At 71.4% G+C, this 230,686-nt stretch carries 181 protein-coding genes and 2 pseudogenes (2 of these 183 only partly in view); 87 read left to right on the top strand and 96 right to left on the bottom strand.

What is annotated here, in order from left to right; genetic code table 11:
• The 9 genes from ACQEU1_RS03150 to ACQEU1_RS03110 form a co-directional block, all read right to left on the bottom strand.
• Positions 1 to 1,103 carry the 5' end (the start) of a hypothetical protein gene (locus ACQEU1_RS03150; RefSeq protein WP_433195996.1) on the bottom strand. The gene continues 1,906 nt to the left of window position 1, outside the view, so the window shows 1,103 of its 3,009 coding nt (coding positions 1-1,103); the start codon lies at positions 1,101 to 1,103; its stop codon lies off the left edge, out of view.
• A gap of 41 nt (positions 1,104 to 1,144) precedes the next feature.
• Entirely contained in the window at positions 1,145 to 1,726 is a 582-nt protein-coding gene (locus tag ACQEU1_RS03145; RefSeq protein ID WP_433195994.1) for a hypothetical protein, read from the bottom strand.
• Positions 1,727 to 1,803: 77 nt separating this feature from the next.
• Positions 1,804 to 2,106: a WXG100 family type VII secretion target gene (locus ACQEU1_RS03140; protein WP_433195992.1), complete on the bottom strand. Its 303-nt coding sequence runs from the start codon at positions 2,104 to 2,106 to the stop codon at positions 1,804 to 1,806.
• A gap of 29 nt (positions 2,107 to 2,135) precedes the next feature.
• Positions 2,136 to 2,456: a WXG100 family type VII secretion target gene (locus ACQEU1_RS03135; RefSeq protein ID WP_433195990.1), complete on the bottom strand. Its 321-nt coding sequence runs from the start codon at positions 2,454 to 2,456 to the stop codon at positions 2,136 to 2,138.
• Between the two features lie 106 nt (positions 2,457 to 2,562).
• A complete protein-coding gene (locus ACQEU1_RS03130) occupies positions 2,563 to 3,165 on the bottom strand; it encodes a type VII secretion system-associated protein (RefSeq protein WP_433195988.1) in 603 nt (200 codons plus the stop codon).
• Positions 3,166 to 3,231: 66 nt separating this feature from the next.
• On the bottom strand, positions 3,232 to 10,953 hold the full coding sequence (locus tag ACQEU1_RS03125; protein ID WP_433195986.1) for a toxin glutamine deamidase domain-containing protein: 7,722 nt from the start codon (positions 10,951 to 10,953) through the stop codon (positions 3,232 to 3,234).
• A gap of 48 nt (positions 10,954 to 11,001) precedes the next feature.
• A complete protein-coding gene (locus tag ACQEU1_RS03120; protein ID WP_433195984.1) occupies positions 11,002 to 23,841 on the bottom strand; it encodes a hypothetical protein in 12,840 nt (4,279 codons plus the stop codon).
• Between the two features lie 69 nt (positions 23,842 to 23,910).
• Positions 23,911 to 24,852: a hypothetical protein gene (locus ACQEU1_RS03115; RefSeq protein ID WP_433195982.1), complete on the bottom strand. Its 942-nt coding sequence runs from the start codon at positions 24,850 to 24,852 to the stop codon at positions 23,911 to 23,913.
• A 4-nt stretch (positions 24,853 to 24,856) separates the two neighbouring features.
• The gene (locus ACQEU1_RS03110; protein ID WP_433195980.1) at positions 24,857 to 25,207 is read right to left on the bottom strand and encodes a YbaB/EbfC family nucleoid-associated protein; all 351 of its coding nucleotides are present in this window, start codon (positions 25,205 to 25,207) and stop codon (positions 24,857 to 24,859) included.
• Positions 25,208 to 25,317: 110 nt separating this feature from the next.
• On the opposite strand from ACQEU1_RS03110, the gene ACQEU1_RS03105 reads away from it, so the two are divergent.
• Positions 25,318 to 25,773: a CAP domain-containing protein gene (locus ACQEU1_RS03105; protein ID WP_433195978.1), complete on the top strand. Its 456-nt coding sequence runs from the start codon at positions 25,318 to 25,320 to the stop codon at positions 25,771 to 25,773.
• Between the two features lie 28 nt (positions 25,774 to 25,801).
• Here ACQEU1_RS03105 and ACQEU1_RS03100 read toward each other — a convergent pair whose 3' ends face one another.
• Positions 25,802 to 26,884 carry a hypothetical protein gene (locus ACQEU1_RS03100; protein WP_433195976.1) on the bottom strand — a complete coding sequence of 361 codons (1,083 nt, stop codon included), beginning with the start codon at positions 26,882 to 26,884 and terminating at the stop codon, positions 25,802 to 25,804.
• A gap of 396 nt (positions 26,885 to 27,280) precedes the next feature.
• Here ACQEU1_RS03100 and ACQEU1_RS03095 point away from each other — a divergent pair, with 396 nt between their 5' ends.
• Both ACQEU1_RS03095 and ACQEU1_RS03090 read left to right on the top strand, forming a co-directional pair.
• Positions 27,281 to 27,943: a response regulator transcription factor gene (locus ACQEU1_RS03095; RefSeq protein WP_433195974.1), complete on the top strand. Its 663-nt coding sequence runs from the start codon at positions 27,281 to 27,283 to the stop codon at positions 27,941 to 27,943.
• 142 nt (positions 27,944 to 28,085) lie between these two features.
• On the top strand, positions 28,086 to 30,317 hold the full coding sequence (locus ACQEU1_RS03090; RefSeq protein WP_433195972.1) for an NB-ARC domain-containing protein: 2,232 nt from the start codon (positions 28,086 to 28,088) through the stop codon (positions 30,315 to 30,317).
• 32 nt (positions 30,318 to 30,349) lie between these two features.
• Here ACQEU1_RS03090 and ACQEU1_RS03085 read toward each other — a convergent pair whose 3' ends face one another.
• Positions 30,350 to 30,850, bottom strand: coding sequence for a hypothetical protein (locus ACQEU1_RS03085; protein ID WP_433195970.1), 501 nt, complete (start codon positions 30,848 to 30,850; stop codon positions 30,350 to 30,352).
• A gap of 194 nt (positions 30,851 to 31,044) precedes the next feature.
• On the opposite strand from ACQEU1_RS03085, the gene ACQEU1_RS03080 reads away from it, so the two are divergent.
• The 3 genes from ACQEU1_RS03080 (at position 31,045) to ACQEU1_RS03070 (ending at position 34,480) form a co-directional block, all read left to right on the top strand.
• Positions 31,045 to 31,410 (top strand): hypothetical protein, encoded by a 366-nt coding sequence (locus ACQEU1_RS03080; RefSeq protein ID WP_433195968.1) that lies wholly within the window; start codon positions 31,045 to 31,047, stop codon positions 31,408 to 31,410.
• A 134-nt stretch (positions 31,411 to 31,544) separates the two neighbouring features.
• Positions 31,545 to 32,777, top strand: coding sequence for an acyltransferase family protein (locus tag ACQEU1_RS03075; RefSeq protein WP_433195966.1), 1,233 nt, complete (start codon positions 31,545 to 31,547; stop codon positions 32,775 to 32,777).
• Positions 32,778 to 32,839: 62 nt separating this feature from the next.
• Complete coding sequence (locus ACQEU1_RS03070; protein WP_433195964.1) at positions 32,840 to 34,480, top strand: CocE/NonD family hydrolase; 1,641 nt, start codon at positions 32,840 to 32,842, stop codon at positions 34,478 to 34,480.
• An 18-nt stretch (positions 34,481 to 34,498) separates the two neighbouring features.
• Here the strand turns inward: ACQEU1_RS03070 and ACQEU1_RS03065 are convergent, their stop codons facing one another.
• Positions 34,499 to 35,545, bottom strand: a complete 1,047-nt coding sequence (locus ACQEU1_RS03065) for a putative adhesin (protein WP_433195962.1) — start codon at positions 35,543 to 35,545, stop codon at positions 34,499 to 34,501.
• Between the two features lie 102 nt (positions 35,546 to 35,647).
• Positions 35,648 to 36,064, bottom strand: a complete 417-nt coding sequence (locus tag ACQEU1_RS03060; protein WP_433195960.1) for a winged helix-turn-helix transcriptional regulator — start codon at positions 36,062 to 36,064, stop codon at positions 35,648 to 35,650.
• Here ACQEU1_RS03060 and ACQEU1_RS03055 point away from each other — a divergent pair.
• Together ACQEU1_RS03055 and ACQEU1_RS03050 are read left to right on the top strand one after the other, a co-directional pair.
• Positions 36,057 to 36,938: a family 43 glycosylhydrolase gene (locus ACQEU1_RS03055; RefSeq protein WP_433195958.1), complete on the top strand. Its 882-nt coding sequence runs from the start codon at positions 36,057 to 36,059 to the stop codon at positions 36,936 to 36,938. The genes ACQEU1_RS03060 and ACQEU1_RS03055 overlap by 8 nt on opposite strands.
• 280 nt (positions 36,939 to 37,218) lie before the next feature.
• The gene (locus tag ACQEU1_RS03050; RefSeq protein ID WP_433195956.1) at positions 37,219 to 40,848 is read left to right on the top strand and encodes a family 78 glycoside hydrolase catalytic domain; all 3,630 of its coding nucleotides are present in this window, start codon (positions 37,219 to 37,221) and stop codon (positions 40,846 to 40,848) included.
• A 78-nt stretch (positions 40,849 to 40,926) separates the two neighbouring features.
• Here the strand turns inward: ACQEU1_RS03050 and ACQEU1_RS03045 are convergent, their stop codons facing one another.
• The 3 genes from ACQEU1_RS03045 to ACQEU1_RS03035 form a co-directional block, all read right to left on the bottom strand.
• Positions 40,927 to 41,103: a CsbD family protein gene (locus ACQEU1_RS03045; RefSeq protein WP_433195954.1), complete on the bottom strand. Its 177-nt coding sequence runs from the start codon at positions 41,101 to 41,103 to the stop codon at positions 40,927 to 40,929.
• 75 nt (positions 41,104 to 41,178) lie between these two features.
• Entirely contained in the window at positions 41,179 to 42,696 is a 1,518-nt protein-coding gene (locus tag ACQEU1_RS03040) for a catalase (RefSeq protein ID WP_433195952.1), read from the bottom strand.
• 172 nt (positions 42,697 to 42,868) lie between these two features.
• Positions 42,869 to 43,081 carry a hypothetical protein gene (locus tag ACQEU1_RS03035; RefSeq protein WP_433195950.1) on the bottom strand — a complete coding sequence of 71 codons (213 nt, stop codon included), beginning with the start codon at positions 43,079 to 43,081 and terminating at the stop codon, positions 42,869 to 42,871.
• A gap of 372 nt (positions 43,082 to 43,453) precedes the next feature.
• Between ACQEU1_RS03035 and ACQEU1_RS03030 the strand changes: the two genes are divergently transcribed.
• The 3 genes from ACQEU1_RS03030 (at position 43,454) to ACQEU1_RS03020 (ending at position 46,361) form a co-directional block, all read left to right on the top strand.
• Positions 43,454 to 44,614 (top strand): ANTAR domain-containing protein, encoded by a 1,161-nt coding sequence (locus ACQEU1_RS03030; RefSeq protein ID WP_433195948.1) that lies wholly within the window; start codon positions 43,454 to 43,456, stop codon positions 44,612 to 44,614.
• 54 nt (positions 44,615 to 44,668) lie between these two features.
• Positions 44,669 to 45,046 carry an STAS domain-containing protein gene (locus ACQEU1_RS03025; RefSeq protein WP_433195946.1) on the top strand — a complete coding sequence of 126 codons (378 nt, stop codon included), beginning with the start codon at positions 44,669 to 44,671 and terminating at the stop codon, positions 45,044 to 45,046.
• A gap of 157 nt (positions 45,047 to 45,203) precedes the next feature.
• On the top strand, positions 45,204 to 46,361 hold the full coding sequence (locus ACQEU1_RS03020) for a glycosyltransferase (protein ID WP_433195944.1): 1,158 nt from the start codon (positions 45,204 to 45,206) through the stop codon (positions 46,359 to 46,361).
• 12 nt (positions 46,362 to 46,373) lie between these two features.
• Here the strand turns inward: ACQEU1_RS03020 and ACQEU1_RS03015 are convergent, their stop codons facing one another.
• Together ACQEU1_RS03015 and ACQEU1_RS03010 are read right to left on the bottom strand one after the other, a co-directional pair.
• Complete coding sequence (locus ACQEU1_RS03015) at positions 46,374 to 47,573, bottom strand: PP2C family protein-serine/threonine phosphatase (RefSeq protein WP_433195942.1); 1,200 nt, start codon at positions 47,571 to 47,573, stop codon at positions 46,374 to 46,376.
• A 113-nt stretch (positions 47,574 to 47,686) separates the two neighbouring features.
• Entirely contained in the window at positions 47,687 to 48,079 is a 393-nt protein-coding gene (locus ACQEU1_RS03010; protein WP_433195940.1) for an ATP-binding protein, read from the bottom strand.
• Positions 48,080 to 48,301: 222 nt separating this feature from the next.
• Between ACQEU1_RS03010 and ACQEU1_RS03005 the strand changes: the two genes are divergently transcribed.
• The 3 genes from ACQEU1_RS03005 (at position 48,302) to ACQEU1_RS02995 (ending at position 52,407) form a co-directional block, all read left to right on the top strand.
• The gene (locus ACQEU1_RS03005) at positions 48,302 to 50,359 is read left to right on the top strand and encodes an ANTAR domain-containing protein (protein ID WP_433195938.1); all 2,058 of its coding nucleotides are present in this window, start codon (positions 48,302 to 48,304) and stop codon (positions 50,357 to 50,359) included.
• Positions 50,360 to 50,420: 61 nt separating this feature from the next.
• The gene (locus ACQEU1_RS03000; protein WP_433195936.1) at positions 50,421 to 51,410 is read left to right on the top strand and encodes a carboxylate-amine ligase; all 990 of its coding nucleotides are present in this window, start codon (positions 50,421 to 50,423) and stop codon (positions 51,408 to 51,410) included.
• A complete protein-coding gene (locus tag ACQEU1_RS02995; protein ID WP_433195934.1) occupies positions 51,385 to 52,407 on the top strand; it encodes an iron-containing redox enzyme family protein in 1,023 nt (340 codons plus the stop codon). Before ACQEU1_RS03000 ends, ACQEU1_RS02995 begins: the two co-directional genes overlap by 26 nt.
• Here the strand turns inward: ACQEU1_RS02995 and ACQEU1_RS02990 are convergent.
• Positions 52,329 to 52,556: a CDGSH iron-sulfur domain-containing protein gene (locus ACQEU1_RS02990; RefSeq protein ID WP_433195932.1), complete on the bottom strand. Its 228-nt coding sequence runs from the start codon at positions 52,554 to 52,556 to the stop codon at positions 52,329 to 52,331. The genes ACQEU1_RS02995 and ACQEU1_RS02990 overlap by 79 nt on opposite strands.
• Entirely contained in the window at positions 52,498 to 53,187 is a 690-nt protein-coding gene (locus ACQEU1_RS02985; RefSeq protein WP_433195930.1) for a HemK2/MTQ2 family protein methyltransferase, read from the bottom strand. Before ACQEU1_RS02985 ends, ACQEU1_RS02990 begins: the two co-directional genes overlap by 59 nt.
• Positions 53,188 to 53,301: 114 nt before the next feature.
• Between ACQEU1_RS02985 and ACQEU1_RS02980 the strand changes: the two genes are divergently transcribed.
• The gene (locus ACQEU1_RS02980; protein ID WP_433195928.1) at positions 53,302 to 54,492 is read left to right on the top strand and encodes a zinc-dependent alcohol dehydrogenase; all 1,191 of its coding nucleotides are present in this window, start codon (positions 53,302 to 53,304) and stop codon (positions 54,490 to 54,492) included.
• A 13-nt stretch (positions 54,493 to 54,505) separates the two neighbouring features.
• A complete protein-coding gene (locus tag ACQEU1_RS02975; RefSeq protein WP_433195926.1) occupies positions 54,506 to 54,964 on the top strand; it encodes an SRPBCC family protein in 459 nt (152 codons plus the stop codon).
• 56 nt (positions 54,965 to 55,020) lie between these two features.
• Here the strand turns inward: ACQEU1_RS02975 and ACQEU1_RS02970 are convergent, their stop codons facing one another.
• Positions 55,021 to 55,413, bottom strand: a complete 393-nt coding sequence (locus ACQEU1_RS02970; RefSeq protein ID WP_433195924.1) for an STAS domain-containing protein — start codon at positions 55,411 to 55,413, stop codon at positions 55,021 to 55,023.
• Between the two features lie 202 nt (positions 55,414 to 55,615).
• On the opposite strand from ACQEU1_RS02970, the pseudogene ACQEU1_RS02965 reads away from it, so the two are divergent.
• A pseudogene (locus ACQEU1_RS02965) lies at positions 55,616 to 55,801 on the top strand (deoxyribodipyrimidine photo-lyase); the annotation flags it as partial.
• 85 nt (positions 55,802 to 55,886) lie between these two features.
• Positions 55,887 to 56,981 (top strand): cryptochrome/photolyase family protein, encoded by a 1,095-nt coding sequence (locus ACQEU1_RS02960; RefSeq protein ID WP_433195922.1) that lies wholly within the window; start codon positions 55,887 to 55,889, stop codon positions 56,979 to 56,981.
• 51 nt (positions 56,982 to 57,032) lie between these two features.
• On the opposite strand, the pseudogene ACQEU1_RS02955 reads toward ACQEU1_RS02960, so the two are convergent.
• The 4 genes and pseudogenes from ACQEU1_RS02955 to ACQEU1_RS02940 all read right to left on the bottom strand — a co-directional run.
• Positions 57,033 to 57,161: pseudogene (locus ACQEU1_RS02955) on the bottom strand (DUF1295 domain-containing protein); the annotation flags it as partial.
• 90 nt (positions 57,162 to 57,251) lie between these two features.
• Positions 57,252 to 57,689 (bottom strand): SRPBCC family protein, encoded by a 438-nt coding sequence (locus ACQEU1_RS02950; protein WP_433195920.1) that lies wholly within the window; start codon positions 57,687 to 57,689, stop codon positions 57,252 to 57,254.
• A gap of 48 nt (positions 57,690 to 57,737) precedes the next feature.
• On the bottom strand, positions 57,738 to 58,112 hold the full coding sequence (locus ACQEU1_RS02945; RefSeq protein WP_433195918.1) for a hypothetical protein: 375 nt from the start codon (positions 58,110 to 58,112) through the stop codon (positions 57,738 to 57,740).
• Between the two features lie 31 nt (positions 58,113 to 58,143).
• Positions 58,144 to 59,277, bottom strand: a complete 1,134-nt coding sequence (locus tag ACQEU1_RS02940) for an NAD-dependent epimerase/dehydratase family protein (protein ID WP_433195916.1) — start codon at positions 59,275 to 59,277, stop codon at positions 58,144 to 58,146.
• Positions 59,278 to 59,417: 140 nt separating this feature from the next.
• Here ACQEU1_RS02940 and ACQEU1_RS02935 point away from each other — a divergent pair, with 140 nt between their 5' ends.
• The gene (locus ACQEU1_RS02935; RefSeq protein WP_433195914.1) at positions 59,418 to 59,624 is read left to right on the top strand and encodes a DUF2795 domain-containing protein; all 207 of its coding nucleotides are present in this window, start codon (positions 59,418 to 59,420) and stop codon (positions 59,622 to 59,624) included.
• A gap of 27 nt (positions 59,625 to 59,651) precedes the next feature.
• Here ACQEU1_RS02935 and ACQEU1_RS02930 read toward each other — a convergent pair whose 3' ends face one another.
• Together ACQEU1_RS02930 and ACQEU1_RS02925 are read right to left on the bottom strand one after the other, a co-directional pair.
• On the bottom strand, positions 59,652 to 60,335 hold the full coding sequence (locus ACQEU1_RS02930; protein WP_433195912.1) for a response regulator: 684 nt from the start codon (positions 60,333 to 60,335) through the stop codon (positions 59,652 to 59,654).
• Complete coding sequence (locus ACQEU1_RS02925) at positions 60,332 to 61,561, bottom strand: sensor histidine kinase (protein WP_433195910.1); 1,230 nt, start codon at positions 61,559 to 61,561, stop codon at positions 60,332 to 60,334. Before ACQEU1_RS02925 ends, ACQEU1_RS02930 begins: the two co-directional genes overlap by 4 nt.
• Positions 61,562 to 61,697: 136 nt before the next feature.
• On the opposite strand from ACQEU1_RS02925, the gene ACQEU1_RS02920 reads away from it, so the two are divergent.
• Positions 61,698 to 62,831: a serine hydrolase domain-containing protein gene (locus ACQEU1_RS02920; protein ID WP_433195908.1), complete on the top strand. Its 1,134-nt coding sequence runs from the start codon at positions 61,698 to 61,700 to the stop codon at positions 62,829 to 62,831.
• A gap of 15 nt (positions 62,832 to 62,846) precedes the next feature.
• On the opposite strand, the gene ACQEU1_RS02915 is transcribed toward ACQEU1_RS02920, so the two are convergent.
• On the bottom strand, positions 62,847 to 63,425 hold the full coding sequence (locus ACQEU1_RS02915; RefSeq protein ID WP_433195906.1) for a helix-turn-helix domain-containing protein: 579 nt from the start codon (positions 63,423 to 63,425) through the stop codon (positions 62,847 to 62,849).
• A gap of 47 nt (positions 63,426 to 63,472) precedes the next feature.
• On the opposite strand from ACQEU1_RS02915, the gene ACQEU1_RS02910 reads away from it, so the two are divergent.
• Both ACQEU1_RS02910 and ACQEU1_RS02905 read left to right on the top strand, forming a co-directional pair.
• Positions 63,473 to 64,258 carry a class I SAM-dependent methyltransferase gene (locus tag ACQEU1_RS02910; protein WP_433195904.1) on the top strand — a complete coding sequence of 262 codons (786 nt, stop codon included), beginning with the start codon at positions 63,473 to 63,475 and terminating at the stop codon, positions 64,256 to 64,258.
• Between the two features lie 119 nt (positions 64,259 to 64,377).
• A complete protein-coding gene (locus ACQEU1_RS02905; RefSeq protein ID WP_433195902.1) occupies positions 64,378 to 65,553 on the top strand; it encodes a serine hydrolase domain-containing protein in 1,176 nt (391 codons plus the stop codon).
• On the opposite strand, the gene ACQEU1_RS02900 is transcribed toward ACQEU1_RS02905, so the two are convergent.
• Entirely contained in the window at positions 65,534 to 66,415 is an 882-nt protein-coding gene (locus tag ACQEU1_RS02900; RefSeq protein WP_433195900.1) for an alpha/beta fold hydrolase, read from the bottom strand. The two genes, ACQEU1_RS02905 and ACQEU1_RS02900, sit on opposite strands and share 20 nt — an antisense overlap.
• 242 nt (positions 66,416 to 66,657) lie before the next feature.
• On the opposite strand from ACQEU1_RS02900, the gene car reads away from it, so the two are divergent.
• Complete coding sequence (car, locus tag ACQEU1_RS02895) at positions 66,658 to 70,122, top strand: carboxylic acid reductase (protein ID WP_433195898.1); 3,465 nt, start codon at positions 66,658 to 66,660, stop codon at positions 70,120 to 70,122.
• A gap of 49 nt (positions 70,123 to 70,171) precedes the next feature.
• Here car and ACQEU1_RS02890 read toward each other — a convergent pair whose 3' ends face one another.
• The 3 genes from ACQEU1_RS02890 to ACQEU1_RS02880 form a co-directional block, all read right to left on the bottom strand.
• On the bottom strand, positions 70,172 to 71,809 hold the full coding sequence (locus tag ACQEU1_RS02890; RefSeq protein ID WP_433195896.1) for a hydrogenase maturation protein: 1,638 nt from the start codon (positions 71,807 to 71,809) through the stop codon (positions 70,172 to 70,174).
• Positions 71,810 to 72,267: 458 nt separating this feature from the next.
• Positions 72,268 to 77,898 carry an RHS repeat-associated core domain-containing protein gene (locus tag ACQEU1_RS02885; RefSeq protein WP_433195894.1) on the bottom strand — a complete coding sequence of 1,877 codons (5,631 nt, stop codon included), beginning with the start codon at positions 77,896 to 77,898 and terminating at the stop codon, positions 72,268 to 72,270.
• Positions 77,898 to 82,436: a LamG-like jellyroll fold domain-containing protein gene (locus tag ACQEU1_RS02880; RefSeq protein ID WP_433195892.1), complete on the bottom strand. Its 4,539-nt coding sequence runs from the start codon at positions 82,434 to 82,436 to the stop codon at positions 77,898 to 77,900. The genes ACQEU1_RS02885 and ACQEU1_RS02880 overlap by 1 nt, the downstream gene beginning before the upstream one ends.
• A 129-nt stretch (positions 82,437 to 82,565) precedes the next feature.
• Between ACQEU1_RS02880 and ACQEU1_RS02875 the strand changes: the two genes are divergently transcribed.
• Positions 82,566 to 84,731 (top strand): ATP-binding protein, encoded by a 2,166-nt coding sequence (locus tag ACQEU1_RS02875; RefSeq protein WP_433195890.1) that lies wholly within the window; start codon positions 82,566 to 82,568, stop codon positions 84,729 to 84,731.
• A gap of 123 nt (positions 84,732 to 84,854) precedes the next feature.
• On the opposite strand, the gene ACQEU1_RS02870 is transcribed toward ACQEU1_RS02875, so the two are convergent.
• Both ACQEU1_RS02870 and ACQEU1_RS02865 read right to left on the bottom strand, forming a co-directional pair.
• Entirely contained in the window at positions 84,855 to 85,700 is an 846-nt protein-coding gene (locus ACQEU1_RS02870; RefSeq protein ID WP_433195888.1) for an endo alpha-1,4 polygalactosaminidase, read from the bottom strand.
• A 38-nt stretch (positions 85,701 to 85,738) separates the two neighbouring features.
• Positions 85,739 to 86,350 carry a TetR/AcrR family transcriptional regulator gene (locus ACQEU1_RS02865; protein WP_433195886.1) on the bottom strand — a complete coding sequence of 204 codons (612 nt, stop codon included), beginning with the start codon at positions 86,348 to 86,350 and terminating at the stop codon, positions 85,739 to 85,741.
• A gap of 86 nt (positions 86,351 to 86,436) precedes the next feature.
• Between ACQEU1_RS02865 and ACQEU1_RS02860 the strand changes: the two genes are divergently transcribed.
• A complete protein-coding gene (locus tag ACQEU1_RS02860) occupies positions 86,437 to 87,330 on the top strand; it encodes an alpha/beta hydrolase family protein (protein ID WP_433195884.1) in 894 nt (297 codons plus the stop codon).
• Here the strand turns inward: ACQEU1_RS02860 and ACQEU1_RS02855 are convergent.
• Complete coding sequence (locus ACQEU1_RS02855) at positions 87,323 to 88,555, bottom strand: MFS transporter (RefSeq protein WP_433195881.1); 1,233 nt, start codon at positions 88,553 to 88,555, stop codon at positions 87,323 to 87,325. The genes ACQEU1_RS02860 and ACQEU1_RS02855 overlap by 8 nt on opposite strands.
• 53 nt (positions 88,556 to 88,608) lie before the next feature.
• On the opposite strand from ACQEU1_RS02855, the gene ACQEU1_RS02850 reads away from it, so the two are divergent.
• Positions 88,609 to 89,334 (top strand): AraC family transcriptional regulator, encoded by a 726-nt coding sequence (locus ACQEU1_RS02850; protein WP_433195879.1) that lies wholly within the window; start codon positions 88,609 to 88,611, stop codon positions 89,332 to 89,334.
• Between the two features lie 4 nt (positions 89,335 to 89,338).
• On the opposite strand, the gene ACQEU1_RS02845 is transcribed toward ACQEU1_RS02850, so the two are convergent.
• The 3 genes from ACQEU1_RS02845 to ACQEU1_RS02835 form a co-directional block, all read right to left on the bottom strand.
• Positions 89,339 to 90,964 carry a hypothetical protein gene (locus tag ACQEU1_RS02845; RefSeq protein WP_433195877.1) on the bottom strand — a complete coding sequence of 542 codons (1,626 nt, stop codon included), beginning with the start codon at positions 90,962 to 90,964 and terminating at the stop codon, positions 89,339 to 89,341.
• Positions 90,964 to 92,745, bottom strand: coding sequence for a toll/interleukin-1 receptor domain-containing protein (locus tag ACQEU1_RS02840; RefSeq protein ID WP_433195875.1), 1,782 nt, complete (start codon positions 92,743 to 92,745; stop codon positions 90,964 to 90,966). The genes ACQEU1_RS02845 and ACQEU1_RS02840 overlap by 1 nt, the downstream gene beginning before the upstream one ends.
• A 141-nt stretch (positions 92,746 to 92,886) precedes the next feature.
• Positions 92,887 to 93,336, bottom strand: a complete 450-nt coding sequence (locus ACQEU1_RS02835; protein ID WP_433195873.1) for a DUF6326 family protein — start codon at positions 93,334 to 93,336, stop codon at positions 92,887 to 92,889.
• Between the two features lie 163 nt (positions 93,337 to 93,499).
• Here ACQEU1_RS02835 and ACQEU1_RS02830 point away from each other — a divergent pair, with 163 nt between their 5' ends.
• The 4 genes from ACQEU1_RS02830 to ACQEU1_RS02815 all read left to right on the top strand — a co-directional run bounded on the left by ACQEU1_RS02830 (position 93,500) and on the right by ACQEU1_RS02815 (position 99,780).
• A complete protein-coding gene (locus tag ACQEU1_RS02830) occupies positions 93,500 to 94,639 on the top strand; it encodes a sensor histidine kinase (RefSeq protein WP_433195871.1) in 1,140 nt (379 codons plus the stop codon).
• On the top strand, positions 94,636 to 95,292 hold the full coding sequence (locus ACQEU1_RS02825; protein WP_433195869.1) for a response regulator: 657 nt from the start codon (positions 94,636 to 94,638) through the stop codon (positions 95,290 to 95,292). Before ACQEU1_RS02830 ends, ACQEU1_RS02825 begins: the two co-directional genes overlap by 4 nt.
• A gap of 193 nt (positions 95,293 to 95,485) precedes the next feature.
• A complete protein-coding gene (locus ACQEU1_RS02820; RefSeq protein WP_433195867.1) occupies positions 95,486 to 97,795 on the top strand; it encodes a dynamin family protein in 2,310 nt (769 codons plus the stop codon).
• A 173-nt stretch (positions 97,796 to 97,968) separates the two neighbouring features.
• Positions 97,969 to 99,780, top strand: a complete 1,812-nt coding sequence (locus tag ACQEU1_RS02815) for a LamG-like jellyroll fold domain-containing protein (RefSeq protein ID WP_433195865.1) — start codon at positions 97,969 to 97,971, stop codon at positions 99,778 to 99,780.
• 10 nt (positions 99,781 to 99,790) lie between these two features.
• Here ACQEU1_RS02815 and ACQEU1_RS02810 read toward each other — a convergent pair whose 3' ends face one another.
• Genes ACQEU1_RS02810 through ACQEU1_RS02790 form a run of 5 tightly spaced genes read right to left on the bottom strand, consistent with a single transcriptional unit; the run spans position 99,791 to position 105,120 of the window.
• Positions 99,791 to 101,695, bottom strand: a complete 1,905-nt coding sequence (locus ACQEU1_RS02810; protein WP_433195863.1) for a GH32 C-terminal domain-containing protein — start codon at positions 101,693 to 101,695, stop codon at positions 99,791 to 99,793.
• 51 nt (positions 101,696 to 101,746) lie between these two features.
• A complete protein-coding gene (locus tag ACQEU1_RS02805) occupies positions 101,747 to 102,361 on the bottom strand; it encodes a nucleoside/nucleotide kinase family protein (RefSeq protein ID WP_433195861.1) in 615 nt (204 codons plus the stop codon).
• The gene (locus ACQEU1_RS02800; protein WP_433195859.1) at positions 102,358 to 103,161 is read right to left on the bottom strand and encodes an ATP-binding cassette domain-containing protein; all 804 of its coding nucleotides are present in this window, start codon (positions 103,159 to 103,161) and stop codon (positions 102,358 to 102,360) included. Before ACQEU1_RS02800 ends, ACQEU1_RS02805 begins: the two co-directional genes overlap by 4 nt.
• Positions 103,158 to 104,126, bottom strand: a complete 969-nt coding sequence (locus ACQEU1_RS02795) for an ABC transporter permease (RefSeq protein WP_433195857.1) — start codon at positions 104,124 to 104,126, stop codon at positions 103,158 to 103,160. Before ACQEU1_RS02795 ends, ACQEU1_RS02800 begins: the two co-directional genes overlap by 4 nt.
• Before the next feature lie 4 nt (positions 104,127 to 104,130).
• Entirely contained in the window at positions 104,131 to 105,120 is a 990-nt protein-coding gene (locus ACQEU1_RS02790) for a substrate-binding domain-containing protein (RefSeq protein WP_433195855.1), read from the bottom strand.
• Positions 105,121 to 105,232: 112 nt separating this feature from the next.
• Here ACQEU1_RS02790 and ACQEU1_RS02785 point away from each other — a divergent pair, with 112 nt between their 5' ends.
• Positions 105,233 to 106,228, top strand: a complete 996-nt coding sequence (locus ACQEU1_RS02785) for a LacI family DNA-binding transcriptional regulator (protein WP_433211286.1) — start codon at positions 105,233 to 105,235, stop codon at positions 106,226 to 106,228.
• On the opposite strand, the gene ACQEU1_RS02780 is transcribed toward ACQEU1_RS02785, so the two are convergent.
• The 5 genes from ACQEU1_RS02780 to ACQEU1_RS02760 all read right to left on the bottom strand — a co-directional run bounded on the left by ACQEU1_RS02780 (position 106,193) and on the right by ACQEU1_RS02760 (position 110,710).
• Positions 106,193 to 107,113 carry a CPBP family intramembrane glutamic endopeptidase gene (locus ACQEU1_RS02780; RefSeq protein ID WP_433195853.1) on the bottom strand — a complete coding sequence of 307 codons (921 nt, stop codon included), beginning with the start codon at positions 107,111 to 107,113 and terminating at the stop codon, positions 106,193 to 106,195. The two genes, ACQEU1_RS02785 and ACQEU1_RS02780, sit on opposite strands and share 36 nt — an antisense overlap.
• An 87-nt stretch (positions 107,114 to 107,200) precedes the next feature.
• The gene (locus ACQEU1_RS02775; RefSeq protein ID WP_433195851.1) at positions 107,201 to 107,881 is read right to left on the bottom strand and encodes a response regulator; all 681 of its coding nucleotides are present in this window, start codon (positions 107,879 to 107,881) and stop codon (positions 107,201 to 107,203) included.
• Positions 107,856 to 109,151: a sensor histidine kinase gene (locus ACQEU1_RS02770; RefSeq protein WP_433195849.1), complete on the bottom strand. Its 1,296-nt coding sequence runs from the start codon at positions 109,149 to 109,151 to the stop codon at positions 107,856 to 107,858. Before ACQEU1_RS02770 ends, ACQEU1_RS02775 begins: the two co-directional genes overlap by 26 nt.
• Before the next feature lie 156 nt (positions 109,152 to 109,307).
• A complete protein-coding gene (locus ACQEU1_RS02765) occupies positions 109,308 to 109,754 on the bottom strand; it encodes a YybH family protein (protein WP_433195847.1) in 447 nt (148 codons plus the stop codon).
• A 77-nt stretch (positions 109,755 to 109,831) separates the two neighbouring features.
• Entirely contained in the window at positions 109,832 to 110,710 is an 879-nt protein-coding gene (locus tag ACQEU1_RS02760; protein WP_433195845.1) for an alpha/beta fold hydrolase, read from the bottom strand.
• Between the two features lie 153 nt (positions 110,711 to 110,863).
• Here ACQEU1_RS02760 and ACQEU1_RS02755 point away from each other — a divergent pair, with 153 nt between their 5' ends.
• Entirely contained in the window at positions 110,864 to 112,162 is a 1,299-nt protein-coding gene (locus tag ACQEU1_RS02755) for a sensor histidine kinase (RefSeq protein ID WP_433195843.1), read from the top strand.
• Entirely contained in the window at positions 112,147 to 112,791 is a 645-nt protein-coding gene (locus ACQEU1_RS02750; RefSeq protein WP_433195841.1) for a LuxR C-terminal-related transcriptional regulator, read from the top strand. Before ACQEU1_RS02755 ends, ACQEU1_RS02750 begins: the two co-directional genes overlap by 16 nt.
• 18 nt (positions 112,792 to 112,809) lie before the next feature.
• On the opposite strand, the gene ACQEU1_RS02745 is transcribed toward ACQEU1_RS02750, so the two are convergent.
• On the bottom strand, positions 112,810 to 113,226 hold the full coding sequence (locus ACQEU1_RS02745) for a DUF6892 domain-containing protein (RefSeq protein ID WP_433195839.1): 417 nt from the start codon (positions 113,224 to 113,226) through the stop codon (positions 112,810 to 112,812).
• Positions 113,227 to 113,384: 158 nt separating this feature from the next.
• On the opposite strand from ACQEU1_RS02745, the gene ACQEU1_RS02740 reads away from it, so the two are divergent.
• From ACQEU1_RS02740 to ACQEU1_RS02695, 10 genes are all read left to right on the top strand, one after another.
• Positions 113,385 to 114,047 (top strand): O-methyltransferase, encoded by a 663-nt coding sequence (locus ACQEU1_RS02740; protein WP_433195837.1) that lies wholly within the window; start codon positions 113,385 to 113,387, stop codon positions 114,045 to 114,047.
• 153 nt (positions 114,048 to 114,200) lie between these two features.
• Positions 114,201 to 115,064, top strand: coding sequence for a 3-hydroxyacyl-CoA dehydrogenase family protein (locus ACQEU1_RS02735; protein ID WP_433195835.1), 864 nt, complete (start codon positions 114,201 to 114,203; stop codon positions 115,062 to 115,064).
• Positions 115,061 to 115,333: an acyl carrier protein gene (locus ACQEU1_RS02730; protein WP_433195832.1), complete on the top strand. Its 273-nt coding sequence runs from the start codon at positions 115,061 to 115,063 to the stop codon at positions 115,331 to 115,333. Before ACQEU1_RS02735 ends, ACQEU1_RS02730 begins: the two co-directional genes overlap by 4 nt.
• Positions 115,326 to 116,444 carry an acyl-CoA dehydrogenase family protein gene (locus tag ACQEU1_RS02725; protein WP_433195830.1) on the top strand — a complete coding sequence of 373 codons (1,119 nt, stop codon included), beginning with the start codon at positions 115,326 to 115,328 and terminating at the stop codon, positions 116,442 to 116,444. The genes ACQEU1_RS02730 and ACQEU1_RS02725 overlap by 8 nt, the downstream gene beginning before the upstream one ends.
• Complete coding sequence (locus ACQEU1_RS02720; protein ID WP_433195828.1) at positions 116,437 to 117,522, top strand: HAD-IIIC family phosphatase; 1,086 nt, start codon at positions 116,437 to 116,439, stop codon at positions 117,520 to 117,522. Before ACQEU1_RS02725 ends, ACQEU1_RS02720 begins: the two co-directional genes overlap by 8 nt.
• A gap of 88 nt (positions 117,523 to 117,610) precedes the next feature.
• The gene (locus tag ACQEU1_RS02715) at positions 117,611 to 129,553 is read left to right on the top strand and encodes an SDR family NAD(P)-dependent oxidoreductase (RefSeq protein ID WP_433195825.1); all 11,943 of its coding nucleotides are present in this window, start codon (positions 117,611 to 117,613) and stop codon (positions 129,551 to 129,553) included.
• Positions 129,550 to 131,058, top strand: a complete 1,509-nt coding sequence (locus ACQEU1_RS02710) for a carboxymuconolactone decarboxylase family protein (RefSeq protein WP_433195823.1) — start codon at positions 129,550 to 129,552, stop codon at positions 131,056 to 131,058. Before ACQEU1_RS02715 ends, ACQEU1_RS02710 begins: the two co-directional genes overlap by 4 nt.
• Positions 131,059 to 131,109: 51 nt before the next feature.
• The gene (locus tag ACQEU1_RS02705; protein ID WP_433195821.1) at positions 131,110 to 131,550 is read left to right on the top strand and encodes an SRPBCC family protein; all 441 of its coding nucleotides are present in this window, start codon (positions 131,110 to 131,112) and stop codon (positions 131,548 to 131,550) included.
• Positions 131,551 to 131,657: 107 nt separating this feature from the next.
• Positions 131,658 to 132,254: a lipocalin family protein gene (locus ACQEU1_RS02700; RefSeq protein ID WP_433195819.1), complete on the top strand. Its 597-nt coding sequence runs from the start codon at positions 131,658 to 131,660 to the stop codon at positions 132,252 to 132,254.
• Complete coding sequence (locus tag ACQEU1_RS02695; protein ID WP_433195817.1) at positions 132,251 to 132,547, top strand: hypothetical protein; 297 nt, start codon at positions 132,251 to 132,253, stop codon at positions 132,545 to 132,547. The genes ACQEU1_RS02700 and ACQEU1_RS02695 overlap by 4 nt, the downstream gene beginning before the upstream one ends.
• A gap of 63 nt (positions 132,548 to 132,610) precedes the next feature.
• Here ACQEU1_RS02695 and ACQEU1_RS02690 read toward each other — a convergent pair whose 3' ends face one another.
• The 3 genes from ACQEU1_RS02690 to ACQEU1_RS02680 are packed head-to-tail and all read right to left on the bottom strand — an operon-like array spanning position 132,611 to position 134,899.
• Complete coding sequence (locus tag ACQEU1_RS02690; RefSeq protein WP_433195815.1) at positions 132,611 to 133,477, bottom strand: peptidase inhibitor family I36 protein; 867 nt, start codon at positions 133,475 to 133,477, stop codon at positions 132,611 to 132,613.
• A gap of 43 nt (positions 133,478 to 133,520) precedes the next feature.
• Positions 133,521 to 134,402 (bottom strand): hypothetical protein, encoded by an 882-nt coding sequence (locus ACQEU1_RS02685; protein ID WP_433195813.1) that lies wholly within the window; start codon positions 134,400 to 134,402, stop codon positions 133,521 to 133,523.
• Between the two features lie 56 nt (positions 134,403 to 134,458).
• Positions 134,459 to 134,899, bottom strand: coding sequence for a peptidase inhibitor family I36 protein (locus ACQEU1_RS02680; protein WP_433195811.1), 441 nt, complete (start codon positions 134,897 to 134,899; stop codon positions 134,459 to 134,461).
• Positions 134,900 to 135,040: 141 nt separating this feature from the next.
• Here ACQEU1_RS02680 and ACQEU1_RS02675 point away from each other — a divergent pair, with 141 nt between their 5' ends.
• Together ACQEU1_RS02675 and ACQEU1_RS02670 are read left to right on the top strand one after the other, a co-directional pair.
• Positions 135,041 to 136,561 (top strand): hypothetical protein, encoded by a 1,521-nt coding sequence (locus ACQEU1_RS02675; RefSeq protein WP_433195809.1) that lies wholly within the window; start codon positions 135,041 to 135,043, stop codon positions 136,559 to 136,561.
• Positions 136,447 to 137,511 (top strand): tetratricopeptide repeat protein, encoded by a 1,065-nt coding sequence (locus ACQEU1_RS02670; RefSeq protein ID WP_433195807.1) that lies wholly within the window; start codon positions 136,447 to 136,449, stop codon positions 137,509 to 137,511. Before ACQEU1_RS02675 ends, ACQEU1_RS02670 begins: the two co-directional genes overlap by 115 nt.
• A 2-nt stretch (positions 137,512 to 137,513) precedes the next feature.
• On the opposite strand, the gene ACQEU1_RS02665 is transcribed toward ACQEU1_RS02670, so the two are convergent.
• Together ACQEU1_RS02665 and ACQEU1_RS02660 are read right to left on the bottom strand one after the other, a co-directional pair.
• Complete coding sequence (locus ACQEU1_RS02665) at positions 137,514 to 138,386, bottom strand: alpha/beta hydrolase (RefSeq protein ID WP_433195805.1); 873 nt, start codon at positions 138,384 to 138,386, stop codon at positions 137,514 to 137,516.
• Positions 138,387 to 138,399: 13 nt separating this feature from the next.
• Positions 138,400 to 138,576 (bottom strand): hypothetical protein, encoded by a 177-nt coding sequence (locus ACQEU1_RS02660; RefSeq protein WP_433195803.1) that lies wholly within the window; start codon positions 138,574 to 138,576, stop codon positions 138,400 to 138,402.
• Positions 138,577 to 138,805: 229 nt separating this feature from the next.
• Here ACQEU1_RS02660 and ACQEU1_RS02655 point away from each other — a divergent pair, with 229 nt between their 5' ends.
• Positions 138,806 to 140,386 carry a GTP-binding protein gene (locus ACQEU1_RS02655; RefSeq protein WP_433195801.1) on the top strand — a complete coding sequence of 527 codons (1,581 nt, stop codon included), beginning with the start codon at positions 138,806 to 138,808 and terminating at the stop codon, positions 140,384 to 140,386.
• On the opposite strand, the gene ACQEU1_RS02650 is transcribed toward ACQEU1_RS02655, so the two are convergent.
• Entirely contained in the window at positions 140,377 to 140,946 is a 570-nt protein-coding gene (locus ACQEU1_RS02650) for a TetR/AcrR family transcriptional regulator (protein WP_433195799.1), read from the bottom strand. The two genes, ACQEU1_RS02655 and ACQEU1_RS02650, sit on opposite strands and share 10 nt — an antisense overlap.
• 86 nt (positions 140,947 to 141,032) lie before the next feature.
• Between ACQEU1_RS02650 and ACQEU1_RS02645 the strand changes: the two genes are divergently transcribed.
• The 3 genes from ACQEU1_RS02645 to ACQEU1_RS02635 all read left to right on the top strand — a co-directional run bounded on the left by ACQEU1_RS02645 (position 141,033) and on the right by ACQEU1_RS02635 (position 143,648).
• Positions 141,033 to 141,986: a ketopantoate reductase family protein gene (locus tag ACQEU1_RS02645; protein ID WP_433195797.1), complete on the top strand. Its 954-nt coding sequence runs from the start codon at positions 141,033 to 141,035 to the stop codon at positions 141,984 to 141,986.
• Between the two features lie 67 nt (positions 141,987 to 142,053).
• Entirely contained in the window at positions 142,054 to 142,410 is a 357-nt protein-coding gene (locus tag ACQEU1_RS02640) for a YciI family protein (protein ID WP_433195795.1), read from the top strand.
• Positions 142,407 to 143,648, top strand: coding sequence for an RNA polymerase sigma factor (locus ACQEU1_RS02635; RefSeq protein ID WP_433195793.1), 1,242 nt, complete (start codon positions 142,407 to 142,409; stop codon positions 143,646 to 143,648). Before ACQEU1_RS02640 ends, ACQEU1_RS02635 begins: the two co-directional genes overlap by 4 nt.
• Here ACQEU1_RS02635 and ACQEU1_RS02630 read toward each other — a convergent pair whose 3' ends face one another.
• Complete coding sequence (locus tag ACQEU1_RS02630) at positions 143,649 to 144,167, bottom strand: YbhB/YbcL family Raf kinase inhibitor-like protein (protein ID WP_433195791.1); 519 nt, start codon at positions 144,165 to 144,167, stop codon at positions 143,649 to 143,651. It abuts the gene before it with no gap.
• Positions 144,168 to 144,278: 111 nt separating this feature from the next.
• On the opposite strand from ACQEU1_RS02630, the gene ACQEU1_RS02625 reads away from it, so the two are divergent.
• Both ACQEU1_RS02625 and ACQEU1_RS02620 read left to right on the top strand, forming a co-directional pair.
• Positions 144,279 to 144,917, top strand: a complete 639-nt coding sequence (locus tag ACQEU1_RS02625; protein ID WP_433211283.1) for a GntR family transcriptional regulator — start codon at positions 144,279 to 144,281, stop codon at positions 144,915 to 144,917.
• 165 nt (positions 144,918 to 145,082) lie between these two features.
• The gene (locus ACQEU1_RS02620) at positions 145,083 to 145,220 is read left to right on the top strand and encodes a catalase-related domain-containing protein (RefSeq protein WP_433195789.1); all 138 of its coding nucleotides are present in this window, start codon (positions 145,083 to 145,085) and stop codon (positions 145,218 to 145,220) included.
• Positions 145,221 to 145,241: 21 nt separating this feature from the next.
• On the opposite strand, the gene ACQEU1_RS02615 is transcribed toward ACQEU1_RS02620, so the two are convergent.
• Complete coding sequence (locus tag ACQEU1_RS02615; RefSeq protein WP_433195787.1) at positions 145,242 to 146,108, bottom strand: hypothetical protein; 867 nt, start codon at positions 146,106 to 146,108, stop codon at positions 145,242 to 145,244.
• Positions 146,109 to 146,157: 49 nt separating this feature from the next.
• On the bottom strand, positions 146,158 to 147,810 hold the full coding sequence (locus ACQEU1_RS02610) for a choice-of-anchor B family protein (protein ID WP_433195785.1): 1,653 nt from the start codon (positions 147,808 to 147,810) through the stop codon (positions 146,158 to 146,160).
• 378 nt (positions 147,811 to 148,188) lie between these two features.
• Between ACQEU1_RS02610 and ACQEU1_RS02605 the strand changes: the two genes are divergently transcribed.
• Positions 148,189 to 149,115: an NADP-dependent oxidoreductase gene (locus ACQEU1_RS02605; RefSeq protein WP_433195783.1), complete on the top strand. Its 927-nt coding sequence runs from the start codon at positions 148,189 to 148,191 to the stop codon at positions 149,113 to 149,115.
• Between the two features lie 7 nt (positions 149,116 to 149,122).
• On the opposite strand, the gene ACQEU1_RS02600 is transcribed toward ACQEU1_RS02605, so the two are convergent.
• Positions 149,123 to 149,518, bottom strand: coding sequence for a MerR family transcriptional regulator (locus ACQEU1_RS02600; RefSeq protein ID WP_433195781.1), 396 nt, complete (start codon positions 149,516 to 149,518; stop codon positions 149,123 to 149,125).
• A gap of 16 nt (positions 149,519 to 149,534) precedes the next feature.
• Entirely contained in the window at positions 149,535 to 150,347 is an 813-nt protein-coding gene (locus ACQEU1_RS02595) for a patatin-like phospholipase family protein (protein ID WP_433195779.1), read from the bottom strand.
• Positions 150,348 to 150,452: 105 nt separating this feature from the next.
• On the opposite strand from ACQEU1_RS02595, the gene ACQEU1_RS02590 reads away from it, so the two are divergent.
• Both ACQEU1_RS02590 and ACQEU1_RS02585 read left to right on the top strand, forming a co-directional pair.
• Positions 150,453 to 150,713, top strand: a complete 261-nt coding sequence (locus ACQEU1_RS02590; RefSeq protein WP_433195777.1) for a hypothetical protein — start codon at positions 150,453 to 150,455, stop codon at positions 150,711 to 150,713.
• A complete protein-coding gene (locus ACQEU1_RS02585) occupies positions 150,710 to 151,015 on the top strand; it encodes a hypothetical protein (RefSeq protein ID WP_433195775.1) in 306 nt (101 codons plus the stop codon). The genes ACQEU1_RS02590 and ACQEU1_RS02585 overlap by 4 nt, the downstream gene beginning before the upstream one ends.
• Here the strand turns inward: ACQEU1_RS02585 and ACQEU1_RS02580 are convergent.
• Positions 150,970 to 151,893 (bottom strand): CPBP family intramembrane glutamic endopeptidase, encoded by a 924-nt coding sequence (locus ACQEU1_RS02580; protein WP_433195773.1) that lies wholly within the window; start codon positions 151,891 to 151,893, stop codon positions 150,970 to 150,972. The two genes, ACQEU1_RS02585 and ACQEU1_RS02580, sit on opposite strands and share 46 nt — an antisense overlap.
• Before the next feature lie 111 nt (positions 151,894 to 152,004).
• Here ACQEU1_RS02580 and pdxY point away from each other — a divergent pair, with 111 nt between their 5' ends.
• The gene (pdxY, locus tag ACQEU1_RS02575) at positions 152,005 to 152,856 is read left to right on the top strand and encodes a pyridoxal kinase PdxY (RefSeq protein WP_433195771.1); all 852 of its coding nucleotides are present in this window, start codon (positions 152,005 to 152,007) and stop codon (positions 152,854 to 152,856) included.
• 46 nt (positions 152,857 to 152,902) lie between these two features.
• Here pdxY and ACQEU1_RS02570 read toward each other — a convergent pair whose 3' ends face one another.
• A complete protein-coding gene (locus ACQEU1_RS02570) occupies positions 152,903 to 154,063 on the bottom strand; it encodes a DUF6357 family protein (RefSeq protein ID WP_433195769.1) in 1,161 nt (386 codons plus the stop codon).
• A 105-nt stretch (positions 154,064 to 154,168) separates the two neighbouring features.
• Here ACQEU1_RS02570 and ACQEU1_RS02565 point away from each other — a divergent pair, with 105 nt between their 5' ends.
• Positions 154,169 to 155,380 carry an MFS transporter gene (locus ACQEU1_RS02565; RefSeq protein WP_433195767.1) on the top strand — a complete coding sequence of 404 codons (1,212 nt, stop codon included), beginning with the start codon at positions 154,169 to 154,171 and terminating at the stop codon, positions 155,378 to 155,380.
• Here the strand turns inward: ACQEU1_RS02565 and ACQEU1_RS02560 are convergent.
• Positions 155,361 to 156,113, bottom strand: a complete 753-nt coding sequence (locus ACQEU1_RS02560; protein ID WP_433211280.1) for an aldo/keto reductase — start codon at positions 156,111 to 156,113, stop codon at positions 155,361 to 155,363. The genes ACQEU1_RS02565 and ACQEU1_RS02560 overlap by 20 nt on opposite strands.
• Positions 156,114 to 156,269: 156 nt before the next feature.
• Here ACQEU1_RS02560 and ACQEU1_RS02555 point away from each other — a divergent pair, with 156 nt between their 5' ends.
• Positions 156,270 to 157,163, top strand: coding sequence for a LysR family transcriptional regulator (locus ACQEU1_RS02555; protein WP_433195765.1), 894 nt, complete (start codon positions 156,270 to 156,272; stop codon positions 157,161 to 157,163).
• Between the two features lie 4 nt (positions 157,164 to 157,167).
• Here ACQEU1_RS02555 and ACQEU1_RS02550 read toward each other — a convergent pair whose 3' ends face one another.
• The 8 genes from ACQEU1_RS02550 to ACQEU1_RS02515 all read right to left on the bottom strand — a co-directional run bounded on the left by ACQEU1_RS02550 (position 157,168) and on the right by ACQEU1_RS02515 (position 165,898).
• Positions 157,168 to 157,632: a ribose-5-phosphate isomerase gene (locus ACQEU1_RS02550; RefSeq protein ID WP_433195763.1), complete on the bottom strand. Its 465-nt coding sequence runs from the start codon at positions 157,630 to 157,632 to the stop codon at positions 157,168 to 157,170.
• Complete coding sequence (locus tag ACQEU1_RS02545; RefSeq protein ID WP_433195761.1) at positions 157,629 to 159,350, bottom strand: dihydroxyacetone kinase family protein; 1,722 nt, start codon at positions 159,348 to 159,350, stop codon at positions 157,629 to 157,631. The genes ACQEU1_RS02550 and ACQEU1_RS02545 overlap by 4 nt, the downstream gene beginning before the upstream one ends.
• The gene (locus ACQEU1_RS02540) at positions 159,347 to 160,411 is read right to left on the bottom strand and encodes an alcohol dehydrogenase catalytic domain-containing protein (protein WP_433211277.1); all 1,065 of its coding nucleotides are present in this window, start codon (positions 160,409 to 160,411) and stop codon (positions 159,347 to 159,349) included. Before ACQEU1_RS02540 ends, ACQEU1_RS02545 begins: the two co-directional genes overlap by 4 nt.
• A 176-nt stretch (positions 160,412 to 160,587) precedes the next feature.
• Entirely contained in the window at positions 160,588 to 161,568 is a 981-nt protein-coding gene (locus ACQEU1_RS02535) for a sugar-binding transcriptional regulator (RefSeq protein ID WP_433195759.1), read from the bottom strand.
• A 52-nt stretch (positions 161,569 to 161,620) separates the two neighbouring features.
• A complete protein-coding gene (locus tag ACQEU1_RS02530) occupies positions 161,621 to 162,598 on the bottom strand; it encodes a D-ribose ABC transporter substrate-binding protein (protein WP_433195757.1) in 978 nt (325 codons plus the stop codon).
• Positions 162,599 to 162,615: 17 nt separating this feature from the next.
• Positions 162,616 to 163,731, bottom strand: coding sequence for an ABC transporter permease (locus ACQEU1_RS02525; RefSeq protein ID WP_433195755.1), 1,116 nt, complete (start codon positions 163,729 to 163,731; stop codon positions 162,616 to 162,618).
• Entirely contained in the window at positions 163,728 to 165,269 is a 1,542-nt protein-coding gene (locus tag ACQEU1_RS02520) for a sugar ABC transporter ATP-binding protein (RefSeq protein WP_433195753.1), read from the bottom strand. Before ACQEU1_RS02520 ends, ACQEU1_RS02525 begins: the two co-directional genes overlap by 4 nt.
• Positions 165,266 to 165,898: a DUF2291 family protein gene (locus ACQEU1_RS02515; protein WP_433195751.1), complete on the bottom strand. Its 633-nt coding sequence runs from the start codon at positions 165,896 to 165,898 to the stop codon at positions 165,266 to 165,268. The genes ACQEU1_RS02520 and ACQEU1_RS02515 overlap by 4 nt, the downstream gene beginning before the upstream one ends.
• 197 nt (positions 165,899 to 166,095) lie before the next feature.
• Between ACQEU1_RS02515 and ACQEU1_RS02510 the strand changes: the two genes are divergently transcribed.
• Positions 166,096 to 167,511 carry an FGGY family carbohydrate kinase gene (locus tag ACQEU1_RS02510; protein WP_433195749.1) on the top strand — a complete coding sequence of 472 codons (1,416 nt, stop codon included), beginning with the start codon at positions 166,096 to 166,098 and terminating at the stop codon, positions 167,509 to 167,511.
• Positions 167,512 to 167,513: 2 nt separating this feature from the next.
• On the opposite strand, the gene ACQEU1_RS02505 is transcribed toward ACQEU1_RS02510, so the two are convergent.
• The gene (locus tag ACQEU1_RS02505; RefSeq protein WP_433195747.1) at positions 167,514 to 169,721 is read right to left on the bottom strand and encodes a CBM35 domain-containing protein; all 2,208 of its coding nucleotides are present in this window, start codon (positions 169,719 to 169,721) and stop codon (positions 167,514 to 167,516) included.
• 265 nt (positions 169,722 to 169,986) lie between these two features.
• On the opposite strand from ACQEU1_RS02505, the gene ACQEU1_RS02500 reads away from it, so the two are divergent.
• Positions 169,987 to 170,304 (top strand): hypothetical protein, encoded by a 318-nt coding sequence (locus tag ACQEU1_RS02500; RefSeq protein ID WP_433195745.1) that lies wholly within the window; start codon positions 169,987 to 169,989, stop codon positions 170,302 to 170,304.
• A gap of 1 nt (position 170,305) precedes the next feature.
• Here the strand turns inward: ACQEU1_RS02500 and ACQEU1_RS02495 are convergent, their stop codons facing one another.
• Both ACQEU1_RS02495 and ACQEU1_RS02490 read right to left on the bottom strand, forming a co-directional pair.
• On the bottom strand, positions 170,306 to 170,992 hold the full coding sequence (locus tag ACQEU1_RS02495; protein ID WP_433195743.1) for an SDR family NAD(P)-dependent oxidoreductase: 687 nt from the start codon (positions 170,990 to 170,992) through the stop codon (positions 170,306 to 170,308).
• Complete coding sequence (locus tag ACQEU1_RS02490) at positions 170,989 to 171,396, bottom strand: ester cyclase (protein ID WP_433195741.1); 408 nt, start codon at positions 171,394 to 171,396, stop codon at positions 170,989 to 170,991. Before ACQEU1_RS02490 ends, ACQEU1_RS02495 begins: the two co-directional genes overlap by 4 nt.
• Positions 171,397 to 171,495: 99 nt before the next feature.
• Between ACQEU1_RS02490 and ACQEU1_RS02485 the strand changes: the two genes are divergently transcribed.
• From ACQEU1_RS02485 to ACQEU1_RS02460, 6 genes are all read left to right on the top strand, one after another.
• Positions 171,496 to 172,101: a TetR/AcrR family transcriptional regulator gene (locus ACQEU1_RS02485; RefSeq protein WP_433195739.1), complete on the top strand. Its 606-nt coding sequence runs from the start codon at positions 171,496 to 171,498 to the stop codon at positions 172,099 to 172,101.
• Positions 172,102 to 172,758: 657 nt separating this feature from the next.
• Positions 172,759 to 173,217, top strand: a complete 459-nt coding sequence (locus tag ACQEU1_RS02480; RefSeq protein ID WP_433195737.1) for a hypothetical protein — start codon at positions 172,759 to 172,761, stop codon at positions 173,215 to 173,217.
• A 519-nt stretch (positions 173,218 to 173,736) separates the two neighbouring features.
• Positions 173,737 to 174,978 carry a hypothetical protein gene (locus tag ACQEU1_RS02475; RefSeq protein ID WP_433195735.1) on the top strand — a complete coding sequence of 414 codons (1,242 nt, stop codon included), beginning with the start codon at positions 173,737 to 173,739 and terminating at the stop codon, positions 174,976 to 174,978.
• 11 nt (positions 174,979 to 174,989) lie between these two features.
• A complete protein-coding gene (locus tag ACQEU1_RS02470; RefSeq protein WP_433195733.1) occupies positions 174,990 to 177,140 on the top strand; it encodes a CHAT domain-containing protein in 2,151 nt (716 codons plus the stop codon).
• On the top strand, positions 177,137 to 181,690 hold the full coding sequence (locus ACQEU1_RS02465) for an AAA family ATPase (protein WP_433195731.1): 4,554 nt from the start codon (positions 177,137 to 177,139) through the stop codon (positions 181,688 to 181,690). Before ACQEU1_RS02470 ends, ACQEU1_RS02465 begins: the two co-directional genes overlap by 4 nt.
• A 48-nt stretch (positions 181,691 to 181,738) precedes the next feature.
• Positions 181,739 to 182,740 carry a hypothetical protein gene (locus ACQEU1_RS02460; protein WP_433195729.1) on the top strand — a complete coding sequence of 334 codons (1,002 nt, stop codon included), beginning with the start codon at positions 181,739 to 181,741 and terminating at the stop codon, positions 182,738 to 182,740.
• 199 nt (positions 182,741 to 182,939) lie between these two features.
• On the opposite strand, the gene ACQEU1_RS02455 is transcribed toward ACQEU1_RS02460, so the two are convergent.
• The 4 genes from ACQEU1_RS02455 to ACQEU1_RS02440 are packed head-to-tail and all read right to left on the bottom strand — an operon-like array spanning position 182,940 to position 186,096.
• Positions 182,940 to 183,998, bottom strand: coding sequence for an amidohydrolase family protein (locus ACQEU1_RS02455; protein ID WP_433195727.1), 1,059 nt, complete (start codon positions 183,996 to 183,998; stop codon positions 182,940 to 182,942).
• Positions 183,999 to 184,013: 15 nt separating this feature from the next.
• A complete protein-coding gene (locus ACQEU1_RS02450; protein ID WP_433195725.1) occupies positions 184,014 to 184,586 on the bottom strand; it encodes a nuclear transport factor 2 family protein in 573 nt (190 codons plus the stop codon).
• A complete protein-coding gene (locus ACQEU1_RS02445; RefSeq protein ID WP_433195723.1) occupies positions 184,573 to 185,541 on the bottom strand; it encodes an amidohydrolase family protein in 969 nt (322 codons plus the stop codon). The genes ACQEU1_RS02450 and ACQEU1_RS02445 overlap by 14 nt, the downstream gene beginning before the upstream one ends.
• Before the next feature lie 24 nt (positions 185,542 to 185,565).
• The gene (locus ACQEU1_RS02440; RefSeq protein WP_433195721.1) at positions 185,566 to 186,096 is read right to left on the bottom strand and encodes a flavin reductase family protein; all 531 of its coding nucleotides are present in this window, start codon (positions 186,094 to 186,096) and stop codon (positions 185,566 to 185,568) included.
• Positions 186,097 to 186,311: 215 nt separating this feature from the next.
• On the opposite strand from ACQEU1_RS02440, the gene ACQEU1_RS02435 reads away from it, so the two are divergent.
• Entirely contained in the window at positions 186,312 to 187,502 is a 1,191-nt protein-coding gene (locus tag ACQEU1_RS02435) for an acyl-CoA dehydrogenase family protein (RefSeq protein ID WP_433195719.1), read from the top strand.
• Here ACQEU1_RS02435 and ACQEU1_RS02430 read toward each other — a convergent pair.
• Positions 187,499 to 188,989 (bottom strand): helix-turn-helix domain-containing protein, encoded by a 1,491-nt coding sequence (locus ACQEU1_RS02430; protein ID WP_433195717.1) that lies wholly within the window; start codon positions 188,987 to 188,989, stop codon positions 187,499 to 187,501. The two genes, ACQEU1_RS02435 and ACQEU1_RS02430, sit on opposite strands and share 4 nt — an antisense overlap.
• A 47-nt stretch (positions 188,990 to 189,036) precedes the next feature.
• On the opposite strand from ACQEU1_RS02430, the gene ACQEU1_RS02425 reads away from it, so the two are divergent.
• From ACQEU1_RS02425 to ACQEU1_RS02415, 3 genes are read left to right on the top strand one after another with little or no spacing between them, the layout of a single operon-like run.
• Positions 189,037 to 189,903 carry a fumarylacetoacetate hydrolase family protein gene (locus tag ACQEU1_RS02425; RefSeq protein ID WP_433195715.1) on the top strand — a complete coding sequence of 289 codons (867 nt, stop codon included), beginning with the start codon at positions 189,037 to 189,039 and terminating at the stop codon, positions 189,901 to 189,903.
• A 15-nt stretch (positions 189,904 to 189,918) separates the two neighbouring features.
• Positions 189,919 to 190,845 (top strand): VOC family protein, encoded by a 927-nt coding sequence (locus tag ACQEU1_RS02420; protein ID WP_433195713.1) that lies wholly within the window; start codon positions 189,919 to 189,921, stop codon positions 190,843 to 190,845.
• Complete coding sequence (locus ACQEU1_RS02415; RefSeq protein WP_433195711.1) at positions 190,842 to 192,755, top strand: acetoacetate--CoA ligase; 1,914 nt, start codon at positions 190,842 to 190,844, stop codon at positions 192,753 to 192,755. The genes ACQEU1_RS02420 and ACQEU1_RS02415 overlap by 4 nt, the downstream gene beginning before the upstream one ends.
• An 18-nt stretch (positions 192,756 to 192,773) precedes the next feature.
• Here ACQEU1_RS02415 and ACQEU1_RS02410 read toward each other — a convergent pair whose 3' ends face one another.
• Positions 192,774 to 193,445, bottom strand: coding sequence for a DUF4386 domain-containing protein (locus ACQEU1_RS02410; protein WP_433195709.1), 672 nt, complete (start codon positions 193,443 to 193,445; stop codon positions 192,774 to 192,776).
• A gap of 171 nt (positions 193,446 to 193,616) precedes the next feature.
• On the opposite strand from ACQEU1_RS02410, the gene ACQEU1_RS02405 reads away from it, so the two are divergent.
• Together ACQEU1_RS02405 and ACQEU1_RS02400 are read left to right on the top strand one after the other, a co-directional pair.
• Positions 193,617 to 194,801, top strand: coding sequence for a sensor histidine kinase (locus ACQEU1_RS02405; protein ID WP_433195707.1), 1,185 nt, complete (start codon positions 193,617 to 193,619; stop codon positions 194,799 to 194,801).
• Positions 194,789 to 195,448 carry a response regulator gene (locus ACQEU1_RS02400; protein WP_433195705.1) on the top strand — a complete coding sequence of 220 codons (660 nt, stop codon included), beginning with the start codon at positions 194,789 to 194,791 and terminating at the stop codon, positions 195,446 to 195,448. Before ACQEU1_RS02405 ends, ACQEU1_RS02400 begins: the two co-directional genes overlap by 13 nt.
• A 7-nt stretch (positions 195,449 to 195,455) precedes the next feature.
• Here the strand turns inward: ACQEU1_RS02400 and ACQEU1_RS02395 are convergent, their stop codons facing one another.
• The 6 genes from ACQEU1_RS02395 to ACQEU1_RS02370 form a co-directional block, all read right to left on the bottom strand.
• Positions 195,456 to 196,316: a hypothetical protein gene (locus ACQEU1_RS02395; protein WP_433195703.1), complete on the bottom strand. Its 861-nt coding sequence runs from the start codon at positions 196,314 to 196,316 to the stop codon at positions 195,456 to 195,458.
• A 118-nt stretch (positions 196,317 to 196,434) separates the two neighbouring features.
• Complete coding sequence (locus ACQEU1_RS02390; RefSeq protein WP_433195701.1) at positions 196,435 to 197,748, bottom strand: alpha-lytic protease prodomain-containing protein; 1,314 nt, start codon at positions 197,746 to 197,748, stop codon at positions 196,435 to 196,437.
• A 119-nt stretch (positions 197,749 to 197,867) separates the two neighbouring features.
• Entirely contained in the window at positions 197,868 to 198,290 is a 423-nt protein-coding gene (locus ACQEU1_RS02385) for a hypothetical protein (RefSeq protein WP_433195699.1), read from the bottom strand.
• Between the two features lie 53 nt (positions 198,291 to 198,343).
• A complete protein-coding gene (locus ACQEU1_RS02380) occupies positions 198,344 to 199,012 on the bottom strand; it encodes a DUF4166 domain-containing protein (protein ID WP_433195697.1) in 669 nt (222 codons plus the stop codon).
• A complete protein-coding gene (locus ACQEU1_RS02375; protein ID WP_433195695.1) occupies positions 199,009 to 199,716 on the bottom strand; it encodes a hypothetical protein in 708 nt (235 codons plus the stop codon). The genes ACQEU1_RS02380 and ACQEU1_RS02375 overlap by 4 nt, the downstream gene beginning before the upstream one ends.
• Before the next feature lie 63 nt (positions 199,717 to 199,779).
• Entirely contained in the window at positions 199,780 to 200,412 is a 633-nt protein-coding gene (locus ACQEU1_RS02370) for a TetR/AcrR family transcriptional regulator (protein WP_433195693.1), read from the bottom strand.
• 59 nt (positions 200,413 to 200,471) lie between these two features.
• Between ACQEU1_RS02370 and ACQEU1_RS02365 the strand changes: the two genes are divergently transcribed.
• On the top strand, positions 200,472 to 201,851 hold the full coding sequence (locus ACQEU1_RS02365; RefSeq protein WP_433195691.1) for a ferritin-like domain-containing protein: 1,380 nt from the start codon (positions 200,472 to 200,474) through the stop codon (positions 201,849 to 201,851).
• A gap of 72 nt (positions 201,852 to 201,923) precedes the next feature.
• A complete protein-coding gene (locus ACQEU1_RS02360; protein ID WP_433195689.1) occupies positions 201,924 to 203,114 on the top strand; it encodes a hypothetical protein in 1,191 nt (396 codons plus the stop codon).
• 70 nt (positions 203,115 to 203,184) lie between these two features.
• On the opposite strand, the gene ACQEU1_RS02355 is transcribed toward ACQEU1_RS02360, so the two are convergent.
• Together ACQEU1_RS02355 and ACQEU1_RS02350 are read right to left on the bottom strand one after the other, a co-directional pair.
• Positions 203,185 to 203,745, bottom strand: a complete 561-nt coding sequence (locus ACQEU1_RS02355) for a snapalysin family zinc-dependent metalloprotease (protein WP_433195687.1) — start codon at positions 203,743 to 203,745, stop codon at positions 203,185 to 203,187.
• Positions 203,746 to 203,999: 254 nt separating this feature from the next.
• Positions 204,000 to 204,626: a TetR/AcrR family transcriptional regulator gene (locus ACQEU1_RS02350; protein WP_433195685.1), complete on the bottom strand. Its 627-nt coding sequence runs from the start codon at positions 204,624 to 204,626 to the stop codon at positions 204,000 to 204,002.
• A gap of 90 nt (positions 204,627 to 204,716) precedes the next feature.
• Here ACQEU1_RS02350 and ACQEU1_RS02345 point away from each other — a divergent pair, with 90 nt between their 5' ends.
• Positions 204,717 to 205,481 carry an SDR family NAD(P)-dependent oxidoreductase gene (locus ACQEU1_RS02345; RefSeq protein WP_433195683.1) on the top strand — a complete coding sequence of 255 codons (765 nt, stop codon included), beginning with the start codon at positions 204,717 to 204,719 and terminating at the stop codon, positions 205,479 to 205,481.
• A 26-nt stretch (positions 205,482 to 205,507) separates the two neighbouring features.
• Positions 205,508 to 207,304 (top strand): flavin-containing monooxygenase, encoded by a 1,797-nt coding sequence (locus ACQEU1_RS02340; protein WP_433195681.1) that lies wholly within the window; start codon positions 205,508 to 205,510, stop codon positions 207,302 to 207,304.
• A 28-nt stretch (positions 207,305 to 207,332) separates the two neighbouring features.
• On the opposite strand, the gene ACQEU1_RS02335 is transcribed toward ACQEU1_RS02340, so the two are convergent.
• The 3 genes from ACQEU1_RS02335 to ACQEU1_RS02325 form a co-directional block, all read right to left on the bottom strand.
• On the bottom strand, positions 207,333 to 207,848 hold the full coding sequence (locus ACQEU1_RS02335; protein ID WP_433195679.1) for a hypothetical protein: 516 nt from the start codon (positions 207,846 to 207,848) through the stop codon (positions 207,333 to 207,335).
• Positions 207,838 to 208,728 carry a hypothetical protein gene (locus tag ACQEU1_RS02330; RefSeq protein ID WP_433195677.1) on the bottom strand — a complete coding sequence of 297 codons (891 nt, stop codon included), beginning with the start codon at positions 208,726 to 208,728 and terminating at the stop codon, positions 207,838 to 207,840. Before ACQEU1_RS02330 ends, ACQEU1_RS02335 begins: the two co-directional genes overlap by 11 nt.
• 148 nt (positions 208,729 to 208,876) lie before the next feature.
• On the bottom strand, positions 208,877 to 209,062 hold the full coding sequence (locus ACQEU1_RS02325; RefSeq protein WP_433195675.1) for a hypothetical protein: 186 nt from the start codon (positions 209,060 to 209,062) through the stop codon (positions 208,877 to 208,879).
• Positions 209,063 to 209,263: 201 nt separating this feature from the next.
• Here ACQEU1_RS02325 and ACQEU1_RS02320 point away from each other — a divergent pair, with 201 nt between their 5' ends.
• Together ACQEU1_RS02320 and ACQEU1_RS02315 are read left to right on the top strand one after the other, a co-directional pair.
• Positions 209,264 to 209,602: an ArsR/SmtB family transcription factor gene (locus ACQEU1_RS02320; RefSeq protein ID WP_433195673.1), complete on the top strand. Its 339-nt coding sequence runs from the start codon at positions 209,264 to 209,266 to the stop codon at positions 209,600 to 209,602.
• Between the two features lie 333 nt (positions 209,603 to 209,935).
• Positions 209,936 to 210,931: a zinc-dependent alcohol dehydrogenase family protein gene (locus tag ACQEU1_RS02315; RefSeq protein WP_433195671.1), complete on the top strand. Its 996-nt coding sequence runs from the start codon at positions 209,936 to 209,938 to the stop codon at positions 210,929 to 210,931.
• On the opposite strand, the gene ACQEU1_RS02310 is transcribed toward ACQEU1_RS02315, so the two are convergent.
• The gene (locus tag ACQEU1_RS02310) at positions 210,928 to 211,491 is read right to left on the bottom strand and encodes a TetR/AcrR family transcriptional regulator (protein ID WP_433195669.1); all 564 of its coding nucleotides are present in this window, start codon (positions 211,489 to 211,491) and stop codon (positions 210,928 to 210,930) included. The two genes, ACQEU1_RS02315 and ACQEU1_RS02310, sit on opposite strands and share 4 nt — an antisense overlap.
• Positions 211,492 to 211,591: 100 nt before the next feature.
• On the opposite strand from ACQEU1_RS02310, the gene ACQEU1_RS02305 reads away from it, so the two are divergent.
• Positions 211,592 to 212,491 (top strand): NmrA family NAD(P)-binding protein, encoded by a 900-nt coding sequence (locus tag ACQEU1_RS02305; RefSeq protein ID WP_433195667.1) that lies wholly within the window; start codon positions 211,592 to 211,594, stop codon positions 212,489 to 212,491.
• A 74-nt stretch (positions 212,492 to 212,565) separates the two neighbouring features.
• Here the strand turns inward: ACQEU1_RS02305 and ACQEU1_RS02300 are convergent, their stop codons facing one another.
• Positions 212,566 to 213,177, bottom strand: coding sequence for a transglycosylase family protein (locus ACQEU1_RS02300; protein WP_433195665.1), 612 nt, complete (start codon positions 213,175 to 213,177; stop codon positions 212,566 to 212,568).
• 392 nt (positions 213,178 to 213,569) lie between these two features.
• Between ACQEU1_RS02300 and ACQEU1_RS02295 the strand changes: the two genes are divergently transcribed.
• Both ACQEU1_RS02295 and ACQEU1_RS02290 read left to right on the top strand, forming a co-directional pair.
• Entirely contained in the window at positions 213,570 to 215,495 is a 1,926-nt protein-coding gene (locus tag ACQEU1_RS02295; RefSeq protein WP_433195663.1) for a tachylectin-related carbohydrate-binding protein, read from the top strand.
• Positions 215,496 to 215,867: 372 nt separating this feature from the next.
• Complete coding sequence (locus ACQEU1_RS02290; RefSeq protein WP_433195661.1) at positions 215,868 to 216,005, top strand: hypothetical protein; 138 nt, start codon at positions 215,868 to 215,870, stop codon at positions 216,003 to 216,005.
• A gap of 301 nt (positions 216,006 to 216,306) precedes the next feature.
• Here ACQEU1_RS02290 and ACQEU1_RS02285 read toward each other — a convergent pair whose 3' ends face one another.
• Both ACQEU1_RS02285 and ACQEU1_RS02280 read right to left on the bottom strand, forming a co-directional pair.
• The gene (locus tag ACQEU1_RS02285) at positions 216,307 to 216,894 is read right to left on the bottom strand and encodes a papain-like cysteine protease family protein (RefSeq protein WP_433195659.1); all 588 of its coding nucleotides are present in this window, start codon (positions 216,892 to 216,894) and stop codon (positions 216,307 to 216,309) included.
• Positions 216,895 to 217,053: 159 nt separating this feature from the next.
• Positions 217,054 to 217,959: a hypothetical protein gene (locus ACQEU1_RS02280; protein WP_433195657.1), complete on the bottom strand. Its 906-nt coding sequence runs from the start codon at positions 217,957 to 217,959 to the stop codon at positions 217,054 to 217,056.
• A 328-nt stretch (positions 217,960 to 218,287) separates the two neighbouring features.
• Here ACQEU1_RS02280 and ACQEU1_RS02275 point away from each other — a divergent pair, with 328 nt between their 5' ends.
• The 5 genes from ACQEU1_RS02275 (at position 218,288) to ACQEU1_RS02255 (ending at position 225,209) form a co-directional block, all read left to right on the top strand.
• Positions 218,288 to 219,502, top strand: coding sequence for a hypothetical protein (locus ACQEU1_RS02275; protein WP_433195655.1), 1,215 nt, complete (start codon positions 218,288 to 218,290; stop codon positions 219,500 to 219,502).
• Positions 219,499 to 220,686: a hypothetical protein gene (locus ACQEU1_RS02270; RefSeq protein ID WP_433195653.1), complete on the top strand. Its 1,188-nt coding sequence runs from the start codon at positions 219,499 to 219,501 to the stop codon at positions 220,684 to 220,686. The genes ACQEU1_RS02275 and ACQEU1_RS02270 overlap by 4 nt, the downstream gene beginning before the upstream one ends.
• A 107-nt stretch (positions 220,687 to 220,793) precedes the next feature.
• Positions 220,794 to 222,479, top strand: a complete 1,686-nt coding sequence (locus tag ACQEU1_RS02265; protein ID WP_433195651.1) for a DUF262 domain-containing protein — start codon at positions 220,794 to 220,796, stop codon at positions 222,477 to 222,479.
• A 380-nt stretch (positions 222,480 to 222,859) separates the two neighbouring features.
• Positions 222,860 to 223,627 carry a hypothetical protein gene (locus ACQEU1_RS02260; protein ID WP_433195649.1) on the top strand — a complete coding sequence of 256 codons (768 nt, stop codon included), beginning with the start codon at positions 222,860 to 222,862 and terminating at the stop codon, positions 223,625 to 223,627.
• Positions 223,620 to 225,209, top strand: coding sequence for a hypothetical protein (locus tag ACQEU1_RS02255; RefSeq protein ID WP_433195647.1), 1,590 nt, complete (start codon positions 223,620 to 223,622; stop codon positions 225,207 to 225,209). Before ACQEU1_RS02260 ends, ACQEU1_RS02255 begins: the two co-directional genes overlap by 8 nt.
• Here ACQEU1_RS02255 and ACQEU1_RS02250 read toward each other — a convergent pair whose 3' ends face one another.
• A complete protein-coding gene (locus ACQEU1_RS02250) occupies positions 225,210 to 227,159 on the bottom strand; it encodes a hypothetical protein (protein WP_433195645.1) in 1,950 nt (649 codons plus the stop codon).
• A 101-nt stretch (positions 227,160 to 227,260) separates the two neighbouring features.
• Between ACQEU1_RS02250 and ACQEU1_RS02245 the strand changes: the two genes are divergently transcribed.
• Together ACQEU1_RS02245 and ACQEU1_RS02240 are read left to right on the top strand one after the other, a co-directional pair.
• Positions 227,261 to 228,259, top strand: a complete 999-nt coding sequence (locus ACQEU1_RS02245; protein WP_433195643.1) for a hypothetical protein — start codon at positions 227,261 to 227,263, stop codon at positions 228,257 to 228,259.
• A gap of 38 nt (positions 228,260 to 228,297) precedes the next feature.
• Positions 228,298 to 230,686 carry the 5' portion of a CHAT domain-containing protein gene (locus ACQEU1_RS02240; protein WP_433195641.1) on the top strand. The gene runs 1,475 nt beyond the window's last position, so the window shows 2,389 of its 3,864 coding nt (coding positions 1-2,389); it begins with the start codon at positions 228,298 to 228,300; its stop codon lies beyond the right edge, outside the window.

The raw sequence follows: 230,686 nt of genomic DNA, 5'->3' as shown, positions 1-230,686 counted from the left end.
CCGTCGGTTTCGGGGCCACCGGGTGGTTTGACGCTGCCCGGGCCTTCGAGGTCGGGCCGGAACGCCTCCGCGTCCGGTGGCTTCGGCGGTGGCGTGAACGTGGTCGGGGTGTCGGTGCGCGGGCCCTCGAACTCCGGCTTGGGCGGCGGCTTGTACCGGGAGGTCTCGTCGTCGCCGGGCGGGCCGTCCACCTCTGGCCTCGGCGGCGGCTTGTAGGTCTCCGGCTTGTACTTCTCCGGGTCGTCCTCCGGCCGGTCCTCCTTGTCGGGCGGGGGCTTGTGCTCGTACTTGGTCGGGTCGTACTTGTCGTTCTTGTCCTCCGGGCCGTCCTCGTCGGTGTCGGTTCTTCCCGGCGGAGGCAGCGGGGTGACCGTGGCGAGCGACGCGTCGAACCGGGTCGCGTCGTACTGGGTCGCGAGTTCCTTCAACACCTTGCGCATGTCGTCGGTCATCGCCTCGACGACCTTCGGGAACTTGCTGACCTCCACCATCCCGTTCGGCATCACCGCCTCGATGTACGGCACGATCATGGAGTTCGGGCCCGTGTAGACCCTGTTGTACTGCTCGGCCCGCTCGTTGTACTCGTTGGCGATCCGGATGACCTCGTTCGCGTAGTGGTAGTCGATCCTGCTGACCTCGTTGATCGCCCACTGCAGGTAGTTCCCCGCCGTGTACAGCCCTTCCGGCGTCGGGTTCAGCCGCGCCGGTCCGCCGTCGATCTGGGTCGCGTGGTTGTGGAAGGTCTTCGCGAACTGCTTCATCGTGCCGAGGACCGTGGTGGCCGCGAGCCCCTGCCACGGCCCGTCCTCACCGGCGACCGCCTCCGCCTGCTCGGTGATGCTGTCACCGACCACGATCAGGACTTCCTTGATCTTGCGGAACGTCTCGGCCGCGTCCCACAACGACTCCGGGTTCGACACCCGCTCGCCCTCGGCGACCTCGGAACCCGCCGTCGCCGCGGCGATGTTGGCGATCGCGGACTTGATCGCCTTCCAGTCCCAGGTGTCGTAGTCGGCCTTCGTGCCGTAGTTCCCGTCTTCCAGCGCGATGAGCGCGCCTTCGTCGCCGTGGCGGTATCCGGCCGGAGGCTTGTCGTCAGCCATGTGGGGAGCTTTCGTGTGAGGCGAGGACAGGAGGAGTGGATCTAGGCGGCGGGCGGGTTCTCCGAGCCGCCACCCGTGCCGCTGGTGTCCCGCGGCAGGCCGGTGGGCCCGACCAGCACGTTGAGGTAGGACTGAGCGTTCGCGACGAACTCACCGAGCTCGGCCGCCGTCACGCCGTTCAGCTCCTCCGCGGTCGAGTAGTCCACGACGAGCCTGAGCAACCCGTCGGAGTACGCCACCAGCAGCTGGATCACGTCCTGCAGGTACTTGTGGGTGACCTCGCTGATCGACTTCGGCCCCACGACGACCTTCTTGATCAGCTCACCCGCGTCGAAGAAGCGGCCCGGCCTCAGCTTCACGCCCTCGATCTCGGCGAGCAGCGGGGTGAGGATGTCCTTGAGCAGCAGCAGGTTCTCGGCGAACAGCTTGAGCGCCGCGGTGTTCACCCTGATGTCCCCGCTGCCGCCCTCCCCGTTGCGGGGCACGGCGGGCGGGTGGGTGTTGTTCGCGTAGAACTGCCCGGAGTTGCCGTTCCAGTCCTTCGTGTTGCCGGGAGGATCCTGGAACGTGCTGGGGGGACTGTGTTCCAGCGTCTTCGCGTAGTCGTCGTAGAGGCCGCCCACGGCCGCTCCTTTCCGTTGGTCGGGCGGGGATCGCGGGTGCCGCCGGCCGCGTCGCGCACCGGCGGCGCCCCGCGAGATCACTTCACGCTGTAGCCGCCCCAGGCGTTCATGCCGGTGTGCTCGACCTTGAGGTAGCCCGCGGTGATGTGGTTGAGCGCGATCTCCGCGGAGTTCAGGCTGAACGGCATGCGCTGCGCGGCCGCGTCCCACTGCTGCTTGGCGACGAGGTACTGGTCCTTGGCGCCGTCCTGCCAGTCCTGCAACGTGTTCATGACCTGCGTGTGCATGTTCTCGAGCTCGTTCTGCAGCTGCTTGGTGACGGCGGCCATCTGGTCGCGGACCGAGTCCGCCATGCCGCGGTCGAAGGTGTAGGTGGCCAAGGAACTGTCCTTTCAGGAGGGTGGGGCGGTCACATGCCGTCGAGGCCGGGACCGGTCGGGATGGCCGCGGCGACCTCGGTGTTGGCGTTCTCGCCGGCGGTGATCACCTGCCGGTTGCCGTTCATGACCTCGATCATCTCGCCGAGCTTGGTGACGATCACCTGGCAGTCGTCCATCCAGGCCTTCATCGACGAGTCGAACGCGATCGAGGCGTCACCCGTCCACGTCGACTTGAGCGCGGCGAGGGCGTCGCCGACGTTCTGCACGCCCTGCCTCGCCGTCGACTGGGTGTTGGCGAGATGACCCGCCGCCTGCTGCATTCCCGGTGTCGTGGTCGACACTGCGGCCATGGGGAGTCTCCCTTGTCACAGAAGGTGTGTCGCGCAGAGCCCACCACGAAACCGTTGCGGCATCAGCACTTCGGTCCGGTGACTGCCCGACCGGTCCAGCAGTGCGTCACGTTCGCACCTGACCGCTCACAGCGACGCCCTCCCCCGACACCGACTCCCGGTACCGCGCGCAGAGGTCGCGCACCTGCCGTTCGTCGAGCATCAGCGTGTCCCGCACGAAGTCGCCACCCAACCGCACGGCGGCCGGGCCACCGGGGTTGACCAGCACGTCGACCCCGTCCGCGAGCGACACGACCAGGTCGTCCAGATCGATCCGCGTCCACCCCGGCGCCTCGGCGTGAACCCGGTGCGGCTCACCGGTCACGACGACGACGCACGGCACGTCGTCCGGCGATCTGGTGACGAACGGCCGACCGTCGTCGTTCACCGCGAGGTCGAACGTGGAGTTGCGCACCACCAGCTGGACGAGCCCGGCCTCGGCCAGGCCGCGCAACGCCAGCCGCAGCACCGCGTCCAGCGGGTCGGACGGAGAGTCCACAGAGGACGGCCGGTAGCGCGGGTTGGCGCGGAACCGGCCGAGCCCGCCGTCGTCTTCAGCGGGCCACGTCCCGACGACCGCCTCCACCGGCGGTACCGCGTGCGGGTCCGGCGGCCGCCACGCCGGGTCCAGCAGCAGGAAACACCGCTGTGCCGGGACAGTGCTGACCACCGGGTGCCTCCTGGAGCGTCGGGTGCGACGCCTGAAGTCTGCTACCGGGTGCCCGCCGCGGTGTCGTCATCGTGCGCGGTCATCGGCGGCATCTGCCCTTTCGCCCCGGCCGCCCGCCCTGGCCAGGACGTCGGCGGCGAGCAGCAACGCCGTCCGGTCCTCCTCGGTGACCGCGAACTCCGGGCCGATCCGCCTCAGCGGGGCGCTGCCACCCGGCCGCGGGTCCGCCGGCCCCTCAGCGGAGGAGACGAACCCCGCGCCGAACACGGTGCCGGCGGTGTCGACGAGCGGAATCAGGTGCGGCCGGTCGGTGCCGGCGGGCTCGAGGCCGAACCGGTCCCGCAACTCGGCGCCACGCTCCGTCGCCAGCTCCAGACCGAACTGGACGTAGGTGTGCGCCACCACCACGCGCACCTCGTCGGCCAGCTGGGCGGACTGCGCCGCCTCCCCCGCGGTCTCCCCGGCGACGGGAGCCGGCACGCGCGACGCCACGAGCCGCCGTGCGACCGCATCGGCCTCCGCCCGCACGTCGTCCGGCAGGCGGGCGAGCAGGTCGGCCGCCGACTCGGCCTCGGCCCGCCACTCGTCGGCGAACTGGCCGAGGTCGCCGTCCACACCGGGGAACGGCCGCTGGTAGACGTGCACCCCGCCCGCGGTCGTCGTCACGCCGTCGGGAACCGGTTCGAACCGCTGGTCGCGGGTCTCCGGCTCGTCGACGCTGCCGGAGGAGATCGACGGGTTCCCGGGGTCGACGCCGAGGTCCTCGACTCGGGCTCCCCTGCCGTCGAGCACGAGGGCGTACACGCCGAACATCGCCGGGTGCACGTGTCCATCGGCGGGCACGACCGTGCCGAACTGCGGATCGACGACGTGGACGGTGCCGCGGTGGTTGACGACGTTCCACGCGTGCCCGTTGTGGCGCAACCCGTTGCCGAGCACCACCGCGCCCGCGCCGTGCCCGCCTTCGCGCACGGCCTCGATCACCCGTGTGAGCGCGGCGGGTCCACGCCCGACCCACTCCGGGTGGTGTCCCTGGCTCCGGCGCACCATCTCGTACTGGACCTTGACGTTCAGCTCCTGCACGCCCTCCCCCGCCCCCGCCGTGCGCGGCCTGCCCTGCCAGGTCTCCAGGAACGCGAGCGCGCAGTCGACGCAGTTCTCCAGCCGCCCCTGCTGCCCGAGCACGGAGCCGTTGATCAGCCGGACGAACGAGCCGGGCTCGGCGAACGCCGTGCCGGGAGGGACCGCCCGGTGCAGGAGTTCGGTCAGCCGCGGCGGCGCCGCGTCGAGCTCGGGAGCCCAGTCGCCGGTCATCTCCCCGGCCGTGAAGACGTGGTAGTACGAGGAGTCGACGTCGTCCGGCCGGCGGAACAGCGGGAAGTCGCTGCCCGGCCCCGCGATCTCCGTTCCGTCCGAAGTGGACTCCGCGTCGTCGTCCGCGACCTCGGCTCCCCGGTCCGCGGCGGCGAGGCCGACCACGCGCCGCATCTCGTTGCGCGGCAGCACATCGGCCCAGTAGGTGGCGAGGTCGTACAACTCCCGGTAGGTCTCGTCGTCCAGATCCGACCCCACGGCGGCCACGCTCTCGCCGGCGTAGTAGGCCAGGTCCTGTCGGCGTTCCTCGTCGAGCGCGGCGAGATGAGCGCGGGCGGCCTCGACCACGGTGTCCCACGACGGGAACAACTCCGGCTCACCCGTGGCGGGGAACGCGTCGTGGAAGAACCGCAACCGCAACGCGCTCATCGCACCCGCCTGCTCCGCGAACCGCGCCCTCGCCTCCCCTGACAGCGACCCGTACCAGTCGGCGAAAGGTCGGCGCACCGCCGGATCAGGCCGCGTGTCGGCCCACGGCGGCGCGAACGGAGCGGCGTCCGCGATCAGCAGCTCCGGCCGTTCCAGCTCCGGCGCCGCCTCGTACCGCGGTCGTACCGGGGTCTCGCCGAGTTCCCACTCCACCACCTGGTTCGGATCACCGTCCGCCACCTCGACCCCCAGCGCGGCGGCCCACTGCGCGACGGTCAACGGCGTGTGCGCGTCCACGGCGGGATCGAGCACGAGATAGCCGTCCCCCTCACCCCGCACCGCGACCGCGCTGTACGTGGTCTCGCCGACGAGGAACACCCGCTTGACGCCACCGAAGCCTGCCTCGGCCAGCGCACCGGTCCACAGGTGCACGTCGGCGTCGCGGCGGACACCGGTCACCGGCGTCTCCGCGAGCAGCCGGAGCTGGTCACGAGCACGGTCCGGCGCGCGCCGGGTAGCCGGCGGCACGGCGCCGCCGTCGCGCACCGGCGCCACCCGAGGCACGGCCGGCTCGTCCAACCTGGTGTCGGGCACCATCACCTGGCTGTTCGCCGTGCGCTCGACCAGCCAGAGGTGCCGCGGCCGCAACCCCGGATCCACGCCGTGCACGTCGGTCCCCATCAGACCGCCGTCGTTCTCGTGCACGCCGGAGTTCCCACCGCGTCGCAGGAACACCCGCGACGGGTCCTGGTACTCGTCCGGGACACCCAGGTAGTGCAACACCTCGTGCGCCAACGCCTTCGGGCTCGAGTCAGGCCCCCAGCGCGTCTGGTCGACGGCGGCGGCCGGATCGACCCTGACGGTGGCGTGCGCGTCCGCGGGGTCGTCGGTGAACTCCAGGTTCAGGTGGAAGAGGTCCCCGCTGGGCACCCGGTATCCCTTGTTGAGCACCGAGTTCACGCCGTCGAGCGCCGTCGCCTTGACCCGACGCACCGTGTCCGGGCTGACCCCGTGCGCGGGGTCGAGGTGGAGCCTGACGGTGTACTCCTGCACGAACCTGCCCGGCCGGGTCTCGATCCGCCGCAGGTCGTAGCGGACCAGGCCGTGGAAGGACCGGGGCTTCTTCGGCGTGCTGTCGGTGCGCAGGTCGTGCACCACCAGGTCCACGGTCCGCACGTGCGCACCCTCACGACGATCCGCCCACTCGTCCGGATCCCCCGGCACGTCCGGGGCGAACCAGCCCGCCGTCCGCGCCGGGTCGTGCCGCCACGACTCGTCGCCGAGCACGTCCTCGCCGTGCCGCACACCGGGCGCCGGCGGCGAGGCCGTCGTGCGCAGGCCGGGGTTCGGGGGCGCGGGGCGCACGTCCTGCCGGTGGCGGTCGTCCAGCAGCCGCCGGGTGAAGTCCAGGAACAGCGTGAGGTGCCCGGTCGGATGCCCACCCGGCGCGGCGTCGCGGACCTGCTGCTCGACGTGGGCGCGCACGGCCGCGAGGTCGTCGTCGCCCAGTCCGCCCCACCTGTCGTCGGCGGGATCGTCGGGCAACGCCAGCGCGTACACGGCGAGCGCCGCGGCGCGGTTGTCCGCGAACCGGTCGACCAGCTCCCGATGGCTCCGGACGTTCCGGTCGACGTCGTCCTGCCGGTCGGCCGCGGCCGCGCGCATCCACCGGGTCTTGAAGCGGTCGGGCAGGAGGTCGGCGGCGGACCACCGCACCTGCTCGGTCTCGGCCTTGGCGAGCAGGTCCGCCGCCATCCGCGCGCGCCGGTCGTAGACGGCGGGCGACTGCGCGAGCGCGGCGAGCCCGATCATCCGCTCGATCGCCGCGAGCCGTTCCGCGTCCCGGCCGTACGCCTGCCGCATGTCCTCCAGCGTCCCGGTGTCCACGCCGTACAGCGACGCCTCGAACGAGCCCAGCGGCGTGCCCTCCAGCACCGGCTCGAAACCGCCGGGCAGCACCAGGTCCACGTCCGGCGACTCCGGCCGCGCCCCCGCCGCCACCATGAACGGCCGCGCGTCCGACCGCGGCGCGGCAGGTGGCGTCTCCTGCGGCGTGAACGCGACCGCGTCGTTCATCCGCATCACCCGGACGATGTCGTGCAGGCGATCCAGCGCCGGGGTCGGGACGCCCGCGATCCGGGCGTCGAGGATCAGGCCTTCGACGTGGTCCTCGACGAGCTCGACGTCCAGGGGTGTCAGCAGTTCCCAGTCCGGCGCGGCCGGGTCGGGGGGCAACGCCAGCGCGAGGATCGTGAGCGCGTCGGCCCGCGCACCGCTCGGGCCGGCGGCCGGCTCGCCTGCCTGCCGCCTGAGCTCGTGCGGCGTGCCGGCGATCGCGCGGTACCGCCGCACGTGCTCGATGTCGGCCAGCCGTCCCGCGTCGCCCCGGTGCCGGGCGGTCAGCAGGCTCAGTTCTCCGGGGGACTTCCCGAACAACGACGCCCGGAACCCCGCACGCACCCGCTGATCGGACAGCGCGGGAGGATCCTGCGCGGTGGCGGCCGCCGTCTCGGCCCGCAGCCGCCTCCGCCGAGCCGCGATGTCGGCTTCCACCAGGTTGTCCGCGGCCCTCACCGCCTTCCGCACGGCGTGCTGGGACCGCCAGCGGTGGGAGTAGAGGTCCGCGGCCTTGAGGAAGCGGTTCCGGTAGGCCGGGTCGCCCACGAACGCCAGCTGCCGCTCGGTCCGCGCGATCACCTCCTCGGCGTCGCTGATCTGCTGGGCCAGTTCGGGATCGGCGCCCCAGCCGGTGACGCGGCCCAGCAGGCCGGCCTTGTCCGCCGCACCCGACCTGAGGCGGCTCAACGATTCCCTGGTGTCGTCCAGGCGGGTGGTCAGCCTGTCCAGGCCGTGCTGCGCGGCCTCGGCGAGCACCCGGCGCACGTCCGGCTCGGCGCGCACCCGCTCGTGCAACGCGCGCAGGCCGGTGACGTCGAGACCGGCGGTCTCCGCCGCCTCGATCCGGCGCGCCAGGTGTTCGTCGAGCTCGGCGAGCAGGTCGTCCTCGACGTGGTCGAGCTCGCTCGCGTCCTGACCGGCGACGAAGGCGTCGAGGGCGTGGACCAGGCCCACGTGATCGCGGTGGGTCCGCAGCGTCTCGATCTGACCGTCCGCGTCGGCGAGCAGGCCGGCGAGTTCCTCCACCTCGGCCGAGCGCGCGGCCTCTCGCGCGCGGGACTCCTCCGACCGCAGTGCCGCCGGCGTCCAGGTGGCCGCCGCTTTCGTGTCCGCGATCCGGCGCCGGAGCTCCGCCGAGCGTGCCAGCAGGTCGTTCAGGTACCCCTGCGGGCCGTCCAGGTGCGCCCCAGCGCGTTTGAAGAGCAGGATCCGTTGCGCCACCTCGTGCAGACCCTGGTGGCCCGCGCGCAGGAAGTCGCCGGCGATCTTGCCGACCTCGTCAGGGGACTTGCTCTCGAGCCACGCCTCCACGCCCGCGCGTGCCTGCGGCGACTCGGGGCCGCCGAGCGCGCGGAAGGCCCCGGCGCGGGCGTACTGCGCCGGTCGCGTCGTCCTTCCCCTGGAGGGCACGGGAACCCGCTCCCGGCGGAGCTTGCGGGTGAAGTCCAGGAACCTCCTGAGGTGGTCGGCCGGGTGACCGCCCTCCTCCGCGTCGTGCAACCGCCGCTCGGCGTGGGCCCGCACGGCGTCGAGGTCGGCGTCGTCGAACCGGCGCCACCCGGCGTCCCCGGGGTCGGCGGGCAGTCCCAGCGCGTGGACGGTGAGCGCCGCGTCGCGGTCGTCCGCGAGCTGGTCGACCCGGTCCTGGAACCACTCGAGCCTGCGGTCCCTCCCGGGCTCCTCGCCTTCCAGCTCGGCATCGGCCCGGCGCCGGGAGCGGGCGGCTTCAGCTTCGGTGAGCCGTTCCTGCGCGGACCGCACGCGCAGCTCGTAGAGATCCGGCCGCACCGCGTCGTGCGAGAGCCGGATCATCCTGCGGATCACGTCCGCGCGCCGCGGGTCACCCTCGTAGCGCTGCCGCAGTTCGCGCAGCTTCCCGGCGTCGATGCCGTACAACGAGGCCTCGAACGACTTCAGTGGCGTGCCCTGCTGGACGGGACCGAGACCGCCGGGCAGCACCCGGTCCACGTCGGGGTGCTCGGACAGGGTCGCCGGGTCCCGCTGGAACGGCCGCGTTCCCGCGGGCGCCTCGGTCACGGGTACCGCCGGTTCCGGTTCCTGGGCGTCCGGTCCGGCGTGCTCGTCCGGTGGGAGCGCGACCGGATCGCCGATCCTCCTGTTCCACAACAGGTCGAACAGGTCGTCCAGCTGCGGGGTGACCAGGCCCGCGACCCTGGCGTGGCGGATCAGCTCGGCGACGTTGTCCTCGACCAGCTCGACGTCCCGCGGCGTCAGCAGCTTCCAGCCGGCCTCCGAATCGGCTGGCAGGCTCAGCGCGAGCACCGTGAGGGCGTTGCGCCGGTCGAACTTCAGCCTGTCCAGCTGGTTCATGAGGGCACCCTGGTGCTCCACGAGCCGGCGCCGGTCCTCCCGGCGCTTCTCCCTGCCGGCCTGCATCGGCTTGGTGGTCAACACGTCCGGCAGCACGTCCAGGACGTGCGTCAGGGCCGTGATCTCGCGTTTGGTGTCGTCGATCCGCGCCAGGAGATCCCGCTGGTGCTGGTCGATGCCGCCGGGGTTGCGCGCCATCTCCTGGTACTGCGTCACCTGCTCGATCTCGAGCCGCCGGTCCGGGTTGCCCCGGTGCAGCTCGTTCTGGTGGGCGAGCTCGGCGAGGGACTTGCCGAACAACGTCGACCGGAAGGCGTCGTGCAGCTGTCGTTCGGACAGCTCGCGCGAGGACGAGTCCTCCGCGGCCGCGCGGCGCAGCTCGGCGCGCCGCAGCCGCGTTTCCTCCGCCTGCCTGCGCTCCGCCGCCTCCTGCACCCTTTCCGTGGTCTGGTTCAGGTTGTGCAGCTTCGCGTGCAGGCCCAGGGCGTTGGCGAAACGGTCGCGGTAGGCCGGGTGGTCGACGAGCGCCAGCCGCCGCCGGCGCTCGTCGATCAGCGCCTCGTTGTCCCTGATCCGCTGGTCCAGGGAGCTGTCACCACCGAGCACGTGGGTGAGCATTCCTCCGATGCCAGGGCCCGCCGCCTTGCGCGCGAGGAAGCCCTCCAGAGACTCGATGTCGTCGCGCAACCGGGCCTGCAACCTCTCCAGGCCGTGCATCGTCACCTCGGTCAGCACCTCGCGCACGCGCTGCTCGTCTGTCAGGCGCTCCCGCAACGCCTCCAGACCGGCCGTGTCGAACCCCGCGTGCTCCGCCGCCTCGATCTGCCGCGCGAGGTGTTCGGTCAGGTCGTCGAGCACGCGCGGCGCGAGCCGGACGATCTCCTGCTCGTCCGGGTCGGCGACCAGCTTGTCGAGCGAGTCGACCAGGGTCGCCGTGACCCGGTCTCGCGTCAGCGCGTCGATCCGGCTGTTCGCGCTGGAGAGCTGGTCGGTGAGGTCCGCGATCTCACGCCTGCGCGCGGCCTCTTTGACGCGTTCCGCGCGCGTCTGGAGCACCTGCGGCTTCCACAACGCTTTGAGCTCCGCGTCGTCGATCCGCTCGCGCAGGTCCGCCGACCGCTCCCGCAGCCCGTTCAGGTAGCCCTGGGGGCCGCCGGGGTGCGCGGCCGCCAGTTTGAACGCCTGCACGCGCCGGGCCGCGTCGTGCAGTTCCTCGGAGGGACGGGTGCGGTGCAGTTCGGTGACGATCTCGCCGACCTCGGCGAGGGACTTGCCCTGCAGCCACGCCTCCAGACCCGCGATCGCCTCCGGTGACGCCGGGCCGCCCAGCGCCTTGAAGGCGGCCTTCCGCGTGTACCAGGCGGGCACCTTCGTCGCCTGCCCGGAGGTGCTCTGGACGGCGCGCTGCCACTGGAGCCGTTCGGTGAAGTCCAGGAAGTGCTGGAGCCGGCCGGTCGGCTGACCCACCGCCTTCGCGGCGCCGATCTGCCGTTCGACGTGCGTCCGCACGACCGCCAGGTCCTCGTCGCCGAGCCCACGCCAGCCCCGGTGGGCCGGATCGTCGGGCAGCTTCAACGCGAACACGGTCAACGCCACGTCGCGGTTGCCCGTGAGCCGGTCGACCCGCTTGCGGTACCACTGGACCTACTGGTCCGCGTCCGGATCCCTGCCGGCGCGGGCCTTCAGGGCCTTGAGCCTCTCCTCGGCGATCCCCGTGCGCTTGTCGTAGATCTCGACGGTGCGCGCGTCCGCGGCGATGTCGATCATCTCCTGGATCGCGGCCGTGCGCTCCTCGTCACCGCTGTGGGCCTTGAGCAGTTCCTGCAGGGCGGTGACCTCCAGACCGTACAACGAGGCGTGGAACGACCGCGGCGAGATGCCGGCGGCGATCGGGTCCGCGGACCGCCGCATGAACGGCCGTGACCGGCGCCGGGATGCCTGCGCCTGTTCGTTCGAATCCTGGTCGGCGGGGTTCGGGTCGGCGGGGTTCTGCTGTGCCGTGTCCTGGCCGGGCGAGTGGCGGAGGCGCTCCTGCCTGACCCGGTCGTAGAGCAGGTCGAGCTGCGGGGTCGGGACCTCTCCCAACCGCGCGGCGCGGAACAGGTCGGTGACGTGGTCCTCGATGAGCTCGAGATCGTGCGGTGTCAGCAGGTCCCAGCCGTTCTCGTCCGGCTGGGTGTGCACGGCCAGCGCGAACACCGTCAGCACGACCGCGCGGTCGTCCTGCAGGTTCTTCAGGTCGTCGGCGAGCTTGCGCTCGTGGTGGCGCAGCTCGTCGAGCCGCGCCCGCCGGTCGGCCTCGCCCCGGCTCATCAGCAGGTTCGTCAGCGTGCCCGGCAGCGCACCGGCCACGCGCTTCACCTCGCCCGCCTGCCGCCTCGTCTCGTCGATCTGCCGCAGGAGGTCCTGCGCGTGCTGCCCGAGACCGCCCTCCTTGGCGGCGATGTCCATGTACCGCACCATCCGGGCGATCTCGGCAACCCGGTTCGGGTCGGCCAGGTTCTCCAGGTTGATGTCGGCGAGCTCCTCCGCGTTCTTGCCGTACAGGGAGGAGCGGAACGCTTCGAGCCGCTGCTGTCCGGAGAGCCGGCTGGACGTGCCGCCCGGGTTCTCCGGCGCCGCGTCGCGCTGCTGCCGACGCAGCCGGCTGACCTCGGTGTCGACCAGGGCGTTCACGGCTCGCAGCGCCTTGTCCGTGGCGACCCGGGAGTCCCGCATGCGCGCGTGCACGGCCGCGGACCTGGCGAACCGGTCGCGGTAGTCCGGGTCGTCCGCGAGCGACGCCATGCGCTCGAAGCTCCGCACCAGCTCCTCGGCCTGGCGGATCTTCTCGTCGAAGTCGACGGAGGTGTCGGCACCGGCTCCGAACATCCGTTTGGCCAGACCCTTGACGCCGGCGTTCGCGTCCTTGCCCGCGCGGTAGCCCTGCAACCCCTCCCTCGCGTTGTCCAGCCGGGTCTGCGTCTCGTCCAGACCTGTCAGCGAGAGCTCCGCCAGCCAGTCGCGCACGGCCGGTTCGTCCTTGACCCGGTGCAGCAGGGAGGTCAGCACCGCCGGATCGAAGCCCACCCGCCGTGCCGCCTCGACCTGCCGAGTCAGGTGGTCCTCGATCTCGTGGAGCCTCTGCCGCGGGACCTTGTCGAACCGGTCCACGCCTTTGCCCGCGACCGAGGAGTCGAGGGTGTGGACCAGCCACAGTCGCTCGGCCTCGGCCTCCAGGGCCGCGACCTTCCCGTCCACCTCGGAGACCTCGGCGGTGAGCGCCTCGACCTGCTTCAGGCGAGCCGCCTCCTGCTCCAGCTCCTCCTTCGACCGCAGCGCCGCGGGCCGCCAGGTGGGTTCGGGCATCGCCTCCTCGATCCGGCGGTGCAGGTCCGCCGACTGCGCCAACAGGTCGCTCCTGAACCCCTCCGGACCCTCGCGGTGCGCGGAAGCCTGCTTGAACAGCAGGATCAGCTCGGCCTCGTGGTACAGCGCCTCGTCGCGCCCGCCGAAGCGCAGGTCCTCGACGACCTGCTCGACCTCGGCGACGGACGCGCCCTCCAGCCAGGCCCCGAAGCCCGCGCGCAGCTCCTGCGGCGTCGGTCCGCCGAGCGCGCTGAACGTGCCGTCGTGCAGCCGCAGCCGAACGTCCGGCGAGCCGGCCACACCGTGGTAGGTCGTCCCGCCGTCGTGGTCGACGGCGAGACGCAGGTCCAGGGCCTGCGCGACCGCACCGGGCAGCCGTTCTCCCACCACGGAGTCGTGCCACGACGGCGTCCGCAGTCCCTGCGCCACGAGGTCGGCCGGGGACGGCACCACGCCGTGCTCGGCCGTGAACCGGGCGATGTAGTCGATGACGTCGAGATCGCCCTCGGTCATGCCCTCGCCGGTGAGCCCGGCGTCGGCGATCTGCCAGCGCTTGGCCGAGCCGGTCACGAGGTCGCTCGCGAGCGCCGCCCGCCACAGCCGTTCCTCGTCCTCGGCGCTGAGTCCGTGCTGCCTCGGCGCGAGGTCGGGGTGGTACTTCGCCAGCGCCGCGGAGCCGACCAGGCTCGCGACCCAGTCCGCGAGGCGCTGCGCGGTCAGCTCGGGGTAGGCGTGCCGGCCGGGGTGGTTCCGGACGTCGGCGGCGATGTGGTCCACAGTGGACTCCACGGCGCTCCTGCCGACCAGCGGGCTCGCCTGGGCGAGGTGCACCTGCTGGAACGACGCGGCGCGCAGCACCGACTCCACCAGCCCGGCCTTGTCCACGGCGGGCGGGTGCGGGTGCAGGGGCCCGCTCTGGGAGAACTCGCCGGGGAACCCGCCGGGCGCGGGCCTGGCGGGCGCCTCGGGGTCGCCGTCCTGCGGGGTGGCTTGGGGATTCGGCTGGTTGGCTGGGGTGGCCTGCTCCGCGGTGGCAGGGAGCGGCTCGTGGGCTGGGGTGGGGTGCTCGGCGGCAGGAAGCGACTCGCGGGCTGGGGTGGCGTGCTCGGCGGCAGGAAGCGACTCGCGGGCTGGGGTGGCGTGCTCGGCGGCAGGAAGCGACTCGCGGGCTGGGGTGGCGTGCTCGGCGGCAGGAAGCGACTCGCGGGCTGGGGTGGCGTGCTCGGCGGCAGGAAGCGACTCGCGGGCTGGGGTGGCGTGCTCGGCGGCGGAAAGCGGGTCGTGGGCGGGGGTGGCGTGCTCGGCGGCAGCGGGAATCGGCTGGTGGAAACGGGTGGGGTGCTCGGCGGCGGGATTCGGCTGGTGGGCGGGGCTGCTCTGCTCCGCACTGGCGGGAAGCGACTCGCGGGCGGGGCTGCTCTGCTCCGCAGTGGCAGGAAGCGGCTGGTGGGCACGGCTGGTCTGGTCTGCGGTGGCGGGATCCGGCCGGTGGGCGGGGGCGGTCCTGGCCGTCGTGCCGGGATCGTCGAGCCTCGTGTCGGGGACCATCACCTGGCTGGTGGCGGTGCGTTCGACCAGCCACAGGTGGCGCGGCCGCAACCCCGGCTCCGTGCCGTGGACGCCCGTGCCCATGAGGCCGCCGTCGTTCTCGTGCACGCCCGAGTTCCGGCCGTGCTGCTGGAACACGCGCGTGGTGTCGCGGTACTCGTCCGGAACGCCGAGGTAGTGCAGGACCTCGTGCGCCAGCACCTCCTGGCTGGTGTCCGGGTGCCAGTGCGTCTGGTCGGCGTTCCGGTTGCCGGGGTCCACCGCGATGCTGGTGTGCGCCTGCTCGGGGTCGCTGGTGAACTCGAGGTTCAGGTGGAAGCGGTCACCGCTGGGCAGGCGGTATCCCTTGTTCAGCAAGGAGTTGACGCCGTTGAGGGCTTTCTCCCTGAGCCGTGCGACCGATTCCGGGGTGGCGTTCGGCGACGGGTCCAGGTGCACCTTGACCGTGTACTCCTGCACGAAGTCACCGGGGCTGGTCTCGATGCGGCGCAGGTCGTAGTTGACGAGTCCCAGGTAGGACTGGGGATTCGCCGGGGTGCTGTCGGTGCGGAGGTCGTGCACGACCACGTCGACGGTGCGGACGTGCGCGTCCTCGCGGCGGTCCGCCCACGTGGCGGGGTCCGGTCGCCCGGCCGGGGCGAACCAGTCGGCGGTGGTCGAGGGGTCGTGACGCCACGACTCGTCGCCGAGGACGTCCTCGGCGTGCCGGGTGTTCGGCGTCCTGGGGTGTGCGGGGTGCGAGCCGGAGTCCTGGGGTGCCGGACGCGACGAGCTCGTCGACGCCGGCGGATCCGGCGGCCGCCTCGTGGGCTCGGGAATGGCCGGCGCCGACTGGGATCCCGGCACCGGCGGCGGCTGCCTCGTCGGGGCGGGGATGCCCGGCCCCGCCTGCGGCACAGGCACTGGCGCTGGCACCGGAGGCGGCACCGCGAGCGACGGCGCCGAGATGCCCAGCGCCACCTCCTCCTGGTGCTGCAGCGCCGCGACTTCCCTGTCGTGGCGTGCTTTGGCCGTCCACCAGTCGTTCTCGGCCGCGGTGAGCTGCGCGGCGGTCGCCTGCTCGTGGTCCACCGCCTCGTTGTAGGCCTTGACCAGCGTGGTGATTCCGCGCGCCGCGAACAACGACCGCAGTGTCTCCACCTGGGTGGCGGCGGCCTTCTTGTCCTTGCGCGCCTTGAGGATCTCGTTCACCAGGGGGCCGGCGGCCGGTGAGTTCGCGCGCCGGTAGTTCGTGAAGGCGCTGCGTTCGCGCTGCTTGCGGTCGGCCAGGCGCCCGTCGCGCGTCTTCAGTTCGCGGGCCAGGTCCCGGTCCGCCTGCACGAGCGGGCGTTTCGCCCTGTCCAGGCGGGCGTCGGCGCCCCGCTTGGCCTTCTCGGCGTCCTCCCACGCCTTCCCCTTCGCCGCCAGGTCCGTCGTGGCGGTGAGGAGGCTCGGCGGCAGGGTCGAGCCCGTCATCGTGACGGCCTCGACGTCCGACATGCGCAGCACGTACGCGTCGGTGACGGTCACGTCCTGGTAGGTGATCTCCTCCTGGCGCGACATCGACTTCGTGCGCCGCACGACGAAGCGGAACTCGGCGTCGAGCAGCAGCGCGCGGGTCACCTCGTCCTTCGTGGTGTGCGCGGACCCGAGCACCGGGTCGGGCACCGACGTCTCCTCAGACGCCTCGACCTCGACCTGTTCGGTGTCCGGCCCGGTGAAGTTCGTGTACTGACGCTGCGCGGAGCCGGACTTGTCGGCGAAGGCGTTGCGCGGCGGCGGGGTCTCGCCGGGCGCGGCCTGCGGGGCCGGGGCGGACTCGCCGCCGGTGCCGAACGGCGCGGTCTCGATGACCTCGAACTCACCGCCGGTCTTGAGGGTCTCCTTCTCCCCGTGCGTCTCCGACCGCTTCGAGGTCACCTCGACGTTCGCACTGGTGCTCGCGAACCGCGGCTTCTGCGGCAACCGGATGTGGATCTCCAGGTCGCGGTCGAGGCCCTTGGGCAACGGCAGCTTGAACGTGCCGGACGCGCCCGCGGGCAACGCCGCGCGCACGCTCGCCGGGGTGATGGACGCCTTCAGCGACCGCTCCACCTCAGGCGTGATCTTGACGCCCGAGTGCTCCAGCACGGTCTTCGCGTGGTGCCGCAGGACGTCGACGTCGCCGAGGTAGTGCTCGGTCCAGTAGGTGCCGAGGCCGGGCAGCTTCGTCGTCGGTGTGCCGTCGGACCGGGTGGTGCGCCAGCCGGTGAGGTCCCGGTCGCCGGGCGCGAGGATCTTCGGCCGGTGCTGCGCGCCGCCCTCGCCGAGCCTGCTCCCCTTGGGCCGCGGCAACGACTCCTCGGCGATCCGGGTGAGGTCGACGTCCTCGGTCTGCGTGACGTCGGCCAGTACGGTGCCGTGCCGCCGGATCTTCACCGTCACGTCGAGCTGCCCGTGGTGGACGGCGGCCGGGCCTCGGGACTTCGCGGAGTGCGCGTACTCCCCCTTGTCCTGCACCGCTTTCGCGTCCGTGCGCAGACCCGAGATGTGCTCCACGCCCAAGCCGCCGCCGACCTGGCCCTGCGCCCGGCCGTCCTCGGTGGCGGCCCCGGCCTGCTCGCGGATCGACATCGCCGGGCGGGCCGACGCGATGAGCGTGAGCAGCGACCTCACCCGCGTGCGGGTCTTCTCCGTGCCGAGCTTCGCGGTCACGGACGCCTTGAAGTCCTTGACGATCCGCACCACGCCGGGACCGGGTGCCGCCCGGAAGGTCGCGTCCACGGTCAGCTCGTAGGTGCGGCCGCTCAGCCGGTCCTCGAGCCGCAACGTCGTGGTGGTGCCGCCGTTGACGAGGCTGTTGAGCATCCGGTTCGGTTCGGAGAGCAGCTCCTTGACCTTGGCGATGTTGGGGTTGCGCGGATCCAGCGTGCTGTCCGGCAGCAACCGGTCCGCGAGTGCCTGCCGCTCCGCCGGGGTGCCGCCGAGCGCGGTGTTGCCGGCGATCTTCACGCGCAGCGCGTCGATCGTGCCGGTGAGGTCGATCGGGTCGACGATGCCACCGAGCCCGACCGACGGCCTGGCCGACGCGTTCGGCGTCAGCGTGACGGGCGGGGCGATCGTCCGCGCGGCGGGCGGTGCGGGGTGTGCGGGCGCCGTGCCGGTGCTGAGTTCGGCGTACTGGTCCTCGGTGAGCCAGACCAGCATCGACTCCGGCAGGTCCCGCACCTCGCCGCTCGTCGTGCTGGGATCGGGTGAGGCGAGGCCGAAGCTGAGGTTGCCCTTGTGCTGGGCCTCGGCGACGACGATGGCCTCCACGTCGAGCCGCGCGAGGATCATCCGCTGGGGTGGCGTGCCGACCGAGAACGCCTCACCGCTCTCCAGGTGGTCCTCCGTCGTCCTGGTCCGCGAGGCGGCGTACGGCGACGCGACGACGACGAAGATGCCGCGCGCGCCGACCTCGTTCACCCCGCCCGCCGCCGGGGTGTAGTGGCGCTGGGTCAGCACCGGCACGGCCACGACGTAGGCCCGAATTTGGTCGGTGGTGCCGCCGCTGCCGACGGACTTCGTCGAGCCCTCCAGCGCGTGGACCTGTTCCTGGAACTCCTCGGCGGTCACCTGGCGTGCCGACAGCTTCGGCTTGAACGACACGCCCAGCGACGCGACCAGGTCCTCGGCGCGGCGCTCGTACTGCAGCTCGCCCGAGTCGATGACGGTGGCGCGGTTGAACAGGCGGGGATCGCTCTTCAGCGCGTCAGGGGACAACCGCGCGTTGATCGCCTGCCCGATGGCCTCGTTGCGCGACCGGACGATCGGGTCCTGGCCGGACGCGGTGCTCAGCACGTCCTCCGCGGACTGCTGCACCGTCTTGGCTCCGGTGAACGACACGACCTCGATGTCGTCGAACCGGCGCGAGGTGGCGGGCGGCAGCGCGTGCGGTTTCGGGACGGGCCCGGCGACCGGCCGTGCCGGGGGCGGGGCGGGAGGCGCGGCGGGGGTGGCGGTGGGATCGACGTCGGCGAGGAACACCTCCGGCACGAGCATGCGCGCGTCCAGCGTGATCGGTGCCGGGGCGGTGATCGTCTCGGTGGCCGGCGCGTGCCGGCCGGGCCGGCCGAAGCTGACCTTGCGCGCCTTGCGGTTGTGTCGTTCGCGGTAGGTGACGTCGCCGGAGATGGTGAGCTGCGCGGTGAACTGGCGCATCCTGCGCTCGCCCAGTTCGCCGGCGTCGTCGATGGTGTCGCCGCGGCGGCGGGTGACGGCGCGCTTGCCCTCGATGGTCTGGCCGCTCTCCGACGCCCACGCCCGCGCGCCGCGCACCCCGACCAGCAGCACGCCGAACGGGGTGGTGCTCGGCGTTCCCTGGCCGAGCGGGGCGAGCACGCGTCCCTGCGGCCCTCCCCCGGCCTCCGTCTCCCGCTTGCGCTTGTCCTCGACGCGCATGACGTCGTTGCTCTTGTACAGCCCGGCGGCCTCGTCGGCGGTGAGGAGCGGTCCTTCTGCGAGGTTGCCCATGGTCGCCTTGAGCACGATGGTCACGTCGCGGTCGTGCAGCCAGCCCGTCTGCTTGAGCGGGACGGCGAGGCCGGGCCCGGTGAGCTGGTCGACCAGCAGCGCGAGCTCCTGCTCCGACAACGAGTCCGAGAGCTTCGCGCCCGTGGCGAGCGCCTCGGCGACCTTGCCGGTCAGCTTGCCCTTGTCGATGTCGGGGCTGGTGAAGCGCTGGACGAACCTCTTCTTGTTGTCCTGGCGGTCTTTCAGGTGCTGCGCGAACTTCTTGCGGTCGAGGTAGCGGCCCTCGCGCAGCGGTTGCCTGGACAGCATCCTGGTGAAGGTGAGGTCGACGATCTCGCGGTTGTCCAGGTCCTCCAGCGACCCCAGCAACGCCTGGCCGCTCTCGAACTCGGGCGGTCCCTGCTTCGTCCGCGCCGGGCCGGTGGGCGGTGCGGTGGCGGGCACGAGTCCCGCCTTCACGGCCTCGCGTTCGGACGTCCAGAGGGTGGCGCCGACGTGGCCCTGCAGCCGGGTGCGGCCGGTCGGTCCCGCCGGGTCCGCCGCTCCGAGCCGGCGCACCTCGATGTCGTGGACCAGTTCGTAGCGCACGACCTTGCCCTTGACCTCCAGGCCTTCCTTGACGGCCGTGGACTTCGTGAGCCCGGAGGTCGCCGTCGCGTCGGACGAGACGTTCGCGGTGAGGCCGCCCGCGACCAGCACGCCGGGGGCGACGTCCGCGCCACCGCCGACGAACCCGGCGAGCCCCGCGCCGTGCGACACCGACGACTCGCCCGAGTGCTCGTGGTGGCGGTGCTGCTTCGCGGTGAACTTCCTGGTCTGGGTGGTGTCGATGACCTGCACCCAGCGGGCGACCGCACGCATCTGGATCTTGGTGGACTTGGGGAACAGGTCGACGCCGCCGCGCCCGCGTCCCCGGAAGATCGGGTCGGAGGTGATCCAGCCGGCCTCGGGGTCCGCGCCGGGCAGCACCGTCATCCGCGGGAGGTTCTTCTGGATGTTGCTCTCGCCGACGAACTCGTTGATCACGCTCCTGCCGTTGGTGCCGACCGCGATCTCCTTGCCGTACTTGGACTCCAGCAGGCTGACGACCTGGTCGGCGAACGGTGGCGGCGGGTTCCAGGCGGGCGTCGTGGCCGTGGCGGGCGTCGACGTGCCGCGGTTCACCGTGATCGCCTCGACCGCGGCCTTCCTCGGCGGGGGCGCCTGCAGCGGCGTGACGGAGCGGGCGGTCAGCGCGGTGTCGCGGGTGGTGGTGATCCTGTTCTCGCGGATGTCCTTTTCGACGTCGTTCACCTCGTCGAGGGCGCTGGGCGCGGTGTGCGGCGTGGCGGAGTACTTCACCAGTGAGAGCCCGACGGCGGCGTCGTCGGAGTGCGTGGTCGTGGTGCCGTCCCGCGTCAGGAGCGTGAAGTCCACCGTGACCGGCACGTCGACCTCGATCGGGTGGTCGAACTCCACCCCGAACGACCCGGCGAGCTCGCGTTTGCGGCCACCGCCCAGCTGCGCGGCGGCGGTCAGCGGGACGCGCGGGATCACCTGCACCACCAGGCCGGGCAGCGCGGTGGCCTGGACGGCGGGCGCGATGTCACCGGTGCGCGACAGGCCGTTCGTCTCCTCGGTGGTGCGCTTGTCCTTCGCTTTGAGGCTCAGCTCGTAGTCGCCGTCGTGCTCGACGGTGACGTTGGCCCAGTCGAACGTGGACTTCACCTGCAGCTCGTAGAACTTACCGTCGCCCTTGAGCGTGATGCGCGCGCCGCCGTCCTTCAGCGTGTCGCCGACGGACACCTTCAGGACGTTCTCCGCCTCGGTGACCCCCTCCCACTTCTTGACGTTCGGCGCGAGCTGCGCCAGCTGCCGCTGGAGGTCGACCCCGTTGCCCCGCAGCGCCGTCCTCTGCTTGGCGCCGCCCAGCGACCGGCTCTGGCGCAGGTACCCGGGCAGCGCGTCGTGCACGACCTGCGTCGTCGTACCGCCGGTGTAGACCTTCGGCGAGGGCGTCCCCGCGGGCAGCTCTGGCGTGACGGCCGCACTCTCGTGCAGGGGCACGTCGCGACTGGCCGGATCCGTGTCGTCGATGCCGATGGTGCGGGCGAGGACGTCCACGTACCGTTGCGGCACCTCGATCTTGTCGTCGTGGCGCCCCATGAGGGTGCCGTCGACGACGATCCCTTGTGGACGGTTGCCGTACTCGTCGACCAGCCCGATCATGTGCCCGAACTCGTGGGCGGTGACGGCGTCGGGTTGCCCCGGCCGCCAGTGGTGCTGGTCGATCTCCTGGTCCTGGTCGCCGAGCTCGACGGTGTGGTGCACCGGATCGCCGTCGCCTCGCTGCACGATCCGGAACCGCAACAGCTCACCGTTGCGCAGCCGCAGGTCCGGCGCGTTGTAGAAGGTGTCGATGGCACGTTGCGCGTCCTGCACCACCTGGTCGCGCACCTCGGGGCTGTGGTGGCCGCCGGGGTCGACGTCGACGACGACGGTGAGTTCGACGACGTCGTCCTGGTCCTGGCGGGCACGGCGGACCTCGAAGGCGGACCGCACGGGGGCGGGCCAGCCGGGGGCGGTCTGGACGCGGCCGCGTTGGTGGGCGGGGGCGCCGGCGAGTTCGTCGCGGGGGTAGGGCTGGGGGGCGGGCCGGGTGTTCTGGGCAGTTGCCGTGGCGGGCTGAGGGGTGGGTTGGGGTGTGGGTTGGGCGGTTTCGGTGGTGGGTGCCGCGTTCGGGTCACCGCTGGGGGTGGCGCCAGGGCTGGTGCTGGAGTTGGTGCCGGGGTCGCCGAGGGCCGGGCCTGGGGAGGTCTCGTGGGTGATCGGCAGGCGACCGACGGGTTCGGCCTTGTGCTCGGGTGAGGATTCGGTGCTGGGGTTGGCGAACGGGTCCGTGCTCGCGAACGGAGTGCTGACCGGAGTGTTGGTCGGGGTGGTGGTCGGGGTGGTGGTCGGCAGCTCGAAGGAGGGAGCTTCGACCGGGTGCGGTGCCACCGTGCCGACCGGGACGTCCGCGTTGAGCCGGGGCGGCGGCGCGGAGCCCACCGCCGGCGAAGGATTGGCTGGGCCGTTGGTGGAGCCGTTGGCCGAGGGGGTGGCGGAGCCGTTGGGCGGCAGCTCGTTCCCCACCACCGACGAGGTCGGCCGGTCGTCCACCGGACCACTCACCGCCGGACCACTCACCACAGGCTCGCTGACCGCCGGCCCGTTCGCCACCGGTGCATGCGACACGGGTGCGTTCGACACCGGCGGGTCTCCCACCGGCCGCACCTGGTCGGACGGTCCGGCGAGCGGAGGGGCCGTCTCGGGTGAAGGTTGTGTCGGCAGCTGCCCGCCGGAGGTGTCCGCTGTGGGTGGGGTGATCTGGTGCTGGTCCACGGCCGGGTGGCTCACGGGCACGTCGCCGACCGGAGTGTTGGAAACCGGGACGTTCAGCTCCGCCGTAGGAGGGTTCAGCTGGGCAGGCGGGGGATTCAGCTCCGCGGCCGGAGGGTTCAGCTGTGCTGGCGGCGGACTCAGCTCCGCGACCGGAGGGTTCAGCTCCGCCAGTGGTGAATTCAGCTCCGCCGGCGGCGAGTTCACTTCCGCGACCGGCGGGCTCAGCTGCTCCGGCGGCGAGTTCAGCTCTGCCAGCGGTGGGTTCAGCTCCGCCAGTGGCGGGTTCACCAACGGTGGGCTGACCACCGGCGCGGGCGGGGTGACCACCGGCACCGTGCCGCCGGCCTCGCCTCCGCCGGGCGGGCGGTCGCCGAGCACGCCTCCGCCAGGTCCGTGCGGTCCGGGCCCGACCACCGGCCCGCTCTGCACCGGCAACTTGACCGGCACCGCGACCCCGCCGGGTCCGTGGAGTCCGCCAGGACCGTGGAGTCCGCCGGGCCCGTCCACAGTGGACCCGACCGTCGGCGGCACGTCGCCGACGGGCGGCACCCCGTCGCCCTCGACCGCCGGCGGCTGCTCGACGCCCGGTGGCTGGTCGCCGTCCAGCCCTGGCGGCTGATCTCCTCCGTCGGTCTCACCGTCCACACCGCCGAAGTCACCGCCGACGTCACCGCCGCCGCTGACACCACCTACGTCCCCGCCGTCACCACTGCCGCCGACGCCGCCGACATCGTCACCGCCGCCGAACCCGCCGACATCGTCGCCGCCGTCCAGCCCACCCTCGTCGCCGCCGTCGAACCCTCCCCCGGAACCCTCGCCTCCCGATCCTCCGTCCCCGCCTCTCGGCGGGCCCGGCACCACCGGCGGGTCGAAGGCGTCCAGGTTCGGCAGGTCCACATCGGACCCGTTGACGATCTGGTCGATCTTGTCGCTGACGTCGCCGAACCCCTTCTCCACGCCGCCGGTGAACGTGCCGCCGGCCGCGCCCAGGCCGGCGTCGCCCAGGTCGCCGCCGGTGGCGCCTGCCACGCCCAGGCCCACGATGCCTTCCGCCAGGCCCTCGGTGATGCCGTGGAAGAAGACGGTGTCGGAGAACTTCGGCGCGTACCTGGCGCCGGCCAGGTGGGCTCCCGCGATGAGGCCGCCCGCGGCCATGCCCGCGATGCCGCTGATCACGGTGCTCATCTCGTCCCACGACTTGCGGTTGCCCTCGATGAACTGCGTGATCTGCACCATCGCGTCCTGGGCGATCTCGCTCGCGCCCTCCTCCAGGATCTGGCGCAGCACCATCACCCACGCGCCCAGCTTGTCGAGGATCTCCTTCACCGCCACGCGGGCGCCGGTGACGAACGACGGGACCAGGGGTGCGGTGAACGGGCTGGCCAGCGCCCAGATGATCGACGCGGCGAAGAACGCGATCTCCAGCATCATCGAGTAGTTCGCGGACTCGACGTTGAGCGCGAGGTTCTCCAGCGAGCCCGCCTGGTTCTCGGCCAGCGCGGCCAGTGCCGGGCCGTGGACGGTGAGCTGGTCGACGTTCCCGCGGAACGCCCTGCCCACCTCGCCGCCGATCGCGGACTCGATCATCGCGGCGGCGGTGTCCAGGGAGTAGATCAGCTCCTGGATCGTGCCGCCGTTCGCGCGCCACGTGTCGGCGAGGTCGCGGGCGGCGGCCACGTCGACGCGCGGCGCTTTCTGGCCCACCACGAGGATCCAGAGCCAGTCGAGCGTCGGATCGAACTGGATGTCCATGCCATCCGAGGATCCCGCGACCGCATCGTCCGACATACCGGTCCCCGACGCCCTTCCGTGGTGGGTGAGTTACGACCGGCGCGGTTCTTCGACCACGACGACCTCGCCGGGAACCGACGGCAGTTCCTGGCCGGAGACGAACGTCGCCGGGAGGCCCTGGTCCCGGCTGGCGGGGGTGCCGGTCTGCACCTGACCCAGTTCCAGGGGCTCGGTGCCCAGTTCCGCGGGCACGAACCCGCGGGGCTCCGCGTCGGGCAACGTCGTCGCGAGGACCGGAGCCGCGAGCCGCGTCCCCAGCTTCGCCGGCACCACCTCACCCGGCTCCGAGCCCAGCCGGGCGGGCAGCACCTCACCGGGCTCCCGATCAGGCAACGTCACCACGGACATCAGCGACGCAGGCCGCGCGTTCAGCTCCGCCCGCACCAGCTCACCCGGCTCGGAGCCCAGCTCCGCGGGCACCGCGTCGCGCGTCGTCCGCACCAGCATCGCCCTCGACATGCGCGGCTGTTCCTCGTCCCGCACGGGCTGGGGACCGGGATCCGGCCCACCGAGGTACGGCTTCGGCCGGGGCAACGGCTTCTCGTCGTCCCCCGCGTCGCCCTTGTTGTTGAACAGCAGGGCGCCGAAGCCGATCTGCTGCGCCGCGTCCTCGGTGCCGGCGCAGACCTGCGCGTACAGCAGCACGCTCTCGGTGAGCGTCTTGCCGGCGGTGGCGAGGGTGTTGATGAAGTCCTGGAAGGCGGTCGCGCCCTCGACGTAGCCGGGCTCGAACTTCTCCCACGTGTCGTCGGCGTCGCCGATGAGCGGCTTGTAGGTGACGATGCCGTTGTTGGAGGAGGCGAAGCCGACGATCGTGCCGGCGATCTCCTCGAGGAAGGCGGCGCCGCGGAACTGCGCGTCGGTGTCCACCTCGAGGTGGCCGGTGAGGCCGGGATAGGACTCCACGGCCGGGAGGCCGCCGCCCTGCGGGTCGCCGGTGCCGTCGCCGCCGTTGGTCGATTTCGTTGCCACGCCGTCACTTCCTCGGCTCGCGCTGGGTGGCGCGCAGGACCCGCTGCAGGTCGAGGTCGCCGGTGAACATCTGCTCCGCGTCGACTCCCTCGGGCAGGGTCGGCGCGACCACGGCCGCGGCCTCGCGGGCCGCCTGCTGCTGGGCGTCGGTGATCGTCTTGACGACGGCGGCGGAGAGTTCCGCCGGGGTCAGGCGTTTGTAGGCGCTGCTCGGGAACTTGACGTCCCGCACCACACCGCCGTGGCCCACCGTCACCGAGACGACCTGGCGGGACGACGTCGCGGTGCAGGAGATCTCCCGCAACCGCCGCTGCGTCTCCCGCAGTTCGGCGAACTGCTCGCGATAGCGCGACATCAGGTGATCGAGCTGTTCTGAACGCGGACCCGGCATGAGGAGGAGTACAGCCACGAGCCGGGCACCGATCAACAGAGTCCGCCGGGAGACAGGGTGGACGTGTACGAAGGGTGCCTCTTCACCCCGCTGCCGGCGCACCGGCGGAGGTCCTCGTGGTGCACTGGCACGCGGACATGAGAGAGCCGGAACGCAGAACGTTCGAGGACAGGGTCACCGCGCTGGTCAACGCCACCCGCGCGCGCCGCGGCCTGCCCGCGCTCGGCACGGACGACCGGCTGCGGTGCTCGTCGCGCCGGCACTGCGCCGACATGGCGGCCCATCGCTTGCTCGCACACCAGTTGCCGCGCTGCCCCACTCCGTTCGAACGCATGGCCGCGGAAGGTTTTCCCCACCCGGCCGGGGAGAACGTCGCGTTCGGACAGGAGACGCCGGTGCGGGTCGTGGAGGCGTGGATGCGCAGCCGGCCCCACCGCGCGAACATCCTCGACCCGCGGTTCCGGGTCGTCGGTGTCGGCGTGGTGCGCACCGCCGACGGCCATTGGTGGACGCAGAACTTCGGCTACTGAGTCCCGTCAAGCCCGGCCGAGCCGAGCGCTACCGAGCCCCGAGCGCCGCGTCCGCCCTGCCCAGTTCGACGGTCGTCGTGCCCACCGCGATCGTCACGGCGCCATCGGCCGGCACGGTGACGGAGTGGTCGGCGCGCGCCACGGTGGTGCACACCATGCGCCCCTCGGCGTCCAGCGCCACGCGCAGGCCGCCGCCCTCGACGCGCACCCCGTCCGCCCACACCAGCGCGGTGCCCTCGTCGTCGAGCGAGGTGACGGTCACCTCCAGCGTGCCGTCGAGCGACCTCGCCGCGGACACGGAACTCCCGCCGGTCAGCACGCGGCCGTCGGCCGTCACGAACCAGTCCTCGTCCACCGCGCCCGCCCGCGCGAGGTCGTCCTTCAGCACGAGGTCCTTGCCGTCCCAGCGCACGCGCACATGCTCCTCGCCGGTCACCTCGAACGCCGCCGAGCCGGCCGTCAGCACTCCGTCCTCCCACCGCACGAGCGTTCCCGCGAGGTCGATCTCCAGCACGGCACCGTCCCACCGGGCGTCGACGCCGGCACCGCAGGCGGCACACGGGCCCGGCACCGAACTGTCCCTTGTGGACAGCGTCACGTGCGGGCACACCGCGGCTTCGAGGTGACCGGTGCGCCGGTCCCAGACGAGACAGGCGCCGCCCACCGGTTCGAGCACGACCAGCGACGCCGACGCGGTGATCCGCCACCCGGACTCGGCGCACCACACGGCGAACCCGGTCGCGGCCACCTCGGCCCGGCCGGCGACCCCGCTGATCACGGTGCGCCCGGCGTCGGGCGCGAGCGCGAACGTGGTGGCGCCACCGCGGACCTCGGCGTGCCCGGCCGAGGTGACCAGCACGTCCACGTCGCCGGTGATCGCCGCGCGGGCCGTGCCGCCGCCGATCCGCGCGACGGTCTCCCGCCCGCCCGTCCTGGTGCGCATCTCCCGGGTGGCCGCGAGCAGCACCGCCTCACCACCGCCGCCGAGCGCCGCGACGTGGACCTCCGAGACGTCCTGCCACACGTCGAGCAGCGCGGTGAGGACCCGGATCCCGTTGCCGGCGAACCGCACGACGGCGTCACTCCCGAGATGCGGGGACGTCGATGTCATCTGGGCAACTCCCCACAGCGGGCCGAGGCTGGCCCGGTCCACGCTAACGGCCCGCGCGCCGGTCGCGAAGGAACGCGGCGATCCTCCACCCCGACGGTCACGATTCGGTGTTCCAACGGGCCGAGAACAAGGCGTCCCCACAATCACGGCGAGCTCTTGAGACAAAGTCCTTAAGGAACTATTAAGCAATCTCTCTTCCTGTTGCACGGCTCCTAAGATGCCGCGCCCAGCCAGCCCACACGATCCGACAGGCACCCATCTTGCCAGTTCAGCAGCCATAAGTGAGCGGAACTCGGTAAAGATGATTGCCAGGAAAGGACCGGCAGCTTTGCATTCTCCCAAAGCTGCCGCCCTCTTCTCCTGGCACCGCGGAGCACCACCCGCTTTTCTATTCGCATGACTTCGCACATTGCCTGGCCGAGCGATCCGCACCGCTCGGCCACCGTCGCCGGGTCCCGCCGCACGAGCATCCGCGTGTCGGTCCAGGCGACCGACCCGCTGATCTCCGCGGGCCTGCTGGCGATGCTCCGCTCCGCCCCCGGCCTCGAGATCGTCGAGGACGTCAGCGGCGCCGAGGTGGTCGTCGCCGTCCCCGAGACCGACCTGCACGCCGTGTTCGCCGGTACGACCGCGCGGCTCGTGCTGATCGCGGACGACCTGCGCCCGTCCGACATGTGGGCCGCGATCGAGCACGGCCTGATAGTGCTCGTGCCCAGAGCCGAGGCCACGAACCGGTTGCGGCTGCTGCGCGCGGTCGCCGACGCGCACGAGGGCCGCGGCGACCTGCCGGCCCCGCAGCTCGGCAAGGTCCTGCAGGGGCTCAAGCACCTGCACGAGAACACACTCGCCCCGAGAGAGCTGACGCTCGGAGGCCTGTCGGTGCGCGAGACCGAGATCATCCGGCTGATAGCGGACGGCATGGACACCGGCGAGATCGCCGAGCGGATGATCTACTCCGAGCGGACCGTGAAGAACGTGCTGCACAGCATGTTGAGCAGGCTCAACCTCCGCAACCGCGCGCACGCCGTGGCCTACGCGTTGCGACACGACCTGATCTGAGCACCGAAGTCCGAAGTGGACGATCTGCCCGCGCGGTGGTGCGCGTCGACCGGAACCCCACCGGCAGAACCACCGGAGGAAGTGCCCGGGACTGGGCCGTGCCGACTTTGACTTGCGGCCCGCCCCCGGTTGAATGCCGCGTGTGACCGCCGCCGATCCGCCCCCGCTGCCCTCCTTCGGCCAGAGCCTGCTCCGGTACCGCACCGCCGCGAAGCTCTCGCAGGCCGAACTGGCCCGCGTGTCCGGCATGAGCGTGCGCGCGCTGCGGGACCTGGAACGCGGCAGGGCCTCCGCACCGCAGGAGCGCTCGGCCGAGCTGCTGGCGGCCGGGCTGGGTCTCGCCGGTGACGAACGCGAGTCGTTCCTGTTGCTGGCCAAGGAGGGCAGGCGCCGGTCGACCAGCAGGACGGTGCTCTACGCCCTGCCCGCCGTGCCGAGGCTCGTCGGGCGGGAGGACGAGCTCGCCCGGCTGGAGCAGGAGGCGGAGACCGGCGGCGTGGTCGTGGTCGTCGGCCCTCCCGGCGTCGGCAAGACCTCGCTCGCGGCGGAGTCGTCCACCCGGCTCGCCGCCCGCTTCCCGGACGGCTGCCTGGCGCTCGACCTGCGCGGGGTCGACCAGCAACCGGTGGCGGCCACCGTCGCCCTGGAACGGATGCTGACCGCGCTGGGCGTGTCCGGCGGCCGGCTGCCCTCCTCGCTCGCCGAGCGCGCGTCGCTGTTCCGGACCCTGTTGCGGGACAGGCGGATGCTGGTGGTGCTCGACAACGCCGCCGACGAGAACCAGGTCCGCCCGCTGCTCGCCAAGGCGGAGCACGGCCTGACGATCGTGACGTGCCGCGGCGCGCTGGCCGGGCTCGACCACGCGCGGCGGCTCACCCTGGACGTCCTGCCGCGGGCGCGGGCGGTCGAGCTGCTGGAGTCCATCGCCGGCGCGGGCGTCGTGCGCGCCGACGAGGCGGCGGCCGCGGAGATCGTGTCGTTGTGCGGGAACCTGCCGCTCGCCGTCCGGATCATCGGCAACCGGCTCGCCACCAGGAGGTCGTCGCTGACGTACCTCGTCCGGCAGCTGCGCGACGAACGCGTGCGGCTGAACTCGTTGTCCGCGGGCGACCTGCACCTGCGCTCGGCGTTCGAGGTCTCGCTGCGGAAGCTGACCCCGTTGGCGCAGCAGGTGTTCCGGCGGCTCGCCCTGATCCCCGGCGCGGACTTCGACGACACCCTCGCGTCCGTGGCCGCGGACGTGCCCGCGATGGAGATCGGCCCGCCGCTGCACGAACTGGTGCAGGCCTCACTGCTGACCGTGACCTCCGGGCCGCGGCGGCTGCAGTTCCACGACCTGATCCGGCTCTTCGCCGACGAGTGCCTCGCCGACGACCCGGACCGCGAGCGCCTGCGCGCGAACCTGCACGCCCACCTGCTGGCCCGCGCCACGCAGGCCGCGGAGGCGCTCGATCCCGAGGTGTGCGACGCGGCGCCCGGTCAGCCGTTCGTGTCGTCGGCGGAGGCGACCGAGTGGCTCGACCGCGAGACGGGCAACTGGCAGGCCGCCCAGCGCGAGGCCGCCGCACTGGGCCGGCACGAGCAGGTCCGCGACTTCGCCTGGGCGATGCACTGGTACGCGCTCGGCCGCGAGGCGAGGTACGACTGGGACGAGGTGTTCGGGCTGGGCCTGGAAGCCGCGCGGGCACTGGGCGACCGGGCCGCCGAGGCCGATCTGCTGAACCGGCTCGGGTCCGCGCAGCTGTGGGGCCGCTCGGACGTTCCCGGCGCCCTCGCGAGGCTGCAGGAGGCACTCGCCCTCGCCGACGAGATCGGTCACCACCGGGGCGCGACGATCGTCAGTTCCAGCGTCGCGCTCGGGCTCGCGGTGGCGGGCGCGCCGCAGGACGGGCTCCCGCACGCCCGGTGTGCCGTCGAGATGGCCGAGCGGTACGACTTCCACGGCGTCCGGTTCTGGATGTCGCTCGCGCTCGGCACGGTGCTCGAGATCCTGGGCGACTTCGACGAGGCGCTCGCCATTCACCAGGAGCTGCTCGCGCAGGCCGAGGCCGCGGCGGGCCGGACGAACGAGGCGACCGCGCGGCAGGTGCGAATGCTGGCGCTCGTCCACGTCGGCACGTGCCTGTCCGGCGTGGGACGCTGGCAGGAGGCAGCGTCGCTGCTGCACGAGGCGCGGATGCTCACGATCGCCAAGCAGGCCGGGTACGGCGGTGAGGCGGAACTGGCACTGCACGAAGGCATCGCGCGCCGGCACGCGGGCGAGGTCGAGCACGCGCGCACGTGCCTGCTGTTCGCACGCGACCTGCTGCGAGGCCCGCAGTGGCGGCACGAACGGGACCGCGCGGAGGCGGAGCTCGCGCTGCTGCCGGACTGACGGGCCGCCCCGCCGGACGGCACGGCCACAGTTCATCCGCGTGCCGCAGGCCTCGCCTCCGTCGCGAGCAGAGCGGTGAGCCCTCCCACGATCCCGGCGAGCCACTCGACCGTCGGCTCCGCGTCCCTGCCCGCGACCCGCCCCGCCTCGTCCGCCACCGCGGTGAGCACCACGAGGTAGATCTCCGTGGCGCGCAACCAGGACTCGGCTCCGGCACGCGAGTCGACCCGCACGTGGCCGCCGCGTTCGGGCAGGGTCTCCAGCACGGCCCTGAGCGTCTCGGCCACGAACCCGAGGCAGCTCGTCTCGTGCCACGCGAGCGTCCACTCCGGCTCGCCGGGCCCGAGCCGGTCGCGCAGGATCGCGAGCAGCCGCGGGTCGGTGAGCGCGGTGTCCGGCCCGGCGGGCGAGTAGGCACGCGCGCGGTGCTCCAGCAGCCGCAGCAAGGATTCCGCGTAGCTGCGCAGCACGACGATCTCGTACTCGTCGAACACTCCGACGACGACGTCACCGCAGCGGTCCCAGCAGATCATGGGCCCATCAGACCTGCTGCGGCACCGGAACTCCGCGTCACGGCCCGAGGACCGCCCGGTCGTCGCGCAGGACTGCCCGGCAGGTCATCCGGCGTGGAGGCGGACACGGGCGCTCCGCTGGTTTCGCCCACCCCGCGACAGCCGTTCTGGCAGCATCGGAACGGAGATCGGCTGAACTGTGGGGAGATTCGCTGATGAAGATCGTGTCCGGCGCCGGCGTGTTCGGCGCGTCCATCGCACTCGTGCTCGCCACCTCCGGCGTGGCCGCGGCCGAGTGCCCGCCCGGCGACCGCGCGGTGTGGTCCGCGCCGAGCCTGCCGGTGCCCGTGACCATCCACGACCTCAAACCGCGTCAGTGCTACAACGTGCACGGCCTGCTCGGCGAGAAGGCCACCTACCTCGCCAACAGGACCGGGAACTCGGTGCTGAACATGTTCTCCGAACCCGACTGCGGCGGCGGGCTGTTCATCGACGCGATCTTCCCGCCGGAGCCGGGCAACCGGTCGGAGTCGACGAAGGCGTACTACTCCTTCAACGTCTCCCCGCTGAACGGCGGCTGAGCGCGCGTCAAGGCCCCGGGCCGAGTCCGGGGCCTTGACACAACAGTCGGTTCAAACGAAAGGCCCAGCCCGCGCTGAACCGTTCGCCTGTCGCGATAGTCTGCAAGGTCTATGGCACCGGTCGGGCAAGTTCCGTGCGCAGGGTGTTGAGGCGGGCCACCGGCTCGCTCGGCGAGGGGAAGCGCTATGCGAAGATCGAGACGGGTTTTGCCTGGCTGCGTCTGATCGGGGCGGCCATGGTGGTCGTCGAGCACAGCTTCCCGCTGGTCCGCCCGGCCGAGATCGGCATGTTCCCCGAGCGGTGGAACCTCTCGCCCGGCTACTTCGCGCTCATGGCCTTCTTCGCCATGAGCGGGTACCAGATCGCGGACAGCTGGCACCGCGACGCCTCGTGGTGGCGCTACCTGCTCAAGCGGGCGCTGCGGATCTGGCCTCCCCTGCTCGTGGTCGTGATGATCACCACGTTCGTGATCGGGCCGCTGGTGACGGTGCTGAGCCCGGCCGAGTACTGGGGCAACCACGGGACATGGGGCTACATCGTCAACAACGCGGGCCTGTACACGTTGCAGCACAACCTTCCCGGTGTGTTCGTGGACAACCCGTACCCCTGGTCGGTCAACGGTTCCATCTGGACGTTGCCCATGGAGACCACCGGCTACCTGATCGTGCTGGCCGCCGGGCTCGCCGGCGTGCTGGGCAGAGGCCGGATCGCGCTCTTCGCGGTGCTGGCGGTGTTCGTCGTGCTGGACGGGTTCGGGCAGGCGCGCGTCGGGTACAACGGGGTCTTCGGCGGCGTGCTCAGCCTGCCGCTGGCGCCGCTGGTCGCGTACATGGTGCCGTTCGTGCTCGGCATGATCTTCTTCTCCTACCGGGACCGGATCCGGTTCCGGCCGCTGGTCGCGTACGGCCTGTGCGCGCTGTACCTGATCGCCAACTTCACCCCGCCGCTGGAACCCGCCGCGCGGTTCGTGCTGCCGCTGGCCGCCGGCTACGGCGCGGTGACCTGGGCCCACCACTGGCCGCGCAGGCTCGCCGGGTACGACGAGTGGGTCTACGGCAGCTACGGCATGTACATCTGGGGCATGCCGGTGCAGCAGCTGTACGTGCTGGCCGGGGTGCGTGACCCGTGGCTGCTGATGGCCCTGGCGGTGCCGACGGCGTACCTCGCGGGGCTGCTGTCGTGGCGACTGGTCGAGAAGCCGACCCAGCAGCTGCGTTCGTACCTGAGACCACCGGTGGCCCAGGAGCTGCTGCCGCACCCGCGCCGTCACGTGAGCCAGCGCCTGCGCTACAGCGGCGACCTGCGCGACGAGGTGCCCGGCCGGGCCGCCCCGGTCCGGGCCGAGGTGCCGAGACGCGCCGACTGATCGGACCGGATGACGCGCGTCCTCCCGGACGTCCGGTCCCGGTCCTGATAGGAAAGATCACCGTGGGCACACGACCTCGGTTCGACCTCGCGGGCAGGACGGCCGGCCTGCTGGCGCAGCGGCTGCTGAAGCTCCCGCCGGCCATCTCGCGCAACGTCACCGTGGAACGGGATCTGCGGATCCCCACCCACGACGGCCAGACCCTCATGGCGAATCACTGGGCACCGGACGAGAGCACGTCGCGCGACGCGCCGACGGCAGTGGTGCGCACGCCGTACGGGCGCAGCGGGCCGTTGGACTGGTTGTACGGGCGCGCGCTCGCGGAACGCGGGCTGCACGTGCTGACCGTCAGCTGCCGCGGCACGTTCGGCTCGGACGGCGACTTCCGCGCGATGCGGCACGAACGCGAGGACGGCCTGTCCGTGCTGCGGTGGCTCGCTGACCAGCCGTGGGGCAACGACGTGCTGCTGACCGGCAGCAGCTACCTCGGCTACACCCAGTGGGCCATCGCGGCGCAGGCACCGCCGCAGGTCAAGGCGATGGTGCCGCACGTGACGTCGGCCCGGCTGGCGCTGGCGTTCCTGCGGCCAGGGCGCCCCGAACTGGAGACGCTGCTCGGCTGGTCGGTGAGCACGGCGACCCAGGAACGTCCGGGCGGCATCTGGCGGGCGCTGCTGGGCATCGGCCGCAAGCGCGTCGAGAACGCCATGAACACGCTCCCACTGGTCGACGCCGACACCGCCGCGCTGGGCCACCAGTGGCCGTTCTACCAGGAATGCCTGCACCACGACCAGAACGACCCGTACTGGCAGCACGAGGACCACTCCCCCGCGGTCGGCGACGTCACGATCCCCGTCAGCTCGATCGCGGGCTGGTACGACATCTTCCTCGCCGACCAGCTCCGCGACTTCCAGGTGCTCAGGGCCGCCGGCCGCGACGCGCACCTGACGGTCGGACCGTGGTGGCACGCGCACACCGGTGGCATGGCCGCGGTGCTCGGCGACACGGTCGGCTGGGCCGCCGCCCACGCCAGAGGGGTCGAACCCCCGCGCAAGCCGCCGGTGCGTCTTTTCGTGATGGGCGTGGACGAATGGCGTGACTTCGACCAGTGGCCGCCCGCCGGCTACACCCCGCAGCGCTGGCACCTCGCACCCGGCGAACTCCGGTCCGCCCCGGTCGCCGGCGCGGCACCGACGTCGTTCACCTACGACCCCGCCCGCCCGACACCGTCACTGGGCGGGCCGAAGCTGGAGAGCCGGGGCGCCGGGCCGGTGGACAACCGCAAGCTGGAGGCACGCGCTGACGTGCTCGTCTTCACCTCGGAGGTGCTGGACGCCGACGTCGAGGTGATCGGCGAGGTCACCGCCGAGGTGTGGCTCCGCGCGGACCGCCCGTCCTGCGACCTGTTCGTGCGTCTGTGCGATGTGGACGGACGCGGCAGGTCCGTCAACATCTGCGACGACCTGGTGAAGGTGCGGCCGGACGGGATCACGAAGGTCACGGTCGACCTGTCACCGACCGCGCACGTGTTCCGGCGCGGGCACCGGATCCGGGTGCAGGTGTCGGCCGGGGCGCACCCGCGGTTCGCCCGCAACCTCGGCGACGGCGGCCCGGTGCAGACCGCGACGCGGCCGCTCGCCACGAAGATCGAGATCTTCCACGACGCCGAACGGCCGTCCGCGATCCTGTTGCCGCGCAGGTAGGTCCAGAGCCGGCAGCCGCTAGACCCGGAGGGAGTTGTCGGCGAGGTGGTGGCTCAGCCTCGCCTCGGACAGCGCGACCGCGAGTGCCTGCGGTTCGAGCCCGCGCAGCAGCCCCAGCAGCGGGTCACCCCGCAGGCCGTAGCGGAACAGGTCGCAGGCGTTGAACCCGGCGGCCCAGTACGTGACGCCGGGGTCGGCCATCCACCGCGCCTTCTCCCGCACCGTCAGGTCCTCCCACACGTCGACCTTGTCGTCGAACGACCTGGGCAGGAACTCCGCGATCCTCTTCGCGTCGGACGGGTCGGGGCGCAGCGTCGCCCTGACCGCGGCCCGGTGCTCCGGGTAGTCCCGCATCAGCCGCAGCTTGGTCAGGTCCGAGGCGACGGCGGCGGCCTTCACCGGGTCCGCGGCCGCCTTGATCGTCTCCCGCACGGCGCGGCAGTCGTCCCACTCGCGCAGCTCCTCGTCCGAAGCGACGAGCCGGAGCCGTTCGTTCGCGGGCAACGCCTTCCACGTCTCGTCCTGCTTCGCCGCGCCCTGCCCGACGAACGCCTGCGCCCAGTCGACCAGCGCCTGGTGCACCGACCGGTCCCGCTTGTCGTGCCTCGCCATCAGGTCGAGCGTCGGCGGCAGGTTCCTGGTCGTGTCGACGCGGCAGGAGAAGACCAGCAGGTACTTCCACCGCGCCTTCTCGGCCCGGCCGAACACGCCGTCGCAGGTGTGCGGCCCGTCCTTCGGGCAGCCGGGGACGTTCGAGCACAACCTCAGGACGTCCGGCGTCTCCCGGGACCCGACGACGATCGCCGGCGCGGCATACCCGTACAGCGCGGTGATCGCGCGCCGTTCGTGCTCCTTGAGGGGCTCGTACTGGTAGTTGGGCACCGACATCCCCGCGATCACGACCTGCATCGGGATCCTGTCGTGCTTCTCCTTGATCAGTTCCAGCACGTTCACCATCGCCAGCGACGTGCCCTCGTCGGCGTAGAAGTGCAGTGTCAGCCCTTTCGGCACCACCACGCTCTCCGCACCGACGAACGAGCCGTGCCCGATCAGAACGCCCACCATCGCGGTCCTCCACCCGAAGTCGCTGCCTCTGCGGATGAGTCGCCGGCGCCACCCGATTCGTGACCGGCAGAACACGGGTGGAGCAACGGAGAACCCGATGGGTCATCCGTCCACCGTGGATGGAGTCGTGGTGGCGCAGCCCATCGCGTCCGTCAGCGGAGTCCCTCCGCTCGTGCGCACGAGGTGGGTCTCACCCCACACGCGCACGCCTTCGACGACGGGCAGAACCGTTGTCCCGTAAGGCGTGAGCCGGTAGATGACCGGCGCGGGCACCGGCCCGGTCTCCACGCGGTCGACGAGTCCGTCGGCTTCGAGCTCGCGCAGCTGCTCGGCCAGCACCTTGGGCGTGATCGGCGTGCACCGGCGGCGCAGACCGGCGAAGTGCGACTCGCCGTGGGCGAGCCAGTACAGGACGGTCAGCTTCCACTTGCCGCCGATCGCGGCGAACGCCGCGGCCATCGGGCAGCCCGGCAACGGGTTGGGGCGGGAGGGGTTACCCGCAGGTGCCTTCTTGTCCACGGCCGCGCTCCGCTCGGATAGTCAGGCCATCTTCACCGAGGGCTCGCAGATGTTCAAGCGCGGCGGCAAGTACTACTTCATGTGGTCCGAGGACGGCTGGACCGGCCCGAACTACGCCGTGGCGTACGCGATCTCCGACTCGCCCACCGGCCCGTTCACCGAACTCGGCCGCGTGCTCACCCAGGATTCCGCCGTGGCAAGGGGTTCCGGCCACAACTCCGTGATCAACGTGCCCGGCACCGACATCTGGTACATCGCCTACCACCGCCGTCCGCTGAGCCGCTCCGGCGCCAACGACCGGCAGCTCGCCTACGACCGCATGACCTTCAACGCCGACGGCACGATCCAGCCCGTCACCATGCGGGTCGAGGACAACTTCGACGACAACAACGCCATCGGCTGGACCACGCACGGCGGCACCTGGACGGCGAGCGGCGGACGGTACGAGACCGGCGCGTCGTACGGCGGGAAGTCGTTGCTGGACACGAACTTCACCGACTTCGTGCAGGACGCCGACATCACGCCCAGGTCGGCGAACGGCGACAGCGGGGTCGTGTTCCGCGCCACGCAGGCCACCACCGGCACGGACGCATACCGCGGCTACTACGCCGGCATCACCGGCAACGGACGCGTCGTGCTCGGCAAGGCCGACAACAACTGGACGCAGCTCGCGTCGGCACCGGTGACCGTGCGGCCGAACGTCAGGCACCACCTGCGGGTCGAGGCCGTCGGCTCGTCGATCAAGGTGTACGTCGGCGACCTGACCACGCCGAAGATCTCCGTCATCGACACGAGCTTCACCAGCGGTGCCAACGGGGTCCGCGTCTTCAACACCGGTGCCGCGTTCGACGACTTCGCCGTCGCGCACCGCTGACCGGCAGGAGCGGGGAGGGCCCCTTCGGCTGCGAGGGGCCCTCCCCGCTCCCGGCACGGCTCCGCGAGTGTGAAAGTTGCGCGGGGATGACGAGCGTGCGTTGACGAGGTTGCCGACCCGGTCCTACTGTCAGTGGAGCACTGAATTGAAACGTTTCAATCGACCGCCGGCGCTGACAGACCTCCACTGACCAGGAGCACACGCGATGCGAAGTCGATCCCTGCAGCACGCTCGCACGAGAATACTCAGCGTAGTAACAACGACACTCTTAGTCACGTCGGTGGTGGTCGCGGTCCCTGCCGCCGCGGCACCCGCCGACCTCTCCGGCGCGCACTGGATCTGGTACCCGGAAGGAAGTCCCGCGGCCTCCGCCCCTGCCGAGACCCGCTACTTCCGCCGCTCCTTCACCCAGCCCGCCGGGCAGGTCGGCGACGCGAAGCTGGTCGTCGCCGGTGACGACACCGTGGACGTGTGGCTCAACGGCGAACCGCTCGCCGCATCCGCTCGCACCACCGACTCGTGGCAGCGCGCGGTCACCGTCGACCTGCGCTCCGCCCTCGTCACCGGCGCCAACACCCTGGCGATCGCGGTGCGCAACGGCAGCACCGGTCCGGCCGGGCTCGTCGCCCGCGCGCGGATCGTCACGGCCGGCGCGGCCGCGGACCTGATCACCGACGGGTCCTGGAAGGCGGGCAGGAACGCGGCCGAGGGCTGGGAACGGCCCGGCGCGGCCGACAGCGCCTGGCCCCAGGCCGCGGACCTCGGTTCGTACGGCATGGCGCCGTGGGGTGACCGCGTCACGGCGGCCGATCCGGGCGAGGCGTCGCCGTTGACCGTCGCCTCGACGACGACGGAACGACGCGTGGCCCCGCTCGGCGTGGACGCGAAGCGGCCGAGGTTCGGCTGGACGCTGGCGTCCTCCTCCCCCGCCCAGCGCCAGGGCTCCTACCAGGTGATCGTCGCGAGCACGCGGGCGCTGGCCGACGCGGGGACTGGGGACATCTGGGACTCGGGGCGGGTGCACGACGAGCAGTCCGTCGACGTCGTCCACGGCGGGCGGGCGCTGACCTCGCTGACCGCCTACCACTGGCGGGTGCGCGTGTGGGACACGCTGGGACGGGGTGGCGCGTGGAGCGCGGTCTCGTCGTTCGAGACGGGGCTCTACAACGTCTCCTCGGAGTGGCGCGGGGCGTTCATCGGGGGTCCCGCGGGCCAGGGCCTGGAGGGCGCGACCTGGATCTGGTACCCGGAAGGCTCCCCTGCCGGCGGCGTTCCGGCGGCGACCAGGTACTTCCGCAAGTCCTTCACGCTGCCCTCCGTCCCGGCCGCCGCGACGCTCGCGGTCACCGCCGACGACACGGCCACCGTGTGGGTCAACGGCGTGCAGGTCTACGCCAGCCCGCAGGTCGCGGACTCCTGGAAGCGGGCGGGCACGATCGACCTCTCCGGCAGGCTGCGGGCCGGCACCAACACCATCGCCGTGGCGAGCGCCAACACCTCGGACTCCCCCGCCGGTCTCGTGGCGAGGCTGACGGCCGGGGACGTCGTGACGCGGACCGACGGGACCTGGAAGGCGTCCACCCAGTCCCCGGCCGGGTGGGAGCAGCCGGGCTTCGACGACAGCGCGTGGCCTCAGGCGATGGCGCTGGCCGGCATCGGAGGGGCGCCGTGGGGTGACCAAGTCACCGTGCCGCAACCGGCTCCGTTGCTGCGCAAGGGTTTCACGGTCAGCAAGGCAGTGCGCAGCGCCCGGCTGGTCACCACCGCGCTCGGCCTGCACGAGACCCAGCTGAACGGCGCCAAGGTCGGCGACGACGTGCTGGCGCCGGCGTGGACGGACTACACCAAACGCGTGCAGTACAAGGTGCACGACGTCACCAGCCGGATCCGGCAGGGCACCAACGCACTGGGCGCGTGGCTCGGCAACGGCTGGTACTCCGGCAGCCTCGGCATCGGCGGCAACAGGTTCTACGGCACCCAGCCGTGGTACTCGGCGCAGCTGATCCTGTCCTATGTGGACGGCACGACGGAAACCGTTGCCACGGACGGCACCTGGAAGTACAAGCCGAGCCCGGTCACCGCGGACGACCTCTACCACGGCGAGCACCACGACGCCCGGCTCGCGACACCGGGCTGGGACGCCGCCGGGTTCGACGACAGCGGCTGGAGCACCGCCCAGGTGCGGCAGGGCGCGATGCCGAACCTCGTGGCACAGGTCGACGCCGGCACGAAGGTGCAGAAGGACCTGCGGCCGGTCGCGCTGACGCAGCCCAAGCCTGGCGTGTGGGTCTTCGACCTCGGCCAGAACTTCTCCGGCTGGAACCGGCTCCGCGTGCAGGGTCCCGCGGGCACCACGATCACGATGCGCCACGCGGAGGTCCTCAACCCCGACGGCACGCTCTACACCACGAACCTGCGGGCTGCACAGGTCACCGACCAGGTCGTGCTCGCGGGCACGGGCCAGCCCGAGACGTTCGAACCGAGGTTCACCGTCCACGGCTACCGCTACGTCGAACTGACCGGGCTGCCGAGCACGCCGACGCTCGACACGATCACCGGCAGGGCCGCCTGGACGGCCGGCGCGGAGATCGGCGGGTTCGACACCTCCGACGCGATGCTCGACAAGCTGCAGAACGCCATCGTGTGGGGACAACGCTCGAACATGCTCTACGTCCCCACCGACTGCCCCCAGCGCGACGAACGGCTGGGCTGGACCGGCGACATCGCGTCGTTCGCCCCGACCGCGACGCACAACCTGGACGTGTCGGCGTTCCTCGACAAGTACACCGACGACCTCGTCGACGCCCAACGGCCCGACGGCGCGTTCACGGACGTCGCGCCCGACGTCAGCAACATGGGCGCGGGCACGGCGGCGTGGGGTGACGCGGGCGTGATCGTCCCCTACACCCTCTGGCAGCGCTACGGAGACCTGCGGGTGGTCGAGGAGCACTTCACCGCGATGACGAGGTGGGTCGACTACCTGCGTTCGACGGCGGACGCCTCGCTGATCCGCGACCGCGGCGGGTTCGGCGACTGGCTCAACGTGCAGGACGACACCCCGCGCAACGTCATCTCGACGGCGCACTTCGCGTGGTCCGCGCGCCTGGTGTCGCGGATGGCGCAGGCCATCGGCAGCACGGCGGAGGCGACGAGCTACGGCACGCTCGCCGACCAGGTCTCGGCCGCGTTCACGAACCGGCTCGTCGCCGCGGACGGCACCGTCTCCGGCAACACGCAGACGGGCTACTCGCTCGCGCTGGCGTTCGGGCTGCTGCCGCATAACCGCGTTCAGTCCGTTGTGGACAAACTGGTGGCCAGGGTGCGCGCCGCGAACAACCACCTGACGGTCGGCTTCGTCGGGGTGTCGCACCTGCTGCCGGCGCTGGCCGAGCACGGCCGCGCGGACGTCGCGTACCAGATCCTGATGCAGCCGGACTACCCCGGCTGGGGCTACACCCTCGGCAAGGGCGCGACGACGATCTGGGAGCGCTGGGACAGCATCCGCCCGGACGGCTCGTTCCAGGACCCCGGGATGAACTCGTTCAACCACTACGCCATGGGGTCCGTCGGCGAGTTCCTCTACCGCACCGTCGGAGGGCTGACCTCCGCCTCCCCCGGCTACCGGTCGTTGCTCGTCGCACCGAAACCGGGCGGCGGGCTGACGTCGGCGCGGTCGTCGCACCGCACCCCGTACGGCGAGGCGCTCAGCGAGTGGAGCACCGCGGGCGGGCGGTTCAGCCTGCACGTCGTGGTGCCCACCGGAACGTCCGCCGTGGTGCGGGTTCCTGCGGGGAGCGCGGCGGCGGTGTCGGCTCCGGCCGCCGCCGTTCCGCTCGGGTACGGATCGGGTGCGGCGTCGTTCCACGTGCCCGCCGGTGATCACGTGTTCACCGCACCCGCCGGCGGGTGATCCGCCGCCCGGCGGGCTGAACGCGAAGCGGCCTCCGCACCCGGTGCGGAGGCCGCTTCTGGTGGCGCGTCAGGCCGTTCAGTCCTTCTTGAACGCGTCCTTGACCTTCTCCACCGCTTCCTTCACGTGGCCCTTGGCCTGGTCCGTCTTGCCCTCGGCCTGCAGACCCTCGTCGTCGGTCAGCTCACCGGCGGTCTCCTTGACCTCGCCCTTGAGCTGATCGCCCTTGGCCTCGAGCTTGTCATCGGCGCCCATGGCGTCCTCCCTGCATCCGAACCTGGCTTCGACGTCTCTCTTGTGGGTGCCCGAAACAGCCGCGTCGAAACGGGGTCAGGCCTTGCGCTGCATGCTTTCCCTGGCCGGGTTCGCCTGCTTCTCCGCCTTCGGGTCCTTCTCGTCCTGTTTGGCCCGGACGCCTTCCTCGACCTGCTTGCCGATCTCCTCGTCGACGTTGCGCCAGTACTCGAAAGCACGCCCCAGCACCGGTTCGGAGACGCCGTTGAGCAGGTGTCCCACCACGTTGTCGACCAGGCGGGTCCGTGCGGCGTCGTCCAGCACCTCGCGGACCATGGTGCGGGCCTGACCCCAGTCGTCGTCCTCGGCGTGGGCGACGTAGGCCGCGCGCACCATCTCGCCGTCGGCGGCCCACCCCGCCGCCGGGCCGTACTGCTCGGCGTCCGCGCGCGGCCCGCCCTTCGAGTTCGGCGCGTACACGGGGTCGGTGACGTTCGTGTACCGCATCGCCCCGTCCTTGCTGTAGCTGTGCACGGGCGACTTGGACGCGTTGACGGGAAGCTGCTTGTAGTTCGCGCCGATGCGGTAGCGGTGCGCGTCGGCGTACGCGAACAGCCTGCCCAGCAGCATGCGGTCCGGGCTGGCGCCGATGCCGGGCACGAGGTTGTTCGGCTCGAACGCGGCCTGCTCGATCTCCGCGTGGTGGTCGGTCGGGTTGCGGTCCAGCGTCAGCTTGCCGACCTCGGTGAGCGGGTAGTCCGCGTGCGGCCAGACCTTGGTCAGGTCGAACGGGTTGAACCGGTACCCGGCGGCGTCGTCGAAGGGCATCAGCTGGACGAAGAGCGTCCAACTGGGATGGTCGCCGCCCGCGATCGACTCGAACAGGTCGCGCGTGTGGTAGTCCGTGTCGGCGGAGGCCATCTGGTCGGCCTCGTCCTGGGTGAAGAACTCGATTCCCTGGTCGGTCTTGAAGTGGTACTTCACCCAGAACTTCTCACCGGCCGCGTTGACCCACATGTACGTGTGCGAACTGTAGCCGTTCATGTGCCGCCACGTGCGCGGGATGCCCCGGTCCCCCATCAGCCAGGTCACCTGGTGCGCGGACTCGGGCGAGAGCGTCCAGAAGTCCCACTGCATGTCGTGGTCGCGCAGGTTGTTGTCCGCGCGGCGCTTCTGCGAGCGGATGAAGTGCTGGAACTTCATCGGGTCCTTGATGAAGAACACCGGCGTGTTGTTGCCGACCATGTCGTACACCCCTTGGGAGGTGTAGAACTTCACCGCGAACCCGCGCGGGTCGCGCCAGGTGTCGGGGCTCCCCCGCTCACCGGCCACCGTCGAGAAGCGCGCCAGCACGTCCGTCGTCGTGCCCGGCTGGAACACCGCCGCCCTCGTGAAGCGCGAGACGTCCGCCGTCACCTCGAACCGGCCGAACGCGCCGCTGCCCTTGGCGTGCGGCTGGCGTTCCGGGACGCGCTCCCGGTTGAACTGCGCCATCTGCTCGATGAGGTAGTGGTCCTGCAGCAGGATCGGGCCCGCCGGGCCGATGGTGAGCGAGTGCTCGTCGCTTTCGACCGGGATGCCGGCGTCGGTGGTCGTGGTGGGTTGGTCAGCCATCGGGTCCTCTCAGCGTCGCGGGGCGGGCGCGGCCGTGACACGAGCCGCACCTCCGGACGGATCGACCTCCCGACCGCCGGGCAAACCCGCGACGCCGCCGGGAACCTGCTCGATCGAGTGATCTTGCCGACGGCTCGGGGTGCGACGCGCGCTGACCGCGACGACTTCGAGGTCAGGTGCGCAGGGTGTGTCCGGGCAGGGTTCCGCACTGCCGCCGGTAGTGGTGGGCGAACCTCGCCTTCGGGGTGAACCCCCAGGCCGCCGCGATCGCCGCCACGGTGACACCGGCCGGCGTGGGCGTCGACGTAGGCGATGGCACCGCGCGTGACCTGTAGGTCGTGCCGCGGATGACGCCCGCGTACGGGCGGTCGTGCGGCGCGTACATGAAGACGTCGCGCTCCGAACGTGCCCTCGGTCCCGTCGGGGAAGAACTGCCGACGATGCCGCCGCTGTGCGGTCTCGCCGAGGTCCGAGCTGTCGAAGCGCAACGTCGTCATCCGGGTCGTCTCCTCTCGTCGAGCACGTCCGGCACGTCGAGTGGTCGTCCGTCGAGCGTGGTCCCGCAGCCCCGGAAGCGAATCTCGGCGCAAACCCGCCGGGCCGCGTCCAGGCGGATGTTTCGCCACTTCAGGGCCGGTGTAGCCGGGTGGATGACGCATCTCGGGCGGCGCGGCGGTGTTCGCATTCGGAGTACCGTCTTCGCTTTTGGGTTTCGCTCCTCGTCCAGTGGTGGTGTGGTGGGGGGAAGGACCAGAGCGTGAGCGAAGGGACCGCCGATGAAGCGCACGGCCCCGCCGGAGACGAGTCCGCGGTGACCGAACTGACCATCTCCGTGCACCAGCTCGAACCGGCCCTGGTCGTGCGCCTGTCCGGCGCGCTGGACGGCCCGCTGACCGACGACGCCGCCCTGAGTGCCGCGGTGGCCGCGCCGGCCTCCCCCGCGTCGGTCGTGTTCGACCTGCGGGAGGTGGAGCTGCTCAGCGCCGCCGGCAGGCGTGGGCTGCTCGCGGTCGTCGAGGCGCTGCGGGAGCGGGGTGTGCGCTGCGAGGTGGTGGTCGACCCGGCCACAGCCGCGGCCGCGACCCTCCGCATCGCCGCGCTGCCCGAGGGCGTGGAGGTCTACGACGCGGTGGAGAGGGCACCCGCAGGCGTGCAGAACGCGTTGCTGCTCGCCTCGGCGCGCAGTGCCGACGACACGCTCGGGGGCCAGTTCGCCGCGTTGACGCAGATGCTGTTGAGCGTGAAGACCGTCGGCGCGGCGCTCGAACGGATCGTGAGCGCCGGGCAGACGATGATCGCGGGCGCGGACATGGTGAGCGTGACCCTGCGCGGCACCGACGGCAGGTTCTTCACGCCGGTCGGAACGGACGCGGTGGCCGAGAGCCTCGACCAGGCCCAGTACCGCAGCGGCCACGGCCCCTGCGTGGACGCCGCGCTGCCCGACGGTCCCGGGTTCGCCGCGAGCGACGACCTCGCGTCCGAGCCCCGCTGGACGCACTTCGCCGAGGAGGCGACCCGGCACGGGTTCGCCTCGGTGCTGTCGACCGACCTGCACCCGCAACGGCCGACCGCCGTGGGCGGCGCGCTGAACGTCTACTCGAAGCGCGTCAGCGGCCTCGACGGCCGCGACCGGCACACCGCGCTGATGCTGGCCGCGCACGCCTCCCTGGCGCTCGCCTACACGACCGCGGTCGAGCTCGCGGACCTGCACACCGAGCAGATGCGGCGGGCGATCGACAGCAGGGACGTGATCGGTCAGGCCAAGGGCATCCTCATGGCCCGCAGGGGGATGACCGCGGACGAGGCGTTCGACGTGCTGCGCCGCACCTCGCAGGACCTCAACGTCAAGCTCGTCGACCTCGCCAGGACGCTCGCCGAACAACCGGACGGCATCGGCAAACCCGGCAAGCCCGCCTAGCCCCGCGTCGAGTTGAGCAAACAGCTCGGTGAACACCTCCAGAGGAGTTCCGAGATGAAACGCGCTCTACCGCACAGCGAGGACGACTGGTCGGCACGCACGACGCTGCAGGACGGCATCCCCGTCGTCACGATCAGCGGTGACGTGGACGCGCACACCGCGCCCGCGCTGAACGCGGTGCTCGCGGCCCAGCTGCGCCGCCGTCCCGCCGCGCTCGTCGTCCACCTCGGCGCGGTGTCGTACTTCGACTCGTCCGGCCTGGCCGTGCTGCTCGACACCCGTGAACTGGCGGCGAGCCAGCACGTGCCCGTGCACCTCGCCGCGATCTCGCCGCGCGTCCTGGCCTCGCTGGAGGTCACCGGCCTGACCGGCCTCTTCCCGCGCCACGCGACGGTGCGGGAGGCGGTGCGCGCTCACGCCCGCAGCGTCTGACCCGGCGAACGGCACGAACTCGGTGCCTCGCCGTGCGGACGGCCGAGGACCGCCCGACTTGTAGGCCCACAAGATCAGGATTACGGTGGGAGACACCTCCAGTGAGTCGGGTTGAGATGGAAGCCCGGTGAACGACCTCGACGAGGGAGTCGCCGGTATGCCTGAACTGTCCCCTGCCCGCGTGCTGAAGATCGCGCTGGTGGACCTGCCCACCCGCTCGCCCGAACAACGGGCCCACGTCGCGGAACTCGCCGTCGCGCTGAGCCGCCAGGGCCACGAACCGACGGTGTTCCGATATCGCACGGATCCCACCGCTCCCGGACGCGTCACCGCCCGCGACGGCTACGAGGTCGTGTTCGTGCCGGCCGACCCGCCGGAGCCGCTCGACGACGGCACCGGACCGCACCTCGGCGAGATCGCCGAGTTCCTGGCAGAACAGTGGCGAACCGGGCTGCCGGACGTCGTGCACTCCCACGGCCGGCTGGCCGGGCTGGCCGCCGTCACGGCCGCGGACCGCACGCGGACACCGGTCGTGCACTCCGGGCACGGCGGCGAGTCGGCAGAGCCGCTCCGGCTGAGGAGCGACGGGAGGCTGCTCGCCCGGCAGGTGACGCGGTTCGTCACCACGAGCGCGGCGGAGGTCCCCGAGCTGACGAGGACCGGGGTGCACCGGGCGCGGATCAGCATCGTCCCCGGCAGCGTCGACCTCGACCTGTTCCACCCGGACGGTGCCGTCGCGCGCCGGCGGCAGGCCCGCCGGATCGTCACCGTCGCGAACGCCGAGTCCAGCCGTGGCGTCGCCGAACTGGTCTCCGTGCTGCCACTGCTCGACGACACCGAGGTGGTGATCGTCGGCGCCGGTGCGGAAGCGCACGAGCTGAGGTCGTTCGCCCGGCACGCGGGTGTCGCGCAGCGCGTCGTCCTCGCCGGGCAGGTTCCGCGCGCGGCACGGCCCGCGCTGCTGCGGTCCGCCGACGTCGTCGTCTGCCTGCCCGAGACGGCGCCGTTCGGCAGGATCGCGCTGGAGGCGATGGCGTGCGGCACCCCGGTGGTCGCCACCGAGGTCGGCGTGCTGGCCGACGCGGTCGTGCGCGACGTCAGCGGGCTCCACGTGCCCGCGGGCAGTCCGCGCGCGCTGGTCAGGACGCTGACGCGGCTGCTCGACGAGGTCTCGTCGCGCGAACAGCTCGGCATCGCCGCCAGGGACCGGGCTTCGGCCAGGTACTCGCGGGATCGTCTCGCGCGGGAGCTCACGTCGGTCTACGCGCGCGTCGTGGACGCGCCGGTCGCGGCGGTGCCCCAGGTCGTGTCGTAGCGCCGGACCAGATCAGCTGTGGCGGATCGCCACGAGTGCGATGTCGTCGGCGGCCTGCTGGTCGCCGACCATCGTCGCCATCACCCGCGCGCACACCGCTTCCGGCTCCGTCGCCGTGACGGTGTGCCGCAACCGTTCCAAGCCCGCGTCGAGGTCCTCGCCGCGCCGTTCCACCAGGCCGTCGGTGTAGAGCACGACCACCGATCCCGGCGGCAGGTCGACGTCGGCGGCGCGGCGCCCGGAGGTGGCGAGCTCGAACCCGACGGGCGGGTCGACGGGCACGCGCGCGAACGCGGCGTCCTGACCCGCCACCGCGACCACGGGCCGCAGGTGCCCGGCGACGGACAGGCGCATGCAGTGCGCCGCCCTGTCGATGACGGCGTAGGCGACGGTGGCCATCGTGTCGTGCTCGAAGTGGCTCGCCTTGCGGTCCAGTTTGGACAGCACCACGGCGGGATCGGCGTAGTCCAGCGCGTAGGCCCGCAACGCGCTGCGCAACCGGCCCATGACGATCGCGGCCCGCAGCCCGTTGCCGACGACGTCACCGATCACGACACCCGTGCGCCCGCCGGGCAGTTCGAACACGTCGTACCAGTCGCCACCGACGCCGTTGCCCGCGCCGGGGACGTACCGGGCCGCGAGCTCCCAGCCCTCGGTGCTCGGCAGGCGGGACGGGAGCAGGCTCTCCTGCAGCAGGGTCGCGGCGGTGCGTTCGACCCGCATCCGGTTGACGTACACCGCCATCGCGAGGCGGTCCGCGACCAGCCGCAGCGCGTCGACCTCCTCGTCGGTGAACCGCCGCGACGTCGTGCTGCCGACGTGGATGACGCCGACCAGCTCCCCCTCCGCGACCATCGGCACGCCGAGCAGCACCCGGAGTCCGTGCTCCCACAGCAGCGGGTTGACCACTGTGGACTCGTCGACGCGCTCGATCTGCAACGGCCGCAGCGTCTGCGCGACCCTGCCCGCGAACCCCTTGCCGACCGGGACGCGCACGCCCTGGAAGACCTCTTCCTCGAGACCGGAGGTCGCCCGCGCGACGAGCTGGACGCCGTCCGGGTCCAGCAGCAGGACGGTGACGGTGTCGACGGCGAGCAGCACGCGGAAGCGGTCGAGGAGCACCCGCAGGAGCTCGTCGACGCCCAGGTCCCTGAGCGACCTGTCCGTGACGGCGTCCAGCACCCGCCACCGGATCGCACCCGCCCCGGTCATCCCGCCTCCGTCCCGCTCGTCGGATGAGCTCGATTCCACGCCTCGCGGCCTCCCAACCGGCTTCCGCCCGAACGGTGTGGAACTCGGCTCGCCGGGGTATACCACCTGGCCGGTCACGGACAGGGCACCACGGCGAACACGGTTTTGCCGTCGTCGGGCAGCAGGGTGATGCCCCAGGCGCTGGAGGTGCCCTCGACCATCACCACGCCCCTGCCCCGGTGCTCGCCCAGCCGGGAGTGCCCGTAGACCGGGTGCTCGGACGAGGTGTCGTCGACCTCGACCGTGACCTCGCACGGCGACTCGCGGCGCAGCACCCGCAGCCGGCCCTGCCCCGGCGTGTGGTCGAGCACGTTGCTCACCAGCTCTGTCACGACCAGCAGCACGTCGTAGAGGTGGTCCTCGCCGAGCCCGGTCAACGCCTTGCCGACGTCGTGCCGCAGGTCGGTCAGCAGGACGTCGCGGTCGAACCGCAGGTCCAGGACCACGAACGGAACCTGGTGAGTCATGGCGCGGCTCTTCCCTGCCGAGGACGCAAACGAGCGGGGTTACCCGGTGTCAGGCGGTTCAAACCCCGGGCGCGACGAGACGTCGGCGAGGCCTCGCCGACGTGCCGACCTCCGGCGGAAAGGTCCACGAGTCGACAACGACTGCCGGTTCCGGAATGCTGATCTTCTCGTTGAGCAAGCAGCGGCCGTGAAGAGAACCCCAGCACGCAAGGGAACGGGCCGATGCAGCACGTGGAGATCAGCGCACGACGGATCGGGTCCGTGCTGGTGCTCGCGCTCTCCAACGTGCAGCCCGACTCGGTCTCCCTCACCGAGGCTCTGAACGCCGCGGCCCCGGCCGACGCGCACGTCGTCGTCGACCTGCGGCAGGTCACGCTGCTGTCGGTGGCGGTGGCACGGGCCGTCGTCGACTTCGGCGGATCGGTCCTGCGGCGCGGCGGCGGGTGCTCGCTGGTCATGGCCTCGTCGGGCCACGCGGCGGACGCGGTGCTGGACCACTTCGACCCGCGCCACGTCCTCTCCCGGCACAAGACGTTCGGCAAGGCGCTGGCGGACGCGGCGAGCAGGAGGTCACCGGAGACCGGCGGTTTCGGCGCCGCGGTGAACACGCTGGCGTTCGACAGCACCGACCTGGAGGTGACCGAGGAGTTCCTCAGCTCGTCCTACGCCCCGATGCGGATCGGCAGCGACACCGGGACGTCCGGCGCGCACATCACGAGGGTCGCCACGAGCGGGGTGAGCGTCGACCGCCTCGACCTGACCTTCGAGATGAGCTACGACGTGCAGCCGCTCGGGCAGATCTGCCTGTGCGACATCGAAGAGGGCACGATCGACGGACATCGGGTCGACGGCTGGCGGGAGGCGCAGGCGTTCGGAGCGGGCGAGCTGTTCTCGTTCTCGCCGCCCGACCGCGCCTACGTCGGCCGGATCGTCCGCGCCCGCTACGGCATCACGATGTTCGACCCCGCGCTGCTGGAGCAGATCGCCGGCGAGCCCGTCAGGTTGCTGGACCACCGTCCGGTCGACGCGTCCAGCGCGCGGCACGTGCGCCGGGCCATCGCGCACCTGCGGGACGACGTGCTCGCCGTTCCGGGGATCGGCGACAACGAGCTCGTGGTGGCGACCGCGACCCAGTACCTCGCCTCCGCCGTGCTGAACGCCTTCCCCACCTCCGCGTCCGGCCACGAACCCGACCTGGCGGGCAACGACGCGCACGCGGGCGTGGTCCGGCGCGCGATCGCGTTCATCGAGGCGAACGCCGACCGCCCGATCGGGCTCGCCGACGTCGCCGCCGCGGCACGGGTCTCCCCGAGGTCGGTCGAGCAGGCGTTCCAGCGCCACCTCGGCACCACTCCGATGGCGCACCTGCGGCGGGTGCGGCTCGACGGCGCCCGTGCCGACCTGCGCGCCTCGGGCACCGAGGACACCGCCCTCGGCCGGATCGCGACGCGGTGGGGCTACCACCGGCCGGCCGCGTTCGCCGCGCACTACCGCGCCACCTACGGCGTCACTCCCCAGCAGACCCTGCACGACGACGAACCCGCGCGCCGGACGGTGCGGCCCAGGGCGGACCACGACCGGCTCACCGACGCGGTCCTCGACCAGTTCGAGTCGCTCACCGGTTCGCTGCTCGACGCCGCGACCACCGAGGACGCGCTGGCGTTCCTCGTCCGCACGGCCCGCGCGGTGATCCCCGGCGCGGACCTGGTCGGCGTGACCCTGCGGTCCGGTGACGCGCTCACCACCCCGGCGTCCACCGGAGCCGGGGCCGAGCAGCTCGACCAGGTCCAGGAGGCCGCCCGGCGGGGCCCCTGCCTCGACGTCACCGCACCCGGCGCACTCGCGCAGGTCCACTGCGACGACCTCGCCGCCGACCCGCGGTGGCCCGAGTTCGCGGCGGCCGCCGTCGCCAGGGGCCACCACGCCCTGCTCACCACCGCGCTGCACGACCGCACCGGCGCGCTCACCGTCTGCTCGGCCCGCCCGGACGGCCTGACCAGCGCCGACGCCAGGATGGCGGTGCTGCTCGCCACGCTCGGCTCGCTGGCGCTCGCCCACGCGCGGCTCACCGAGCAGTCCGCGCTGCGCCAGGCGGAGCTGCGGCGCGCGATCGAGAGCCGCGACGTCATCGGCCAGGCGAAGGGCATCCTCATGCAGCGCGAGGGCATCAGCGCCGACGAGGCGTTCCACCTGCTGCGCAAGACGTCCCAGCACCTCAACACCAAGCTCGTCGAGATCGCCCGCACGGTCGCGGCACGCCCGCGGGAGCTCGACGGGTAGCCGGTCCGCCGGGCGGGGTACCCGGCCTGCACGACGTCCCACGAAGAGCGGAGATGACCGGGTGCCGGAACGCTGTGCCGACACCGTCGGCGTGGAAGAGGAGTTCCTGCTCGTCGACGCGGGCTCCGGGCGGACGGTGAAGCGGGCGGACGCGGTGCTGGCGCGCGTGCGGGACACCGACTTGACCCGGTTCCACGCCGAGTTCGCCGCGACGCAGGTGGAGGCGGCCACCGGGCCGTGCACCGGCGTGGCGAAACTCGGAGAGGAACTCGCACGCTCTCGCGCGCTGCTGGCCGACGCCGCGCGGGAGGAAGGCCTCGAGCTGCTTTCCCGTGGCACACCGCGAAAAGTCTCCACCCACCCGGTGGTCGCGCCCGGCGCGCGGTTCCACCGGATCCTCGACGCGTACGCGGGCGTCATCGAGCACTACGAGGCGTGCGGCTGTCACGTGCACGTCGGGGTACCGGACCGGGAGACGGCGGTGGCGGTGCTGGGGCACGTACGGCCGTGGCTGCCGACGTTGCTCGCGCTGTCCGCCAACTCTCCCGACCGCGGCTACGCGAGCTGGAGAACGGTGCAGCAGTCCCGTTTTCCCGGCTCCGGTGTGCCGCCGCGGTTCGCCGGCGCCGCGGACTACGACGCTCACATCGCCAGGATGGTGGCGTGCGGGACGCTCGCGGACGCCACGCAGTCGTTCTGGCTCGTCCGGCTCGGCACGAAGGTCCCGACCGTGGAGTTCCGGGTGGCGGACGCGGCGGCCGAGGTGGACGACGCGGTGCTGCAGGCAGCCCTGTGCCGTGCGCTCGTGCACATCGCGTGCCAGGACATCGGCAACGGCGCGGAACCACCGGCGGTGCGCGACGACGTGCTCGCGGCCGCGGTGTGGACGGCGTCGAGGTACGGCCTCGACGGTGCCGCGGTGCACCCCTGGCTCGAGTGCAGGGTGCCCGCCACCGCGGTGCTGGACGAGCTGGTCGCACGCGTGACGCCGGCGTTGGAGGAACGCGGCGAACTCGCTCTGGTGCTTGGGCTCCTGGATCGCCGGGTATGACTCCGGGGTGGAGCTTCCCTCACCTCGCGGTCCTCTGTCCGAACGGGTCGTCGCCGCGCTGAGCGGCACGCCGGACGGCCGCGTCATCGAGTTCGTGCCTGCCGACCCGCACGGCGAAGACCTCGCCATCGCGCTGTACACGTTGTACGAACTGCACTACGGCGGGTTCACCGGGGTGGACCCGGCCTGGGAGTGGGACCCGGAACTGCTGCGGCTGCGGTCGCACGCCGAGGGCGTCTTCCTGGCGCGGCTCCGGTCCGATGTGGAGGGTGGTGACGACCTCGACGCCGCCCTGGAGGCGTTGCTGGTCGAGCACGTGCCCGGCAACGGGGTGTCGCACCACCTGCGCGACCACGGGACCTGGGACCAGATGTGCGAGTACTTCGCCCACCGCTCGGTCTACCACCACAAGGAGGCCGACCCGCACGCGTGGGTCATCCCCCGGTTGCGCGGCAGGGCCAAGGCGGCGCTGGTGGCGGTGGAGTTCGACGAGTTCGGCGGCGGGCGGGCCGACCGGATGCACTCGCGGCTCTACGCCGACCTGCTCGAAGGAGCGGGCATGTCGGCGGACTACCTGCACTACCTGGACGACGTGCCCGCGCCGGCCATCGCGATCGTCAACATGATGTCGCTGTTCGGCCTGCACCGGTCGTTGCGCGGGGCGCTGGTCGGGCACTTCGCCGCCGCCGAGATCACGACGGCGCCGAGCGCCCACCGCATGGCGCAGGCGTTGACCCGGCTGGGCGCCGACCCGCGGTGCGCCGAGTTCTTCACCGAGCACATCGAGGCCGACGCCGTGCACGAGCAGATCATGCGCAACGACGTCATCGGTTCGTTGCTGGAGCAGGAACCCTCACTGCGCGCCGACGTGGTGTTCGGCATCCAGGCCACCGAGCTCCTGGAGGCACGGCTGGCCGATCACCTGCTGTCTTCGTGGGACGCGGGTGAATCGTCGCTGCGGACGCGCCTGCGGTGGCTGGTGTCGCAGAACGGGTAGCGCTTGCTGCGGCGGCAGGCGCACACCGCGACCACGAACCGGTCGCTGGTGTGCGTCACGCCGTCGTCGGTGACGAGTTCGACCGGACCCTCAACGAGCACCGGGCCGTTCGGCACGATCGTCACCCGGCGCGGGTTCTGCTCGGTCACCTCGGATCACCACCAGTTCCTCTTCTCGCTGACCGGGCGCGATCAGGCCCTGCTCCTCCAGGAACGCCGTCCTTCCCCGCAACACCGGCCCGAACGGCACCGAGCGGCGCTGCACCACCGCCGCCTTCAGGCCGCCGTCCCGCAGCCGCCGCACCGTCTCGTCCACTCCGGACAGTGCGGAGTGGACCATCAGCAACACGCCGCCCGGAGTGAGCAGGTCGAACGCCCTGGCGCACAACGGGTCGAGCAGTCCCCGGCCGTCGAGTCCCGCGTCCCAGGCCCGCGCAGGGCCGCGCGCGACGCGGTCGGCGGGCACGTAGGGCGGGTTGGCGAGGACGAGGTCGAAGCTCTCGTCCCCCACGACGTCGAGCACGTCGCCGAGGCGGACCCTGACCGGCAGCCGGTGGATCGCCGCGTTGACCCGTGCCGTCCACACCGCACGCCGTGAGACGTCCACGGCGGTCACCTCGGAGGCTCCGGAACGCATCGCCGCCAAAGCGAGAGCGCCCGTGCCGGTACCGATGTCCAGGACGCGGGCGCCCGCGGGAACCGCCGCCTGGCGCAGCGCCTCCAGGAGAAAAGCCGTGTCTTCCTGTGGCGCGTAGACACCTCGCGCTCTGAGCAACATCACGAACGACGAGTCGGCCTGTTCCGCGACCTCGAAACAACGTCGTGCGAAGGTGTTTGCCCGGCGATTTCGCGGGCAACCGGCCGACAACCCCGTTCTCTGCCAAGAGGAGGGTTGATGAAGGCCGTCACCTGGCACGGCAAGCGCGACGTCCGGGTCGACACCGTGCCCGACCCGCGCATCGAGTCCCCCACCGACGCCGTCGTCCGGGTCACGTCGACCGGTGTGTGCGGCTCGGACCTGCACCTGTACGAGGTGCTCGGCCCGTTCATGACCGAGGGCGACGTCCTCGGGCACGAGCCGATGGGCGTCGTCGAGGAGGTCGGGGCCGAGGTCACCTCGCTCAAGCCCGGCGACCGCGTGGTCGTGCCGTTCAACATCTCCTGCGGGCACTGCTTCATGTGCGACCGCGGCCTCCAGTCCCAGTGCGAGACGACCCAGGTCACCGACCAGGGCAAGGGTGCCGCGCTGTTCGGTTACACCAAGCTCTACGGCCGGGTGCCCGGCGGGCAGGCCGAGTTCCTGCGGGTGCCGCAGGCCCAGTACGGGCCGATCAAGGTGCCGGACGGGCCACCCGACGACCGGTTCGTCTACCTGTCCGACGTGCTGCCCACCGCGTGGCAGGCCGTGCAGTACGCCGAGGTCCCGCGGGGCGGTTCCGTCGTCGTCTTCGGCCTCGGGCCGATCGGCCAGATGTGCGCCCGCGTCGCGCGCCACCAGGGCGCCGAACTGGTCATCGGCGTCGACCTCGTGCAAGAACGCCTGGCGCGGGCCGAGGCGCACGGCGCGACCGTGCTCGACACCCGCGACCACGACCACATCGGCGACGCGGTGCGGGCGCTCACCTCCGGCCGGGGCGCGGACTCCGTCATCGACGCGGTGGGCATGGAGGCGCACGGCGCGCCCGCGGTCAAGCTTGCCCACAACCTGGTGGCCATGCTGCCGCAGGCCGCGGGGGCGTTGCTCACCGAGAAGGCGGGCATCGACCGGCTGACCGTGCTCTACGCGGCCATCGACGCCGTCCGGCGGGGCGGCACGATCTCGTTGTCGGGCGTGTACGGCGGCATGATCGACCCGATGCCCATGATGGAGCTGTTCGACAAGCAGATCAGGCTCCACATGGGACAGGCCAACGTCCGCCGCTGGATCGACGACATCCTGCCCCTGCTCTCCGGCGACGACGATCCCCTCGGCGTGGACGACTTCGCCACCCACCGGCTGCCGCTGCAGGACGCGCCGCGCGCCTACGAGATGTTCCAGAAGAAGCTCCACGGGGCTCAGAAAGTCCTGCTCCAACCGACAAGTTGAGGAGTGACAACCCTTGAGCACGATCACCGAGACCGTCGACGTCGATGTGGACGTGACGACCGCCTACAACCAGTGGACCCAGTTCGAGAGCTTCCCGCGGTTCATGGAGGGTGTCGACGAGATCAAGCAGATCGACGCCACCCGCACGCACTGGCGGCTCGACGTGGGCGGGGTGAAGCGCGAGTTCGACGCCACCATCGTCGACCAGACGCCCGACCAGCGCATCGCCTGGCGTTCGGACTCCGGGCCCGACCACGCCGGCGTGGTGACGTTCCAGCGCCTCGACGCGAACCAGACCAGGGTCACCGCGCGGATGGACATCGACCCCGAGGGGTTCGTCGAGAACGTCGCCGACAAGCTCGGCATCCTCGACCGCCGGGTGAAGGGCGACATGAAGCGGTTCAAGGAGTTCATCGAGAACCGCGGTGGAGCCGAGACCGGTGCCTGGCGCGGAGACGTCGACAGGCCCTGAGCGGACCGAGGACGGAGGGCGGCATCGTGCGCGGTGCCGCCCTCTTCGTGGTCCTGTCAGCCCCGCCTGGGCCGCGGCACGGACCGGAGAGCGAGGAAGGCGTCGACCCTGCTCGGGTGCAACGACAGCAGCGCGTCCACGCCCGTCATCTCCAGCGGCTTGAGCACCCTCTGCCCGCCCGCGACGACCGCGAACGGGACGTTCATCGACGTGGCCAGGCGCTCGACGGTGATCAGCAGGTTGATCCCGGTGGACCCGAAGAAGCTGACCGCCTCCAGGTCGATGACGACTCCCGAGGGACCGCGCCGCACGGCGTCCAGCGCCTCGCGCAGGGGTGACTCGTCGGTCATCCGGTCGATCTCACCGGTCACGACCACGACCGCGATCCCGTCCTGGTGCTCCGTTCGAGCCGTCAGCACCGCGGTGCATCCGCTGGGCTGCTCGTACATGGCGCGCTCCTCCCGGCAAACCGCGCGAAGCGCCGACGCGAGCCGCTGCCCAACCCGGAAAACCTGTCGATGACCTCACAAAGAGCAGATCGATGGTGTGGTTCCTGCACCTCACGCTAGGCCCTCTGCCATCCCGGCACAACCGCCCCCTGATCGGGGGACAGCACGATTGCGGGGTGTCACCTGCGGGTATCGCTCGCCGATGAGGACATCGATCGCCCTGTTCACCCGTGACCTGCGCGTCCACGACAACCCGGTGCTGCACGCCGCGGCCGCCGCGGACCGGTGCGTCCCGCTGTTCGTGCTCGACGACGCGATCACCTCGTCCTCGTTCTTCACCGCCAACCGCGCGGCGTTCCTGCTCGACTGCCTGAAGGACCTCGACGCCGCCCTGCGCGAACGCGGCGGCAAGCTGGTCGTGCGCAAGGGAAAGCTCGTCGACGAGGTCGCCGGGGATCGTCCGGGACCACGGCGTGGACGAGATCCACCTGGCCGCCGACGTCAGCAACCACGCACACCGCCGGGAGGAGGCGCTGCGGGAGCTGGGCGTCGCCGTGCACGTCCACGACGCGTCGATCAACGCCGTCCCGCCCCTCTCGCTCACCCCGTCCGGCGGTGGCGACCACTTCGCCGTGTTCACGCCGTACTTCCGCAAGTGGGAGACCGCGCACCGCCGCGGTGTCCTGAGGGCGCCCCGGCGGCTCGCGGTGCCGCGGCTGAGCGGCGACCTGCCGGGCGAGCTCCACCGCGGCGCCACCTCACCGGACCTGGCGGCGGGCGGCGAGACCGCCGGCCGGAACCTGATGGCGAACTGGGCGCGCACGGGCGTCGACGGCTACGCGGACCTGCACGACGCCCTCGCCGACGACGCCACCTCCCGGCTGTCCCCGCACCTGCACTTCGGCACGGTGTCGGTGACCGAGCTGCTCGACCGCGTCGGCACCGCGTCCGAGGGCGCCAGGGCCTACACCCGCCAGCTCGCCTGGCGCGACTTCCACCACCAGGTGCTGGCCGCCCGCCCCAGGTCCGCCACGCAGGACTACCGCACCCGCCACGACCGCTGGCGCCGTTCCGACCGCGACTTCGAGGCGTGGCGGGACGGCCGCACCGGCTACCCGATCGTGGACGCGGGGATGCGCCAGCTCGCCCAGGAGGGCTGGATGCACAACCGGGCCCGCCTGATCACGGCGAGCTTCCTCTGCAAGACCCTGTACCTCGACTGGCGGCGCGGCGCCCGGCACTTCGTCGACCTGCTGGTGGACTGCGACCTCGCGAACAACCAGATGAACTGGCAGTGGGTCGCCGGCACCGGCACGGACACCCGCCCGAACCGAGTGCACAACCCGTTGGCACAGGCCAAGCGCTACGACTCCGAAGGCACCTACGTCAAGCGCTACCTGCCCGAGCTGTCCGATGTGGACGTCCGGCACGTCCACGAACCGTGGACGCTGCCGGACGACGAACGCGCGGCGCTCGACTACCCCTCGCCCGTCGTGGACCTGCGCGAGGCCGCCGACAGGTTCGCCGCCGCCCGAGGTATCGGGAAGAAGAACGGCACCCGTCGCTGATAGTCGCGTCCACAGCGCGGGCGCCACGAGCCAGGCGCCGTCCCAGACCAGCAAGTCGCCCAGGTAGTGGGGATGCCGCGACCACGCCCACAGGCCGGTGTCGAGGACGTCCGGGTTCCGCCGGGAGTGCTCGGACTTCTGGTGGTCGGCGAGCGCCTCGATCGCCGCGCCGCCGAGCACCACGCCGAGTCCGACCGGCACGAGCCGCGACGGGACGGCCGGCCGCCGACCACGCCGCGACCCTGCGGAGGTTCGCGACGTCCACGGGCATCAGCGCGCCAGCCCGTTGAGGACCTCGGTCATCTGCTCCTCGGTGTCGTTGCCGAGCTTCTCGAACACCAGCTTCGCCGCCGGTGCGGCGAGCTTGGCCGCACCGTGGAACTCCAGGTCGTTGGTGTACGTGACGCTCGACCCGGTGCCGTCCGGGACGACGTCGATGGTCTCGGTGGAGGTCGCGGTGTCGTTGCGCCCCACCAGGACGACGCGGTCGTCGGAGAGCTGTTCGAGCGTGTAGGTCAGCTCGGTGGTGATGCCCGCGATCTTCGAGGTGTTGCGCCAGTTCGCGCCGACCTGGACGGGGCCGCTGTCGTTGCGCGTGCAGGTCTCCGTGCCGGGGTCCCACTGCACGGCGTTGCCGAAGTCGGCCAGGTACGGCACGACGACGGCCGGTGCGGCGGTGACGGTGAACGTGCGGGAGACGGTGGTCATCGAGCAGTCCTTTCCACGACTACCGCCCGAGTACCCGGTGCCGGGCGATCAACACGCCTCGTCGCTGAGCCGCTGGCGTTCCTGCTTCAACCGCTTCTCCAGGCCGTGCCGTTCGCCGTCGGCCAGGTCGTCCCGCACGGAGCGTTCGACGTCGCGGAACACGTCGTAGTAGGAATCGTCGTACTCCTCCACGATCTGGAAGGTCCACCGTCCGGAGAGGACGTTCCGGCCGAGCAGCTCCCGTTGCACGCGGTCGGCGTGCTCCGCGTGCCCGGCGGTGCGCAGCAGCTCGATCGCGTCACCGAGCTCGAAGTCCGCGGTGCCGGTCAGCTGGTGGAACGAGTACAGGTGGCCGCGGGCGCGTTCGGTGGTCTCCAGCGCCTTGCGCAGCTTGCCGAGGGCTTCGATCGTCTTGTCGTCCATACCGGACCGGGTACCCCCGTCGCGCGGACGATCACAGCGACGGGCTGGCCGGAACCGTCTTCCCCTCGGCGATTCCGCGGACCAACGCCCGGAGCGCCTCCCGTGCGTCGTGGCGCGGCTCCCAGCCGAGCTCCGACCGGGCACGTGACGCGTCCAGCAAGGGACACTTCAGGGCCAGGTCGACCCATCCCGGCGAGGTGGGCTGCAACCGAAGGTGCCACGTCACCGTCGCGAGCGCGCGCAACAACCGGGCCGGCAGCGGCACATGCCTGCCTCCGAGCACGTCCGCCAGCACGTCAGGGGTGACGACGGGATCGGCCACGAGGTTCACCGCGCCTCGCGGCCGTCGTTCCAGCACGCGCGCCAGCCCGTCGGCGACGTCGTCGGCGTGCACGAACTGCATCACCATCTCGCGGGGCAGCGGCAACACCGGAACGCGGTGCCGGAAGAGGAACCTCGGCACCAGCGACCCCAGGAAGTACTCGCGGATCTCGGCACCGGCGTCGGACTGCAGGATCAGGCCCGGCCGCACCCGCGAGACCAGCAGCTCGGACTCGAACTTGGTGAGCATGTTCTCCACAGCCGCCTTGTGCCTGCTGTAGAACGACGTCGGCACGCCGCCGACGCGCCAGGACTCGTCGACCCGGCGTTCCTTGCTGCCCGGCGAGTACGCGCCGACCGACGACATGTGGACCAGGTGCGGCACCCCCGCGGCCACCGCCGCCTCGAACACCTGCGCCGATCCCGCCACGTTCGTCCGGTACATCAGCCGTTCGTCCCGGGAGGGCTGGATGAGCCACGCGAGGTGCACCACCGCGTCCGCGTTCGCGAAGGTGGTCTTCAGCACCTCCTCGGCCCCTGGCCTGCCCAGTTCGACCGGCGTCCACGGCACCCCGCGGTAGGGCGGCGCGTTCTCCGGCGGGCGGCGGGAGATGCCGTGCACCTCGATCTCCGGCACCTCGGCGAGGCGGCGCAGCAAGGCCGTGCCCACGTTCCCGGTCGCACCGGTGACGACGACCTTCACCTTCGGCCCCTTCCGTTCGGTCGCCCTCTGGACGGCGTCGGCGAGCTCGTCCTTGCTCATGTGCGAACGGCCCTCGATCCCCAGCCGCTTCGCGATCCCGTAGAGCTCCTGTTTGCTGGGCAGGTCCCGCCGTCCGGCCATGCATCCTCCGCGATCTCAGCCTGGCGACCGGGTACCCGCGCACGGGGCGATCATGCGAACGGCCCGTGTTCCCCTGACGCACCAGTCCAAACGCGACCGGCGCAGGTGTCACCTGTCACCCGAACGGGTAGTCGGGTGCCATGAAAGCGCTGGCAGAAGACACAGGTGCGGAACTCGGCGAAGTCCTCGACAGGCTGACCTACCCGGCCGACAAGGTGCGGATCGTCAGCTGTGCCGACGTGCACGGCTTCGCGCCCGAGGTGCGGCGGCGCCTGCACGCCCTGCCCGCACGGGACTACGCCTCGCCAGGAGAGGTGCTGGCCGAGTTGGGCGACGGGCCCGCCTGAGGGCGAGTTCGCCCAGCTGCCCCGGCTTCACAACCCCGAGGTGTTGTCGGGCTCGATGAGCCCGTAGTGGTGGGCGAAGCGCACGGCGTGCACGCGGTCTCTGAGGTCCATTTTGGACAGTACTCGCGACACGTGCGACTTGATCGTCTCGCTGCCGACGTACAGCTGGTCGCAGATCTCGGCGTTGGTGAAGCCGGCCGCCATCAGCAGGAACACCTCGTGCTCCCGTGCGGTGAGCCGGGCCAGGCCGGGTGCCGCGGTGCGTGCCGGTGGGGTCGCGGCCAGCGTTTCGGCCAGGCGCGGCGCGAGCCGGCGGGTGATCGCCGGGTCGATGTAGGTGTCACCCCGGGCGGCCACGCGGATGGCGGTGACCAGTTCTTCCGGCGGAAGGCTCTTCAGCAGGAAGGCGCTCACACCGGAGGCGAGTGCCGTGCGGACGTACTCGTCGGTGTCGAAAGTGGTCAGCAGCAACACCTTCAAGGGCTGGGGACCCGTGGAACGGAGCTCGCGGGCCGCCGCGAGGCCGTCCAGCTTGGGCATCCGCACGTCGAGGACGGCCACGTCCGGCCGCAGGGACCGCGTCGTCTCGACCGCGCTGTAGCCGTCCCCCACGTCCGCGACGCACTCCATGTCCGGCTGCGCGTCGAGCACCGCGCGCAGGCCGGACCGGAACACCGCGTGGTCGTCGGCGATCAGGATGCGCAGGGTCATGATCCGCTTCCCGCCGGCATCGTCACGGTGCACTCCCAGAACTGGCCGTCCCCGGTGGGACCGGCCGACATCGAGCCGCCGAGCGCCTCCGCCCGCTTGCGCATGCCGCCGAGGCCCATGCCCAGCCCCTGATGCCCCGCGGGCACGGCGTTGCGGGCGGGTTCCGCGCCGGACCGGATCCGGTTGCGGGTGGTCACCGAGATGTTCTCGCCGCCGTACTCGAGCTCCACCCTGGCCACCTTCCCGTCGCCGTACCTCATCGCGTTCGTCATCATTTCCTGCGCCACCCGGTACAGCACGGTGTCGACGTCGCGGGGAACCGGACGGGGGTCGTCGTAGACGACGAAGCTCACCTGGAGCCCGGAGGCCCGCACCCCGTCGAACAGCTCGGGGAGCTTCGCGAGGCCCGGCTGGTCCGGTGACGCCTCGCCCTCGTGCAGCAACGAGAGCAGCATCCGCAGGTCGACCATCGCCGCCCGGCTCGACCCTTCCACGGCCGCCAGCGACGTCCGCACCGCACCGGCGCCCGCCCGGTCGTGGTCCGCCAGGTTCAGCCGCGCGGCCGTGGCGTGCACACCGATCGCGCTCACGTGGTGCGCGATGACGTCGTGCAGGTCGATCGCGATCGTCTCGCGCTCCCGTGCGAGCGCCTGCTTCAGCTCGGCCTCGGCGTCCCTCACCGCGGCCTCGCGCTGGTGCCGCAGCTCGTCCACGTACTCCTTGCGCCCGGTGGTGTAACGGCCGACCAGCCACGGCAGCAGCGCGTTGGCGATCACCAGCGACAGCAGGGTGACCGGCTCGGTCAGCCCGCTGACCAACAGCGACGACAGCACACCGACCGCCAGGACCACCAGCGATCCGGTGGCCGAGGAACCCCGCAACCAGGCACCGGCGCGGTAGGCGGCGACCAGCTGCCCGGCGATGCTGGCGCTGCGGCCGGGCAGTACGACGGCCAGCACGGGCATGAGGACCGCGTGCACGAGCGCGACCCACCCGGACAGTCGCGGAGCGGTCGCCAGTGCCGCGTCGGCGACCACGATCCCGGCCAGGAACAGGAGGTTCGCCGACCACGGGTCGGGCCCTCTGGTCGCGAAGCTCACCACGTCGGTCACCGCGCACGCGGCCGCCACCACGATCGACTGCCGGACCAGGGACCGCGCCACCGGCCGATCGCCGTCAGGCCGGAACACCGCCCTCTTCCCGAAGGCCGCCACGCTGCTGAACATCCCGCCATTCTCTCGACACACCTGGCGCCAGTACTCCCCCCGCAGGGGGAGACGCGCTCACGGCGCAGGGCGACGATCACCGCGGGCCGGCTCCCTAGCGTTCCTGCCACCAGCTCATCAGGGGAAAGGACGTCTCGTGACGATCGGTCTGACCGGCAAGCTCGCCGCACTCGCCTGCGGTCTCGTGTTGGTGGTGTCGGCCTGCGGTTCGGGTGCGGCACCGGCACAGCCCCAGACAGGTGGTGTCCAGTCCGAACTGGACGGACTCACCTCGGCCGGCGGCGTTCCCGGCGCCGAGGCCCTCCTGCGGGACCAGGGCCAGGTGCGCACGTCGACCAGCGGCGTCGCGAACCTCGCCGACAGGACGCCGATGATCTCCGACGGCCGGATCAGGGCCGGCAGCATCACGAAGTCCTTCGTGGCCACCGTCGTCCTGCAGCTGGTCGGAGAGGGCAAGGTCGAGCTGGACGTGCCGATCGACAGGTACCTGCCGGGACTGGTGGCGGGCAACGGCAACGACGGCACGAGGATCACCGTCCGCCAGTTGCTCCAGCACACCAGCGGCCTGCCGAACTACCTGGGCAAGCTGGCGAGCGTCGACCCGGAGACGCTGCGGAACCGGGGAGCCGATCCCGCCGACCTGGTCGCGACGGCGGTGAGCCAGCCCGCGCTCTTCCCGTCCGGCACGGGGTGGACCTACTCCAACACCAACTACATCGTGCTCGGCATGCTGGTCGAGAAGGTCTCCGGCACCACCCTCGCCCAGCAGATCGACCTGCGCGTCGCCCGCCCCCTGAACCTGGCGAACACCTACCTCCCGGGCCGCGGCGACACGGTGCTCCCCCGGCCGCACGCCACCGGGTACGTGCCGGGCAAGAACGGCGTGATCGACTTCAGCGACTACGACGCCACCCTCGCGTGGGCGGCTGGCGGACTGATCTCCACGGCGAGGGACGTCGCGACGTTCTACGACGCGCTGCTGGGCGGCCGGATCCTGCCGCCGGCCCAGCTCGCGGAGATGAAGAACGCCGTGCCCGCGCCGAACCTCGGGGTGGCGAACGCGTCCTACGGCCTCGGCCTGTTCACCGTGCCGCTCCCCTGCGGCGGCGAGTACTGGGGGCACGAAGGGTCCACGTTCGGCTACATGTCGATGGCCGGTGCCGGCCCGAGCGGCCGCGTCGCCGTCATCGCGGTGAACGCCTACCCCGTGAAGCCGGAGACGTCGGCCGCGCTCATGTCGACGTTCGCCGCCGCGCTGTGCGCCCAGTGACCGCCGCGCCCGGCTTCACGTCGAAGGGTGCAGGTGGGTGCGCTGCCCGTCGTTGTCGAGGATGACGAGGATCTCCGCCGGGCCGCCGTGCGCCCTGATGGCGTGAGGGGTCATGGTGGAGAACTCGGCGGCCTGGCCGGTCTCGACCCGGATGGCGCGCTCGCCAAGGATCAGCGCGACGGTGCCCGACAGGACGGTGAACCACTCCTTGCCGGGGTGCACGCCCAGCTCGTCGTTGCCCGGCCCCTGCGGCTCCTCGGTGATGCGCATCTTGGCGACGGTGACGCCCGCGGGCGCGGAGCCGCGGCTCAGCAGCCAGGTGGTCAGCCCGCGGCGCTCGTCGCGTTCGGGCCTGATCACGACGTCCTCGTCGTTGACCTTCTCCACCAGCTGGTCGATCGACGTCCCCAGGGCGTCCGCCAGCGAGGCCAGCTGGTCGAGGCTGAGGCGCTGGCGACCGGTCTCGATGCGGCTCAACCCCGACGGGCTCAGGTGCGCGCGCTCGGCGAGGTTGTCCAGCGACCAGCCCCGGGCCTGCCGCAGGCTCCGGATGCGCATGCGCACAACGGCGTCCAGATCGCCTTCTTGCGTCATATGCAAGAGTGTATGCACTCCATGCAAACCCTCGCTACGGTCGAAGCATGAACAGCACCGAGATGGCCGAGCTCCTGGACCTGGACGCCGAGGTCCTCGCGGCCCACCTGGCGGAGCTGACCGGCTGGCTGGCCGAGCTCTCCGACCGGACGCCCGACCGCATCGTCGACCTGGGCAGCGGATCCGGGACCGGCACCTTCGCCCTCGCCCGGCGTTTCCCGGAAGCCGGCCTCACGGCCGTGGACCTCTCCCCCGAGATGCTCCACCTGCTGGCAGGGAAGGCGTCCGCGCTCGGCCTCGCCGACCGGGTCCGCGGCGTGCGGGCCGACCTGGACGAGGGCTGGCCGCCGTTGCCCGCGAGCGACCTGGTGTGGGCGGCCGCGTCCCTGCACCACCTGGCCGACCCGGACCGCGTGCTGGCCGGCGCGTTCGGCAACCTGCGGTCCGGCGGCCTGCTGGCGGTCACCGAGATGGACTTCTTCCCGCGGTTCCTGCCCGACGACGTCGGGTCGGGGCTGGAGGCCCGCGTCCACGCCGCGCTCAACCCGGACCCGCCCGCCGACTGGTCGGCGCACCTCGTCCGGGCGGGCTTCGTCCTGGAGGCGAGGCGGCCGTTCGTCATCGACCTGGCCGACCCGCTGCCGCCCGCCACGGCCCGCTACGCGCAGGTGTGCCTGCGGAAGCTGCGCTCGCACCTCGGAGACCGGCTGCCCGCGGACGATCTGGCCGCGCTCGACGCGGTCCTCGACGGCGACGGGCCCGGCAACGTCCTGCGACGCACCGACCTCACCGTGCGCACCGTCCGCACCACGTGGGTCGGCCGCCGCCCCTGACTCGGGACCGGGCACGATCGTCGCCGCCTCGACGTCCCCGGCGGCCAACGGCGTCCGCCGTCGTCCCGCTCCGCTGCACCGGCGTCCGACCGCGACGCCGTCCCCGACGTGAGGCACACATGACCGAGATCCACGGATTCGCCGACGAAGGCTTCGGCCCCGTCGCCGACGCCTTCAAGGACAACTTCGACCGGGGCACCGAGACCGGCGCCGCCCTGACGATCTACCACCGCGGCCGGCCGGTGGTCGACCTGCACGGCGGCGTCGCCGACGACACCACCGGCAGGCCCTGGCGTCCGGACACCGTCGCCGTCGCGTTCTCCGTCACCAAGGGACTCATGGCCCTGTGCGGCTACATCGCCCACCAGCGCGGCCTGCTCGACTTCGACGCTCCCGTCACGTCCGCGTGGCCCGAGTACGGCGTCCACGGCAAGGAACGCACCACGATCCGGGACGTGTTCGCGCACCGCGCCGGTGTGGTCGCGCTCGACACCGACCTGACGTTCGACGACCTCACCCGCTGGACACCCGTCGTCACCGCGCTGGAAACCCAGCGGCCGCAATGGGATCCCGGCACCGGCTTCGGCTACCACGCGCTGACCTTCGGCTGGCTCACCGGCGAGATCCTCCGGCGCGCGACCGGCAGCCGGCCGCACGACCTGCTGGCCGAGTACCTCACCACACCGCTCGCGGCCGACGCCTGGATCGGACTGCCCGCCGGCGTCGAATCCCGAGTCGCCCGCATCCACCCCGCACCGGACGTCACCGACCGGGAGGTGCTCGCCTTCATCGAGACGGTGATGAGCATGGCGACGTTCGTCAGGTCGACCACGCTGGGAGGCGCGCTCCCCGTCCAGTTCCTCGACGGCGGCCCCACCGACTTCAACTCCCCCGCCTTCCACGCGGCGGAGATCCCCGCCGCCAACGGCATCATGTCCGCGGCCGCCCTCGCCAGGATCTACGCCGGCGCGGTGTCCACAGTAGACGGAACCCCTCCACTGCTCACCGGAGAGAGCATCACCGACGCGCTCACTCCCCGCTCCAGCGGCAAGGGCTGGAGCGGCGTGCTCACCCCACCCGGCATCCGCTACTCCACCGGCTTCCTGATCAACGGACACCCCGGCCGTCCGCTGCTCTCCGACAGCTCCTTCGGCCACGACGGCGCCAACGGCGGGCTGGGTTTCGCCGACGCCGACGCCGAGATCGGGTTCGGCTACCTCAACAACCAGCTCGCCAACCCCGTGGACGAACGGGCGAACAAGCTCACCGCGGCGCTCAGGTCGTCCCTCTCATGAACTCGCCGATGGCCGTCGCCACCTCGTCGGGAGCCTGCTCGGCCTGATGGTGTCCTGAACGGATGTCCACTCGGCGCAGCTCCCCCGCCACCCAAGGCCGCCAGATGGCGAGCGGATCGCCGTGCACGTCGATGTCGTCCTCGGTCGCGGTGAGCAGCAGCGTCGGGCACTGCACCTGACGGCCGGCGGCGCGGTCCTCCTCCTCGTGCCTGCGATCGACCCGCAACCCGGCCCGGTAGTCCTCGCACATCCCGTGCACGACCGCGGGATCGCGCAGGGCGGCCCACACGTCGGCGTGGTTGGCCTCGCCGATCTCGCGGGGCCCCGGCGTGCGCGTGCGGTACCAGGCCTCGGGGTCGGCGTTGATGACGCGCTCGGCGGGGAAGTCGGTCTGGCCGAGGAACCACCAGTGCCACCAGGTGCGGACGAAGTCCTCGTTGAGCCGTTCGAGATGTTCGACGACGGGCAGCCCGTCCATCACCACCAGCCGTTCGACGACATCGGGGTGGTCCATCGCGGTGCGGAACGCGACGAGGGCACCGCGGTCGTGGCCCACGACCGAGAACCGGTCGTGGCCGAGATGACGCAGGAGTGCCACGACGTCGCCGGCCATCGCCCGCTTGGACGACTGCGCGTGCTCGGGTTCGTCCGGCGGCAACGTGGACTTCCCGTAGCCACGCAGATCGGGGCAGACGACGACGTGGTCGCGCGCCAGCAGAGGCGCGACCCGGTGCCAGGTGGTGTGCGTCCTGGGATGCCCGTGCACCAGCACGACCGGCGTGCCCGACCCGCCGTGCCGGACCCGCAACCGCACGGCGCCGACGTCGACGGTCTCCTCGGCGAAGCCCTCGAACACGCTCACCCCTTCTCCCGGCTACAGCACCGAATACCCGGCGGGGGCAGACCAACACCGCTTTGATGCGAGGTCGACCATGCGGACGTGGACGCCCTTCGAGTGCCCGGTGTTCCGGGACGCGACGTGAAACCACCACTTGCTCTGCATCGATCTTGACACCGGCGGCCGTCCGGTGATCGTCTACACCACCGTTGCGGTGCAGCAGAACGCCCAGGTTTCGTGACTACCGAACGGACGTGGTGACAGCAGTGAATGTGGTGTTGGCGAACGAACCGCACCTGCGCGACCTCATGCCCGACCCGGCGATCACGGAGAGGATCCAGGAACCGGGGCTCTCGCTGGGCACCACGGTGGAGCGGCTGATGACCGCCTACGCGGACCGTCCCGCGGTCGCCGTGCGCGAGGCCGAGACGGTGGCGGATCCGGCGACCGGACGCCGCACCCGGCGGCTGCTGCCCGGCTTCGCCGCCCGCAGCTACGGTGAGCTGTGGGCCGACGCGGGCGCGCTCGCGGCGGAGTGGGCGGCTCGGGGCATCGGCGCCGGTGACTTCGTGGCGACGATCGGGTTCACCAGCGGCGAGTACCTGACGGTGGACCTGGCGGCGATCAGGCTCGGCGCGGTGACGGTGCCGCTGCAGCCGACCGCGGCGGTCGCGCAGCTGCACGAGATCATGGCGGAGACCCGTCCGCTGATCCTCGCCACGAGCGTCGAAAGCCTTCCCACGGCGGCCGCGCTGCTGCGGGAGGCCGAGGGGGCGCGGTTCGCCCTGGTCTTCGACCTGCATCCCGACGTCGACGAGGAGACCGAGTCCCTCCAAGGGTTCTCGGAGGCACTGGCCGGGACGGGCGTCGAGGTGACCACCTTCGCGCAGGTGCTCGGGCAGGGACGGGCGCGGCCCGCTCTGCCGGTGCACGTGCCGGAGCCGGGTGAGGACCCCCTGGCGTCGCTGATCTACACCTCGGGCAGCACGGGCAGCCCCAAGGGCGCGATCTACACCCAGCAGTCGGTGCGCAAGCTGTGGACCGGCGGCAAACGACCCGCGGCCACCTTCCCGGTGGTCACGGTCAGCTACATGCCGATGAGCCACGCCTTCGGCCGCACGATGATCAGCGGCACGTTCGGCAACGGCGGAACGGTCTGCTTCTCAGCCCGCAGCGACCTCTCCACGCTCTTCGAGGACTTCGCCCTGGCCAGGCCGACACAGCTGATGGCCGTGCCGCGCATCTTCGACATGCTCTTCCACGAGTACCAGGGGCTGCTGGAGCTGCGCGCCGACGAGTTCGCCGGCGAACGCGAGCTGGACGCCGCGGTCAAGGAGGACCTGCGCACCCGAGTCCTCGGCGGCCGGATCGTCGAGGCGCTGGTCGGCAGCGCGCCGATCTCCGCGGAGATGAAGCGGTTCGCGCAGGAGTGCCTCGGCGGCCCGCTGACCCTGGGCTACGGCGCCACGGAGTTCGGGACGGTCCTGCGCAACGGCAAGCTGCTCCGCCCGCCGGTCATCGACTTCCGCCTGGTCGACGTGCCCGAGCTCGGCTACTTCCACACGGACCAGCCCCACCCGCGCGGCGAGCTGCTGCTCAAGGCCGAGTCGATGTTCCCCGGCTACTTCAAGCGGCCGGAGGTGACCGCGTCCGTCTTCGACGAGGAGGGCTTCTACCGCACCGGCGACATCATGGCGCTGACCGGCCCGGACGAGCTGGTCTACGTCGACCGCCGCAACAACGTGCAGAAGCTGTCGCAGGGCGAGTTCGTCACCCTGTCCAAGCTCGAGGCGGAGTACACGGCCGATCCGCTGATCCGGCAGATCTACGTCTACGGCAGCAGCGCCAGGGCGTACCTGCTGGCGGTGATCGTGCCGTCCGACGCGGCGGTGCGGGAGGCGGCAGACGCGGAGTCGTTGCGGCGGAACCTCGCCGAGGCGCTGCGGCGGACCGCGCTGAGGGCCGGGCTCGAGCCGTACGAGGTCCCACGCGACTTCCTCGTCGAGACCGAGCCGTTCAGCGCGCAGAACGGCCTGCTGTCCGACGTGCGCAAACTGCTGTTACCGCGGCTGCGGGAGCGCTACGGCCCGAGGCTGGAGTCCCTCTACGCCGACCTGGCCCGCGGCGAGACGGACGAGCTGCGCGCGTTGCGGCGGGGCGGGCCCGGCCAGCCGGTCGCCGAGACGGTGGCGAGGGCGGCGCGGGCCATGCTCGGCCGCAGCCGCGCGGAGCTGGACGGCGAGGCGCGCTTCGCGGAGCTCGGCGGCGACTCGCTGTCCGCGGTCTCGTTCGCGTCGTTGCTCAGCGAGATCTACCGGATCGACGTCCCGGTGGGGCTGCTGCTCGGTCCGTCGGGCACCCTGCGGGAGATCGCCGCGTACGTGGCCGCGCACCGCGCGTCCGGCGGCGCGAGGCCCACGTTCGCCTCGGTCCACGGCGCGGAGGCGACCGAGGTCCGTGCCGCCGACCTGACCCTCGACCGGTTCCTCGACCAGGACCTGCTCGCCGCGGCCCGTGCCCTGCCGCGCCCGAGCGGCCCCCCGCAGGTGGTGCTGCTCACCGGGGCGACGGGGTACCTGGGCCGGTTCCTCTGCCTCGACTGGCTCGAACGCCTGTCCCGCACCGGCGGGAAGCTCGTGTGCGTCGTGCGCGGTGCCGACGACAAGGCCGCCCGCGAACGGCTCGACGCCACGTTCGACACCGGCGACGCCGAGCTGCTCGAGCACTACCGCGAACTGGCCGAAGGGCACCTCGAGGTGCTGGCGGGCGACCTGGCGGAGCCGTTGCTCGGGCTCGACGCGCAGACCTGGCAACGACTCGCCGCCGACGTCGACGCCATCGTGCACCCCGGTGCCCTCGTCAACCACGTGCTGCCCTACGAGCACCTGTTCGGTCCGAACGTGGTCGGCACCGCGGAGCTGATCCGGCTCGCGCTCACGGACCGGATCAAGCCGTTCACCAACATCTCGACCGTGGGCGTGGGCAACCAGGTGCCCGAGGGAGAGTTCACGGAGACCGCCGACGTCCGCACGATGGGCGCCGTGCGCCACCGCAACGACGACTACGCCAACGGCTACTCGCTGAGCAAGTGGGCCGGCGAGGTGCTGCTGCGAGAGGCGCACGACCAGTGCGGGTTGCCGGTGACGGTGTTCCGGTCGGACATGATCCTCACGCACAGCCGCTTCACCGGTCAGCTGAACGTGCCCGACATGTTCACCAGGCTGATCCTCAGCCTCGTGGCCACCGGTCTCGCCCCGGCGACCTTCTACCGCAGCGCGGACGGCACGCCGCCCAGGGCGCACTACGACGGCCTGCCCGTGGACTTCATCGCCGAGGCCGTCAGCGTCCTGGGCACCCGTGACGCCGAGGGCTACCGCACGTACCACGTGTTCAACCCGCACGACGACGGCATCTCCCTGGACACCTTCGTCGACTGGCTGGTCGAGGCCGGCCATCCCGTCACGCGGGTCGGCGACTACGACGAGTGGCTCCGGCGCTTCGAGTTCGCGCTGCGCGATCTGCCGGACGCGCTCCGCCAGCACTCGCTGCTGCCGCTCCTGCACTCCTACCGCACACCGGCCGAGCCCGCGCCCGACGAGGCGTCAGCGCCCCGCCGGTTCCGGGAGGCCGTGCGGGAGGAGAAGGTCGGCGAGTCCGGCGACATCCCGCACATCACCCGCGAGCTGGTGCTCAAGTACGTCAGCGATCTGCGGCAGCTGCAGCTGCTGTAGCCGAGAACCACGGGCCTGGTTCGGGAAGAGCCAGGCCCGTGTCACCGGTTCACACGACCTGGACGGCTCGTTGTGGCGCGAGATGGGCCGGCGTCGAGAGCGGTTTCTGCTTGGTGACGAACGCATGGCGCTTGCCGGCGAACCCCCGGCGGTCGTCGAAGATGTCCCGGCACATCTCGGCGAGCTCCATCGTCCGGTACGTCTCCAGCGGCCGGTGGCGTTCGTCTTCCGCGCGCCGCCTTTGCTTGCCGTTCACCAGTTCCTCGTACCTGGTGTCCGCGGCGAGGTCCTCGGCGTAGCGGAGGACCGCCGACTCGAACGCCGGCGGTTCGCCGCCGAGCACCTCGTCGGCGAGACCCGTCTCGAACGCGGTCCGCGCGCTCATCGGCAGGCAGCTCTCGGTCATCGACCAGGCTTGGAGCTCACCCACGCGACGGGGCAGGACGTACGTCCAGTACTCCGAGCCGAACAGCCCCATGGTGCGGTAGTGCGGGTTCAGCACGACGCCGTCGCGGACGACCACCCGGTCGGCGCCGAGCGCCAGCATCACGCCGCCCGCTCCCGCGTTGCCGGCGACCGATGCCACCACCAGCTGGCTGGTGCAGGTGATGATGTTCCTGCACACGTCGTCGATGGCGTTGATGTTCCGCCACGCCTCGCCCGCCGGATCCTCCGCGGTCTCGATGACGTTGAGGTTCAGGCCGTTCGAGAAGGTCTCTCCGCCGCGCAGCAGCAGGACCTTGGTGTCCAGGTCGCTCGCGTGCCGAAGGGCGGCGGCGAGCCGCTCGCACTGCGTGGTCGACATCGCGCCGTTGTAGAAGGCGAAGCTCACGACGCCCACGTCGCCGACGCGCCGGTAGTGGACGTCCTCGTCCGGCGAGGTCTCGGACCAGCCCGGCTCTGTCGGCGACGGGAGGTGCACGCCCTGTCGTGCCAACGCCGGCGCGGCGGGCAGCTTCACGCTTCCCCGGACACGTGCGTGGCCGATCCACAGCGCGCCGTCGCCGGTGCGGACGAGCACGGCGTCGTGTCTTCGCTCCACGATCGTGCCGGGCTCGCCGGTCGACGCGTCTCCTGGCCGGGCGTCGAAGACGGCCACGTCGACGCCCGCGAGCTCGGTGCGCACGCCGGGTGAACCGTCCGCGGCCCGCACGCGGCGCAGGATCTCCTCGGTGGACTCCGTCCAGGCGAACTCGCGGTCCGCCTGCCGCATGGTGGGCCGCAGCCTGCCCCACGCGTCGGTCCGGTGGTCGAGCGGCACCGGGCTGAACGCCGGGTCCGCGGCCTTGCGCACCACCTCGAGTGCCAGGTCGACCGCGGCGTCCGCGACCGGGCCGTTGTACAGGGCGCTCTTGCGGGGCGGGCTCTCCGGGATCGCGAACACGCGGGTGCCCCAGACCGGCCCGGCGTCCATCTCCTCCTCTGCCTGCAGGGCCGTCATCCCCCAGATCGGCTCCGCCTCGGTGATGGCCCAGTCCAGCGACGACGGGCCCCGGTCACCCACCGGGCCGGGATGCAGGACGACCGTGCGGTGCCGGCTCCAGATGTCGGCGGGGACGCGTTCACGCAGGAACGGGCAGAGGATCAGGTCGGGGGCGACCAGGTCGACCGCGGCGCGCATCAGCTCCTCGCTGATCGCGAACTCGACGCTCACCTCGTGCCCGGCCTCCCGGAGCTCGAGCCACACCCGCTGGCACAGACTGTTGAAAGCCGAACAGAGAAGCAGGATTCGCAACGGTTCCTCCGCGACGCTCGGTCGAGCCGAGGCCTCGCGCCAAAACACGTCGTGGCGCCACTTCGAGGATTCTCAGGCTCACCGCAGTGAGTGTTCGAAAAGGACTCGTACCCCCATTGCGGACGATCGGCGTCGCGGAGCTTACGTGCGGATCAGCAGGCGCACAACAGGTCCAGAAAGGACGCATAAGAAAATCGGATCCCTGGCAGCGAAAAGCAGACAACCACGAAGTGTAAAAGACTGGTCGCACTCAGTTCAGAACCACTCTGAGTAGACTGAATTCGCTTCGAGCAGTTCACAAAGGACATGTCGTCGCCATGGCGCTGTGCGTGAAATGCCGCGCTGACGCCTTTTCCGGGAAACGGCCGAGCGCCCCACCCGTCGAGGGTGAGGCGCTCGGCCGCGGGGCGTCAGAACCAGGCTCGGCCCCTTCCGTCCGACCGGTGCCACATCTGGTCGTCGGTCATGTAGGCGTCACCGCTGGGCGTGCTCGGCTGGTTGCACCGGCACTTCGGGTTGTACGGAGCCCGTTGGCCGCCGCTGCTGCCCTTGTGCCCGGTGCCGCGCGGACCTCCTCGCTGCGTGTTCTTGAAGTCGTCGCTGCGGGAACCGAGGCCGGGCGGCTTGTGGGTCTTCTGCCACCGGCAGACCTCGGGGTTGGTCTGGCAGAACGCGAACTTGACCGAGCTGAACACCGAGGACTGCACGCAGTAGTCCGCCGCCAGGTCCCTGCCGGGACCGTTCCAGCACGGCAACCCGGCTGCGGCGCGAGGATCGAGCTTCACCACGGGAGGCGGTTCCGGCGCCAGCGCCTTGACGACCGCCGCGAGCCTCTCCTCCTGGTTGAGGGCGACCGACACGCCGCTGCTGTAGACACCCGTCAGGTCGTTGCCCAGCTTGACCTGCTCCACGGTCACCCTGCGGACGCCGTCCGCGGTCGCCTCGGCCACCTTGCCCAGCTCGTTGCCCACACCGGCCGTGGCCAGGCCCACGACGCCCAGGAAGACCTGGGTGGTGTCGTGCTTGCGCATCGAGTCGACCATGTCGAGGTAGCCCAGCACACCGCCGGCGAGCGCGAGGCCCGTCGCGACCCAGCCGACCGGGGTGAAGAGCGACGCGATACCGATCACCAGGCCGATCTCGCCCTTGTACTTGTCGAGGAACTCACCGCCCTTGCGGTAGGTGTCCGCGAACCAGCCGCCGATCTCGCCCCAGAACATGCCCGTCGGGTCCGACTTCGTGACGGGGCTGTTGTTGGCGTAGGTGTAGCCGTGCATCTGCTGCGGGTCGCCGGGGTCGAGCACCGGGTCGACCGACAGGAACCTGCCCAGCACCGGGTCGTAGGCGCGCGCCCCGAGCTGCACCAGGCCCGTGGAGGCGTCGTTCGTGCCGCCCGCGAAACCCTTGTCGCCGGGGAACGTCACCGCGGTGCCGCGCCGGCCGCCGAACGGCAGCTGGCGGCGCTGGGTCGCGGTGAGGTCGGCGCTGATGGCGATCTGCGCGGTGTTCTGGTGGTCGGACGCGAGCCAGGTCAGCCCTGACTGGTCGCGCATCGCCACCATCTGGCCGCCGTGCTCGTAGTAGCGCGTCGGTTCGAGCCTGCCCGACGCCGTGACGAGCTTGAGCTGCTGCGGCCCCAGGTAGAGCGTCACGGACGTGGCGTCGCGTTTCAGCAGCCGGCTGCCGTCGGCGTCGTAGGTGAACTCGGTGGTCTTGTCGCCCTCGGTCACCTTGGCGAGGTGTCCTTCGGCGTCCCAGTCGAGCTTCTGCGCACCGCGCAGGGTGGTGTTGCCCGCCGCGTCGTAGCCGAACGCGTCGGACCTGGTGCCGGACGGCGTCTTGGTCTGCACCGAGGCGATCCGGTGGTCGGACGGCGTGAAGGTGCCCGTCTGGACGGTGTCACCGCCGGGGTTGTGCCGGGTCTCGGTGAGGCGGTTGCCGTCCTCGTCGTAGGTGTAGGACAGCGAGTACGGCGCCGGGCCGCCCAACGCCGGTCCCGCCGCGCAGTCGGTGGCCGCGGTCCACGCCTCGGTGAGGCGCTGGACGTGGTCCATCCGGAAGCACTGCTTGTCCGCACCGTCCACAACGGACGTGAGGTTGCCCGCGTCGTCGTAGGCGAGGTTGACGTCGGACTGCTTCGGGTTCGGCAGTTCGGCATCGACGATCGTGCGGTTCAGGCGGCGCGTGTTGGTGTCGTAGTAGCGCGACAGCCACACCCGCTTGCCCTCGGTGCCGAGCTGCGTGCGGGCGAGCTCGCCGTAGCGCGTGTACGTCGTCGCGCTCACCAACTCGTCCGTCGTGCCACCGAAACCGCCCGTGGTGGTGGTCGGTTTGCCGAGGTCGTCGTACCCGTGCTGGACGGCCTCCACGGGCAGGCTGCCGATCGCCGCGTAGGTCGTGCCCGACGCGCTGCCGTCCATGTTGTAGCGCGCGTACGACGTGTACGAACCGGCGAGCGCGCCCTCCGACTGCGGGATGGTGACGGTGGTGCCGAGCGGCTTGTTCAGACCGTTGTAGCCCAGCACCTTCGACGTGTACGCGGCACCGCCCGAGTACCGGGTCGCCGTCGCCGGCAGGCCCTTGCCGTACGAGGCGGTGTCGTAGGTGAGCTCGCTGAGCAGCGCGTCCCCCTGCGACGTCCTGCGCTTGCGTCCCAGCTCGTCGTACGTGTGCGTGAGCACCACGCCGCGGGCATCGGTCGTGGACACCAGCTGGTTCGCGTCGTCGTAACCCAGCAACGTCGTGCCGCGGTCCGGGTTCTCCTCCTTCACCTTGCGGCCGCGCAGGTCGTAGGAGTCGCGCCACACCGTGCCGCCGGGGCTCGTGATGGTCGCCCGCTGCCCGGCGGCGGTGTAGGTGTACTTCGTGCTGTCGTACTCGCTCTTCGCGACCTCACCGCGGTACTGGCGCAGCTCGGTCCGCTGCCCTCGGACGTCCACGATCTCCGTGGTCGGCGTGCCACCCGACGGCGGAACGACGTGGGTGCGGTCGCCCTCGTAGCGGTAGCTGGTGCGCCACTTCTCGAACGCGCCGCCGTAGGTGATCGACGCGGTCTCGCGTCCCACCCCGTCGTACGTGCTGACGTTCTGCTGGGCCACGTCCACGTCGTTCGCCACCCACAACCTGTCGTCGACGGCGCTGTCGGTGAAGTACGGCATGGTCTGCTTGTACGCCCGGCCCTGCGAGTCGTACCGGGTGTCGGCGATCAGCCTGCCGCCGCCCGGCGCGGGCGCCTGCTTCTGCCGCAACCGCAACAGCCCGTCGTAGACCTCGGTGAAGCCGGTGAACCTCCCGTTCGGGCCGATGGCCGTGGTGGTCACGACGGTCGGCGCGTCCTTGCGGTAGTCGTAGGAGAACCGCGCGTTGCCCGGCGCGTCACCCGTCCTGATCCGGTTGGGCAGCCACACCTCCGCCTTGCGCCCGAGGGCGTCGTAGGTCGTCTCGGTCCTGCGGTCGTTGGCGTCGACCACGACGGACGGCTGACCGTAGAACGGCTCCAGCGTCGTCTTCGTCTTCTGCCCCAACGCGTTCGCGACCTCGACACCGGTCACCGCGCCGTCCGCCGGCGTGTACGTGGTCGTGCTCGCTCGGCCCAGCGCGTCGGCAGCGGACGTCACGCGACCGTACCTGTCGTAGACGGCGGTGGAAGCGGGCGCGTACACCGGACCGGACGCGGGGCGGTCCTTCGCGACCTCGGTCCTGGTCACGGTGCCGGTCAGCGGCGGCTTGCCGAAGTCCTGGCCGTCGAACGCGCTGCGGGTGTCGCTCAGCGCGTCCTGCGGGAACCTCGGCGTCGCCGTGCACGCCACCGCGACGGTCTCGACCCGCGCCACCACGTCCTGCAACCACCGGTCGTCGTTGCGGGCGTAGGTCGTGCGGGTGCACCTGTCGTCGGTCGTCACCGCGAGATCGCCCAGGTCGCTCGACGTCACCGGCAGGCCGCGGTCGTCGTAGGCCGTCTCGACCCGCGCGACCCTGCTGCCGATCGGCAACGTGGTGTAGCTGGTCTCGGTCGCCGGGCGGATCATCCGCGCCTCGACCGCGCCGCGCTTGGCCGTCGGCCCCTGCACGGACATCACGGTGATCGCCTTGGAGACGATCCGGTCGCTCTCCCCGTCGCGGACCTGCGACTCGTACTCGGTGCCGCGCAGCCACTCGTCGTCGGTGCGCACGAGGCCCGCCGAGTCGGTGAGCTTCACGTCGCGCTTGCCGCCGGGCTGCTTGTCGTCGTTCATGCCGCGGTAGAAGCGCTTGTCGGTCATGGTGACCGGACCGGCGGGGTCGTTCGGGCGGCCCTGCCGGATCTCGACGTGCCCGAAGCCGCGGAACTCGTTCCAGTCGCGGCGGTCGTCCTTGGTGAACTCCGAGTCGTCCCACGCCCACGCCGCGCCGCCGAGGTAGGAGTACCGCGACACCTGCTCGGTGCTGGACGAGATCCGGTCGGACTGGGTGATCTCCTCCACGACGTACTTGTGGAAGTAGTCGGTGCGCTCGGCGAAGTCCTTCTTCTGCCACTTCGCCGGGTAGCAGCGCAGGGTGTTCGTCTCGGGGTTGGCCGGCATCCTGGTGCCGTCGACGCACTCGGGATCGGCGTACTTGATCGTCGTGACGCCGCCGCTCTCGGAGACGACGCCGGTGACGCGGTAGCGGATCAGCGGGCCGACTCCGTCGAGCTTGTTGACGCGGTTGGGCATCTTCGTGCCCTCGAACGTCACCTGCGGCAGCGACACCGCGGTCCCGGCCAGGCCGGTGTGCGTGACCCCCTTGAGCCACAGGGCGGCCTTCTCGCCGTCGCCGGGCGCGGGGAAGGCGTGCTCCAGCGTCCAGCGCTCGACGTCGTTCCACTTGCCACCGCTGAACACCTTGGTGGTGATCTTGTCCAGGCGTTTGGTGGTCCAGAACGACGGCGAGTGCTTGTCCTTGCAAGTCGCGGTGTCGCACTTGCCGTCCCACGGCACGTCCGGCCAGTTGTCCTTCTTGTCCGGCGCGCAGTCGCTGCCGGGCACGCACCGGTCGGCGGTGGTGAACTCCACCAGCCCGGTCGCCTGGGTGACGTCGTCGCGCAGGCCGTACTGGACGTTCAACAGGGTGCCGCCGCGCGTGTACGGCACCGCGGCGTCCTTGTTGTTCGCGCCGTAGGAGTTCGTCTCCGGCGCGTAGTTGTAGAGGATCACGTTGCCGTGCCGGTCGATCACCTTGTCCAGGTTCCACCGCCACGCCTGCGCGCACGACGACGCGGCGAACGTTGCTCCGTGGCACGGTTCCCCGGCGTCGTCGCCGAACACCGGCACGGTCCACGCGGACTTCGCGTCGGCCCGCGACCCGAACAGGTACTGGGTGCCGTCGAGGGTGGTGATCCGCCACGACTCGCCGTTGTCGTCACCGTTGCCGGTGCCGGTCAGCCGCTCGACCCGGTTGCCGTTGTCGCTCTTCTCCCGCCACGTGCCGGTGGCGTCGTCGCGGACGAGCTCACCGCCGCCGCCGGGGTAGGACGCGAACCCGTTGTCGCTGCGCCAGCAGAGGTCCCCGACGTCCTTGGGCGGCGTGGTGCCGCCGGTCTTGTCGTCCGCGCACGGCACGTACCGGCGTTCGATGAAGCCGGCGAACAGGTCCCAGCCGTCGCCGATCCACGACGCCTGGTTGTTCGTCGCGCTCGTCCGCCCGTCCACCGCGGACGACGAGTAGCCGAGCGCGAGGTCGGGGGTGAGCCCGCCCGGTGCCGGCGGCACCCGCAGCGGGTACGACCAGGTGAAGTCACCGGTGTGCGCGGACACGTCCCAGGACGCCGACTGAGCGAGCGGGGAGGCGGTGGGCGTGCCGCCGCCGTCCGGCGCGGTGCCCGCGGGCTGGTTGCCCTGCAACGCGCTGGTGGTTGCCTGGTCGGCTGCCCGCGAGCCCATCTTCTGCTCGCTCACCGGCGTCGGCGGCGTGCCGGGCAGCGGCACGGACGGCCCGGCCGCGAGCGCCGTGCCCGCGAACGAGGCGGTCACCACGGTGGCGGTCAGCGCCACCACGAGGGTTCTGGCCAGCAGTCTTCTCATCACGCCACCGCCGAGGGGTAGGAGCGGAACAGGCCGGAGATGCGGTCCTTGTCGAGCTGACCGGTGTAGAGCCGGACGTCGTCCACTCCCCCGGTCCAGTGCTCGGCGGGGGCGCCGTCGACCTTGCCGCGGCCCACGGCCAGCGGGCCGGTCGCGTGCCAGGCGTTGGTCAGCGTGCCGTCACCGTCGCGGGTGCCGTCGACGTAGAGCCAGATCTTCTTGCTGACCGGGTCGTAGACGCCGACCAGCAACGTCCACCGGTCGACCTCGGAGGGCAGCACCGACACGGCGGCCTTGGTGACCGGCGCGTTGTCCACATCGGACTCGGGCATCTCGAACGTCCAGGCGCCCAGCTGGTTGTTGTCGTCGTCGATCACGTGCCCGAGGCGGAACTTGCTCGACTTCGCGCCGTCGACGGTGACCGCGTCCGTGCGGCACACCCTGGCGGCACAGGGCTTCGCGCCGATCCGCACCCACGCGGACACGGTGAACGCCTGGTCCAGCCGCAGGTCCACGCCACCGGTCGTGGCGGCGCCCGCGCCGTCGAGCGTCACGGCCCTGCCCACCCGTCCGGCGCCGTACACGGCGTCACCGGACAGCGTCGCCGGGCGGTTGCCCGCCGCGTCGGCACCGGTGTCGTCGAAGGTGTAGTTGTGCACCAGCGAGAGGTCCTTGCCGGACATGGTCTGGATCTCCGCCGCGAACAACGTCCGCGAGTAGGCGCTCACGTCGTCGATCGCGCCCTGGAAGAACTCGCCCTGCTTGGCCCTGCCGATCTGCAGGCCGCCGGCAGCGTTCCACGTCTTGGTGTGCGCGACCGAGGAGACCAGCACCCCGTTGACGTACAACAGGATTTGCTTCGCGCTCGCGTCGTGCACGCCGACGAGGTGCGTCCACTGGCCCGCCTGGACCACTCCGCCCGCGGCCTCGTCGAACGTGGTGTTCGCGGCGTCCGCGGTGGCCAGCGAGAGGCCCCACTTGCCGTCCGGGCGGGCCCGCAGCCGCAGGCCGCTGACGTTCGTGCCGTCCTGCGACAGCACGGTGGCCTGTCCCGTCGCGTCGGCGCGGGCCCACGCGGCGACCGCGAAGCTGCGGTCGGTGTCGATGCCGTGCGGCGTGCTCACCGAGGTGGCACCACCCAGCTGCAGCGCCTGGTCGGACGGGTCGGGCAGGTTCGACTGCCCGCCCACGTACGCGACGGTGCCGGACGTGGTGCCGTGCAGGCCACGCGCCGTCGAGTCCCGCACGGTGCCGTCGAACTTCCAGCTGCCGACCGCCACGTTGTCGCGGGACACGATGCCGCGCACCTCCTCGGGGCTGATCACGCGGTTGAACACGCGCACCTCGTCGATCGAGCCCTCCCAGTCGTGACCGGGCAGCCCGCCCGCCTTGCCGCGGCCGACCAGGAACGGGCCGGTGGCGTTCCAGGCCTGCGTGCGCGGCGCGCTCGCGGCGAGCTCACCGTTGACGTACAGGCGGATCTGCTGGAGCTGCGCGTCGTAGACCCCGGTGAGGTGCGCCCACTCGCCGTTCTTCGCGACCGACGCGACGTTCGCCGAGTCGTAGCCGGGCGCGTCCCCGGTACCGGTGGTCGGCAGCACGAACTCCCACTGCCCCCTGCCGTCCGCCGTCTTGCGGTAGCCCAGGCAGAACCCGCTGCGCATCGGGCCGTCCTGGCTCACCGCCGCGTCGAACCTGTCCGTCGCGCTCGCCCGGTCCTGCCGCACCCACGCCGACACCGAGAAGCTCTGGTCGGTGCGCACGACGGGCTCGCCCGCCGTGGCGTACCCGGTGTTGTCGGCGATCTTCAGCGCACCGCCGACCGCGCCGTCCGCGACGAACCGCGCGTTGTTCTGCAGCACGACCTTCGGCGCGCCCGAGACGGCGTTGTCCGCCGTGGCGCCGGAAGTCTCCTCGAACTTCCAGTTGCCGGTCTGCACGGCGTCCCTGCCGACCTCCGCGCGCACCTCGGCCTGGGTGAGGACCCGGTCGTGGACCTTCACCTCGTCGACCGAACCCGACCAGCCGTGCGCGGGGCCGCCGCCCGCCTTGCCGCGGCCGATCACGAGCTGCCCTGCGGCGTTGAACGTGCCGGTGCGCGCCGCGGTCGCCCGCAGCTCGCCGTTGACGAACAGCTGGATCTGCGCGGTCTGGACGTTGTAGACGCCCACGAGGTGCGTCCACTGGCCGAGCTGCGGCGCCGAGGCGCTGTTCACCGTGTCGTAGCCGGGGTTCTCGCCGTCGGTGGTGGGCAGCACGAACTCCCAGCGCCCTCCGCCGTCGGCCGCCCTGCGGTAGCCGAGGAAGAACCCGCTGCGGACCTGGCCGTCCTGGCTCACGGCCGACTCGAACGTGTCGAGCGCCGGTGCCCGGTCCTGCCGCACCCAGGCCGACACGGTGAAGCTCTGGTCGGTGCGCACGGTGTTCGCGGCGGTGACGGCACCGGTCGGGTCGTTGAGCTGCACCGCCGAACCGACCGCGCCGGACGCGGTGTAGCTCGCGCCGCCGGTCAGCGTGCCGTGCCGGTCGCCCAGCGACGCGGAGTCCTTGGCGTTGCCGTCGAGCGACCACTGCGCCAGGGGGCCGTTGCCGGCGCGGACGTAGAAGCGGTAGGTCTTCGTCGGGCTCTGGTTGCCGGCGCGGTCGACGCTGCGCACGTACAGCGTCTGCGGGCCGTCCGCGGTCGGCGCGATGTCCACCACCGCCTTGCCGCCCAGGGCGTCGGCGTCCACGGGCGTCGAAGGCGGGTCGTTCCAGCCGTAGACGTAGTGGTCCACATCGGACACACCGGCCGCGTCGAAGGTGAACCGGCCGGGCACGCCGACACCGCCGTGCCAGCGCTCGTCGGCCTGGTAGACACCGCCGTCGACGCCCGGTTGCGCGGTGATGCCGACGCGGTCGACCTTGAAGCCGGGACCGTTCTTCCAGTCGCTGCCGTCGTAGGAGTCGCGGCCCCACAACGTCCACGTGACGTGCTGGCCGTCACGGCCGCGCAGGTCGGCGGTGGTGCTGAAGACGTTGCCCGCGCCGAGCGTCGGACCCTCCTGGTGCTCCTTGACCGGGCCGCCGTAGACGTCCCAGATCGCGGTGAGCTGGTCCTTCTCGGCGTCACCGAGCCTGCCCTTGAGCCGGATGGTGTCGACCGCGGTGAACGGGATGCCGCCGCACCACCGGCACGCCTTCAGGGGCGGGTCGGTGACCATCTCGACCGGGGCGTCGGGGCGCGAGTTGTAGTTGACGCGGATCTTCATGGTGTTCGCGTCGTACTTGCGCCACGCGTGGTCGTCTGTCTCGCTCGCGGCCTGGAGGTAGTACGCCGACCAGCCGTTGGGGTTGATGTAGAGGCCGACGTCGAAGCCGACCGGCTTGTTGCCGGGGCAGTCGCGGTAGCTGCCCGCGACCGGGCTGGTGTCGACGTACGTGCCGCCGGGCTGGTTGTTCCAGTTCGTGTCCGGCCCGAACGTGGCGTTGGCGATCCACAGCTGGTGGTCGACCGTGCGGCAGCTCGGCGAGTACACGCTGGTGCCGGAGAACTCGCTGCTGATGATCCGCTTGCCGCGCAGGAACGAGGTGTCGAACTGGAAGTACGACCGGGCGACGCCGATGCCGTTGCAGCCGTCCCAGACGACGCAGCGGCCGACCTTCGCCCACGTGTCGACGTCGTTGGCGCCGTACCAGTGCTTGCTGTCCGGCTTGCCGCTGAAGTTCTTCAGCCAGTCCTTGCGGTCGTTGGTGTACCAGTCGGGGTCGATGGTGACGGGGTAGCTGCCCGAGGCGAGCAGCGCCTGGTCCGGCACCAGCGTGACGGACTCCGCGTCGACCTCCAGCCCGACCTCCGCCTGCTTCCCCGCCGCGTCCCACATGATCGCGGGCGGGGTGGACAGCAGGACCTCGCCGTTCGCGTCGACCGCCTTCAGGCCGCCCTCGTCGGTCGCCTTGACGGTCAGGCCGTCCGAGACGAGTCCGAACCGGACCTTCCCGGCGTTCGCCTTGGGGTCCTTCACGACCACGTGCTGGGTGACGCCGGAGTTCTGCGTCCTGAGCACGAGGTCGACGCCTGGCAGCACGTCGGCGTAGGTCGCCGTGTCGCCGTTCACCGCCGGCTTCGGCAGCTCGCCCGGCCACGTCAGGGCGGCCGACCTGCCCGGTGTGCCGAACCTCAGCAGTGGCGTCTTGCCGCCGTTGGACAGCGTCAGGTCGGCCCCGGCCGCCTTCGGCACCAGCACGCCGTCGCTCTCGACGAGCGCCGGGTCGATGTCGACCCACCTGCCGTGCTGGAACGTGCGCGTGGGCGCGCTGCTCAGCTCGGCGGTCAGCGTGCCGTCCGGTTGCGCGAACACCGCCTTCGTCGCGGTGGTCAGGTCCGCGACCGCCACCGCCTCGCCCTGCCGCTGAGCCGCGACGACCGCGGTCTCCGCGTCCGCCGCCTCCGAGACGCGCGGTGCCTGCTCGGGCAGTACCGCCACCGTCACCGCCGTGGCCCCCAGTGCCACGGCGACGCCTGCGGCCAGCCGTCTCCAGCCGATCGAACGAGCCATCGCCCGCACCCCCAAATGTCCGGCGGTCCGTCCCTCGCGGACCGCCGCTCATCGTGGGTGCGCGGGACACCGGCCGGACAGTTCACCGACCGGTCACATGTGAACGGCCGGACTGGTAGGAACTCCTGTGTGGCAGATGAGTTCGCGGCGACCCTCCGGCGCCTGCGCGTCCGGGCGGGACTGACCCAGGAGGCGCTCGCCGAGCGGTCAGGGATCTCGGTCAGCACGATCCGCGGGGTCGAGACGGGCAGACGCGCCAACCCGCAGATCGCCTCGGTCCGGCTGCTCGCGCAGGCGCTCGGCCTGGACCCGGCCGAGCAGGACTCGCTGGTCGCCGCCGCGTCCGGTGTCGCGTCCGGCCGGCCTGTCCCCCGCCAGCTGCCCGCCGCGCCCGCCGGGTTCACCGGCCGCGCCGAGGAGCTCGCGCTGCTGTCGAAGAACACCGGCACGGTGGTCGTGTCGGCGCTCGGCGGCACCGGCAAGACCGCGCTCGCGCTGACGTGGGCGGCGGAGCACATCGGCCTGTTCCCGGACGGCCAGTTGTACGTGAACCTGCGCGGGTTCGGCCCGACCGCGCACCCGGTGCAGCCCGCCGAGGCGCAACGCGGGTTCCTCAGCGCGCTCGGCGTGGACCGCGTGCCCTCCGGCGAGGACGAACGGACCGCGCTCTACCGCAGCGTCACCGCGGACCGGAAGCTGTTGCTGGTGCTGGACAACGCGGCCGAGACGGGCCAGGTCGAACCGCTGCTGCCGGGCGGGAGCTCGTGCGTTGTGGTGGTGACGAGCCGACGCCCGCTCACCGGGTTGATCGCGCTGCACGGCGCGATGCACGTTCCTCTGGACGTTTTGTCCGATGAGGACGCATACACGTTGCTCGTCCGCAGACTCGGCGAAGCGCGCACAACGGCCGAACCGGACGCGGTCGAGGCCGTGATCCGGCACTGCGCGGGGCTGCCGCTGGCACTGGTGATCATCGCGGCGCGAGCGAGCGTGCGCCCGGACGTGCCGCTCGCGCGGATGGCGGAGGAGCTGGCGGCGGCGCGGCTCGACGCGCTGGACGACGACGAGCTGAGCCTGCGTTCGGTGCTGTCGTGGTCGTTCCGCGCGCTCAGCGAGGAGGCGGCGGTGCTGGCAGGCCTCCTGGCGGTCGCGCCCGGCGCCGACATCAGCGCGGCCGCCGCGGAGTCGCTCAGCCCGTGGCCCGCCCGGCGGCTGCTGGCGGAACTGGAGACCGCGAGCGTGGTCAGCAGGTCCGGCGACCGCTACCGCATGCACGACCTCGTGCGGCTGTACGCCTCCGAGCTGGACGTGCCCGGCCGCGACGAGGCGCTGCGCCGGGTCGTCGACTTCTACCTGCACACCGCGCTGCCCGGCGAGACGTCGTTCGCCCCGTCCATCCCGCCCATCGAGCTCGCGCCACCCGCCGAGGGCTGCGTGCCCCTCGCGTTGACGGACGCGCAAGCCTGGTTCGACGCGGAACACCACTGCCTGACCGAAGCCCAACGCGTCGCCGCGGACAGTGGCTGGCACACGCACGTGTGGCAGCTCGCGTGGGTGTTGAACACCTACCACTACCGCAAAGACATGATGGACGCGCAACACATGACGTGGTCACGCGCGGTAGAAGCCGCAACGGCACTGGACGACACCAGGGTGCTCTGCCGCGCGTACCGCATCCTCGGCGACGCCAGCGGACGGCTGCACCTGCCCGAGGCGTTCGACCACCTGGCCAAGGCGCTCGCCCACGCCCAGGAACTGGACGACGCCGACGAGCTCGGCCACACGCACCGCTCGTTGACCGTCGTCTACCACGAGCTCCAGGACCACGAACACGCCGTGGAGCACGCACGGACAGCGCTGAAGTACTACCGCGAGGCTGGGAACACCTACCGCGAAACCGACGCGTGGAACGCCGTCGGCTACCACCTGGGCAGGATCGGCCAGTACGACGAGGCGCTCGCCGCGTCCGAACGCGCGCTGCGCATGTCCCGTGCCCGCGGCGACAAGCAGCTCGAGGCGGCGACGGTGACGGGCATGGGCTTCATCCACCACGGCGCGGGCAGGCTGCCGGAGTCGATCGAGCACTTCCGCGCGGGCGCGGCGCTGTGGGAGGAGGCCGGGTACGGCTACAGCCACGCGTCGGTCATGGCCCAGCTCGCGGACGTGCTCGTGGAGGCGGGCGAGGTGGAGGAGGCGCTGGCGTTGTGGCGGCGGGCCGCGCGGCAGATGCGGGAGCACCGCCGTTTCACCGAGGCGGGCGAGGTGGAGGCGCGCATCGCCGCGCACGAGGCCTGAGACCAGACGCAGCGCCACGTGCCGCCGGCATCGGTGTGGACGTCGGTGTGCCAGGCCTCGTGCCGCGGGATGTCCACGCCGTGCAGGCGGTCGCAGGCGGTCAGCACGCCTGCCCTGCCGTGGTCAGCAGTGCTGGAAGACGTGGTCCGGGTTGTCCGGCCCCACCAGCTTCCGGTCGCGCAACGTCGTGGTCTTCGGTGTCGCCGGGTCCGCGCACACCTCGGCGAACGTGCCGCGCAGGTTGTCGGTGTACTCGACGTCCATCACGTGCTCGCCGTAGACGTCCGCGTACGACGAGCACTCCTTGAAGGCGTGGCACTCCTCGGTGACGGCGAAGTCGAAGCCGACCTCGTCGTGGGCTCGCCTGCTGGCCTCCGCCGAGTTCTTCTGCCCGATCGGCAGGCCCCGCTCGTGGGCTCGCGTGCTCAGCAGCGCCGCGTACGCGAGGTTGTGCTCGATCGTCAGCCGGTCGCCCGACCGTGAGTACGAGTCCAGGTTGTCGATCTCGACGGCACCGAACCCGCGCTCCGCGCACCGCGTGATCGACTCGCCGGTGATCCGCGCCAGTTCGTCCCGGTTGGACGGTGACGAGGTGTCCACCAGGAACTCGTCCGGCCACTCGGGATCGATCACCGGCTCGCCGCCGGAGTCCTTGAGGAGCAGGTGCCCGCGCTGGTTCAGCCACAGCTCGCGGTCCTGCGGCTGGGTCTGGAAACCGTTGACGTAGCAGACGTTGTACGCGCCGGGCGCGGGTGACGCCGTGCTGTCCCTGGCCACCAGGGTGACGCCGGCGGGTGGCGTGTACGCGGTGCCCAGCTGGTAGTCGAGCACCGCGGGCGTCGGCGGCAGCTTCACCTCCGCGCGGGGCACCGTCGACGCGGGCGGCGGGATGCCCTGCCCCTCAGCGCATCCGGCGAGCAGTGCGACCAGCGCGAGGAGGGTCCACAAGGGACGAACAGACGTGGGCACCGCGCCATTCGACCACATCGGGCCGCCCGCGGCCCGCGTCAACCGCCGTACCGGCAGCCGTCGAGCAGCAGCCCGATGGTGATCTTCGGGTCGTAGCCGGGGACGGGCCGCTCGGCCCCCGCGCACACGTCACCGATCGCGCGGAGCAGTTGCAGGGCGGGCACGTCCGCCTTGATCTCCCCCGCTTCGCGCGCCGCCGCGAGGATCTCGCCGAGCACCGGGAGCAACCGGTCGAGGAAGAGCCCGTGCAGGGCGCCGAAGCCCTCGGGGTCGTTGCGCGTCGCGGCGGCCAGCCCGTGCTTGGTCACCAGGAACTCCACGAAGAGGTCCACCCACCCGCGCAACGCCTCGAACGGCGACTCCGCCGACGCGAGCAGCGCGGGCCCGGCCTCGGCGCAGGCGTCGACCTGGTGCCGGTAGACGGCCACGACCAGGTCCGCGCGCGTCGGGAAGTGCCGGTAGATCGTCCCCATGCCGACCCCCGCCTCGGCGGCGATGCGGCGCACCGGCGCGTCCACGCCGTCGGTCACGAACACCGCGGCGGCCGCGTCGAGCAGCGCCTTCTCGTTGCGCCGCGCGTCCGCCCGCTTCGCGGTCGCCGACTCCCCCGCACCCACCAGGGCACCCCTCTCCACCAGCGCGGTTGACAAGCGGAACAGCGCTCCATATATTCGGAACGTCGCTCCGATTAGGAGCCTACCAGCCCCACTCCTCACCTCGTCAGGAGCACTTCGCCATGCCCGCGATCATCAGCGTCAAGCCCGTCGTCCTGCCCGCCCCCGGCCGCGGCGACGACCTGCAGGTGCGCGTGTCCGCGCCCGTCACCGGCTCCGGCCTGCCCGTTGTCGTGCTGGCGCACGGCTTCGGCGGTTCGATGACCTACTACGACCCGGTGGTGGACTTCTGGGCGGCCAACGGGTTCGTGGTCGTCCAGCCGACGTTCCTCGACTCGCGGTCCCTCGGCGTCACGCCGGAGGACCCCCGGTACGCGGACATCTGGCGGTTCCGCGTGCAGGACGTCCAGCGCGTCCTCGACGACCTGGACGTGCTGCTCGCCGCCGTGCCGGGACTGACCGGCCGCGCGTCACTCGACCGCATCGCCGTCGCGGGCCACTCGTGGGGCGCGCAGACCGTCGGCATGCTGCTCGGCGCACGGGTCCTCGACGCGGACGGCCGGCCCGGCCCCGACCTGACCGACCCGCGGGTGAAGGCGGGCGTGCTGCTCGCGGCGACCGGGTTCGGCGGCGACGACCTGACGCCGTTCGCCCAGGAGCACTTCGGCTCGTTCATGTCGCCGGACTTCGGGCAGCTCGGCACGCCGTTCCTGGCCGTCGCCGGTGACGCCGACCAGTCGCTGCTCGGCAAGCGCGGCCCCGACTGGTTCACCGACGTCTTCCACCACAGCCCCGGCGCACGGGCCCTGCTCACGCTCTTCGGCGGCGAGCACTCCCTCGGTGGCATCCACGGCTACAACGCCGCCGACACCACCGACGAGAACCCGGGCCGCGTCGCGGTGATCCGCCGCGTCGCCCACGCGTTCCTGCTCGACGCGCTCGGCGTGGAAGACCTCGCGTGGAAGCAGGTGCAGACCGAGGACCTCTCCCCCGAGGGCCGCCTCGACGTCAGGTGAGCTCCCGCACGTGCTCGCGGGCGTCGTAACGCCAGAACGACCGCGCGCTCACCGCGGCGACCAGCACGACCGCGATGCAGAGCACGGCGGCGCCGGACCACGCCAGGGTGAACGTCGTGGCGGCCGCCATGAAACCCGCCCGCAGATCACCCAGGCGCGGTCCCCCGTTCACGACGACCGTGAACACCCCCTGCAGACGTCCGCGCAGGCGGTCCGGCACGAACGTCTGCAGGATCGCCTGCCGGTAGACCGCGCTGACGAAGTCCGCCGCGCCCGCGACGACCAGCAGCAGCACCACCGCCCACAGGCTGTGCAGGAACCCCGCGACGGCGATGGCGGCCGACCAGACCACGACGGCGAGCGTGAGCGCGACGCCCTGCCGCCGCACGCCGCCGATCCACCCGCTGAGCAGACCGGCGAGGATCGACCCGGCGGCGATCGCCGAGTACAGCGGGCCGACGCCCCCGTCGAACCTCGTGGCGGCGGCCTGCGGGAACAACGCCTCCGGTGTCGCCAGCACCATCGCGGCGATGTCGACGGCGAACGACATCATCAGCACCGGATTGCCCCCGAGGAACCTCAAACCCTCCACAATGGACTTCAAGCCCGGCCTGCCCAGTCCGTCCGCCACGCCGAACGACGGCAGCCTGGCCGTGGCGTAGAGCGAGGCCGTGAACAGCACGGCGTCCGCGGCGTAGGCGAGGCCGAACCCGCCCGGCAGTCCGATCAGGACACCGGCCACGAGCGGCCCCAGCACCTGCCCGAGCGTGGACACCGTGTAGCTCAACGCGTTGGCGGCAGGCACCAGGTCCGCCGGCACCAGCAACGGCAGGATCGCGCCCCGCCCGGACGCCGACACCGCGAAGCTCCCGGACTGCACGGCCACCAGCCCGAGGATCAGTGCCGGCGACCGCACCTCCGCGAGGCTTTGCGCGAGCAGCGCCAGCGTCACGACCCACGACACCGACGACGACACCAGGACCAGCTTCCGGCGGTCGACCGCGTCCGCGATCGCGCCCCCGTAGAGGCCGAAGACGACGACCGGCAGCAGCCCCACCACACCGCTGAGCCCGACCACGAGGGACGAGCGCGTCAGGTCGTAGAGCTGCACCGGCACGGTGACGGCCGTGATCATCATGCCGACGACCGCGGTGCCCTGTCCCAGGAACGACCGCCGGTAGGCGGGAATCGCGAGCGGGCGGGTGTCGGCGAAGAACCTTCTCATCCGTCCACGATGATCCACTCACCGCCGGAAGACTTCCGATAAACTGCCCGCTCGTGTCGCAATACCGCCACGAGGTCGAGGCAGGCACCGTCATCGAGCCGCACCGGCACGACGGCGACCACCAGCTGCTGTACGTCAGCAACGGTCTCTTCGCGACCAAGACCGTGCACGGCACCTGGGTCGCGAGCGCCCAGCGCGCGATCTGGACGCCCGCCGAGACCTGGCACGAACACCGCGTCTACGGCCGAACTTTGGTGCACCTGCTGCGTTTCCCGGTGCGGGAGGAGCTGTTCCCGGGCGACCGCCCGACCGTGATCGCCGTGTCACCGCTGCTGCGCGAACTGCTGATGGCCTGCACCGAACCCGACCTGCCGGAAGACGAGGCACAACGGCTGCGCGCGGTGATCCGCGACCGCGTCCGGCACGCGGACCTCGCGCCACTGGCCCTCCCCGCCGCCGCCGACCCCCGCCTCGCCGACGCCTGCCGGCTGGTCACCGCCGACCTCAGCGTGCCGCGCACCATCACGTGGCTGGCGGCCAGGACGGGCACCAGCGACCGGCACCTCGCCCGCCTGTTCCGCGCCGAGTTCGGCACCACCTATCCCCAGTGGCGCACCAACGTCCGGGTGTTCCAGGCCATGGTCGAGCTCAGCGGCGGCGCCACCGTGACCGGGACCGCGCACCGGTGCGGCTGGGCGACGACGAGCGCCTTCGTGGACACGTTCGCCCGCACGATGGGCCAGACGCCGGGCGCCTACCGTGCCGCGGCACAGCCCTGAGCCCTCAGTTCGGCACGGCGATGGCGAACGCGTCGTCCGCGATCTTGGTGCGGGTGCCGTTCACCTCGGAGAACAACTGTCGGCTGAAGCCGTCAGGATCCGGGAGGACGAAGGCCACTCGGAAGCCAGGTGCGACCTCGCGGCTGTAGTCGGCTCCGTCTTGTCTGCCCCACCCCGAGTTCCCGAGCCGCCAGTGACTCTCGGGGATGTTCACCGTTGTCCTCGGACCACCGCTTGCCGCGCAGGACCGGGACGAGTAGACCATGTTCAAGGTCCCGTCCTCGTCGTACCAGACATCGGAGACGGACGATCCGTTGTCGCTGGGATCACCCACCACGGGGGTGCCGCTCTGAGCTCCCGTGTCGAGGTTGATCAGCACGACCGATGACAGCTCCTCGCAGAATCCGTTGTGAGCCGCAGGCGCGTAGGCCAGGAAGCGCCCGTCCGGGGAGAAGGCGGATCTGTACACGGCGACATTGCCTCTGGCGGTACCCAGTGAGCCCACCTGGCCGTCCGGGCGGACCAGGTACAGCGCCTCTGGTCCACCGTAGGCTGACACGCCACCGGGCGCGGCGACGAGGCTGTACCCCTCCCTACCGGCCAGCATCCTCAGTGGCAGGTTGAACCCGTCGACCTGACGGTCGGGCAGGACGGTGGGACCCTGAACAGGCCGGGCGTTCTCGTCAGCGAGGTCCAGTGTGGTCACGACGTTGCCTGCTAGCCAGCGAATCACGCTGTCGCCCACGGGCACCGCGTTCGTGCAGTTTCCGCATGGAACAAGACCCGCGGCCCCGGACCGGACGTCGAGGGTGACGATGCCCGCGTCGGTCGTGACGAGGACGAAGCGTCCGTCTGCGGTGTACCTGAGAACGTACCCGTACGCGCGGCCGACGGCTGTCTCCGCGACCACTTCGGTCCCGCGCACGACCGCCAGGCGGTTGGCCGTCAGGAACGCGTAGCTCGGCTCCGGTTTCGCGGCGACGCTGAGCGTGGCCGCGTCAGGCGAGTTCGGGATGACCAGCCGGTCGAGGACGACCACCAGGTCGTCCTCGCTGTCGGCGAAGGTGGTGTCGGACGCGAACTTCGTGAGCGCTTCCCTCTGGTCCTTCGGGACCTGGAAGCCGACGACCCTGATGTCCAGGTCCAGCCCCGCTTGCGCCATTCGGTCCTCAATGGACTTCCGCGCGCTGTCCGGGTCGTTCGTGCAGGCGTCGACGCCCGACGAGGAGACGACGATGATCCGGTTGCGGACGCTGCCGCGGCGGGTCAGCAGGCCGCTGAAGTCGTCGATCGCCGCCTTGACGCCGTCGACCATGGTGGCCTTGCCGGACGGGGCGAGGCCGCTCACGGCCTGGGCGACCCCGTCCGGGCCGTCGGCGATCTCGGCGGTGGCATCAGGACTGCCGCACTCGCCGCCGAAACGGCGCACGCTGAGCGCGTCGGAGTCGCCGCCGTTGCCCGCGACCGACCGCACCGCGCCCCCTAGTTCGGAGAGACCGGTGCCGGGTGCCGAGGTGTCGACCAGCACCACGGTGCGGTAGGCGGGCCCGGAAAGCACGAAGTAGACCGCTGTGCACGCCGTGACGACGAGCAGGACGACCAGCGGGATCAGCACCGCACGCCGTTTCATCACTGTCCTCCGGGACCACTGGCCCGCATCCGGGCCAGGAGCTTGTTCAGGGTGTCGACGTCGGTGTTGTAGTTCTCGGCGTCGCGGCGGAACGCCGCGAACTCGGTCCCCAGCGGCTTGCCCGCCCGCGCCAGGTCGAGGAGTGCTTTCACGGCGGGAACCGCTTTCTGCTGCCGGTCCCGCAACTCGACGGTCCGGCGGTGGACCTCGACGGCGTCCGGTGTCTTCGCCCGGCTCTCGAGGTTGGCGAACTCGGTGTCCGCGGCGGGAGGCCTGATCGCGGCCAGGGTGCGGTCGGCGACGTCCAGCCTGCCGTCGACGACGGCCTGGGCCGCCGTGTCGATCTGCTTGGCCACCGGGTTGAGGGTGTCCACGACGTCGCGTGCCGACCGCAGGACCGGCTCGACGTTGGCGATCCAGTCGAGGGCGGCCTGCAGCTGCGCGGGGTCCTGGGCGAGCACGGGCGGTGGCGCGGACGCGCCGGCGGCGAGGCGGTCGAAGACCGACTTGTCCTCGTCCGCCAGGCGGTAGCCGACGAAGCGGAACTCGACGGCGACACCGGAGGAGGCCAGTCGCTGGCGCAGCTCGCGCTCGACGAAGTCGACGTCGTCGTCGCAGGCGTCGATCCCGTTGCGCGTCACGACCACGATCCGGTTGACCTGCTTGGCGTTCTGCGAGAACGGCGCGCTGAAGTCCTCAGCGGCCCCGATCAGGCCCCGCACCAGCGTCGCCGCCCCGCTCACCGAGGCGCTGTCGATCGCGGCGCTGATGTCGGCGCCGTGGCCCGTCCCGAACCCGACCACCTGGGACGTGTTGCCGCCGGACCCGCACTGGCCGCCGAAGGTCCGCAACGCGACGGCGTCGTCGTCCCCGGCGTTCCCGATCACCTTCCGCAGCGAGTCGCGGCTCTCCGCCACGGCCGCCGGGTCGGCCCCGGTCGCGGACAGGTCGACCAGGAACATGGTCTTGTACGTCGGCGCGAACTCCGGCAGCACCCAGGTCACCACGGCGGTGACCGCGCCCGCGGTCAGCACCGCCACCAGCAGCGTGATGACCAGCTTGCGCACCGCAGGGGGCATCGCGACGCTCAGGAAGGTTCCCGTTCTGACGCCCTTGATGTCCCGGCCCGCCTGGAACGTCGTGCCGTGGCCGGCGTGGGAGCCCATGCCCGCCGCCGGCACGTCCGTCCCGGCAGCGGCAGGGTGTGCGGCCTCCTGTGCGACGGTCACGTCGCGGATGTCCCTGCCCGCCTGCACGGTCGTCCCCGAACCTCGGTGCGACACCATCGCCGGAACCGCGGGCTCCGGCTCGGCGGGGAGCGAGGGTTCGGCCTCGCGGAGCCGCCGGATCAGGACGTCGACGTCCTGCCGGGTGTGCTTGCGCCGCACCCGCAGGCCCTGACAGCCCGTCAACGCGCGGAGGCCGGCGGGCAGCTCCGCGGCGGTCGGGTGCGGGGTGTCGTCGACCAGGACCGGCACCACCCGCACGCCGGCGTCGAACGCCTCGGCGATCTCGCGGTGGATCCAGTCGGACGGGTCGTCGATCCTGCGCAGCCCGGCCGGATCCGTCAGGGTCAGCCACTCGCGGTCGATGACGACCAGCAGCACCTGGCAGCCTCGCACCCGCGAGAGCAGCTCCCGGTCCCAGGCCGCGCCGAGCGGGATCGAGTAGCAGTCCAGGAACACCTGGTCCCGGCCGAACGCCGCGGTGAGGTCCCGGTCGAGCAGCTCGGCCATGACGCGGCTGTCGTTGCTGCGGTAGTTGATGAACACTCCGCCCACCGCGACTCCTGTTCACATTCCTCCGCACCGATGTGAATGCGGGTGGACAGGATGACTCACCAAGTCTGCGAAAAAGCCGGACATCGCCTCTATCAGCACGAACTGTCCACTAATTGACCAGTGGCGCATTTTTCCACTGCATCAGGAAATGACTGCCGCGGGCGCGGTGCGGGGCCAGGTCCAGGCGTACCGCAGGACGAGGACGAGGAGGACCAGTTCCAGCGCGAAGCCGAGACCGTAGAAGTACGTCCACGACTCCCCCACCACGTTGAAGGCCGCGTAGGGGATCTGCACCGCGGCCACGACGAGGTTCGTGACGCGGTTCGCCTTGGCGGGCAACGTCATCGACAGCACGACCATGAAGATCGGGATCGCCATGAGCGCGATGAAGGTGGTGAGCAGCGTCTGGCTGATCTGGAACTCCCAGACGACGCCGGCCTGGATGTCGTCGACGACGCCGGGCTTGAAGAAGGCGATGATGTCGACGTAGGCGTACAGGAACATGAAGCTCGCCCATGCCGCGGCGAGCTTGGCCCTCACCGGGATCCGCTGTTCGTCCAGGGCGGTCTTGGCGAGTTGACGTGTGCTCATCGCAGGCTCCGTTGCAGTGGTGGCGATCGGTGGAACCACGATCGCCGAGCCCTGCGGCGGGCACACCGGCATCGAGGCCGGATCCGCCTCCGCCTTGGGGAGAGGCACCGTCTCGTTCTTTCGGTCGGTCCACCGCGAATCAGCGGTCCCTAGGCTGAGGTGCGTGACCACCAACGCCCTGAGTTCACTGTGGACCGAGCCGCGCGCCCCGGACGCTCCCGCACGGATGTCGCGCGACTGGGTGCTGGCCGGGGCGTTGATGGTGGCGGCACTGCTCGAAGGAGTTCTCCGGAACGACGTCGCCTGGCGGCCGTTGGCGACGATCGTGGCGGTCGTGCTCGCGCCGCTGCTGCTGTGGCGGCGCACCCACCCGTTGGTCTGCGTCCTGGTGGCGTTCGGCACCGCGATGGCGTTGGGGCTGGCGAGCCTGCTGGGCGGCGCACCGAGCGTGGGGCTCGACACGATGGTCTACGTCCTGGTGTTCGTCTACGCGCTCGTCCGCTGGGGTTCGGGGCGCGAGATCGTGATCGGGCTGGCGGTCGTCGCGGTCGCCGCCGGAATCGGCACGGTCGCCGACTACACCGGGCCGGCCGACGCCTTCGGCGGGTTCGCCGTCCTGGCGGCGGCCGCGGCGGGAGCGGCGTTGCGCTACCGCGCCGAGAGCTGGCGCCGGGCGTTGGACCAGGGCCGCAGCCGGGAGCGGGTCGGGCTCGCGCGCGAGTTGCACGACATCGTCGCCCACCACGTCTCGGCGATCGCCGTGCAGGCGCAGGCGGGCAGGGCGATCGCCGGACAGCGACCTGAGGCGGCGCTAGAAGCGTTGGCGGCCATCGAAGGGGAGGCGTCGCGGACGCTCGCGGAGATGCGGGCGGTGGTCCGGGTGCTGCGCGACGGAGCGCCGGCGGTCGACGCTCCCCAGCCCGGCGTGGCCGATCTGGTGGCCCTCGCCCGGCGCGCGCCGGTCCCGGTCGTCGACGTGCGGTTGCCGGACGACCTGGACGAGCTTCCGCCCCAGGTGGACGCGGTGATCTACCGGCTGGCCCAGGAGGCGCTGACCAACGCCCTGCGGCACGCCCGCGACGCCTCGCGGGTGGAGATCCGGGTCGCGGAGGACGCGGGAAGGCTGCGGTTGCGGGTGACCGACGACGGACTGATCGACCCGGCGCTGCCGGTGCACCACGGCTTCGGCCTGCTCGGGATGACCGAGCGCGTGCAGCTGCTCGGCGGCACGCTGCGGGCCGGACCGGCGCCCGAGCGCGGGTGGACGGTCGACGCCGAACTGCCGGCGAGGGCACGCCGATGACGGTGCGCGTGCTGGTGGCGGACGACCAGGACCTGGTGCGCACCGGCCTGTCCATGATCCTCGACGCGCAGCCGGACATCGAGGTGGTCGGCCAGGCCGCCGACGGCCACACCACCGTGGAGCTGGCGCGGTCGCTCCGCCCCGACGTGTGCCTGGTCGACATCCAGATGCCGGGCCTCGACGGCATCGAGGTGACCAAGCTCCTCGCCGGGCGGGGCGTCCCGGACCCGATCGCCGTGGTGGTGATCACGACGTTCGACCTCGACGACTACATCCAGGGAGCGCTCCGGGCAGGCGCCAGAGGCTTCCTGCTCAAGGACGCCGGACCGGCGCTGCTGGTCCAGGCCGTCCACGCGGCCGCCGCGGGCGACGCCCTGATCGCGCCGAACGTCACCCGGCGGCTGCTGGCGACGCTCGCCGCGAGGGAACCGTCGCACCGGCGGACCCAGCCGATCGAGCCGCTCACCGGCCGGGAGGAGGAGGTCCTGACGCTGGTCGCCCGCGGCCGCACGAACGCCGAGATCGCCGCCGAGCTGTTCATCGGCCTGACGACCGCCAAGTCCCACGTGGCCAGTCTGCTGGCCAAGATCGGCGCCAGGAACAGGGTCGAGATCGCGATGTGGGCGTACGACACCGGCCGAGTCGGGGACTGACCCGAACGCCATAGGCAGAGCCGATGCCAGTTGAGCACATCGGGTGATCTCCTCCCGCACGGCTAACCCAGGAACCGGGTCCCGCGACAGACCGTCCGTCGTTGCCCGACAGAAGGAGCTGTTGCGCCGCCGCGGCGCGAATACCGAGGACGCCGGGTCTTCCCTCGTCCTCGACCGCTCCAGGAAGGCCGCCATGACAACGAATTCCCTCCCCTTCGACGACCGGCAGCAGGCCCGCCGGGCCCGGATCCAGGCCCGTGCCGACGAACTCCGCTCGATCGTCGCCGACGCCGACCCTGATCGGCAGTGCCTCGACGAGCTGTCCGCGGCCGACCGGCAGCTCGCCACCATGTCGGGCAAGGTCGTGCTCGCCGGTGCGAGCGGCCTCGGCAAGAGCACCCTGATCAACGCGTTGTACGGGCAGATCGTGGTGCCGGCGGGAGCGGGCGTCACGGTGACCGGGGTCATGATCACCGTGCGTCCGGTGGCGGAGCACGCCGAGGAGGGCGTCGTCGTCCGGTACCTGACGGCACGGGAACACCGCGAGCGGCTGCACCGGCTCGCGCGCGGCCTGGTCGACCTGCCCGCCGACCTGAAGCGCAAGGAGACGCGTCAGCTGATCGCCGAGCTCCGCTCCCGGTCCACCGGCCGCGGCGCCGATCGCGCCGACCGGGCCGCCGAGTTGCTGGCGCAGTGCCTCTGCGCGGGGTTGGGGGCGGGCGACGTCCTCGTGGGCGACGGCGCCGAGGCGTTCACGGAGTCCTTCGCGCCCGGCGACCCGCGGGTGCGCTCGTTGCTGACCGAGCCGGAGGTCGGGACCGACGACGACGCCAGGCTGCGGACCCGGCTCGTGGCCGAGGTGACCATCCGGGTCGTGCCCGCCGCGGGGTGCTGGCCGCTGGGCCTCGACCTCGTCGACCTGCCCGGCCAGGACGGCAGTGTCTCGCTGCACGCGGAGATCGCGCTCGAGCAGATGCGGCGCGAGGACGCGATGGTCGTGCTCCTGCTCGGCAAAGCCAAGGGGCGCATCAACGTCGCGGCCGTCGACGACGTCATCGACGAGGTCAGCCGGAACTACCTCGCGTCGCTCTCGCACACCGAACGGGACCGGGCGGCCGCGAAGTTCTTCCTGGTGCTCAACGACGACGGTGTCGACGAGGCGCACCTGCGCGGTCCGGCGATCACCGCCGCCCTGCGCGGAGCCATGCGCGGCATCTCCCCCGGCTACGAGACGCGCTACGCCGGGCGTGGCCGAGGCCGGGCCTGCTTCGTGGTGCGGCCCCTGGACAGCCTCGCGGTGGAGAACCCCGAGGCCGCCGCCGGCGACCGCGAGTCCGGTGCCGACTACGCGGGCAGCGTCGAGTTCGCGCTGCGCAGGCTGGGACGTCCCGGCTCGGACGCCGTGCTGACGGAGCCCGACAAGCGTGCGATCGCGACGGAGAGCGAGATCCCGCTGCTCCGCTCCGCGCTGGCGGGCTACCACCGCGACCAGCGCGTCGACCGGCTCCTCGACCAGGCAGAGGCCCACGTGTCCGGTGCGCTGCAGGCGATGGACTCGACGATCCGCGCCAGGTTCGCCCTGCACGGGATCGCGTACGACGCGTTCCCGCGGTCCGACGACCTGCGCCAGCAGATCGGTCTCGCGCGACTCGCCGCCGACGCCGACGGACTGCGCGCGGAGATCGCCGACGCGCTCGACTCGATGCGGTCACCGACCGCCGGGCACGACGGCGCTGTCCGGGCGGAAGCCGTCAAGATGGCGCAGGCGCTGGGTGACGGCACCGACGAGGAGATGGCGCTCTGGTTCGAGACCGTCGAAGACCACTACCACGGGCAGGACGTCGTCGAACTGCGGCCGGTGCGGGCCGCCAGGGTGATGGACGCGGTGCTGGTGCGCGAGTACCGCCGCATCGGGGAGCTGCTGGCGGACCGGCACCTGGCGACGCTCGCCGCCGGCGTCAAGGCGCTCGTGGTGCCCGTGCTGACGCGCACCGCCAGGGAGCTCCCGGACGCGACCGAGTTCGACGTCCCCGCGGTGTGTTCCGGCGCCGTCGACCGCTTCGGTGATCGTTACCGCGCGGCCGTCGGTGCCGCCGCGGTCCACGAGCTCGCCCGCACCGTCGACGCGTCGCTGATGCGGCTGGTCACGCTGACCGAGCAGAGCGAGGACCGCCCGGACGACGTGGCGGGGTGGGCGGCGCTGCTGCGGGACGCGATCGTCGCGAAGGCGGAGGTCGTCTTCGACGGCGACCCGCTCCACCACGGTCTGCGCTCGCAGTTCGCCGAGCTCTGGACCGACCTGGAGACGACCGTCAACGCTCTTGCCGAACGCGTGCTGCGCAGGCGGCAGAGCGCCTTCGACACCGATGCCGCCTTCCAGCAGAAGGTCCTGAGCCAGGCCGACTCCGGTCTCAGCGACGTGGTCCGGCTCGCCGACCTGCGGGACCGGCTGGCCCGGTTCCGCGACACCGCCGACCGGGACGAGGCCGCAGGTGAGGAGTAGGCCGCCCTCGCCGTCTCGGACAAGAGTCGCGGTTTCGACGGCGCGAGGTTTCGCGAGAGCGCTCTCACAATGTTCGGCCAAAGTCCGGTTGTTGTTCCGGTTCCCGCCGCCTCCCGCCGCCCCTGGCTCGGCATGCTGTCGCCCTCACCGGGTCGAGCGAGGGCGGGAACGACATGGCCGAGCAGTCGGAGATCGGGCGGCGCACCCTGCTGCAGGCGGCGTTCGCGGCACCGGTCGCGGGCGCGTTGTACGGGCAGGGCACCGCGTCCGCCTCGCCCGAGCAGCAGGACGACGGCACGCGGTTCACCATCGCCGTGCTGCCGGACACGCAGTACCTGCTGGACGAGGGCGGGTCGGACCCGGAACCGGTCCGGGAGGCGTTGCGCAGCCTGGTGAAACGGCGGCGTGAAGCCAACATCGTCTTCATGGCGCACCTCGGTGACGTGACCGAGCACGGCACGGAGGCCGAGATGCGGACGGCCGACTCGGTGTTCGGGTCGATCGACGGGCGGCTCGACTACAGCGTCGTGGCGGGCAACCACGACGTGCGCGGCGACGACCAGCGCGGCGAGACGCCCTACTCGCGCACGTTCCGGCCCGAGCGGTTCCGGCGGATGAAGACCTTCGGCGGGTTCGCGCCCGACGGCTACAACAGCTTCCACGTGATCACCGCGGGTGGGCGGCGGTGGCTGCTGCTCGCGCTCGACTGGCGGGTCTCCGAGCAGGGGCTCCGCTGGGCGCAGGGCGTGCTGGACCAGCACAAGGCCCTGCCCGCGATCCTCACCACGCACGACCTGGTCGGTGGCAGCCCTCAGGCGGAGCTGTCCGAGCACGGCAGGTACCTGTGGGACCGGCTGATCCGGCGCAACGACCAGATCTTCCTGACGCTCAACGGACATTACTGGCCCGCCGGCCGCACGACGCTCACCAACGACCACGGCAACGCGGTGCACCTGCACATCACCAACTACCAGGAGCGCTACTACGGTGGCGCGGGCATGGTGCGGTTCTACTCGTTCGACCTGGCGCGCAACGTGATCGACGTCGAGACCTTCTCGCCGTGGCTGCTCGGCCGCCGCGACACGCTGCCGGAGGCCGAGACGGCGGAGCTCAGCGGTGACGCCGACAGGTTCACCGTCGAGATCGACTTCCGCACCCGGTTCGCGGGCTTCGCTCCCCCGGTGATCCCCGCCCCGCGCCCGGCACGGACCGTGCTGGTCAAGGACACGGTGGCGTACTGGCGTTTCGACGCCGAAGGCCTGCCCGCCGGTGAAGGCGCGATCGCCGACGGCACGGTCGCCCGCGACCTCACCGGCAAGGGCAACGACCTCACCGTCCACAACCTCAACGGCAGCGGCGTGCTCACGTGGTCGCGCGACCACCACGACGCCCAGCCGGCGCACGCGAGCCTGTCGTTCGCGGGCGGAAAGAACCCGGACCGCTGTGCGATCCTGCGCACCGCGGCCACGGCACCGATCGCGAGCGCGAAGTTCGAGTCGGGCTACACCATCGAGACGTTCCTCAAGCTGCCCAGCCCGTTCGAGGGCGACCACGCGTTCATGGGCGTGCTCAGCTGGGAGGGCCGCGCCGGGGACGCGGGCAAGCACAGCGGCTGGTCCGACGACGAGCCGACGTGCAGCCTCAACGTCTCCGGCGAGCGCTTCCTGCAGTTCGTCGTCTACCCCGTCCCCGGCGACGCGGACCCGACGTCGTGGAGCCACGCGATCCCGGTGGGCAGGTGGACACACGTCGCGATCGTCAACGACGGGCGCCGCACCACCATGTACGTCGACGGGGCCAAGATCGCGCGCAACGCCTCGGAGGAGTCGCGCGGCATCACCACGCAGGGCAAGCCGTTCGTCATCGGCGCCACCCAGTTCGCGCTGCGGTACGGGCACGGGTTCTACGGTTCGATCGGTGACACCCGCATCGTGGCGCGGGCGTTGCGGCCGAACCAGTTCCTCACCTCGCCGCGTTCCTCCTGACCGGGAGGTCCTACGTCCAGGCGGACCCGAGCGTCCTGGTCACGACCGGTCGCAGCTCGGCGTTCCCGCCGGACGCCGACAGCGTGACCGCGTCGCCGCTCGGCAGGTAGCACCGGGAGATCGACACCTCGCCGTCGTTGGCGAACACCTCGATGGACGTGCGGTCGATCAGCACCTCGATCGAGGTGACCGGGGAGACGAGCGGCTGGGGACCGGATCCCGCGTCGACCGTCTGCCTGGTCACGGTGACCGGGACGCCGAACACGTCGAGCCTCACCACGGCCTGGGGCGCCACGTCGATCCTGGCGGTGACGCGGAACTCCCCGCGGCTCCCGCTCAGCGTCAGCGGTGCGCCCGGTCGCAGGGTGCCGGACCACGACTTCTGGCTGCGCGCGAGAAGATCCAGCTCCTTCACCGGTGTGCGCACCAGACGCGGTCTGCCGCCGATCGTGCGCAGCCTCAGCTCGCACGGGATGGTGACCTGCTGGTTGAACGGCATTCCCGGGTAGGCGCCGTCGCGCATCCACGCCGCCTGGATGCGGCGGCCGTCGCCGGTCTCGGTGTTGTTCCACGTCTGGGTGGCGTAGAAGTTGAGGCCGGTGTCCGACCTCGTGCGAGAGGTCTCCTCGGTGAACCTGCTGCCGTCGAACCGGCCGGTGGTGTAGTCGCCGTTGCCCTGGACCAGCACCCACTTCTTGGTGGCGGGGTTGCCGTCCAGCGGCAGTTCGAAGAAGTCGGGGCACTCGAAGCTGTCCGGGATCGTGTTGCCGGTCCTGGTCCAGTGCAGCAGGTCCGGCGACGTCAGGATGTGGTAAGCGCCGTCGCCGTAGAGGAACATCACCCAGTGGCCGCCCGGCTCGTAGCGGAAGACCTTCGGGTCGCGTTCCGGCATGGTCAGGACCGGGTTGCCGGGGTGGTGCCTCCATGTGCGGCCGCGGTCGAGGCTGTAGGACACGCACTGGCTGCGGTTGTCGTTGCGAGACCAGAAGGCGACCATCGGCGGGGTGGCCGGGTTCGGGGACAGGCCGGAGGTGTTGCGGTGGTCGATGACGATCGAGCCGGACTGCACGCCGGATCCCAGCGACTCCTCGAAGAACGCCGGCGGCAGCTCGGTCCAGTGGACGAGGTCCCTGCTGACGGCGTGGATCCAGCACTTGTTCCAGCGCTGGGCGAAGAGGTGGTACTCCCCCTCGTAGTACACGAGACCGTTGAGGTCGTTGAGCCAGCCTTCCTGGCGCTGACCGGGTTCCAGGCGGTTCATGGCCCACTGGCGCGCGGTGAAGTGCACCTGGGGGCGCCAGGTCTCGCGGTAGAGCGGCTGGGTCGCGACCGGAGGCGTCTCCGGGTCGTCGGTCTGCACCACGTGGTCGACGAGGACGTGGCCCCAGTCGCCCGTCGCGGTGTCGACGATCTGGATCTGCGCCTTGCGGCCGCGGAACTCGCCGACGTCCCAGCTGCCCTGCTTGAAGGTGTCGCTGTAACGGCCGGTCGCGCTGCGGACCACCTGGCCGTCCACGAGGAGGTTCAGGCAGGTCACGAACTCGTAGTCGCCGCCGGCGACGCCGTAGGAGATGTACCGGCGCTGGACCGTGAACGCCGGTGAGGTGACCGTCCCGGTTGGACCGTCGCCCGCGCGTTCGCTGCTCGCGATCCCGTCGCCCCGGTAGCCGCGGACGTCCATCGACAGCAGCTGCTGCCCGCCGTGCAGAGGGCCGTTCCCGAACGCGTCTCCCGTGACGGTCCAGCCCTTCCAGTCGGTGCCCTCGAAGTCGGCGATCACGAGGTCCGCGGCCGCCTTCCCGCCGTCCGGCACGGGTGGGGGCGCCGCGGACGCCGGAGCCGCGGTCGTCGCCGGTGCCAGGCCCAGGGCCAGTCCGGTCACGGCGCTCGTGCGGAGCAGGTCTCTGCGCTTCATCGCGTTCCTCCTGAAGGTGTTGCACGGCAGGGAAAGTACACAGAGGACAGATCAGAGGACGCCGGAGATCACCAGGTCCGCGCGGGACGCGGTGGCGTTGATCAGCACGGCGTTGTGCTCGTCGGAACCGAGCGTGCGGGTGCGGGCCTCGTCGAGGCTCCGCCCGAACTCGCGGTGCCGGGCGACGAGGCGGTCCCGGCGCAGGGACTCGTCCGGCTGCAGGAACCAGACCTCGTCCAGCAGGTCCCGCACCGGCCGCCACGGCCCGTCCATCAGCAGGTAGTTGCCCTCGGTCACGACGTAGCCGTGGTCGCGCCGGACCGGCACCTCGCCCGCGACCGGTTCCTCGATCTCCCGGTGGAACCGCGGCGCGTACACCGTGCCGGACGCCTGACCGCGCACGCGGCGCAGCAGGTCGACGTATCCGTCCGGGTCGAACGTGTCCGGCGCGCCCTTGCGGTCCGCGCGGCCGAGCCTCGCCAGCTCGGCCTGGGCGAGGTGGTAGCCGTCCATGCCGACGCAGATCGCCTCGCCGAGGGCGGCGGTGAGGCGGTCGGCCAGCGTCGACTTGCCCGCTCCCGGCGGTCCGCAGATGCCCACCAGCGGCCTGCCGGGCAGTGCCCGCACCCGTGCCACGAGCTCCGCGAACCGCACCGGAGGGATCACCGGCCGAGTCCGGTGGTCAGCCCGACCTCGTCGATGGCGCCGCCGGGGTTCATCCGCAGCGCCCCGGTCAGCAGGCCGACGACGGTGTTCATCGAGTGCTCCCGCGGCGACACGACCGCGACGCGGCGGCCCAGCCGGTGCACGTGGACGCGGTCGGCGATCTCGAAGACGTGCGGCATGTTGTGGCTGATCAGCACGACCGGCAGGCCCCGCTCGCGGATCCGGCCGATCAGCTCCAGCACCCGGCCCGACTCCTGCACGCCGAGGGCGGCCGTCGGCTCGTCCATGATCACGACACGGGACCCGAACGCGGCCGCGCGAGCGACCGCCACCGCCTGGCGCTGGCCACCGGAGAGCGTTTCCACGAGCTGGTTCATGGACTTCACCTCGACTCCCAGCTCGTCGAGGACCCGGCGGGCCTCCTCGCGCATGCCGCCGGTGTCGAGGCGGCGGAAGACCGTGCCGAGGACGTCCGCGCGCCGGCGTTCGCGGCCCAGGAACAGGTTCGTCGCGATGTCGAGCGCGGGTGCGAGCGCGAGGTCCTGATAGACGGTCTCGATGCCGGCGCGCCGGGCGTCGAGCGGGCCGTGGAAGCGCACCTCCTCGCCGTCGACCGCGATCGTGCCCTCGTCCGGGATCACCGCCCCGGACAACGTCTTGATCAGCGTCGACTTGCCCGCGCCGTTGTCCCCCATCACGGCCAGGACCTCCCCTGGCAGCAGGTCGAAGTCGGCGCCGTCCATTGCCGTGACCCGGCCGTACCGCTTGACGAGGCCGCGCGCCTCCAGCACCGGCGTCATCGCTGCCTCCCCCGCGAGAACCGGTCCACCGCCACGGCCACGATCACGAGCGCGCCGGTCGCGATGTCCTGGTAGAGGTTGTCGATGCCGGCCTGGGTGAGGCCGGACCGCAGCACGGCCACGATCAACGCGCCCACCAGCGTGCCGATCACGCTCCCCCGGCCGCCGAACAGGCTGGTGCCGCCGATCACGACCGCGGTGATCGAGTCGAGGTTGCCGAGCTGGTAGGCGTTCGGGTCGGCGTTGGGCACGCGGCCGAGCGCCTGCCAGGCCGCGATCCCGTAGCAGAGTCCCGCGACCGCGTAGACCGACAACGCCGTGCGGCGCACGTGGATGCCGGAGAGCCGGGCTGCCTCGGGGTCGTTGCCGACGGCGTAGACGTGCTTGCCCCAGCCCGTTTTCGTGAGCGCGTACCAGAGAACGAGGAACATCGCGAGCATCACGGCCATGCCGTAGGTGACCTCGACCTGGCCGAAGAGGTACCTCGTCGTGCCGAGCAGGCCGAGCGCGTCGTCGGTGACGGGGAAGCTCTGGCCCCCGGCGTAGACGCGGCTGACCGCCGTGACGATCGTCAGCAGGCCGAGCGTCACGATGAACGGCGGCAGCCGCAGCCCGGTCACCAGACCTCCTGTGACAGCCCCGATTCCGGCCGCGGCGAGCACGCCGGCGACCAGGGCGACCGGACCTGCCGTGCCGGTGAGCGTCAGCTTCGCGATGAGCAGCGTGGCGAAGACGGCGATGGCCGCGTTGGCGAGGTCGATGCCCGCGATCAGCACGACCAGGGTCTGGCCGAGCGCGAGCGTGCCGACCACGAGCGACTGCTGGACGACCAGCGAGAGGTTGTCGAGCGTGGAGAAGGTGTCGGTCGTCAGGGCGAAGACGGCCACCGCCACCACGAGGGCGATGGACGGACCTACCGCGGGGGTGCGCAGCACGAACTCGCTCGGCGAGATGCGGGTCGGCATCCGCTCAGCCCCAGCAGTTCTGCAGGCCCCAGGCGGTGTCCTTGCTGTCCACACCCGCGATCGGCTTGTCCGTGATCGTCGCGGTCTCGGTCTCCACCAGCCCGCTCGGCTTCGTGCCCGACCTGGCGTACTCGACGCCGAACGTCACGCCCTGTTCCGCCATCTTCTTCGGGAACTGCATGACGGTCACCGCGATCTCGCCCTTCTGCACCGCCCGCACGCCGTCGCACGACCCGTCGATGGAGCCGATGACGACCTTGTCGGCCAGTCCCTTGGCCTTCAGGGCGCTGAACGCGCCGCGGGCCGCCGGTTCGTTGAGCGTGTACACCGCGTTGATCCTGTCGGCGACGCGTTGCACGAGGTTCTCGGTCGCCTGCTGCGCCTTGTTCTGCTCGCCGTTGGTCGACTCGGTGCCCAGGTCCTCGGGCGCGGCGGCCTCCACGAAACCCCGGTGCCGCTGCTCGGAGACGGTGGAGCCGGGCGTGCCGTCGAGCAGGATCGACCGCACCGGCTGGCCGTTCAGCGCCGCCTTGACGTACCTGCCCTGGAACGAGCCGGCCTTGGTGTTGTCGGTGGCGATCGTGGCGTCCACCGCGTCACGGGGGTCGGTCTCCGTGTCCAGGGCGATGACCAGCACGCCCTTGTCGCGGGCCTTCTTGATCGCGGCGAGGATACCGGTCGAGTTGCTGGGCGTCACCAGGATCGTCCTGGCGCCCTTCTGCACGAGGTTCTCGATCGCCGCGACCTGGCCGTCGTTGTCGCCGTCGAATTTCCCGGCGAGCGCGATCAGTTCCGCACCGCTCTTGTCGGCCTGCGCCTTGGCGGCGTCGCGCAATGCGACGAAATAGGGGTTGCTTTCCGTCTTCGTGACGAGTCCAATCCTGATTGGACCGTCGCCAGTGGACTCGCTGGAACCAGTTTTCTGGCCGGTGCAAGCGGATGTGAGCGCGACTGTCGCTAGCAAGGCTAGGAGAGCAGGACCTCGGTGTCCCATGCGAGCCTCCCGGGCTGGCGGATTTCCGGAAAGGTATTGCGCTCGGCAAGCGGGGCGCAATAATTTGCGCAAACGCCTCCCGCCGCACTGCCGAGGAGTTCTCGTGGCCACGATGAAGGACGTAGCGGACCTGGCCGGCGTGTCCATCACGACCGTGTCGCACGTGGTCAACTCGACGAGGTCGGTCGCCCCGGAGACCAGGGCTCGGGTCCTGGACGCGGTCGAGCGGACCGGCTACACCGGCGACTCCGCCGCACGAACCGTCTCCACCAGCGGCACCCGCACGGTCGGCGTGGCGATCTCGCTGGTGGCCAACCCGTACTTCGGCGAACTGCTGACCGCGATCGAGAACGAGCTCTCCCGCTCGGGCTACACGCTGCTGCTCGTCGACACGCACGACCAGCCGTCCGCCGAGCAGGCGGCCGTGCGCACCCTGCGGTCCCGCAAGGTCGACGGCCTGATCCTCACCCCGTCGCAGGGCGGCGGCGCGGCCACGGTCTCCGAGCTGCGGCAGCTCAAGATGCCGGTGGTGCTGGTCGACCGACTGACGACCGTGCAGGACGTAGACCAGGTGGGCCCGGAGAACATCTACGCCACCGCGGGCCTGGTCCAGCACCTCGCGTCCCTCGGCCACCGCAGGATCGGGATGATCAGCGGCGCCGAGGGCCTCGCCACGTCCACGGAGCGCGTCCTCGGCTACCAACTCGGGCTGAGCAGGCAGAAGCTCCCGCTGGACCAGGAGCTGATCGTCTGCGGCGAGTCCGCCGCCGCACCCGCCGCCCTCGCCCTGCGCAGGCTGCTCGCACTGCCCTCACCCCCGACCGCCGTGGTCGCGGCGAACAACAGCATGCTCTCCGGCGTGCTGCACGAGTGCCGCCAGCGCGGCGTGCGGGTCGGCCGCGACCTCGCCGTGGTCGGCTACGACGAGGTCGAGTGGGCCGACCTCGTCGACCCGCCGGTGACCACCGTGGCCCAGCCCATCGCGGCGATGGGGCGCACGGCGGCCCGCATGCTGCTCGACCGGATCGCGGATCCGACCAGAAAGCCTTTCACCGCACGGCTTCCGACGACGCTACGGCATCGCAGCTCCTGTGGCTGCGGGCTGTGAGGGAAGATCACGCGGGTAGCCGAGCCGGCCGCGGGTGCCGAGCAGCAGGATCACCGCGGCCACGACGGAGCCCGCCGCCATCGCCTGCATCGCCTCGCCGGCGGGGATGGCCGGGAACGTCTCCGCCCACAGGACCGACGCGAAGTTGTTGACGCTGACGTGCAGCAGCATCGACAGGGGCAGGCTTTCCCCGGTGCGGTTGAACATCCACGTCATCACCACGTTGAACGCGATGCAGAACACCGAGAACACCACCGGGCGGGTCCAGTCCGCGTCCGGCCAGCCGCCCCACTCGGTGAGGAACAGCGGCAGGTGCCAGACCGCCCACACCGGGCCGAGGATCATCGTGCCGGCGAGCGGGCCGAACCGCCGCTGGACGCGCGGCAGTGCGAAGTCCCGCCAGCCCGGCTCCTCGGCGAGTCCGGTGGTGATCATCTGGAGCAGCAGGGCCGGCACGTAGGCGGCGAGCGCCATCGTCGAGGGGGCCGCGATCTGCCCGTCGGAGTAGACGATCCCGGTGACCAGCATGGCCGCCGGAACACCGAGCAGTGCCACCGCGTACCAGTGCCAGCGCACCCGCCAGCGCCACATCCGGCTCGCCCACCGCCGCAGCCCCGCGCGGCCGTCGGCGATCGCGGTGACCAGCAGCGCCGAGCCGATGGGGCCGAGGTACGCGCCGGGCAGCACCCCGGAGAACTGGCTCGTCCCCAGCACTTCCGGGAACCGGTAGTCCCACCAGCCCAGTCCGTTGCCGGAGAGGATGTACGGCGTCCAGGCGAGCCAGCTCAGCAGGTTGGCGAGCACGAAGAAGCTGAGCAGCGGATGACGGCGCACCGTCCCGAGCAGACCGCCGGCCCTGGGTTCGACGTCGTTCGAAGTCGTCATGTCGGCACATCCTGCGGACCGGCGCGGCCGGTCACGAGATGCCTGGGACCGAAGCCTCCGGATGCCATCCAAAGGTGCAGGACCGTCTCAGTACGAGCGCTCCGGCGTGGGCACGGCGACGACGTGGTTCTGGTACGCCCACACCACGGCCTGCAGCCGGGACGTCACGCCGATCTTGGGCAGCATCCTGGCCAGGTGGGACTTGATCGTCGACACCTCGACGACGAGGCGGCGGGCGATGTCGTCGTTGGACATGCCTTCCGCGAGCAGCAGCAGGATGTCGTGCTCCCGCGGGGTGAGCAGCTCCTCCACCCGCCGCCCGGCCACCGGCTGCAGCCTGCGCCGGTGCACGAACTCGCTCAGGATCCGCCGGGTGAGCGTCTGGTCGATCGTGCCCCGCCCGGCGGCCACCTGCCGCACCGCGTGCACGATGTCGTCCGGTTCGGAGTCCTTGAGCAGGAAGCCCGAGGCACCGGCCTCCAGCGCGCCGAACACGTAGTCGTCCAGGTCGAACGTGGTCAGCACGAGCACCGGTACCTGCGGGTCGGCGTGCGGCGCGCACAGCTCCCTGGCCACCTCGATGCCGCTGCGGCCGGGCATCCGGATGTCGAGGCAGGCCACGTCGGGAGTCAGCTCACGCGCCAGGGTCAGGGCCTGCGCCCCGTCGCGGGCGACACCGACGACCTCGACGTCCTGCTCGGCGTTCAGCAGCGCTGTCAGCCCGGCGCGCACCAGAGGCTGGTCATCGGCGATCAGCACGCGGATCATGGTGGACCTCCGGAACGGTCGCGGGCGCGGCCATCGTACTGACCGCCTCCTCCAGGGGGAGACTCAGCCGCACCTCCCAGCCACCGTCCGGAGTGGGCCCGTAGCGGAGATCCGCCGCGACCAGCTGAGCCCGCTCGGCCATGCCCACCAAGCCGAATCCACCGCCGGGCCCCGGATCGGCGCCGGTGGGCACGCCGTTGCGCACGCTGATCGCGAGCCGCCCGTCGACGGGTGTGCCGACCTCGACCGTGCACGACGCCCCCGGTGCGTGTGCCGCCACGTTCGCCAACGACTCCTGCACCATGCGGTAGGCGACCAGCTGGGCCAGTGGCCCCGGCTCCTCCCAGTGCGCGGGCACCAGCAACTCGACCTCGACGCCCGCCGCGCGCCACGTCTCCACGAGCCCGGTCACCGCGCCGAGGGTCTCCACCGGCCGGACCGCACCGGCCTCCTCGCGCAGCAGGCCGACCAACCGGCGCAGGTCGGCCAGCACGGCGCGGCTCTGCTCCCGGATCTGCGTCACCGAGTGCTTGGCCGTGGCGGGATCGGTGTCGATCTGCCGGGCGACCGCCGCGGCCATCATGGCGATCCCGGACAGGTGGTGGGCGGCGATGTCGTGGAGCTCCCGCGACAACGCCGTGCGCTGACGTGAGACAGCGGCCTCCAGCAGCGCTTCCTGCTCCCGGCGCAACGCCGCCAGCTCCTGGCGGCCCGCCTCGTGCACGTCCTGGCGCGCCGCGATCACCGAGCCGACCAGCAGCGGCATCCCGATCACCAGCAGCGCCTGCACCACCGAGCCGACGACGGCCGCGCCCACACCGGCCGCGCCGAGGGCACCGACGGTGATGAACTGGCCCACCGCCAGCACCACCCCCGCGGCGACCAGCGACGGCCACAGGGGTCGCGCCGGACGGGCCACGAACGCGAGGAACACCGCGACCAGCACCGCGACCGCGGTGAACGAGAACGCCGCTCCCGGCGCCGCCGGAACCGACAGCAGCGCCACGGCGGGCACCAACGGCAGCACCACCGCCGGTGCCCTGCCGGCCCAGGCGACCACGACGGCCTGTGCCAGCAACACGGCCACGACCGCCCACCAGGCCGCCGTCCCGGCAGCGGGCACCGGCCCCACGCTCGGGTCGGCCCCCACCGCCACCGGGAGGAGCAGCAACATGCCGACCGACACCACACCGCTCCCGAGCGCGGGCACCGGGTACAACGGCCGAGACCCTTGCGGCGCCTGGGCGACGAGGAACACAGCGGCCTCCACGGGACCTGCGCGCGATGGGCAGTGGCGCCCCATCATCGGTCACGACGACACGCTGTCCGACGTCGGCCGCCAGGTTTGCATCGAAAGTAGGAGGCCGCCGCTTTTCGTCTTTTCGCCGATGTGCGCGCTTCCAGCCGTCCACAGAGGACTCAACGACTAGAAGCGGCCGTCCAACGCACCTGCTGGCAGCACCTTCGTCGAGTTGTGCTCGCGGACGATCCGCCAGCCGTCCGGCGTCCGGTGCCAGACCAGCGACGTCGTGGTGCGGATGTCCGTCACGGCGTCCGGCGTGACGATCCTGGCCAGGAACCTCAGCGTGGACGCGGCCAGGCCGTCCCCCACGAGCACGTGCGGCCCGTCGTCCACGGCGTGGTGCGCGGAGACCATGTCGCGGAAGGCGGGCTCCCAGATCGCGCCGTACGCGGCGGCGGTCGTGGCCACCCGCTGCTCGGGGTCGAAGTCGTCGTAGAGGCGGACCGGGCCGGCGAAGTCGTAGAACTCGCCGAAGATCCGCTGGAAGTCGAAGGGCTCGTCGCCCGCGCGGCGGTCCCAGCCGAACACCCACCGCTCGTGCTGCTTCGCGATCACCTGCTCGTCGTTCATGGAGTCGACGCTAGGCATCGGCCGCGCGGCCGGACAGGGTGTGTCGCACCCAGGAACCGCGCGGCCCGCTCACACCGTCAGCGGACGGTCTTCAGCATCTCCTCCACCGCGCCGGCGATGACGTCCGGCTGTTCGGTCACGATCCCCTCGTGCGAGGCGTTCTCGGCGACCACGTGGCGGCGGTTCGGTGCCGCCTGGGCGAACCGCGCCTGCGCGTCGCGCCACAGCTGGGCCGCGGCGGGCGAGTCGGTGAACGGGGTCTGGGACGCGACGATCGCGGTCACCGGCACGTCCTGCGGCCAGGCGAGCCGGTGGAAGGCGCGGTGGACGGGGGCGTAGTCGGCCATCACCGACAGCAGCTGGCGGTTCTTCTTGGTGGACGGCTGGGCGTGCAGCGCCGCCTTCTGCTCCTCGACGGCCGGTGCGAACGCCGTCAGCATCTCGTCGGTGAAGAAGTCGGGCACGTTCGCGTCCACGAGGACCGCGCCGGAGACCCAGCCGGGGTGCTCGGTCACGAACTTCGTCGCGACCTCGCCGGCGATGGAGTGCGAGACCAGCACGACGTCGTCGGTCACGCCGAGCTGCTTCAGCCCGGCTTCCAGGTCCGACACCGCGAGCTCGACCCGCCAGGGCCCCGAGACCTCGTCGCTCTCGCCTTCGCCCGCACGGTCGTAGGTGATGACCTTCGACCCGGTGGCCTGCGCGAGCCGCGGCGCCAGGTCCTTCCAGTACGACGAGCTCAGCCCGCCGCCAGCGTCGAGCACCAGAGCGGGGAGTTTCCCGTCCGTGACGTGGAAGACGACCTCGTGCTCGGCGTTCACCACCCGGTGGGTCGTGGTCGCCGGCGCGGTGGACGGGGTGCTGGTCGCGGCGTCCGATGTGGAGCACGCGGCGAGCGAGGCAGCCAGCACGACCGCGCAGGATGCGGCGATCTTGTTGCGGCGCAAGGGATTCATGTGGTTGACCATGCCGAGAACACTAGGAAGCAGGCTGCCGTCCTGCGATCCGGTGCGCCACCGGATCGTGGTGGAGGAAACTCCACTGTCCGAAAAGCCGCCACCCGGCCATGATCGTGGGGCACGTGCAACCCCCGCAGACGTTGGAGCGCGATGACCGACACCGGTGCGCCTGTTCCCCGCCACGCCAGTGCGTGGCGGGGAGTGGTGTCGCGGTTGCAGCAGCTGGGCTGGTCGCTGGTGCTGCTGCTCGGAGCGGCGGTGGGGGCGGCGCTGGCCACGCTCTGGCTGACGTCGATCCCGTTCATCGCGCTCGGGGCCGGGATCCCGCTCACCCTGCTCGCGACAGTGCTGGTGCGCTGGTTCGCGGACCTGCACCGCGGCTGGGCGGCCGACCGGCTCGGCACGCCGGTGGACCGGCCCTACCTGCCGTTCCCCCGCGCAGGCTGGCCGCGTCGGCTGGGGACGATCCTGCGCGACCCGGCGAGCTGGCGGGACTGGGCCTGGCTGGTGGTCAACTCGGCCACCATCTGGTTCACCAGCGGGCTGTCGCTCGTGCTCTTCCTCCTCGGCGTGGTCTTCCTGCTCTACCCGGTCATTTACGGGCTGACGCCGCCGCAGGTGTTCCGCACGCCGCTGGGTGAGGGCTTCCGGCTGGACAGCGCCGGGAAGTCGTTCGCGCTGGTGCCGCTCGGGCCGGTGTTCCTGGCGTTCTGGTACGCCACGTCCACGCCGTTGGCCCGTCTGAACGCCGTGGTGATGCGTTCGCTGCTGGGTGTCCCCGAGCAGGTGCGCCTGCGTGCCCGCGTCGCCCATCTCGCGACGACCCGTGCCGAAAACATCGACACCCAGGCCAGCGAGCTGCGCCGGATCGAACGGGACCTGCACGACGGCGCACAGGCCAGACTGGTGTCGCTGGGGATGAGCCTGGGCCTCGCGAAGCAGGTGCTCGACGACGATCCGCGGGCCGTCCGGAAGATGCTGTCCGACGCCCAGGCGGTCGCCGCCGACGCCCTGACCGAACTGCGCGACCTCGTGCGCGGCATCCACCCGCCGGTGCTCGCGGACCGCGGCCTGGACGGCGCGCTGAGAGCGCTCGCCCTGGCCAACCCCGTCGAGACCACGGTGGAGACCCGCCTGCCGGGACGGCTGCCCGCGCCGGTGGAGTCCGCCGCCTACTTCGCCGTCAGCGAGGCGCTGTCCAACGCCATCAAGCACGCCGACGCGAGCCTCGTGCAGATCGAGGTCGAGTTCACGCCCCGCCCCGGCGGTGTGGGCGAGCTGGCGCTGCGGGTGATCGACAACGGACGTGGCGGCGCGGACGTCGAAGCAGGCCACGGGTTGCGCGGTGTCGAACGCCGCCTGGCCGCCTTCGACGGCACGCTGGCAGTGCACAGCCCGCCGGGAGGTCCCACCGAGATAAGGATGTCGCTGCCGTGCGCATCGTCATAGCCGAAGACCTCGCGCTGCTGCGCGACGGCCTGATCAGGATCTTCGAGGCCAACGGGTTCGAGGTGCTCGACGCCGTCGACAACGGCCCCGCCCTGCTCCGCGCCCTGACGACGCTGCGGCCCGACGTCGCCGTCGTGGACGTGCGCCTGCCACCGACCTGCACCGACGAGGGCCTGGTCGCCGCGATCGAGGCACGCGGCGAGGTCCCCGGTCTGCCCGTCATGGTGTTGTCGCAGTACGTGGAACAGCTCTACGCGCGCGAGCTCGTGGCCGACCGCGCAGGAGCGGTGGGCTACCTGCTCAAGGACCGGGTCATGGACGTCGGCCAGTTCGTCGCCGACGTGCGGAAGGTCGCCGCCGGCGGAACGGTGATCGACCCGGAGGTGGTCACCGCGCTGGTCAGCCGCCGGTCGGCCGATCCCGGCCTGAGGACCCTGACCGCCAAGGAGAGCGAGGTCCTCTCCCTGATGGCCCAGGGACGTTCCAACTCCGCCATCGCGGCACGGATGCTCGTCACCGAGAAGACGGTCAGCAAGCACACCTTCAACATCTTCGCCAAGCTCCGGCTCGACCAGTCCGACGACGACAACCGCCGCGTCCTCGCCGTGCTCGCCTACCTGGAGGGCTGACCGAACGGGCACGGTTCGTCAGAGCCAGTCCGCCTCGATCCCCTGGGCGCGCAACGACTTCAGCGCCTCCTCGTCGCCCGTGTAGAGCAGCGTCATCGACTTCAGGTTGGGAAAGTGCCGCACGTCGGCGAACTCGTGGACGTCGAACAGCCCGTCCTCGCCGTCCCAGCCCGGCGCGATCTCGAGGTAGATCTCGTTGCCGCCGTCCAGGTAGATCTCGGTGATCTTCTCCGCGAGCCCGGCCGGGACCTCCAGCGCCGCGAAGTAGGCGAGTGCCTCAGGGACCGCCCCGAAACCGCCGTCGTCGTAGTCGAAGCCCTGCTCGGCGGCGTACTCGACCAGGGTGAACTTCGGCAGCAGCCCCTGGTTGTACATCAGCTCCTGGACGACGGCGAGCTTGAAGTTGGCGTCGGTGAAGGCGATCGGCTGGCTCATACCCCCAACCGTATGTCAGCGCCTTCCGAACAATTAGGTCGCCGCCAGTCTTCTTCTGCCCTGCCGCACTCTCAGTGGACATCGCCACGAGGTCCTTCCCACACTCGGTGGAAGTGAGCGTTCATCGGCTACGGGTCGTCTTGGCAGATGGGAAGAGGATGGCGCAGCAGACCGAGTTCACACCCGCACTGCTCGACTACGTCAGGGCGGTGTCGTTGCGGGACGACGACATCTTGGAGGAGTTGCGGCAGGAGACCGCCGACCTGCCGATGGGCCAGGCGATGCAGATCATGGCCGAGGAAGGTCAGTTCCTCGGGCTGCTCGTCGGGCTGACGCAGGCGCGGACGGTCGTCGAGGTCGGCACGTTCACCGGGTACAGCACGCTCTGCATGGCCCGGGCGCTGCCGCCCGGCGGGCGGCTGGTCACGCTGGACATCTCGGAGAAGTGGCCGATGATCGCCGAACCGCACTGGGAACGGGCCGGCGTGTCCGACCGGATCGAGGTGCGGATCGGGATGGCGGAACAGCTGCTGGCCGACCTGGTCGAGCAGAACGGGCCGGACACGGTCGACCTGGTGTTCGTGGACGCCGACAAAGCGAGTTACCAGGCCTACTACGAGCACGCGTTGCGCCTGGTGCGGCCGGGCGGGCTGATCGTGCTGGACAACATGGTGTTCTTCGGCCGCGTCATCGACGACGACCTCCAGGACGAGGACACCGTCGCCGTGCGGGAGCTCAACTCGTTCCTGCTCGACGACGAACGGGTGGAGCTGGCCCTGCTGCCGATGGCGGACGGCATCACGTTGGCCCGCAAGAAGTAGCAGCCGCCGAGGGTTCCGTCTCACCAGGCCGGAATGTCTGCTGAGACCGCTAGTCGAGGCGTGCTACCCGATGCCGCTTCGTCCGGTTCTGCACTAATTTTCGGTGGAGTTCCATGCACAGCAACCAGTTGATCCGAACGAGGGAGTGTGCAGGTGACTGATCCCGGGAAGCGAGCGATCGCTGTCATCGGAGCCGGTGTGATGGGGGTCGGCATCACCACACTCGCCGTGGGCAACGGTGTGCGGGTGGTCCTCCTGGACAACGACCAGGCCGCTCTCGACAAGGCGCGGCACACCATCGAGTTCCAGTTGCGGCACGCGCACATGATGGGCGCCCTGCCGGCGGACGTGGTGCGCGGCGAGGTCGTGACCACCACCTCGATGGACGAACTGTCCGGAGTGGACGCCGTCGTCGAGGCGATCTTCGAGCACAAGGACACGAAGGCGAAGGTCCTGGCCGAGGTGGCGGACGTCGTCGGCGCGGACGCCCCGCTGATCACGAACACCTCCGGCATCCCCGTCGACGAGCTCGCCCTGGCGTTGCCGCGGCGGGAACAGCTGGTGGGCACGCACTTCATGAACCCGGCGTACCTGATCGACCTCGTCGAGGTCGTGCAGGGCCGCTACACCAGCGCCGCGACCGTGGACGGTCTGCAGGCGTTGCTGGGGCGGCTGAACCGGCGTGCCGTCGTGGTGCGGGACTCACCGGGCTTCGTCACCAGCAGGCTGTTGCACCCCATGCTCAACGACGCCGCGCGGCTGGTCGGCGAGCAGGTGGCGACGGCCGAGGACGTGGACGCGTTGATGGTGGGCTGTCTGGGCCACCGGACCGGCCCGCTGCGCACCGCCGACCTGATCGGCCTGGACAACCTCGCCGACTCGCTCGTGGCGCTCTACGAACGAACCGGTGAACAGCGGTACCTGCCGTGCGACCAGTTGTTGGCGAAAGTGCGCGACGGCGACCTCGGTCACAAGTCGGGCAGCGGTTTTTACCAGTACAGGGAGACTTTGTCGTGACGATCGACCAGAGCATGTCGACCTCCACCGTCGAGAGCAACGTCCAGGCGTACCTGGAGAACAAGCTGAAGACCACTGTGGACCCGGCCCAGGACCTGATGGCGAGCGGGCTCGTCTCGTCCATGTTCGCGATGCAGCTGGTCGTCTTCCTGGAGTCCACGTTCGGCGTCGCGGTCGTCGGCTCGGACCTCAAGCTCGACAACTTCCGGAGCGTGCGGTCGATGACCGCCCTGGTGGAGCGCCTGCGGGACGCCGGCAACGATGGCTGACCACCTCTCCGACGCGCGTGCCCTGATCGGCAAGCTCATCGGTGACCAGGCGGACGCCTGGGACCTGGCCGGCACGCTGCCGATGCCGCTCCTGCGCGAGCTGAGCTCACGCGGACTGCTGTGCGCGCAGGTGCCCGCGCAGTACGGCGGCCTCGGGATGAGCAGCCTGGACAACGGTGAGCTCACCGCCTACACGGGCAGCCTGTGCAGTTCGGTGCGCAGCGTGCAGACCTCGCACGGGATGTCCGCCTGGACGATCGGCAGGCTCGGTGACGCCGCTCAGCGGCGCACCTACCTGCCGGTGCTGGCGACGGGCGGCCTGGCCGCGATCTGCTTCAGCGAACCGGACGCGGGCAGCGATCTCTCGGGCATCGGCACCGTGATCGAGCCCGACGGTGACGACGTCGTCGTCACCGGCACGAAGACGTGGATCACCGCGGCCGCGTACGCCGACCTCCTGCTGGTCGTCGGCAGGTTCGGTGACGGTGCCGCGGTCGTCGTCGTGCCGCGGGACACGCCCGGCATGCGGGTCGAGCCCGTCGCCCATCCGGCAGGGTGCCGGGCGGCCGGGCACTCCGAGGTCCTGCTCGACTCGGTGCGACTGCCGGCCGACGCGGTGCTCGGCGGAGGCGGCCTGAGCCTGCCGATGGTGGTCACCACCGCGCTGACCTACGGACGGATGTCCGTCGCCTGGGGCTGTGTCGGCATCCTCCGCGCCTGTCTGCGCGAAGCGACCGCCCACGCGGCGAGCAGGTCCCAGTTCGGCACGCCGCTCGCCGAACACCAGTTGGTGGCCAAGCGACTGGCCGACCTCTTCGTCGGCGAGCAGGTGGCCACGCTGAGCTGCGCGCACGCCAGCCGTTGCTGGGACTCGGGTGATCCCGAGCTGGGAATGGCGGCCGTGTTCGCCAAGCACGTCAGTTCCACCAACGCCGCGCAGGCAGCCGCTTCCGCGATGCAGGTGCTGGCTTCCCGGGCCGCGCACGGCGGCACGGTGATCGACCGCGCGTACCGGGACGCGAAGCTCATGGAGATCATCGAGGGCACCAGCGAGATCTGTCAGCTCCTGCTCGCAGAGCAGGCGATGGCTGCGGGAGGTATGGATGTCTGAACTCCAGTCGCAGGTCAAGTGTCTCGTCTGGGACCTGGACAACACGCTGTGGCAGGGCACCTTGCTGGAGGACGGCGAAGTTCACCTGCGCCCGGAGGTGCTCGACGTCATCACCACGCTGGACTCGCGGGGCATCCTGCAGTCGGTCTCCAGCAAGAACGACCACGACCTCGCCTGGGCGCGGCTCGAGGAACTGGGCGTCGCCGAGTACTTCGTGCTGCCGGCGATCAACTGGGGTCCCAAGTCCGACTCCGTTCGTGCCATCGCCGACCAGCTGAAGTTCGCGCACTCCGCGATCGCGTTCATCGACGACCGGCCCACCGAACGCGCCGAGGTCGAGTACCACCTGCCGGAGGTGCGGTGCTACTCGCACACGCAGGTGCTGGAACTGCCGGACCGGCCGGAGTTCACGCCGGTCACGATCACCGAGGACTCCCGCCGGCGGCGCCAGATGTACCAGGCGAACTTCCGCCGCGACGCCGCGCAGACCGCGTTCGGCGGTCCTGACGAGGGCTTCCTGCGCACGCTGGACCTGGAGATGCGGATCGCTCAGGCAGAGCCGCGGGACCTCGGCAGGGTCGAGGAGCTCACGTTGCGCACCAGCCAGATGAACGCGACCGGGGTGCACTACTCGGACGCCGCGTTGCGGGAGCTGTGCTCGGACCCCGAGCACGAGGTCCTGGTGATCAGCATGTCCGACCGGTTCGGCCCGCACGGCGCCGTGGGTGTGTTGCTGCTGGCCAGGAACACCGATTTCTGGCAGCTCAAGCTGCTCGCCACGTCGTGCCGGGTCGTGCAGTTCGGCGCGGGTGCCGCGATCCTGAACTGGCTCGTCGACCGCGCCGCGCGGGCGGGCGTGCACCTGGTCGCCGACTTCCGGCAGACCGAACGCAACCGGATGATGGAGATCGCCTACCGCTTCGCCGGGTTCACCACCGATCCGTGCGACTGCACGGCGGGAGCGGACCTCGGTGCGGCGGAGCAGGTGCAGCACCTGCACCTGGTTCCGGAAGAACGGGCTCTGCCGGACACGATGCGGCTCATCGCGGAGTTCGCCACCAACAGCGGCCACCGCTGATCGTTCACCGGCCCGTCCACCAACTGCGAAAGCTCATTAGGCGCGCGGTGATTTCTTGCGCAGTCCCCGCGCGCACCTGGAGGGGTCGATGAACCAGCCTGGTACCGGGATCGCCGTCGTCGGGTTGTCCTGCCGGATGCCGGGCGCGGACGGGCCCGGCGCGTTGTGGGACCTGCTGCGCGGCGGCAGGGACGCGCTCACCGACCCGCCGCCGGGCAGGCCGGGTGCGCGCGGCGGCTATCTCGCTGACGTCGAAGGGTTCGACGCGGACTTCTTCGCCGTCCCCGCCCGGCGGGCGAAGGCGATGGACCCGCAGCAGCGCCTCCTGCTGGAACTGGCGTGGGAGGCGTTGGAGGACGCGGGCACGATTCCGGCCTCGTTGCGGGAGAAGGCGGTCGGCGTGTTCGTGGGCGCGATCGCCGACGACCACGCGAAGCTCGGCCACGAGATCGGCGGCCACACGCTGACCGGCACCAGCCGTGCCCTGATCGCCAACAACGTGTCGCACTTCCTCGGGTTGCGCGGCCCGAGCATGGTGGTGGACAGCGGGCAGTCGTCGTCGCTGGTGGCGGTGCACCTGGCGGTGGAGTCGTTGCTGCGCGGGGAGTCCGAGGTCGCCCTGGTCGGCGGCGTGCAGCTCAACCTCGGACTGGACGGCACCACGGTCGCCGACCGGTTCGGCGCCCTGTCGCCGGACGGGCGGTGCTTCACCTTCGACGCGCGCGCTAACGGGTTCGTCCGCGGCGAGGGCGGCGGCGTGGTCGTGCTGAAGCCCTTGGTGCGGGCGCTGGCCGACGGCGACGTGCCGTACTGCGTCATCCGGGGCAGCGCGGTCAACAACGACGGCGCGAGCGCCACCCTGACCTCGCCGGACGTCCAGGCGCAGGAGGCGGTGCTGCGCGCGGCGTACGCGCGGGCGGGGATCGCGCCGGGCGCGGTGGACTTCGTTGAGCTGCACGGCACCGGCACGAAGGTGGGCGACCCGGTGGAGGCCGCGGCGCTGGGCGCGGTGCTGGGGTCGGCGCGCGGCGCGGACCGGCCGTTGCTCGTGGGGTCGGTGAAGACGAACATCGGGCACCTGGAGGGTGCGGCGGGTGTCGCCGGGTTGCTGAAAGCCGTGCTGGCGCTGCGGCACCAGGCCGTCCCGCCCAGCCTGAACTTCGAGAACCCCTCCCCCGACATCGACTTCGCCGCGACCAACCTTCAGGTGGCGCGCGAGGTGATCGAGCTCGCCGGGCCTTCGGTGGCCGGTGTGTCGTCGTTCGGTGTCGGTGGCACGAACTGTCACGTGGTGCTGACCTCGTGGACCGCGCCGGAGCTTGTCGGGTCCACTGTGGACTTCGCAGTGCCGTGGACGGTGTCCGGGACGAGCGAGGCCGCGGTGCGTGCGCAGGCCTTGGCGCTGCTGGACCTGGACGGCTCGCCGGCCGACATCGGGTTCTCGCTGGCCGGGTCGCGGACGGCGTTCTCCCACCGCGCCGCTGTCGTCGGCGCGGACCTTTCGACGTTGCGGACGGGGTTGCAGGCGATCGTCGACGGCACGCCCGCACCCGGCGTGACGCGCGGGTCCGACGCCGGATCGCCGCAGCCGGTGTTCGTGTTCCCCGGTCAGGGTTCGCAGTGGGTCGGGATGGGCCTCGACCTGCTGGAGACGTGCCCGGCGTTCCGGGACCGGATGGCCGAGTGCGACGCGGCGCTGTCGTCCTATGTGGACTGTTCGGTGGCCGGCGTGCTGGGCGACGCGGACGCGCTGGCCCAGGTGGAGGTGCTGCAACCGGCGCTGTGGGCGGTGATGGTGTCGCTGGCGGCGGCGTGGTCGTCGTTCGGGGTGCGGCCCGCGGCGGTCGTGGGGCACTCGCAGGGCGAGATCGCGGCGGCTTGCGCGATCGGGGCGCTCTCACTGAACGACGGGGCGCGGCTCATCACGCAGCGCAGCCGGATCGCCGCGGAACTGCTGGCCGAGTCCGGGCGCATGGCGCACCTCGCGCTGGGCGAGGAGCAGGTCGCCGAGTGGCTGACCCGCCACGACGGGTTGGTGACGGTCGCGGCGGTGAACGGTCCGTCGTCGGTGGTGGTGACCGGTGACGTGGCGGCGACGGAGGACCTGGTCGCGGCGGTGTCGGCGACGGGGGTCAAGGCGCGGCTGGTGAGCGCGGCGTACGCGTCGCATTCGCCGCAGGTGGAGCTTGCCCGGGAGCCTTTGCTGGCGGCGTTCGCACCCGTCAGGCCCAACTCTTCCTCGGTGCCGTTCTACTCGACGGTGACCGGCGGATCGCTGGACACCGCTCGTCTCGACGCGGACTACTGGTACCGCAACGCCCGTGAGCCGGTCGACTTCCACGGCGTCGTGCAGCGGTTGCTGGGCGAGCACGCGGTGTTCGTGGAGATGAGCCCGCACGCGGTGCTGGCCGGTTCCATCGAGGAGTCCGGCGGGGTGGCGATCGGGTCGCTGCGCCGGGACCAGGGCGGTCTGGAGCGGCTGCTGCTGTCGGTGGCGTCCGCGCACGCGCACGGCGTGGCGGTCGACTGGTCGCCGGCCTTCCCCGGCGCGCACCGCGTCGCCCTGCCCACGTACGCCTTCCAGCGCACTCTGCACGGCGGCGAGAAGTCCACTAAGGACACTGCCGCTCCGTTGCCCCGCAAGCTTTCCGGCCTGGACGACCGCGAACGTGGACGTGCCGTCGCTTCGTGGGTGCGCGGGCAGGCCGCGGCGGTGCTCGGCGGGCCGGTCGACCCGGCGCGGACGTTCAAGGAGCAGGGCTTCGACTCGATGGCCGCGACGGAGCTGCGCAACCTGCTCAGCACCGACGCCGGCCTCGCGCTGCCCACCACGGTCACGTTCAACCACCCGACCCCCGACCGCCTCGCCGCGCACCTCGACGCGGAACTGCGCGGCGTCCGCCACGAGGTGACCGCCCGGCCGTCCGCGCCGCTGGACGACGACCCGGTGGTCATCGTCGGCATGGCGTGCCGGCTGCCCGGCGACGTCCGTTCCCCCGACGACCTGTGGCAGCTGCTCCTCGACGGCGGCGACGCGCTGTCCGGGTTCCCGGCCGACCGCGGCTGGGACCTCGACGAGGGACTTCCGGGAAGGGGCGGTTTCCTGCACGACGCCGCCGACTTCGACGCCGGCTTCTTCGGCATCAGCCCGCGTGAGGCGCGGTCGATGGACCCGCAGCAACGCCTGCTGCTGGAGACCACGTGGGAGGCGATGGAACGCGCAGGGCTCGACCCGGCGGCGGTCGACGGCGACGAGGTGGGCGTGTTCGTCGGCGCGATGCACCAGGACTACGGGCCTGGGCTGCGCGCGGACGACGGCGGCTTCGCGCTGACGGGAACGTCGGCGAGCGTGCTCTCCGGCCGGCTCGCCTACCAGTTCGGCTTCCGCGGCCCGACGATGACGGTGGACACCGCGTGCTCGTCGTCGCTGGTGGCACTGCACCAGGCGGCACTGGCGCTGCGCGCGGGCGAGTGCGCCACGGCACTGGTCGGCGGCGTGACGGTGATGTCCGAGCCGGGCCTGTTCGCCGAGTTCGCCCGGCAGGGCGGCCTGTCGCCGACCGGCCGGTGCGGCTCGTTCTCCGCCGACGCGGACGGCACCGCCTGGTCGGAGGGCGTCGGCGTCCTGGTGCTGCAACGACTGTCCGAAGCGCGGCGCCTGGGTTCGGACGTGCTGGCGGTGGTGCGGTCGAGCGCGGTGAACTCCGACGGCGCGTCGAACGGCCTGACCGCACCGAACGGCCTCGCCCAGGAGGCGGTGATCCGCCGCGCGCTGGCCGCAGGAGAGTTGACGCCCGCCGACGTGGACGCGGTGGAGGCGCACGGCACCGGAACCGTGCTGGGCGACCCGATCGAGGCACACGCACTTTTGGCCACCTACGGCCACAACCGGGAGGGACGGCCGCTGCTGCTGGGTTCGGTGAAGTCGAACCTGGGGCACGCGCAGGCCGCGGCGGGCGTGGTCGGCGTGATCAAGACGGTGCTCGCGCTGCGGCACGGACTGCTGCCGAAGACGGTGCACGTCAGCTCGCCGACGCCGAAGGTGGACTGGGCGGCGGGCGGCGTGGCGCTGCTGACCGAGGCGGTGCCGTGGCCGGAGACGGGGCGGGCGCGGCGGGCGGGCGTGTCGTCGTTCGGCATCAGCGGCACGAACGCGCACGCGATCATCGAGCAGGCTCCGCCCGCCGACGCGCCGGAGCAGACTCCGCCTTCCGCGGTACCTGTGAGCGCGCCGCTCGTCCTCTCCGGCAAGGACCCGGCCGCCGTGCGCGACCTGGCACGAGGTCTGCTCCCACTCGTCGGCACCGCCGAACCCGCCGATCTCGCGTGGTCGTTGGCCGCGCGGCACCGGTTCGAGCACCGTGCGGTCGTCGTCGGCGACGCGCGGGCCGGGCTCGCGGCCGTGGCCGACGGGGCGCCGGGCGTCATCGAGGGCGTGGCGAAGGCGGACGGGTTGCTCGGCGTGGTGTTCGCCGGGCAGGGGGCGCAGCGCGTCGGGATGGGCGTGGAGCTCCGCCGCCGCTTCCCCGTGTTCGCGGCGGCGCTCGACCAGGTCCTGGAAGTGGTCGGCCGGCCTGTGTGGGACGCGGTGGTCGGCGGGGCCGGGCTGGATCGGACGGAGATCGCGCAGCCCGCGCTGTTCGCGGTGGAGGTGGCGCTGTACCGGCTCGTTGAGTCGTGGGGTGTGCGCGCGGACTTCCTGGTGGGGCATTCGGTCGGGGAGATCGCGGCGGCGCACGTGGCCGGGGTGTTGTCCCTGGAGGACGCGGGTGCGTTGGTCACGGCGCGTGGCCGGTTGATGCAGGCGCTGCCCGAGGGTGGCGCGATGGTGGCGGTTCGGGCCGGTGAGGACGAGGTTCGTCCGTTGCTGACGCCCGGTGTGGCCATCGCGGCGGTGAACGGGCCCGGTGCGGTGGTGGTGTCCGGGGTTGAGGCAGAGGTCTTGGCGCTCGGTGAGCGGTTCGCTGGTCGCGCGCAGCGGTTGCGGGTCAGTCATGCGTTCCACTCCCCCGCCATGGACGGGATGCTCGACGCCTTCGCCGAGGTGGCCGGGCGCTGCACGTTCCACCCGGCGGCGATCCCGGTCGTCTCCACCGTCACCGGCGAGGCCGGTGGACTGTCCACACCGGACTACTGGGTGCGGCAGGTGCGCGAGGCCGTGCGGTTCGCCGACGCGGTGAAGGCGGTGCAGGACGCGGGGGTGAACCGGTTCCTCGAACTCGGGCCGGACGGCAGCCTCGCCGCGCACGTCCAGGACAGCGCACCGAACGCGCTCGTGGTTTCCGCGCTGCGCAAGAACTTGAGCGAAGAAGAGGCGCTGCTGACGGCGCTCGCGCGCTTGCACACCGACGGCGTTGACGTGCGCTGGGACGCGCTCGTGCCCGGCGGCAGGCGGATCGAGCTGCCCACGTATCCGTTCCAGCGCAACCGGTACTGGTTCGACTCGTCCGATGTGGACGGCAAGGTGCTGCGCCAGGAGTGGCAGCCGGTGCCGTCCGGGCCGGAGCTCCCGGTCAGCGACTTCGACGCCCTGCTGGCTCAGGACGGTCCGCTCCCGGACGCCGTGCTGGTCGCTGTCGACTCGCCCGAGCTGCCGGTGCCGGAGGCCGTCCGCGCGGTCACCTCGCGCGTGCTCGCGCAGGTCCAGACGTGGCTCGACGACCCCAGGACCGCGCGCTCGAAGCTGGTGTTCCGCACCCGGCACGCGGCCGAGCAGGTCACGGACCTCGCCGCCGCGGCCGCGTGGGGCCTGGTGCGGGCCGCGCAGGACGAGCACCCGGACCGGTTCGCGCTGATCGACACCGACGGCCCGGCCCCGCTGACCGGTGAACCCGAGATCGTCGTGCGCGACGGTGCACCGCGCGCGCTGCGCCTGGTCGAGGCACGCGCCACGGGTACCGCGCGCTGGTCGGGCACCACGCTGATCACCGGTGGCACGGGGGCGCTCGGCGCCCTGCTGGCCCGCCACCTCGTCACCCGGCACGGCGTCCGCGACCTGGTGCTGGTCAGCCGGCGGGGCCCGGACGCCCCGCCGGCGGGCCCGCTCGCCGCGGAGCTCACCGCCCTTGGCGCTCGCGTGCGGGTCGTGGCCTGCGACGTCGCCGACCGCGACGCCGCCGAACGGCTGCTCGACGGCCTTCCCGACCTGGCCGCCGTCGTGCACACCGCCGGCACCCTCGACGCGGGCGTCATCTCGTCGATGACCCCGGCGAAGCTCGACACCGTGTTGCGTCCCAAGGCCGACGCCGCCTGGCACCTGCACGACCTGACGAAGGACCGCGACCTGTCCGCGTTCGTCCTGTACTCGTCGTTCCTGGGCACGGCCGGCGGCGCGGGCGAGGGCAACTACGCCGCCGCGAACGCCTTCCTCGACGGGCTCGCCCGGCACCGCCGCGGCCTCGGTCTGCCCGCGGTGTCGCTGGCCTGGGGCCTGTGGGACGCCGGCATGGTGGCCTCGGCCGACGTCGGCAGGCTGGCCCGCGCCGGGCTGCTGCCGATGTCCCCCGACCTCGGCCTGCGCCTGTTCGACGCCGCCCTGGGCACCGGCGCGGCCGTCGCCTACCCGGCACGTCTCGACACCACCGCGGTGGCCAGGCGGGCAACGAGCACGCCCGCGCTGCGCGGCTTCGTCCGTGCCGAACCGGCCTCCGAGCGGGTCGCCGCGAACGGCCGCACCGAGCTGCTCGACCTCGTGCGCGGTGAGGCCGCCGCGGTGCTCGGGCACGCCTCGGCCGACGGGATCGCCGCCGGGAAGTCGTTCCACGACCTGGGTTTCCAGTCCGTCACCGCGTTGGAGCTGCGCAACCGGGTGGCCGCGGCCACCGGGCTGACGCTGCCCAGCTCGGTCGTCTACGACTACCCGAGTCCCCGCGACCTGGCCGGGCACCTGTCCGCCCGGCTCGCGGGCGACGACGCGGAGGTCATCGCCGACAGCACCGCACCCGCCGACGAACCGATCGCGATCATCGGCATGAGCTGCCGCTTCCCCGGCGGCGTCGGCAACCCGGAACAGCTGTGGGACCTCGTCACCGCGGGCGGCGACGCGATCAGCCCGTTCCCCACCGATCGCGGCTGGAACCCGCACCTGCACCACCCCGACCCCGACCGGCCGGGCACCACCTACACCACCGGCGGTGGCTTCCTCGACGACGCCGCGGGCTTCGACGCCGCGTTCTTCGGCATCTCCCCCAAGGAGGCGCTGTCGATGGACCCGCAGCAGCGGTTGCTGCTGGAGACGTCGTGGGAGGCGTTCGAACGGGCGGGCATCGACCCGGAGACCGTGCGCGGCGACAGCGTCGGCACGTACATCGGCTCCAGCCACCAGGCGTACGCCGCGCACGACGACGGCGCGGAGGGCTACCGCACCATCGGCACCCACCCGAGCCTGCTGTCCGGGCGCATCGCCTACGCGCTCGGGCTGACCGGACCCGCGCTCACCGTCGACACGGCGTGCTCCTCCTCGTTGGTGGCGCTGCACCTCGCGTGCCGGTCGCTGCGGTCCGGGGAGAGCTCGCTGGCGCTGGCAGGCGGTGCGACCGTGCTGGCAGACCCGGACGTGTTCGTGTCCTTCGGGCGGCAACGCGTGCTGGCCGCGGACGGGCGGTGCAAGGCGTTCTCCGCCGGCGCCGACGGCATGACGTTCGCCGAGGGCGTCGGGGTGCTCCTGCTGGCCCGCCTGTCCGACGCGCTGCGCGACGGGCATCCGGTGCTGGCGGTGGTCCGCGGAACGGCGGTGAACTCCGACGGCGCGTCCAACGGGCTCACCGCGCCCAGCGGCCCGGCGCAGCAGCGGGTGATCCGCTCGGCGCTGGTTGACGCGGGCCTGTCCGCCGGGCAGGTCGACGTGGTCGAGGCGCACGGCACCGGCACGGTGCTGGGCGACCCGATCGAGGCGGGTGCGCTGATCGCCACCTACGGGCGGGAGCGGGAACGGCCGCTGCTGCTGGGTTCGGTGAAGTCGAACATCGGGCACACCCAGTCCGCGGCGGGCGTCGCCGGCGTCATCAAGATGGTCCTGGCGATGCGGCACGGAACGCTCCCCAAGACGCTGCACGTCACCGAACCCACGTCCGAAGTGGACTGGTCGGCGGGAACGGTCGCGCTGCTCACCGAGGAGCGCTCGTGGCCAGCGACCGGTGCGCCACGCCGCTGCGCGGTGTCGTCGTTCGGCATCAGCGGCACGAACGCTCACGCGGTCCTCGAACAGGCCCCCGCCGTCCCGGAAACCGTTGTGCCACGGGCGGTCGCGCCGGTGGCGTGGACGGTGTCGGGACGGACGGCGGAGGCGATGCGGGCGCAGGCCGGGACGTTGCTCGCGCACGTCGACGCTCGGCCAGAGCTGCACGACGCCGACCTGGGGTGGTCGTTGACGGCGGCGCGGACGGCGTTCGAGCACCGGGCGGTCGTCGTCGGCACCGATCCGGCCGAGCTGCGCCGGGGACTGGCGGCACTGGCCGGAGGAAAACCCGATCCCGCCGTGGCGAAGGCGGTCGCCGGCGAACGCGGCGGGCCGGTGTTCGTCTTCGCCGGTCAGGACGCGTTCTGGACCGGGATGGCGCGCGAGTTGCTGGCGTCGTCGCCGGTGTTCGCGGCGAGGCTGGGTGAGTGCGCCGCCGCGCTGGAACCGTTCGTGGACTGGTCACTCCTCGCCGTGGCGCGGGGTGACGAGGACGCGCCGCCTGCCACGCGGGTCGACGTGCTGCAGCCGCTGCTGTGGGCGGTCATGGTGTCGCTGGCGGAGCTGTGGCGTTCGCACGGCGTGGAACCCGCCGCCGTGGTGGGGCATTCGCAGGGCGAGATCGCGGCGGCCTGCGTCGCGGGAGCACTGTCCCTCGAGGACGGTGCGCGGATCTCGGCGTTGCGCAGCAAGCTGATCCGGCGGCGGATGTCCGGGACCGGCGGCATGATGTCGGTGATGGAGGCCGTGGACGTGGTGCGGCCGCTGCTGGGGCCGGTGGACATCGCGGCCGTCAACGGGCCGCGCACGGTCACCGTGTCCGGCTCCGGCGACGACCTGGACGCGATGGAGCGGCGGCTGTCGAAGGCCGGGGTGCCGCGCTGGCGCCTCGCCGGGGTCGACTTCCCCGCGCACTCCGCGCACGTCGCCGAGCTGGAGCACGAACTGCTGGAGCTGCTCTCGGTGGTGCGGCCGCGCGCGTCGTCGGTTCCGTTCTACTCGACGGTGCACGGCCGCCCGGTCGACACCGCCGAGCTGGATGCCGGCTACTGGTACCTCAACCTGCGCAGGCCGGTCGCGTTCGCCGACGCGGTGGCCGCGCTGCTGGCCGACGGGTACAGGACGTTCGTCGAGTCGAGCGCGCACCCGGTGCTGGCGGCGGGCATCCACGACATCGCCGAGGACGCCGGGACCGAGGTCACCGCGATCGGCTCGGTGCGCCGCGACGACGCAGGCCCCGACCGGTTCCTGCGGTCGGTGGGCGAGGCCCACGCGCACGGCCTCGACGTCGACTGGGCCGCGGTGTTCCCCGGCGCGAACAAGGTCGATCTGCCGACGTACTCGTTCCAGCGCGAACGCTTCTGGGCAATGCCGGCTCCGCAACGGTCCGATGTGGACGACTGGTGGTACCGGACGCACTGGACTGCCGTGCCCACACCGGAAGACGTGGCGCTGAGCGGAACCTGGCTGCTGGTCGGTCCCGCGAACGACGACGTGTCGGCCAGCCTCCTCGCGCACGGCGCGAAGGTCCACCACTCGCCACTGGAGCCCGGCGAGGAGCTGGACCTCCCGGACGGCCTCGCCGGCGTCGCCTCGACCCTCGCGGCCGACCGGACGATCGCCCTGGTCCAGGAGCTCGTGCGCCTCGACGTGAGCGTCCCGGTCTGGGCGCTGACGCGGGGCGCGGTCAGCACCTCCCCCGACGACCCGGTGCGCGACCCGCGTCAGGCCCGTGTGCTGGGCGTCGGGTGGACCGCGGCGCTGGAGCACCCCGCGTTGTGGGGCGGCACCGTCGACCTCCCGCCGATCGTGGACGCACACGCCGGCGAGCTGCTCGCCGCCGTTCTGTCCGGTGCCACGGGCGAGGACCAGACCGCGGTGCGGCCACAGGGCATCCTGGCCCGCAGACTCCACCAGGCGCCTGCCCCCGTCCGGCGCTGGTCGCCGCGCGGCACGGCCGTGGTGGTCGGTGACGGCGCGCTCGGCCAGGAGGTCGACGGCTGGCTGGCCGACGCCGGCGCGGAGCACGTCGAGATCGTCAGCGGCGTCGACCCCGGCGGACTCGCGGCCGTGATCTCCCGGCTGGCGGACGAGGGACGGCCGGTGCGGTCGGTGTTCCACGTCGGTGGGGAGATCGCGCTCGCGCCGTTGGCCGAGGTGGACGCCGGCGAGGTCGACGCGGCCATCGCCGCGAAGGTCGACCTGGCGCACGCGCTCGACCGGCTCCTCGACGATGTGGACGCGTTCGTCGTGTTCACGTCCACGACCGGGGTGTGGGGTGCGGGCGGGCACGCGGTGCTCGCCGGGGCCGACGCGGAACTGGTCGCGCTGGCCGAGAGTCGCCGGGAGCGCGGGCTGGCCGCGACCGCGGTGGCGTGGGGGCTGTGGGACGTGCAGCGGTCCGGCGGTCCCGAGGACGAGCGGCTGGAGCGGGGCGGGCTCGGGTTCCTGCCTGCCGAACGAGCACTGGACTGCCTGGCCGGGGCGATCGCCGACGGCGATGCCGCGGTGGTGGTCGCGGACGTGGAGTGGGACCGCTACCTGCCCGCGTTCACGGTGGCCCGGCCGAGCCCGCTGCTCGCCCCGCTCGCCGAGGCGCAGCGCGTCGCCGATGGGCGAACCGTCGCCGGTGGGCGATCCGTCGCCGATGGGCGATCCACCACCGGTGGGCGAACCGTCGCCGGGGCCTGGTCCACCACCGACGGGCGACCCGTCGCTGGGATGCGTCACGCCGCCGATGGGCGATCCACCTCCGAGGCGCTGCTGTCGCACCTCAGCCCGGTGGAGCGGCTGCGGCACCTCGTCGAACTCGTGCGCGCCGAAGCCGCCGCCGCGCTGGGACACGCCTCCGCCGAGTCGATCGACGCGGCGACTCCCTTCCGCGCCCTGGGTTTCGACTCGTTGATCGCCATCGACCTGCGCACCCGGCTGGTCGCCGCGACCGGCCTGTCGCTGCCCACGGCGGCGGTGCTCGCCCATCCGACACCGCAGGCCCTCGCCGAGCACCTGCTCACCCTGGCCGGAACCACGGCCGAGCAGCGCACCGACCTCGTCGCGACCCTGCACCGGCAGGCGATCGAGGCCGGCAACCACGACGGCGCGGAAGCGTTGTTGTTGTCCGTGGCGGCATTGCGGCCCACCTTCGCCAGCGGCGAGTGGACCGTGACCGCCGACCGGCTGCGCGAGGGTTCCGGCGGTCCGAGGCTGGTGTGCGTCGCGCCGATCGTGCCCATCACCGGCCCGCACGCCCACTACGGCCTGGCGGACGCGTTCCCCGGCGACTGGGCGGTCGACTCGCTCACCCCGCCGGGGTTCGCCGAGGAGGAGCCGCTGCCCGCCGACCGCGACGCACTGGTCACCGCCCTCGCCGGCGCGGTGGAGGGAGCGGAACCGCTGGTGCTGCTGGGGATCTCCTCCGGCGGCGTCCTCGCCCACGAGGTCGCGCACCGCCTCGCCGCGGCCGGCCGGGACGTGCGGGCGGTCGTGCTGGTCGACACCTACCTGCTCGACAGTCCCGCCAAGCGGGCGCTGCACCCGGCCCTCTGGCAGGGGCTCTTCGACCGCGAGCACGTCGTCGACGGCTTCGACGGGACGCGGCTCTCGGCGTTCGCCTGGGCCGAGCGGCTGCTGCTCGACTGGCGGCCCGCGGAGGGCCTGCCCACCGTGCTGGTCCGCGCGGGCGAGCCGCTCGGCGGCCTCGCCGGGGACTGGCGCACCGAACTGCCCGGCGTCGCCGCGTTCGCCGACGTCGACGGGGACCACTTCACCATGGTCGAGCACCACCTCGGCGCCACCGCCGGTGTCATCAGGGACCGGCTCGACGCGCTGACCGACGACACGAGGACCCCACGATGACCGCACCGCACCGCATCGGCAAGCACACCCTGGTGTGGCTCGACGGCGACGGCCGCTGGGCGCGCGGCACCAGCGCCGTCGTGCACGACGGCGACGAGGGGCTGCTCGTCAACGCCCGGCGCGACCGCCCGCACACCGAGCAGCTGCTCGAGGCCGCTCGCGCAGCCCTCCCGGACGTCCACATCGGACACCTGGTGGTGACCGACGCCGCCACGCACCGGCACGGCGGGCACGCCGCGCTGGCCGGCGCCGAGGTGCACGTCAGCACCCGCGTCGCCGCCGAGATCGCCGCCGGGCCCGGCCCGGTGACCGCGGAGCCGAACTCGTTGCTGGACACCTACCTGCGCCGCGCGCTCGCCGGGTTCGAGCCGCCGGCACCGGTGTTCGCGCCCGGCACGACGTTCGACGGCTGCACGACGGTCAAGCTGGGCACCGTCCCGGTCGAGCTGATCGACCTGGGCCCCGCGCAGAGCTCCGCCGACACCGCGGTGTGGCTGCCCGACGACGAGACCCTGATCACCGGCGACCTGCTCTCCCCCGGCACCCACCCCGCGCAGTGGTCCGGCTCCACCGAACGCTGGCACGCGGTGTGCGCGGACCTCGCGTCGATGCGGCCCGCCAACGTGGTGCCCGGCCGCGGCCCGCTGACCGGCGTCGCCGGGATCCTCGAGTTCCGCAACTACCTGGAGCACCTGCTGGTCGAGACCCGCCGCCGGTTCGACCGGGGCATGCCGATCGAGGAGACCGCGGTGGACCTGCCCCTGCGGCACTGGGCGGACTGGGGGTGCCGGGAGAACCTGGCCATCACGGTCGCCCACCTCTACCACGAGTTCGGCGGCGACCCGACCCCTCCCGCGGCGGCGCTCACCCTGGCCGCCGAGATCGCCGGGGGCCTGCGCCGCCCGCCGCGGGTGCGTCCGTACGCCCCTGTCGACCGCGACCCGGTCACCGACGAACGGCTGGCGCTCACCGAGGGGGCGAGCGCGATCTGGGACGAGCACCGCGCGCAGACCCCGAACATCCTGCTGGCCCTGGTGCGCCACCCGCACCTCTACGAGCAGACCGTGCCCATCGCCCGCGGCGTCGTGACCGGCGTGCTGCCCGCACGGGACCGGGAGATCGTCATCCTGCGCGGCGCGTGGAACTGCACCGCGCCCTACCAGTGGAACCACCACCTGCCCATCGCCGCCTCGGCGGGCCTGTCCGCCGCCGAGATCGACGCGCTGTCCCACCCGGTCGGCGCGGGCACGTGGTCGCCGCGCGAGCAGGTGCTGATCACCGCGCTGGACGAGCTGCACGAGTGGAGCACCGTCACCGACGAGACCTGGCGGGCGCTGGCCGCGCACTACTCGCCGGTGGAGCTGATCGAGCTGGTCACGCTCTGCGGGGAGTACCGCAAGATCTCGTTCCAGGTGAACGCGTGGCGCATGCCGCTGGAGCCGTGGGCCGGACCGTACCGGCTGCCCAGCGGGTGGCCCGGCGACCGGCCGGGGCGAAGCGGGTAGCGCCCGCGCGGTCGTTGTGCGAAGCGGTGCGGGCGGTGCTTGGCTGGGACCGTGCCCCGCAGAAGCGTCTCCGTGTCCTCCGTCGTGCCCGCGCCCGCCGCCGCCATCTTCGACCTGCTCGCCGACCCGGCCCAGCACCCGCTCATCGACGGGTCCGGCACCGTCCTCGCACCGCGAGAGGGTGCTCCCGGACGGCTCGCGCTCGGGAGCACGTTCGGCATGGACATGAAGATGGGCGTCGGCTACCGGATCGAGAACACCGTGGTGGAGTTCGAGGAGGACCGGCTGATCGCGTGGCGGCACTTCAACGGGCACCGCTGGCGCTGGCAGCTCACGCCGGTGCCCGGCGGCACCGAGGTGACCGAGACGTTCGACTGGTCCACGGCGCGCATGCCGCTGCTGCTCGACCTGTCGCCGTTCCCCCGCCGCAACAAGGCCTCGATGCGGCGGTCGCTGGAACGGCTGGCGGCGCTCTTCGGCACCGCCGCCTGAACCGGCGTGAGCCGGGCCACACCGATCTCGTCGCCTCGCCGTCATGCAGGCGCTCCGCCACGGCCATAGCGTTCTGGGCGGAGTGGTCGACGGCGAAAGGTGATCTCATGCGGTGCACCGCGGTGGTGGCGGCCATGGTCCTCGGCGCGTGTCTGGTCGCCGCACCGGCCTCCGCGGCGGACACCTCGGCCGAGGTGCGGCCGGTCAGCTCGGTCGACCTCCACCGCTACCAGGGTCGCTGGGTGCAGGTGGCGGCGATCCCCCAGCCGTTCCAGGCGCACTGCGTCCGCAACGACAACGCGGTCTACACCCTGCTGCCGGACGGGCAGGTCGAGGTCGTGAACGGGTGCACCCGCGCGGATGGCGTGACGTCCTCGCTGGAGGGCAGGGCGCGCCGGACCGACCCCGCCTCGACGGCGAAGCTCCAGGTGTCGTTCGTCAGGACGGCGGACGGGTGGAGCTTCGACAAGCCGGGGACGTACTGGGTGATCGGCCTCGACCGCGACTACCGCTGGGCGGTGGTCGGCGCGCCCGGCCGCAGGACGGGCTTCGTCATCTCCCGCACCCCGGCACCGTCCAGGAAGGACGTTCTGGGCATGACGAAGGCGTTGCTGCGCAACGGCTACAACCTCTGCGACTTCCGGATCACCGCGCAGGACGGCGGCGCGGCGCAGGCGGGCCCGCTGTGCTCCGCCCACCTGTGAGGACGGGTTCCGCGGGCGACCTCCTGACCGCGGTGGCCCGGGGTGACCGGACGGCGTTCGGCGGGCTGTACGACCGTCTGGGAGCGCTGGTGTTCGGCATCGTGACGGACGCGTTGCGCTCGCCGGCCGGCGCGGTCGACCCGCTCGTGGCCGAGGAAGCGGCCCTCGACGCGTGGACGCACGTCTGGCGGAACGCGCCCGCGCTGCTGCTGCGGTCGCGGCCGCCGTTGACGTCGGCGGAGGCGATCACCTGGATCGCCGAGGCGGTGCGGGAACGTGCTCGTCCGCGATGACGGAAGGGTGGGCGGCGAAGTCATCGCAGCTTCGCCGCCCACCCTGTCGACGCGCGGTGCCGATCAGTCGCCGTAAGGGTTCTGGACCGACACGTGCACGTGGTCGTAGTGACCGCCGGTCACCCCGGACCCGCCGGTGTACGTGCGCCAGCCCTCGGACGCGCGGGCGACGCTCCAGATCTTGCCCTGCCAGATCACGTACCGGACGTCGAGCGCGGCGGCGTACTTCTGCAGCCAGTACGCCAGCTTCCAGCCCTGCGCCTTCTGCGCCTCGGACGGGTAGGAGCCGATCGCGTTCGAGATCGTGCAGTCGAGCGCGTTGCCGGTGTTGTGGTTGCTCGTCGAGGGCTGGCCAGGGCGGTAGTCGCCGACCCAGCACTGCTTCTCACCGGTCAGCCGCGCGATCTGGTCGTCGACGAACTGGGTGCGGGCCGTGGCGCTGGGCGCACGGGTGGCCGCCGACGGGTGCGGGTTGTTCGGCGGTGCCGCGTAGGTGGGGGCCCCACCGCCGGTGCCGCTGTCGTTGAGCCGGTGGGAGGCGTTCTCGTTCTTGAGGCTCGCGCTCAGGTTGACCTTGGCGCCCGCCGCGATGGTCTGCTTGGCACCGCCGTACTCGCTGTTGTAGTAGACCGTGACCGGGCCGGTGGTGCGGTTCCAGGCAGCGGCGGCCTCGTTCTTCACGCACAGGCCCTGGCCGTTGCCCGCGCTCTTGAACTCGTAGCAGCTCGGCTGCGAGTCGCCGTAGTCGGGAATCGAGGTGGTGAAGTCGGAGAGCGAGCCCTGGTGGTCGCTGTTGTAGTACAGGCAGAACTCGCCTGCCTCGCACACCCCGTTGCGGGCCGTCGCCGCGGACGCGGTGGCCGCGCCGAAGGACGCGCTGACCATCGCCCCCATCAACGCCGCGATGGTGATTCGCTGGAACAACCTCATGAGATCTCCTGCTTCTCGGTCCAGGTAGGAAGAACTTGCGCGCTCAGCCGGTGGCGAGCGCCGCGGTCGCGTTGCCGACGCGGACCCGCATCCCGCGCTCGAGCGCGTCGAACTGCTCCGCCCGCTCGGCGATGGCCCGGCGCTGGTAGGCGGTCTCGACGGCGAGCCAGGTGCCGACGATCCCGGTGCGCTGACGGCACGTCACGTCGGTCCTGGCGGTGTCGATCTCGGCCTGCGACGGGGTCTCCGACTCCCAGCGGATGTCGTTGTTGGCCGCCCACACGTCGGCGTAGTCGTAACCGGAGGCGCTCATGCACTGACGCCAGTCCGCCATCGCCTGCCGCACCCGGTCGTCCCGTTGCGCCTGCTCGAACATCTCCTGGTCGAGCCGGATGAGCTCGGCGGCCGGGAGCGCGACGGGCACACCTCGTTCCAGCTCGCGGCGGGCCTGGCCCAGACAGCCGCCCTCGGGGATGCGCTTGCCGCCCACGGACGTCGTGCCCTTGCCCGTGTAGATCATCATCGCGTCGGGCGCGGGCTCCGGCCGGTCCTCCGGCTGCCGCGGCGCGTCCTGCGGCGGGTGGTAGCCCGACCTGGCCGCCCGGTCGGGGTCGGCGAGGCCGTACCGGGAGGAACCCGTGCTCGCGGGCACCGGTGGCGGGTCCGGCGGTGACCAGGCCTGGCCGAAGTCGTGCAGGCACCGCCGCGCCAGCACGGCGGTGGCGCGGTCGATCGTGGTCAGGTCGGCCGGCGAGTGCTGGTACCGGTCGAGCGGCAGGGCGATGTCCAGCGCGGAGTGCACCGGCCGCACCTCGCCCACCGCCGGCGGCGCGGCGGCGACCTCGTTCCGGTCGGCCAGCGTGATCGTGCCGGCCGCGACGACCACGGCGGCGGCGACCAGCCAGATCGCGTGTGCTCGTTTCACAGTTCCCCCTGGGCGATGCGGCGGCCCCGCCCGGGGGACGGTGCCGCCGCCGCTGGTCAGCCGTAGATGGTGCCCGTCTGGCAGTTGGTCGGGTTGAACTTGTGCGAGTTCATCCGGTCGTTGGCGTCACCGCCGATGGACAACGGGATGGTCTGGAAGTTCGGCACGCTGCCGTTCGGGCGGATCCGGAAGCACGGGCCCGCGTAGTTCGAGTTGTAGTAGACGGCGATGTACGAGTTCGCGTCCCTGTTCTGCATGGAGCTGACGTTCTGCTGCGAGCCGTCGCCGCGGTACAGCGAGATGCTCGAGCCGTTGTAGGTGATCTGGCCCCAGTTCGGCCTGCTGTTGAAGTCCTCGCGCTTGAGGCCGGTGTAGTTGGCCGCGGAGTACAGGCAGGCGTAGTCGGCCCGGCAGGCCGCGTTCGCGACGCCCTGGGACGCGACGAGCGACACCCCTGCCACCCCCACGGCGGCGAGCACCGATGCGATCTTCCTCATTGTGTTGCCGTCCCCTCTTCGTGTGGAGAGGCGGCGTGCGCCCCTCCGGCGTGGACGAAGATGCCGGGCCGGCGGCACCGGAAGGCTGAATCCGACCGAATCCGAACGCCGCACCCCGCTGCGCCGCTAGCGTGAACGGCCATGTGCCCCGCACCCGCTCCCCTGCCTGATCCCGGGCAGGCGCTGACGCTCGACGACCTGGTGGAGCGGTTGCGGTTGCTGAAGGTGTGGGCGGGCGGGCCCTCCTACGAGCGGATCACCGCGGCCATCAACGCCGAGTGGGCACGCGAGGGCCGTCCGGAGGCCGAGCTGGCACGCAAGACGACGGTCGTCGACTGCTTCCGGTCGGGGCGCAAGCGGCTCAACGCCGACCTGGTGATCGCGATCGTGCGGGCGCTGCACCCCGACCAGGGCTACGCGGCCCAGTGGCGGCAGGCGTTGCGCGTGGTGGCCGGCGAGGTCGTGATGGCCGCCCAGGTGCGGGTCCACGACCGGCTGCCGGGCGGCGAACCGGGTTTCGTCGGCAGGGAGACCGAGCTGGCGCGGCTGTGCGAGGAGGGCGGGTCGGTCGTGATCTCCGCGCTCGAAGGCATGGCCGGCGTCGGCAAGACGCAGCTGGCGCTCCGCGCGGCGGCCCGGCTCGCCGGCACGCATCCGCGCGTGCTGTTCGTGGACCTGCGCGGGTTCGACCGGAAACAACCGCCCGCGGCGCCGGGCGCGGTGCTGGACGGGTTCCTGCGGCTGCTCGGCGTGCCCGGCACCGAGGTTCCCCACGACCTGCCGTCGCTGGTCGCCGCCTACCGCGAACGGGCGGCGGGTGTGCTGGTCGTGCTGGACAACGCCGCCGACGAGGAGCAGGTGCGGCCTCTGCTGCCCGCTGCGCCGGGCAGCGTCGCGATCATCACGAGCCGCCGCAGCCTGACCGGCCTGCCCGCCGTCACGCATCTGGAGCTGGCCGTCTTCACGGCCGCCGAGGCGGTCGCGTTCCTGGAGCGCGCGGTCGGCGACCTGGCCCTGGGCAACGACCCGAAGGCGTTGTCCCGCATCGCCGAACGGTGCGGTTTCCTGCCGCTCGCGCTCACCCTCATCGTCGGGCACGTCCGCGCGGTCGAGGGCTGGACGCTCACCGACCACGCGGACCGCCTCGACGACCGGCACCAGCGGCAGCGGCTCGACGACGGGGTCCAGCTCGCGCTGGACGCCTCCTACCAGCGGCTGCCGGAGGACCGGCGCCGGGTCCTGCGCCTGGTCGCGCTGCACCCGACCGGCGAGTTCGACGAGTACGGCGCCGCCGCGCTGACGGCCAGGACCTCGACGACACCCGCCGCCACCTGGACGGCCTGCGGCGCGACCACCTCCTCCAGTGCGCGTCCGGGCGGTACTCGTTCCACGACCTGGTGCGCGAGTTCGCGGCCGAACGCGCGTCCGACGAGGACCCGCCCTCGGTGCGGCAGGCGGCCCGCGCCGGTCTGGCCGGCTACCTGCTGGCCACCGCGTCGCTGGCCATGGACGTCCGCTACCCCGCGGACTCCCACCGCCGGCCGCGGGTGGCGGCCGCCAAGACCGCGACGCCGGAGCTCGCCGGCCCGGACGCGGCCCTGGCGTGGCTGGAGGCGGAACGCCCGGCGCTGGTCACGTCCGTCGAGGCCGGTGAACCGCTGAACGCGGTGCAGCTGTCGCTGACGGTGTTCCGCTACCTCAACCGCGACCACTGGAGCGCCGCGCTGACGATGAGCACCGGGGCTCTGGCCGCCGCGCGCACGCTCGGCGACCCGGTCCTGATCGCCAGGACACTGCACGACGTCACCGCCGCCCTGCTCGAACTGGGCAGGCCGGAGGACGCCGTGCCCGTCCTGGAGGAGGCCGCGGACCTGCTGCGCGGCACCGACGACCGCGACGCCGAGATCCGCACGCTGGTCCTGCTCGGCGTCACCGGCACCAGGCTCGGCCGGTTGCGCGAGGCCGCCGAGCACTACCACCGGGCACTGGAGCTGAACCAGGCCACCGGCGACCGGGCCGTGGAGGCCCACACCCTGGTCAACCTGGGCGCGGTGGAGGAACGGCTGGGCCTCAACACGGAGGCCGCGCACCACCTCGAACGGGCGCAGCGCCTGTACGCCGACCTGGGCGACGTGGACGGCGAGGCCTGGGCGACCGACGGCCTCGCCTCGGTGGAGATCGAGCTGGGCCGCTACGAGTCGGCGCTCGACCACTTCACCAGGACCCTGGACATCTACCGGCAGCGCGGCGACGCCGATGCCGAGGCGTGGTGCGTGCAGGGCTTCGGCCTGCTGTTCTCCCGGTGGGGTCAGCGCGACCGGGCGACGCAGGAGTACGGCCGGGCGCTCGCGATGTTCCGGGAACTGGGCGACCGAACCGGCGAGCTCTACGTGCTCAACGGGCTGGGAGAGGTCACCGACGACGTCGCCCTGCTCACCGAGGCCCTGGCGCTGGCCACCGAGCTCAGCTCCGTCGAACAGCAGGCACGGGCCCACGCGGCACTCGGCCGCGCGCTCGGCTCGCGTGAGCACTACGCGCAGGCGGTGGAGCTGTACACCGAGCTGGCGATGCCCGAAGCCGATGCGCTCCGGGCCTTGCTGGCGGCGCCATAGGTTCAGGACACGGCGGCGCGGACGGCCTCGGCGACCAGGGCCATGGTCCTGCGAGCCCGGACCGGGTTCTCGGTGAGGAAGTAGTGGTCGGCGCCGGGCGTCTCGTCGTGCAGCACCTGGACGCCGGCCTCGCGCAGACGTGCCGCGTAGCGCCGGCCGTCGTGGCGGAGCACGTCGCGTTCGGCGGTGAGCACCACCGCGGGCGGCAACCCGGACAGATCCGGTGCCAGCAAGGGAGAGGCCCAGGGCTCCCGCCGGGTGGCGGGGTCCGGGAAGTAGGCCCTGCGCACCAGCCGGCGCAGCTCCGGCGTGATCATGCCGGGCTCGTCGAGGCCGGCCTCGTCGTGGAAGTCCAGCGCAGGGATCCCGAGCACCTGCACCGCGGGCAGCCAGCGTCCACCGTCGCGGGCCTGCAGGCTGACCGACGCCGCCAGGTTGCCACCGGAGGAGAACCCGCCGACCGAGATCCGGTCCGCGTGCAGCCGGAGGTCCCCGCCTCCCGCGGCCGCCCACGCGGCCACGTCGTGGCACTGGTGGTGGGCGACGGGGTACGCGACGTACGGCGCGGCGCGGAAGTCCACGTTCAGCACCGGAACGCCGGTCGTCGCGACGAGGTAGCGGCACCACCAGTCGTCCATGAACGGGTAGCGCATCAGGAACGCTCCGCCGTGGAAGTGGACGTGCGCGGCGCCGGGCACCGGATCGGCGTGTGGGCGGTACACGTGCACGCGGACGCGGCCGTGCCGGGTGGGCACCCGGACCACCCGAGGCCGGGGCAGGTCCGACCCCGCGAACCGGAGCGGCTCGCCGTAGCGCACGGTCCACCGGGCGGTGGCGTGCATCGCCGCGGCGGTGATCCGGTCGTTGAGCCTCACACGGGGTGGTTCGTCACCGCGGGCTCACCGGATCGGTCGCGCCACGGGCTTCGCGGAACAGGCCGGCGTTCGACCAGGAGACCTCGTGGGGCGAGGTGCCGCTCGTCCTGACCTGTTCCTCGGTCAGGTGGCTGAACAGGCCGTGCGGCGGCAGGGCGGGAACGGGGTTCGGGGTGTGCTGAATCTGCAAGGGAGTCCGGCTTTCTGTGCGGCCCGCGTCTTCGCGGTGCACCCGGATGCCCACAAAGGACGATCATCAACCCTCGAAGATCCACCGGTCGCCGTGGAATTTCGATTGCGTCGTGCGCCGGTGCCTGCTCCACTGCCCACGACCAGTCGTCACAGCGAGGAGAGGCCGATGCGCGAGGCGTTCGTGTTCACCCAGAAGGTATTCATCGCCTATCTAGAGGACATGACGCTTGTCGCGCACCTTGAACCTCGGAGTTCTGGCTCACGTCGACGCCGGTAAGACGAGCCTGACCGAACGACTGCTCCACCACGCCGGTGTCATCGACGCGCCCGGCAGCGTGGACGCCGGCAACACGCAGACCGACTCGCTCGCGCTCGAACGGCAGCGCGGCATCACGATCAAGTCCGCCGTCGCCTCCTTCACGGTCGGCGGCGTCGCGGTCAACCTCCTCGACACGCCCGGCCACCCCGACTTCATCGCCGAGGTCGAGCGGGTGCTCGACGTGCTCGACGGCGCCGTGCTCGTGGTGTCCGCCGTGGAGGGTGTGCAGGCGCAGACCCGCGTGCTCATGCGCGCGTTGCAGCGCCTGGGGATTCCGGCCGTCGTCTTCGTGAACAAGATGGACCGCCGCGGTGCCGACGGGGAGCGCGTCGCCCGGGAGGTGGCCGTCAAGCTCCGGTCCGACGCGCCGATCTACTTCGGGTCGGCCATCACCGGTGACGGGGTGCGCGAGCTGATGGACGGCGTCGCGAGGTCGTTGGCGGTGACCGTCTCCCCCGACGGCCCGTTGTCCGGCAAGGTGTTCAAGGTCGAGCGAGGGGCGGCCGGCGAGAGGATCTCGTTCGCGCGGCTGTTCTCGGGGACCGTGCGGGTGCGCGACCGCGTGCGGATCGGCGACGGCGAAGGGAAGGTCACCTCGATCGCGGTGTTCGAGGGTGCCTCGGCGGTGCGCGCGAACGTCGCCAGAGCGGGGCAGATCGTGAAGCTCTGGGGGCTCGACGCCCGCATCGGCGACACGATCGGGATCGCCCGGCACGACCGCGTCCGCCAGTTCTCGCCACCCACCCTGGAAACCGTGGTGGAGTCACCGGATCGGGCGGCGCTGCACACCGCGCTGCACCGGCTCGCCGAGCAGGATCCGTTGATCGACCTGCGGCTCGACGGCGACGACATCGTGGTGTCGTTGTACGGCGAGGTGCAGCGGGAGGTCATCGAGGCGACGCTCGCCCTGGAGCACGGCGTCGCCGTGACGTTCCGCGAGACCCGGCCGATCCGCGTGCACCGGCTTCGCGGTGTGGGCGAGGCGGTGCGGTTCCTCGGCGCGAACCCGTACGCGGCCACCGTCGGGTTCCGGGTGGAGCCGGGGCGGGAGGAGTTCCGGCTGGAGGTGGAGCTGGGGTCGTTGCCACTCGCGTTCTTCCGGGCCGTGGAGGAGAGCGTGCGCGACACGTTGCGCGCGGATCGCGTCATCGGATGCGCGGTCACGATGACCCACTCCGGCTACTCGTCGCCGGTGAGCGTGGCCGGCGACTTCCGCGCCCTCGCGCCGATCGTGCTGCGCGAGGCGGTGAGCAGGGCGGGGACGCTGACGTGCGAACCGGTGCACCGCTTCCGGCTGGAGGTGCCCGAGGACGCGCTCAGCGCGGTGCTCGTCGCGCTGGGCAAGGCCGGGGCTGTCCCGCTCACGACCACCGCGACCGTCCTCGAAGGACACGTACCGGCCGCGAAAGTCGCTGAGCTGCACCGAAAACTGCCGTCACTGACCCACGGCGAAGGCGTGCTGGAGAGCGAGTTCGACCACTACGGCTGAGGGCTCAGGCCGTCGAGCAGCAGCGTGACGAGGCCGTCCGCCTCGGATCGCCAGTTCGGGCGGTCGTGCGCCGCGCCGATGCCGTGCAGCGCCATCATCACGGCACCGCCGTCCGCGTCCTGACGGATGCCGCCGTCCCGCACGGCGGCCTCCACCAGGTCGAGAACGGCGCGCTCCAGCGCCTGGCTGCCCTCGGCCAAGGTGTCCGAGCGCGTCGTCATCAGCGTGGCGAGCGTCCGCGCGAGGCCGCTGTGGGCGTCCAGGTAGTCGACGTAGCCGCGCACGAACGAGGCGAGGGCGGCCGCGGCGGGCAGCGCGTCCCCGAGTTCGCGGGCGCGGCCGCACAGCGCGTCCACCTCCTCGTGGTAGACCGCCTCGGCCAGCGCCTCCCGCGTCGGGAAGTGCCGGTACAGCGTCCCGACGCCCACCCCGGCCAGGCCCGCGAAGTCGTCGAAGCGCAGGTCGAAGAACGTGCCGGCGTCGAACGTCTCCCTGGCCTTCGCGAGCAGCGCCGCCCGTTTGCGCTGGGCGTCGGCCCGCAACGGCTTCGCGGTGGTCACGCGGTACCTCCCGTTGACAAGTGGAGGTCATCTCCATATCGTCGAAATGGAGACAACCTCCATTTAGCTTACCTCAGGGGTGCGGCGTGAAGATCCTCCTGTTCGGGCGCGGCGTGATCGCGACGGTGTACGGCTGGACCCTGCAGCGAGCGGGCCACGAGGTCGAGTTCTACGTCCGGCCTGGCCGTGCGGCGACGTACGGGGACGCGGTGGACCTCGACCTGATCGACGCCCGGCGGCGGCCGACGGGCACGCGCGTCGTCGAGCGGTGGCCCGTGCGACTGCGCGAAGAACTGCCCGCCGACCACGACTTCGACCTGATCGTGCTGAGCGTGTCCCACCACCGGCTGGCGGAGGCGGCGGCCTTCCTCGCCCCGCGCCTGGGCAACGCCACGGTGCTCGTCTTCGGCAACGTCTGGGCGGACCTGGAGGTGGCGGTCGCTCCGCTGCCCCTCGACCGGGTCGCGTGGGGCTTTCCCCAGGCGGGCGGCGGCTTCCGCGACGGCGTGCTGCGCGGGGCGATCCTGCCCAGGCCGATCTTCGGGACCACGGGCCGGCCTCCGACGCAGCGCGAACTGGCCGTGCGCCAGGTGTTCCGCGACGCGGGCTTCCGGCCGCGCGAACACCCCGACCTCCGCGGCTGGCTGTGGATCCACTTCGTGTCCGACGCCGGCATGTTCGTCCAGGGGCTGAGGCTGGGGTCGCTGGCCGACCTGGTCGGCAGGCGGGACGCGCTCCGCGAGGCGATGCTCGTCGGCCGCGAGCTCCTGCCGCTGGTCGAGGCTCGCGGCGTGGACCTGAGGCGCCACCGGGCTTCCACGCTGCGGTACCGCCTCCCCGCGTGGCTGGTGGCGACCGGGTTGGCGTGGGCCGTCAGCCATGTCGCGCTGGCCCGGTTGAGCCTGGAGGCGCACGACGACCCCGGCGCCGCCGAGCCGCGGGAGGTCTGCCGCGACACGCTGGCGGAGGCCAGGCGGCTGGGCGTGGCCGTGCCGCGGCTGGAGGCGGCGGAACCCAGTTTCGCCCCGCTGTCGATCTGACGCCCGCCTCGCCCGTCGTTACGGTGAAGGCCACCTGCTGAGGGGCCCGTACCGAGAGGCTGACGACGTGGCGAAGTACATGATCCTCATCTACGGCGACGCCGAGCAGTGGGAGTCGATGACCGAACAGCAGTGGCAGGCGCACAACTCCGGCCACGCGGCGTTCGTGGCCAAGGCCGGCGCCCGGTTCCTGGACGGCCGGCAGCTCGAGAACGCGCCCACGGCCACGTCGCTGCGCGCGGACGAGGCGGGGCGGATCACCATCACCGACGGCCCGTTCCTGGAGACCAAGGAAGGGCTGGGCGGCTACTACCTGCTCGAAGCGGCGGACCTGGACGAGGTGCTGGAGCTCGCGAGGTTGCTGCCCGAGCTGAACTACACGCACAGCGGCCTGGAGATCCGTCCCGTGGTCGAGCGCGGGTGAGTGACCCGAGCGACGAGGTCGTCGCGGCGGTGGCAGAGGCCCACCGCCGCGACTGGGCGCAGGTGCTCGCCACCACGGCCCAGCTGACCCGCGACCTCGACCTGGCCGAGGAGTGCGCGCAGGACGCGTACGCGCAGGCGTTGGAGACGTGGGGCGAGCGGGGCGTCCCGGAACGGCCGGGCGCCTGGCTGACCACCTCGGCCCGCAACCGTGCCCTCGACGTCCTGCGCCGGGACTCGGTGTTCCGCCGCAGGATGCCCCTGCTGGTCGCGGACGAGGTCGCGCACGGGCCGGAAGAAGCCTTGGACGACGACCGGCTCCGGCTCATCTTCACCTGCACCCACCCCGCGCTGTCGACGGACGCCCAGGTGGCGCTGACGTTGCGGCTGGTCTGCGGACTGTCCACACCGGAGGTGGCGCGGGCGTTCCTGGTGCCGCCCGCCACCATGGCGGCCCGCATCACCAGGGCCAAGAAGAAGATCGCCGCGGCCCGCATCCCCTACCGGGTGCCGGGCCCGGACGACCTCGGAGAACGGGTCAGCGCCGTCCTCGAGGTCGTCCACCTGATCTTCACCACCGGGCACACCGCGCCGTTCGGCGCCGACCTGGTGCGCCGTGACCTGACCGGCGGCGCGATCCGGCTGGCCCGCCTGCTGCACCTGCTGATGCCGGCCAACGCGGAGATCACCGCCCTGCTGGCGCTGCTGCTGCTCAACGCGGCCCGCCAGGAAACCAGGACGGGCGCTGACGGACGTCTGGTGCTGCTGTCCGAACAGGACCGTTCGCGCTGGGACAGGAACCTCATCGCCGAGGGCCAACCGCTGCTGACCGAGGCCCTGCTGCGCCGGCCGCCGACCCGGTACGCCGTGCAGGCCGCGATCGCCGCCCTGCACGCGGAGGCGCCGACCTGGGCCGGCACCGACTGGGACGAGATCGTGCGTCTCTACGACGTCCTCCACCGGCTGTGGCCGTCCCCGGTGGTCGAGCTCAACCGCGCCGTCGCGGTCGGCGAGCGCGACGGGCCCCGGGCCGGCCTCGACGCGCTGACCCCGTTGCTGGCCGATCCGGCCCTCGCCACCTACGGCTACCTCAGCGCCGCACGCGCCGACTTCCTGCGCCGGCTTCGGCTGTGGCCGCAGGCCGTGACGGCCTACGAGGAGGCGTTGACCCTCACCGACAACGAGGCCGAACGCGCGTTCCTCGGCGACCGGCTCGCCGAGGTCTCCCGCGAACTGTGATCAGCTCTGCGTTTCCGCCGTGGCGACCAGGACCGCGCGGCCGAGGACGTGCGAGCTCATGACGAAGCCGAGCAACGCCGGGGTCGCGTCGGCGGGCACGCCGGGGGTCTCGACGTCGAGCGCGTGCACCACGACGAAGTACCGGTGCCGCCCGTGCCCCGCCGGCGGGGCCGCGCCGATGTAGTGCGGGAGGCGGGCGTCGTTGGGCAGCTGGAAAGCGCCTTCCGGCAGTCCGGTGCCGGCGGGGTCGCCCGCTCCCTCCGGCAGCGCGGTGCAGCCGGCGGGAATGCCGGCGACAGCCCAGTGCCAGAAGCCCGACCCGGTGGGCGCGTCCGGGTCGTACACGGTGACGGCGTAGCTCTTGGTGCCCTCGGGCGCACCGCTCCAGGACAGCTGCGGCGAGACGTCCTTGCCGCCGAGCTGCTCGGGTGCCCACTCGGCACCGTCGAGGACCGAGGTGCTGGACACGGCGAAGGTCGCCACCTCGGGAAGGCGGGCGAACGGGTCGTTGGCACTCATGTGCGCTGGCTCCTTCAGGACGAACGGGATGACAGGATCGACGATAACACAGATAATCGATTATCTGCGGCATCGTCTACGCTGACCCCTGTGACCCACCCGGCCAAGCCCATGCTCTCGGAGCAGGTGTACGCGCACCTCCGGAACGCGATCATGCGCGGCGTCCACGCCCCCGGCGACGCGCTGAAACCGCAGGACCTCGCCAAGGACCAGGGCGTGAGCCTCGCCGTCGTGCGCGAGGCGCTCGTCCGCCTGGTCGGCGAGGGCCTGGCCGACCGGCTGCCGAACCGCGGCTTCGCCGTCCCCGCCCACTCCGACCGCCGCTGGCAGGAGATCGCGGAGGCCAGGATGACCGTCGAACCGGCCGTGCTGCGCCTGTCGATCGAGCGGGGCGACCTCGACTGGGAGGCGCGCGTCCGCGCGGCGCACCACCGGCTGGCCCGCACCCCCGCGTTCGCCGGCGACTCCGACGAGCACTACAGCGAAGAGTGGGCGGAGGCGCACCGGATCTTCCACCGCACCCTGTTGGAAGGCTGCGGCAACGCGTCCCTGCTGGACACCTTCGACCGGCTGTGGACCGCGAGCGAACTGGCCCGCCGCTGGTCGGCGAGCCGCAACGCGGAGCGCGACCACGTAGCCGAGCACCGCGCCCTGGAGGAGGCCGCGCTCGCCAGGGACGCGGACGCCGCGGCCACGGCGTTGCTCTGGCACCTCGGCCAGACCGCGACCGGCCTGCTCCCCCGCCCGTGATCACTCGCGGCGGCCGCGGGGAGAACGGCGGCGCCCCGGTTCAGCTCCGCAAGTCGCCGCAGCTCGTCCTCGTCCCCGGCCTCGCCGGCGAGGAGACCTGGGGCGGCGGGCCCTGCCGCCCCAGGAGCGCGGCCGCTGGGCCGAACAGCCCTCTTACGCCAGGCGTTGTTCGACAACACCGCGCGGGCCATCAAGGGCGCGCGGCGGGAGACGGTCGAACGGCACATCGCCCACTGCGCCCAGGCCGATCCGGCCTACGGCGAGGGTGTCCGCAAGGCGTGCGAGGCCAACGGCGCGCTGTGAGTCCTCGCGGCCGCGGGCCGGTCAGGCCACCGCGACGGTGAGCGCGGCCGTGTGCAGCTTGCCGCCGTGGGAGAACTCCAGGAACAGCCGGTACTCGCCACGTTCGGCGAACACCGAGCGGAACGTCAGCTCGCCGTCGATCAGGGGCGCGCCGGCCGGTTCCACCGGGTGCATGTGCGTGGCGGACAACAACATCGTGTGGAACCCGGTCATGTGCCCGTTGGCACCCAGGTGCGGTTCGAGCCGGTCGACCGGCGTGCCGTCCGGGGTGCGGACAGCCAGTCTGATCGACCGCTCGCTCAGCAGCGGGAGGGTCGCGGGTTCGTCGACCCTGGTCACGGTGTAGCCGGTCGCGGTGACCGTGCGGGCGTCCGGGGCGGGTACCGGCGCGAGTGCCGTGTCGCCGGCGAGGCTGAACGGGACGCCCAGCACCACGGGGTGGCGAGGATCCTTGGTGTCCAACGGGATGAACTCGGCGAACATGCGGTAGGCACCGCCGTCCGGGAGGTCGACCGAGGTGCGCCAGGTGTCGCCGTCGAGCACCGGGTGCACGTGCCGGAAGACGAACATGTCGTCGCGGACGACGAAGAAGTGCAGCTGCTTGGTCTGGTTGTCCAGGAACCGGGTCACCGGCTTGCCGTCGCCGCCGAGGATCCGGAACGCCACGGGGACCGCGGTTCCGCGCGCGTCCGGCACGACGACGCGTTCGAAGCGGTAGCCACCCTCCACTTCGGACAGTCCGTCGCTGTGGCTCGCGGGCACGACGGCCGCCGCCTGCTGGTGGTGGACGGTCGCGGGGGTGGAACGGAACAGCACCACTCCCCCGCCCGCCACGACCAGGACGGCCACCAGCGCGAAGATCCAGTCGGTGACGCTCAGTCTGCGCATGATCGGCTCCTGGGACGGGGTGCCCCGGTGAAGGGGCACCCCGGGTGGGTCAGAACTGCAGGCTCCACGCGTCGACGTAGCCCGTGTCGGCCCTGGCGACGTCCTGGACCTTGAGCTGCCAGGTGCCGTCCGCGGTCCGCGCCGAGGCGTCGACGGTGTAGGTGGTGATCACGTTGTCGGCCGAGTCGTTGCCCGACGGCTTGAGCCGGAACGCCGTGCCGTCCGGCGCGACGAGGTCGATGACCAGGTCACCGCGGTAGGTGTGCTTGATGTCGACGTTCACCTTCAACGCCGACGGCGCCTTCCCGGTGACACCGGAGACGGTGACCGGGGACGTGACGGCCGCGCCGGCGTCCGGGATCTGCACGTCGGCGGTGTTCTCGAACTTCCTGCCGGCGGGCGGTGGTTCGGTGGTGCCGAGGTTCGGCTTGACCACGACGAGGCCCTGTTCGATGCCGTTGACCAGGACGATGCCGCTCGCGAAGTACGGGTAGTTGCTCCAGGCGCCGTTGAACTTCGCCTCGTTCGCGGCCGGGTAGATGTCGAAGAACCCGGCCTCGGTCAGCTGGGCGGAGGCCACCCCGGACACGTCGAGGACGCGCAGCCCGGCCTGGTAGTTGGCCTGGTAGGAGTACTTGCCCCTGATGTACTGGTTGTGGTCGATCGCGCTGGCCGGCGAGTTGTAGACGCCGGTGTGCACCGGGTTCGCGAGCGAGGCGAGGTCCCAGATGTAGGTCTTGGTGCGCTTGTCGGTGCCGCGCGACTCGTCGAGCTCGTCGTCGAGCAGGAAGTAGCGCTGGTCCTCGGTCAGCCAGCCCTGGTGCGAGTACTGCGCGCCGGAGTAGCCCTTGCGCGCGATCTGCACCGGGTTGGCCTTGTCGGTCACGTCGACGATCGTCAGCGTGTCCTCGTTGGAGTTGAAGCAGATCTCCCGGCCGCGGTAGGTCGCGTCGGGGCCGCGGTAGACCACGCACTGGTTGTCGTGCGTGTAGCCGTCCTGCGCGACGCAGCCCGCGTTCTTCGGCTGCTTGGGCGTGCGGATGTCGACCATGTGCGGGCCGCCGCTGCACGTGTTGGACCCGATCGCGTAGGCGTACCCGGTCTCCTCGTTGATGGCGATGTTGTGCGCAGGGCCGAAGTCCTTGTAGAGGGTGTCGGCGGTGAACGTCTGCGGCGAGGTGACCGTGCGCAGCCGGGTCAGGTCGAACACCTGCATGCCGTGGCCGGTGATGAAGTCCGCGACGATGAACGCGTGGTCCTTGTAGACCTTCATGTCACGCCACGAGCTGCTGCCGCCGTTGGACGGCAGGTTGCCGAGGAACCTCGGCGCGGTCGGCGTGCTGACGTCCACGAACGCGGTGCCGTTGGTGCGGCCGACGATCGCGTACTCCTTGCCGGAGGACGGGTCGGTCCAGCCCCAGACGTCGTTGCCGTTGCCGCCGCCCATCTGCGCCAGCGGCAGGACGCTGAGCAGGTCGACGTTCTTGCACGGGTAGATGTCGGCCTTGCCGTCGACGCACGGCACACCGGCCGCGGTGTTCGTGACGGCGTGCCGTTCGGCGGGCTGGAAGTCGGCCATGAACGTTCTGGCCGCCGCCTGTCCCTCTGGCGTGTCGGGGTCGTGCGCCGAGGCGCCCGACATCGTGAGGGCGATCGCCGATGCCGTCAGCACCGCGAGCGCCCCCAGGCGCAGGGTCTTCATGAAGTTGGGCTCCTCACGGAAATCCCGGCCGCTCAGGGTGCGGACGGGTGCAGGGTTTCCGATCAGTCACCGACGGTAGAGCGACCGTCCACCCGGCGTGCACCGTCGTTCGTCTGGTCTGTGTCACAACCGTGTGAAGGCTGCGGGCGGGCACGACCTGGCGTTCGACGGCAGCGCGGGTCGCACGAGCGGCCCAGCACCACGTGGTCCGAAGTGGACACCTGCGCGCAGTCCCCGCAACGCGGGCAAGGTCGTGCGGGACGACGGGGACGAGAGCGTCCCGCAGCGGTGGCGGGCGTCACATCGAGTGGAAGCTGACACCGGTGTCATCGACTAGCTTCGCATCGTCCCGAACTGACGGCTGAGGAGCGGACGATCATGAGCAAAGCGTTGGGGTACAAGGCGTTCGGCGGCGTCGAGGTGCAGGGGTTCTTCGAGCGGCCCGACCTCACGCCGGGGCCCTCGGAGGTGCTCGTGCGCGTCGCGGCCGCCGGGGTCAACCCGCTCGACCACAAGCTGCGGTCCGGGCACGGCACCGCGTTGAACGGCCACCTGCCGTTCCCCCAGGTCCTCGGGATGGAGGCGGCCGGCACGGTGCTGGCCGTCGGGGACGACGTGACGGGGCTGGTCGTCGGCGACCGGGTCACCGGGTTCGCGCTCACCGGCGCTGGCACGTACGCGGAGACGACGCTGCTGCTCGGGGAGTCCACGGCGCGTATTCCGGACGCGTTGCCGGAGGTCTGGGCGGCGACGATTCCCGTCGCGGGCACCACCGCGCTGGACGTGCTCGACCAGCTCGACCTGCCCGCCGGGGCGTCGTTGCTGGTCAACGGCATCGGTGGTGGGGTGGGGATCGCGCTGGCCCAGCTCGCGCGGGACCGGGGGCTGGTCGTGACCGGCACGGCGGGGCCCGCCAAGCGGGAGCTCGTGGCGGCTACCGGCGCCGCCTTCGTCGACTACACAGGTGGTGACGTGGCCGAACGGCTGCGCGCGCTCGCGCCCGGTGGGTTCGCCGCGGTGGCCGACAACGTGGGCGGGGAGTCGTTGCGCGCGGTCGCCTCGCTGGTGGCGGACGGGGGCGCGCTCGTCTCCGTCGGGGACCCGTCCGTGACCGAACTGGGTGGCGAGATGGTGCGCCGCCGTCTCGACCGGGCGAACCTCGAACGCGTGGCCGAGCTGATGACGTCCGGGCGGCTGGATCCGCACATCACGGAGACCTTTCCGCTGGCGCGCGCGGACGAGGCGCTGGCGCTCGTCGAGTCCGGGCACGCCACGGGCAAGGTCGTCCTCGACCTGAGCCTCTGACGAACGCTCAGGCGGCGCCGGCCTCGTGGCGGTAGCGCGTGTTGATCTCGATCAGCTGGTCGAGGGCGGACCTGGCCTCGACGAGCCGGTCGATGTCGGCGGTCAGCCTGTCGCGTTCGCCGAGCATCGTGGTGAACGCGTCCTCCGCGATCTCGCTGCCGCCGACGTCGACGCAGGGCAGCAGCCGGGCGATCACCTTGCTGCTCAGCCCGGCGTCGAAGAGCCGCCGGATCATCTCGACCCGCGCGACCTCCGCGGCCGCGTAGTGCCGTTGCCCGCCGGCCGACCGCGTGCTGTGCAGCAGCCCCTGCTGCTCGTAGTACCGCAGCGAACGGGCGCTGACCCCGGTCAGCCGCGCCAGTTCGCCGATCTTCATCGTCACGGCGTCGGAGTTCGTGGCCACGCAACCAGCCTACGGCTCACACCGGCCGCGCCCACCAGGCCGCCAGTTCCGGTGCGAGGTCACGTGCCTGCTCCGCGCCCGCCGCCGCGCCGGCGTCGACGAACCGCGCGTCGATCAGGTCGAGGGGCTTGTCGTAGAAGCGTGTCGCGACGACGGTGCGGACGCGGTGGCCGCGTTCGACCAGGAGGGCCTCTTCTCGCGCCAGGTCCTCGGACGGCAGCGGGGCGACGATCAGCACCCGTACCGCGGTCGCGTCGACGAGGCCGGCGTTGGTGCCGGTGCGCACGCCGCCGTCGAGCCAGGCCTCGCCCCGCACCAGGACCGGCGGCGCGACACCGGGTGCCGCGGTGGAGCACGCGACCCCGGCCGCGAGGGGCAGGCCGTCTCCCGCCGACCACACCCGTGCCTTGCCCGTGGCGGCGTGCACGGACACCATCCGCAGGCGCGCGGGCCACGGTCCGCCCGGCAGCAGACCCCGCCACAGGTCGCCGGCCTGCTCGACGGAGATCGGCACCATCCCGGCCTTTCCGGTGCCGCGGTCGGTCAGGGCGGCCTCGAACAGGCCGGTGTCCTGCAGTCCGGCCGAGGCGTTGCGGGCATGCCACGCGGCGCGTTCGCGCATCAGCGCCGGGATCTTCGGCAGGCCGTCCGGCTCGATCGTCAGCCAGGCGCCGACCACCGACCCCGCGGACGTGCCGAGCACGTCGCAGCCGGTCAGCGGGATCCCGGCGGCGACCAGACCGGTGAGCAGCGCGGACGTCCACGAGGCTCCGACCGGTCCCCCGCCGCCCAGGACCAGGGCCGTGTCCGCGTTCTCCTCGAACGACATGGCGACTCCTCCGCAGGATGCTATGTAGTCCAGCATACATAGCATTGTTCGCCGATGTTCGGACGTGAGAGAGTCGGCTCGACGCCGGAACCGGGGAGCACCGCCATGACCGATCTCGAAGCCCTGCGGCTGCGGCTCTACCGGCAGCCGGCCCGCGAAGGCCGGGTGGCCTCCAGCGAGGACGTCGCCCGCGAGCTCGGCATCACCGGCGACGCGGCCGCCGACGCGTTCCGCGCCCTGGCCGCCGACCGGCACATCGCCCTCGGCGTGGACGGTGAGATCGTGCTCGCGCACCCGTTCGCCACCCGCGACTTCGGGTTCTCCGTCAAGAGCTCCACGACGCTCTGGTGGGGCGGCTGCGCGTGAGACTCGTTCGCGATCCCCCACCTGGTCCCCGGCGCGGCGCCGGCGCTGGTCGCGAGGTGTGGGACGACGTCGTGCACGCGTGCGGCAACCAGCTGATCTTCTGCGCCGAGAGCTGCGTCGACACCTGGCTGGACCGCGCGAACCTGCCGAAGGGGTCCGTGTTCGGCCTGACGACGCTCTGGAACCTCGCGTCGGACTGGTACACCGGCCGCCTCGGCCACGGCTACGTCCGCCGGGAACCCGTCGCGGCCGCCGCCTACTTCCGCGGCGCCGGACTCACCGGGGCGTTCTGGGGCACCTGAGTCGAGGTCCCGGTGTAGCCGAGTCGTCCCTTCGTGACCGCCAGGACGACGAGGGCCAGCACGCCGAGGCCGAGCGCGGGACCCCAGAGCGCCTCCTCGCCTGCGTCCGGGAAGAACTCGGAGAACGCGACGGACTGGAAGTTGTTGATGGAGCAGTGCAACAGCATGACCAGGGGCAGGCTCTGGCGTCCCTTGTTGTAGACCAGGGTGATCAGGAAGCTCATCTCCATCGCCATGACGGCGAAGCGGACGATCGTTGCGGGCGTGACGTCAGGGCCTGCCCAGGGCGTGAGGAACAGCGGCAGGTGCCAGATGATCCACAGCACGCCGAGCACGAGCGTCGCGACCACGGGCTGGTGCCGCTGCTGGAGACGGCTCAGTGCGAAGTCGCGCCAGCCCGGCTCCTCCGCCAGGCCGGTCGTGAAGAACTGGAGCACCAGCATCGGCACGTAGACGGCCAGCACCATCAGCGACGGGGTGCGGAGGCCTTCGCCGTCGGTCGCCGCGATCGTGCCGAGCAGGACCGCCACGGGAACGGCGAACAGCGCGAACGCGTACCAGCCGACGCCCGCGCGGAACTGGAAGAGCCGCCTGCGCCACCGGCGCAGCCCCTCCCTGCCCTCGGTGACGTCGGTGACGGTGAACGCGGCGGTCAGCGGGCCGAGGTACGCGCCGGGCAGGATCGCCGTGAGCTGGTTGCCCATCAGCAGGTCCGGGTAGCGGAAGTGCAGCACGCCGAACCCGTCCAGCGACAGGACGTAGGGCAGCCACGCCAGCCAGCTGATGCCGTTGGCGAGCGTGAAGAACGTGATCAGCGGGAAGCGCTGAACCGTTGCCTGCCAACGGTTCCCGGCTGCCGCGGTGGGGGTCGAGGTCATGGGGGAAACCCTAGGAATCGATCTTGTGCGCGTCAGTGCAGGCAGGGGGCGTTCCCCAGGTGGAGCCTGCTCCACCCCGGCGGCGGCCGGTGGTCCGTCTAGGGTGGACGGATGAAGGTTCTGTCCATCCAGTCGGTCGTCGCCCACGGCCACGTCGGCAACTCCGCCGCCGTGTTCCCGCTGCAGCGCATCGGGGTCGAGGTCGTCCCCATCCCCACCGTGAACTTCTCCAACCACACCGGCTACGGCGCGTGGCGCGGTCCGCTGCTGCCGCCGTCGGACGTGGCCGAGATCCTGCTCGGGGTGGAGGAGCGCGGGGTGTTCCCGCAGGTCGACGCCGTGCTGTCCGGCTACCAGGGTGGCACGGGCATCGCCGACGTGATCATCGACGCGGTGCGCAGGGTGAAGGCCGCGAACCCGGCGGCGCTCTACGCGTGCGACCCGGTGATGGGCAACGCCAAGTCCGGCTGCTTCGTAGCGCCCGAGATCCCCGTGCTGCTGCGCGACCGGGTCGTGCCGGTGGCCGACATCATCACCCCGAACCAGTTCGAGCTGGGCTTCCTCACCGGCACCGAGCCGGCGACCGTCGAGGAGACGCTGGCGTCCGCCGACCTGGCCCGCGCGATGGGCCCGTCGACCGTGCTGGTCACGAGCGTCGAACGGCCCGACCGGGCGGAGGGCACGATCGAGATGCTCGTCGTGGACGCCGCCGGGTCGTGGCTCGTGAGCACCCCGCACCTTCCGTTCAAGGCGAACGGGTCCGGCGACGTCACGGCCGCGCTGTTCACGGCCCACTACGTGCAGACGAAGGACGCGGCGCTGGCGCTGGAGCGCACCGCGTCGAGCGTCTTCGACCTGATCGACCTGACCTACCGGTCGGGTGAGCGGGAGCTGCGGCTGGTGCAGGCGCAGGAGTTCTACGCGGCGCCGCGGATGCAGTTCAAGGCGGAGCAGGTGCGCTGAGCCCGTGCGGGTGGGCCTGGTCGCGGAACAGGCTCACCCGCGCCGGCTACGCCCAGTTGCCCAGCTCCGCGTCGATGCGCGGGTCCGTGCGGACCCACACCTCGCCGCTGGTCGCCCCCGGCGGCGCGTCGACCCGTTCGAGCCCGAGCGTGCTGACCAGCTCCAGGAGGTCGTCGCGGGCCGGCCCCGCCTCCTCGACGGTGTTGCTGTCGAACAGGACGTAGTGCGTGTCCCAGCGGTCGTTGTAGCCGGTGTCGGCCCAGATCTGGCAGAACGCGGTCAGCGCCTCCTGGTCGAGTGGCGCGGCCTCCCCGTCCACAGCAGGGGTGACGTCCGCCGTGAGGAAGCGTTCGAGCAGCCGGTCCACTCCCGTGGCCTCGATGTCCAGGCCGTCCTCCTGCAGGCGCGTCACCAGGCCGTCCGCCATCGCGCACGGGCCCGCGAAGGTGAAGATGCCGGTGGCGGCCGCCAGGTTGCCGCCCTCCGGGTGCGTGACGGTGGGCGTCGGCGCGTTCCTCGCCAGGGCGAGGAGGTCCTCCGGGACGCCGTCGTACAGCGCCGCGCGACTGTCCTCTGTGGAGTTCAGGGGACTGGAGCGGTCGAACGTCACCACGAGGCCTCGGCCGGCGGCCGTGAACCAGGCGTTGACGGTGTCGCCCGTGCCGAAGCTGTAGTGGGTGACGCCGGAGGTGGTGACCGGCTCGCGGCCTTCGGCTCGGGTCAGGGCCTCCAGGTGGTGGCGCAGTGTGCGCGGGTGGGTTCGGCGCAGGACGGACCTGTCGAACTCCGCGCGGAGCTCCTGGGCGCGGTCCTGCTTCGCGGGGGCTGGGGTCGCCCGTTGGTCCAGGTGGGCGGTTCTGGCCTGCAGGAAGCTCTCGACGTCCGGCAGCCAGGGGCCGTGGGGGTCGAGTGCGGTGAAGCCGCCGCCGGCGAACTCGGCCGCCAGGGTGCGGTGGTCGCCGCTGGTCGTGACGACCCGGTACTCGGTGTGCGAGTCCTGAAAGCCCTTGACCCGGCAGATCGCGCCGACGTCCACCAGGAACACCAGAGCCTCTTCGGCGGGCGTGTCCTCCAGGCAGAACGACGTGTTGTCGGTGTCTCGGTGCCGGGCGACGAAGTCCAGGAAGGCGTCCTCGGCCGACTGGTCACCGCCCGGCAGCCAGTCCTGCTCGTTGTCCTTGTCGTCGCTGAAGGTCAGCGGCCTCATCACTCGTCCTCACCGGTCGGGGTCGCCGCCCAGGTTAGGCGTCCGTCCACACGACATCGCGCTCCCCCGTTGCCCAGGAGGCCGCGGAGGTGGTCAGCTGATCAAGTGCCGACCAGGAGGACCGCGGGCAGGTGGTCGTCGCCCGCGCTGCGGCTGACGTGGGCGACGCCGCTGTACCGGGGTGCGACGCTGGCGTTGTTCCTGTCGGGCCTCGGGTTCTCCGCCGCCGCGCCGCAGATCGCGTCGTTCCTGGTCAACGACCTCGGCGGGTCGCTCGCCTCGGCAGGGCTGTTCTACCTCACCAACCTCACCGCGCCGGTGGCCGGGTACCTGGTCGGCGCGCGGTCCGACCGCACCGGCCGGCGCCTGGGTCTGTTCCGGCTGTGCGCGCTCGCGGGGTTCCTGGGGTGGGCCGGGGTGGCATGGTCGACGCGGTTGTGGGAGCCGTACGTGCTCAGCGCCGTCGTCCTCGCCTTCGCGGGCGCCGCCACGTCACAGCTCTTCGCCGCCGTGCACGACGAGCTGAAGCGGCACCCGAGCCCCGGCGACGACGGCGTGGTGGCCGTCGTCCGGATGGCGCTGACCGCGGGGTGGGTCGTCGGGCCGGTGGCCGGTTCGCTGCTGGCCACCCACGCGTCCCCACGCGCGGTGTTCCTCGCGACGGCGGTCTGCACGCTCGCCCAGATCGTTCCGCTCGGCACCCAGCGCACCACTCACCCCACCGGCGCCACGCCCGCAGAGCACGGTCCCGGCGTGCGGGCGATGCTGCCGCTGCTGGCGTTCATCGGGCTCTACGTGCTGGTCTACGCCGGCGAGTCGATCAAGTACGCCTACCTCCCGATCCACATGACGACCCAACTGGGTTTCCCGTCCGGGCTCAGCGGCGCGATCATCGGCATCCAGCCGCTGGTCGAGCTCGTGCTGATGCCGCTCGTCGTGGTACTGGCGCGCAGGACCGGGATGATGCGGCTGATGGTGCTCGGCGCGGGCTTCGGGGTCGCCGCGAACCTCTGCTTCGCCTTCACCGGCACGGCGGCGGGCCTGTTCGCGGGGCAGATCCTCATGGGCGGCGTGTGGGGTGTCTTCGCGACCCTCGGCATCGTCGTCGCCCAACGGCTGCTGCCCACGGCCGTCGCCACCGCGTCGGCGCTGTTCATCAGCTCGACCGCGCTGAGCTCCGCGCTGGGCGGCGCGGCCGGAGGCACCGGGGCCGCCACGGTCGGCCTGCCCCTGGTCTTCCTCGTCCCGGCCGCGTTCGCCCTCGTCGCCGTCGCCGGCCTCGTCGTCATGGCCCGCACTACCGGACGTGGTCTCTGAGCTCCGCGAAGTCCTCATCGGACAGTGCGACGTGGACGGCGCCGGCGTTCTCCTCCAGGTGGCGCAACGACGACGTGCCCGGGATCGGCAGCACGACCTCCGACCGCCGCAGCAGCCACGCCAGCGCGACCTGGGCCGGGGTGGCACCGAGCCGCCGCGCCACCTCGGCGACCGGTGAGCCCGGCCGCACGCTGGGCGCGATCGGCAGCCACGGCAGGAACGCGATGCCGTGCCGCTCGCAGTGCTCCAGCACGTCCTCGGAGCGCCGGTCTTCGAGGTTGTAGCGGTTCTGCACGCTCACGATCTGCGTGATCCCGGCCGCCTCGGTGATCTGCGCGACGGACACCTCCGACAGCCCCACGTGCCGGACCTTGCCCTCGTCCTGCAGCCGCCGCAGGGCGCCGATCTGGTCCGCCAGCGGAACGGCCGGGTCGACCCGGTGCAGCTGGAACAGGTCGATGCGGTCGACGCGCAGCCGGCGCAGGCTCAGCTCGGCCTGCTGGCGCAGGTACTCCGGGCGTCCCAGCGGGATCCAGTCGTCGCCGGGGTGGCACTGGCCCGCCTTCGTGGCGACCACGATGTCATCCGGGTACGGGTGCAGCGCCTCGGCCAGCAGCTCCTCGTTGCGCCCCAGGTCGTAGGAGTCGGCGGTGTCGATGAACGTCACGCCCAGCTCGACCGCGCGGCGGGCCAGGAAGTGGGCGGCGGCCGGGTCGTCGGCGGGCATGCGCATGGCGCCGAAGCCGAGGCGGTGGACGGGGAGGTCGCCGCCGAGGACGAGGTGCACGGAGTCTCCTTGGTGGTGCGGGTTCGGTGCCTTCAACCCTGCCGACCTGCCGCCTCTAAGACAATCGAAACATTCTTCGCGCAACCGCGTAGCATCGCTAATGTGTTGAACCTGGAGCGCCTGCGGACGCTGCACGCGGTCTCCACGACCGGATCCGTCCGCGGCGCCGCCGAGGCGCTGCACGTGACGACGTCGGCGGTGTCGCAGCAGCTGGCCAGGCTGGAACGCGAGGTCGGCCAGCCCCTGCTGGAGAAGCAGGGCCGCGGCATCCGGCTCACCGACGCCGGTGACCTGCTCGCCGAGCACGCGGGACGGCTGCTGCGGCAGGTCGAGCTCGTCGAGACCGAGCTGGCCGACCAACGTGGTGCCGTGGCCGGAACGCTCACGGTGGCCGCGTTCGCCACGGCCGCCCGCGGTCTCGTGCCGCCGATGCTGCGGGCGCTGCGGCAGCGGTACCCAAGCCTGGCCGCACGGCTCGTGGAACTGGAACCCACCGACGCTATCGCGCGGCTGCGGCACGCCGACGTCGACATCGCCGTGGTCCAGGACTGGCCGGAACAGCCGCTCGCGGTGCCTGCCGGGATCTCCAGCACCGCACTGCTGGAGGACGTCCTCGACGTGGCGCTGCCCGCCGCGCACCCGTTCGCCGACCGGGCAGCACTCGCCCTGCCGGACCTGCGCGACGAGGACTGGGTGGGCTGGCCGAGCGACGAGGTCTGCCACGGCTGGCTGGAGAACACGTTGCGGCGCAACGGGATCGAACGCCAGGTCGCGCACACGGCCTCGGAGCACTCCACTCAGCTCGCACTGGTCGCGGCGGGGCTCGGCGCGGCGATCATCCCCCGGCTCGGCCGCGGCCCGGCGCCCGAGGGCGTCCGGTTCGTGCCGCTACTGCCCGCACCGCGCCGACGCGTCTTCGCGTTGTGGCGCAACAGCAGCACGAACCGTCCGGCGTTCCGGGTGGCGTTGCGGGCACTTCAAGACGCCGTGGAGTGACCAGTCAGGCTCGCTTCAGGCGCTCGAACTCGTCGATCGCCTGCACCTTCCGCGCGGACCCGGTGCTCGGGTCGAACGTGTAGCCGAGCCACTCCGCGACCAGCCGTCGCGCCAGTTCGAGGCCCACGACCCGCTGCCCCATGCACAGGACCTGCGCGTTGTTGCTGAGCACCGAGCGTTCCACGGAGTACGAGTCGTGCGCGGTCACGGCGCGCACGCCCTCGACCTTGTTGGCCGAGATCGCGACGCCCAGTCCCGTGCCGCAGATGAGGATCGCGCGGTCGGCACGGCCCTCGGCGACGAGGCGCGCGGCGTCGATGGCGATGTGCGGGTACGAGGTGTGCCCGTCCGCCGCCACGCCGACGTCGACGACCTCGCCCACCCTGGCGTCGGAGGCCAGGTCGGCCTTGATGGACTCCTTGTACTCGAAACCGGCGTCGTCCGAGCCGACGACGATGCGCAGGGTCATGCGGTCCGCTCCGAGGTGAGGTGGGCGCCGATCGCGGTGCACAGCAGGGCGAACGAGGTGGCGCCCGCGTCCGGGGTGCCGACGCTCTTCTCGGCGAGGGGGCGGGCCCGGCCGATCCGCGGGGTCAGTTCCGCTGTCTCGGCCGCCGCCATGGTCGCGACGGCGGCGGCGACGGACCACGCCTTCGCGGCCGCGACGCCGGTGTTCAGCGCCGACTCCAGCTCGGTGCCGAACGGGACCAGTGCGTCGACCATGGTCTTGTCGCCGAGCTTCGCCTTGCCCAGCTTGTGGATCGTGGCGGTGAACTCGCGGACCGCGCGGGCCAGGTCGTCCGGTCCGAAGGCGGCCCCGTAGTCGTCGAGGTCGCGGCCGACGGACTCGAGCGCGGCTCCCCAGAGCACGCCGGAGGTGCCGCCCGCCTCGTCGGCCCACGCCTGACCGGCCTGCCGCAGCACCCAGCCGGCGCCCGCGTCCTGGCCGGTGCCCTCCGCTCGGGCGAGGGCGGCTTCCACGCCCTTGCGCATGCCACGGCCGTGGTCGCCGTCGCCCGCCACCGCGTCGATGCGGCCCAGTTCGTGCTCGTGCTCGGCGATGGTGTCCCGTGCGACCTTCAGCACGGCCCGGACGGTCGCGGCCAGCGCGACGGAGTTCGCGCTCGCGGACGGCACGGCGAGCACCGGTGGCACCAGCTGGCGTTCCGCGGCGCTCGGCTTGACCAGCGGCAGCAACGGGGCGGCGGTCTTGCGGTAGCCGGGGGTGTAGGCGTCGGCGCACCACAGGCGTTCGAGGTCGTCGTTGAGCCACATCAACGTCAGCGAGCAGCCGCCCATGTCGAGGCTCGTGACCAGCTCACCCACCTCGGGCGCGACGATCGTGAGCCCGGCCTCGCGCAGGCGTGCGGCCACGATCCGCCACAGCAGGAACAGTTCCTCGTACTTGGTGGTGCCGAGGCCGTTGAGGATCACCGCGACCCGGCGCGACGACGTGTCGGGCGCGTCCGCGAGCAGGTCGTCGACGAGCATCCTGCCCAGGTCGGTCGCGGGCAGCGTGGCCATGTCGCGGATGCCGGGCTCGCCGTGGATGCCGAGGCCGAGGCCCAGTTGTCCTTGCGGCACGGTGAAGAGCGGCTCGTCGGCGCCCGGCATCGTGCAGCCGGAGAACGCGACGCCGAGCGTGCGGGTGTGGTCGTTGGCCTGGCGGCCGAACGTCTCGACGACGTCGATGTCGTGGCCCTCGGCCGCGGCGGCGCCCAGCACCTTGAAGACGGTGAAGTCGCCCGCGATCCCCCGCCGTTGCGCGATGTCCGGGGACGACGCGATGTCGTCGGTGACGAGCAGGATGCGCGTGTCGATGCCCTCGTCGCGCATCCGGTCGGCGGCGAGACCGAAGTTGATCACGTCGCCGGCGTAGTTGCCGAAGCTGAAGATCACGCCCCTGCCCTGGTCCGCGGCCCGCCCGACGGAGGCGGCCTGGGACGCCGACGGCGAGGTGAAGATGTTGCCCACCACCGCTCCCGTGGCGAAGCCAGGCCCGACCGTGCCGCAGAACGCCGGGTAGTGCCCCGATCCGCCGCCGATCACGACGGCGACCTGCGGCTGTGCGGTCCGGTGCGCGACGACGCCACCGGGGACGCCGCGCAGCCGGTCGGCGTAGAGGTCGAGGAACCCTTCGAGCTGGTCCTCGGCGAAGCGGGCGGGGTCGTCGAAGATCCTGGTCACGCGCTCGCCCCGTTCGGCAGGATCGAGACCTTGATCGAGCTGCCACCGGTGTCGGCGACCAGGTCGAGGCCCTTCTGGAACTCCGTCATCGGCAGCTGGTGCGTGCAGATGTCGGCGACGGGCAGCCTGCCCTCCTCCAGCATCTTGATGGCGGCGGGCCAGCAGTGCGGCCCGAGGTGCGCGCCGAGCACGTCGAGCTCCTTGTCGTCGGAGATGATCGACCAGTCGACCGAGACGTCCGAGCCGAACACCGAGTACTCGACGTACGTGCCGAGCTTGCGCAGCAGGTTCAGACCCTGCCCGACCGCGGACGGGTGGCCGGTGCCCTCGAGGTAGACGTCGGCGCCGTAGCCGCCGGTCAGCTCCTTCACGGCGGCGACGGCGTCCTGCTCGCCGATGTTGATGACGATGTCCGCGCCACACCGGCGGCCCAGTTCCAGCTTGGCGTCGTCGAGGTCCAGCGCGACCAGCAGCTTCGGGTTCTTCGCCTTCGCGCCCGCCACCAGGCCCAGGCCGATCGGGCCGCAGCCCGCGACGACCACCACGTCGTCGAAGGAGATCGACGCCCGTTCCACGGCGTGCAGCGCGCACGAGAGCGGTTCGGCGAACGCCGCGTGGTGCGCGGGCAGGTCCTTGGAGATCGGGTGCACCCTGGCCTTGGCCGGGATCAGCAGGTACTCGGCCATCGCGCCGTTGTAGTTGCGGAACCCGAACATGTCGTGCGGCCCGCACATCCAGTACTGGCCGCGCCGGCAGTAGCGGCACTCCTCGCACGGCACGATCTGCTCGCACACGACCCGGTCACCGACCGCGACGCCGTGCGCGGACTCGCCCGCGACGACCGTGCCGACGAACTCGTGGCCGGGCGTGATGCCGGTCTGCGCCCAGGCGGGGCGGTTCTCGTCGCCCCAGAACTTCGGCGCGCCGTGGAAGCACTTCAGGTCGCTCGCGCAGATGCCCACGGCCTCGACCTTCATCAGGAGCTCGCCCGGTCCCGGTGAGGGGACGTCGACCTCCTCCAGTCGGTAGTCCTGCGGTCCGTGCACGACGACGGCCTGCATGCGGTTCGGGATCTCGGAGAACACCGGCGACCTCCTCAGCGGTTGCTACCGCTCCAGAGTGGGTCGCCACCCGGTCCGCTGTCAACACATGTTCAGAACATCTGTTCACAGCAGTTCAGGGGCTGTTTCAGGGCACGCCAAAGCGCCGGCCCAGCACGGGCCGGCACCACCTGGGATCAGGAGGCGAGGCGACCGTTCGCGGCGTCGAGCAGCTCACTCGCGGTCAGCGAGTCCGTGACGAGCTCGGTGAACCAGCCCGCGCCCGCCGCGGCGAGGATGCTCTCGACCTTCTCGTGCCCGGAGGCCACCGCGATCACGGTCGGCACCGCGCGCAGCACGTCGAGGCTCGTGGACACCACGCGGTCGGACCCCTCGAACACCAGCGGCTGGCCGTCGGCGCCGAAGAAGCGCGTGCACACGTCGCCCACCGCCTCCTTGATCCACGGCGCGTCCTTGGGCACGAAGCTCGGCAACGACCGGCGCGCGGCCGGGGGCGCGCCGACCCCGACCACGGCACAGCGCGCCCGGCCCCACAGCTCCTGCACCCTGGTGAACGACGGGTCATCCATCAGCTTCTCGTGCAGGTCGGGGCCGGGCAGGGCGGGCGCGTACAGGAAGACCGGTTTGCCGCCGACCTTCGCCGCGATCTGCCGGGTGACCTCGTTGGTCTGGTACCAGGGCTCGGGATCGTCCTGGCCGCCGACCGTGGGCACGATGGTCACGCCGGGCAGTTCCGGCAGGTCCGCCTGCGCGACCTCGTACACCGCACGTCCCGACCCGACCAGCAGCACGTCGTCGGACCTCAGGTCCATCGACCGCAACGCGCGGGTGAGCGCCGAGGCGAGCGACGCGCCGACGACCGCACGAGGGGCGAACGGCGCCAGGTGCACCTTCTGCAACCCGAGCGCCACCCGCACCTGTTCGGCGAGCGACGCGTCGTCCTCGCTGCCGGGAGCCACCAGCTCGATCCGGACGACGCCCTGCCGCCGCGCCTCGGCGAGCAACCTGCTGACCGTGGGCCTGCTGGTGCCGAGGCGGGTCGCGATCTGCGCCTGGGTCTGCTCTTCGAGGTAGTAGAGGGCTCCCACCGCGTAGAGCAGCTGGGGCGTGATGCGCGGCTGCTGCTCGCGCCCTGAGGCGTTCCCGCTGCCAGTCATGATCGCGCGGTCTCCCCGTTCTCGGTGTCGCGCTCGCCGGACAGGCCGGCTCCTACCCCGCGGCGAGGACGAAGTTGTTGACCTTGGGAGCGACGTCCTTCGAGACGAGCGTACAGTCGAGCGCCTGCTTCTCCTCGGAGGCTCCGCTCTTCCCGGTCTTGATCGTTTCGGTGAGTTGCGCGACCGCCTTGGTGGTGCCTTCCACGATCGGCTGCAGCACCGAGGCGACCATCTCGCCGCGCTTCACCGCCTCCACGGCGTCCTGGTTGCCGTCGAAGCCGAGCACCTTGACCTGGGCCAGTTTCCCGGCCTGCTTCAACGCGTTGATGGCGCCGAGAGCCATCTCGTCGTTGCCCGCGATCACGCCGTTGACGTCGGGGTTCTTCGACAGCAACGCCTCCATCTTCTGCTGGCCCTCGGTGCGGTCCCAGTTGCCGATCTCCTGGCCGATCTTCTTGAGGTCGGGGTACTGGGAGAGCACGCCCTTGTAGCCGTCGGAACGGACCTGCGCGTTGTTGTCGCTGGGCTTGCCGAGCAGTTCGACGTACGTGCCCTTGTAGCCCATGGCGCTCGCCCACGCCTCCGCGCCGAGCGTGGCGCCCTGGGCGTTGTTCGACACGATCTGCGAGGTCGCGAGGCCGGTCTTGTTGATCTCGGCGTTCACCAGCACCACGGGGATCTTCGCGTCGACCAGCTTCTGCACGGCGGCGATGCTCTCCTCCGCGCCCGCCGGGTCGAGGATCACGCCCGCGACCTTGTCGTTGATCGCGGTCTCCACCATGGTGTTCTGCTGCGCGGGGTCGTTCTTGTGCGCCGAGAGCGTGTATTTGTAGCCGGCCTTGGTGACCTCGCTCTGGGCCGTGTCGACCTCGGCCTTCCAGTACGGGTTCGACGGGTCGACCGTGATGATCGCGATCGTGCCGGACCGGGTCGCCGCGCCCTGGGAGTCGCCGCTCCCGCACGCGGTCAGCGCCAGCACCGCGGTGAGGCCCAGCGCGGCGAGGCGGCGTCCGTTTCTGCGGTACGTCATGGGGTTCTGCCTTTCACTCACGTGGTTTGCGGTGCTGCCGATCGCACGGCCGCTGCGGCACGGCGTGCGTTGCGGCGCCGCTGGACGATCTGCTGGATCTGGTCGACGGCGACCGCGAGGATGATCACGGCGCCGGTGATCACCTGCTGCCAGAACGGCGAGACGCCGATGATGACCAGGCCGTTGGCCAGGAACCCGATCACGAACGCGCCGATGATCGTGCCGCGCACGGTGCCGCGGCCGCCGGACAGCGCCGCGCCACCGATCACCACGGCGGCGATCGCGTTGAGCTCGTAGAACTGGCCGAGATCCGCGGTCGCCGAGCTGATGTTCGCGACCTGGAGGATGCCGACGACCGACGCGCACAGTCCGGAGAGGACGTAGATGCGGGTCTGCACGCGCTTCACCGGCACGCCCGAGAGCTGGGCGGCGCGTTCGTTGCTGCCGGTCGCGTACAGCCACCGGCCGAACGGGGTCTTGGTGAGCAGCAACGAGAACAGGACGGCGAGCGCCACCATCACCCATGCCGCCAGGGGAAGTCCGAGCGGCCTGCTCGCGAACACGTCGAAGAAGCCCGTGTTGCCGAGGTAGGGCTGGCCGCTCAGCTCGTTGGTGATGTTCTGGCCGTTCAGCAGGACCTGCGTCAGACCTCTTGCCACGTAGAGCATTCCGAGCGTGACGATGAACGGCGCGAGACCCAGTCGGGCGATCAGCAGGCCGTTGACGTAGCCGGTGAGAGCACCGACGCCGACGCAGACCAGGACGATCACCCACACCGACGGGTAGGCGATGGCTTCCGTGAGCGGCACGTCCAGGCCGCGGAACAGGGTGCCCGCCACTGCACCGGTGAGGCCGACCGTCGACCCGACCGAGAGGTCGATGCCGCCGTTGAGGATCACGAGCAGCATGCCCAGCGCCACCACGGCGTTGAACGCCACCTGCTTGATGATCGTGACGATGTTGCCCGCGGACAGGTAGTTGTCCGACAGCAGCGCGAACGCCACGATGATCACGATCAGCGCGATGAGCGCCCTGCCCTCGACGAGCACCGCGTTGAGCGTGATCGGCGAGCGCTTCCTGGCGGCGGGCACCGCCTGCCTGGCGGTGGCGGGCGGGGTGGTCGTCGTGTTCACAGTTCGCCTCCGTTTCGGGCGTTCACCGGTGCCTGCTCGCCGGAAGCGGCCATGACCTCGTCGCGGGTGCACGTGCGCGGGTCGAACTCGCGGACGATCCGGCCCCTGCTCATCACGACCACGCGGTGCGACGCGGTGAGCGCCTCGCCGACCTCGGACGTCGCGTACAGCACGGCCATGCCTTCGCGGGCTTTCCGGTACAGCAGTGCGAAGATCTCGCCCTTCGCCCCGACGTCGATGCCGCGCGTGGGTTCGTCGAGCAGCAGCACCGAGGGGCCGGTCATGAGCATCTTGCCGATCACGACCTTCTGCTGGTTGCCGCCGGAGAGCGACGTGATGGGAGCCTGCGGGTGGGCCGTCTTCACCCGCACGTCCGCGATCTGCCGGTCGATGTCCTCGCGTTCGCGGCCCCGGCCGATGAAGCCGCGCCGCACGGTGGTGAGCAGGCTCGCCAGCGACAGGTTCGCGCCGACACCGAGCATCTGCACCAGGCCGTCGCGTTGCCGGTCCTCGGGCACGAGTCCGAGACCGAGGGCGATCCGGTCGGCGATCGACCGGCCGGCGAGGTCGGTCTGACCGAGCACCGTCCGTCCACTGGAGACCGGCGTACGGCCCGCGACGGCTTCGAGCAGTTCGGTTCGTCCGGCGCCCATCAGGCCGTAGAGGCACACGATCTCGCCGGCCCGCATGTCCAGAGACAGGTCGTCGACGACGACGCGGCCGGTCGCCGGTTCCGCCACCGTCAGGTTCTCGATCTTCAGCGCGACGTCGCCGTGCTCGCGCGGCTCGTCGCTGAAGTCGTAGTCGGCGTCGCGGCCGACCATCGTGCGCACGACCCACGCGAGGTCGAGGTCTTCCGCGTCCTTCTTCGCCACCAGCGAGCCGTCGCGGAACACCACCGCGTGGTCGGCGATCTCGATCGCCTCCTCCAGGTGGTGGGAGATGTAGACGATCGCCACGCCCTGCGCGCAGAGCTCGCGGATGACCTTGAACAGCACCTCGATCTCGCCCGCGGACAGCGCGGACGTCGGTTCGTCCATGATCAGCACGCGGGCGTCGGCGGCGAGCGCGCGGGCGATCTCGACGATCTGCTGCTGCCCCACCCGCAGGTCCTGCACGAGAGTGCCGGGCGTGATGGGTTCTTCGAGCCGGTCCATCAACGCCTGGGTGACCCGCTTCTGCGCGGCGTAGTCGACGAGACCGAACCGGGTGCGCAGCTCGCGGCCGATGAAGACGTTGTCGCGCACGGACAGGTTCGGGCAGAGGTTGAGCTCCTGGTGGATGATCGCGATCCCGCGCTTCACCGCGTCGTCGGTGGACGCCAGCACGACCGGTTCGCCGTCGAGGACGAGCTGGCCAGAAGTCGGCTGCTCCACGCCGGAGAGGATCTTCATCAACGTGGACTTGCCGGCGCCGTTCTCGCCGAACAGCACGGTGACCTTGCCGCGCCGCACCTCGAAGTCGACGCCGCGCAACGCCTGCGTAACGCCGTAGACCTTGGTGACGCCGACGGCGCGGAGCACCACGTCGCTCGTCACGAGACCACCTCGACGGTGAGCGGCTGGATCACGACCGGCTTGGCCGCGGGCACGGTGTTGGCCGGCGCGACGACGTTCATGACGCCGACGACCTTCACCGTCTTGCCCTGCAACGGCCCGGCCTTCTGCAGCTCGGCGGTCATGAGCTTGCGCAGCTCGTCGCCGACCTGCTGGAACCGCGTCTGGTCCGGTGCCTGCGCGAAGGTGAACTTCACGGCGTCGCGGACGACGGAGCCGTTGAGCGCGGGCCCGGCCGCGACGCTCACCGTCGGCACGCCCTCGACCTGGACGCGCAAGCCGGCGTCGGTCGCCTCCGTGATCGCGCCCTGGACGGTGACCGGGAAGGCGTAGGCGTTCTGGTTCGGCGCGACCGCCTGGAACTGCGCGGCGGCCGCCTTGACGTCGGTCTGCAACACCGGCACGACCCGGGTGAGCGGCGCGGCGGTGGCGGGCAGGTCGGTACGAGCGCGGTTCCAGAGCTCGGTGGCGGTCGCGGCCGGGTCGAACGGCTTGGGCGCGAGCGCCGCCACCTCGTCCCGCGTGAGGAACCGGGTGTTCAGCGCCATCACCACGATCAGCAGCAGCGCCGCCACCGCGACGGCGACTCTCCGCAGCGACCGGCTGCTCACGCCGCCAGGGACTGTCAGAGCGGACAAGGCGAGTCCTCCAGACGATGGTCCGAGTGGTCCAGATCACGTGTCCAGCGGACAGTAACCGAGCCGTGAACATATGTCCACGACAAATGTTCACGGCTGAATCGAGACTGCGGACGCCTACGCTGCGCAGGAACGTTGAGACGGCGCGGTCGCGACGAGCGAGGTGAACGGTGGATCTTCTCGGCATCGACGTCGGGACCTCGGTCGCCAAAGCCGTGCTCTTCGACGAGTCCGGGCAGGTGATCCGCCGCGCCAGCAGGCCGATCACGTTGCTGCACCCCAGGCGCGACCACGTCGAGCAGGACGTCGGCGAACTGATGCGCGAGGTCCTCTCGGCGGTCGCGGAGGTGACCGCCGGCGCGTCCCCGTCCCTCGTCGCGGTCACCGGCCAGGGCGACGGCTGCTGGCTCGTCGACGAGCGCGGCCTGCCGGTGCGCACCGCGATCAACTGGATGGACGGCCGCAGCGCCGGCATCGTCGACGAGTGGGCGCAGGACGGCACCACGGCCAAGATCTACTCGGTCAACGGCAACGCCGTGTTCTCCGGCTCGATGGCTCCCGTCCTCGCCTGGCTGGACCGGCACGAGCCCCGTTCGCTCGATCTCGCCACCACCGCCGCGCACTGCAAGGACGTCGTCTTCGGACAGCTCACCGGCGTGCGGGCGACCGACACGTCGGACGCCTCGCTGCCGTTCGGCGCGCCAGAGGGCGGCACCTACTCGGCCGACATCCTGCGGCTCACCGGCCTCGCTCACCGCGCGGACCTCCTGGCCCCGGTGGTGGCGCCGCTGCCGATCGCGGCGAGCACGTCCCCGCTGCTCCCGGCGTCCGCGCTGGTCACGTCCGGCCCGTTCGACCTGCCCGCGTGCGCCGTCGGCGGTGGCGTGGACCGGCCGGGCGACGGCCTGCTGATCGTCGGGACGACGCTCGGCTGCCAGGTGCTCACCGACCGGCTCGACACGTCGGGGGCTCCGGCGGGTATGCACATCGCGTCCGCGCCCGGCCGGTGGATGCGGGTGATGGCGGCGATGTCCGGCTCCTCCGCGTTGGACTGGGTGCTGAACCTGACGGGCCTGCGGCACGAGAGCCTCGACGCCGTTCTCGCCACGTCCGCGCCCGGCGCCTCGGGCGTCGAGGCGCTCCCCCACCTCGCGCCGTCCGGCGAACGGGCGCCCGTGGTGGACCCGACCGCCAGCGGCCAGTTCACCGGGATCAGGCTCACCACCACGCCCGCCGACCTGGTCAGGGCCACCTGCGAGGGCCTCGCGTACACCGCGCGGGAGTGCTTCGAGGCGGCCGGTCTGCGCGGCCGCGTCGTGGTGTGCGGCGGAGGCGCCCGGTCGCGGGCGTGGCTCGAGATCTTCGCCTCGGTGCTGAACCGGCCGTTGCACGTCGCGCGCAGTCCCGAGGTGGGAGCGCGCGGAGCGGTGCTGGCCGCGCTGCGGGCGACGGGCGCGGATCCCGACGTCTCGGCGTGGACGGCGCCCGAGGCCGTCGTGGATCCGCTGCCCGCGCTGGTGCCGCACTACGAGGAGGGCTACCTCCGGTACCGGCGGCACCGCGAGACGGCCCGGTCGATGGCCTGAGCTCACGGCGTCGCGACGGTGAGCCAGTCCAGTTCGGCGAAACCGCCCCGCTTCCGCAACGCCACCCTGTTCTCCCCCGCCGTCAACGGCACCAGGACCGTCGTGACGCGGGCGGCCCGGTCGTGCTGCTCGGTGCCCAGCCACGAGCCGCTCGGCAGGTACAGCGCGACCGCGCGTTCCACCCCGCCGACGAGCACCGAGTGATCGGCCGGAGTGGTCGTGCCGTTGGCGTGGCCGATGGCGAGCCGGTACGTGCCGGTGACCGGGGCGTCCACCACGAACTCGACCTGGCTGTCCGGCGCGTCGATGCCGCCCACGTAGTCGGGCACGTAGTTCGACCAGTACGGCACCGCCCGCGCCGACGTGATCGCCGCGTTCTCCGCCTCGTACCGGTGGGTGTCCGGCCGGACGTCCACGTAGTCCAGTTCGGCGTACCCCGAGCCTCTGGCGAACCGGATGTCGTTGCGTCCGGCCTGGAGCACCAGGCGTTTGGTCACCGTGCCCAGTTCGGTGTCGGCCCAGCCGCCGGTCGCCGGGTAGCCGACATCGCCCTGCCGCACGCCGTTCACGCTGACCGCGTGCGTCGCCTGTCCCACCGCGGCCGCGTACCGCACGGTCATCGCGTACACCCCGGTCGCGGGCACGGTCACCGGGAACGTCACCGAGCTGCCCGCGTGGTCGAGGCCACCGACGTACGCGCCGCCGGACGCCGGAACTCCGTTGTGCCGCACGGCTTCCGTCACGACGGCCTGCTCCGCCTCGTACTTGGACGGGTAGGCGTCCGGACCTGCGGCCGGGCTCACGACGACGCGGTAGCCGTCGTAGCGGTTCATCCGGCGGATCGGCACGACGAGGTTCCCACCGCTGTCGACCGTGAGGATCTTGTCGAAGACGTTGTACGTTCCCGTTTCCGGGTCACCGCCGGCGTCGACGCGGCGGTTCGCCTCGCGCGGGTCCTTGTCCCACACCGTGGTGTCGAGCCGGACCCGGACCTGCCCGGTCAGCCCGCGTGCGGCCAGGCCGGTGACGCGCACGTCGACCGGGCCGTCCTCGCCGCCCGCGAGCACGGTGAGGCTGCGTGCTCCGTCGTCCCACGACGCGAGCGCGTCCGACTTCAGGTACGCGCGCCCGTTGGCCGTGTCGTCCCAGCGGTTGACGTGCGCCTTGCGGCCGCGCATGTCCTTGTACCACTTCATCATCCAGAACCCGCCGTTCGGCGCGAGCGTGCCACCGCCGGTGCGACGCAGGGTGTTCCCGAGCAGTCCGGGGTTGGTGTAGATCGCCATGGCGCCGAAGTCGACGTCGTACCGTTCCAGGTCCGCCCAGTAGCGGATCATCGAACCCGGCACGCCCTCGAAGTCGCCGGGGTTCGCCGGGTCGGTGGTCTGCGGCCCGTACTCCTCGACGACGACCCGCAACGGCCGTCCCGGTACGCCGAGCTCGTTCTCCAGCGGCCGGTAGTAGCGGGTGAGCGCCTCGGGCACGTCGCCGGGACTGCGGCCGAGGTTGTGCCAGCCGACGATCTGCGGCACCGTTCCGGTGTCGATCGCGTTGCGCAGGAAGTCGCGCATCTTCTGCTGCTGCCCCGCCTGCCACGGCAGGTAGAACTCCCAGTTCGGCCCCATCACCGGCACCGTCGCGTCGATCGCGCGGACGCGGCGCACGGTCTGGGTCCACAGCCAGTTGAACTTCTGGTCGTACGTGCCGCCCGGCACCGCCGTGTCGCGTTCGAGTCCGTGGAGCTTGTTGTCGGCCTCGTTGAACGGCGCCACCGCGAGCAGGGTGTCCCGATAGGACTGGATCCGCCGGGTGGCCTCGTCGACCCGTTCGAACCAGTGGGCCGTGCCCTGCCATTGGTACCAGGGGTTTCCGCCCATGAGGTCGTTGAAGCGGGCGATCATCCTGACGTCCGTGCCGCGCACCTTGGGCGCGACGACCTCGGTCCCGGCGCGTTCACCCTCGTTCCAGCGGGCCGTCATGTGCTGCGAGACGGTCAGGTGGGTCTGGGCGAGCAACGCCGCCGGGGTCTCCGTGGTGCGGGATGTGACGCCCAGCAACGAGCCGAGCCCTGGCTTCTTCACCGCACCGCCGAGACGGTTCGCGTCGACCACGATCACCGGCGCGGTGGCGGCGTTGGCCTGCAACGGAACCACGGTGGCGCCGAGCACGACCGTCGCCACCACGACGTGGACGAACCTCTTGCCTCGCATAGGTGTTCCTCCCGCGAGTCCGAGCGCCGGGAGCGCTCCCAGACCAATCACGATGGAACACCTGGCTCAGCCACGACAAGGACGAAGACCGAAAGGCCGGGGGTTTCGGGATCAGGGCCCCGAAAGTCGGGACTTTCGAGGCCCTGACCGTCGAATTCGATGGCGCACAACGAGGTCCCTGTCGGTCGTTCGACCCACTGCGCCCAGCCGCACGCCTCGTTATCTTGATCTTTCGACCTCACCACCGAAAGCTTGGAGCAGCACCATGACCACCACCCGGCGTCTCGTCACCGGCCTGGCCACCGCGGCCCTGGTCATGTCGGCCCTCAGCGCGGGCACCGCCACCGCCGCCACCAAGGGCAGGATCGTCATCAACAACAACTGCGGCAAGGCGGCCTCCACCACCATCCACCGCACCAACGGCGACATGATCGCGGGCACCGCCGCCGCACCCGCGGGCACCAGCTTCGGCTACCCGGTCTACCCCGGCACCTACGTGGTGCGCGTGCCCGCGGGCTCCAAGACCGTCAAGGTCCTCGACGTCAGCCCGAAGGCGCACACCGTCATCGTCAAGGCCTGCTGACCTACCAGGCCAGCACGCCGTTCTCGTCCTGCAAGGTGCCGCTGGGGCCGTCCTCGGCCAGGGTCGCCAGGCGGACCACCACGTCCGCGCTCTGCTCGACCGGCCGGCCGATCCCGAAGGCCGCGGTCATGTCGGTGGCGGTCGTGCCCGGTTCGAGCGCGTTGAACTTGATGCCGGGGTGGGCCTTGGCGTACTGGACCGTCAGCATGGTCGCGGCCGCCTTCGACGCGGCGTAGAGGGCGAGGGGCATCTGGTACTCGGGTCGTTCGGGGTTGGTCACGGCCCAGAACGACCCCATGCTGCTCGACACCGTGACCACGGTCGGGTTCGCGGACTGGCGCAGCAGCGGAAGGGCGGCCTCCGTCACCCGGACGAAACCGACGGCGTTGACGTCGAACGCCCGCAACGCCGCCGGCCCGTCGAGAGCCTCGTTGGCGAGCACACCCGCGTTGTTCACGAGAACGTCGAGGCGCCCCTCCTCCGCACCGATCCGCGCCAGCGCGGCGCTCACCGAGGCGTCGTCGGTCACGTCGAGCTGCACGAACCGCGCACCGAGCTCGGCCGCCGCCTTCTCGCCCCGTTCGGCGTCCCGCGCTCCGATGTAGACGGTGTGGCCGAGGTCCCGCAGCCGCCGGGCGGTCGCGAAGCCGATGCCCTTGTTGGCACCGGTGATGAGCGTGATGGTCATGCGCTTCCCCTTGAGGTGTTCAGCTGCCGGCGCAGCTCGCCGGCGTCGTGCAGGGCCGTCATGTGCACGAACCTGCCGTCCCGGACCTGGTAGATGGCGTACTCGGTGATCTCGAACGACGCGCCGGTGGGCTCGACGCCCAGCCACTCCCGCACCGGGGTGCCGGTGTTGACCAGGCGCGCGGCCAGGCGATCGCCGTCGAACAGCAGTTCCTCCAGCTCCCAGTGGAGGTCGGGAACCGCGTCCACGTCGGCCCTCTGCACCGCGAGCAGGTCGTCGCGGGTGGCGGGCTCGCCGTTCAACGTGGTCCGGTCGCTGATGAACCGGTCCATCCGATCGAACCGGTGAGCGTTGATGTCACTGAGATAGCGCAGGTAGAACTCGCGCAACTCGTTGTCGGACAACGATGCCTCCTCCCGTGGGCCACTTCTGAAGCGATCACTTCAGAACACGACCGTAGCACGTTCTGCATCGATCGCTTCAAAACGGGTAGGCTCGGAGACGTGGAGACACGACGAAGGGCGACAGGACGCCCGCGGGCGTTCGACGCCGACGAGGCGCTCGGCCGCGCCCTGCTCGTCTTCTGGGCGCAGGGCTACGAGGGCGCCAGCCTGGCCAACCTGACCGAGGCGATGGGCATCTCGACGGCCAGCATGTACGCGACCTTCGGCAACAAGGAGCAGCTGTTCCGCCAGGCGTTGCAGCGCTACGACGAAGGCCCCAGCGCGTACGTCGTGGCCGCCCTGGCCGAGCCGACCGCCCTCCGCGTCGCCACCGCGCTGCTCGCCGGCTCCATCAGCACGACCACCTGCCCCGAACAACCCCACGGATGCCTTGGCGTGCAAGCGGCCCTGGCCACCGGCGAGGCCGGGCGCGAGATCCGCGCACTCCTGGTCGACTGGCGCAACAAGGGCCACGAACGCATCCGCGACCGCTTCCAGCGCGCCGTCGACGAGGGCGACCTGCCGCGCGACGCCGACCCGGCGGTGCTCGCCCGCTACGTCCACACCCTGCAGGCGGGCATCGCCGTGCAGGCGGCGAGCGGTGTCAGTCCTGAGGAGCTGCAGGAGATGGCGGCCACGTCGCTGCGCGCGTGGCCGCTCTGCTGAACGGGCTCGTCACGCCGACGAAGCTCCCGCGGATAACGCGAAAAGCCACACATGAGGATGAATCTCGGCGATACGATCGGCACCCACGCCAGACACCTGCACACGAGGGAGCCTTCGATTTCTGCGGCAGTGGTCTTCTCGCCCTTGGGGACAGGAAGACTGCATGACGGCTGAATCGCCGCTGACCCGCACCAGGACTCCTGCCGCAAGATCGAAGGGCACCCGTCGGTGGCACATCGCCTAACAAGCTGACTGGCGGCGCGCTACTGGGCAAACTCGAGGACGAGGACTACGGCCAGCGCGGCTGAGCGTTCAGCGCACTAGCGGCGCAGGCCGATGCTGTGATCCCCAAGCGGCGTTTCGCGCTGCTGGACTGCCTCAGGCCGCAGCGCCGCACCGGCCAGTCCCGGCCGCACTCACGTAGAACGGTTCGGTCGTTCCAAGGCCATAGCTCCACGCCGCTGTCCTCCAGTAGCTCACCAGACAGGAGCGGTCTGCGCCGATCGGGTTGACCACCGCGTTGCGAGGTGCAGGCGGATTTGGGAAAACCGGCTCGCGGCCGAGGTTTGCCGTGATCCTGTAATCGCCGACCGGTTCTCGGGTGGCATCTTCTCGGTGACTGTAAGTGAGAGGCCCAAGAAGTCCGAGCCGGCGCAAATGATCAACAACCTCTGCCGTCGACTGCACGACGTCGTTCGCGCTTACCTGCGTGGCTGGCGCAACCTCACCGCTGACCGCAGTTGGCTGCTCGACGGCATCGCGACTCTGGTCGGATCACCCTACTCGGAGAGGAACCCTCGGCGGTGGTACCTACCACTCGGCGTCGAGTACCTATGGCGCTGGCTGCCGCGTCACCTCACGGAAGCAGGCCAGCAGGCGGAACACGCAACCCTCGCCGCAGATCTGCGCTGGATTGTCAAGAAGACGAGGGTGTCCAGACCGCTGAACGCGAAGGAGGACGTCGCGGATGTGGACGCGCCGCCCAGCAGGCTCGCCCACCTTCTCGGACCGACAGAACCCGCTGAGGCCGTCGAGTCCGTGCTGCTGAGCCGCCTGCAGTCAGACCTATCGTCCGAAAACTACCCCTTCATTGACATTCCCGAACGGTTGGCATAGGGCTGGCCCGAAGTTGCGCGTACCGAAACCCGCCGCCGACCGCCCGAATGGGCGGGAGACGCGACGGCCATCCGGTCCCACTTTGGGTCGTCCGCCTTCGATGCTCAACCAGGTCATACGGGCACACGGAGAAGCTGTCGTCCAGTCGATCGACCGTCCGATCGCTGGGCATCGGGAGAGATACGTCAGCTGAAGTTCCGAGGTGCACCTGGTCCTGCAGCCAACACCGAGGAACCCTCGTCCGGCGCCCACAGCATCCGGCAGGACACACAATCGATCGCATAACAAGCTGCCGCCTATTACTGGCCAATTCGTGGCCAGAACACCAGCCGTAAACCAGCCTTCTAACCCTAACGAGTGATGCGCGACCAGGGCAGCTAACACCTGGTGTAGCACAGGACGATGTGGCAGCTGTCATGCCCGAATGCCGGTCGACCACTGGAGGCGATGGTGAGTTCGCCGCCTGCCGATCCTGCGTCCAAGCGGTTGTCTCGACGGATCGAACGTAGTGTCAACTCTTTGACTGCACTGCGCGAGGAGATCACCGGCTGGGTGTCGACGCGAAGACAGAACACAGCTATGAAACGTCTCGCATTCCACTTCAGTGCGCTCGAAATCACGCTCGGCACTATGATTGATCGAGTCGAGGCTGAGCTGTCAGCGGCCGGGACTCTCGACACAGGGCTGGGGTATGAGCGCTGCCGGACTCTCGACACGAGCACTGCTCACATCCGCAGATGTTTTTATTGGTACCAAGGCAAGTACGAGCAGCGTGACGATGACCGGTTCGCAACCGTCCTCCGATCGGCGGACGAAATCGTGCGCAGCTGTTGGGCGCCCGCTTTCGCCGCTCGCGAAACCCGGCCGCCCACCGCACCGCTGTGCTTCGTGGACAGCAGCGCCGAGGTTTTCACCATCAGGCGTTGCGTGGTGCCAGGAGGTCTGACCGCGAAGACGGACAAGCTGCTCGCAAGTCTCATCACCGAGCTGCCGGTGCCGGTGATTGCCGTGCCGGAGACGGCCACCCGGGAAGCATGGTGGCTCGTGCTGGTGGCACATGAGACCGCCCACCAGTTGCACGATGATCTGCAGCTCGTCGACGTCAGCGCTCGTGCCCTGGCCCTAGCCGCGGGTCCAGAGCACGAGCACCGATGGCAGGTCTGGAACCGCGAGGTCTTTGCCGACACGTACGCAGTCGTCATGACGGGAGAGGCTGCAATATGGGCAGTCGAGGAGCTCCAGCACTGCTCCCCCGCACGTATGACCGAACCGAACGGAGGGTATCCACCACCGGTCGTGCGCGCGGAGCTCATGCGAGAGGTACTCCGCCAGCTCAACGGAGAACCCACGCCGGCGAGTTCTGGACCTGTTACCCACGAAGAGTTCGTGCGGCTGCCGAGCATTGCTGAATCCCTGCTGCGGTTGCCCATCGCTGCCTCGGCGACGTTGAGGGAGCTCCGCTACCAGGATGCCTGGGTGTCCGTTGGTGCCGGGCAGGGGTGGGCGGAACAGCTTCTCCTGCGCGCCCCACTGATCACTCCGGTCGACACGCAGTGGGCGGCCAGAAAGCTGATCACCGCTGGCGTACAGCAGTACAACGCACATCCCGGCGGTCGCACGGAGTTGCGCCTCCTGCACGACAACCTGCTTTCAACACTCTCCAACAGCGGAGAGCCAGGTTTCCTGGCCGCGCCGCGACCGAACGAACTGCGGGCGCTAGGGAATCGTCTTTCCGATCAACTTCTGGAAGGTGACGCGTGATTCTTCCTCAGGTGACCATCGCAGTCACCGCGGCCTCTGCCGGTTGGCAAGTCGTCGTGCATTGCGATGGACTGCTCGAGGAGTTCGACCTGAAGAAGGTCGAGTTGGGGCCAGGTTCGCATCCGGTACCGACGCGAACGGACCCGCCACCTGACCTGGAAGACCTGATCCGCCGCATCGACGGCCACAAGCCGTATCCCGATGACATCCAGCGCTACGGGCATTGGCTCTTCAGCTGTGTTCTGGCGCCCGTGTGGGACAGGATCCTTAGTTTGCCGCAGGTGGTCGAAGCGCGCGGCGTCGAGCTCGCGCTCACCTGGGCAGCCAAGGACACGTCGCTCAACCAACTGGTCTGGGAGGCGATGCACGACGACGCGGGTACGCCCCTCGCAAGTCACCCCGATCTGCTCGTGGCCACCACCCGCGTCGTGCCGGTCAAGGGCCAATCCGCTCCCGAGACCATCACCGGAACTCCACGGGTGCTCTTCGCCATTGGCAGCAGCCTGACCGACGACATCATCAGACCAGGCGCCATGTTCATGGGTCTGCTGCGCAGGTTCGACGCAGACGGAATTTGCGTCGTCAAGATCGTCGAGAACGTGTCGGACATCGAGCTCGCCAGCGTGTGCGAGCAGTTCTCACCCGATGTAGTCCACCTGGTCGCACACGGAGACGTGGTAGGAGGACGTGGCGTCGTCATGTTGGCGGGCAAGCAGAAGAACGCGGATTCACTCAGAAAAGCCCTCATTACCCACCGTGGACGTCCACTCGCCGTGGTGTTGAGCGCCTGCCGCAGTGGCCAAGCACCGAACTCCTCAGGCGATCCTGTGAACGCAGCTTCGCTAGCCGCAGAGCTCGTTCAGGCGGGAATTCCCATCGTGTCCGCGATGGCTGGCGACGTCAGCGAACCGGCTTGTCGGTTCTACACCCGGCACCTCGTGGACGCACTACACGAAGGTATGCCGATCGCGGCCGCCGCTGCGAGCGGCCGCCGGGCGGCACTTCAGGACTCGTGCGCGTCGACCCGGATTGACTGGGCTATGCCCTCGTTGTTCGTGGCGTCGACTGTGCAGCGGAACTTTCAGCCGATCAACCCAGCACTGTCGAAAACACTGGTTCGTCTGGCGACTCAGCTGGACCTCCGCCGTCCTCCTGTGTTCATCGGCAGGCAGAAGATCCTCAACCTACTTGATCGCCTGTTCGAAGAAGATGAGAGACGCCGACTTGGCGTTATCGGCGCGGTACGGGAAGGTGAACTGAAGCGGATCGGAAGCACGCGGCTCCTGCGGGAGATCGGCTTTCAGGTCCTGCGCCGCGGCCATCTTCCGCTACTGCTCGGCCCGTTCGCGAATGACGAACACCCACCGCATCTACGTGCGGCACTGTCCCTCCTTTACAAGCGCGCGATCGGGTTCGCACGACTGTTGGAAGTACCTTTCCGCTCGCTGTCCATCGTGTCCGCAGACAGCGAGAGAACCGCTCCAGACCTGACCAATCTTGACCGCGAACTCTCGTGGCAAGTAGCACAGGACCAACTCGCCGCGTTCAGCACAGGCATCGAGGACCTCGACGTCATGCGAGTCGCAAGCAGGCTCGCGAACGACCTCGCTGTGTTCGCGAGGGTCGCGGGTCGGCATCAGAAGCCGTTCGGACCGCACAGCAGACCCGTGGTTCTCGCCGACTCCATTCACTCCTGGGGTGCTTTGGGCGATGTTCTCCGCCTTCTCCACGAAGGCAACCCCAACGGGCTGGGTTCACCGGCCATGACTGCGCCGGTGGTGTTCACCGCAGCCTTCGGCAGCGCGGAGGGTGATGGCCGACAGGTCCGGAAATTCGTCGAGGAAAGACGGGGCGACACGACCTACCAGTTCCCATGGCTCGACCGGATGTCCAAGCTGGAGGCCTCGATGGGATTCCAGTGGATCCTGCTCAACCCGTGGCAGCTCGATGAGCCAGACGAACTCATGGCCAAGGTGTACGCGGCTTTGCCCGGAGTCGATCCGGCAGATCTGCACGACGGCTTCGACGTGCTCGACGGCATCCCGACCGAGGTCGAGGGCCGCCTGTATCCCTTGGCTCATTACATGACGCGGGCCAAGCACATGATCGCCAACAACGACGAAGTGGCCTGGCAGCGCTACGTCGAACGGTACCCGCGATGATGAATGAGCAGATGCGCCAGGACCTGGAAGAACAGCTGGCCGAGCTACAACGCGCCCACCAGCAAACCAGGTTGCTCACATTCGAACCCAAGACCCTGTGTTGGGCGAGCCTGCTACCGCGGTGGACATCGGCGCTGGCGACCGGGATCGGACTCGCGGACGAACAGAACCTCGGGCAACTAGTTCGCAAGATGGTGCGGGCAGATCTGGCCGAACGCAGACAGGAACTTGGCGAGGATGAACTGACGTTCTGGGTTCGCGACTGCCGGCTGCGTGAGATCGGCGACTACCTGCTGCAGACCGTGAGCGCAACGGCACTGCTCAACTTCGCCCACGACCTCAACTTCAAGCTCGCTCGTTACAAAGGCGACGACCCCGCCCCTCCACTCTGGGTCGAGGTCTTCCAACATCACAACGACCACACTGGACGTGAGCTCATGCGCATGGTCCAGGACCATGTCGAGCAAGGCAACCTTGTCGCCGCAGACCGGGTCGCGGTGACCGCTCGAACCATTGGCGACGTTCTCGGAGGCCCACTCGCAGAGGTGGCGCGGCGCGCACAATGGCGGATCGATCGCGAACGTCGGGAACGCGATGACGCGAAACGGCTTGTTACGTACCACCGGCGCGAAGCTGTCGAGAACGCACTCGTCAACCTCGTGAAAACCGATGAGAACCCAGAGTCCGTGCCCAGACCCTGGGTGGTACACCTTCTGGGCCCCGGAGGTGTCGGCAAGACGACGGCGATTCGCTACCTGGCCTCTGGCCGGTTCGCCTCCGACCACGGCCTGAGGCAGTTCGCCGTGGCGAGGGTCGACTTCGACCATCTGGATCCTCGGTATCCGGAACAGAAGAGGGCCGAGCTCGTGGTCGCGCTCGCCGACCAGTTCGTCGGGCACATCGAGACCCGCTCGGCGGAACGCAAGTACGAGCGCCTGCTGGACGGCGTTCGTGAGCTGCACGAGGAACTCTCCAAATCAGATCCACTCGAGCTCGACGTGCGGAATCTCCTGAGGCGAGTGATCAGGCGTTTCGCACGCCTGCTCCAGGAAATGCCGCCTCCGGTCGTGCTCGTGCTGGACACGTGCGAGGAGCTGGCGAAGCTCTACGCGCCTGGTACCAGGGCAACCGCAATCGACAGGACCTTCTCGCTTCTCGAGCAGCTGCACGAGGCGTGTTCGAACGTGCGAGTCGTGCTCGCCGGGCGGCGGCCAATGGTGCCTCCGGGGTCTGGCCGGGGAACCGCTTACGCCGGACCGCTGCTCAGCGACCGTGGCTACGTACACGTTGTTCCGGTGACGGGGTTCAGCCGCGCCGAGGCGCGGGACTACATCAAGAGCCGAACAGCGGACACGCCGTTGCCATCCGAAGTGGAGGGCATGGTACTTGCGCGGTCTTCGCATGACGGCATGTACAACCCCTTCACGCTGGCAGGGTACTGCGACTGGGCGATCGACGAGCCTGGCCTACGTCTCGACGCGATGTCCAAGCACAGCGACCCGTTCGTCGAACAGCGAATCATCGGTCGAGTGAGCGATCCAGCGGTGCGTGCAGCGCTCCCTGCTGCGGCGATGTTCGGCCGATTCGACCACGAGCTGATCCGCCCAGCCCTCGAACGTGCAGGAGCCGACTCCAGGGCGGTGTTTGACCAGCTCTCCGCTGAGGAGTGGGTCACCGTCATATCGACCACAGCGGAAGGCAGGCCGTTGGTGATCGAAGTAGATCCGCATCTCCGTGAAGGACTGCGAAAGGCCACTGCCGATGCGACCGACCAAGCTCAGCTCGGCAGAGACGCAGCACTGGTCATCGCAGAAAGCGAGCTGATCAGCGATCTGCCGTCGGAGACGATCGAGGCGGCGGTACGACTAGCGCCGGCAGCAGAGGCTGCGCGGACGTGGGCCGCCATCGACCACCGAATCCGCCGTGAGGGTGCTTGGGCCTGGGCGACACAGGTCACCCCGCGGGTCGCCGGGTCGGAGGCCGAACGCGCGGCGTCGAGCGAGGCGAGCATCCTCGCCTCGGTGCTCGCCACCCAGGCGTCCGCCCGAATTCACACACATCAACGTGACGGAATCAGCTCGCTGTGGGAACAGGTCGGCAGTTCCGCACGCGACCATCCCAGCGCGACGACCAGCGCGTTGCTCGCCGACCGTGCCGTGCTCGGTCGGCTCGCGGCAGGTGACGACCGAGTCGCCACCGCGTTCAGCAGCGTCGCCTGGCAGAGGCTCACAACCTCGCCCGGCTGCCCCGATGCGATCGTCGCGGCGATCGAAGGTGCGCTCAACCATCAGTTCCTCCCTGTTCCCCACGACCATCTTTGCGACATGCTGATCGCCATCGGACGCGGCGTTCCTTCGACGCTCGCCGCCAGCGCGTTGTCGATCGCCGCCTACCTGCGCTTGCTCACCTGCCAGATCGACGAGGCCGCCGACCTCGCAGACCTGGCCGTGCGCATCGCCGATCGGGCTGGAGAAGACGACCCGTGGCCTGACTGGGGGGCACCAAGCGGGTTGCGCGAGAGAGCCCGCCTGGTACGCCTCCTGATCGCCTTGCGCGGCGGGCGATATGTCGAACCGGAGGAGTACCAGGGCTGGCGGGCCGAAGCGCTCGCGTTGCGTACTGTGGACGCCGATCACCTGGCGGCGGCAACGGTCGACTACGAACTTGGCCACTGGCCGATTCCTTCCGAACGAATTCCGGATGTGCGGCCACAGCTCCTGTCCGACCGCCACTTCGCGCCCTGGCTGCACGGCAGGGCAACTCGGCCCTTGGTGGTGGCCGTCGCCGATGCATGGGCAACAGTCGGTCAACCCGAAGTGGCGTCGACCCTGCTCGCTGACCACCGCAGAGCCGCGCTCCGTGCAGGTGATCATCCAGACTTGGTGCTGGCGTGCGAACTCGCCCAGCTGCGGCTGTGTCGTCGGTACAGGGATCTTCAGTGGGGTCCGGTGGCACGGCTAGCGCACGAAGGAGCGTCGCGCATCCGCGCAGAAGCCTGGCTCGTGCTGAGACTGGTCACGGATCACCGGCCCAGGGACGCCGAAGAGGCTGGCGGGGACTTTGCGTTCCGCCGTTGCCGAGGCGCGTTCGGGCCCGTGCCGAGCGACGTGCGGGAAGAGTGGCATCGTGTCGACTTCCACGACGAACAGGAGTTCCGCTGCCTCACCCAGACCTCGGCGGCGGCGATCACGGACATCGTTGAGAACATCACCCCCAGCGCCGGAACGGGGGCGAAAGGCCTTCTCTCTTTGCGGGTCGCGGAGATCATTTCAGGCACATCGCCCAAGGAGGGTTACGTTCTCCTGCAGTCCGCCCAGCAACGCCTCACCGCCACCGAACATCAGGTGGATGCCCGATGCGCTCGCCTTATGCTTGAGGAGCATTACAGACCCTCCGCGCCACTCAAGGCATTGAAGCAGTCCAGAAAGGACACCAGCCGGCGCCACTACCGCAACGCGCGGCCAAAACCAAAAAACGCTGGCGTGCTCCACTTGTTGATGCCATTGGCAACTCTCTCAGGAGTGCTGCTGCTTGCCCTGTGGGCGACCGGTCTGCGGAACGTCTTCTTCGCTCTGGTAGCGGTGCTGATCAACACGATTTTCGGCGCGCTGTTTCTGATCGGTGACGGCTACCGCTTCATCGCGGCCAGCGCGGTGAAGGTCACCAAGCGGGATGAGCTCCAACTGAACGTTGAGGTGTTCCGACGCCGAAGCGTCGAGCGGCCACACACCGTGTTCAACACCGCAACGCTGGCCTCAACCACAGTCGATGCCACCCGGCGTTCCTTCGAAGCGTTGACCGAGCTTCGTGTCACGACCAGGTCGCCGTCGCTGCACAACGAGTTGGTCACTATCGCCATCGACGTTCCGCGGCCGATCCAGTCCATCGAGTGGGAGCAGTGGCTCGGTCAGCGGTCCTCGCTGCTGATCAGGAACCTCATGTGGTACCGGTCCGTTCCGGGTTCACGACAAATTGTGCGCCAGGCCGACTGGCGCGAGCGCGACATCGTCTATGTGGGCAGCGCCTACCTGAACAAGGGCAACGCCGGACGCGAAGCCGAACCCCGCCCGCACAGGCTCGTGCACATGATCGGAACACCAGTCAACACCACCGCAGGTGTGCAGTTGCGAGTGCGCGACCTGCATCATCGTCCCGCCGAGTGGAGAAGCCCGCCTCAACCGGTGGACGTCGACGAGTTCGTCTCCAGCGGCACTACCCTGGCCGTGTTCCAGGCCGAACCCGTAGATCAGAAACCGCAACCGCTCGCAGAGCTCCGCGCGGGTTTCATCCGGCTCGCGCTCGCCTCCCTCGACAACGGGGCGGACTGTGCCCTGGTCGTCCCACCGCTTCCCGACAGCATGGCAGGCGAGGCCGTCAGCCTCATCCGGGCGCATATGACGGACCTCGTCACTCCTCCGTCGTCACGAAATCTGCTGATCCTGTTGGCCAAGCTGAAGGACTTGCTCGTCGAAGCGGAAGAGCCAACCAGCGCCGAGTTGCCGAGTCTCGACCTCATACTGTTTCTACGACAAGCCGAGCACAACGGCTGATCGGAGCGCATCTTGCCGCAATCACTCGCCAACCGGATGGCAGACCGCGTGCGGAACTGGGTGTCCGCTGAAGCGACACAAGTGACGGTGAAGTTCTTCCCGGATCCCGGCGGCACGCCGCTCGCCCCCGGCACGGGCTATCTCAGGTTGTGGCTGGCGGAAGGCTTCCTCGCACAGCGGACAAGTTGGGGAAACGATCACTACCCTGCCCTGTACGGAGGAGTCACGCTGAACTTCCTAGGACTGGGAAACCGGCCGACTCCTTTCAGCAGTCTCACTGAACGACGTACGTGGAACGCGCCGGGTGCCTACCTGGACTTCCCGATGACGACCCTGTTGCCGTACAACGGTGGCGTAGTGGAGGTCGATGCCGCGCTCTACCGCGCGTCCGGAGACGGACCGCTAGGCGTCGCCGCCAAAGTCGTGAGCGGGCTCGCAGGCCTGATCGGCCCGCCGCTGACCGTAGCAGGGATGATCGCCGACAAAGTGTCCGATGGGCTGGATTCCATCCTCGAGGCTCAGGGTGACGACCCGGTGCTGGGACTGCACTGGAGCATGGTGGCCGATGGCGGAGGAAACCAGACGGTCCGTCCCGGTCACATCGTCGTGGTCAACGCTCCGGGCGGTGAGCTGCTCGCGAACCTGGCGATCGTGGATGGTCGGCTGCAGGCCGATGGCGACCTACTGACCGGTGTGGACTACCTGGTCGTGCGAGTCGAGACCAGAACAGAGCGCGACGACTTCTGGTTGCCCGAGTTCGAGGAACTGCGGACGCGTGCAGCCGAGGCCTACCTCCTCAACCAGTTGGAGACGTTCGAGAATCTTCGCACGACGGCGATCTGCCGCGCGTACACCACCACCGACTTCAGCCGAACCGACGGACTGCGTCTCGCGAAACTCGTAGCCGACCGCATCGATGAGGTCAAGCAACTCGGCGCCGTACCAAAGGTGGACCGTAGCATCGAGAACCTGACCTCGGCGGACTTGCCGACGATCGAGGAAATCAGAGGGCTCGGCCTAGCCGCGCTGCTCAACGTCTCGAGCCGATGACATGTGGCAAGTCCGCGACTAGCCCAAGCGAGTCCATTGAGGCCGGCCAACCGTATTTGGTCCGCACCAGGACTCTCAACCCGCAGCGGGACGTTGCACCCTGACGACCGCCCCGCTGACAGCCTCCAGCACAAAGGAACAAGTACCGCGATCAGTGATCGACCGATACCAGCGGTTTGGAGCGCTGGTATCGGCTGGCTCACGCTGACGAAGCCGGTCGTGAACGGCTGACCTCCACACCGCCGAGCCACACACCGCGCACGTCCCGGACCGCCGAGATGTCCGCTGTGGGATCACCCGCCACGAGCACGAGGTCCGCCCGTAGCCCCGGCCGGATCGCCGCCCGGTCGGTCAGGCCGAAGTGCCCGGCGGTGACCGAGGTGGCGGCGCGCAGGGCCTCCACGGGGGTCAGGCCGGCGTCCACGAGCAGTTCCAGCTCCCGGTGCAGGCTCGCGCCGTGCGCGACGGAGACGGGCAGGCCCGGTGCGGAGAACGCGTCGGTGCCCGCCATGATCGGCACACCGGCCGCGTGCAGGGCCGTGACGGACGCGCGGGCGTGAGCGTAGTCCGCGCCCGGCACCGGCAGGGCGGCGACCATGGCCTCCGACATCGTCAGGGTGGGGATGGCCGCGGGTACTCGTGCGGCGGTGGCGGCGGATAGCGGTGCGAGGGTCGGGACGTGCGTGATCACGTCGGCGCCCGCGTCGAGGGACAGGGCGAACGCGTCCGCGTGGCTGGCGTGGGCGACGACCTGTTTGCCCGCGTTGTGCGCCGCTTCGACCAGCGCGGCCACGGTTTCGGGCGACGGGCCTCCTCTGCCGGGGGCCTCGGTCACGACCTTGATGAAGTCCGAGCCGTCGGCGACGCGGCGGGCCACGTGGGCGCGCGCTTCCTCCGGGGTGGTGACGACGGCCTCGGCGGGCATGCCGAAGTGGGAGTGCGGGCCGGCCGGGCCGATCGCCGGGATGCCCGCGCTGAGGATCGACGTCGTGTCCTTCTCGGTGCGCATCGCCGTGGTGAAGGCGATCGGCCACGACGCCATGTCGATCGCCGTGGTCACGCCGTGTGCCGCCAGCGCGTCGAGGTCGGCCCGGCCGGTGAGGTGGACGTGGGCGTCGATCAGGCCCGGCAGCAGGGTGCCGCCGGTGCCGTCACCGCCGTCCGGGGTGATCGAGGTGATGAGGCCGTCTTCGAGGGTGACGGTACTGGCGGCGGTGAGGCCGGTGCCGTCGAAGACTCGGACGTTGGTGATGATCAACGGGGTGGTCCTTCGTCAGGAGTGCAGCCACTTCAGCGTGTCGGCGTAGAACTCGTCGCGGTGCTCGGGGCGGTCGTCGCCCGGCAGGCCGTCGGTCAGCGGGTAGCCGCGGCGGTCCAGGTACCAGGCGAGGAACGCGTAGGAGCGGCGGAACCGGGTGACGTCCGGCGCCGGGAGCGTGGTGCCGGGCAGGACGGCGGTGAGGGTGTCCCGTTCGTAGATCGCGTCGAGGGCCACGATGCCCCAGCGGCCGTCGCGCCGCTCGACGCGATAGCTGACTCTGGTGTGCGAGACGAGGTCCGCGAGCACGCCGTCGATCGTCGTGCGAACCTCGATGGCGGCGGGCACCTCGGCCCAGCCTCGGTCGCCCGCGACGTGGACGACGGGCGGTGACGTGCGGTGCACGCTCACGTCACCGCGGCCGCTCATCTCCCGCGAGCGGGCGACGAAGTCCGCGCCGGAGCCGGTGAACCAGGACAGCGCGACGACGGAGTCCGGCCAGAAGCACGCCGCCTGCTGGTCCCACCAGCCGCGGTCACGGCCCTGGCGCTCGTGCAGCACGAGCTGGGTGATCTCAGCGGCCGACATCAGAGCCCCCTTCTCCGAGGCCGGGGAACAGCTTCGCCGCGTTGCGGGTCGTGAGGGCGCGCCACGTGTCGCCATCAGGCTGGACGGCGGCGTCGACCGAGGCGACCTGCGCGGCGGCGGCAACCGCCGGAGTCCAGCAGTAGTCGCTGCCGTAGAGCAGCCGGTCGGTGCCGAACACCGCGGCGAACGCGGGAACCTGGTGCGGGAACGGCGTTCCGGCGATGTCGAACCACACCTCGCGCAGCTGCTCCGGCACCGGTGCGACGCCGGGTTCCTGCTCGAAGAACGCCGTGCGGAACAGCTCCATCCGCCCGGCCAGCAGGGGCAGCACTCCCCCGCCGTGGGTGAACACCCACCGGATCGCCGGGTAGCGGGTCAGCACGCCGTTGAACACCAGGTCGCTCGCTGCGCGGGCGGAGTCGAAGAGGAACTCCATCAACGGCGCCGGCCGGCCGAGCGACACGCTCTCGAAGTGGCACGGCGAGGTGGGGTGCACGAACACCACCGCGCCGCGCCGGTCCAGTTCCCGCCACACCGGCTCGAAGCGGGCGTCTCCCAGGTACGCGCCGTGGGCGTTGGTCTTCACCGTGACCCCGTCACTGCCGAGAACGTCCAGCGCGTGGGCGATCTCGTCGAGGGCACCGTCCACATCGGGCAGTGGCAGCGAGGCGAAGTGCCCGAACCGTCCGGGATGGTCGCGCACGACCTCCATGCCGTGCTCGTTGACCTCGCGGGACAACGCGCGTGCGGCGGCGTCGTCACCGAAGTGCGTGCCGGGCGAGGAGATCGACAGCACCGACGTGCGGATGCCGGTCGCGTCCATCAGTTCCAGGTGCGCGGCGGCCGACCACTCGGGCCAGCCGGGCATGCCGTCCGGGTGCGCGTGGCCCGCGTCGATCGCGGCGCGGACGTACGACGGGGTGACGAAGTGGGCGTGGACGTCCACGAGGGTCATGTGTTCGTTCCTCCTCGAAATGATCTAAGCGTCCCACCAGTGAAACCGCTGGGTCGGCACGTCGCGAGCCGGGGCCAGCCCGGTCAGCCTGCCGCGGTGGAACACCAGCGGCGCGCCACCGGCGGCGTCGAGCAGGGTGACCCGGCCGACGACGGCGAGGTGGTCGCCGGCCGGGAAGTTCTCCTCGACAGCGCACTCGACCCACGCCACCGCGCCGTCCAGGCGGGGTGCGCCGTTGGCCGCGGGGTGCCAGGTGCAGCAGGCGAACCGGTCGCCGTCGCGGGCGGCGAACCCTGCGCACACCGCGTGCTGCCGGGCGGACAGCACGTTCACGCAGAACGCCCCGGCCCGCACGATCGCGGCGGCGCTGGCGGAGCGCAGCCCGCAGTAGAAGACCACCAGCGGCGGGTCGAGCGACACGGACGTGAAGCTGCCGACGGTGACCCCGATCGGCCCGTCCGGCGTCGCCGCCGTCACGACGCTCACGGCCGTGGGGACGTGGCCGAGGACGGCGCGCAACGCGGAGGCGTCCGGTGGTGCGGTGACGACGGGCACGGCGACCTCCTCGAACCGGGGACTGCCGCCAGTGAACCCGCCTGGCCGCGCGAACGGCATGGTCCTGCCGGACAAGCCTTTCCGGCGGGTTTGGCTCCGCAGCCCAATTTGGTCCGCGAGCCCAAAGCGGCGGCCGGATTTGGCGGTCGCCGCACGAAGACAGCAGGCCGGGCCGGGCGTCGAATGCAACGACACCACAGCCCGCGGAGGAATCAATGACGATGACCGCTGAAGCACCTGTCACCGACCTCGTCGGCCGCGCGTCCGCTCTCGTGGACCTGTTGCGCGCCAACGCGACCCGCACCGAACAGGACCGCAGGGTGGTCGAGGAGAACATCGAGGCGTTGGTGGACGCGGGCCTGTTCCGGCTCACCGTGCCCCGTCGGTTCGGCGGTCACGAGACGTCCGTGCGCACGTTCCTCGAAGTCGGCGCCGAACTGGCCCGCGGCTGCGGTTCGACGGCCTGGGTCGCGACGCTGGTCAACGTCAGCAACTGGGTGGTCGGCCTCTTCGGCGAGCAGGCCCAGCGCGACGTCTGGGGCGAGAACCCGGACGCCCGCGTGTGCGGCGTGCTCGCGCCCAGCGCCACCAGCCGTGCCGTCGAGGGCGGCCAGGTGATCACCGGCCGCTGGGGGTTCGCCTCCGGCAGCCTGCACAGCCAGTGGGCCGTGCTCGGGTTCCCGATCGTGGACGCGTCCGGCACGCAGGTCGACCAGGGCACCGCGCTCATCCCGGTGAGCGACATGACGATCGAGGACACCTGGTACGTCGCGGGCATGCGCGGCACCGGCAGCAACACCCTGGTGGCCGACGAGGTGTTCGTGCCGGACCACCGGATCATGTCGGTGACGCAGGCGGTGCAGGGCCACTACCCGACCGAGCACACCGGCGAGACGCTCTACCGGTCCGCGCTGGTCCCGGTGCTCGCGCTCGTGCTGGCCGCCCCGCAGGTCGGACTCGCGAAGGCGGGGCTGGAGGTCGTCTCCGGGTCGCTCGCCAAGGGCAGGGGCATCTCCTACACGTTCTACGAGCGCGCCGGCGAGGCGCCGTCCACCCAGCTGCAGCTCGCCGAGGCGGCCCAGCTGATCGACACCGCCGAACTGCACCTGCTGCGCGCCGCCGACGACATCGACGCGTGGGCCGCCCGAGGCGAGTACATGCCGTTGCTGACGAGGGCCCGCGTGCGCATGGACACCGGCTACGTGGCCCGCCGCGCGCGGGAGGCGCTGGACGTGCTGCTCAGCGTGCAGGGCGCGGGCAGCTTCGCCGAGGCGAGCCCGTTGCAGCGGATCTGGCGCGACCAGGAGACCGCGAGCAGGCACGCGGTGATCAACCCGGCGATCTCGACCGAGCTGTACGGCCGGGCGCTGCTCGGCATCGACGAGCAGGTCACCCCGCTCATCTAGGGGAGGTCGTCGTGCAGCGCAACCCTTCCGAACGCGTGAGCGGCCTCCAGCGCCGCGAGCACCTCCGGCAACCGGTCGCCGACGTCGTGGCCGAGCAGTTCCTGCGCGCGCTTCACCCGGTACGTGACGGTGTTGCGGGCGATGTGCAGCCGCGCGGCGGTCGTGGCGAGACTGCGTTCCTCACGCAGGTAGTGCCGCAGGGTCTCGCGCAGCCGGGCCGCGTTCTCCGTGTCGGCGGCCAGCTCGCCCAGCTCGGCCCGGACGAACCGGCGCGTGCCCTCGACGTCCGCGGCGAGCAGGCAGGCGAGGGCGACGTCGCGGTGGTGGACGACCGGCGGCTGGGCGGGGTTGAGGCGCATGAGGCGGGCGGCGGCCTCGGCCTCGCGGTGGGAGCGGCGGAAGCCGTCGGGCCCGGGGTGCGCGGCCCCGCACGCGATGCGCACGCCGGGAGGGGCACCGGCGCGCTCGCCGGGCAGTCCGCCTCGCACCCCGGCAGGCTCGCCTCCCGACCCTCCTCGCACGCTGGCCTGCCCACCCACCAGCCCGCCCCGCACCCCGGCAGGCTCACCAGCCAAACCACTCCGCACGCCGGCCTGCCCGCCTACCAGCCCGCCCCGCACCCCGGCAGGCTCACCGCCCAAACCACCCCGCACGCCAGCCTGCCCACCCACCAGCCCGCCCCGCACCCCGGCAGGCCCACCCACCAGCCCATCCCCCACCCCTGCCGGCCCACCCACCAGCGTTCCCCAAGCCCACAGGCTCGCGCGGCCCGTCGGCACCACCAGCGTCGCCTGACACCCCGCCTGCCGCAGGAACCTGGCCGCCGCGTGCTGCAGGTCGGCGTCCTCCTCGCTCCACACCACCACCGCGAGGTGCCGCCCCTGCAACGAGTACCCCAGCGCGCGGTCCGGCGGCCCGCCCGCGAGCACCTGGCGGACGGCCTCCTCACGCGCCGCGGCTCCGCTGACCACCCAGCGGTCGTGCTCGGCGAGGTACTCGGCCGTCATGGTCGAAGAGAACTCCTCCACGTACCCGAGCAGGAGCTCCGAGATGCGCCGGAACTCCGCCGCGTGCGAGGCGGCCGGGGCGAGGTCCGCGCAGGCCGACATCAGCAGGCGGTTCAGCTCCGCGTGCGACACCCGGATGCCGCGCAGCACCTGGCCGAGGCCGATGCGGCGGCGGGCGAACTCGCGGTCGCCCAGCAACGCCTCCTCGGGCGCGCCGGCGGCCGGATCGCCCGCGAGCAGCAGGACCGCGCGCAGCACCACCGACTCGGTGCCCATCCGCAGCGTGGCCAGCAGGTCCGCGCTGGCGGCCAGGTCCGGCACCTCGGCTGCGATCACGTCGGCGAGCCTGCGGCCCGTCTCGACCGACCAGGCCACCGGGCCCGCGCCGAGCCGCTCGGCGGCACCGGCCAGCGCGTCCGCCGAGCTGGCGGGGGCCAGCGCGGGGTCGCCGGTGAGCCGGTGCAGCCAGTTCGTCGTCATGACCAAGCACCGTAACAAGATTCCGTCTATCCACAGGAGACAGACCCATGCGGGTGGCCAACATCAACGGACGACTGGCGGTCAAGGCCGGGGACGGGTTCCTCGACGTCGCGATCGCCAGCGAGGGCGCGTTCGACCCCGATCCGCACGAGGCGTACGCGCGCTGGGACGAGCTCCTGGCGTGGTCGGAGCAGGTGCCGGCGCTGCCCACCGCCCTCACGGCGAAGGCGCGGGTCGACCGCGACGGCGCCGTCTGGGGAGCGCCCTCGCCCCGTCCGGCGCAGGTCTTCGCGGTCGGGCTCAACTACCGCGACCACATCGCCGAGTCGAAGCTCGCGGAACCGGCCGAACCGGCCGTGTTCACGAAGTTCCCGTCGTCGCTGACCGGCCACGGACGTCCGGTGGCACTGCCGGACGGCCTGGTGGACTGGGAGGCCGAACTGGTCGTGGTCATCGGCCGCCACTGCCACCGCGCGACCCGCGAGACGGCCTGGTCGCACGTGGCGGGCCTGACCGTGGGCCAGGACCTGTCGGAACGGCGGCTGCAGCTCACCGGGCCCGCGCCGCAGTTCTCGCTGGGCAAGTCCTACCCCGGCTTCGCCCCGCTCGGCCCCGAGGTCGTGAGCCCCGACGAGTTCACCGACCCGGACGACCTGGAACTGGGCTGCCGGCTCGAAGCGGGCGAGATCCTCCAGTGCGGCCGCACCTCGAAGATGGTCTTCGACGTGCCGGAGCTGATCACCCGGCTCTCCGCGGTCTGCCCGCTGCTGCCCGGCGACCTGATCTTCACCGGCACCCCGGCCGGCGTCGGCGGCGCCCGCGACCCGCAGCGGTTCCTCTCCCCCGGCGACGTGCTCGTCACGTGGGTCGAACACGTCGGCTCGCTGCGCACGCCCCTGATCGCCTCGAACTGAACGGAAGGAGCACCGATGCCACTGCACCGTCTCACCCAGATCGTCATGGGCGTGCCCGACGTCGCGCGGACGACCGCCTACTACACCGAGTTCGGCCTCACCGCGGGACGACCGAACCTGCTGTCCACAGTGGAAGGCGGCGAGCAGCTGCGGGTCGTGCACGCGCACCGGCGGCGGCTGCTGGAGCTCGGCGTCGGCGCGGACGACCCCGACGACCTTGACCGCACCGCCGCCGCCCTGGCCAGGCTGGACGTGCCGGTCGAGCGCACCGCGACGTCGGTCTCGGCCGTCGACCCCGGCACCGAGGTGCTCGTCCGCGTCGAGATCGCGCCCCGGCTGCGGCAGACGCCCGTCCCGGCGCCGGTGTACAACGCGCCGGGCTCGATCCTGCGCACCGGCGAACGCGCCGCGGGCATCCTGCGCGAAGGCCCCGTGCGGCCGCGCAAGCTGGGTCACGTCGTGCTGGGCTCCACCGACCAGGAGGCCTCGCAGCGGTTCTTCCAGCAGGGCATCGGGTTCAGGGTGAGCGACACCGTCAAGGGGCTCGCCGCGTTCATGCGCTGCTCGACCGACCACCACAACGTGCTGGTGCAGCAGGCACCCGTGGCGTTCCTGCACCACAGCTCGTGGCAGGTCGACGACGTCGACGAGATCGGTCGCGGCGCCACGGCCATGCTGGCGAAGGACCCCGAGCGGCACACCTGGGGCCTCGGCCGCCACCACATCGGCTCGAACTTCTTCTGGTACCTCAAGGACCCGGCCGGCAACTTCTCCGAGTACTACTCCGACATCGACTGCATCGTCGACGACGCGCTGTGGACGCCGCGCGACTGGGAGGGCGCCCAGGGCCTCTACAACTGGGGACCGCCACCGCCGCCGTCGTTCCTCGAACCCGAGGACCTCGCGGCCCTGATGACCGGCGCGCACGCGCCAGGCAAATGATCCCGATCTGGACGCCCGGCGCGTACCCGCGCACGCCGCGCATCACGGAGTTCGCGGAGAGCACGGGACTGTCGTTCACCGACTACGAATCGCTGTGGCGCTGGTCCGTGGACGACCTCGCCGGGTTCTGGTCGGCCGTGGCCTCGTACTTCGACCTCGGGCTCGACGGCGCGCAGGTGCTCGACGACACGCCGATGCCGGGCACCCGCTGGTTCCCCGGCACGTCGCTGAACTACGCCGAGCGCGCGCTGCGGCACGACGGCACGGCCGTGATCTCCGTCAGCGAGGACGGCACCGTCACGGAGATGAGCTGGGACGAGCTGCGCGCGCAGGTCGGCGCGCTGGCGGAGTGGTTGCGCGGTCAGGGAGTCGTGGCGGGCGACCGGGTCGTCGGCTACCTGCCGAACACCGAGCACGCCGTGGTCGCGTTCCTGGCGGCCGCGTCGGTGGGGGCGATCTGGTCGGCGTGCGCGCAGGACTACGGCGCGGAAGGCGCGGCGGCCCGGCTCGGGCAGCTTGAGCCCGTGGTGCTGTTCGCGGCGGACGGGTACCGGTGGAACGGCCGCGCGCACGACCGGCGGACCCAGGTCGCGGACCTGGTGGAGGCGTTGCCCGGACTCCGCGCGGTGGTGCGGGTTCCGGTGCTCGGCCTGCCGTTCGACGACGAAGCTCCGACCGCGGTCGCCACGTGGCAGGAAACCCTGTCGCGGCCACACCCACCGCGCTTCGAGCCGACGCCTTTCGACGCTCCGCTCTGGGTCCTGTTCTCCTCGGGCACGACCGGCACGCCGAAGGGCATCGTCCACGGCCACGGCGGCGTCGTCCTCGACCACCACCGGCTGCTGGGCCTGCACCTCGACCTGGGCCCCGGTGACCGGTTCCTCTGGCACACCACCACGAACTGGATGATGTGGAACATGGTGGTGTCCGGCCTGCTGGTCGGCGCGACGGTCGTGCTCTACGACGGCAGCCCGGTCCACCCAGTGCCGCAACGGTTGTGGGAGCTGGCGGCGCAGCACCGGGTGAACGTGCTCGGCGTCAGTCCCGGCTACCTCGGGGCGTGCGCCGACCTCGGCGGTCTCTCGCTGCCGGACCTGCGCGTCCTCGGGTCCACCGGCGCACCACTGCCGGCCGCCCCGTACCACTGGGTGCGCGAGCACGTCGGGCCGCACGTCCACGTCGCCTCCACGACCGGCGGCACCGACGTCGTGAGCGGCTTCGCGGGCGGCGCGCCCACCACGCCGGTCTGGCCGGGCGAGATCTCCGCTCCCCTGCTCGGGGTGGCGCTCGACGCGTACGACGAGCACGGACGGTCCGTTGTGGACGAGGTCGGCGAGCTCGTCGTCACCGAACCGATGCCGTCCATGCCGCTGCGCTTCTGGAACGACCCGGACGGCGAGCGCTACCGGGAGGCGTACTTCGGCGTCTACCCCGGTGTGTGGCGGCACGGCGACTGGGTGACCCGCACGAGCCGCGGCAGCCTGGTCGTCTCGGGCAGGTCCGACTCGACGCTCAACCGCCACGGCGTGCGGCTCGGCAGCGCCGACGTCTACGCCGTGGTCGACGCGCTGCCGGGCATCGGCGACAGCCTGGTGATCGGCGCCGAACTGGACGGTGGCTACTGGTTGCCGCTGTTCGTGGTCATGGCGGACGGGCACCGCCTCACCGACGCGGTCCGCGCGGAGATCCGCGACGCCATCCGCACCAGGGCCTCACCGCGACACGTGCCCGACGACGTGATCGAGGTGCCGGCACTCCCCCGCACGCGCACGGGCAAGAAGCTGGAGGTGCCGGTCAAGCGGCTGATCCAGGGCGCCGCGCTGGAGCAGGTCGCGGGCAGGGAGGCGGTGGACGACGTCGAGGCGTTGCGGTACTTCACCCGCTTCGCCGGTGGCAGCGGTCGAACCTGAGCCCTCCGCAGGGCACGCTCAGTCGGCGACGGCGGCCGGCGTCCTGACGCCTCGGAAGAGCAGGTAGAGCATCAGGCCGAACTCACCCAGCGACGTGGGAGCCGACACCACGTCCCGGAGGAAGGCGGGCGCGGCGGGCAGGGCGAACGCGATCACCGGGTCGGCGATCCACGCGAACCCGCCAACGACGAGCAGCACGCCCAGGGGTTTCGGGAACAGGCCGGAGCGCAGGGCGAGGTAGCCCATCGGCAGCAGCCACAGACCGAAGAACACGCCGCCCAGCGTGTAGCCGTAGCCGTGCAGGTCGAGCAGCAGCGACGCCAGTCCGTCGGCCGGCGCGGGGTCGGTGGCCGCTCGCAGTGCCCCCGCCTGGAACGCGAGGTTGAGCAGGATGGTGCCCGCGCCCACCGAGACGAACACCAGGAGGGCCGTCGTGGCGCGCTCGTCCACGTGGTGCAGCAGGCGTTGCAGGGTGAGTCCCAGCAGGACGAAGACCACCGCCATCAGCACGTCCGCGGCCAGGCTCCAGCGGAAGAGGGTCTCGTGGGCGACGATGTTGGCCGCGGTGGTGGCGGGGTCGCCGGGCACGCGCACGCCGTCGCGCACGACCAGTTCGGCCCACACGCCGAGGACGACGATCAGCAGGTACAGCAGGCCGGCGGTTCTCGCCAGCGTCTTGGGCTCGGTCACGGCTCTTCTCCTTGTGGCGCAACGCCGGTAGCGGTGGTGACGGCACCAACGGTGTCCTGTCGGTGGCTCGCGCGGCTCCCCTCCGAGGCCGGTCCTCCTCCACCCAGAGGTGGAGGCGACCGAGCCTCAGGGCTGACCTCTGGCGTGCCAGGCACATCTACGCTTCGGGGCATGCCGGAACCGCTGCGTGTGTGGTCCCGCGTCTGGCGTTCCCTGCTCGCCGCGGGCGTCGGCGTGGTGGCGTGGTGCGCCCAGACCGCGGTCGTCCTGGCCGGGACGCTGACCCCGGCGCAGCAGGACGTCGTGGGCGCGGCGCTGGTGCTCGACTTCGCGGTCGGCGTGGCGACCCTCGCGGTGCTCCCGTTGCGGCGACGTCATCCGCTGCTCGTCGCGTGCCTGACGGGCGCCGCCTGCACGGTGTCGGTGGCCGCCATGGGCCCGGCCGCGCTGGCCGTCGTCTCGATCGCCGCGGAACGACGCCGGGTGGCGGTCGCCGCCGCCGTGTTCCTCGCCGGTTCGGTCGTAGCGGAGTTCCTTTACCGGCCCCGTTTTCTGTTCACCGAGGCCAGCGGGTTCGAGCCGGCCAGCAGTGTTGTGTTGAGCGGGGTCTTCTTCGCCGCGGCCGTGCTGACCGGTCGTTACGTCGCCGCGCGCCGTGCGCTGGTTCGCTCGTTGCACGAGCGTGCGCTCACCGCGGAACGGGAGCGGGCGTTGGCCGCGCAGGTCGCCCGTGACGCGGAACGGAACCGGATCGCCAGGGAGATGCACGACGTGCTGGCCCACCGGATCTCCATGGTGGCGCTGCACGCCGGGGCGCTCACCTACCGCGACGACCTCGACCGCGCGCAGACGACCGAGGCGGCGCGGACGATCGGGGAGAACGCCCGGCTCGCGCTCGCCGAACTGCGGGAGGTGCTGGGGGTCCTGCGCGCGGGCGGGAGCGCGGACGACTCCCCCGAACCCCCACAGCCGACGCTCGCGCAGCTACCGGCCCTGCTGGCGGACGCGCGGGAGGCGGGCTCGGCGGTGCGGCTGGAGAGCGGCGAGGTCTTGGGGCTCGAGTGCTCGGAGACGTTGTCGCGCACGGCTTTCCGGATCGTCCAGGAGGCGCTGACGAACGCCAGGAGGCACGCGCCCGGCAAGCCCGTCGTCGTGCGTCTGGCGGGCACGGCCGGAGGTGTGCTCGAAGTGGAGGTCAGCAACCCGCTGGGCGGTGGTCCCGATGTGGTGCCGTCGCCGGGCGTGGGATTGGTGGGGCTCGCCGAGCGCGCCGCGCTGGTGGGCGGGACCTTCGCGCACGGGGCGCGCCCGGACGGGTCGTTCGTGGTGACCGCGAGGCTGCCGTGGCAGAGCTGACCGCGGTGCGGCTCGTGCTCGTCGACGACGACCCCCTGGTCCGAGCGGGTCTGCTGATGATCCTGGGCGGTGCCGAGGGCGTCGACGTCGTCGGCGAGGCGGCCGACGGGCGGGAGGCGATCGACGTGGTCGTGCGCGAACGGCCGGACGTCGTCCTCCTGGACATCCGGATGCCCAGGATGGACGGCCTGACCGCGCTGCGGCACCTGCGCGACCGGGGATCCGCGGCCAGGGTCGTCGTTCTGACCACGTTCGACACCGACGAGCTGGTCGTCACGGCGCTGCGCGAGGGCGCGGCGGGGTTCCTGGTGAAGGACACCCCGCCGGCTGACATCGTCACCGCCGTGCGCCGTGTCGCGATGGGCGAGCCGATGCTCTCGCCGAGCGTCACGAGCCGCCTCATCGACGTGGTCACCAGGCAGGGCGACGACGCCCGGCGACGCGCCGCCCGTGCGTTGCTCGCCCGGCTGACGAGCCGCGAACGCGAGGTCGCCACCGCGGTCGCCGAGGGGCTGTCCAACGCCGAGATCGCCGAGTCGCTGCACCTCGGCCTGGCGACGGTCAAGACGCACGTCGGCAGCGTGTTCGCGAAGCTGGAGGTCACCAACCGCGTCCAGGTCGCGCGGTGCGTGCAGGACGCGGTCTGAAACCCTGTCAGGCCCGCGCGTCGGCCATGGCCTCCGTGCGCTCCTTCTTGCGGCTGTCGGCCGAGTAGTGGGCGACCGCGATGGCCCCGGCGATCGCCAGGACGAACCCGATGGCCGCGGCGGTCATGTACCCGTCGCGGACGTTGTCGTCGAGGTAGACCAGGCCGACGAACGACGAGAGCGCCGTGTTGGTGGTGAACATGATGGCGGTGACCCCGGTCGGGCCGCCCTTCTGCAACGCCATCGCGAACACGACGGCGGCGATGAGCCCGTTGAGGGCGATGGACCAGGCCGCCGGTTCCAGCACGAGCAGCCAGACGTTGTCCGGGAGGTGCAGCGTGCGGGCCGAGATGCCGACGACGCTGTAGGACACGCCGGAGCCGCAGGCCAGCGCGACCGTCGACCAGACGCGCTGGTGGCGCCGGGCGTAGAGGGCGATCGCGGCCACCGGGATCGGCGTGGCCAGGAGGATCCACTTCCAGTGCGGCGACAGGGCCTGGGCGGGACCGGGCTCAGCGGACACGCCCAGCAGCACCAGGCCGATCGCGCCGACGAGCAGCGCGCCCCAGCCCGCCGCGCGCAGGCGGTGCCCCAGGAAGCTGCTGATCATGGCGGTCACCCCGACGCTGAACGCGAGCATCGACTGCACCAGGAACAACGGCAGCCGGTGCAGCGCGGCGGACGCGCAGGCGAAGCCCAGCAGGTTCACCCCGAGCCCGAGGAAGTACAGCCACTGGTGCCGCAGGGCGATGAGATCGAGAGACCTGCCGCCGTACGCACCGGCGCGCCGGACGCCCAAGGACTCCAGGATCGACCCACTGCCTGACGCCAGAGTGGCCAGCACAGCGAAGACGTAACCCAGTGCCATTCGTCCATTGTGTCAGCCGGTGATCGCGCTGTTCGCAGCATCCCCGAAGTTCCACCAGTTCACGAACGCGGCGCGCCCCTCGGCGGCGGCTGCCGTCGAGGGGCGGGTGACGTTGCGATCAGAGCCGCTGCCAGAGGGCAGGGGTGTTCGGCGGCTCCCAGCCGGGCACGGACGTGTGCGGCTGGATGACGCGGTAGGTCGCGCCTTCGTAGGTGACCTGGGCACCCGTGCCGTAGCTGGTGTACGGGGCCCACGAGCCGCCACCGCCGGGCGGCGTCGTCGTGGTCGTGCTGGTCGGCGGGGTGGTCGTGGTCGGTCCGGCCGTGGTCATCAACCGCAGGTTGTAGGCCTGCAGGATCTCGGTGACCGGCTGGAAGTAGATGGTGCCGCCGGTCTGGCAGTTGCCCGAACCGCCGGAGGTGACGCCCTGGGCCTGGTCGCCGGTCAGCCACGAGCCGCCGGAGTCGCCGGGCTCAGCGCAGGCGTTGGTGCGGGTCAGGCCGGTGATGGTGCCCTCGGGGTAGGTGACGGAGGCGTTCTTCTGCTGGATCGTGCCGCAGCGCCAGCCGGTGGTGGAGCCGGAACGGCAGACCGAGGACCCGACCGGCGCCTCCTGCGAGCCCGCGACCGGAACGGTGCCCGGATACCGGTTGACCAGGGCGCGCGGGGTGTTGCCCGCGTCGGCACGGACCCAGGCGTAGTCGTTGCCGGGGAAGCTGCTGCCCTGGATGGTGCCGCCGGGGTTGGTCGTGCGGCCGCCGGTGGCGCCGCAGTGGCCCGCGGTGACGAAGCCGCCCTCGACGGCGAACCCGATCGAGCAACGGCCGCCACCGGGGATGCCGTAGGCCGTCCCGCCGACGATGTCGACCATCGGCTTCGGGTTCTCGGTGCTGGCCTCGAAGCCGACGACGTCACCGCTCAGGCCCGCGGCGGCCGCCCACGCCCTGGCCTGCGCCTCTCCGCCGGCGCGGGCGAGCACGACGACCTTGTTGGCGCGCACGTCGACGTACCAGCCGGGAACGGCGGCGGGCGCGGCGGTGGCCTTGGCGTCGAGCTTGATCTTCGCGCTGTCCAACGCGGACGCGCTGTGCTTCGCCGTGGTGACGGAGGCGCCGCGCGCACGCACGGTGCCCGCCAGCGCCGCGTCGGTGACCGCGACGGTGAGGGTGTGGCCGGTGCCGTCGAGCCAGGATCCGGCGTAGGCGGGGCCGAGGCTCGACCGCAGCGCCGCGTCGGTCTGGCCGGCGACCTGCTCGGCGGCGAGGCGTTCGCGCGCCTGGTCCGAGGAGATGCCGAGGTCACGGGCCATCGCGGCGAGTTGGACAGGGTCGGCGGGGCCGGCCGCTGTGGCGCTGGTCGTCAGCGCCACCGCGAGGGTCAGCCCGGCCGCTGTGACCGCCGCTGTGGCGGCGGCGATGAGCTTGCGGTTCATGTCCGCTCCTTGCACGCAGGGTGATTGCGCGCAGACCGTACGACGGGGGTGACCGCGAGTGGTACATACCAATTGGGCATAAGGTTCAGACCACCCGACCCGTGCCTGCCGTCCTCAGGTCACGCGGCCCCGGTCACCGCGGCCGGGTCCAGGCGCACGTCGTGCCAGGTGACCCAGCAGTCGGACTGCTCGGTGGCGATCTCCGCGCCACAGGTGCGGCACACGAGGTTGGGGCCGTCCTGGCCGTCCAGGTCGCAGCAGCCGTTCAGGCGGCTGGGGTTCGAGTGACGCCGGAGGTTCCGAACGTCCTCGGGGTGGACCAGGAAGGTGTCTCCTGGGCCTGCCGGCACGGAGACCTGGGGGTTGCCGGGCAACGGCACGTACGGCGGCCCGTGCGGCTCCGGGTCCACGGCGAAGGTGCCACGAGGAAGGCGCGGCACGGGCGGGCCGTCCGCGTCACCCGGCGCTTCTTCGGGAAAGGGGACCTCGGTCAGGTCCTCGGTCACCGCCGTCCCGCAGGTCCTGCACGCGAACACCGTCATGGCGCCAGGTTCGCAGGCCGGACGGCCGCCCGTCGTCCGAATTCCGCCGGCGTCTAGACCCTGGCCTGCTCCCGGACCGGCCTGATCGCCTGCGGCACGTCGGCGGCGTCGGGAAAGGTGCAGGTGAAGGTGCCGTTGTAGCCGAACAGCGGCCCGAAGCGGTGGTTGACGACCTCGACGTCGATGCGGAACCGGCCCGCGTTCTCGTCGTAGGACTCGCGGACCTCCGCCACACCGGTCACCAGCGGAGGAATCCTGAAGTGCAGCGGACCCTCGTGGAAGCGCTGCTCGCCGCTGCGGATCACCAGCGCACCGTCCTCGACGGACAGGTGCAGGTCGACGGACACGTGCTGGTGCGTGCCCAGGTAGTCGACGACGCAGCCGCGTTCGGGGCTGTAGATCATCGTGGCGTCCCAGCGCCGCGGGCGGTCGAAGACGAAGGTGCGCACGAAGGTGACCGTCTCGCGGCCCAGCGAGTCGCGGTACGGGTAGTTCTGGATGGTGAACGGGACGTCGCTGCCGTGGCTCGGCAGGAGGATGTTCCGCTGGGCGCCGAGCCAGAGGAACGGCCTCGTGAAGCCGCGGCCGTGCCACACCCGTTCCATGATTCCCGTTCCCACGCAGGCGATGCCGTCGCCACTGCCGAACCCGAACCGGCGTTGCAACTGCGGGTGCAGGCGGCCGAAGTCGTCGCCGAGGGCGCGCTGGAAGATCGACGTCACGGGTGCTCCAAAGTGGACAGGGTCGGCGGGGCCGTGGACGAACGGCGGTCCGGTGGCGTCCGCCGGCACCTCCTCGCGGCCGGGGTGGACGGCAGCGGTGGCGCCAGCAGCGCGCCGAGGGTCACGGCGGCGGCGAGCGGTTTCGGGACGGTCGCCCAGGCGGCGGCGCAGACGGCGAGTCTCGTGCCGGCGTCCGCCAGGGCCCGGCGGAAGGACACCTCCGGTGGCACGCCGCGTTCGAGCCAGAGCCTGAGCCGGTCGAACGACCAGGCCGTGCCCCAGCCCATCAGCCGGCGGAACGGGAGGTCGGCGATCGCGCCCAGGCGTCCCCAGCCCGGCCGGTAGTCGTAGCCGGTGAGGAACCGGACGCCATCGCCGGTCGGCACGTACCGCCAGTAGCCCGCGCCGCCGCGGATCAGCGACAACGGGTCCGCCGAGCTGAACCGCAGCGCCGACGTCCGCGAGCCGTCCGGCCGGACGCGCTCACCGACGCTGACGCCGACCCCGCCGACCTCCAGCCCCAGCACGCGGACCGCGTACCGGAAGTGCTGCTCCGCGTCCTCGCTCTCCTTCGGCAGGTAGTCGATCGTGGTGAACCGCAGGTCCCACCGCTGGTGCGGGTGCGGCTCCTGGGTGAGCCGCCACACCGCGTCGAGGTCGGCCCGGATCAGCGTCTCCACGTAGAGCGTTCGTCGTCGCGCCATGGGACCCCCTCCCGGTTGAGCGATCGCTCAAATTGGAGGGTAGCCGAAGTTTTGAGCAGATGCTCAAAACTCGCGGGTCTTCCTGCGGAGCTTGGCGCGCAGTGCCCGGTGGGCGACCGGCCCGAGGTCGTCCACGACCTCGATCAGCACGGCCAGCCGGTCGAGGGCGTCCAGGGCCGCCTTCGCCCCCTCCTGGTCGACGCCCTCGTACAGCTCCAGGCCGATGAACCCGGCGCTGACCGCGCGGGCGAGCCCCGCCGTGTCGACCAGGTCCGCCAGCGGCGAGCCGGCCAGCAGCCTGGTCAGGGCGCGCTCGATCGGGGTGATCCACAGCCGCAGCGCGGCCGCGGTGGCCTCGGCGAGCTCGGGGCTGGTCTGGGCGCCCGCCAGCAGCTGGGCGAGCACCATGACGTTGCCCTCCGCACGTTGCTCGGTGTGCAGGGACCGGCCGAGCGCGAGGAGCTGCCGCAGGTCCGCGACGTCGTCGAGGCGTTCGGCGAACGGCGCGACCGTCGCCTCGGTGGCCGCGAGGCACGCGGCCTGGAGCAGGTCGTGGACCGTGCCGAAGTGGTAGAAGACCAGCGCCTGGTTGACGCCCGCGGTGGCCGCGATGCTGCGCGCCGTCGTGCCGGTCAGGCCGTGCGTGCGGAGGGTCTCGATCGCGCCGTCGATCAGGCGTTGTCGGGTGTCGGCCACGCCATCACCGTAGAGGCGGGCGCTGTCACAAGCCCGGAGGCTGTCCTGTCTACCTCTGCGTGAGCCAATCCCTGGAGTCGGCCACCGGCACGAACGAGCCGGTCGTCGTGATCAAGAACTACACCGTGCCGGCCGCGGAGGCCGAGCACTTCGTCGAGGCGTACCAGGAGAACGCGCGGATCATGTCGGCCCAGCCCGGCTTCGTGCGCTCCCGCCTGCACGCGCCCCTCGCCGACGGACCCGAGGCGCGGTTCGTGCACGTCGCGGAATGGCGTTCGGGCACCGAGCTGGACACGGCCGTCGGCAACCCCGAGTGGCGCGCGTCGGTGCGGCGCCTCTTCGACGAGTCCGGCCTGCACGTCACCTCCGAACCCGCCTCCTACCGGGTCGCGGTGGAGCTCCGGCCGCCCGCGCGGATCGAGTCCGTCGACGACCTCCGCCGCCACCTGCAGTGGGCGGTCGAGCTGGAGCACTCGACGATCCCGCCGTACCTGTGCGCGCTGTACTCCCTCGACCCGGTCCGCAACGCCGAGGCCGCTCAGGTCGTGGGCAGCGTGCTCGCCGAGGAGATGCTGCACCTGGCACTGGCGGCGAACCTGCTCAACGCGGTCGGCGGCGAGCCGGTGCTCGACTCCCCCGCGTTGCTGCCGGCGTACCCGCATCCGTTGCCGCACAGCGACAACTCGTTCCAGGTGCGGCTGGCGCCGTTCGGGCAGGAGGCGCTGGAGACGTTCCTGCGGATCGAGCAGCCCGCCTCGGTCAGCGCGCCACCGGAAGCGGACGGCTACGCGACGATCGGGCAGTTCTACGCCGCGATCGAGGCCGGGATCCGGCGGCTGTGCGACGCGCTGGGCGAGGAGACGGTCTTCAGCGGCGACCCGGCGCGGCAGGTCGGCGAGTTCCACCTGCGGGGCGGCGGTGGCGCGGTCGTCCCGGTGCACGACCTGAAGTCGGCACTGGAGGCGCTGACCGAGATCACCGAGCAGGGCGCGGGGGCCGCGCGGACAGACGTGTGGGACGGCGACCGGGACGTGTTCCACCCCGAACGGGAGGAGGTCGCGCACTTCTACCGGTTCCAGGAGCTCAAGCACGGCCGCCGGTACCAGACAGGCGACACGCCGGAGTCCGGGCCGACCGGTGACGCGATCGCGGTCGACTTCGCCGCGGTCATGCCCATGCGGCCCGACCCGCGCACGAGCGATCACCCGGAGGGCAGCGAGATCCGCGTGGCGCAGGAGCGGTTCAACGTCACCTACTGCCGGCTGCTCCAGCAGCTGGGGGAGGCGTTCAACGGTGAGCCCGCGAAGCTCGGTGCCACGGTCGGCACGATGTACCAGGTGAAGGCGCAGGCCCAGGCGTTGATGATGATGCCGCTGGCGGACGGCGCCGCGACGGCGGGGCCGACGTTCGAGTACGTGCCGCCTGGGCTGCGGGGCTGACGTTCGCGGGTAACGCCGGGCGGCCGCGGCGCGACACCCGACAACACGCGCCCAGCGCACCGGAGGTCAGCCGTGACTACCAGCGTCTTCCCCCTGCGGTACTTCCTGCCGATCACGAGGTTCGCGATCACGCTGACCGAGCGGCTCGACGGCGACAGCGTCATCACCATCTCGTCCGCTCTCGCCGCCGACCGCGGCGCCCGGTGCCGCACGGAGGTGAAAGAAAGTCTGCTCGAAACGGTGTCCCTGACCGTCACCCTGGACGACAACGGCGTCATCTCGTCGATCGGCACGGAGAGCGGCCGGGACGTGGCGGCCCTGGTCAAGTTCGCGGCGAAGGTGATCCCCCTGGCCACGTTCCGCGCCGCCGACAGGCCGAAGTCGCTCGCGGACCAGTGGATCGATCAGCACGAGCGCAGCGCCGACCTGCTCGGCGCGCTGTCCGCACGGCTCGACGCACTGCTGACCAGCCTCGCCGCGGCGGCGGAACCGGCCGAGATCGTGTCGATCGGCAACGCCCTGCAGGTCGTCGAACGGGAGCTCGCGGCGCTCGACCGCGTGCGCCGCGAGTGGATCGCCCGCCAGGGCACCTCGGTGCTCACCGCGGACGTCTCCGCCAACCAGGTCGTGAACCTGGACCGGTCCGCCCTGCCGGGCACGCTCCCGCGCGAGCAGAGCGCGAACCCGGCCCTGCGCGGCCTCATCGCGAAGAACCTGCTGCCCGTGCTGGCGAGCGACCGCGCGTCGCTCCCGGAGAGCAACTACCCGAGCGATCTGGAGCACGAGGACGCGCTCGTGTTCCGCCGGGCCCGGCCGGCGACGCTGGGGATCTACCGCCGCGGCTCCGCCGCAGAGGCCTGGACGCTCGACGAGGCCCTCGTGCTGCCGGTCGACGTGATCGACCAGTTCAGCGAGCAGGAGAAGGTCTCGTTCGACGGAGAGGTGTGGCGCAAGCGCAAGATCGACCTGGCCTTCCACCCCGACGGTTCGATCAAGACCTACGGCGTGACGTCCACCTCGGCGGTGTCGGGCGTGGCCGACGCGGCGGGCGGCCTGATCGACTCGCTCGTCGCGGCCCGCAAGGAACGGGCCGCGGCGCCGAGCGAGGCGGAGCAGGCGCTCGACGAGGCCAAGACGAGGCTGGACCTGCTCCAGACCTCCACGGAGCTGGCTCAGCTGGCGGCGACGCACGACCGCGCCGGTGAGCTGGCCGAGCTCGACCAGCTGGTCAAGCTGGCCGAGCTGCGCGCGAAGGTTCGTTGACGCACAGGGAAGTTCGACGCGCGTGGAGGCCTGAGTCCACTGAGGACCCAGGCCCCACGGCCGTGCGCGATCAGGAGTGGACGGGGACCTGCTCGTAGATGGTCTTCCACTCGTAGGTGCCGAAGAACCCGTTGGCCCACAGGGAGTTCACCCTGGACACCTCGGCGGCGTTCGGCGTGGCGACGCGGCACGACGTGCCGGGGCCGCCGCCCGACATCAGTTCCGAGCACGGGCCGCTGTAGTGGTCGGGCAGGCCGAGGGCGTGCCCGGTCTCGTGCGCGGTGATGCGGGTGACGTAGTACTGCCGGGCCTGCGTGTAGTCGATGAAGATGGTGCCGCTGCCGTGGCCGTTGGTGGAGGCGTACGAGCCGCGCGGGTCGTTGCCCTCCCGGTAGCGCAGGGTGGCCGCGCTGCGGTTCTCGACCAGCTTCACGTTGCTCACGCGCGCGTTCCAGTTCGCCGCGCCTTGCCGGATGGCGCTCGCGAACGTGGGGGCGCTGGTGGTGTCGTAGTAGACGGTGACCGCTGCCGCGTTGATCGGTCCTTCCGCGGCCGACGCCTGGCCGGTCAGGGGTGCGACGACGGTCGTGGCCGCGGCGAGCGCGACGGCCAGGACGACTTTCCTGAACATGGGGTTCTCCTCGCTTGCAGGGTGCGAAGAATGGAACCTGGGGGTTCCGCCGTTCAACGTATGGAAGCTCGTCACGCCCACTCGCCCGCCATTGGCGTGAAATGGTTCAGCGCTCTTCACGGTTGACGTCGGGCACTATTCGGATGATCGCGGCCAAAGACGCGGAAATGGGGCGAACAACCGTCACCGTGCGTAAGACATTCGAGCCGACGTGACCCGATCACCGCAGATCAGGACACTGTGGACAGTCGGTCCTACGCCGGCAGCCCCCGCGCGGCGATCGTCAGCGCCTCCGCGGTCGCCGCGGCGAGGGAGGCCGGCGTTTCCGCGTTGAACGCGTGGTGCTCCACGGCCACCCGCAGCGCCCCGTTGATCATCGCGGCCTGGATCGCGGTGGCGAGGTCGGGCTCGGCCAGCCCCGCGCGGTGGGCGAGCGCCTCGGCGAAGGCGGGTTCGGCCTCCCGGTGCGCCTCGAGCCACACCGCCCGCAGGCCGGGGTCGGTGCGGGTCAGCCGGACGAGGTTCAGCATCTCGGCCGCGGCCTCCTGCGTCTCGGCGTTGCCGGACGCGAGCGTGCTGACCAGTTCGGACACGCCCTGCTCCGCGCGCCACGTCCGCAGCCGCGCCGCCGTCTGCTCGATCCCGCCGGCCAGCAGCGGCATGACGCAGCTCTCCTTGCTCGGGAAGTAGCGCCACAGCGTGCGCGCGGAGATGCCCGCCAGCGCCGCGATCTCCTCGACGGAGGTGTCCGCGACCCCCTTGGCCAGGAAGAGGCGGACGGCCGCGCGCGCGACCTCCAGCCTGGTCTCGGCCTTGCGCCGCTCGGTCAGCGGCGGGCGTCCGGTCCGTTCGGCGGCGCGGGTCTGCTGATGGCCGGTCATGCCACCTCCGTCCTGTGTGGTGCACATCCTACTTTTTGTCTGCACGCGACATAGTGGCGCAGTGTGCCATTAAGTCGGTACGGTGAGCCCATGACCACGAACAGTGACCTCGACGGCCGGAGCGTCGTCGTGACGGGCGCCGGATCGGGCATCGGACGGGCGGCGGCCCGCCAGTTCGCCGGGCTGGGCGCGAAGGTGGTGGTGGCCGACGTCAACGGCGACGCCGCCAGGGCCGTGGCGGAGGAGATCACGGCGTCCGGCGGCACCGCGGTGGCCGTCGCGGGCGACCTGACCGAGCCCTCCGTGGCCGACGAGGTGGTCACGACGGCGGTGAGTACGTTCGGCGGCCTGGACGTGCTGGTGTGCAACGCCGGCGTGATGGACTCGATGACGGCCGCGGCCGACGTCTCCGACGCGGAGTGGGAGCGGCTCCTCGCCGTCAACCTGACCGCGCCGTTCCGGCTGACCCGCGTCGCGTTGCCGCACCTGCTCGCGGGCGGCGGCGCCATCGTCTACACCGCGTCGGAGGCCGCCCTGCGCGGCAGTGCCGCCGGACTCGCCTACACCGCGTCGAAGTCGGGCCTGGTCGGGCTGATGCGCTCGGTCGCGGTCATGTACCGGGACTCGGGCGTGCGGGCCAACGCGATCGCGCCCGGCGGCACGGCGACGGGCATCTCCACCTCCCCCGATCCCGCCGGGCACGGACCAAGGGTCGTCGGCCGGTACCTGCCCAACGCCGGCCGCGTCGCGCAGGCGGAGGAACAGGCCGCCGCGATCGTCTTCCTGGCCTCCGGTGCCGCGTCCAACATCACCGGCGTCGTCCTCCCGGTCGACAACGGCTGGTCCGCGGTCTGAAAACCCCTAGAACGAAAGGCTTTCCCGTGCTGCCCGTCTCCGACGATCTCGGCTTCGACCCGAACGCGTTGCGCGCCAAGTACCGGGCCGAGCGGGAACGCCGCCTCCGCCCCGACGGCTCCGCCCAGTACCGCGACACCTCCGGCGAGTTCGGCTACTACGCCGACGACCCGCACGCCGATCCGCACCTCACCCGCGCTCCCCTGCGGGACGAGGTGGAGGTCGTCGTCATCGGCGGCGGACTCGGCGGGCTGCTCGCCGGGGCACGGCTCCGTCAGGCGGGGGTCGGCTCGATCCGGGTGGTCGAGAAAGGCGGCGACTTCGGCGGCACCTGGTACTGGAACCGCTACCCCGGCATCCACTGCGACATCGAGTCCTACGTCTACCTGCCGTTGCTCGACGAGCTCGGCTACGTCCCGAAGTGGAAGTACTCGCCCGGCGAGGAGATCCGCGAGCACGCGCGGGCCGTCGGCGAGCACTTCGACCTCTACCGCGACGCGTGCTTCCAGACGGCCGTCACGGAACTGCGGTGGGACGAGGACGCGGCGCGGTGGCTCGTGTCCACCGACCGCGGCGACCGGATGCGGGCGCGGTACGTGGTGATGTCCAACGGCACCCTGGACCGCCCCAAGCTGCCGGGCATCCCCGGCATCGAGACGTTCGCGGGCCACACCTTCCACACCAGCCGCTGGGACTACGGCTACACCGGCGGCGACGCGACCGGGAACCTCACCGGCCTCGCGGACAAGCGGGTCGCCCTGATCGGCACCGGCGCGACCGCGATCCAGGTCGTGCCGCACCTGGGCCGCGACGCCGAACGGTTGTACGTCCTCCAGCGCACTCCGTCCACTGTGGACTACCGCGGCAACCGCCCGACCGAGGCGGACTGGGCCTCGTCGCTCGCGCCGGGCTGGCAACGGCTGCGGATGGAGAACTTCCTCGACATCCTGAGCGGCGGCGAGGCCACCGAGGACCACGTGCGGGACGCGTGGACGGAGAGCGCCCGGCTGCTGCGGAAGATGACCCAGGGCCAGGCGCACGAGTCGCTGACGCCGGAGGAACGCGAGCGCGTGGAGGAGCTCCTCGACTTCCGCAAGATGAACGATATCCGCGCCCGCGTCGACGGCGTCGTGCGGGACCCGGCGACGGCCGAGCTGCTCAAACCCTGGTACCGCTACGCCTGCAAGCGGCCGACGTTCAGCGACGAGTACCTCCAGACGTTCAACCGCCCCAACGTCACCCTGGTCGACACCGCCGACCACGGCGGCGTCGAACGCCTCACCCGCAACGCGATCGTGGCCGGCGGCCGCGAGTACGAAGTGGACTGCGTCATCTTCGCGACCGGTTTCCAGGTGGGCATGTCGGACCTGGTGACCGGGCGGCTGCCGGTGCACGGCCGTGACGGCACGCAGCTGTTGCAGCACTGGAGTCGCGGCCCGCGGACGTTGCACGGCTTCTACAGCGACGGATTCCCGAACCTGTTCACGATGGGCGCGCTGCAGAACGCCGCGTCGGTGAACTTCACGCACGTCCTGGACGAGCAGGCGGGCCACATCGCGGCCGTCGTCGCGGAGGCGGGCAAGCGCGGCGCGCGGTGGGTCGAGCCGAGCGCTCCCGCCGTGGACGCCTGGGTGTCGGCCCTCGGCCAGAACGCGGAGGAGCTCTACCGGTTCCACCTCGACTGCACGCCCGGCTACTACAACAACGAGGGGAAACCCCGGCCGCGCCACGGTTACGGCGGCGGGGCCAGCGCGTTCCACGCCCTGCTCAGGGACTGGCGGGAGGGCGGCGGCTTCGACGACGTCATGGTGGTGGACGGCTGAGCCCGGGCCGCCGCGTTTCGAGCTCCTGTCAGGCGAGGAGGCGCACGAGGTGCACGGTCCGGTCGGCGGGCCACGTCTGGCGGGCTCCGCCGTGGAAGTCCACCTCGACGTCCTCGCCGACCGTCACCGCCGCCACCTGACCGACCGGCCCGATCGAGCCGTACAGCCGGACGTGCTCGCCCGCCGCCAGCTCGTTCGCCGGGGAGGTCCCGACGTTGCGCGCCGGCGACGCGGGCTTCAGCCGGGTGGTGAACAGCCACCACGCGCCGCCGCACACCACCGGCGTGACGAGGACGAGGACCCCGGCGGCGACGGGCTGGGCGCGCACCAGCGCGGCCGCGAGCACGACGGCCGCCAGCAGCCCCGCCACCGCGGCGAGGAGTGCCGAGCTGACGGGGTGGTGGCCGACCTGGAGCCAGCCCGTCGTGCGGACCCAGCCACCGGGCGTCAGGCCGCGCGGGGTCCGGCCGTCCGCGAGCCGGGGCCCGGGTTCGGTGGCGGGTGCGGCCTTGCTGAACAGGTCGACCTCGTCCTCAGTCGGCACGGCGCCACCTCAGCTGGTTCTTGCCGTTGCGGGAGCAGACGATCTCGTAGCCGTCCTTGGTGGTCCGGCGCGCGCCCTCGAAGAGGCAGAGCTTGCCCAGCCTGGCGTCGTCCCACTCCTCGTCCGGCGGCCCCGGCTCGGTGGTGGTGGGCTTGGGCTTCGGCGGAGGAGGTGGCTCCGGCAACGTGGTCCCCGTTGTCGCCGTGGGCGCTGTCGTAGTAGTTGGACTCGGCACGGACGACGACGTCGGCGGGAGGGAGACAGGTGTCGTGTTCGCGCCGGGAGCACAGGCCGCAGCCCACAGGCCGAGGCGCCCCAGCCGGGCGCCGGACTCGTCGGACGCCAGCTCACCGCGCGCCGCCAGGTCAGCCTGCACCGCACCGCCGCTGACCACCGTCCGCGCGTAGTCCGCGCCGTCCGGCAACTCGACGTCGACCAGGATCCGGTCACCCCCGGACGTGTCGTCCCTCTTCACGACGAGACGCACGTCCTTGCCGAGCAACAAGTCCTGGGCGGCACCACGCGACTCGGCCACCCAGCAGCCCGACATCGGCCGCACCCCGGCGACCTGGGCGAGCACCACGCGCCCGGTGACGGGATCCGCGCCTTCGAAGAGATCCACCTCGGTGACACTGCGAACGGTCACCCGCAGGGAGTCACCCCGAAACCCGCTCGCTTCGAGCCCGTCGCTCCCGCGGTGCCGCGAGAGGTCGTCCCCGCTGAACGCGACCGCGCCGGTGACGGCGAGCGCGGCGACGACACCAAGACACCCGATCGCGAGCCGTGCGGGCTGGCCGGCGCGCCACCAGAAACGGCGGACGGCACCCCCGGCCGCCTGGTGGGCAGCGGAGTCGGCGGTGGAGTCAGCTGTGCTGGGCAATGGCGGTCCCCCGGCGTCGGACAATCCGTGACACAAACGGCCGTTCCGTTCTTCGACTAACTACGAGTCAAAGACGATGTCGTTCATTCACAGTTTGTCGTTATCATTCACAGAATTGCCCGGTCCGTGATTGATGGCGCACGCTCAGTCACTTCTTCTTGGGCCACGGAATCAACATCATGACGCCAGCGCTCGCGCACAGCAGCCCGATCGTCGTCCACAGCTGCTGCCCCGTCATGAAGCTGCCCTCGAGGTAACCCAGCCCCTGCGCGGTCCACACCCCGCCGACCAGCAGCAGCACGATCCCGAGCCCGACCAGCAGTTTTCTGCTCATGGCCGGAAGGCTACCGGCGCCGGGCCGCCCCTCAAGGTTCGACGCCGGTCGTACCATGAGAGCGGCCGAAGTCGTGGCGCACGAGTCGGTGAAGTCGTGCGGCACGAGCGGTCGAGGTCGCGCGGCAGGAGCCGCCGAAGTCGCGCGGCACGAGCCGTCGACGTCGTGTCGCCAGAGTCGCCGAAGCCGTGAGGAGTCACCGTGGCACGTCCCCGCACCACCCCGCGGACCGTGGAGCACCCGGACCTCTCCGAGGTCACGTTGCAGCAGGTCCTGGAGGCGTTGGCGGACCCGATCCGTCGCACTGTCGTGTGCCAACTGGCGGAGGCGGACGGCGACAAGGGCTGCGGCACGTTCACCACGCCCGTATCGGACTCGACGCTCACCCACCACTTCGCCGTCCTGCGCGAGGCGGGCGTGATCTGGCAGTACTACCAGGGCACGACCAAGCTGAACTCGTTGCGCGCCGTCGAGATGGAGGCCCGGTTCCCCGGCCTCCTGCACGCCGTGGTGGCCGCCGCGGCGGCCGAAGTTCGATAACGGCCAAAGTTCTACGGCCACTGAGGTTCGACGACGGCCGAGGTTCGACGGTGACCGAATCTCGACAGCGGTCAAAGTTCGACAGCAGTCAAGCTTCGGCGGCGATCAAGGTTCGACGGCAATCAAGCTTCGATCGCCGCCTCAGATTCAATCACGGTCAAGCTTCGACGGCAGTCAAACTTCGATCGCCGCCCAGCTTCGATCACGGTCAAGCTTCAACGGGAGCCAAGCTTCGATCGCGATCCAGCTTTGATAGCGGTCAAAGTTTGACGCCTGTCAAACTTTGGGGCAAGGTGGGCGGCACAGCTTCCCGACCCCCGAGGACGGCTTCCCATGGCCAGGCAGGTGCGGTTCGACCGGCTCGGCGGACCCGAGGTCCTGACGCTGCACGACGTCGAGGTCGGCGAGCCCGCCGCGGGCGAGGTGCGGATCCGCGTCGACGCGATCGGCCTGAACCGCGCCGACGTCCTGTTCCGCGAGGGCACCTACTTCGAGCGCCCGACGTTCCCCGCCACGCTCGGCTACGAGGCAGCGGGCGTGGTCGAGGCGACCGGCGAGGGCGTATCACACCTGCAGAGAAGCGACCCGGTAGCGGTGGTGCCGGCGTTCTCCCTGACCAGCTACGGCACGTACGGCGACCGCGTGATCGTGCCCGCCCACGCCGTCGTCCCCCGCCCGGCGGACACGGACGCGGTCCAGGCCGCCGCCGTGTGGATGGCCTACATCACGGCGTACGGGCCGTTGTTCGAGTCCGGCGAGGTCCGCCCCGGCGACCACGTGCTGATCACCGCCGCCGCCAGCAGCGTGGGCCAGGCGGCCGTCCAGATCGCCCGCCACATCGGCGCGATACCGATCGCCACCACCCGTGACGCCTCGAAACGGCAGCGGCTCCTCGACGCGGGTGCCGCGCACGTGATCGTCACCGGCGAGGAGGACCTGCCCGCCCGCGTCGAGGAGGTCACCGGCGGCGAAGGCGTGCGGCTGGCGTTCGACCCGGTCGCGGGTCCCGGCGTGGAAACGATCGCGCGGGCCGTCGCGCCGGGCGGCCACCTGGTGGTGTACGGCACGCTCGACCCGCGGCCCACTCCCCTGCCGAACGCGAGCAGCTACCCGCAGCTCACCAGCCGCGCGTACTCGATGCATTCGATCAGCAGGGATCCCGAACGCCTGCGCCGTGCGGTGGCGTTCATCAACGCGGGACTGGCCGTCGGCTCGTTCACGCCGGTCGTGGACCGGACGTTCGACCTGGCCGACATCGCCGACGCCCACCGGTACCTGGAGGCGAGCGGGCGCATCGGCAAGATCGTGGTCACCGCGTCCCACGGCTAGGACGGCTCGGGCGCCTCGCACGAGCTCGGGGCGATGCCGGTGATCGCCAGGCCCAGGAGGCGTTCGGCGTCGGCGCCCGGATCGCGCTCTGCCAGCAGGGAGACGGCGTTCACGAGGGACAGCACGTCCGCGGTCGTGACGTCCGCGCGCACCTGATCGGCCGACTTGGCCGCCTCGAGCAGAGGTTCGGCGGCCGCTTCCAGGGCGTCGTGGCCGCAGTAGCCCTCGTAGGCCACGTCGTCGGGCGGGACGAGCGTGATGGCGAGGCCCCGGTTGGCCATCGTGTAGCGCAGGACGGCCTGCAGCCAGTGGAACAGCGCCGGCCCCGGCGGCTGGGCGGTGGCCAGGTCGGCGGCCGCGGCGGCGACCGCGGTCGTGCTGTCCTGGAAGACCGCCTCGACCAGTTCGCGGCGTGAGCGGAAGTGCCGGTGCAGGGTCGCCGAGCCGACGCCGGCGTCCTTCGCGATCGCCTCCAGCGAGGCGTTCACCCCGTGCCGCCCGAACGCGGTCCGAGCCGCCTGCGTGATCCGCTCGCGGCTGCGCTGGGCATCGGCGCGCATCGTCTTCCTCCACCGCTCCCGCTTGCTAACTGGGGTCAGGCCCCATATCGTAGCAAGCCTTAAACGGGGGCAGACCCCAGTTAGAGGCGAGGAGCCGATGATGACGGACGTGGTGGTCGTGACGGGCGCGACCGGGCAGCAGGGCGGGGCGGTCGCGCGGCGGCTCCTGGCCGACGGGGTGCCGGTGCGGGCGTTGGTGCGACGGCCGGAGGCGGACGCGGCGCAGGCGCTCGCCAGTGCGGGAGCCGAGCTCGCCACCGGTGACCTGACCGATCCGGACTCGCTCGTGGCCGCGGTGCGGGGTGCCAGGGCGGTGTTCTCGGTGCAGACGCCCAGCCTCACGGACTTCGGGTCGAACGCCGAGCGCGCGATGGGGCTCAACCTGGTCGAGGCCGCGCGCCGCGAGGGGGTGGCGCAGTTCGTGCACTCGTCGGTGTCCGGTGTCGGCGACTACCTGCGGGACGCCGCGCTGGGCGAGGCCGCGCACCGGGGCGACCCGCACTACTGGTTGAGCAAGGCGGTGGTCGGGCAGGCGTTGCCCGACAGCGGGTTCGAGGCGTGGACCGAGCTGCGGCCCGCGTTCTTCGCGACCAACCTGCGCCGGCCGTCCATCTGGTTCGAGAACATGACCGGCGAGGCGATCGTGACCGCACTCGACCCGGACAAGCCCATCGCGGTGATCGTCCCGGACGACATCGGCACCGCCGCCGCGGCCGCGTTCGCCGCCCCCGCGCGCTTCCACGGCCACGCGATCGAACTGGCCGGCGAGCTCCTGTCGTTGCGGGAGATGGCCGGCGCGCTGACCGCCGCCGGCGCGCCCGCGCACGTCGAGCACGTCACGGTCGAGCAGGGCGAGGCGCGCGGCATGCTCCCGCTGCTGCTCGCCAACCAGATGGGCATGAACACCACCGAGATCTCCGCTGACCCCGCGGTCGCGGCCCGGTTCGGCATCCCGATGACGTCGTTCGCGGACTGGGCGAAGCAGCAGCCCGAAGGCTGATCGAGACCGACCGACGATGCGGGCGACAGCTCCCCTGGGGTGCGGCGGCGCGCCGCACCCCAGAGGGCCTCGGACTACTTCGTCACGATCTTGTTGCCCGGCTTGATCAGGTCCGGGTTGGTGAGGTGGTGGGCGTTCTTGGCCACCAACGCCTGCCAGCCACCCTCGATGCGCAGCTCCGTGGCGATGCCGCTCAGCGTGTCACCGGCCTTGATCTCGTAGTCGCCGTCCGGGTTGCTGGTGGACGGCGGGGCGGCCGGCACCACCGGCGCCGAACGGGAAACGGCCTTGTTCCCGGTCACGCCCTGCCCCTGCCGGACCGGCCGTTGTCCCTGCGCGGCGGGCTGCTGACCGCCGCCTCCTCGCCGCCCGCACGCACCCCAGGCGCCCAGGCCCTGCGTCCGCAGGACGTTCTCCGCGACCCGGATCTGCTCCTCGCGGGACGCCTGGTGAGCGCTGCCCGCGCCGCCGTTCGCCTGCCAGGTCGACTGGCTGAACTGAAGTCCGCCGTAGTAGCCGTTGCCGGTGTTGGTCGACCAGTTGCCGCTGCTCTCGCACTGCGCGATCCGGTCCCAGTCGACCGGTGCCGACGCTGAGGCGATGGCTCCGGTCGTCGTCATGAACGCCGTCGCTGAGACGGCGACGAGCACGGCACGACCGGTGAAGTTGCCACGGAGATGACGCATGTCCCTTTTCGGGCCCCGTCCTGCTCTCGCCGGCGACGGCGCCTGTCCCACGGGGGCTTGATCCGTGATGGGGACAGGGCCTGCCGCTGGACAGGTGAGCGCACGGCGGGCCCTGGTGGTGCAGCGGCTTTGGGGGCCGCAGGCAGGACCGTAAGAACACCTCGCGGGATCCGCACGCCCGGACGCGGACAAGATCACTCGATAGGTGACGATCTTCAGAACGAGGGTTGAAACCCGCGGAAGACCGCCGGCGGGTCTCCGCACCCGATCCGCGCGACCCGGCCGCCGGGACGCGAAGGCACAGGTGGGGGCGGTCACCAGCCTGTCGGATTTGTCTGTGTCGGGACGTATGCTCCCCCGCGACGAAACCCGACCGCCATGGGGGACCCATCGTGAGCAAGAGACTGAGATCGCTGTGCCTGACCGCGGCCGCCGTCGCGGGAACGCTGTCGGTCGCGACCGCGGGCACGGCCTCCGCCGCCGACCCCACCTGCGGATCGGTGGCCAGGGTCTTCACCGTGCAGGCCGACGGCGACCTGTGGCTCTACGAGCACGCGGCGCCCGCGACCGGCCAGTTCAGCTGGGCCGGCGTGCGGCAGGTCGGCTGGGGCTGGGGCGGCAAGACGTTCGCCGGTCCCGACGGCCGCGTCTACAACATCACCACCAGCGGTGAACTGCGGCGACTGCGGTTCAACGGCAACGGCTGGGACACCATGCCCGGCGGCGGCCAGTTCCAGACGATCGGCTGGGGCTGGCAGAAGTTCCTGCAGGCGGCGAACCGCGCCAAGATCACGGTGGACGCCGACGGCGCGTTCTACACGCTCGAAGGCGACCAGCTGCGGTGGTGGCGCTTCGACGAGCAGACCGGCGGGTGGGCACCCGGCAGCGGCCGCGTGCTCGACGTCGGCTGGGGCGAGTACGACGCGGTCGCGGCGAGCGGCCGGGGCGGGCTGCAGGCGCAGGACGCCGCCCACGCCCTGCACCGCTACCGCTACGACGCCGCGACGGAGCGGTTCGTCGTGCACGACGTCGTCCCCGAGGCCGGCTGGGCGGGCCACGGCACGCTGTTCTCGCCCGGCGGCGACCTCTACTACTCCGTGCTGCCCACCACCGGCGAGCTGCGCTGGAACCGGTTCAGCGAGGACACCGGCTGGCAGAGCGTCGAAGGGTCCGTGATCGGCCTGGGCTGGGGCACCGACGTCGACGTCACGGCCTCCACCAGCGACTGCTCGATCACCCTGCCCGTCCCGGCGCCGGACGGCGGCCAGCCCCACGTGAGCCAGTACGTGCCGATGGCCGCGGACCTCGGCACCGGGGACCGGTACGTCGTGGGCCACCAGAACCAGGACAGCGCGCTCGTCAGCGACTGGTACGACCCCGCCCGCAACTGGTGGTACCGCACCACGTTGGGCCCCTACGCCGCCAGCCGTTCGATGCTGGCCGACGGCTCCGCGGTCCTCATCGGCGCGAAGGGCCCCAACGGAATCGACCTGCTGAAACTGCGCGGTGGGGCGCACGAGTCCACCACGTCGCTGCGGGGCGGCATGGGCCGTCAGCCCGTCGTCGTGCGGCGGGCGAACGGCACGCTGGCCGTGTACTCGATCGCGTTCGCCCCCAACGCCGACCGCGGCACGCTGCACGTCCGCGAACAGCTCCCCAACGGCGACTTCCTGGCATGGCGCGCGTTCGGCGAGGCGGCCCGCTACTCCGTCCTCACCGCCATCACCCGAGGCGACGAGACGACGCTTCTCGCGCACGGCTTCCAGGTCGAGCCGAACGTCTTCCGCCACCTCCCGGGAACGGCCCCTGCCTCGGCGGGCGAGCTCACCGCCACCGGAGTCGTCGGCGAGCTGACCCTCGTGCAGGACAGCACCGGCCGCCTCCTGGTGTTCGGCGCCCGCCGCACCGACGAGGGCATCAGGGTCGTCCACGTGCGACGGGAGAAGGCCGACCGCACCGGCTTCGAGGACGACTGGCAGTCGCTCGGCACGTTCGGCACGCGCAACGCCTGGAACGAACCCGTGTCCGCGCAGCTGCTGGCGAACGGCACCATCGCGCTGTCGGTGCCCGCCGACGGCAAGCCCTGGGTCACCACGTCGAAGTCGCCGGGCAGCACCGAGTTCCTGCCATGGGCCCCCGTCGAGGTCCCGCAGAACACCTGGTTCGTCGAGCCGACCGCTCTCGGCCTGAGCAGGACCGGCGAGGTGCTGCTCACCGCCGACTCCAGCGCGCGGGCCCGGTACCAGTTCACGGCGCCCGCGCCGGCGAACCCGGCCACGCCACTGCAGTTCGGCACCGGCAAGCTGCTCGGGCAGTGACCCCCTGGTGCCTCGGTGACAGCTCCTGTCACCGAGGCACCACCTACCTGCGCCTGACGTCCCCACGCCCGACGTCGCCGCAGCACGAAGGCCGTTGTTCCCACCAGCGCCAGGGCGGCGAGACCGGCCAGCGGCAGCACCGAACCGTCCTCTTCGGACGGTGGGCGGAAGCCGCCTGCCATGCCCTGCGCGGCGTAGTCGGATCCGCCGCGCTTGTTCCCGTAGGCCTTCACCACGGCCTGCTGGTAGTCGGCGACCGTCAGCCGCTCCCCTGCCGCGCGACCGCTGCCGCCGGGTTCGAGCACCGTCAGCACCGCGCCTTTGCCGGCGTACCAGGCGTTGACCTGTGGTTCGTGCAACAGGGTGGCGCCGGTGGTGAGCTTGGCCGCGAGCCGAGTCTCCTGGTCACCCGACGCCAGGTTGGCCACCGCCCACCGGCCGTCCTCGCCGCGCGCGGTCTGGATCGTCACCGTCCTGCCGTCGCTCGACGAGGCCGGCACCGCCAGGTAGGCGAGCTTTCCCGGTTGCGCGCCCCGGTTTCCCGCGACGAACTCCGGCGACAGCGAGTAGACCGGGACGACGCCGTCGCGCACGGAGACGGTCGTCGCGGCGAGCGAGTGACCGCCGGGGAGGTCGCCGAGGAAGTCGGCCACTGCGTCCACAGTGGACTGAGCTGCCGCTGCGGCCTTGGCCGCCTGGAGGTCGGCCGCGGAGAACGACTCGTCGGCGAGCGCGGACGGGTTCGCGGCGAGGAGCACTACGGCCGACAGCGTCGCGGCGGCCGTGAGGGTGCGAGTGATCATGGCCGTCCTCATCGGTTGATGCCCGTCAGCGTGTGGGTCCAGCTGAACGAGGAGTTCGAGCGGTAGGCGGTGTAGGTGGAGCGGTTGTAGCGGGTGTTGCTGCCCCACGGGTCGGCCCAGTCGACCCACTGGCGGTTCGCGCTGTCCACGTCGTAGCCGTAGATCGCGTGCATGTGGCCGCCGCCCGACGACCACAGGATGCGGGTCTCGATCGGCTGCTGCAGGTCGATCTGGCCGCGGATCGAGGCGAACGTGAGGGTGCCCGACAGGTAGCTGCCGGGAGACGAGTAGCCGAGGTCGGAGAACGCCTCGCGCACCTCGCCGAGGTTGCCCTGGTTGTTGCGGCAGCCCGACCCCGACTCGTCGTGGGCGAGCTGGCAGAACCGCGTCTGGGTCACCGAGGTGCCGTGGTAGCGGGCGATGCTCGTGCCGGCGGCGGCCCAGCACCACTGGGTCTGCTCCTGGGCCTGCATCGTGAAGCTGAGGCGACCGGTGGCGGAGACGTCGGGCGCGGCGGTGGCGAGCGGCTGCCAGAACAGCCATCCCGCCGCCATCACCGCGGCCGCGACCAGAGCACGTGAACGCAGGGAGCTCACGGGCGCTCCTTTCGTGGACGTCGAAGGGCTTTCCGGAGGACTTCCGGACCCAGCCGAACGATGACCACGCCGCCGCACCCGCACAAGATCGGCGCGACGGCCCCGCGAACGTTCACAGCCGGCACGTGCGGCCGAGCGTTCCGCCGGTGAACGTTTCGCCTAGCACCACTCCAGAGCGATGCCCGCGACACCGCGGTGCGTGACGGGGAAGAACGCGCTCGCGATCAACGCCCGGTCGCAGAACAGGTCAACGGCCTCCACCGGCGGCTGGTGCTCCCGCGTGCCCAGCACGCGCGAACACCTGCTCGGCAACGCCTCCGCCGCCATGACCACCTGCAACAGGTACGGCCCCGCGCCGTCGCGGAACATGCGCGTGTACCCGGGACAGGGCGTGCCGGACCGGTCGTTGACGGTGTAGCTGAGCACCGCGGTCTCGCCCTCGTCGAGACTGCGGTCGAACAACAGCTCGAACACCATCGACCGGTCCGCCCGGCGCACCCGCCCGACCCGGCACCCGTCCCCGGCCGAGACGATCGCCCGCTCGATCTCGGCGTCCCCGTGGTACACCCCCAGATACCGCGTCACCCCGGGCCGTCCGGCGCGCAGAACGATCCGCGTGGTCACGTCCTGCTGCTGCCCGGCGGACCCGAGCACGACCCGTTCCTGGACGAGCGCGACCTCGAGACCCGCGTTGCACCGGGCGGGATCGTCGAGCAGCCCCGCGAGCAACTCCGTGGTGGTGGGCCCGAGCGGCGACAGGTCGGTGAACGACGTCGCCGAGACCCGGCCGGGATGCTCCCGAGGCCCCACCAGCGTCGTCAGCGAACCGGGTTCGAGCTCCAGAACGGACTCGAGCCCCCTGATCAACGCCACCGCGCGAGGCCCCTCCGGCCTGCGCATCCCCCGCTGCCAGTAGCTCAGGGTCGACTCCGCGACCGCCAGGTCCAGGCGAGCGAGATGAGCGCGCAACCGGGACAACGACAGGCCACGACGGTCGATCGCCACCCGCAGCGCGCGGTGGAACGGTCCGTACCTCAGTGCGTCGCCGAGTTCGTCCACTCCCATCAGAACCCCCGTTCCGATGCGGCCCCACCCGGCGTGGCAGCCGATGGTCGGCCACCGTAGTGGCCCCTCCCGCCCGCTGTGAAGAGCACGGCTGTGAACGTTCACAGCCGCGGACCCGTCCAGGCGTCGCTACGACGTAGGTGAAGGCCATGACCGGGACCAGCAGCGGCCCGGTGAGGATCGCGACTACCGGCAGTCGCCAGTCCCGCCACCAGAAGACGAGCACCGGAAAGGGCTGCCAGAAGGATCCGCCCGCGAAGTGCGCAACGCTTCGCCCCGTACCGGCCACTCCCCTTCGGCACGACTGGCTGACTTGGGGGCGGGGGCTGTGCGCAGACTGGTGACGGGGGTCCTCATCGCGGCCGCGACGATGGGGACGACAGCGGGTGCGACAGCGGGTGCGGCGGCGGCTCAGGACGGCGGCGAGGTCGAGATCTTCTGGGACCACGACCGCGACGGCGTGCGGCAGGACGGCGAACCACCGTTCACCGGCGCGTCGTTCGAGGTGTCCACGGCGGACCACCTCGCCTACCGGCTGACCACCACGTACACGGGCAAGGCGGAGCTGGAGCCCGGCCGGTGGACGGTGACGTTCGACGACTCACGGTTCCTGGTCACGACGCCCGCGAGTGGCGTCGTCGACCCGGCGCAGGGCAGCACCCGGCTCGTGATCGGCGTGGCGGGCGCCTCCATCTGCGGCACGGCGTGGCTGGACGAGAACGCCGACGGCGAACGCCAGGACGGGGAACCCGGCATCGGGGAGCACCTGATGTTCGTGGACTACCCCGGGGTCCGCCGCGACGACACGACGGTGGCGGCGGACAACGAGGGCCGTTACTGCTTCCACGACGTGCCCGCCGGCGAGGTCGACCTGCGGTCGCAGGACCGCAGTCCTTTCGACCGGATGGCCTGGGGCGTGGCGGACTGGCGCTCCGAGAACCCGGACGAGGGGCAGGCGTCGAGGTTCGACGTGCGGGACGGCAGGGCGCGGACCATGACCGTCGAGGCGGGCGCGGAGATCACCGGCGTCGACACGGCGTTCGTCTCCACGGAGGGCAGGGACGCGCGGGCGCTGTCGATCACGGTCGTGAACGACGACGGTTCGACTGAACCACGTGACCTGCGGGTCGGTGACCGGGTCGCGGTCCGGGGCCGTTATCGGGTCAGCTCTCCCGCTCACGACAACTACAAGACGTACCTCGACCTCCCATACGGCATGAAGGTCGTCGAGGTCAACGGCGTTCCCGGGGCCGCGAACGGCAACGACGACACGGCCGTCTACGCCGAGTTCCCCGATCGGCAGCCACCGGGGCAGGAGGTTGAGGTCGTGGTGATCGCGACGGTCGTGGAGCCGTTCGAGCACAGCGAGGTCGTGCTGCACGTCTCAGGCGTGGACGCCGACCTGGGCAACGACAGGCACTCCGTCCTGGTTCGCGCGTTGCCCGCCGAGCCTGAGGCATCGGGGTGGCGGTGGGGCCTGATCCTCGCCGCTGCGGCACTGCTGATCGGTTTTGTCCTGTGGCGCAAGAGGAGTGCGAAGTGAGAGCCCTGTTGACGGCCGTGCTGATCCTGCTCACGGCCACCCCGTTCGCGCACGCCTCCGACGGCGGGCTCATCACGGTGTTCTGGGACCGCAACACCAACGGCGTCCGCGACGAGGGCGAACCCGGCTACCGCAACGCGGAGATCGCCATCCGCGACGACACGGGCTACTCCGCCGTCGTCAACGCGAACGACGAAGGCACGTACCGCCTGCCCCGCAAGGGGAACTGGAAGATCAGCCACGAGGAGACCGCGTACGCCACGACCACCCCCACCTCCGTCGAGTCGGAGGGCGACGTCGAGTTCGGCGTCCGCGGCGCCGAGGTGTGCGGCACGGTGTGGCGCGACGACGACCGGGACTCGAAGCTGACCGACGACGACCCCCGCCTCGAAGGACATCGCATCTCGGTCGTGGGCGATCCCGACCACAGCACGACGACAGCGGCCGACGGCACCTACTGCCTGCACGACCTGCCTGTGGGCACCGTCCAGCTGCAGTCGCAGGACCGGGCTCCCGTCGACGGGATGGCCTGGTCCTTCGCGGACTTCTCCAACACGACCGCGGAGTACTCCTCGACGTTCGACTGGCGGACCGGCCAGACGAGCGACATCCGGATCAGCAGGCCCGGTGAGACGATCACCGGCTACGACTCGGGCATCACCGAGCCGCGCGGCCCGAGCGCCGACGCGGGACCGATCACGATCGACAAGATCGACTACGACGGGGTCCGCGTGGGCGACGAGCTGATCATCCGATGCGAGTACCAGAGCAGCAGCAACGTGCCCGACACGGTGGGCGCCACCCTCACCCTGCCGGAAGGGCTGGAGATCACGAGAGCGTTCGGCCACCGCGACTTCCAGGCCCGGACCGAGGACCAGGTGGTGGTGGAAGGCCAGAAGGTCGTCGTGCGTTCGAACGTGCGCGTCAAGCGGGACAAGAAGTCGGAGATCGTCGTCCACGCGGAGGTGCGGCACGCGTTCACCGCCCAGGACATGGTCTGCGAGGCGCACCCGAGCGTCCACGTCCAGCAGCCGAGGGAGCCGTGGCGGTTCGAGATCGCGGCGGTCAACGCGGACGGGTCGGGTCCGTCGAGCACGGCACCGTTCTGGCGGATCGCCTTCGTGGTCGCCCTCGTGGCCGGCGCCGTCCTCCTGGTGGTGCGGCACCGCGGACGCGAGCGGTGACGGCTCTCGGAGCAGCACCTTGGTCGCACGACGGCGGCCGGACGTGAAACGTCTCGGCCCCGTCCTGCGATGTGCCATCGACGCAGCGCGCCGAGCAGAGGAAGTCGATGGCCAGCACCAGGATCCAGGCAGCCGAACGCCCGATCGGGGACGTCTTCAGCGACGAGTACCGCTTCGTCATCCCCCGCTACCAGCGGCCGTACGCCTGGACCACCGAGCAGGCCGGTGAGATGTTCGACGACCTGCTGTCGGCGTCGAACGCGGGCGCGTCCGCCGCCGACGCCGATCCGTACTTCCTCGGCAGCATCGTGCTGGTCAAGGCGGACGGTGACGCGCTCTCCGAGGTCGTGGACGGGCAGCAGCGGCTGACCACGCTGACCCTGTTGCTCGCCGCGTTGAGGTTGCACGTGGACGACGAGTTCGCGACGTCGGTCGAGGACACGCTCTTCCAGAAGGGCAACAAGATGAAGGGCACCGTGAACCAGCCGCGGCTGACCCTGCGCGAGCGCGATCACGACTTCTTCGAGAAGCACGTCCAGGAACGCGCGGGCGTCGAGCAGCTGGGCTCCTTCGCGAAGGAGTCGTTGCCGGACAGCCGGCGCAACCTCGTGCACAACACGCTGCTGTTCCTGGACAAGCTCGCCGACCTGTCCCAGGACGACTGCCACCGGCTGGCGTCGTTCATCCACCAGCGGACCTACCTGGTGGTCGTCTCCACCCAGGACTTCGACTCCGCGTACCGGATCTTCACCGTGCTGAACGAGCGCGGCCTGGACCTGTCCCACGCCGACATCCTCAAGTCGGAGATCATCGGCGAGATCCCCGAGGCGGCACAGGAGAAGTACACGCAGAAGTGGGAGTCCGAGGAGGAGGACCTGGGCCGCGAGGACTTCAAGGAGCTGTTCTCCCACATCAGGATGGTCTACGCGAAGACCAAGCAGCGCGAGACGATCCTCAAGGAGTTCCGCGCCACGGTTCTCCGGAAGTTCCCGGACCCCAGGGAGTTCGTGGACGACGTCCTCGTGCCGCTGTCGGACGCCTACGAGATCGTCACGAGGGCCGACTACAAGGCACCCGCCGGCGCCGAAGGCATCAACGCCCTGCTGCGGTGGCTGACCAGGCTGGACAACACCGACTGGATCCCGCCCGCCATCAGCTACTTCAGCCGCACCGACGTCAACACGGCCGCGCTGCACCGCTTCGCCGCGGACCTCGACCGGCTGGCCGCCAGCATGTTCCTGCGGCGGGTGGAGGTGACCCGGCGCATCGACCGCTACGGACGCGTCCTGGAAGCCATCGAGGCCGGCGAGGACCTGTACGCGGAGGACTCCCCGCTGCAGCTGGACGCCGTCGAGCGCGAGCAGACGTTGAAGTGCCTGGACAGTGAGATCTACACGGTCAGCCGGATCCGCCTCTACGTGCTGCTCCGCCTGGACTCGGTGCTGTCGACGGGCGAGGCCACCTACGACCACCCGCTGATCACCGTCGAGCACGTCCTCCCCCAGACGCCCGCCAGGGACAGCCAGTGGCGGGAGTGGTTCAACGACGACGAACGCGCGTACTGGGTGCATCGCCTGGCGAACCTGGCGCTGCTCAACCGCAGGAAGAACACCCAGGCGAGCAACTACGAGTTCGAGGTCAAGAAGAACAAGTACTTCAAGGTGAAGAACGAGCTGCCGCCGTTCGCCCTCACCATCGGCGTCCACGACACGCCGGAGTGGACCCCGGCGGTGCTGGAGACCCGCCAGGCCGAGCTCGTCGACGCGCTGAGCGCCCTGTGGCGCCTGGCGTGAAGCCGAAGAACGGGTGGGCGCCCGGCTCGTGCCGGACGCCCACCTGATCAGTTGTCCCGCAGCCAGCGCGCCGCCTCCACGAGCACCCGGATGACCACGACGATCACCTTCGCCACCCGGATCCTGTTCGCCCTGCGCTCACGCTTCGGGTCGTCCTGCTCGGACATGGCCTCTCCTCAACCGTTCCGGTCGTCCTCGTCGCCACCGCGCACGGGCCCGCTCCTTCCAGCAGATCGCGGGCCCGTCCGTCGGCCCGGCCGGCGGTTGCCGGCACCGGAAACCCCTGAGGCGGCGCGGGGCGCACGTTTGTTCGCGAGGTCCGGACGACAAGGCCGCGGAGCGGTCGTCCGTCGAAGTACGGCGAGGACAGGAGGCGGCGGATGCTCACGGCGTGGGACGGCTACGCGCGGGTCGACTTCGTGGCGGCACCCCGGCTGGTGCGGGTGACGCTGCTGACCACCGAGCCCACCGCGTTCCGGCAGGTGCGTTCCGGCCTCGGGTGCGCGTTCGTCCGCGACGACGCAGGTGGACCACCCACGTTCGTCGAGATCGGCCTCGGCGAGGAGCTCGGCGACGACGAACGGGTGCTGCTCGGCGAGCAGCTGACCTCGGTGATCGGCGGTCTCGTCGCCGAAGGCCCCGGCTCGCGGCAGGTACGCCTCGCGCTGGACGCGATCGCCCGCCTCGCCGACGCGTGGGCTCCCTACCGCGCCGAGGTGCTCGACGCCGAGCCGGTGTCGGGAGCGTGGACCGGCGGGCTGTGGACGTGGCTGCGCGACCTGGACGTCCTCGACGCCTTTCACCGCTTCGTGCCCTCCACGGCCGTGGTCCGCGGTGACGCGCCGGACGCCTACGAGGGCTGGCCGGAGATTCCGCTGCCGGCGGATCTCGCGCGGGCGGCCGGCGTGCGGGAGGTGGTGCGCTGGCACGTGCTCGGCGCGTCGGATTCGGTGGTGATCGTGCAGGTCACTTCACCGGCGGGCACGCGACCGCCGCTGTGGGCGAGCCTCGACGACGGCACCGGCACCTGGGTGCGGTTCGAGCCGGAACCCAACCTGGAGAACGGGTTCGTGGCCGAGCTCCCGTTCGACCCCTCGCTCGGCGATCCCGCGCTGCGGCTCCACACGGGAGGACCGATCGATGGTTGACGAGGACGAGCTGCGCGAGTCGGCCTGGCTCGTGCTGGACCACCTCCCGGCCGACACCACGGCCGCGCTGCTGTCCAGGTACGGCACCGCCGACGTCCTGGTGCACGAGATGCTCGACCGCGGCCGGCAGGTGGGCCGGCGGCTCGCCCACGCGGGCCGGGTGCTGCCGGTCGAGGACCACTCGTTGTTCGCCGTGGCCCTGCTGTCGGTGAAACGCGGATGCGAAGGCGTGCAGGAGAAACCCCTGCGCGTCGTCGAGACGTTCGACCGGTTGAAGTCGTTCGGCGACATCCCGCTCGACGTCGCCGTGCGGACCAGGCTCCTGCGCGAAACCGACCTCGTGCCGTTGCTCGCCGCCACCTCCCGGCTCGCGCGGTGCACACGTTCCGACCTGGTGTCAGAGCTGATCACGACGATGGTCGCCGCCGCGGTGGTGACGCGGCGCGGACCGGACTCGGCACCGGACGTCGTGGCCTTGGTGCTCGCCCAAGGCGCCGAGCTCGCCGGGCGCCGGCCGCACCACGGCCATCAGTCCGGTGTGGACGATCGGTACACCGTGATGGGCAACTCGGACCTCACCTTCCTGATCGCCGGGTGCCGGGCGGCGCTGGACGAGCTCGACGGCACGCCCGCGACCGATGCCCTGGTCGCCTCCCACACGGCCGAGATCGCGCGGACGTTCCAGGAGGCGAGCACGGCGAGACGACGCGGGGAGGAGGCCGACTCGCTGCGTGGGCTCGGCGCACTGGCCAGGTTCCTCGGCGGCGGCACCGCGGAGAAGATCGTCGTCCACCTCCAGAGCGACCTCTTCGCTGCCAAGGCACCACGACCGCGCGGCAACGAGATTCCGGTCGACCACGACAACTCCGCGTTCGACCGGATCGACGGCGATGACGCGTCGACGCTCACGCTCGCCGTCGACGAGATCGCCGAACGGGTGCTCGTCGACCTGTGCTGGGGCACGAAGCCCGCCGAACGGGATGCACTCGCCCGCTGGCTCTCCGGCGCACACCCCCCGGACTCGCAGGACCACCTGCTCCTCTGCCTCGGCCAGTTGCGCCAGGTCGACCGCGGGCTGCGGCTGGAACGCCCTGCCGTACCCGCGCCCCACCACCCGGTGCTCGTGCGCGTCGTGCGGTCGCGGGTGGCGGACGCGTTGCGGCTCGGCCTGACCGGCGGCACACTGCTCCAGGCCGTGCTCCCTCCACTGTGGACAAATCGGAACGCCGCGGTGCTGTTCGTCGCGAGCAAGCTGCGCGCGGGGTTCCGCCGGCGGGGGCACACGTGGACCGCCAAGGCGCACCTGGCGGCCTCCGTCGTGGTGCGCTCACCCGCACAGCAGGTGCATCGAGCCGCTGACCAGGACCGCCCCGGCATCTGCTGCGAGACCCCGCACGGGCGCAACGCACCCGAACCGGCGCGGGTGTGCCCGCACCGGCCGTGGTCGGAGGGCGGCCGGGTGGAGGACTACACGACGCTCACCGCGATCGCCGACTACCCGTCGGAGGACGCCACGCGCATGCACCTGCGGCGCTACCGAGGTCCGTGGGAGTGCTGGGTCAAGGACGCGATGGAGCCCTGATCAGCGCTCCAGTTCCGCGAGGCGCTTGCGGATGACCTCGACCTCCTGGTGGCGCACCGCGAACTCCGGCCTGCCCCGCGTGGTCGTGACGAGCCACCGCGATGCGACATCGGCCCACTCCCGCACCCGGTCGAGCTCTCCCGGTGTGACGGGGGCGGCGCCGAGTTCGAGCCCCAGCAACAGCGCGGGTGCGGCCCTCAACGCGAACAGGCCCGCGTGTTCGCCCTGTTCACCGGCGAGTCGGGCGAACTCCTCGTCGGCGAGCACCCGCTCGATCCAGTCGTAACCCAGTCGCGCCCACCGCGCCGCCTCCACGACGTCGCCGTGCGAGCGCGCGTGTTCACCGAGCCGCGAGGTCGCCGCCGTGGCGATGTACAGGCTGCGGCCGAGCGGCCCGAACGCGCCGGTCCGCTCGTGCAGCCGGCGCCGGGCGGGAATGACGAAGTCGCGGAACAGCCGGACGGCTTCGAGCAGGTCCGCCTGCTCGGTCCGGCTGCCGAGGAAGGCGGCGAAGTTGTGCAGGTGGTGGCCGATCGGGGAGGGATCGCCGAGGTCGACCTGCAGCGCGGCGGCGAACTCCCGCCAGTAGCGGTGCACCACCGCGCCCAGCTCGACCGGTGATGGCAGGCCGTCGGTGGTGTCGAGCGCGTTCGTCGTCCGCACGGCGTTCAGCTCCACGCTCACGGCGCTGAGCAGGTCGGCGACGGCTCCGCGGTCGAGCACGCCCTCCGCGCACAGCTCCACGCACGACCCGGTGTCGGCGATCAGCCGGTTCACCAGCGCACCGATCGGATTGGCCCTGTTGTGCCGCAACACCATCAGCCTGATCAGCACGACCCTCGTGCGCACGGCCGCCAGTTCCGGTTCGTCCTCGGCGAGGACCTCGATCCCGTCGAGCAGCGTGAGGAAGTCGTTGAGCGGCACCGAGTCCGTGCCCACTCGTGGTCGCACGGTGCGCGCGACGCCCAGCGCCGCGACCACCAGCACTCGCCGGGTGAGCGCGGACAGCCCTCGCGGCGCCGGGAGGTGCAGCCGGGGCACCGTGTCGCCGTCCCGCCCGTGCAGCGCGAACCAGTGGTCCAGCAAGGCTTCCACCAGTCCCGACGACGGCAACATCGCCTCGGCGAGCACCTGGTCCTCCGTGCGGGCGGTCGCCCAGACGTGGCCGACACCCTCCGGTTCGCAGGCGTCCAGGACCAGGCCGACGAGGTGGTCCACGAGTTCGTCGGCGAGGTCACGCGGCGTGCCACCGGTGAGACCGAGGTACGTCACCGTGTGGTCGAGGAACATCAGGTCACGGGGATGGGTGACCGGATCCGCGGGTTCGGGCTCGGGCCCGATCTCGCACCGGGCCCTCGCGGTCACCGAGGAGTGGAGGGTGACGCGCGGGCCGCCGAGGAACTCGCGCTGGATCCGGCGCGCCTTCACCGCCGCGATCGCCAGCGCGGGCTGCGAGCGGAACACCTCGACCACGGCCGACGCCCACGCCGCGATCCGCAGTCCGAGCGGCAGCGGTTCACCACCGGCGGTGCGCAGCAGCGGCAAGGCCTCCCCCATCGCGGTGGTCACGGCGTCGAGGAGCACGTTCGTCCCGGTCAGCACCACGGCGGACTTGGTGTGCGGGCCGTAGCGGTTGGTCGTGGCGTTGATGATCTCGTTCGGCAACGCCGTGCCGGGTGCCGCCAGCACCGCGCGTCCGCGCAGGAGCCAGCCGCCGTCCGGCACCTCGTCGCGCCACGCGCGGGTCTGCTCACGGGTGGGCAGCGGCGCTCCCCTCGCGATCTCGGAGAGGGTGATCCTGGTGAAGTCGCACAGCCACGTGGTCGCGCCGAACGGGCCGGCCGGCGCCGGCACCCCGAACAGCGGCGCGAGGTTGCGCGCCAGCCGGGCGGGCACGACCTCGGACCGCCTGGCCGGCTCCTGCGGCACGACCGCGGGCAGCAACGACATCGCCCCTCCCTCCTCACCGGATCACGTGATCATGCCCGGCGGCGAGGCTGTTCGGCTCCGGGGATTCCACTTCGAGCCCGTTTGGCATATAAAAGTATGCCATGACCGCCGAGGCGCAGCGATCCGATCTCGAACTCACCCCCGTCACCGTCTCCCCCGAAGTCCTGCTCGCGTTCTGGTACGAGCTGCGCGGGGCCCGTGACCAGCTGCACCGCGGCCAGACCGCTCCGTGCGACACCGAGCTGCGCGTCGGCGGCCTGCGGTTCGGCCGGTCGACCTCGATCGCCCCGAGCGCCGGGGGATTCCACCTGAGCGGGCGCTGCCCGTGCCGGGACCTGGTCGCGGACGCGTTCGTGATCGCCGCCGAGTTCCTGGCCGCCCACGAGCACTCGCTGCACAACCCGCCGGGCGCCGTCCGCACCCACCTGCGCTACCGGCTCGCGGATCTCACGAGGAGAGCCCGCGGTGAGCGGGGCGCGCAGGTGAAGCCCGAGACCGTCGCGGCCAACAGGTACGGCCGGGCCCTGCCCGACGACTTCCACCGCGCGGTCTTCGTGATGCTCGCCGACGAGGCGGGCGCGTCCGGCCCGTTGCTCGGCGAGGAAGGCCTGCTGGACCGGCTCGCCGCACGCTGCGCCGCGTCGTTCGGAGGCACGCCCGGCGAGCACCGCGCGCTGCTGCCCGCCGTCCTCGCCCGGATCGAGGAGGTCTGCCGGTCCGGCCCCAGGGTCAACGTCGGCACGTCCGCCGAGCCCGAGCTCGTCACGTGGTGGGACGCCTATCTCGACCGCCCGCTCGGCAGGCGTCCCCACCCTGCCGACGTCGCGGTGGACGACCAGCACGCCGGGATCGCCGCACCGGATCTCGAGCCCGATCCCGACGACGAGGTGCTCGCCGCGGTGGTGGCCTCGGTGTCCGGTCGGTCCGACGAACGCGCCGCGCTCGCCTCCGCGATCACCCGGCTGCGCGACCGCGGCCTCCTCCCCCACGCCCGTGCACGGCTGTTGCTCACCGACGGACCGCAGCAGGACCTCGTGCTGCGACACCTCCGCGATCTCACCCGTCCGGGCGTGAAATGCCTGCGGCGCAAGGACCGATGAAGACAGCACCCACCGCCCGCCGAACCGGAACGAGAACGATGACCGACCAGGACCAGGCCATCGAGGCCGCCCGGCACGAGGCACGCCGGCTCTGGCAGACGTTGCAGGAGGACCCTGCACGGGTGCGGCCCGAGTCCGCCGCGGCCACCGCACACCTCGCCGCGTTCGGCCTCCACACCGACGCACCGGAATTCCTCGAAGAGCTGCGCGTGCACATGGACCTCTTGCGGCACGGCCTCGACCACGGCTCCGCCCAGAAGAACCAGCGGGGCATGTGGTGGATGAGCCTGGCACGAGCGCACGCCGAGCTAGCCGAACGCGACGACTCCCTCGCGGACTGGGAGGAGGTGGTGCGGTGTGCCCGCGCCTCCGCCGACTCGTCGTACGAGGACGACGAGATGGCCGAGTACGCCGCGTTCGACCTCGTCGGCTTCCACGCCAGGCGCACGCAGTGGTTCCTCGACGCCGCGGTCGACGAGATCGTGACGGAGAACCAGGTGCGCGACGCGATGGCGGCCACGCCGGAGGAGATCGGCCACCTGTCCGCTCGTCTGGTCACGCCCGTCTACCGGGTGATCGCCGACTCCTGCAGGGCCGCCGCACTCGGTCTGCGGTGGAGCGCCGCTGAGTCCGGCGACGACACCGACCTGCACGAGAGCGTGAAGCTCTTCGCGGACACGATCTTCCAGCTGCCTCAGGAGTTCCTGCTCCGCGTCGACCACCTCGTCGGGTTCGCCGAACTGAGCATGCAGCTGCACTGGCGTGCCCCCGAGCGAGTCCCGTACGGGCTCGCGATCGCGGCGATCGAGGAGGTCGTCCAGGTCCCCGGCGAAGACGAACCCGGACTCCACCGACTGGCTGTGCACCTGATCGAGGCGGGCCACAGCAGCGACGACAGCGAGGCGAACGAGCGCGCCATCCGCCATTACGCCGCCTGCGCGGAGGAGTTCCCCGACGAATGGGACGCGTACGGCTTCGCCCTGTACCGGCGGGCCGAGGAGAGCGACGACCCGGACCACTTCCTCGAAGCGCTGCCCTGGTTCGAGCGGTACGTCGAGCGACAGCAACCGGTGGACAAGTGGTCGTACCTGGCCCCCACTCTCCTGTCGGAGGGCTACCGACGTCTCACCCAACTCCGGCCGCAGCCGCAGTACGAGGACGCGGCGATCAAGTACGCGACCCAGGCACTCGCGTTACCCCTACCGGACGTCGAAACCGGCCAAATCCTGCACTGGCAACGGTTGGCGGTGCTGATCGGCGTGCACGAAGGTCCGCACGCGGTGCAACGGGTCGGACCGCTGCCCTACCTGGACTGGCTCAGCGAGGCCGAGGAAGCGGTCGACCTGGAGGCCGTGCCCGTCACACCCGAGACGGCCCAGCTCGCGACCACCATCGGGGTCTGCTGGTTCAAGACGAACGTCACGTTCCCCCAGACGCTGGGCGGAACCCCCGCCGAAGCGCGCCGCGTGCAAGAGCGCATCGAGGCGATGCTCGCGCTTTCGAAGCACTGGCCCGACCTGGACGCGGAGTTCCGGCGGCACCTCGACATGCTGCTCGAGTTCGTTCGCAACCTCCAGCGGATGACCTTCGGCGACGGCGACGCCGACCTGACTCACCTCCACCGGCTGCACGCCGCCGGCCAGGGCAGGCTCAGCGCGCTGCACCAGGTCCTCGGCCTCTTCGGCTCGATCGTGGGCAGCAAGGTCAAGGCCATCGGCCCCGTTCGTGCCGCCAGGAAGTTGCTGGAGATGGCGGACGACAGGGACGAGGACGACCGGCGCGAGGCCCTGGCCTGGGCCTCCCTGTTCGACATGCTGGAGCTGGTCACGCTGAACGGTCACGGCGAGGAGCTCATCGCCCGGGTCGAACGCGCCTGGCAGCTCATCTCGGCACTGCCGGACTCACCCGGAACGATGATGTTGAAGCACATGGCAGAAGCGTTCCACCGCATGGCAGCGCTGCGCGACGGGCGCGCCCCAACGCCCGCACGGCCGATCGACCTGTCCTCGCTGACCGGGCCGATGACGGCCGCGCTCGCCCTCGGCGCGGACATCAGCCACGCCAAGCTGACCCGGAACACGGCTCGTTTGCGCGAACTGTGCGCGGAACTCGCCGAACTGGCGGAACATCCGGGCAGCACCCTTCAGGAAGGAGTCAACACCCCTCGCACGGTTCTTTCGATGGCCCTCACCGCGTGGTCGGACATCGATCCCGCCGATCGCGGAGTTCTGCGAGAAGCCATCGACGTGTGCTCCAGCGTCCTCGACACCGCGCCCGTCCGGCACACGCACGACGTCCGGTCCACGACCCACAACCTCGCCAAACTGGTGCGGCGGCGCGACGCACCCGGCGACCGAGCGCGATCTCGGGCATTCGGCCTCGACCTGCTCGCACACGCGACGTGGACCGTGCTCCAGCAGGAGGACG

The sequence above is a fragment of the Lentzea sp. CA-135723 genome (assembly GCF_050936595.1).
Taxonomy (GTDB): domain Bacteria; phylum Actinomycetota; class Actinomycetes; order Mycobacteriales; family Pseudonocardiaceae; genus Lentzea.
This window is presented reverse-complemented; position numbering and strand designations above follow the sequence as displayed.

Coding starts and splice junctions, on each gene's coding strand:
- ACQEU1_RS03135 (WP_433195990.1), bottom strand. CDS start 2,456: ATGGCCGCAGTGTCGACCACGACACCGGGAATGCAGCAGGCGGCGGGT.
- ACQEU1_RS03120 (WP_433195984.1), bottom strand. CDS start 23,841: ATGGACATCCAGTTCGATCCGACGCTCGACTGGCTCTGGATCCTCGTG.
- ACQEU1_RS03110 (WP_433195980.1), bottom strand. CDS start 25,207: ATGTCGCGCTATCGCGAGCAGTTCGCCGAACTGCGGGAGACGCAGCGG.
- ACQEU1_RS03100 (WP_433195976.1), bottom strand. CDS start 26,884: ATGACATCGACGTCCCCGCATCTCGGGAGTGACGCCGTCGTGCGGTTC.
- ACQEU1_RS03095 (WP_433195974.1), top strand. CDS start 27,281: ATGACTTCGCACATTGCCTGGCCGAGCGATCCGCACCGCTCGGCCACC.
- ACQEU1_RS03085 (WP_433195970.1), bottom strand. CDS start 30,850: ATGATCTGCTGGGACCGCTGCGGTGACGTCGTCGTCGGAGTGTTCGAC.
- ACQEU1_RS03080 (WP_433195968.1), top strand. CDS start 31,045: ATGAAGATCGTGTCCGGCGCCGGCGTGTTCGGCGCGTCCATCGCACTC.
- ACQEU1_RS03065 (WP_433195962.1), bottom strand. CDS start 35,545: ATGGTGGGCGTTCTGATCGGGCACGGCTCGTTCGTCGGTGCGGAGAGC.
- ACQEU1_RS03045 (WP_433195954.1), bottom strand. CDS start 41,103: ATGGGCGCCGATGACAAGCTCGAGGCCAAGGGCGATCAGCTCAAGGGC.
- ACQEU1_RS03040 (WP_433195952.1), bottom strand. CDS start 42,696: ATGGCTGACCAACCCACCACGACCACCGACGCCGGCATCCCGGTCGAA.
- ACQEU1_RS03035 (WP_433195950.1), bottom strand. CDS start 43,081: ATGTACGCGCCGCACGACCGCCCGTACGCGGGCGTCATCCGCGGCACG.
- ACQEU1_RS03025 (WP_433195946.1), top strand. CDS start 44,669: ATGAAACGCGCTCTACCGCACAGCGAGGACGACTGGTCGGCACGCACG.
- ACQEU1_RS03020 (WP_433195944.1), top strand. CDS start 45,204: ATGCCTGAACTGTCCCCTGCCCGCGTGCTGAAGATCGCGCTGGTGGAC.
- ACQEU1_RS03015 (WP_433195942.1), bottom strand. CDS start 47,573: ATGACCGGGGCGGGTGCGATCCGGTGGCGGGTGCTGGACGCCGTCACG.
- ACQEU1_RS03010 (WP_433195940.1), bottom strand. CDS start 48,079: ATGACTCACCAGGTTCCGTTCGTGGTCCTGGACCTGCGGTTCGACCGC.
- ACQEU1_RS03005 (WP_433195938.1), top strand. CDS start 48,302: ATGCAGCACGTGGAGATCAGCGCACGACGGATCGGGTCCGTGCTGGTG.
- ACQEU1_RS02980 (WP_433195928.1), top strand. CDS start 53,302: ATGAAGGCCGTCACCTGGCACGGCAAGCGCGACGTCCGGGTCGACACC.
- ACQEU1_RS02970 (WP_433195924.1), bottom strand. CDS start 55,413: ATGTACGAGCAGCCCAGCGGATGCACCGCGGTGCTGACGGCTCGAACG.
- ACQEU1_RS02950 (WP_433195920.1), bottom strand. CDS start 57,689: ATGACCACCGTCTCCCGCACGTTCACCGTCACCGCCGCACCGGCCGTC.
- ACQEU1_RS02945 (WP_433195918.1), bottom strand. CDS start 58,112: ATGGACGACAAGACGATCGAAGCCCTCGGCAAGCTGCGCAAGGCGCTG.
- ACQEU1_RS02940 (WP_433195916.1), bottom strand. CDS start 59,277: ATGGCCGGACGGCGGGACCTGCCCAGCAAACAGGAGCTCTACGGGATC.
- ACQEU1_RS02935 (WP_433195914.1), top strand. CDS start 59,418: ATGAAAGCGCTGGCAGAAGACACAGGTGCGGAACTCGGCGAAGTCCTC.
- ACQEU1_RS02930 (WP_433195912.1), bottom strand. CDS start 60,335: ATGACCCTGCGCATCCTGATCGCCGACGACCACGCGGTGTTCCGGTCC.
- ACQEU1_RS02925 (WP_433195910.1), bottom strand. CDS start 61,561: ATGTTCAGCAGCGTGGCGGCCTTCGGGAAGAGGGCGGTGTTCCGGCCT.
- ACQEU1_RS02915 (WP_433195906.1), bottom strand. CDS start 63,425: ATGACGCAAGAAGGCGATCTGGACGCCGTTGTGCGCATGCGCATCCGG.
- ACQEU1_RS02910 (WP_433195904.1), top strand. CDS start 63,473: ATGAACAGCACCGAGATGGCCGAGCTCCTGGACCTGGACGCCGAGGTC.
- ACQEU1_RS02905 (WP_433195902.1), top strand. CDS start 64,378: ATGACCGAGATCCACGGATTCGCCGACGAAGGCTTCGGCCCCGTCGCC.
- ACQEU1_RS02885 (WP_433195894.1), bottom strand. CDS start 77,898: ATGAGAAGACTGCTGGCCAGAACCCTCGTGGTGGCGCTGACCGCCACC.
- ACQEU1_RS02880 (WP_433195892.1), bottom strand. CDS start 82,436: ATGGCTCGTTCGATCGGCTGGAGACGGCTGGCCGCAGGCGTCGCCGTG.
- ACQEU1_RS02860 (WP_433195884.1), top strand. CDS start 86,437: ATGCCCGCGATCATCAGCGTCAAGCCCGTCGTCCTGCCCGCCCCCGGC.
- ACQEU1_RS02855 (WP_433195881.1), bottom strand. CDS start 88,555: ATGAGAAGGTTCTTCGCCGACACCCGCCCGCTCGCGATTCCCGCCTAC.
- ACQEU1_RS02845 (WP_433195877.1), bottom strand. CDS start 90,964: ATGAAACGGCGTGCGGTGCTGATCCCGCTGGTCGTCCTGCTCGTCGTC.
- ACQEU1_RS02835 (WP_433195873.1), bottom strand. CDS start 93,336: ATGAGCACACGTCAACTCGCCAAGACCGCCCTGGACGAACAGCGGATC.
- ACQEU1_RS02825 (WP_433195869.1), top strand. CDS start 94,636: ATGACGGTGCGCGTGCTGGTGGCGGACGACCAGGACCTGGTGCGCACC.
- ACQEU1_RS02820 (WP_433195867.1), top strand. CDS start 95,486: ATGACAACGAATTCCCTCCCCTTCGACGACCGGCAGCAGGCCCGCCGG.
- ACQEU1_RS02815 (WP_433195865.1), top strand. CDS start 97,969: ATGGCCGAGCAGTCGGAGATCGGGCGGCGCACCCTGCTGCAGGCGGCG.
- ACQEU1_RS02810 (WP_433195863.1), bottom strand. CDS start 101,695: ATGAAGCGCAGAGACCTGCTCCGCACGAGCGCCGTGACCGGACTGGCC.
- ACQEU1_RS02800 (WP_433195859.1), bottom strand. CDS start 103,161: ATGACGCCGGTGCTGGAGGCGCGCGGCCTCGTCAAGCGGTACGGCCGG.
- ACQEU1_RS02795 (WP_433195857.1), bottom strand. CDS start 104,126: ATGCCGACCCGCATCTCGCCGAGCGAGTTCGTGCTGCGCACCCCCGCG.
- ACQEU1_RS02790 (WP_433195855.1), bottom strand. CDS start 105,120: ATGGGACACCGAGGTCCTGCTCTCCTAGCCTTGCTAGCGACAGTCGCG.
- ACQEU1_RS02785 (WP_433211286.1), top strand. CDS start 105,233: ATGAAGGACGTAGCGGACCTGGCCGGCGTGTCCATCACGACCGTGTCG.
- ACQEU1_RS02780 (WP_433195853.1), bottom strand. CDS start 107,113: ATGACGACTTCGAACGACGTCGAACCCAGGGCCGGCGGTCTGCTCGGG.
- ACQEU1_RS02775 (WP_433195851.1), bottom strand. CDS start 107,881: ATGATCCGCGTGCTGATCGCCGATGACCAGCCTCTGGTGCGCGCCGGG.
- ACQEU1_RS02765 (WP_433195847.1), bottom strand. CDS start 109,754: ATGAACGACGAGCAGGTGATCGCGAAGCAGCACGAGCGGTGGGTGTTC.
- ACQEU1_RS02760 (WP_433195845.1), bottom strand. CDS start 110,710: ATGAATCCCTTGCGCCGCAACAAGATCGCCGCATCCTGCGCGGTCGTG.
- ACQEU1_RS02755 (WP_433195843.1), top strand. CDS start 110,864: ATGACCGACACCGGTGCGCCTGTTCCCCGCCACGCCAGTGCGTGGCGG.
- ACQEU1_RS02745 (WP_433195839.1), bottom strand. CDS start 113,226: ATGAGCCAGCCGATCGCCTTCACCGACGCCAACTTCAAGCTCGCCGTC.
- ACQEU1_RS02740 (WP_433195837.1), top strand. CDS start 113,385: ATGGCGCAGCAGACCGAGTTCACACCCGCACTGCTCGACTACGTCAGG.
- ACQEU1_RS02725 (WP_433195830.1), top strand. CDS start 115,326: ATGGCTGACCACCTCTCCGACGCGCGTGCCCTGATCGGCAAGCTCATC.
- ACQEU1_RS02720 (WP_433195828.1), top strand. CDS start 116,437: ATGTCTGAACTCCAGTCGCAGGTCAAGTGTCTCGTCTGGGACCTGGAC.
- ACQEU1_RS02715 (WP_433195825.1), top strand. CDS start 117,611: ATGAACCAGCCTGGTACCGGGATCGCCGTCGTCGGGTTGTCCTGCCGG.
- ACQEU1_RS02710 (WP_433195823.1), top strand. CDS start 129,550: ATGACCGCACCGCACCGCATCGGCAAGCACACCCTGGTGTGGCTCGAC.
- ACQEU1_RS02700 (WP_433195819.1), top strand. CDS start 131,658: ATGCGGTGCACCGCGGTGGTGGCGGCCATGGTCCTCGGCGCGTGTCTG.
- ACQEU1_RS02690 (WP_433195815.1), bottom strand. CDS start 133,477: ATGAGGTTGTTCCAGCGAATCACCATCGCGGCGTTGATGGGGGCGATG.
- ACQEU1_RS02680 (WP_433195811.1), bottom strand. CDS start 134,899: ATGAGGAAGATCGCATCGGTGCTCGCCGCCGTGGGGGTGGCAGGGGTG.
- ACQEU1_RS02675 (WP_433195809.1), top strand. CDS start 135,041: ATGTGCCCCGCACCCGCTCCCCTGCCTGATCCCGGGCAGGCGCTGACG.
- ACQEU1_RS02630 (WP_433195791.1), bottom strand. CDS start 144,167: ATGAGTGCCAACGACCCGTTCGCCCGCCTTCCCGAGGTGGCGACCTTC.
- ACQEU1_RS02625 (WP_433211283.1), top strand. CDS start 144,279: ATGCTCTCGGAGCAGGTGTACGCGCACCTCCGGAACGCGATCATGCGC.
- ACQEU1_RS02615 (WP_433195787.1), bottom strand. CDS start 146,108: ATGCGCAGACTGAGCGTCACCGACTGGATCTTCGCGCTGGTGGCCGTC.
- ACQEU1_RS02610 (WP_433195785.1), bottom strand. CDS start 147,810: ATGAAGACCCTGCGCCTGGGGGCGCTCGCGGTGCTGACGGCATCGGCG.
- ACQEU1_RS02605 (WP_433195783.1), top strand. CDS start 148,189: ATGAGCAAAGCGTTGGGGTACAAGGCGTTCGGCGGCGTCGAGGTGCAG.
- ACQEU1_RS02595 (WP_433195779.1), bottom strand. CDS start 150,347: ATGTCGTTCGAGGAGAACGCGGACACGGCCCTGGTCCTGGGCGGCGGG.
- ACQEU1_RS02590 (WP_433195777.1), top strand. CDS start 150,453: ATGACCGATCTCGAAGCCCTGCGGCTGCGGCTCTACCGGCAGCCGGCC.
- ACQEU1_RS02580 (WP_433195773.1), bottom strand. CDS start 151,893: ATGACCTCGACCCCCACCGCGGCAGCCGGGAACCGTTGGCAGGCAACG.
- pdxY (WP_433195771.1), top strand. CDS start 152,005: ATGAAGGTTCTGTCCATCCAGTCGGTCGTCGCCCACGGCCACGTCGGC.
- ACQEU1_RS02570 (WP_433195769.1), bottom strand. CDS start 154,063: ATGAGGCCGCTGACCTTCAGCGACGACAAGGACAACGAGCAGGACTGG.
- ACQEU1_RS02560 (WP_433211280.1), bottom strand. CDS start 156,113: ATGCGCATGCCCGCCGACGACCCGGCCGCCGCCCACTTCCTGGCCCGC.
- ACQEU1_RS02550 (WP_433195763.1), bottom strand. CDS start 157,632: ATGACCCTGCGCATCGTCGTCGGCTCGGACGACGCCGGTTTCGAGTAC.
- ACQEU1_RS02540 (WP_433211277.1), bottom strand. CDS start 160,411: ATGCAGGCCGTCGTCGTGCACGGACCGCAGGACTACCGACTGGAGGAG.
- ACQEU1_RS02535 (WP_433195759.1), bottom strand. CDS start 161,568: ATGACTGGCAGCGGGAACGCCTCAGGGCGCGAGCAGCAGCCGCGCATC.
- ACQEU1_RS02530 (WP_433195757.1), bottom strand. CDS start 162,598: ATGACGTACCGCAGAAACGGACGCCGCCTCGCCGCGCTGGGCCTCACC.
- ACQEU1_RS02505 (WP_433195747.1), bottom strand. CDS start 169,721: ATGCGAGGCAAGAGGTTCGTCCACGTCGTGGTGGCGACGGTCGTGCTC.
- ACQEU1_RS02500 (WP_433195745.1), top strand. CDS start 169,987: ATGACCACCACCCGGCGTCTCGTCACCGGCCTGGCCACCGCGGCCCTG.
- ACQEU1_RS02495 (WP_433195743.1), bottom strand. CDS start 170,992: ATGACCATCACGCTCATCACCGGTGCCAACAAGGGCATCGGCTTCGCG.
- ACQEU1_RS02480 (WP_433195737.1), top strand. CDS start 172,759: ATGATCAACAACCTCTGCCGTCGACTGCACGACGTCGTTCGCGCTTAC.
- ACQEU1_RS02465 (WP_433195731.1), top strand. CDS start 177,137: ATGATGAATGAGCAGATGCGCCAGGACCTGGAAGAACAGCTGGCCGAG.
- ACQEU1_RS02450 (WP_433195725.1), bottom strand. CDS start 184,586: ATGTCGGCCGCTGAGATCACCCAGCTCGTGCTGCACGAGCGCCAGGGC.
- ACQEU1_RS02445 (WP_433195723.1), bottom strand. CDS start 185,541: ATGACCCTCGTGGACGTCCACGCCCACTTCGTCACCCCGTCGTACGTC.
- ACQEU1_RS02435 (WP_433195719.1), top strand. CDS start 186,312: ATGACGATGACCGCTGAAGCACCTGTCACCGACCTCGTCGGCCGCGCG.
- ACQEU1_RS02430 (WP_433195717.1), bottom strand. CDS start 188,989: ATGACGACGAACTGGCTGCACCGGCTCACCGGCGACCCCGCGCTGGCC.
- ACQEU1_RS02425 (WP_433195715.1), top strand. CDS start 189,037: ATGCGGGTGGCCAACATCAACGGACGACTGGCGGTCAAGGCCGGGGAC.
- ACQEU1_RS02420 (WP_433195713.1), top strand. CDS start 189,919: ATGCCACTGCACCGTCTCACCCAGATCGTCATGGGCGTGCCCGACGTC.
- ACQEU1_RS02415 (WP_433195711.1), top strand. CDS start 190,842: ATGATCCCGATCTGGACGCCCGGCGCGTACCCGCGCACGCCGCGCATC.
- ACQEU1_RS02405 (WP_433195707.1), top strand. CDS start 193,617: ATGCCGGAACCGCTGCGTGTGTGGTCCCGCGTCTGGCGTTCCCTGCTC.
- ACQEU1_RS02395 (WP_433195703.1), bottom strand. CDS start 196,316: ATGGCACTGGGTTACGTCTTCGCTGTGCTGGCCACTCTGGCGTCAGGC.
- ACQEU1_RS02390 (WP_433195701.1), bottom strand. CDS start 197,748: ATGAACCGCAAGCTCATCGCCGCCGCCACAGCGGCGGTCACAGCGGCC.
- ACQEU1_RS02385 (WP_433195699.1), bottom strand. CDS start 198,290: ATGACGGTGTTCGCGTGCAGGACCTGCGGGACGGCGGTGACCGAGGAC.
- ACQEU1_RS02375 (WP_433195695.1), bottom strand. CDS start 199,716: ATGGCGCGACGACGAACGCTCTACGTGGAGACGCTGATCCGGGCCGAC.
- ACQEU1_RS02355 (WP_433195687.1), bottom strand. CDS start 203,745: ATGTTCAGGAAAGTCGTCCTGGCCGTCGCGCTCGCCGCGGCCACGACC.
- ACQEU1_RS02350 (WP_433195685.1), bottom strand. CDS start 204,626: ATGACCGGCCATCAGCAGACCCGCGCCGCCGAACGGACCGGACGCCCG.
- ACQEU1_RS02345 (WP_433195683.1), top strand. CDS start 204,717: ATGACCACGAACAGTGACCTCGACGGCCGGAGCGTCGTCGTGACGGGC.
- ACQEU1_RS02325 (WP_433195675.1), bottom strand. CDS start 209,062: ATGAGCAGAAAACTGCTGGTCGGGCTCGGGATCGTGCTGCTGCTGGTC.
- ACQEU1_RS02315 (WP_433195671.1), top strand. CDS start 209,936: ATGGCCAGGCAGGTGCGGTTCGACCGGCTCGGCGGACCCGAGGTCCTG.
- ACQEU1_RS02310 (WP_433195669.1), bottom strand. CDS start 211,491: ATGCGCGCCGATGCCCAGCGCAGCCGCGAGCGGATCACGCAGGCGGCT.
- ACQEU1_RS02305 (WP_433195667.1), top strand. CDS start 211,592: ATGACGGACGTGGTGGTCGTGACGGGCGCGACCGGGCAGCAGGGCGGG.
- ACQEU1_RS02300 (WP_433195665.1), bottom strand. CDS start 213,177: ATGCGTCATCTCCGTGGCAACTTCACCGGTCGTGCCGTGCTCGTCGCC.
- ACQEU1_RS02280 (WP_433195657.1), bottom strand. CDS start 217,959: ATGGGAGTGGACGAACTCGGCGACGCACTGAGGTACGGACCGTTCCAC.
- ACQEU1_RS02265 (WP_433195651.1), top strand. CDS start 220,794: ATGGCCAGCACCAGGATCCAGGCAGCCGAACGCCCGATCGGGGACGTC.
- ACQEU1_RS02260 (WP_433195649.1), top strand. CDS start 222,860: ATGCTCACGGCGTGGGACGGCTACGCGCGGGTCGACTTCGTGGCGGCA.
- ACQEU1_RS02255 (WP_433195647.1), top strand. CDS start 223,620: ATGGTTGACGAGGACGAGCTGCGCGAGTCGGCCTGGCTCGTGCTGGAC.
- ACQEU1_RS02250 (WP_433195645.1), bottom strand. CDS start 227,159: ATGTCGTTGCTGCCCGCGGTCGTGCCGCAGGAGCCGGCCAGGCGGTCC.
- ACQEU1_RS02245 (WP_433195643.1), top strand. CDS start 227,261: ATGACCGCCGAGGCGCAGCGATCCGATCTCGAACTCACCCCCGTCACC.